The organism is Pseudomonas sediminis (assembly GCF_039555755.1).
GTDB lineage: Bacteria > Pseudomonadota > Gammaproteobacteria > Pseudomonadales > Pseudomonadaceae > Aquipseudomonas > Aquipseudomonas mendocina_D.
On the sequence record NZ_CP154631.1, the window covers coordinates 280,347 to 510,504 of the forward strand.

The 230,158-nt window shown below is 61.0% G+C and carries 202 protein-coding genes, 3 tRNA genes, 1 other RNA gene and 8 pseudogenes (2 of these 214 only partly in view); 102 read left to right on the forward strand and 112 right to left on the reverse strand.

Annotated features, from left to right (window positions below):
* Together AAEQ75_RS01405 and AAEQ75_RS01410 are read right to left on the reverse strand one after the other, a co-directional pair.
* Positions 1-27, reverse strand: partial view of a hypothetical protein gene (locus AAEQ75_RS01405; protein ID WP_343350670.1) — the beginning only. The gene continues 666 nt to the left of window position 1, outside the view; 27 of the gene's 693 nt are visible here — the first part of the coding sequence; the start codon lies at positions 25-27; its stop codon lies beyond the left edge, outside the window.
* Between the two features lie 65 nt (positions 28-92).
* A complete protein-coding gene (locus tag AAEQ75_RS01410) occupies positions 93-461 on the reverse strand; it encodes a hypothetical protein (RefSeq protein WP_343350671.1) in 369 nt (122 codons plus the stop codon).
* A gap of 360 nt (positions 462-821) precedes the next feature.
* Between AAEQ75_RS01410 and AAEQ75_RS01415 the strand changes: the two genes are divergently transcribed.
* Both AAEQ75_RS01415 and AAEQ75_RS01420 read left to right on the forward strand, forming a co-directional pair.
* Positions 822-1,955: a mechanosensitive ion channel family protein gene (locus AAEQ75_RS01415; RefSeq protein ID WP_343350672.1), complete on the forward strand. Its 1,134-nt coding sequence runs from the start codon at positions 822-824 to the stop codon at positions 1,953-1,955.
* Positions 1,956-2,121: 166 nt separating this feature from the next.
* Positions 2,122-2,820, forward strand: coding sequence for an endonuclease I family protein (locus tag AAEQ75_RS01420; RefSeq protein WP_343350673.1), 699 nt, complete (start codon positions 2,122-2,124; stop codon positions 2,818-2,820).
* Between the two features lie 166 nt (positions 2,821-2,986).
* Here AAEQ75_RS01420 and AAEQ75_RS01425 read toward each other — a convergent pair whose 3' ends face one another.
* Positions 2,987-3,184 (reverse strand): hypothetical protein, encoded by a 198-nt coding sequence (locus AAEQ75_RS01425; protein ID WP_296234441.1) that lies wholly within the window; start codon positions 3,182-3,184, stop codon positions 2,987-2,989.
* 73 nt (positions 3,185-3,257) lie between these two features.
* Here AAEQ75_RS01425 and AAEQ75_RS01430 point away from each other — a divergent pair, with 73 nt between their 5' ends.
* Complete coding sequence (locus AAEQ75_RS01430) at positions 3,258-4,778, forward strand: sigma-54-dependent transcriptional regulator (protein WP_343350674.1); 1,521 nt, start codon at positions 3,258-3,260, stop codon at positions 4,776-4,778.
* A 188-nt stretch (positions 4,779-4,966) separates the two neighbouring features.
* Here AAEQ75_RS01430 and sodC read toward each other — a convergent pair whose 3' ends face one another.
* Positions 4,967-5,518, reverse strand: coding sequence for a superoxide dismutase [Cu-Zn] SodC (gene sodC, locus AAEQ75_RS01435; protein ID WP_343350676.1), 552 nt, complete (start codon positions 5,516-5,518; stop codon positions 4,967-4,969).
* Between the two features lie 331 nt (positions 5,519-5,849).
* Here sodC and gcvH point away from each other — a divergent pair, with 331 nt between their 5' ends.
* From gcvH to gcvT, 4 genes are all read left to right on the forward strand, one after another.
* Entirely contained in the window at positions 5,850-6,233 is a 384-nt protein-coding gene (gcvH, locus tag AAEQ75_RS01440; RefSeq protein ID WP_179575851.1) for a glycine cleavage system protein GcvH, read from the forward strand.
* Positions 6,234-6,242: 9 nt separating this feature from the next.
* Positions 6,243-9,095 (forward strand): aminomethyl-transferring glycine dehydrogenase, encoded by a 2,853-nt coding sequence (gene gcvP / locus AAEQ75_RS01445; RefSeq protein ID WP_343350678.1) that lies wholly within the window; start codon positions 6,243-6,245, stop codon positions 9,093-9,095.
* Positions 9,096-9,224: 129 nt separating this feature from the next.
* Complete coding sequence (gene glyA, locus AAEQ75_RS01450; RefSeq protein WP_179575849.1) at positions 9,225-10,478, forward strand: serine hydroxymethyltransferase; 1,254 nt, start codon at positions 9,225-9,227, stop codon at positions 10,476-10,478.
* A 69-nt stretch (positions 10,479-10,547) separates the two neighbouring features.
* Positions 10,548-11,672 (forward strand): glycine cleavage system aminomethyltransferase GcvT, encoded by a 1,125-nt coding sequence (gcvT, locus tag AAEQ75_RS01455; RefSeq protein WP_343350679.1) that lies wholly within the window; start codon positions 10,548-10,550, stop codon positions 11,670-11,672.
* A 168-nt stretch (positions 11,673-11,840) separates the two neighbouring features.
* Here the strand turns inward: gcvT and AAEQ75_RS01460 are convergent, their stop codons facing one another.
* On the reverse strand, positions 11,841-12,323 hold the full coding sequence (locus AAEQ75_RS01460) for an NADPH-dependent FMN reductase (RefSeq protein ID WP_343350681.1): 483 nt from the start codon (positions 12,321-12,323) through the stop codon (positions 11,841-11,843).
* Here AAEQ75_RS01460 and soxR point away from each other — a divergent pair.
* Positions 12,312-12,770 (forward strand): redox-sensitive transcriptional activator SoxR, encoded by a 459-nt coding sequence (soxR, locus tag AAEQ75_RS01465; protein WP_343350682.1) that lies wholly within the window; start codon positions 12,312-12,314, stop codon positions 12,768-12,770. The genes AAEQ75_RS01460 and soxR overlap by 12 nt on opposite strands.
* Here soxR and AAEQ75_RS01470 read toward each other — a convergent pair.
* The gene (locus AAEQ75_RS01470; RefSeq protein WP_125833911.1) at positions 12,767-13,120 is read right to left on the reverse strand and encodes a 5-carboxymethyl-2-hydroxymuconate Delta-isomerase; all 354 of its coding nucleotides are present in this window, start codon (positions 13,118-13,120) and stop codon (positions 12,767-12,769) included. The genes soxR and AAEQ75_RS01470 overlap by 4 nt on opposite strands.
* A gap of 473 nt (positions 13,121-13,593) precedes the next feature.
* Between AAEQ75_RS01470 and AAEQ75_RS01475 the strand changes: the two genes are divergently transcribed.
* Positions 13,594-14,886, forward strand: coding sequence for an OprD family porin (locus AAEQ75_RS01475; protein ID WP_343350683.1), 1,293 nt, complete (start codon positions 13,594-13,596; stop codon positions 14,884-14,886).
* A gap of 180 nt (positions 14,887-15,066) precedes the next feature.
* On the opposite strand, the gene AAEQ75_RS01480 is transcribed toward AAEQ75_RS01475, so the two are convergent.
* Positions 15,067-16,194 carry a M14 family metallopeptidase gene (locus tag AAEQ75_RS01480; protein ID WP_343350684.1) on the reverse strand — a complete coding sequence of 376 codons (1,128 nt, stop codon included), beginning with the start codon at positions 16,192-16,194 and terminating at the stop codon, positions 15,067-15,069.
* 154 nt (positions 16,195-16,348) lie between these two features.
* On the opposite strand from AAEQ75_RS01480, the gene AAEQ75_RS01485 reads away from it, so the two are divergent.
* Positions 16,349-16,885 (forward strand): tetratricopeptide repeat protein, encoded by a 537-nt coding sequence (locus AAEQ75_RS01485; RefSeq protein WP_343350685.1) that lies wholly within the window; start codon positions 16,349-16,351, stop codon positions 16,883-16,885.
* Between the two features lie 88 nt (positions 16,886-16,973).
* Here the strand turns inward: AAEQ75_RS01485 and AAEQ75_RS01490 are convergent, their stop codons facing one another.
* The 3 genes and pseudogenes from AAEQ75_RS01490 to AAEQ75_RS01500 form a co-directional block, all read right to left on the reverse strand.
* Positions 16,974-17,282 carry a YybH family protein gene (locus AAEQ75_RS01490; RefSeq protein ID WP_343350686.1) on the reverse strand — a complete coding sequence of 103 codons (309 nt, stop codon included), beginning with the start codon at positions 17,280-17,282 and terminating at the stop codon, positions 16,974-16,976.
* A gap of 141 nt (positions 17,283-17,423) precedes the next feature.
* Positions 17,424-17,769 (reverse strand): annotated as a pseudogene (locus AAEQ75_RS01495) (YciI family protein).
* Between the two features lie 167 nt (positions 17,770-17,936).
* Positions 17,937-18,653: a UTRA domain-containing protein gene (locus tag AAEQ75_RS01500; RefSeq protein ID WP_343350687.1), complete on the reverse strand. Its 717-nt coding sequence runs from the start codon at positions 18,651-18,653 to the stop codon at positions 17,937-17,939.
* A gap of 317 nt (positions 18,654-18,970) precedes the next feature.
* Between AAEQ75_RS01500 and AAEQ75_RS01505 the strand changes: the two genes are divergently transcribed.
* The 6 genes from AAEQ75_RS01505 to AAEQ75_RS01530 all read left to right on the forward strand — a co-directional run bounded on the left by AAEQ75_RS01505 (position 18,971) and on the right by AAEQ75_RS01530 (position 24,388).
* Positions 18,971-20,029 carry an ABC transporter substrate-binding protein gene (locus AAEQ75_RS01505; protein ID WP_343350688.1) on the forward strand — a complete coding sequence of 353 codons (1,059 nt, stop codon included), beginning with the start codon at positions 18,971-18,973 and terminating at the stop codon, positions 20,027-20,029.
* A gap of 146 nt (positions 20,030-20,175) precedes the next feature.
* Positions 20,176-20,982: an alkaline phosphatase family protein gene (locus AAEQ75_RS01510; RefSeq protein ID WP_343350689.1), complete on the forward strand. Its 807-nt coding sequence runs from the start codon at positions 20,176-20,178 to the stop codon at positions 20,980-20,982.
* Entirely contained in the window at positions 20,979-21,824 is an 846-nt protein-coding gene (locus AAEQ75_RS01515) for an ABC transporter permease (RefSeq protein WP_343350690.1), read from the forward strand. The genes AAEQ75_RS01510 and AAEQ75_RS01515 overlap by 4 nt, the downstream gene beginning before the upstream one ends.
* 139 nt (positions 21,825-21,963) lie before the next feature.
* Positions 21,964-22,752 carry an ABC transporter permease gene (locus AAEQ75_RS01520; RefSeq protein ID WP_106733047.1) on the forward strand — a complete coding sequence of 263 codons (789 nt, stop codon included), beginning with the start codon at positions 21,964-21,966 and terminating at the stop codon, positions 22,750-22,752.
* Complete coding sequence (locus tag AAEQ75_RS01525; RefSeq protein WP_343350691.1) at positions 22,749-23,735, forward strand: ABC transporter ATP-binding protein; 987 nt, start codon at positions 22,749-22,751, stop codon at positions 23,733-23,735. Before AAEQ75_RS01520 ends, AAEQ75_RS01525 begins: the two co-directional genes overlap by 4 nt.
* Positions 23,735-24,388, forward strand: a complete 654-nt coding sequence (locus AAEQ75_RS01530) for an HAD family hydrolase (protein ID WP_343350692.1) — start codon at positions 23,735-23,737, stop codon at positions 24,386-24,388. Before AAEQ75_RS01525 ends, AAEQ75_RS01530 begins: the two co-directional genes overlap by 1 nt.
* 75 nt (positions 24,389-24,463) lie before the next feature.
* On the opposite strand, the gene AAEQ75_RS01535 is transcribed toward AAEQ75_RS01530, so the two are convergent.
* Entirely contained in the window at positions 24,464-25,318 is an 855-nt protein-coding gene (locus AAEQ75_RS01535) for a LysR substrate-binding domain-containing protein (protein WP_343352486.1), read from the reverse strand.
* Positions 25,319-25,461: 143 nt separating this feature from the next.
* Here AAEQ75_RS01535 and AAEQ75_RS01540 point away from each other — a divergent pair, with 143 nt between their 5' ends.
* Positions 25,462-26,304, forward strand: coding sequence for a bifunctional allantoicase/(S)-ureidoglycine aminohydrolase (locus tag AAEQ75_RS01540; RefSeq protein ID WP_343350693.1), 843 nt, complete (start codon positions 25,462-25,464; stop codon positions 26,302-26,304).
* A 152-nt stretch (positions 26,305-26,456) separates the two neighbouring features.
* On the opposite strand, the gene ahpF is transcribed toward AAEQ75_RS01540, so the two are convergent.
* From ahpF to AAEQ75_RS01555, 3 genes are all read right to left on the reverse strand, one after another.
* Positions 26,457-28,013 (reverse strand): alkyl hydroperoxide reductase subunit F, encoded by a 1,557-nt coding sequence (gene ahpF, locus AAEQ75_RS01545; protein WP_143506104.1) that lies wholly within the window; start codon positions 28,011-28,013, stop codon positions 26,457-26,459.
* Between the two features lie 153 nt (positions 28,014-28,166).
* On the reverse strand, positions 28,167-28,730 hold the full coding sequence (ahpC, locus tag AAEQ75_RS01550; protein WP_013714489.1) for an alkyl hydroperoxide reductase subunit C: 564 nt from the start codon (positions 28,728-28,730) through the stop codon (positions 28,167-28,169).
* 154 nt (positions 28,731-28,884) lie between these two features.
* Complete coding sequence (locus AAEQ75_RS01555; protein WP_106733051.1) at positions 28,885-29,847, reverse strand: zinc-binding dehydrogenase; 963 nt, start codon at positions 29,845-29,847, stop codon at positions 28,885-28,887.
* Between the two features lie 128 nt (positions 29,848-29,975).
* Here AAEQ75_RS01555 and AAEQ75_RS01560 point away from each other — a divergent pair, with 128 nt between their 5' ends.
* Positions 29,976-32,057, forward strand: a complete 2,082-nt coding sequence (locus tag AAEQ75_RS01560) for a carboxy terminal-processing peptidase (RefSeq protein ID WP_166432374.1) — start codon at positions 29,976-29,978, stop codon at positions 32,055-32,057.
* A 98-nt stretch (positions 32,058-32,155) separates the two neighbouring features.
* Positions 32,156-33,910, forward strand: coding sequence for a bifunctional diguanylate cyclase/phosphodiesterase (locus AAEQ75_RS01565; protein ID WP_343350694.1), 1,755 nt, complete (start codon positions 32,156-32,158; stop codon positions 33,908-33,910).
* On the opposite strand, the gene AAEQ75_RS01570 is transcribed toward AAEQ75_RS01565, so the two are convergent.
* The 7 genes from AAEQ75_RS01570 to AAEQ75_RS01600 all read right to left on the reverse strand — a co-directional run bounded on the left by AAEQ75_RS01570 (position 33,899) and on the right by AAEQ75_RS01600 (position 37,133).
* On the reverse strand, positions 33,899-34,384 hold the full coding sequence (locus AAEQ75_RS01570; RefSeq protein ID WP_099522168.1) for an SEL1-like repeat protein: 486 nt from the start codon (positions 34,382-34,384) through the stop codon (positions 33,899-33,901). The genes AAEQ75_RS01565 and AAEQ75_RS01570 overlap by 12 nt on opposite strands.
* Positions 34,377-34,742 (reverse strand): hypothetical protein, encoded by a 366-nt coding sequence (locus AAEQ75_RS01575; RefSeq protein WP_099522169.1) that lies wholly within the window; start codon positions 34,740-34,742, stop codon positions 34,377-34,379. The genes AAEQ75_RS01570 and AAEQ75_RS01575 overlap by 8 nt, the downstream gene beginning before the upstream one ends.
* Entirely contained in the window at positions 34,739-35,065 is a 327-nt protein-coding gene (locus AAEQ75_RS01580; RefSeq protein ID WP_343350695.1) for a helix-turn-helix domain-containing protein, read from the reverse strand. The genes AAEQ75_RS01575 and AAEQ75_RS01580 overlap by 4 nt, the downstream gene beginning before the upstream one ends.
* A 213-nt stretch (positions 35,066-35,278) precedes the next feature.
* Complete coding sequence (locus AAEQ75_RS01585; protein ID WP_099522171.1) at positions 35,279-35,722, reverse strand: YkvA family protein; 444 nt, start codon at positions 35,720-35,722, stop codon at positions 35,279-35,281.
* 336 nt (positions 35,723-36,058) lie between these two features.
* The gene (locus AAEQ75_RS01590; protein WP_343350696.1) at positions 36,059-36,778 is read right to left on the reverse strand and encodes an FKBP-type peptidyl-prolyl cis-trans isomerase; all 720 of its coding nucleotides are present in this window, start codon (positions 36,776-36,778) and stop codon (positions 36,059-36,061) included.
* Positions 36,779-36,965: 187 nt separating this feature from the next.
* Positions 36,966-37,042 (reverse strand) — tRNA-Asp (locus AAEQ75_RS01595).
* A gap of 15 nt (positions 37,043-37,057) precedes the next feature.
* A tRNA-Val gene (locus AAEQ75_RS01600) sits at positions 37,058-37,133 on the reverse strand.
* A 296-nt stretch (positions 37,134-37,429) separates the two neighbouring features.
* Here AAEQ75_RS01600 and rdgC point away from each other — a divergent pair.
* Positions 37,430-38,350: a recombination-associated protein RdgC gene (gene rdgC / locus AAEQ75_RS01605; RefSeq protein ID WP_099522173.1), complete on the forward strand. Its 921-nt coding sequence runs from the start codon at positions 37,430-37,432 to the stop codon at positions 38,348-38,350.
* A gap of 96 nt (positions 38,351-38,446) precedes the next feature.
* Here the strand turns inward: rdgC and edd are convergent, their stop codons facing one another.
* A complete protein-coding gene (edd, locus tag AAEQ75_RS01610) occupies positions 38,447-40,270 on the reverse strand; it encodes a phosphogluconate dehydratase (protein ID WP_343350697.1) in 1,824 nt (607 codons plus the stop codon).
* 130 nt (positions 40,271-40,400) lie between these two features.
* Between edd and gap the strand changes: the two genes are divergently transcribed.
* On the forward strand, positions 40,401-41,402 hold the full coding sequence (gene gap / locus AAEQ75_RS01615; protein ID WP_343350698.1) for a type I glyceraldehyde-3-phosphate dehydrogenase: 1,002 nt from the start codon (positions 40,401-40,403) through the stop codon (positions 41,400-41,402).
* A gap of 13 nt (positions 41,403-41,415) precedes the next feature.
* The gene (locus tag AAEQ75_RS01620) at positions 41,416-41,880 is read left to right on the forward strand and encodes a methylglyoxal synthase (RefSeq protein ID WP_017677924.1); all 465 of its coding nucleotides are present in this window, start codon (positions 41,416-41,418) and stop codon (positions 41,878-41,880) included.
* Positions 41,881-41,954: 74 nt separating this feature from the next.
* Here the strand turns inward: AAEQ75_RS01620 and arfB are convergent, their stop codons facing one another.
* Positions 41,955-42,368 (reverse strand): alternative ribosome rescue aminoacyl-tRNA hydrolase ArfB, encoded by a 414-nt coding sequence (gene arfB / locus AAEQ75_RS01625; protein ID WP_074676758.1) that lies wholly within the window; start codon positions 42,366-42,368, stop codon positions 41,955-41,957.
* 131 nt (positions 42,369-42,499) lie between these two features.
* Between arfB and AAEQ75_RS01630 the strand changes: the two genes are divergently transcribed.
* Together AAEQ75_RS01630 and AAEQ75_RS01635 are read left to right on the forward strand one after the other, a co-directional pair.
* Positions 42,500-43,564 (forward strand): metal-dependent hydrolase, encoded by a 1,065-nt coding sequence (locus AAEQ75_RS01630; RefSeq protein WP_125879494.1) that lies wholly within the window; start codon positions 42,500-42,502, stop codon positions 43,562-43,564.
* 45 nt (positions 43,565-43,609) lie between these two features.
* Positions 43,610-45,445: an ABC transporter ATP-binding protein gene (locus AAEQ75_RS01635; protein WP_343350701.1), complete on the forward strand. Its 1,836-nt coding sequence runs from the start codon at positions 43,610-43,612 to the stop codon at positions 45,443-45,445.
* A gap of 107 nt (positions 45,446-45,552) precedes the next feature.
* On the opposite strand, the gene AAEQ75_RS01640 is transcribed toward AAEQ75_RS01635, so the two are convergent.
* Positions 45,553-46,878: a DEAD/DEAH box helicase gene (locus AAEQ75_RS01640; protein ID WP_106733062.1), complete on the reverse strand. Its 1,326-nt coding sequence runs from the start codon at positions 46,876-46,878 to the stop codon at positions 45,553-45,555.
* Between the two features lie 199 nt (positions 46,879-47,077).
* Here AAEQ75_RS01640 and AAEQ75_RS01645 point away from each other — a divergent pair, with 199 nt between their 5' ends.
* Both AAEQ75_RS01645 and AAEQ75_RS01650 read left to right on the forward strand, forming a co-directional pair.
* The gene (locus tag AAEQ75_RS01645; protein ID WP_013714472.1) at positions 47,078-47,488 is read left to right on the forward strand and encodes an anti-virulence regulator CigR family protein; all 411 of its coding nucleotides are present in this window, start codon (positions 47,078-47,080) and stop codon (positions 47,486-47,488) included.
* Positions 47,489-47,580: 92 nt separating this feature from the next.
* The gene (locus tag AAEQ75_RS01650; protein ID WP_343350704.1) at positions 47,581-48,159 is read left to right on the forward strand and encodes a dihydrofolate reductase family protein; all 579 of its coding nucleotides are present in this window, start codon (positions 47,581-47,583) and stop codon (positions 48,157-48,159) included.
* On the opposite strand, the gene rarD is transcribed toward AAEQ75_RS01650, so the two are convergent.
* The 4 genes from rarD to AAEQ75_RS01670 form a co-directional block, all read right to left on the reverse strand.
* Positions 48,146-49,051 carry an EamA family transporter RarD gene (gene rarD, locus AAEQ75_RS01655; RefSeq protein WP_343350706.1) on the reverse strand — a complete coding sequence of 302 codons (906 nt, stop codon included), beginning with the start codon at positions 49,049-49,051 and terminating at the stop codon, positions 48,146-48,148. The two genes, AAEQ75_RS01650 and rarD, sit on opposite strands and share 14 nt — an antisense overlap.
* Positions 49,051-49,923: a carboxylate/amino acid/amine transporter gene (locus AAEQ75_RS01660; protein WP_125833957.1), complete on the reverse strand. Its 873-nt coding sequence runs from the start codon at positions 49,921-49,923 to the stop codon at positions 49,051-49,053. The genes rarD and AAEQ75_RS01660 overlap by 1 nt, the downstream gene beginning before the upstream one ends.
* 201 nt (positions 49,924-50,124) lie before the next feature.
* Positions 50,125-50,724 carry an FMN-dependent NADH-azoreductase gene (locus tag AAEQ75_RS01665; RefSeq protein WP_343350707.1) on the reverse strand — a complete coding sequence of 200 codons (600 nt, stop codon included), beginning with the start codon at positions 50,722-50,724 and terminating at the stop codon, positions 50,125-50,127.
* A gap of 134 nt (positions 50,725-50,858) precedes the next feature.
* Positions 50,859-51,173, reverse strand: coding sequence for a 3-phosphoglycerate kinase (locus tag AAEQ75_RS01670; protein WP_099522183.1), 315 nt, complete (start codon positions 51,171-51,173; stop codon positions 50,859-50,861).
* A gap of 77 nt (positions 51,174-51,250) precedes the next feature.
* Here AAEQ75_RS01670 and AAEQ75_RS01675 point away from each other — a divergent pair, with 77 nt between their 5' ends.
* Genes AAEQ75_RS01675 through AAEQ75_RS01685 form a run of 3 tightly spaced genes read left to right on the forward strand, consistent with a single transcriptional unit; the run spans position 51,251 to position 53,545 of the window.
* Positions 51,251-52,177, forward strand: coding sequence for a LysR family transcriptional regulator (locus AAEQ75_RS01675; protein WP_125833959.1), 927 nt, complete (start codon positions 51,251-51,253; stop codon positions 52,175-52,177).
* Positions 52,178-52,187: 10 nt separating this feature from the next.
* The gene (locus tag AAEQ75_RS01680) at positions 52,188-52,985 is read left to right on the forward strand and encodes an alpha/beta fold hydrolase (RefSeq protein ID WP_343350708.1); all 798 of its coding nucleotides are present in this window, start codon (positions 52,188-52,190) and stop codon (positions 52,983-52,985) included.
* A 5-nt stretch (positions 52,986-52,990) separates the two neighbouring features.
* Positions 52,991-53,545 carry a peptidylprolyl isomerase gene (locus tag AAEQ75_RS01685; RefSeq protein WP_099522186.1) on the forward strand — a complete coding sequence of 185 codons (555 nt, stop codon included), beginning with the start codon at positions 52,991-52,993 and terminating at the stop codon, positions 53,543-53,545.
* A gap of 113 nt (positions 53,546-53,658) precedes the next feature.
* Here AAEQ75_RS01685 and fpr read toward each other — a convergent pair whose 3' ends face one another.
* A complete protein-coding gene (gene fpr, locus AAEQ75_RS01690) occupies positions 53,659-54,438 on the reverse strand; it encodes a ferredoxin-NADP reductase (protein ID WP_037005020.1) in 780 nt (259 codons plus the stop codon).
* A 113-nt stretch (positions 54,439-54,551) separates the two neighbouring features.
* On the opposite strand from fpr, the gene AAEQ75_RS01695 reads away from it, so the two are divergent.
* A complete protein-coding gene (locus AAEQ75_RS01695; RefSeq protein ID WP_079784346.1) occupies positions 54,552-55,478 on the forward strand; it encodes a LysR family transcriptional regulator in 927 nt (308 codons plus the stop codon).
* Positions 55,479-55,481: 3 nt separating this feature from the next.
* On the opposite strand, the gene AAEQ75_RS01700 is transcribed toward AAEQ75_RS01695, so the two are convergent.
* Together AAEQ75_RS01700 and erdR are read right to left on the reverse strand one after the other, a co-directional pair.
* Entirely contained in the window at positions 55,482-55,847 is a 366-nt protein-coding gene (locus AAEQ75_RS01700; protein WP_041977509.1) for a diacylglycerol kinase, read from the reverse strand.
* Positions 55,848-56,018: 171 nt separating this feature from the next.
* Entirely contained in the window at positions 56,019-56,669 is a 651-nt protein-coding gene (gene erdR / locus AAEQ75_RS01705; RefSeq protein WP_143506087.1) for a response regulator transcription factor ErdR, read from the reverse strand.
* A 203-nt stretch (positions 56,670-56,872) separates the two neighbouring features.
* Between erdR and AAEQ75_RS01710 the strand changes: the two genes are divergently transcribed.
* Positions 56,873-57,799, forward strand: coding sequence for a DMT family transporter (locus tag AAEQ75_RS01710; protein ID WP_343350709.1), 927 nt, complete (start codon positions 56,873-56,875; stop codon positions 57,797-57,799).
* Here AAEQ75_RS01710 and AAEQ75_RS01715 read toward each other — a convergent pair.
* Complete coding sequence (locus AAEQ75_RS01715) at positions 57,759-58,481, reverse strand: tRNA-uridine aminocarboxypropyltransferase (protein WP_343350710.1); 723 nt, start codon at positions 58,479-58,481, stop codon at positions 57,759-57,761. The genes AAEQ75_RS01710 and AAEQ75_RS01715 overlap by 41 nt on opposite strands.
* A 163-nt stretch (positions 58,482-58,644) precedes the next feature.
* Here AAEQ75_RS01715 and AAEQ75_RS01720 point away from each other — a divergent pair, with 163 nt between their 5' ends.
* On the forward strand, positions 58,645-59,046 hold the full coding sequence (locus AAEQ75_RS01720; RefSeq protein WP_343350711.1) for a quorum-sensing-regulated virulence factor family protein: 402 nt from the start codon (positions 58,645-58,647) through the stop codon (positions 59,044-59,046).
* Positions 59,047-59,068: 22 nt separating this feature from the next.
* Here AAEQ75_RS01720 and AAEQ75_RS01725 read toward each other — a convergent pair whose 3' ends face one another.
* Positions 59,069-59,254 carry a hypothetical protein gene (locus tag AAEQ75_RS01725; RefSeq protein WP_343350712.1) on the reverse strand — a complete coding sequence of 62 codons (186 nt, stop codon included), beginning with the start codon at positions 59,252-59,254 and terminating at the stop codon, positions 59,069-59,071.
* A 37-nt stretch (positions 59,255-59,291) separates the two neighbouring features.
* On the reverse strand, positions 59,292-61,694 hold the full coding sequence (locus tag AAEQ75_RS01730; RefSeq protein ID WP_343350713.1) for a xylulose 5-phosphate 3-epimerase: 2,403 nt from the start codon (positions 61,692-61,694) through the stop codon (positions 59,292-59,294).
* A gap of 125 nt (positions 61,695-61,819) precedes the next feature.
* Here AAEQ75_RS01730 and AAEQ75_RS01735 point away from each other — a divergent pair, with 125 nt between their 5' ends.
* On the forward strand, positions 61,820-63,223 hold the full coding sequence (locus AAEQ75_RS01735; RefSeq protein WP_179575817.1) for an MBL fold metallo-hydrolase RNA specificity domain-containing protein: 1,404 nt from the start codon (positions 61,820-61,822) through the stop codon (positions 63,221-63,223).
* Between the two features lie 133 nt (positions 63,224-63,356).
* Positions 63,357-64,430: an LOG family protein gene (locus tag AAEQ75_RS01740; RefSeq protein WP_343350714.1), complete on the forward strand. Its 1,074-nt coding sequence runs from the start codon at positions 63,357-63,359 to the stop codon at positions 64,428-64,430.
* Between the two features lie 143 nt (positions 64,431-64,573).
* Here AAEQ75_RS01740 and nadA read toward each other — a convergent pair whose 3' ends face one another.
* The 16 genes from nadA to aspS form a co-directional block, all read right to left on the reverse strand.
* A complete protein-coding gene (gene nadA / locus AAEQ75_RS01745) occupies positions 64,574-65,632 on the reverse strand; it encodes a quinolinate synthase NadA (RefSeq protein ID WP_343350715.1) in 1,059 nt (352 codons plus the stop codon).
* Between the two features lie 137 nt (positions 65,633-65,769).
* A tRNA-Lys gene (locus AAEQ75_RS01750) sits at positions 65,770-65,845 on the reverse strand.
* 58 nt (positions 65,846-65,903) lie between these two features.
* Positions 65,904-66,578 (reverse strand): 7-cyano-7-deazaguanine synthase QueC, encoded by a 675-nt coding sequence (gene queC, locus AAEQ75_RS01755; RefSeq protein WP_343350716.1) that lies wholly within the window; start codon positions 66,576-66,578, stop codon positions 65,904-65,906.
* Between the two features lie 2 nt (positions 66,579-66,580).
* Entirely contained in the window at positions 66,581-67,228 is a 648-nt protein-coding gene (gene queE / locus AAEQ75_RS01760) for a 7-carboxy-7-deazaguanine synthase QueE (RefSeq protein WP_343350717.1), read from the reverse strand.
* A gap of 214 nt (positions 67,229-67,442) precedes the next feature.
* Positions 67,443-68,252 (reverse strand): tol-pal system protein YbgF, encoded by an 810-nt coding sequence (ybgF, locus tag AAEQ75_RS01765; RefSeq protein ID WP_343350718.1) that lies wholly within the window; start codon positions 68,250-68,252, stop codon positions 67,443-67,445.
* Between the two features lie 6 nt (positions 68,253-68,258).
* Positions 68,259-68,756: a peptidoglycan-associated lipoprotein Pal gene (pal, locus tag AAEQ75_RS01770; RefSeq protein WP_003241687.1), complete on the reverse strand. Its 498-nt coding sequence runs from the start codon at positions 68,754-68,756 to the stop codon at positions 68,259-68,261.
* Between the two features lie 54 nt (positions 68,757-68,810).
* Positions 68,811-70,085 carry a Tol-Pal system beta propeller repeat protein TolB gene (tolB, locus tag AAEQ75_RS01775; protein ID WP_430523438.1) on the reverse strand — a complete coding sequence of 425 codons (1,275 nt, stop codon included), beginning with the start codon at positions 70,083-70,085 and terminating at the stop codon, positions 68,811-68,813.
* A 23-nt stretch (positions 70,086-70,108) separates the two neighbouring features.
* A complete protein-coding gene (tolA, locus tag AAEQ75_RS01780) occupies positions 70,109-71,098 on the reverse strand; it encodes a cell envelope integrity protein TolA (protein WP_343350720.1) in 990 nt (329 codons plus the stop codon).
* On the reverse strand, positions 71,098-71,550 hold the full coding sequence (gene tolR / locus AAEQ75_RS01785; protein ID WP_021488348.1) for a protein TolR: 453 nt from the start codon (positions 71,548-71,550) through the stop codon (positions 71,098-71,100). The genes tolA and tolR overlap by 1 nt, the downstream gene beginning before the upstream one ends.
* Positions 71,551-71,577: 27 nt before the next feature.
* Positions 71,578-72,273, reverse strand: a complete 696-nt coding sequence (tolQ, locus tag AAEQ75_RS01790) for a protein TolQ (RefSeq protein WP_099522201.1) — start codon at positions 72,271-72,273, stop codon at positions 71,578-71,580.
* 2 nt (positions 72,274-72,275) lie between these two features.
* Positions 72,276-72,728, reverse strand: coding sequence for a tol-pal system-associated acyl-CoA thioesterase (gene ybgC, locus AAEQ75_RS01795; protein ID WP_055983695.1), 453 nt, complete (start codon positions 72,726-72,728; stop codon positions 72,276-72,278).
* A gap of 53 nt (positions 72,729-72,781) precedes the next feature.
* The gene (ruvB, locus tag AAEQ75_RS01800) at positions 72,782-73,834 is read right to left on the reverse strand and encodes a Holliday junction branch migration DNA helicase RuvB (protein ID WP_125833971.1); all 1,053 of its coding nucleotides are present in this window, start codon (positions 73,832-73,834) and stop codon (positions 72,782-72,784) included.
* Between the two features lie 13 nt (positions 73,835-73,847).
* Positions 73,848-74,453 carry a Holliday junction branch migration protein RuvA gene (gene ruvA / locus AAEQ75_RS01805; RefSeq protein WP_017677959.1) on the reverse strand — a complete coding sequence of 202 codons (606 nt, stop codon included), beginning with the start codon at positions 74,451-74,453 and terminating at the stop codon, positions 73,848-73,850.
* 20 nt (positions 74,454-74,473) lie between these two features.
* Positions 74,474-74,998, reverse strand: a complete 525-nt coding sequence (ruvC, locus tag AAEQ75_RS01810; RefSeq protein WP_017361755.1) for a crossover junction endodeoxyribonuclease RuvC — start codon at positions 74,996-74,998, stop codon at positions 74,474-74,476.
* Positions 74,999-75,185: 187 nt separating this feature from the next.
* Positions 75,186-75,935, reverse strand: a complete 750-nt coding sequence (locus AAEQ75_RS01815; RefSeq protein WP_106733084.1) for a YebC/PmpR family DNA-binding transcriptional regulator — start codon at positions 75,933-75,935, stop codon at positions 75,186-75,188.
* Between the two features lie 105 nt (positions 75,936-76,040).
* A complete protein-coding gene (gene aspS, locus AAEQ75_RS01820; RefSeq protein WP_143506073.1) occupies positions 76,041-77,816 on the reverse strand; it encodes an aspartate--tRNA ligase in 1,776 nt (591 codons plus the stop codon).
* Between the two features lie 481 nt (positions 77,817-78,297).
* Here aspS and AAEQ75_RS01825 point away from each other — a divergent pair, with 481 nt between their 5' ends.
* The 3 genes from AAEQ75_RS01825 (at position 78,298) to AAEQ75_RS21865 (ending at position 80,725) form a co-directional block, all read left to right on the forward strand.
* A complete protein-coding gene (locus tag AAEQ75_RS01825) occupies positions 78,298-78,768 on the forward strand; it encodes a Dps family protein (protein WP_013714439.1) in 471 nt (156 codons plus the stop codon).
* A gap of 95 nt (positions 78,769-78,863) precedes the next feature.
* The gene (locus tag AAEQ75_RS01830) at positions 78,864-79,931 is read left to right on the forward strand and encodes a GGDEF domain-containing protein (RefSeq protein ID WP_343350721.1); all 1,068 of its coding nucleotides are present in this window, start codon (positions 78,864-78,866) and stop codon (positions 79,929-79,931) included.
* A 170-nt stretch (positions 79,932-80,101) separates the two neighbouring features.
* A complete protein-coding gene (locus tag AAEQ75_RS21865; protein WP_430523439.1) occupies positions 80,102-80,725 on the forward strand; it encodes a cold shock domain-containing protein membrane protein in 624 nt (207 codons plus the stop codon).
* A 42-nt stretch (positions 80,726-80,767) separates the two neighbouring features.
* Here the strand turns inward: AAEQ75_RS21865 and AAEQ75_RS01845 are convergent, their stop codons facing one another.
* Together AAEQ75_RS01845 and AAEQ75_RS01850 are read right to left on the reverse strand one after the other, a co-directional pair.
* Positions 80,768-80,974, reverse strand: coding sequence for a SlyX family protein (locus tag AAEQ75_RS01845; protein ID WP_343350722.1), 207 nt, complete (start codon positions 80,972-80,974; stop codon positions 80,768-80,770).
* Positions 80,971-81,402, reverse strand: a complete 432-nt coding sequence (locus AAEQ75_RS01850; protein ID WP_343350723.1) for an HIT family protein — start codon at positions 81,400-81,402, stop codon at positions 80,971-80,973. The genes AAEQ75_RS01845 and AAEQ75_RS01850 overlap by 4 nt, the downstream gene beginning before the upstream one ends.
* Positions 81,403-82,048: 646 nt before the next feature.
* On the opposite strand from AAEQ75_RS01850, the gene AAEQ75_RS01855 reads away from it, so the two are divergent.
* Positions 82,049-83,296, forward strand: a complete 1,248-nt coding sequence (locus tag AAEQ75_RS01855) for an OprD family porin (protein ID WP_343350724.1) — start codon at positions 82,049-82,051, stop codon at positions 83,294-83,296.
* A gap of 73 nt (positions 83,297-83,369) precedes the next feature.
* Here the strand turns inward: AAEQ75_RS01855 and AAEQ75_RS01860 are convergent, their stop codons facing one another.
* Positions 83,370-83,777, reverse strand: coding sequence for a PaaI family thioesterase (locus AAEQ75_RS01860; RefSeq protein ID WP_343352489.1), 408 nt, complete (start codon positions 83,775-83,777; stop codon positions 83,370-83,372).
* A 129-nt stretch (positions 83,778-83,906) separates the two neighbouring features.
* Here AAEQ75_RS01860 and AAEQ75_RS01865 point away from each other — a divergent pair, with 129 nt between their 5' ends.
* A complete protein-coding gene (locus tag AAEQ75_RS01865) occupies positions 83,907-85,622 on the forward strand; it encodes a proline--tRNA ligase (RefSeq protein ID WP_343350725.1) in 1,716 nt (571 codons plus the stop codon).
* 20 nt (positions 85,623-85,642) lie between these two features.
* Complete coding sequence (locus AAEQ75_RS01870) at positions 85,643-86,599, forward strand: hypothetical protein (RefSeq protein WP_125833981.1); 957 nt, start codon at positions 85,643-85,645, stop codon at positions 86,597-86,599.
* A 42-nt stretch (positions 86,600-86,641) separates the two neighbouring features.
* Here the strand turns inward: AAEQ75_RS01870 and AAEQ75_RS01875 are convergent, their stop codons facing one another.
* Both AAEQ75_RS01875 and AAEQ75_RS01880 read right to left on the reverse strand, forming a co-directional pair.
* Positions 86,642-87,463, reverse strand: a complete 822-nt coding sequence (locus AAEQ75_RS01875; RefSeq protein ID WP_343350726.1) for an aldo/keto reductase — start codon at positions 87,461-87,463, stop codon at positions 86,642-86,644.
* Between the two features lie 24 nt (positions 87,464-87,487).
* The gene (locus AAEQ75_RS01880; protein WP_343352491.1) at positions 87,488-88,168 is read right to left on the reverse strand and encodes a class I SAM-dependent methyltransferase; all 681 of its coding nucleotides are present in this window, start codon (positions 88,166-88,168) and stop codon (positions 87,488-87,490) included.
* Between the two features lie 223 nt (positions 88,169-88,391).
* On the opposite strand from AAEQ75_RS01880, the gene AAEQ75_RS01885 reads away from it, so the two are divergent.
* Both AAEQ75_RS01885 and AAEQ75_RS01890 read left to right on the forward strand, forming a co-directional pair.
* Positions 88,392-91,493 carry a transglycosylase domain-containing protein gene (locus AAEQ75_RS01885; protein ID WP_343350727.1) on the forward strand — a complete coding sequence of 1,034 codons (3,102 nt, stop codon included), beginning with the start codon at positions 88,392-88,394 and terminating at the stop codon, positions 91,491-91,493.
* A 95-nt stretch (positions 91,494-91,588) separates the two neighbouring features.
* Positions 91,589-92,473 carry an alpha/beta hydrolase gene (locus AAEQ75_RS01890; protein ID WP_343350728.1) on the forward strand — a complete coding sequence of 295 codons (885 nt, stop codon included), beginning with the start codon at positions 91,589-91,591 and terminating at the stop codon, positions 92,471-92,473.
* On the opposite strand, the gene AAEQ75_RS01895 is transcribed toward AAEQ75_RS01890, so the two are convergent.
* From AAEQ75_RS01895 to AAEQ75_RS01905, 3 genes are all read right to left on the reverse strand, one after another.
* Complete coding sequence (locus AAEQ75_RS01895) at positions 92,466-92,675, reverse strand: VF530 family DNA-binding protein (RefSeq protein WP_106733096.1); 210 nt, start codon at positions 92,673-92,675, stop codon at positions 92,466-92,468. The genes AAEQ75_RS01890 and AAEQ75_RS01895 overlap by 8 nt on opposite strands.
* 98 nt (positions 92,676-92,773) lie before the next feature.
* Positions 92,774-94,258 carry a sodium/proline symporter PutP gene (putP, locus tag AAEQ75_RS01900; protein WP_179575800.1) on the reverse strand — a complete coding sequence of 495 codons (1,485 nt, stop codon included), beginning with the start codon at positions 94,256-94,258 and terminating at the stop codon, positions 92,774-92,776.
* 468 nt (positions 94,259-94,726) lie between these two features.
* On the reverse strand, positions 94,727-95,860 hold the full coding sequence (locus AAEQ75_RS01905; RefSeq protein WP_343350729.1) for a GNAT family N-acetyltransferase: 1,134 nt from the start codon (positions 95,858-95,860) through the stop codon (positions 94,727-94,729).
* A gap of 97 nt (positions 95,861-95,957) precedes the next feature.
* On the opposite strand from AAEQ75_RS01905, the gene AAEQ75_RS01910 reads away from it, so the two are divergent.
* Complete coding sequence (locus tag AAEQ75_RS01910; RefSeq protein WP_343350730.1) at positions 95,958-96,566, forward strand: inorganic diphosphatase; 609 nt, start codon at positions 95,958-95,960, stop codon at positions 96,564-96,566.
* 124 nt (positions 96,567-96,690) lie between these two features.
* On the opposite strand, the gene AAEQ75_RS01915 is transcribed toward AAEQ75_RS01910, so the two are convergent.
* The 7 genes from AAEQ75_RS01915 to AAEQ75_RS01945 all read right to left on the reverse strand — a co-directional run bounded on the left by AAEQ75_RS01915 (position 96,691) and on the right by AAEQ75_RS01945 (position 101,834).
* Positions 96,691-97,944, reverse strand: a complete 1,254-nt coding sequence (locus AAEQ75_RS01915; RefSeq protein ID WP_343350731.1) for an OprO/OprP family phosphate-selective porin — start codon at positions 97,942-97,944, stop codon at positions 96,691-96,693.
* Positions 97,945-98,102: 158 nt separating this feature from the next.
* The gene (locus tag AAEQ75_RS01920; RefSeq protein WP_343350732.1) at positions 98,103-98,435 is read right to left on the reverse strand and encodes a YnfA family protein; all 333 of its coding nucleotides are present in this window, start codon (positions 98,433-98,435) and stop codon (positions 98,103-98,105) included.
* Positions 98,436-98,444: 9 nt separating this feature from the next.
* Positions 98,445-98,873 carry a hypothetical protein gene (locus AAEQ75_RS01925; protein WP_343350733.1) on the reverse strand — a complete coding sequence of 143 codons (429 nt, stop codon included), beginning with the start codon at positions 98,871-98,873 and terminating at the stop codon, positions 98,445-98,447.
* 74 nt (positions 98,874-98,947) lie between these two features.
* Positions 98,948-100,111, reverse strand: a complete 1,164-nt coding sequence (locus AAEQ75_RS01930) for a CynX/NimT family MFS transporter (protein WP_343350734.1) — start codon at positions 100,109-100,111, stop codon at positions 98,948-98,950.
* Between the two features lie 100 nt (positions 100,112-100,211).
* Entirely contained in the window at positions 100,212-101,024 is an 813-nt protein-coding gene (locus AAEQ75_RS01935) for an SDR family oxidoreductase (RefSeq protein WP_017677984.1), read from the reverse strand.
* Positions 101,025-101,129: 105 nt separating this feature from the next.
* Positions 101,130-101,498: a DUF2784 domain-containing protein gene (locus AAEQ75_RS01940; protein WP_343350735.1), complete on the reverse strand. Its 369-nt coding sequence runs from the start codon at positions 101,496-101,498 to the stop codon at positions 101,130-101,132.
* Positions 101,499-101,504: 6 nt separating this feature from the next.
* On the reverse strand, positions 101,505-101,834 hold the full coding sequence (locus AAEQ75_RS01945) for a DHCW motif cupin fold protein (RefSeq protein WP_343350736.1): 330 nt from the start codon (positions 101,832-101,834) through the stop codon (positions 101,505-101,507).
* A 192-nt stretch (positions 101,835-102,026) separates the two neighbouring features.
* Here AAEQ75_RS01945 and AAEQ75_RS01950 point away from each other — a divergent pair, with 192 nt between their 5' ends.
* From AAEQ75_RS01950 to AAEQ75_RS01965, 4 genes are all read left to right on the forward strand, one after another.
* A complete protein-coding gene (locus AAEQ75_RS01950; protein WP_099522227.1) occupies positions 102,027-102,251 on the forward strand; it encodes a DUF2061 domain-containing protein in 225 nt (74 codons plus the stop codon).
* 155 nt (positions 102,252-102,406) lie between these two features.
* On the forward strand, positions 102,407-103,705 hold the full coding sequence (locus AAEQ75_RS01955; protein ID WP_343350737.1) for a serine/threonine protein kinase: 1,299 nt from the start codon (positions 102,407-102,409) through the stop codon (positions 103,703-103,705).
* Positions 103,698-104,468 (forward strand): MlaA family lipoprotein, encoded by a 771-nt coding sequence (locus tag AAEQ75_RS01960; protein WP_106733108.1) that lies wholly within the window; start codon positions 103,698-103,700, stop codon positions 104,466-104,468. Before AAEQ75_RS01955 ends, AAEQ75_RS01960 begins: the two co-directional genes overlap by 8 nt.
* A 109-nt stretch (positions 104,469-104,577) precedes the next feature.
* Complete coding sequence (locus AAEQ75_RS01965; protein ID WP_179575793.1) at positions 104,578-105,432, forward strand: pirin family protein; 855 nt, start codon at positions 104,578-104,580, stop codon at positions 105,430-105,432.
* 6 nt (positions 105,433-105,438) lie between these two features.
* Here AAEQ75_RS01965 and AAEQ75_RS01970 read toward each other — a convergent pair whose 3' ends face one another.
* Positions 105,439-106,620: a patatin-like phospholipase family protein gene (locus AAEQ75_RS01970; RefSeq protein WP_343350738.1), complete on the reverse strand. Its 1,182-nt coding sequence runs from the start codon at positions 106,618-106,620 to the stop codon at positions 105,439-105,441.
* Between the two features lie 35 nt (positions 106,621-106,655).
* Positions 106,656-107,588, reverse strand: a complete 933-nt coding sequence (locus AAEQ75_RS01975) for a lipid A biosynthesis lauroyl acyltransferase (RefSeq protein ID WP_343350739.1) — start codon at positions 107,586-107,588, stop codon at positions 106,656-106,658.
* A gap of 217 nt (positions 107,589-107,805) precedes the next feature.
* On the opposite strand from AAEQ75_RS01975, the gene minC reads away from it, so the two are divergent.
* The 6 genes from minC (at position 107,806) to lpcA (ending at position 112,561) form a co-directional block, all read left to right on the forward strand.
* Entirely contained in the window at positions 107,806-108,534 is a 729-nt protein-coding gene (minC, locus tag AAEQ75_RS01980; protein WP_143506051.1) for a septum site-determining protein MinC, read from the forward strand.
* A gap of 100 nt (positions 108,535-108,634) precedes the next feature.
* Positions 108,635-109,450, forward strand: a complete 816-nt coding sequence (gene minD, locus AAEQ75_RS01985) for a septum site-determining protein MinD (RefSeq protein ID WP_004423409.1) — start codon at positions 108,635-108,637, stop codon at positions 109,448-109,450.
* A complete protein-coding gene (minE, locus tag AAEQ75_RS01990; protein ID WP_004423407.1) occupies positions 109,447-109,701 on the forward strand; it encodes a cell division topological specificity factor MinE in 255 nt (84 codons plus the stop codon). The genes minD and minE overlap by 4 nt, the downstream gene beginning before the upstream one ends.
* Positions 109,702-109,850: 149 nt before the next feature.
* Positions 109,851-110,486, forward strand: coding sequence for an RluA family pseudouridine synthase (locus AAEQ75_RS01995; RefSeq protein WP_143506050.1), 636 nt, complete (start codon positions 109,851-109,853; stop codon positions 110,484-110,486).
* A gap of 189 nt (positions 110,487-110,675) precedes the next feature.
* Complete coding sequence (locus AAEQ75_RS02000; RefSeq protein ID WP_343350740.1) at positions 110,676-111,965, forward strand: M18 family aminopeptidase; 1,290 nt, start codon at positions 110,676-110,678, stop codon at positions 111,963-111,965.
* Between the two features lie 8 nt (positions 111,966-111,973).
* The gene (lpcA, locus tag AAEQ75_RS02005) at positions 111,974-112,561 is read left to right on the forward strand and encodes a D-sedoheptulose 7-phosphate isomerase (protein ID WP_037003644.1); all 588 of its coding nucleotides are present in this window, start codon (positions 111,974-111,976) and stop codon (positions 112,559-112,561) included.
* Positions 112,562-112,835: 274 nt separating this feature from the next.
* Here lpcA and AAEQ75_RS02010 read toward each other — a convergent pair whose 3' ends face one another.
* The gene (locus AAEQ75_RS02010; RefSeq protein ID WP_143506048.1) at positions 112,836-113,585 is read right to left on the reverse strand and encodes a helix-turn-helix domain-containing protein; all 750 of its coding nucleotides are present in this window, start codon (positions 113,583-113,585) and stop codon (positions 112,836-112,838) included.
* Between the two features lie 241 nt (positions 113,586-113,826).
* Between AAEQ75_RS02010 and AAEQ75_RS02015 the strand changes: the two genes are divergently transcribed.
* The 3 genes from AAEQ75_RS02015 (at position 113,827) to AAEQ75_RS02025 (ending at position 117,541) form a co-directional block, all read left to right on the forward strand.
* On the forward strand, positions 113,827-114,531 hold the full coding sequence (locus AAEQ75_RS02015) for a hypothetical protein (protein ID WP_343350741.1): 705 nt from the start codon (positions 113,827-113,829) through the stop codon (positions 114,529-114,531).
* 61 nt (positions 114,532-114,592) lie between these two features.
* On the forward strand, positions 114,593-116,989 hold the full coding sequence (lon, locus tag AAEQ75_RS02020) for an endopeptidase La (protein WP_343350742.1): 2,397 nt from the start codon (positions 114,593-114,595) through the stop codon (positions 116,987-116,989).
* Between the two features lie 159 nt (positions 116,990-117,148).
* Positions 117,149-117,541, forward strand: coding sequence for a protease inhibitor I42 family protein (locus AAEQ75_RS02025; RefSeq protein ID WP_125834005.1), 393 nt, complete (start codon positions 117,149-117,151; stop codon positions 117,539-117,541).
* A 253-nt stretch (positions 117,542-117,794) separates the two neighbouring features.
* Here AAEQ75_RS02025 and AAEQ75_RS02030 read toward each other — a convergent pair whose 3' ends face one another.
* The 8 genes from AAEQ75_RS02030 to kdgD all read right to left on the reverse strand — a co-directional run bounded on the left by AAEQ75_RS02030 (position 117,795) and on the right by kdgD (position 127,502).
* Positions 117,795-118,556, reverse strand: a complete 762-nt coding sequence (locus AAEQ75_RS02030) for an ABC transporter permease (RefSeq protein WP_017678012.1) — start codon at positions 118,554-118,556, stop codon at positions 117,795-117,797.
* On the reverse strand, positions 118,553-119,482 hold the full coding sequence (locus AAEQ75_RS02035; protein WP_256833781.1) for an ABC transporter ATP-binding protein: 930 nt from the start codon (positions 119,480-119,482) through the stop codon (positions 118,553-118,555). The genes AAEQ75_RS02030 and AAEQ75_RS02035 overlap by 4 nt, the downstream gene beginning before the upstream one ends.
* 240 nt (positions 119,483-119,722) lie before the next feature.
* Positions 119,723-120,664 carry a 2-hydroxyacid dehydrogenase gene (locus tag AAEQ75_RS02040; protein ID WP_343350743.1) on the reverse strand — a complete coding sequence of 314 codons (942 nt, stop codon included), beginning with the start codon at positions 120,662-120,664 and terminating at the stop codon, positions 119,723-119,725.
* Positions 120,665-120,690: 26 nt separating this feature from the next.
* Positions 120,691-122,109, reverse strand: a complete 1,419-nt coding sequence (locus AAEQ75_RS02045; protein ID WP_343350744.1) for an FAD-binding oxidoreductase — start codon at positions 122,107-122,109, stop codon at positions 120,691-120,693.
* A gap of 1 nt (position 122,110) precedes the next feature.
* Positions 122,111-123,667 carry a galactarate dehydratase gene (gene garD / locus AAEQ75_RS02050; RefSeq protein WP_343350745.1) on the reverse strand — a complete coding sequence of 519 codons (1,557 nt, stop codon included), beginning with the start codon at positions 123,665-123,667 and terminating at the stop codon, positions 122,111-122,113.
* Between the two features lie 22 nt (positions 123,668-123,689).
* On the reverse strand, positions 123,690-125,015 hold the full coding sequence (locus AAEQ75_RS02055; RefSeq protein WP_256833785.1) for an MFS transporter: 1,326 nt from the start codon (positions 125,013-125,015) through the stop codon (positions 123,690-123,692).
* Between the two features lie 114 nt (positions 125,016-125,129).
* Entirely contained in the window at positions 125,130-126,479 is a 1,350-nt protein-coding gene (gene gudD / locus AAEQ75_RS02060; RefSeq protein ID WP_256833786.1) for a glucarate dehydratase, read from the reverse strand.
* Between the two features lie 111 nt (positions 126,480-126,590).
* A complete protein-coding gene (gene kdgD / locus AAEQ75_RS02065) occupies positions 126,591-127,502 on the reverse strand; it encodes a 5-dehydro-4-deoxyglucarate dehydratase (protein WP_179575779.1) in 912 nt (303 codons plus the stop codon).
* Between the two features lie 538 nt (positions 127,503-128,040).
* On the opposite strand from kdgD, the gene AAEQ75_RS02070 reads away from it, so the two are divergent.
* From AAEQ75_RS02070 to AAEQ75_RS02090, 5 genes are all read left to right on the forward strand, one after another.
* Positions 128,041-129,435, forward strand: coding sequence for an enolase C-terminal domain-like protein (locus AAEQ75_RS02070; protein ID WP_343350746.1), 1,395 nt, complete (start codon positions 128,041-128,043; stop codon positions 129,433-129,435).
* Positions 129,436-129,470: 35 nt separating this feature from the next.
* A complete protein-coding gene (locus AAEQ75_RS02075) occupies positions 129,471-130,448 on the forward strand; it encodes a tripartite tricarboxylate transporter substrate binding protein (protein WP_143506035.1) in 978 nt (325 codons plus the stop codon).
* A 66-nt stretch (positions 130,449-130,514) separates the two neighbouring features.
* On the forward strand, positions 130,515-131,024 hold the full coding sequence (locus AAEQ75_RS02080) for a tripartite tricarboxylate transporter TctB family protein (RefSeq protein WP_343350747.1): 510 nt from the start codon (positions 130,515-130,517) through the stop codon (positions 131,022-131,024).
* 9 nt (positions 131,025-131,033) lie between these two features.
* Positions 131,034-132,554, forward strand: coding sequence for a tripartite tricarboxylate transporter permease (locus AAEQ75_RS02085; protein ID WP_343350748.1), 1,521 nt, complete (start codon positions 131,034-131,036; stop codon positions 132,552-132,554).
* Positions 132,555-132,718: 164 nt separating this feature from the next.
* Positions 132,719-133,624, forward strand: coding sequence for a LysR family transcriptional regulator (locus AAEQ75_RS02090; RefSeq protein ID WP_343350749.1), 906 nt, complete (start codon positions 132,719-132,721; stop codon positions 133,622-133,624).
* A gap of 4 nt (positions 133,625-133,628) precedes the next feature.
* Here the strand turns inward: AAEQ75_RS02090 and AAEQ75_RS02095 are convergent, their stop codons facing one another.
* Positions 133,629-134,783 carry an L-talarate/galactarate dehydratase gene (locus AAEQ75_RS02095; protein WP_343350750.1) on the reverse strand — a complete coding sequence of 385 codons (1,155 nt, stop codon included), beginning with the start codon at positions 134,781-134,783 and terminating at the stop codon, positions 133,629-133,631.
* Positions 134,784-135,005: 222 nt separating this feature from the next.
* Between AAEQ75_RS02095 and AAEQ75_RS02100 the strand changes: the two genes are divergently transcribed.
* Both AAEQ75_RS02100 and AAEQ75_RS02105 read left to right on the forward strand, forming a co-directional pair.
* Positions 135,006-136,631, forward strand: a complete 1,626-nt coding sequence (locus AAEQ75_RS02100; RefSeq protein ID WP_106733131.1) for a methyl-accepting chemotaxis protein — start codon at positions 135,006-135,008, stop codon at positions 136,629-136,631.
* A gap of 254 nt (positions 136,632-136,885) precedes the next feature.
* Positions 136,886-137,116 carry a PA4570 family protein gene (locus tag AAEQ75_RS02105; RefSeq protein ID WP_004423370.1) on the forward strand — a complete coding sequence of 77 codons (231 nt, stop codon included), beginning with the start codon at positions 136,886-136,888 and terminating at the stop codon, positions 137,114-137,116.
* A gap of 137 nt (positions 137,117-137,253) precedes the next feature.
* Here AAEQ75_RS02105 and AAEQ75_RS02110 read toward each other — a convergent pair whose 3' ends face one another.
* Positions 137,254-137,883 (reverse strand): FKBP-type peptidyl-prolyl cis-trans isomerase, encoded by a 630-nt coding sequence (locus tag AAEQ75_RS02110; protein WP_092380275.1) that lies wholly within the window; start codon positions 137,881-137,883, stop codon positions 137,254-137,256.
* Between the two features lie 215 nt (positions 137,884-138,098).
* Between AAEQ75_RS02110 and AAEQ75_RS02115 the strand changes: the two genes are divergently transcribed.
* The 4 genes and pseudogenes from AAEQ75_RS02115 to AAEQ75_RS21875 form a co-directional block, all read left to right on the forward strand.
* The gene (locus AAEQ75_RS02115; RefSeq protein ID WP_343350751.1) at positions 138,099-140,588 is read left to right on the forward strand and encodes an ATP-binding protein; all 2,490 of its coding nucleotides are present in this window, start codon (positions 138,099-138,101) and stop codon (positions 140,586-140,588) included.
* Positions 140,578-141,648 carry an HD domain-containing phosphohydrolase gene (locus AAEQ75_RS02120; protein WP_125834022.1) on the forward strand — a complete coding sequence of 357 codons (1,071 nt, stop codon included), beginning with the start codon at positions 140,578-140,580 and terminating at the stop codon, positions 141,646-141,648. The genes AAEQ75_RS02115 and AAEQ75_RS02120 overlap by 11 nt, the downstream gene beginning before the upstream one ends.
* 69 nt (positions 141,649-141,717) lie before the next feature.
* A pseudogene (locus tag AAEQ75_RS21870) lies at positions 141,718-142,437 on the forward strand (MCP four helix bundle domain-containing protein); the annotation flags it as partial.
* A 309-nt stretch (positions 142,438-142,746) separates the two neighbouring features.
* Positions 142,747-143,343, forward strand: a pseudogene (locus tag AAEQ75_RS21875) (methyl-accepting chemotaxis protein); the annotation flags it as partial.
* Positions 143,344-143,384: 41 nt separating this feature from the next.
* Here the strand turns inward: AAEQ75_RS21875 and AAEQ75_RS02130 are convergent.
* The 7 genes from AAEQ75_RS02130 to AAEQ75_RS02160 all read right to left on the reverse strand — a co-directional run bounded on the left by AAEQ75_RS02130 (position 143,385) and on the right by AAEQ75_RS02160 (position 150,523).
* Complete coding sequence (locus AAEQ75_RS02130) at positions 143,385-143,513, reverse strand: DUF2256 domain-containing protein (protein ID WP_021488275.1); 129 nt, start codon at positions 143,511-143,513, stop codon at positions 143,385-143,387.
* Entirely contained in the window at positions 143,510-145,045 is a 1,536-nt protein-coding gene (locus AAEQ75_RS02135) for a cryptochrome/photolyase family protein (protein ID WP_343350753.1), read from the reverse strand. The genes AAEQ75_RS02130 and AAEQ75_RS02135 overlap by 4 nt, the downstream gene beginning before the upstream one ends.
* Positions 145,042-146,442, reverse strand: a complete 1,401-nt coding sequence (locus tag AAEQ75_RS02140) for a 3'-5' exonuclease family protein (RefSeq protein WP_343350754.1) — start codon at positions 146,440-146,442, stop codon at positions 145,042-145,044. Before AAEQ75_RS02140 ends, AAEQ75_RS02135 begins: the two co-directional genes overlap by 4 nt.
* Positions 146,439-146,741, reverse strand: a complete 303-nt coding sequence (locus AAEQ75_RS02145; RefSeq protein WP_074860642.1) for a DUF6482 family protein — start codon at positions 146,739-146,741, stop codon at positions 146,439-146,441. The genes AAEQ75_RS02140 and AAEQ75_RS02145 overlap by 4 nt, the downstream gene beginning before the upstream one ends.
* Positions 146,742-146,882: 141 nt before the next feature.
* Positions 146,883-147,374: a TIGR00645 family protein gene (locus AAEQ75_RS02150; RefSeq protein ID WP_084341507.1), complete on the reverse strand. Its 492-nt coding sequence runs from the start codon at positions 147,372-147,374 to the stop codon at positions 146,883-146,885.
* A 140-nt stretch (positions 147,375-147,514) separates the two neighbouring features.
* On the reverse strand, positions 147,515-147,868 hold the full coding sequence (locus AAEQ75_RS02155; protein ID WP_179575767.1) for a hypothetical protein: 354 nt from the start codon (positions 147,866-147,868) through the stop codon (positions 147,515-147,517).
* Positions 147,869-148,033: 165 nt separating this feature from the next.
* On the reverse strand, positions 148,034-150,523 hold the full coding sequence (locus AAEQ75_RS02160) for a Lon protease family protein (protein ID WP_343350755.1): 2,490 nt from the start codon (positions 150,521-150,523) through the stop codon (positions 148,034-148,036).
* 217 nt (positions 150,524-150,740) lie between these two features.
* Between AAEQ75_RS02160 and AAEQ75_RS02165 the strand changes: the two genes are divergently transcribed.
* Together AAEQ75_RS02165 and AAEQ75_RS02170 are read left to right on the forward strand one after the other, a co-directional pair.
* Positions 150,741-152,594, forward strand: a complete 1,854-nt coding sequence (locus AAEQ75_RS02165) for a DUF4105 domain-containing protein (RefSeq protein WP_343350756.1) — start codon at positions 150,741-150,743, stop codon at positions 152,592-152,594.
* Positions 152,595-152,659: 65 nt separating this feature from the next.
* Positions 152,660-152,905, forward strand: a complete 246-nt coding sequence (locus AAEQ75_RS02170; RefSeq protein WP_106733140.1) for a hypothetical protein — start codon at positions 152,660-152,662, stop codon at positions 152,903-152,905.
* 4 nt (positions 152,906-152,909) lie between these two features.
* Here AAEQ75_RS02170 and AAEQ75_RS02175 read toward each other — a convergent pair whose 3' ends face one another.
* Positions 152,910-155,822, reverse strand: coding sequence for a hybrid sensor histidine kinase/response regulator (locus AAEQ75_RS02175; RefSeq protein WP_343350757.1), 2,913 nt, complete (start codon positions 155,820-155,822; stop codon positions 152,910-152,912).
* A 128-nt stretch (positions 155,823-155,950) separates the two neighbouring features.
* Here AAEQ75_RS02175 and ssrA point away from each other — a divergent pair.
* Together ssrA and AAEQ75_RS02185 are read left to right on the forward strand one after the other, a co-directional pair.
* Positions 155,951-156,342, forward strand: a transfer-messenger RNA (tmRNA) gene (gene ssrA, locus AAEQ75_RS02180).
* 182 nt (positions 156,343-156,524) lie between these two features.
* On the forward strand, positions 156,525-157,772 hold the full coding sequence (locus AAEQ75_RS02185) for an integrase domain-containing protein (protein WP_143510249.1): 1,248 nt from the start codon (positions 156,525-156,527) through the stop codon (positions 157,770-157,772).
* A gap of 135 nt (positions 157,773-157,907) precedes the next feature.
* Here AAEQ75_RS02185 and AAEQ75_RS02190 read toward each other — a convergent pair whose 3' ends face one another.
* From AAEQ75_RS02190 to AAEQ75_RS02220, 7 genes are all read right to left on the reverse strand, one after another.
* Positions 157,908-159,032, reverse strand: a complete 1,125-nt coding sequence (locus AAEQ75_RS02190) for a response regulator (RefSeq protein ID WP_343350758.1) — start codon at positions 159,030-159,032, stop codon at positions 157,908-157,910.
* Between the two features lie 530 nt (positions 159,033-159,562).
* Entirely contained in the window at positions 159,563-161,224 is a 1,662-nt protein-coding gene (locus tag AAEQ75_RS02195; RefSeq protein WP_343350759.1) for a diguanylate cyclase, read from the reverse strand.
* Positions 161,217-161,603, reverse strand: coding sequence for a response regulator (locus AAEQ75_RS02200; protein ID WP_343350760.1), 387 nt, complete (start codon positions 161,601-161,603; stop codon positions 161,217-161,219). The genes AAEQ75_RS02195 and AAEQ75_RS02200 overlap by 8 nt, the downstream gene beginning before the upstream one ends.
* On the reverse strand, positions 161,596-164,466 hold the full coding sequence (locus AAEQ75_RS02205) for a hybrid sensor histidine kinase/response regulator (RefSeq protein WP_343350761.1): 2,871 nt from the start codon (positions 164,464-164,466) through the stop codon (positions 161,596-161,598). Before AAEQ75_RS02205 ends, AAEQ75_RS02200 begins: the two co-directional genes overlap by 8 nt.
* Positions 164,463-166,427, reverse strand: coding sequence for an ATP-binding protein (locus tag AAEQ75_RS02210; RefSeq protein ID WP_343350762.1), 1,965 nt, complete (start codon positions 166,425-166,427; stop codon positions 164,463-164,465). The genes AAEQ75_RS02205 and AAEQ75_RS02210 overlap by 4 nt, the downstream gene beginning before the upstream one ends.
* Positions 166,424-168,331 (reverse strand): ATP-binding protein, encoded by a 1,908-nt coding sequence (locus AAEQ75_RS02215; protein ID WP_343350763.1) that lies wholly within the window; start codon positions 168,329-168,331, stop codon positions 166,424-166,426. The genes AAEQ75_RS02210 and AAEQ75_RS02215 overlap by 4 nt, the downstream gene beginning before the upstream one ends.
* A complete protein-coding gene (locus AAEQ75_RS02220) occupies positions 168,328-171,027 on the reverse strand; it encodes a PAS domain-containing sensor histidine kinase (RefSeq protein ID WP_343350764.1) in 2,700 nt (899 codons plus the stop codon). The genes AAEQ75_RS02215 and AAEQ75_RS02220 overlap by 4 nt, the downstream gene beginning before the upstream one ends.
* A 244-nt stretch (positions 171,028-171,271) precedes the next feature.
* Here AAEQ75_RS02220 and AAEQ75_RS02225 point away from each other — a divergent pair, with 244 nt between their 5' ends.
* The 6 genes from AAEQ75_RS02225 (at position 171,272) to AAEQ75_RS02250 (ending at position 175,663) form a co-directional block, all read left to right on the forward strand.
* Positions 171,272-171,598 carry a hypothetical protein gene (locus AAEQ75_RS02225; RefSeq protein WP_143511422.1) on the forward strand — a complete coding sequence of 109 codons (327 nt, stop codon included), beginning with the start codon at positions 171,272-171,274 and terminating at the stop codon, positions 171,596-171,598.
* Positions 171,599-171,689: 91 nt separating this feature from the next.
* Positions 171,690-172,658: a DUF932 domain-containing protein gene (locus AAEQ75_RS02230; protein WP_143511423.1), complete on the forward strand. Its 969-nt coding sequence runs from the start codon at positions 171,690-171,692 to the stop codon at positions 172,656-172,658.
* Positions 172,659-172,743: 85 nt separating this feature from the next.
* Positions 172,744-173,748 carry a YqaJ viral recombinase family protein gene (locus AAEQ75_RS02235; RefSeq protein ID WP_143511424.1) on the forward strand — a complete coding sequence of 335 codons (1,005 nt, stop codon included), beginning with the start codon at positions 172,744-172,746 and terminating at the stop codon, positions 173,746-173,748.
* 87 nt (positions 173,749-173,835) lie between these two features.
* The gene (locus AAEQ75_RS02240; RefSeq protein ID WP_143511425.1) at positions 173,836-174,732 is read left to right on the forward strand and encodes a hypothetical protein; all 897 of its coding nucleotides are present in this window, start codon (positions 173,836-173,838) and stop codon (positions 174,730-174,732) included.
* A gap of 41 nt (positions 174,733-174,773) precedes the next feature.
* Positions 174,774-175,271, forward strand: a complete 498-nt coding sequence (gene radC, locus AAEQ75_RS02245) for a RadC family protein (RefSeq protein WP_033988849.1) — start codon at positions 174,774-174,776, stop codon at positions 175,269-175,271.
* 41 nt (positions 175,272-175,312) lie between these two features.
* Entirely contained in the window at positions 175,313-175,663 is a 351-nt protein-coding gene (locus AAEQ75_RS02250; protein ID WP_143511426.1) for a hypothetical protein, read from the forward strand.
* On the opposite strand, the gene AAEQ75_RS02255 is transcribed toward AAEQ75_RS02250, so the two are convergent.
* The gene (locus tag AAEQ75_RS02255; RefSeq protein WP_143511427.1) at positions 175,638-175,985 is read right to left on the reverse strand and encodes a helix-turn-helix domain-containing protein; all 348 of its coding nucleotides are present in this window, start codon (positions 175,983-175,985) and stop codon (positions 175,638-175,640) included. The genes AAEQ75_RS02250 and AAEQ75_RS02255 overlap by 26 nt on opposite strands.
* A 148-nt stretch (positions 175,986-176,133) precedes the next feature.
* Between AAEQ75_RS02255 and AAEQ75_RS02260 the strand changes: the two genes are divergently transcribed.
* The 3 genes and pseudogenes from AAEQ75_RS02260 to istB (AAEQ75_RS02270) form a co-directional block, all read left to right on the forward strand.
* Positions 176,134-176,478, forward strand: a complete 345-nt coding sequence (locus AAEQ75_RS02260) for a hypothetical protein (protein ID WP_143511428.1) — start codon at positions 176,134-176,136, stop codon at positions 176,476-176,478.
* 228 nt (positions 176,479-176,706) lie between these two features.
* Positions 176,707-178,206, forward strand: coding sequence for an IS21-like element ISPst3 family transposase (gene istA / locus AAEQ75_RS02265; RefSeq protein ID WP_343352310.1), 1,500 nt, complete (start codon positions 176,707-176,709; stop codon positions 178,204-178,206).
* Positions 178,199-178,435, forward strand: a pseudogene (gene istB, locus AAEQ75_RS02270) (IS21-like element ISPst3 family helper ATPase IstB); the annotation flags it as partial. The gene istA and the pseudogene istB (AAEQ75_RS02270), both read left to right, overlap by 8 nt.
* Here the strand turns inward: istB (AAEQ75_RS02270) and AAEQ75_RS02275 are convergent.
* Positions 178,405-179,063: pseudogene (locus tag AAEQ75_RS02275) on the reverse strand (nicotinamidase); the annotation flags it as partial. The pseudogenes istB (AAEQ75_RS02270) and AAEQ75_RS02275 sit on opposite strands and share 31 nt — an antisense overlap.
* Positions 179,064-179,162: 99 nt before the next feature.
* Here AAEQ75_RS02275 and AAEQ75_RS02280 point away from each other — a divergent pair.
* The 8 genes and pseudogenes from AAEQ75_RS02280 (at position 179,163) to AAEQ75_RS02315 (ending at position 187,099) form a co-directional block, all read left to right on the forward strand.
* Entirely contained in the window at positions 179,163-179,855 is a 693-nt protein-coding gene (locus AAEQ75_RS02280) for an NUDIX domain-containing protein (RefSeq protein ID WP_343350765.1), read from the forward strand.
* Positions 179,856-179,940: 85 nt separating this feature from the next.
* Positions 179,941-180,612 carry a methylamine utilization protein gene (locus AAEQ75_RS02285; RefSeq protein ID WP_343350766.1) on the forward strand — a complete coding sequence of 224 codons (672 nt, stop codon included), beginning with the start codon at positions 179,941-179,943 and terminating at the stop codon, positions 180,610-180,612.
* Positions 180,596-182,944 carry a putative bifunctional diguanylate cyclase/phosphodiesterase gene (locus AAEQ75_RS02290; protein ID WP_343350767.1) on the forward strand — a complete coding sequence of 783 codons (2,349 nt, stop codon included), beginning with the start codon at positions 180,596-180,598 and terminating at the stop codon, positions 182,942-182,944. Before AAEQ75_RS02285 ends, AAEQ75_RS02290 begins: the two co-directional genes overlap by 17 nt.
* 2 nt (positions 182,945-182,946) lie before the next feature.
* Positions 182,947-183,801, forward strand: coding sequence for a DUF3034 family protein (locus tag AAEQ75_RS02295; protein ID WP_343350768.1), 855 nt, complete (start codon positions 182,947-182,949; stop codon positions 183,799-183,801).
* A 2-nt stretch (positions 183,802-183,803) separates the two neighbouring features.
* Entirely contained in the window at positions 183,804-184,229 is a 426-nt protein-coding gene (locus AAEQ75_RS02300) for a group I truncated hemoglobin (protein WP_343350769.1), read from the forward strand.
* An 89-nt stretch (positions 184,230-184,318) separates the two neighbouring features.
* On the forward strand, positions 184,319-185,410 hold the full coding sequence (locus AAEQ75_RS02305) for an IS5 family transposase (RefSeq protein WP_343349782.1): 1,092 nt from the start codon (positions 184,319-184,321) through the stop codon (positions 185,408-185,410).
* 139 nt (positions 185,411-185,549) lie between these two features.
* Positions 185,550-186,128: pseudogene (gene istB, locus AAEQ75_RS02310) on the forward strand (IS21-like element ISPst3 family helper ATPase IstB); the annotation flags it as partial.
* Between the two features lie 35 nt (positions 186,129-186,163).
* Positions 186,164-187,099, forward strand: a complete 936-nt coding sequence (locus AAEQ75_RS02315; RefSeq protein ID WP_430523440.1) for a DUF4113 domain-containing protein — start codon at positions 186,164-186,166, stop codon at positions 187,097-187,099.
* 13 nt (positions 187,100-187,112) lie between these two features.
* Here AAEQ75_RS02315 and AAEQ75_RS02320 read toward each other — a convergent pair whose 3' ends face one another.
* Positions 187,113-188,093 (reverse strand): inovirus Gp2 family protein, encoded by a 981-nt coding sequence (locus AAEQ75_RS02320; RefSeq protein WP_143511271.1) that lies wholly within the window; start codon positions 188,091-188,093, stop codon positions 187,113-187,115.
* A 157-nt stretch (positions 188,094-188,250) separates the two neighbouring features.
* Here AAEQ75_RS02320 and tnpA point away from each other — a divergent pair, with 157 nt between their 5' ends.
* The 3 genes from tnpA (at position 188,251) to tnpC (ending at position 190,493) form a co-directional block, all read left to right on the forward strand.
* On the forward strand, positions 188,251-188,586 hold the full coding sequence (tnpA, locus tag AAEQ75_RS02325) for an IS66-like element accessory protein TnpA (RefSeq protein ID WP_343350770.1): 336 nt from the start codon (positions 188,251-188,253) through the stop codon (positions 188,584-188,586).
* Positions 188,583-188,918, forward strand: coding sequence for an IS66 family insertion sequence element accessory protein TnpB (gene tnpB, locus AAEQ75_RS02330; protein ID WP_003241496.1), 336 nt, complete (start codon positions 188,583-188,585; stop codon positions 188,916-188,918). The genes tnpA and tnpB overlap by 4 nt, the downstream gene beginning before the upstream one ends.
* A 63-nt stretch (positions 188,919-188,981) precedes the next feature.
* Positions 188,982-190,493: an IS66 family transposase gene (gene tnpC, locus AAEQ75_RS02335; protein WP_343350771.1), complete on the forward strand. Its 1,512-nt coding sequence runs from the start codon at positions 188,982-188,984 to the stop codon at positions 190,491-190,493.
* A 374-nt stretch (positions 190,494-190,867) separates the two neighbouring features.
* On the opposite strand, the gene AAEQ75_RS02340 is transcribed toward tnpC, so the two are convergent.
* Positions 190,868-191,056 (reverse strand): helix-turn-helix transcriptional regulator, encoded by a 189-nt coding sequence (locus AAEQ75_RS02340; RefSeq protein ID WP_143511270.1) that lies wholly within the window; start codon positions 191,054-191,056, stop codon positions 190,868-190,870.
* Between the two features lie 58 nt (positions 191,057-191,114).
* Entirely contained in the window at positions 191,115-191,927 is an 813-nt protein-coding gene (locus AAEQ75_RS02345; protein WP_143511269.1) for a hypothetical protein, read from the reverse strand.
* Between the two features lie 682 nt (positions 191,928-192,609).
* On the opposite strand from AAEQ75_RS02345, the gene AAEQ75_RS02350 reads away from it, so the two are divergent.
* The 4 genes from AAEQ75_RS02350 (at position 192,610) to AAEQ75_RS02365 (ending at position 198,149) form a co-directional block, all read left to right on the forward strand.
* Positions 192,610-193,296 carry a ribbon-helix-helix protein, CopG family gene (locus tag AAEQ75_RS02350; protein WP_143511268.1) on the forward strand — a complete coding sequence of 229 codons (687 nt, stop codon included), beginning with the start codon at positions 192,610-192,612 and terminating at the stop codon, positions 193,294-193,296.
* Between the two features lie 206 nt (positions 193,297-193,502).
* Positions 193,503-195,956, forward strand: a complete 2,454-nt coding sequence (locus AAEQ75_RS02355) for a site-specific integrase (RefSeq protein ID WP_343350772.1) — start codon at positions 193,503-193,505, stop codon at positions 195,954-195,956.
* A 157-nt stretch (positions 195,957-196,113) separates the two neighbouring features.
* Complete coding sequence (locus AAEQ75_RS02360; RefSeq protein WP_343350773.1) at positions 196,114-197,385, forward strand: tyrosine-type recombinase/integrase; 1,272 nt, start codon at positions 196,114-196,116, stop codon at positions 197,383-197,385.
* Between the two features lie 551 nt (positions 197,386-197,936).
* Positions 197,937-198,149 (forward strand): hypothetical protein, encoded by a 213-nt coding sequence (locus AAEQ75_RS02365; RefSeq protein WP_343350774.1) that lies wholly within the window; start codon positions 197,937-197,939, stop codon positions 198,147-198,149.
* A gap of 538 nt (positions 198,150-198,687) precedes the next feature.
* Here AAEQ75_RS02365 and AAEQ75_RS02370 read toward each other — a convergent pair.
* From AAEQ75_RS02370 to AAEQ75_RS02405, 8 genes are all read right to left on the reverse strand, one after another.
* Positions 198,688-201,789 carry a type I restriction endonuclease subunit R gene (locus AAEQ75_RS02370; RefSeq protein ID WP_343350775.1) on the reverse strand — a complete coding sequence of 1,034 codons (3,102 nt, stop codon included), beginning with the start codon at positions 201,787-201,789 and terminating at the stop codon, positions 198,688-198,690.
* Between the two features lie 84 nt (positions 201,790-201,873).
* Positions 201,874-206,646 carry a DUF3320 domain-containing protein gene (locus tag AAEQ75_RS02375; RefSeq protein WP_254299672.1) on the reverse strand — a complete coding sequence of 1,591 codons (4,773 nt, stop codon included), beginning with the start codon at positions 206,644-206,646 and terminating at the stop codon, positions 201,874-201,876.
* 41 nt (positions 206,647-206,687) lie between these two features.
* On the reverse strand, positions 206,688-207,986 hold the full coding sequence (locus tag AAEQ75_RS02380) for an McrC family protein (protein ID WP_343350776.1): 1,299 nt from the start codon (positions 207,984-207,986) through the stop codon (positions 206,688-206,690).
* A 5-nt stretch (positions 207,987-207,991) separates the two neighbouring features.
* Complete coding sequence (locus AAEQ75_RS02385) at positions 207,992-209,833, reverse strand: McrB family protein (protein ID WP_013983900.1); 1,842 nt, start codon at positions 209,831-209,833, stop codon at positions 207,992-207,994.
* Positions 209,823-211,115, reverse strand: coding sequence for a restriction endonuclease subunit S (locus tag AAEQ75_RS02390; protein ID WP_343350777.1), 1,293 nt, complete (start codon positions 211,113-211,115; stop codon positions 209,823-209,825). Before AAEQ75_RS02390 ends, AAEQ75_RS02385 begins: the two co-directional genes overlap by 11 nt.
* On the reverse strand, positions 211,105-213,021 hold the full coding sequence (locus tag AAEQ75_RS02395; protein ID WP_343350778.1) for a type I restriction-modification system subunit M: 1,917 nt from the start codon (positions 213,019-213,021) through the stop codon (positions 211,105-211,107). The genes AAEQ75_RS02390 and AAEQ75_RS02395 overlap by 11 nt, the downstream gene beginning before the upstream one ends.
* Positions 213,022-213,264: 243 nt before the next feature.
* A complete protein-coding gene (locus tag AAEQ75_RS02400; RefSeq protein ID WP_343350779.1) occupies positions 213,265-213,906 on the reverse strand; it encodes a peptidase M15 in 642 nt (213 codons plus the stop codon).
* A 75-nt stretch (positions 213,907-213,981) separates the two neighbouring features.
* Positions 213,982-214,254, reverse strand: a complete 273-nt coding sequence (locus tag AAEQ75_RS02405) for a hypothetical protein (protein ID WP_343350780.1) — start codon at positions 214,252-214,254, stop codon at positions 213,982-213,984.
* 146 nt (positions 214,255-214,400) lie between these two features.
* On the opposite strand from AAEQ75_RS02405, the gene AAEQ75_RS02410 reads away from it, so the two are divergent.
* From AAEQ75_RS02410 to AAEQ75_RS02430, 5 genes and pseudogenes are all read left to right on the forward strand, one after another.
* Positions 214,401-215,276 (forward strand): WYL domain-containing protein, encoded by an 876-nt coding sequence (locus AAEQ75_RS02410; RefSeq protein ID WP_254299662.1) that lies wholly within the window; start codon positions 214,401-214,403, stop codon positions 215,274-215,276.
* A gap of 109 nt (positions 215,277-215,385) precedes the next feature.
* Positions 215,386-215,778, forward strand: coding sequence for a hypothetical protein (locus tag AAEQ75_RS02415; RefSeq protein ID WP_343350781.1), 393 nt, complete (start codon positions 215,386-215,388; stop codon positions 215,776-215,778).
* Positions 215,779-216,079: 301 nt separating this feature from the next.
* A complete protein-coding gene (locus tag AAEQ75_RS02420) occupies positions 216,080-218,251 on the forward strand; it encodes an AAA family ATPase (RefSeq protein WP_343350782.1) in 2,172 nt (723 codons plus the stop codon).
* A 132-nt stretch (positions 218,252-218,383) separates the two neighbouring features.
* Complete coding sequence (locus AAEQ75_RS02425) at positions 218,384-219,412, forward strand: helix-turn-helix transcriptional regulator (RefSeq protein WP_430523451.1); 1,029 nt, start codon at positions 218,384-218,386, stop codon at positions 219,410-219,412.
* A gap of 11 nt (positions 219,413-219,423) precedes the next feature.
* Positions 219,424-219,735: pseudogene (locus AAEQ75_RS02430) on the forward strand (DDE-type integrase/transposase/recombinase); the annotation flags it as partial.
* A gap of 101 nt (positions 219,736-219,836) precedes the next feature.
* On the opposite strand, the gene AAEQ75_RS02435 reads toward AAEQ75_RS02430, so the two are convergent.
* Positions 219,837-220,463 (reverse strand): HAD family hydrolase, encoded by a 627-nt coding sequence (locus AAEQ75_RS02435; protein ID WP_148263421.1) that lies wholly within the window; start codon positions 220,461-220,463, stop codon positions 219,837-219,839.
* A gap of 109 nt (positions 220,464-220,572) precedes the next feature.
* Between AAEQ75_RS02435 and AAEQ75_RS02440 the strand changes: the two genes are divergently transcribed.
* Positions 220,573-220,800 (forward strand): DUF4113 domain-containing protein, encoded by a 228-nt coding sequence (locus tag AAEQ75_RS02440; RefSeq protein WP_254299652.1) that lies wholly within the window; start codon positions 220,573-220,575, stop codon positions 220,798-220,800.
* Here AAEQ75_RS02440 and AAEQ75_RS02445 read toward each other — a convergent pair.
* The 4 genes from AAEQ75_RS02445 to AAEQ75_RS02460 all read right to left on the reverse strand — a co-directional run bounded on the left by AAEQ75_RS02445 (position 220,706) and on the right by AAEQ75_RS02460 (position 227,085).
* The gene (locus tag AAEQ75_RS02445) at positions 220,706-221,575 is read right to left on the reverse strand and encodes a site-specific integrase (protein WP_343350783.1); all 870 of its coding nucleotides are present in this window, start codon (positions 221,573-221,575) and stop codon (positions 220,706-220,708) included. The two genes, AAEQ75_RS02440 and AAEQ75_RS02445, sit on opposite strands and share 95 nt — an antisense overlap.
* Before the next feature lie 567 nt (positions 221,576-222,142).
* Entirely contained in the window at positions 222,143-223,678 is a 1,536-nt protein-coding gene (locus AAEQ75_RS02450) for a hypothetical protein (protein WP_343350784.1), read from the reverse strand.
* Positions 223,679-223,903: 225 nt separating this feature from the next.
* The gene (locus AAEQ75_RS02455) at positions 223,904-225,409 is read right to left on the reverse strand and encodes a hypothetical protein (RefSeq protein WP_343350785.1); all 1,506 of its coding nucleotides are present in this window, start codon (positions 225,407-225,409) and stop codon (positions 223,904-223,906) included.
* Entirely contained in the window at positions 225,406-227,085 is a 1,680-nt protein-coding gene (locus tag AAEQ75_RS02460) for a hypothetical protein (protein WP_343350786.1), read from the reverse strand. Before AAEQ75_RS02460 ends, AAEQ75_RS02455 begins: the two co-directional genes overlap by 4 nt.
* 632 nt (positions 227,086-227,717) lie before the next feature.
* Between AAEQ75_RS02460 and AAEQ75_RS02465 the strand changes: the two are divergent.
* Positions 227,718-228,013, forward strand: a pseudogene (locus tag AAEQ75_RS02465) (WYL domain-containing protein); the annotation flags it as partial.
* A gap of 313 nt (positions 228,014-228,326) precedes the next feature.
* On the opposite strand, the gene AAEQ75_RS02470 reads toward AAEQ75_RS02465, so the two are convergent.
* Positions 228,327-230,158 carry the 3' portion of a UvrD-helicase domain-containing protein gene (locus AAEQ75_RS02470; RefSeq protein WP_343350787.1) on the reverse strand. 1,357 nt of this gene lie beyond the right edge of the window, so 1,832 of the gene's 3,189 nt are visible here — the last part of the coding sequence; the start codon falls outside the window, past its right edge; the stop codon is at positions 228,327-228,329.

The following is a 230,158-nucleotide window of genomic DNA, read 5'->3' on the forward strand; positions in this document are numbered from 1 at the left end:
TATATTACCCGGAGCAGCTGTGCGCATATACCCAAACCCAAGTCAAAATTAAAATTTTCTCTGATACACCAATACAAAACAAAAACCGCTGATCAGCTATTTTCTTTATCTACAGGCTGAGTATCTATCACTATAAGATTTACAGACTCAGGAAGAACTTTCTGAATTTCAGCCACAGAATAGCCTTTTGCATGTAGCTTATAACCCGCCTCTGTGTGAATTATTATTTCTCGACTTTTTCGCGCATCAATCCAAGCCACTATAACCTTCGCAATAGAATTCCAAGGCATCGCATCCGATAGAGCGGTAATAACTTCTACCAAACCAGAAGCTTGAGGCCTAGAGTTAAACGTATGGATCGGGCCGTGAGGGATATTAGCCTCGTCCAATGCAGCCAGAAAGGAACCGCCGCCATGTTTGAATAGAGTCAACCTGATCGAGCTATATGTTCCGTTGCTCATGAGCATTCCTTTAATAAGTTAAAATAAATAACGATAAACAGTAAATTTATCAATTAAATTGCAACTTTTTCGCATACACACCTCTAGCTGTAATAGCAAAAAGCTAGCGTTAACTAAAAAGCATGTCTAGTTAATGTGTCGAAAAAGTGTCGAAATCACTGCAAGGGATAGCGGAGAAAAGCCGTCTTGGGCAGGCTGCAAGGCCAGTAAAGCCGGGCGTTGCGGATCACTGCGAGGCGTCGGAAAGGGTTCAATCCCCCCAACACTAAACTAACCCAAACCTCTCACCTATTTCCCCGGAACTTCTGCCCCCCAACGCCACCAGAACCCTATATGTCTTTTTTCTGGAGGCCCCTGGCGATGGAACAGTGGAATATCTGGCTTGAACGCGACGTCTGGCTCAACGTGGCGATTGTCCTGGTCGCCACGGCGCTGATCTACAGCGTGCTGCGTACCCTGGTGAACACCCTGCACAAGCGCCTGAAGGCTGAGTCGGCGGACCAGGAGAGCAGTTGGTCGCACTTCATCGCCATGGTCATCGGCCGTACCAGCCGCGTGCTGTTGTTGGCGTTTTCCCTGCTGTTGGCGTTGCGTCTGGCGGACTTGCCGCTCGCCTGGCAAAGCGCGCTGAGCCATACCTGGTTCGTCGCCCTGGCCCTGCAGGTGGCTTTGTGGGTCGATACCGGCGTGCGCCTGTGGTCGCGCAGTCTGGTGATGGGCAAGAGAGGCGGCTACTACAACCCGGTGATGACCACCATCATCAGCATCATGATCCTGATCGTGGTGTGGTCGGTGATGCTGCTGTCGATCCTGGCCAACCTGGGAGTGGATATCACCGCGCTGGTGGCCAGCCTGGGTGTCGGTGGTATCGCCGTGGCGCTGGCGGTGCAGACGGTGCTCAGCGATGTATTCGCGTCACTATCGATAGGCGTCGACAAGCCATTCGAGATCGGTGATTTCGTGGTGTTCGGCGAAGTCGCCGGGTCTATCGAGCATATCGGCCTGAAGACCACACGCATTCGCAGCCTCAGCGGTGAGCAGGTGGTGTGCGCCAACGCCGATCTGCTGCGCCAGATCGTGCACAACTACAAGCGCATGGATACCCGCCGCATCGTCTTCAAGTTCGGCATCAACTACGACACGCCCAGCGCCAAGGTGCGCCAGGTATCTGAAAAGGTCGGCGATATCATCCGCGCCACGCCCAAGGCCCGCTTCGACCGCGCGCATTTTCTCGGCTTCGATGAAAGCCAGCTGACCTTCGAGGTGGTATATATCGTGCTGACCTCGGACTACAACCAGTACATGGACATCCAGCAGGAGATCAACCTGCAACTGCTCGATGCCCTGCGCGAGCTGGACGTGCGCTTCGCCCTGCCCCGCCGCGATCTGCGCCTGGTGGGCGAGAGGATGCCGGTACTCAAGGTCGATGGCCTGCCGCAGCCGGCCCAGAGCGAGGGCAACGATTCGGATCAACGCCTGCCGAGGTTCAGCTGACGGCAAGGGCGGGAGGGCGCGAGAGCTGCTTGCAGGTTGACGAGCCGAGCAGCAACCAATGCGCCATTCCGCCCGCCATCAAGGCTTCTAGCCATCATCCAAGCATTTGAAAAACCTGACATTTTCATCTTCACATCGACAGCGGTGACGGCTACCCTGCCGCCCCATGATTCGACGTCTACTGCCCCTGCTCTGCTGTTTCACGACCCTTTACCTGCACGCCGCACCCGCCACTTTCGCCGAGGCCAAACGCCTGGCCTGGCCGCTGTATGAGCAGCAATCCACCGAGTTCTATTGCGGCTGCAAGTACAGCGGCAATCGGGTCGATTTGCGCTCCTGTGGTTACACGCCACGCAAGAACGCCAATCGCGCCCAGCGCATCGAGTGGGAACATATCGTCCCGGCCTGGGTGATCGGCCATCAGCGCCAGTGCTGGCAGAAAGGCGGGCGCAAGAACTGCGCAGCCAACGACGTGCAGTTCCGCAGGGCCGAGGCCGACCTGCACAACCTGGTGCCGAGCATCGGCGAGGTGAATGGTGATCGCAGCAACTACAGCTTCGCCTGGCTGCCGCAGAAGCCGCATCAGTATGGCCGTTGCGAGACGGTGGTGGACTTCAAGGCACGCAAGGTGATGCCGCGCCCGGCCATCCGCGGGATGATCGCGCGCACCTATTTCTATATGTCCGACCGCTACAAGCTGCGCCTGTCGAAACAGGACCGGCAGCTCTACGAAGCCTGGAGCAAGGCCTACCCGCCCAAGGTCTGGGAGCAGCAGCGCAACCAGCAGGTGGCCTGCGTGATGGGCTGGGGCAACCCCTATGTGAGCAAGGTGGATATGAGCCGCTGTGCGCGCAAGCGGGCGTAGGCAAACCGGACGCCTGCCTCGTAGGGCGGACTCAGGAGCCTAAGCGAACAGTCCGCCGGGCCATGCCACGTCCGGGCCCGGTAAGCCCCAACGGCGGCGTAACTTGGCCCAGATGCACAACCGCATCGCGGCTGAAGCCGCTCCTACGGGTTTGCGTCGCGGCGCTCTATGCCAACCGCTGCAACTCGCGACGCACCATGTTGGCGAATTCCGGTGGGCTGAGCTGGTACAGCTCCTGCGCCACCCAGGGCAGCCAGCGCCCCTGCAGCTCGGCCTTGCGCGCCAACAGGCGCTGGGCCTCGGCTTCGGCGCGGGCCTGGTGCTCGCGGTGGTAGTCGGCGCGGCTTGGTTTTTCTGTGTTCACGGTGCAGCCCTTTTCCTCATATCGAGCAGAGCAGGCATAATCGCCGCCTGTTCGCCCATTTCGACCGTAATCAATGCGCATCCACGTCAGCTTCATCGACCGCGTCGGCATCACCCAGGAAGTCCTGGCGCTGCTTGGCGGGCGCAATCTGAACCTCGATGCGGTGGAGATGGTACCGCCAAACGTCTACATCGACGCACCGACCCTGAGCGCGGCGGTGCTCGAGGAACTGCGCGGCGCCCTGTTGCAGGTGCATGGCGTGCAGAGCGTGGAGGTGGTGGACATTCTGCCCGGCCAGCGTCGCCGCCTGCAGCTCGATGCGCTGCTCGCGGCCATGCCCGATCCGGTGCTGGCGGTCGATGACCGCGCCACCGTGCTGCTGGCCAACCCGGCGCTGGTGGACATGTGCAACCGCCCGCCCGAAGGCCTGAGCATCGCCGCGCTGTTCGCCGATGACGCGTTGCAGCAATCGCTACTCGCCGCCGGCTTTCATCAGCCTCTGCGCGAGGTGCATTTCGCCGGTCAGCCGCTGCTGCTCGATGCCCAGCCGATCACCGAAGACGGTCGCCTGACCGGCGGCCTGTTGACCCTCTATGCCCCGAGCCGCATGGGTCAGCGTTTGGCTGCGCTGCATCACGACCATGCCGAGGGCTTCGATTCTCTGCTTGGCGAGTCGGCACCAATCCGTGCGCTCAAGGCCCGCGCGCTGCGTGTGGCGTCGCTCGATGCGCCGCTGCTGATCCACGGCGAAACCGGTACCGGCAAGGAGTTGGTGGCACGCGCCTGCCATACCGTCAGCGTGCGCCGCAATGCGCCCTTCCTCGCCCTGAACTGCGCCGCCCTGCCAGAGAACCTGGCCGAGAGCGAGCTGTTCGGCTACGCCCCCGGCGCCTTTACTGGCGCTCAGCGCGGCGGCAAGCCGGGGCTGTTGGAGCTGGCCAACCAGGGCACGGTGTTTCTCGACGAGATCGGCGAGATGTCGCCCTATCTGCAGGCCAAGCTGCTACGTTTTCTCAGCGATGGCAGCTTCCGCCGCGTCGGTGGCGACCGTGAGGTGAAGGTGGACGTGCGCATCCTCAGCGCCACCCACCGCGACTTGGAAAAGATGGTCGCCGAGGGCAGCTTCCGCGAGGACCTGTTCTACCGCCTCAACGTGCTCAACCTGGAAGTGCCGCCGTTGCGCGAGCGCGGCCAGGACATCCTGCTGCTGGCCCAGCATTTCATGGCCCAGGCCTGCGCGCAGATCCAGCGCCTGCCCTGCCGCCTGGCACCGGCCACCTTCCCTGCGCTGCTGGCCGGGCGTTGGCCGGGCAACGTACGCCAGTTGCAGAACGTGATCTTCCGCGCCGCCGCGATCTGCGACAGCAACTGGGTGGAGATGGACGACCTGGATATCGCCGGCACCGAAGTGGCGCCGAGGGTAGAAGGGGAAGTCGCCAGCCTGGAACAGGCCATGGACGAGTACGAGAAGGCGCTGCTGGAAAAGCTCTACGACAGCCACCCCTCCAGCCGCCAGTTGGCCGCGCGCCTGGGCACCTCGCACACCGCCATCGCCAAACGCCTGCGCAAGTACGGGATACCGGGCAAGCACTGACGCACTCGCTTCCGTAGAGTGGGTTAGGTGCCTGTTTTGAGCCTTGATAACACCGCAGATTCCGATGCGCCATAACCCACCATCGGCGCAACGCAGAAGACCGCCCGGTGGGTTACGCAGCGCACCATCACCGCGCTGTCAGATCGGTCATCGATCAGCGCCGCTAACCCACGTTTCTCGGCGTTGAGTCAGATCGGCGTGGTGCTGGTCGGCACCTTGATTACCCCGCACGCCACACGCGCACCGCCGCCGCCCAGAGGTTGCGGGTGATCGGCGTGATTGTCACCGCCGGCGTGGATCATAAGCGAACGGTTGTGCAGGTCTTGCAGGCTCTTGAGTCGCGGCGCCAGCACCGACTGGCTGGCGTTGCCATCTTCGGTGACGAGCAAGGCCGGCAGGTCGCCGAGATGGGCGTCTTCTTCCCAGGGAAAACCGTGGCGGCCGGCGTTCTGCGGGTCCCAGTGGCCGCCTGCTGCGCCGGCTGGTGTCAGCTTGCCGTCTACTTCGGCTGCATTGCAGTTGGCCTCGGTATGCACGTGAAAGCCATGCACGCCCGGCTCCAAGCCCTGCAGATTCGGAGTGAAGACCAGCCCATAGGGCGACTGGCTGATGGTCACGCTGCCGACAGGCGCGCCTGTGCCGTTTTCGCTGGCCTGTTCGAGGGTCACGGTGACCGTCTCGCTAGCCTGCAGGCTGGTGGCGCCGAGCAGTGCGAATGCCAGGGGGATAAGGGGTCTCATGATCGGTCTATCTCCTTGTTTATAAAGCCTCCCAGTTACCGACCCCAATGCCCTTGAGCGGTTCCAGCCAGATGACGTATCGATATCATTACACCGTAACGATTAAGCAACAATCGAGCGAAAGCCGCTCCGCGCCTGGTGCGACTTCGGCTTTTCCACTTGCGACGCACGATTTCGTAACGATAACGTTCCGGGTTACTACTAGAGAATATCGAGAATATATTTAAGTTATTGATTTTATTGGTATTTTTATCATTGGCACTCACATTGCAATCACCTCTTCACCTGCCCGCCACCTAGAAGCGGACACCTTTACCTCTGAGGATTTGACATGAGCGAGTTGCGTTTCACCGCCGATCACGAATGGCTGCGTCTGGACAACGATGGTCTGGTTACCGTCGGCATCACCCATTACGCCCAGGACGCTCTCGGCGACGTGGTGTATGTGCAACTGCCGGAAGCCAAGTCCTACGCCCAGGGCGAGGAAGTGGCCGTGCTGGAGTCGGTGAAGGCCGCCAGTAACATCGCCATGCCGCTGGACGGCGAGATCGTCGAGGTCAACGCTGACCTGGAAGGCAGCCCGGAGCTGGTCAACGAATCGCCGCTGGACAAGGCCTGGTTCTTCCGTATGCGCCTGGCCGACAACGCCGTGCTGGCCGATCTGCTGGACAAGGCCGGCTATGATCGTCTGTTGAACGCCAACGCCGACGCCTGAGTGACCGCCATGACCAAGCTCGATACCCAGAACGAATTCATCGCCCGCCACATCGGCCCGCGCGATGCCGACACCGCCGCCATGCTCGAACTGCTCGGCTACGATTCGGTCGACGCGCTGACCGGTGCCGTGATCCCCGAGAGCATCAAGGGCACCAGCATCCTCGGCGAGCAACCGGGCCTGTCGGAAGCCGACGCCCTGGCCAAGATCAAGGCCATCGCCGCCAAGAACCTGCAGTTCAAGAACTTCATCGGCCAGGGTTACTACGGCACCCACACGCCGAGCCCGATCCTGCGCAACCTGCTGGAAAACCCGGCCTGGTACACCGCCTACACCCCTTACCAGCCGGAGATTTCCCAGGGCCGTCTGGAGTCGCTGCTGAACTTCCAGACCCTGGTCAGCGACCTCACCGGCATGCAGATCGCCAACGCATCGCTGCTGGATGAAGCCACCGCTGCCGCCGAAGCCATGACCTTCTGCAAGCGTCTGTCGAAGAACAAGGCTGCCAACACCTTCTTCGTTTCCCTGCACTGCCACCCTCAGACCCTCGACGTGCTGCGCACCCGTGCCGAGCCGTTGGGAATCGACATCGAAGTCGGTGACGAAGCCGCCATCACTGACGCCAGCGCCTACTTCGGCGCCCTGCTGCAGTACCCGGCAAGCAACGGCGACATCTTCGATTACCGCGCCCTGGTCGAGCGTTTCCATGCCGCCAACGCCTTGGTCGCCGTAGCTGCCGACCTGCTGGCTCTGACCCTGCTCACCCCGCCGGGCGAGTTCGGCGCCGACGTCGCCCTGGGCAGCGCCCAGCGCTTCGGTGTGCCGCTGGGTTTCGGTGGCCCGCACGCTGCTTACTTCGCCACCCGCGACGCATTCAAGCGCGACATGCCGGGCCGCCTGGTCGGCATGTCGGTCGACCGTTTCGGCAAGCCGGCCCTGCGCCTGGCCATGCAGACCCGCGAGCAACACATCCGCCGCGAGAAGGCCACCAGTAACATCTGTACCGCCCAGGTGCTGCTGGCCAACATCGCCAGCATGTACGCCGTGTACCACGGCCCGAAAGGCCTGACCGAGATCGCGCAGCGCGTACACAGCTTCACCGCCATCCTCGCCCTGGGCCTGACCAAACTGGGCCACAGCGTCGAACAGCAGCACTTCTTCGACACCCTGAGCATCAAGACCGGCGCCAAGACCGCCGAGCTGCATGCCAAGGCCCGTGCTGCCGGCATCAACCTGCGCGAGATCGACGCCGAGCGTCTGGGTCTGTCGCTGGACGAAACTACCGACGAAGCGGCTGTAACAGCCCTGCTGAACCTGTTCGCCGGCGAGCAGGCTGCCCCTGCCGTCAGCGACCTGGCCGCACAGATCGCCAGCCGCCTGCCACAAGGCCTGCTGCGCCAGTCGGCGATCCTGCAGCACGAAGTGTTCAACCGCTACCACAGCGAAACCGAGCTGATGCGCTACCTGCGCAAGCTGGCCGACAAGGATCTGGCGCTGGATCGCAGCATGATCCCGCTGGGCTCCTGCACCATGAAGCTCAACGCCGCCAGCGAGATGATCCCGGTGACCTGGCCGGAGTTCGGCAATCTGCACCCATTCGCTCCGGTCGAGCAGGCCGCGGGTTACACCCAGCTGACCACTGAGCTGGAAGCCATGCTCTGCGCCGCCACCGGCTACGACGCCGTGTCGCTGCAGCCTAACGCCGGTTCCCAGGGCGAGTACGCCGGCCTGCTGGCCATCCGTGCCTATCACCTGAGCCGTGGCGACGATCAGCGCGACATCTGCCTGATCCCGCAATCGGCCCACGGCACCAACCCGGCAACCGCCTCCATGGCCGGCATGCGCGTGGTGGTGACCGCCTGTGACGCACGCGGCAACGTCGACATCGCTGATCTGAAGGCCAAGGCCGAAGAGCACAAGGATCGCCTGGCCGCGATCATGATCACCTACCCGTCCACCCACGGTGTGTTCGAGGAAGGTATCCGCGAGATCTGCCAGATCATCCACGACAACGGTGGCCAGGTTTACATCGACGGCGCCAACATGAACGCCATGGTCGGCCTTTGCGCTCCGGGTCAGTTCGGCGGCGACGTGTCACACCTGAACCTGCACAAGACCTTCTGCATCCCGCACGGTGGTGGCGGCCCGGGCGTCGGCCCGATTGGCGTCAAGTCGCACCTGGCGCCGTTCCTGCCGGGCCATGCGCACATGGCACGCAAGGAAGGTGCCGTCAGCGCCGCGCCGTTCGGCAGCGCCAGCATCCTGCCGATCACCTGGATGTACATCACCATGATGGGCGGCAACGGCCTCAAGCGTGCGTCGCAGATGGCCATCCTCAACGCCAACTACATCGCCCGTCGCCTGGAAGAGCACTACCCGGTGCTGTACTCCGGCGAAGGCGGCCTGGTGGCGCACGAGTGCATCCTCGACATCCGCCCGCTCAAGGACAGCAGCGGCATCAGCGTCGACGATGTGGCCAAGCGCCTGATCGACTTCGGCTTCCATGCCCCGACCATGTCCTTCCCGGTGGCCGGCACCCTGATGATCGAGCCGACCGAGAGCGAGTCCAAGGAAGAACTGGATCGCTTCTGCGATGCCATGATCGCCATCCGCGAGGAAATCCGCGCGGTCGAGCAAGGCCGTCTGGACAAGGACGACAACCCGCTGAAGAACGCCCCGCACACTGCCCTGGAGCTGGTTGGCGAGTGGCACCACGCCTACAGCCGCGAGCAGGCCGTGTACCCGCTGGCGACCCTGATCGAGGCCAAGTACTGGCCGCCGGTCGGCCGCGTGGACAACGTCTACGGCGACCGCAACCTGGTCTGCGCCTGCCCGTCCATCGAGGCGTATCAGGACGCGTAAGCACGGTGAACGTCCCCTCTCCCACTTGCGAGAGAGGGGACGGTTCAGTAGCTAGCCTCCCCTATTTTCGGCTCCCCTTACCGGGGCGAGCCTGTTCATCCCGAGAAAAACGATAAAGAGGGCCTCACCATGTTCAGCAAGCACGACCAACTGCAGGGCTATGACGACGCCCTACTCGCGGCGATCCAGGCCGAAGAACAGCGCCAGGAAGACCATATCGAGCTGATCGCCTCGGAGAACTACTGCAGCCAGCGCGTCATGCAGGCGCAAGGCAGCGGCCTGACCAACAAGTACGCCGAAGGCTATCCGGGCAAGCGCTACTACGGTGGTTGCGAGCATGTGGACAAGGTCGAGGCACTGGCCATCGAGCGCGCCAAGCAGCTGTTCGGCGCCGACTACGCCAACGTCCAGCCGCACTCCGGCTCTTCGGCCAACAGCGCCGTGTACCTCGCACTGCTGAACGCGGGCGACACCATCCTCGGCATGAGCCTGGCCCACGGCGGCCACCTGACCCACGGTGCCAAGGTGTCGTCCTCGGGCAAGCTCTACAACGCCGTGCAGTACGGCATCGACGAGAACGGCCTGATCGATTATGACGAGGTCGAGCGTCTGGCCGTCGAGCACAAGCCGAAGATGATCGTCGCCGGCTTCTCGGCCTACTCGCGCGTGCTGGATTTCCCGCGTTTCCGCGCCATCGCCGACAAGGTCGGCGCGCTGCTGTTCGTCGACATGGCTCACGTTGCGGGCCTGGTCGCGGCGGGCCTGTACCCGAACCCGGTGCCGTTCGCCGATGTGGTCACCACCACCACGCACAAGACCCTGCGCGGCCCGCGTGGCGGCCTGATCCTGGCGCGCAAGAACGAGGAGATCGAGAAGAAGCTCAACTCCGCCGTGTTCCCCGGTGCCCAGGGCGGCCCGCTGATGCACGTGATCGCGGCCAAGGCGGTGTGCTTCAAGGAAGCGCTGGAGCCGGGCTTCAAGACCTACCAGCAGCAAGTGATCGACAACGCACGCGCCATGGCGGCGGTGTTCGTCGAGCGCGGCTATGACGTGGTTTCCGGCGGTACCGACAACCACCTGATGCTGATCAGCCTGGTCAAGCAGGGCCTGACCGGCAAGGCTGCCGACGCGGCGCTGGGCGACGCTCACATCACCGTGAACAAGAACGCCGTGCCGAACGACCCGCAGTCACCGTTCGTCACCTCCGGCATCCGCATCGGTACCCCGGCGGTGACCACCCGCGGCTTCAAGGAAGGCGAATGCCGCACCTTGGCCGGCTGGATCTGCGACATCCTCGACGACCTGGAAAACCCGGCCGTGATCGAGCGCGTGCGCGGCCAGGTCGCCGACCTGTGCACCACCTTCCCGGTCTACGCTGACTGACACACAACGTACAACGGGCCGCACCGCGGCCCCAACCGGTGCGCGCGGCGCACCCAACAGGAAATCGACATGACCACTGAAACTCTCGCCAAGACTCCGCTGCACGCCCTGCACCTCGAACTCGGCGCGCGCATGGTGCCCTTCGCCGGCTATGACATGCCCGTGCAGTACCCGCTGGGCGTGATGAAGGAACACCTGCACACCCGTGAGGCCGCCGGTCTGTTCGACGTCTCGCACATGGGCCAGATCCTGCTGCGTGGTGAGAACGCTGCACGTGCTCTGGAAACCCTGGTGCCGGTGGATATCATCGATCTGCCGCTGGGTACACAGCGCTACGCCATGTTCACCGACGCCCAGGGCGGCATCCTCGACGACCTGATGGTCGCCAACCTGGGTGACGACACCCTGTACCTGGTGGTCAACGCCGCCTGCAAGGATCAGGACCTGGCGCATCTGAAGAAGCACATCGGCGAGCAGTGCCAGATCGAGAGCCTGTTCGAGGAGCGCGCCCTGCTCGCCCTGCAAGGTCCGAAGGCGGCTGAGGTTCTGGCCCGCCTGGCACCGGAAGTGAGCAAGATGACCTTCATGCAGGTTGCCCGTGTGCGCCTGCTGGGCAGCGAATGCATCGTCAGCCGCAGCGGCTACACCGGTGAAGACGGCTTCGAGATTTCCGTCGCCGTCGACCAGGCCGAAGCCCTGGCTCGCAGCCTGCTGGCCGAGGCCGAAGTCGAGGCTATCGGCCTGGGCGCGCGTGACTCGCTGCGCCTGGAAGCCGGCCTGTGCCTGTACGGCCATGACATGAGCAGCGCCACCACGCCGATCGAAGCCAGCCTGCTGTGGGCGATCTCCAAGGTGCGCCGCGCTGACGGCGAGCGTGCCGGCAACTTCCCGGGCGCCGAGCGCGTATTCGAGCAACAGCAGAAAGGTGTAGCGCGCAAACGTGTCGGCCTGCTGCCGCAGGAACGCGTGCCGGTGCGTGAAGGTGCGGAAATCGTCGATGCCGACGGCACCGTGATCGGCCAGGTAAGCAGCGGCGGCTTCGGTCCAACCCTTGGCGCGCCAGTGGCCATGGGCTACGTCAATGCCAGCCACACCGCCATCGACAGCGACGTCTGGGCCGTGGTTCGTGGCAAGCGTATTGCCATGAAGGTCGCCAAGACCCCATTCGTGCCACAGCGCTACTATCGCGGCTGATTTGCTCACTTTCCCGCTTGAGGGAAAGGGCAATGGCGTAGGGCGGGTGAAACCCGCCGTAGGGATCTGGCGGGTTGCACCCGCCCTACGCGCCGCCAATCTCGTAGCCCGAATGCAGTCCGCGGATGCCCTGAAAAGCTCCCCGATTGCATCCGGGCTGCGTCGTTTCTACCCCCTGATCCGCTCGTAAGGCACCCGCTCGCGCCCGGAACGCAGCGTCTGTGCCCACCAGTTCAACTGCACCAGCGTATGCGCTAACGCCGAGTTGGCGGGCCGTGGTTCGCTCAACTGGCCCTGCTCATCGAACTGCTCCCAGGCATTGGTGAAGCACACCGAGCTACGCACGGTCATCGCATGCAACTCCGCCAGCACCTGACGCAGTTGCTCCACCGCGCGCAGCCCGCCGGACACCCCGCCATAACTGATGAACCCCACCGGCCGCGCTTCCCAGGATGCCGGCACCTCGTCGATGAACTGTTTGAGCGCCGCCGGATAGCCGTGGTTGTACTCCGGGGTGACGATCAGAAAGGCATCGGCGCGCAGCAACTGCTGCAGCGACTGATGGCGTTGCGCGGCGAGCTCCTGCGCCTCGCCGGGCTGGCGAAACATCACGGCCGGGTCGACCAGGCTCAGCTCGAGATGGACGCGCACCGCTCCCTCCACGAACGCCCGCTGACTGTCGGCCAGGTAGCCGAGCGCAGTGGCGTGGCGGTTTCCACGCTGCATTTCTACGAGACCAAGGGGCTGATCCACAGCCAGCGCAATGCAGGCAATCAGCGGCGTTATCGGCGTGATGTGCTGCGCCGCGTCGCGCTAATCAAGGTGGCGCAGCGCCTGGGCATTCCCTTGGCGGATATCGGTGTGGCGCTGAGCACACTGCCTTGCGATCACATACCCACGGCAGCGGACTGGCAGCAACTGTCGGCGCAATGGCAGCGCGATCTGGACGCGCGTATCGAGCAAATGACGCGACTGCGCGACCAGCTCACCGGCTGTATCGGTTGCGGTTGCCTGTCGATGCAGGACTGCCCACTGCGCAACCCCAGCGACGAACTCGGCGCACAGGGTGCTGGCGCGCGTTTGCTCGAAACGGATTAATCGTCCAGGCAGTTGCGCCTGTTGCTGAACACCTCGCGGCGGATGTCGCGCACATCCAGGGAGATCGCCGGCACCTGCGGCAGGCGCTCGACCAGTGCGCGCACGACGCGCCGCGACAGCGCCCGCTTGTCGTCATCGCTGCGCCCGGCCAGCACGTAGAAGATCAGGTGCACGAACATTCCCTGCTCGCCGCCGACGCAGTGGTGCTCGTACAGACTCAGACGCACCTTGACCTCGCCGGGTTGGAACAACCCCGTGGCAGCCGCCTGGTCATGCACCAGTTGCACCAGCTCCTGCGGCGCGATCAGCTCACTCACCTCGCGGGCGGCTTCGATCAGGCAATGCGGCATGGATAAACCCTTGATGTAAGTGAATTTGTCATACGTTATCACACAACAAATTCGATACCAGATGGTTTACCCGCTCTGCGCTGAACACCCTCGATATAGCCGATAGTGGCGCTACACAGGGAAAGCCCACTCAGACTTTCGTCTAGCCATACGTTGACAAGCGACAAAAAGGCTGTCGATAATCCAGCAAGTTGTATGACGACATATGACAACGATAACAACAATAATCAGGGCCATAACATGACTGTCCTCGCCTCTCCCTCAGCGCAGCAGCTCCTCGCCTGCTCGGCATCCATCGTTGCCACACGCCATAGCACCGGATTCGCCGGGGGCTGACGTCAGCCACCAGCAATGACCGGCCGCGTTCGGCCGGGCTATCGCCCTCTACGGGGCAAACACAACATTCCCATCATGCAGGTCCTGATGCAGACCGGCAGGGGATGGTTCGTTCAAAAACTGGGAGCACAACAACAATGACCGCACGCAACATCATTCCATTGGCCCTGCTCGGCAGCACGGCTCTGGCCCTGGTTATGCCGACCGCCACGCACGCCGCCGGCTTCGTCGACGACGCCAAAGTCACCCTCGGCCTGCGCAACTATTACTTCAACCGCAACTACCTGAATAACACCGATCCGCGAATTCAGGGCGAACTCCAGGGCCAGGCCGAAGGCTGGACTCAGAGCTTCATTCTCGATGCCCGTTCCGGCTTCACCGAAGGCACCGTCGGTTTCGGCCTGGATGTGCTCGGCCTTTACAGCATCAAGCTGGACGGCAACCGCGGCGCTGCCAACACCAACCTGATGCCGATTCACGACGACGGCCAGGCTGCTGACCAGTTCGGCCGTACCGCCGTGGCGGCAAAAGCCAAGATTTCCAAGACCGAACTGAAGGTCGGTGAGTGGTTCGCCGTACTGCCGATCCTGCGTGCAGACGACGGTCGCTCGCTGCCGCAAACTTTCCAGGGTGCCCAGGTCACTTCCAACGAGATCGACGGCCTGACCCTGTACGGCGGCCAGTTCTGGAAGAACAGCCAGCGTCACGATGCCAGCCGCGAAGAAATGGCGTTCAACTCGGGCACCCCTGCCGGTCTCGTCAAGGGTGATGACTTCAACTTCGCCGGTGGTGAGTACCGTTTCAACGGCAACAACACCATGGTCGGCGTCTGGCACGCACGCCTGGAAGACGTCTATCAGCAGAGCTACGTGCAACTGACCCACAGCCAACCGGTCGGTGACTGGGTACTGGGTGCCAACCTTGGCTATGTCACCGGCAAGGAAGAAGGCGCGGCCAAGGCCGGCAATCTGGACAACAAGGTCTATCAGGGCGCACTCACTGCCAAGACCGGCAACAACAGTTTCATGGTTGCCTACCAAAAGCTCAGCGGCGACACCAAGTTCATGCGTATCGACGGCGCCAGCGGCGGCACTCTGGTCAACGACGGCTTCACCAACAGCTATGACAACCCGGAAGAACGCTCCTGGCAGATTCGCCATGACTACAACTTCGCCGGCCTCGGCATTCCGGGTCTGACCTTGATGAACCGCTACGTCAGCGGTAGCAACATCGACGTCTACACCAATGGCGTGAAAACCCGCGAGAACGCCGAGGAATGGGGCCGCGAATCCGAGCTGGCCTATACCATCCAGGAAGGCACGTTGAAGAACCTGAGCATCCGCTGGCGTAACTCCGATGTGCGTCGCGACGCGGGCCAGGATCTGCACGAGAACCGTCTGATCATCAACTATCCGCTGTCGATTCTGTAATACCGGACTTCACTGCGTCCTATTGACTCCTGTGTGTTAACGGCACTTTACGCCCGTCCTCGTGACGGGCTTTTTTTGCCTGTCTCCCAGGCCCCTCTCGGGCTGGGACCTACGCCGCTGAATGGCTGTAGGGTGCGCCGTGCGCACCGGCTTACACGCCATCAGCCGGCACGCCCAGTTTCAGCGCAAACGCCCGACCATCTGCGCCAGCACGGTCAACACATCCTGCCCCAGCTTCTGCGAGCGCGCGCCATTCCAGCCGGTGCGTGGCTGCGGACTATCGTCATGGTCCTTGAACGGCATCTCGATGGTGAACGACAGGCAATCGAAGGCCTGGCCGACGGCGTTGCAGGCCAGGGTCAGGTTGGCCTGGCCCGGCTCATCACGCGGATAACCGAAACGGGTCTGGAACTCGGCGCCGATAGCAACCAGACGACTGCGGAAGTCTTCTTCCAACGCTGCCAGCCGTGGGGTGTAGCCCGGATTGCCTTCGCAACCGGCGGTGAACACATGAGGAATTTCCTCGTCGCCATGAATGTCGAGGAACAGGTCGACGCCAATACGTCGCATATGCTGCAGCACGAACAGCACCTCGGGGCTGCGCTCGGAGCTGGCGGACTGCCAGGCACGATTGAGGTCCTGCCCGGCATAGTTGGTGCGCAGGTGACCGCGATAGGCGCCGTCCGGGTTCATGCTCGGCACCAGATAGAACTCGGCCTCGCGCAGCAAGGCGACAACCTCGGCATCCTGCGGGTTCTGCAGGCGCTCGATCAGTCCTTCCATGAACCATTCGGCCATGTGCTCGCCCGGATGTTGTTGGGCGATGATCCATAGTTTGCGCGGCGCGCCTGTCTGGCCACCGATACGCAGCAACTGGATATCACGGCCTTCCAGGCTTCTGCCGCTGGCCACCAGTTCAGCGCCGCGCTCCAGCGCGTTAACAATCAAACGTTCATGCCGCGCTCGCGGGTAGGGCTCGAAATAAGCGAACCAGACACGTTCATGCTCGGCCTGCAACTCGAAGTGCAGCTGACCGTCCTGGTAACGGGTCGGCACGCGAAACCAGTCCTGCTGGTCGTAACTGGCCACGGCCTGGTAACCGTCCCAGGCGCGGTTGTAGGCCGACTGCCCGGCATTGGTCAGGCTGAAGCCGTGGCGTTGCCCTGGCTGGAGGCCCTCGACCTGAAAGTGAAACCACTGGAAATGGTGGCTATTGAGGTCCGGGCGCATGGCCAGCAAGACGCGCTGCGGGTCACTGGCGTCGATGACCTGGATGTTGCCACTGTCGAAATCCGCACTGATTTTCATGACTGCCTCGTAAGCGAAATCAGCGCTCAGGATTGCAGTTCATGGCGCGAGTGTGAAGTCGCACCGCGACAGACTGATCAACGACAGCGAACTATGGTGGCCAGGTTCAGCCTAATAGCGACTTGCCCTGTTTCTCGCCTACGGAGTTTCTGCCATGCCCAGCCCGATCAACCTGCGTCACGCCACCACCGCCCTGGTCGCTCTCGCGCTACTGGCGGGCTGCGCCGGGCGTGAACCCGATTCCAGCGCGCCGGAAGAACAGCCGCAGGTCGACCAGCCCATCACCCAGACCGAACAAGACCAACTGCGCCAGCAAGCCCAACGCGGTGATCTGGAAAGCCAGTTCCAGCTCGGCAGCAGCTATTTCGTCGGCCAGCCGGAAAAGAACATCAAGCAAGCCGAGTACTGGTGGAAGCAGGCCGCAGACAAGGGTCACTCCATGGCTGCGGTCAGTCTTGCCTACCTCTATACCGGGCGTGACGCACCGGAGTTTGCCAACCAGCGCGACATGCTCAAGTACCTCAACCAGTCAGCCGCTGCAGGCAACCCGATGGCGCAGCATGTGCTGGGCAACCTTTACCGACGCGGCGAAGGCGGCGTAGCACGTGACCCCGACCAGGCCCAGCGCCTGTACCAGAGTGCCTGCCAGCAGAACTACGAGCTCTCCTGCACGGCGCTGGGTCGTCAGTAACGCTGCCGCAGAGCCAACTCGCGCGCGAGCCCTGTTACAACACAGCATGGCCAACGCGCAGCAGGCTTTGAACGGGTTATCAGGGCTGCTAGTCGAACAGCGCATTGCCGCTTTCCATATCACAAGGCGCGGAGAAGTGCTCGTGGAAGATCAGCCAGCGACTGCCTCGGCGGCGCAGGCACTGAGTCACGCGCATCCAGCAGGTTTCCAGTTCGCCCTTGTCATTGGTGCCGCCGCAGTGCAGCAGGTAATGAGTGACGCCAAGATCGCCCTCGGCGGTGAACGAACGTCGGCTCGTGCGGTTCGAAACGCCCTTCGCCGCTGCACATTTCCATGCAGGCCTGCCAATGCGCCTGGTATGCCGGGCGCCCCTGGAAGCGCAGCGGCACCACAGCATCGTAGGCGACCACGCCTTCCACGTAGTGACCCATGATGCGTGCCACAGCCTTGCTGCGGCAGGCGTCGGTTCGACTGTTCAGTGCATCTTGCAGTTCATGCTGACTCATATCGATTTTCCTTCGTGCGTGGATTGGGTGACTCAATGGCCAGCAGCCGGGTCGACATCCAGTTGGCGAACCGGCCGCACTTCCACGCAGCCGACACGGGCGGCGGGGATATCTCCAGCCAATTGGATGGCCTCGTTGAGATCCCGTGCCTCGATCAGATAGAAGCCGGCGAGCTGCTCCTTGGTTTCGGCGAAAGGGCCATCGGTAATGGCCAGCTTGCCGCCACGCATGCGCACCGTGGTGGCGCTCTGCACCAACTGCAACGCCTCGGCTGCAAGCATGCGCCCGCTCTCCTGCACACGCTGGGCGTAGGCGGGGGCTTTCGGGGGAGCTGTGCAGCTCCTGTTCGTTGGCGTAAACAAGGCAGAGGTATTTAATGGCGCGCTCCAGTTCCTCAACGGTGGATACTGGATAGTCGAACGCAGCGAGCGCGTTTCGACATTGGCCGGAAAAACATCGTCGAGGCCGACGAACGGTCGGGGCCGCCGCGCGCATCAGACTCCGAACTGCACCCTGCGCAGGGGCGAGTCGAAGCCAACCTCACCCTACTCGGGGACTTCGACGCTGACGTGAATGGCGTCGTGGCGCCAGAACTCCAGGTCGCAGTCGATGATGCGCCCGTGCTGGTCGCGGTTGACCCGGGTGATGCGCAACGCCGGACTGCCCGGCGCCACCTTGAGGCTGGCAGCGGCCTCGGCATGTAGCGCAGTGGGCACCATGTCGAAACGCACGCGGCCATAATGAATGCCGTACTCGCAGGCATAGAGGTCGGTCAGCGAACGCGTCAGGTCGAACTCGAGAATGCCGGGGAAGTAGGCCGGATTCAGATAGTGCTCGACATACAGCACCAGACGTCCATCGATACGCCGTGCGCGGCACACCTGATAGACGCTCGACAACGCCGGCAACTCCAGCACCTGGCAGATCTGCGCGGGGGCCGGCATCAAGCGCGCACTCAGGACGTCGGTAGCCGGCACTCGCCCCTGCTCGGCGACCATGGCATGAAAGTGGGTGCGCACCAGGGGGTTGTAGGCCACCCGCGTAGGTGAAACGAACCAGCCACGGCGCTCCTCGCGATAGACCAGCCCCTGCGCCTCCAACTGACCGAGCGCCTCGCGCAGGGTAATGCGCGTGGTATCGAACAACTCACTGAGCTTGCGCTCGGCCGGCAACTTGCTGCCAGAGGGCAACAAGCCCCGGTCGATCTGCTCCTGCAACGCGCGGCAGATGATGGTGACAGCACGTGGCGCGTCTTCGCGCATCAAAACTTCCCCTTTTGGACTAGTCCAGCCCCATCACAGGGCAAAAATCGCTCGCTCAGATGGGTTACAAGCCTAGGCAGTCTAGATGACTGATAGATGACAGCCATGCAGCAAGCACGCGGCATGCCACTGCCAGCACCCTTCGCAGCCCGCGAAATCAGCTACTTATCCATGGTCTACGCTTGTGAAGCGCGCCAGCCGCTTACACCTAGACATCTGCCTCACCATGGCTGGACATAAAACTGTCATTGAAGGCGCTTAGATTGGCTCGGGTATTGCTGATCTAGACCAACACTCTCACTGCAAAGGAGTTTCCAATGAAACAACTGCTGCTGGCTTCACTGATGGGTTCGGCCATCGCCCTGGCGACTTCCGCCATGGCCGAAGGCACCGACTTGCAGGCACTGGAACAGGCTGCACGCGCCGAAGGCGTGGTGAATAGCGTGGGTATGCCCGACAGCTGGGCCAACTGGAAAGACACCTGGGCGGATCTGGCCAAGCTCTATGGCCTCAAGCATCAGGACACCGACATGAGCTCGGCACAGGAGATCGCCAAGTTCGCCGCCGAGAAGGACAATGCCACCGCCGATATTGGTGACGTCGGCGCCGCCTTTGGTCCCATCGCCGTGCAACAGGGCGTGACCCAGCCGTACAAGCCGAGCACCTGGGAGCAGATCCCGAGCTGGGCCAAGGACGCCGATGGCCACTGGATGCTGGCCTACACCGGCTCCATCGCCTTCATCGTCAACAAGCAACTGGTCAAGGATGTACCGAAATCCTGGGCCGACCTGAAGAACGGCAAGTACCGTGTCGCCATCGGTGACGTCAGCGCTGCAGCCCAGGCCGTGAACGGCGTGCTGGCTGCCGCCATCGCCAACGGTGGTGACGAGAAAAACATCCAACCGGGCCTGGACTTCTTCGCTGCCATCGCCGAGCAGGGCCGCCTGTCGCTGTCCAACCCGACCATCCAGACCCTGGAGAAGGGTGAAGTGGAAGTCGGCATCGTCTGGGACTTCAACGGCCTGTCCTACCGCGACCAGATCGACCCCAACCGCTTCGAGGTGCTGATCCCGTCCGATGGTTCGGTGATCTCCGGCTACACCACCATCATCAACAAGTACGCCAAGAACCCCAACGCGGCCAAGCTGGCGCGTGAGTACATCCTCTCCGACGCCGGCCAGATCAACCTGGCCAAAGGCAATGCCCGACCGATCCGCGCCGAGCACCTGACCCTGCCGGCCGAGGTGCAGGCCAAGCTGCTGCCCAACGAGCAGTACGCCAAGGTCAAGCCAATCGCCGACGCGACTGCCTGGGAGGCCACCTCCAAGGCACTGCCACAGATGTGGCAAGAGAACGTGATCATCAATATGGAATAACCCGGGCTCGGTGGTAGGCGCTTCAGCGGCGACAGTCGCGGCTGAAGCCCCTCCCACAAGCTGCTCCCGCAGCCAATACCTGTAGGAGCGGCTGGGCGGCATTCCGCTTCAGCCGCGAAACGCTTCCATCGTTTTCAGGATTCCCCATGCCTTCCAAGGTCATCCTCGTCGTGCTCGACGGCCTCAGCCACTCGGTCGCACAACACACCATGGGCCATCTGCACGCCTGGTGCGACGCCGGGCGCGCGGCCTTCTACCGCCTCGACTGCGAGCTGCCGGCGCTGTCGCGCCCGCTCTACGAGGCCATCCTCACTGGCGTGCGCCCCATCGACAGCGGCATCGTGCACAACGATGTTTCGCGCCTGTCGCGCGAACGCAGCCTCTTTCATTACGCCCGCGATGCCGGTCTGAGCACCGCCGCCGCGGCCTATCATTGGGTCAGCGAGCTGTACAACCGCTCGCCCTTCGTCGCCGTGCGCGACCGGCATACCTGCGATGAATCGCTGCCGATCCAGCATGGCCACTTCTATTACGCCGACCACTACCCGGACTCGCACCTGTTCGTCGACGCCGAGAGCCTGCGTTTGCAGCACACGCCAGACCTGCTGCTGGTGCACCCGATGAACATCGACGACGCCGGCCACAAGCACGGCCTGGACAGTTCCCAGTATCGCAACGCCGCACGGATGGCCGACGTCCTGCTGGCGGACTACCTGCAGAACTGGATCGATGCCGGCTATCAGGTGCTGGTCACCGCCGACCACGGCATGAACGTCGACCGTTCGCACAATGGCCTGCTGCCGGAAGAGCGCCAGGTGCCACTGTTCGTCATCGGTGATGCCTTCAGCCTCGATGCCAATGCGCGCCCACGCCAGCTCGAGCTGTGCGGCAGCATCTGCCAGTTGCTCGGTGTCCCGCACGACAAACCCTACTGCGCGGAGTTGCTGAAATGAGCGCGCCACCCTCCCTGCGTCGCTGGCTGCCGCTGTTGTGCCTGCTGCCCTTCACCCTGTTCTTCGTGGTGTTCCAGGTGGCGCCGCTGGTGTGGGTGGCGGTCAACAGTCTGAACAGCCCCGCTGGCTGGGGCCTGGGCAATTTCGAGAAGATCTTCGCCTCCAGGTTCTATATGCAGGCGATAAAACACAGCCTGGAAATCGCCTTCTGGTCGAGCCTGTTTGGCATGGCCATCGCCATCCTCGGTAGCTACTCGCTGCGTCAGGTGGACTCGAAGCTGCGCGATTTCGTCATCGCCTTCTCCAACATGACCAGCAACTTTTCCGGGGTGCCGCTGGCCTTCGCCTTCATCATCCTGCTCGGCTTCAACGGCGCGCTGACCCTGCTGCTGATCCAGCTTGGCCTGATCGAGAGCTTCAACCTCTACTCGAAGAACGGCCTGATCGTGCTCTACACCTATTTCCAGATTCCGCTCGGCGTGCTGCTGCTCTACCCGGCCTTCGATGCCCTGCGCCAGGACTGGCGTGAGTCCGCAGCCTTGCTCGGCGCCGGCACCTGGGACTTCTGGCGCCATATCGGCCTGCCGGTGCTGACCCCGGCCCTGCTCGGCACCTTCGTCATCCTCCTGGCCAATGCTCTGGGCGCCTACGCCACGGTGTATTACCTGACCACCGGCAACTTCAACGTACTGCCGATCCGCATCGCGGCGATGGTCTCCGGCGACATCTCGCTGGACCCGAATCTGGCCAGCGCCCTGTCGATGATCCTGGTCGGGCTGATGGTGCTGATCACCGCCGTCCACCAGTTGCTGCTGAAAAGGAGCCAGCATGTCACGCGCTAACAGGCCGTTTAAAAACGTAGGCGAGGCCGCCGATGCGAGGCAAAAACAGGCGAAAAAGCGGAGTTTACAAGCTGTAAATGAGCATTTTGAGCCTGGTTTTAACGAAGCAGCGGCAACGCAGGTAGTGTTTAAACCGCCTGTGAAAGCCCCCACCGCCAGCCTTTACCACCGCATCGTGGTCTGGCTGCTGTTCCTCATCCTGCTGCTGCCGCTGGCCGGTACCCTGCTTTACTCGCTATCCACCAGTTGGTCGGCGACCATCCTGCCGGACGGCCTGACGCTGAAGTGGTACGCCGCGCTGTGGAGTGATGAGCGCTTCCTGCGCGCCTTCGGCCAGTCGCTACTGGTGTGCTTCGGCGCCCTGGCGCTATCGGTGGTGCTGATCCTGCCGCTGATGTTCGTGGTGCATTACCACTTCCCCAAGCTCGACACGCTGATGAACGTACTGATCCTGCTGCCGTTCGCCGTGCCGCCGGTGGTGTCCTCGGTGGGCCTGCTGCAGCTCTACGGCTCCGGGCCGCTGGCGATGACTGGCACGCCGTGGATTCTGCTTGGCTGCTACTTCACCATTGCCCTGCCGTTCATGTACCGCGCCATCGCCAACAACCTGCAGGCGATCAACCTGCGCGACCTGATGGACGCCGCTCACCTGCTCGGCGCCAGTACCTGGAAGGCGGCCTTCCTGGTGGTGCTGCCGAACCTGCGCAAGGGCCTGATGGTGTCGTTGTTCCTCTCCTTCAGCTTCCTGTTCGGCGAGTTCGTCTTCGCCAACATGCTGGTGGGCACCCGCTATGAAACCCTGCAGGTGTACCTGAACAACATGCGCAACAGCAGCGGCCACTTCAACAGTGCGCTGGTGATTTCCTACTTCTTCTTCGTCCTGGTATTCACCTGGGCGGCCAACCGTTTGAACAGGGACAAGGCATGAGCTTGCTGAGCATCCATAACCTGCATAAAAGCTACGGCGACACCCGTATCTTCAGCGACATCAACTGCGAGATCGGCCAGGGCGAGTTCGTCACCCTGCTCGGCCCCTCCGGCTGCGGCAAGTCCACCCTGCTGCGTTGCATCGCCGGGCTGACCGACGTCGACGGCGGGCAGATCAATCTCGGTGGCGAAGACCTGGTGCCGCTGCCGCCGCAAAAACGCGGTATCGGCATGGTGTTCCAGAGCTATGCGCTGTTCCCCAACATGAGCGTGGCGCAGAACGTCGCCTTCGGCCTGCGCATGCAGAAAGTGGCCAGGGACGAAAGCGAGCAGCGCGTGCGCGAGGCACTGGCCATGGTCGAGCTGGGCGACTTCGCCGCGCGCTATCCGCATCAGCTCTCCGGCGGCCAATGTCAGCGCGTGGCCCTGGCCCGCTCACTGGTCACCCGTCCACGCCTGCTGTTGCTCGACGAGCCGTTGTCGGCTCTCGATGCACGTATCCGCAAACACCTGCGCGAACAGATCCGCGCCATCCAGCAGGAACTGAACCTGACCACCATCTTCGTCACTCACGATCAGGAAGAAGCGCTGACCATGAGCGATCGTATTTTCCTGATGAATGCCGGCCAGATCGTCCAGAGCGGCGACGCCGAAACTCTCTACACCGCGCCGGTGGATGCCTTCGCCGCCGGGTTCATCGGCAACTACAACCTGCTCGAGGCCGATGCCGCCAGCCGCCTGTTGCTGCGCCCGGTCAACAGCCGTGTAGCGATCCGCCCGGAGGCGATCCAGATCGGTGGGGTGGGAATCGAAGGCACCATTGTCAGCCACAGCCTGCTGGGTAACGTCGTGCGCTACCGGGTCGAGGCCCGCGGCGTGCAACTGCTGGTGGACGTGCTCAATCGCTCCGCCGCCGACCTGCACCACAATGGCCAGAGTGTCAGCCTGGCCATTGGTGCCGATGCAATCCGGGAGGTGGCGTGATGGCCCTGGCGATTTTCGACCTCGACGAAACCCTGATTCACGGCGATTGCGCCAGCCTGTGGACACAGGAAATGGTCAAGATCGGCTGGGCCGATGGCGACTCCTTCCTGGCCCACGAGCAGGAGCTGATGCGCCAATACGCCGCCGGCACCCTGGCCATGGAGGACTACATGGCCTTCACCCTGTCGCCGCTGGTTGGCCGCACGCCCGAGGAGGTCGCCCATGTGGTCGAGCCCTTCGTCGAGGACGTGATCGAGCCGATCTTCTACAGCGACGCCAGCCGCACCCTGGCCACGCACCGCGCCGCCGGCGACCGCTTGCTGGTGATCTCCGCCTCGGCGCATTTTCTGGTAAGCGCCATCGCCGAACGCTTCGGCATCGACGAGGTGCTGGCCATCGATTTGGAGCTGCAGCATGGCTTCTACAGTGGTCGCACCGAAGGCGTACTGACCTATCGCGAAGGCAAGGTGACACGTCTGCATGCCTGGCTTGCCGAGCAGAACGAAAGCCTCGTTGGCGCCAGTTTCTACTCCGACTCGCGCAACGACCTACCGCTGCTGCAGTTGGTCGACAAGCCCTTCACCGTCAACCCCGACCCGACTCTGCGCGCCCATGCTGAGCAGGCTGGCTGGCCGATTCTCAATTGGCGCTGATCCTGTCGTAAGGTGTGGCGGGGCCGCCCCAGTTTCAAGGTGCGCATGGCGCACCCTACCCGGCCCAGTGACGCCCTATTGGCTCATGATCCCTTCGCAGGCCTCGATCAACGCCGCCGCCAGTTCCCGTGCATAGCCGGGCAACTGGTTGCGCGAATGCAAGGCCACTTCCACCGGCGCCACCGGGGCGAAGCCTTCGGCCTCACCCAGTTCGCGGTGCGCAGCGGTGATCAACCGGCGCGGCAGCAGGGTCAGGCCCAGGCCACCTTCGGCCGCGGCGCTGACGCCGGGCAAACTGCTGCTGACATAGGCGATACGCCAGGGCTTGCCCATGGCATCCAGCGCGTGAGTCATCTCCAGGCGATACAGGCCGTTGGGTGGGAATACCGCCAGCGGCACGGGGTTACGCGCCAGCACCGGGCGCGCTCGGCTGTCGAGCCAGGCCACCGGCTCAGCCCAGCTGGCCAGGCCCTTGGCACTGCCGGCGCGCTGCTTGATCAACGCCAGGTCCAGTTCGCCGGCATTGAACGCGCGCCAGACGTCATGACTGAGACCGCTGGTGATCTCCAGGCGAATGCCCGGATGCGCGTCGGCGAAATCGGCCAGATAAGGGGTCAGGCTGTTGGCGGCGAAATCGTCCGGCACGCCGAGGCGCACCTCGCCCTCCACCGCACTTTGCCCCAGCGCCAACATGGCTTCGTCCATCAGTGCGACGATGCGGTTGGCGTAACCCAGCAGGCGTTCACCCTCGGTGGTGGTCACTACGTAGCGGCCACTGCGATCAAGCAACTCGGCGCCGAGCTGCTCCTCCAGGCGCCGCACCTGCTGGCTGACCGTGGACTGGGTCAGGTGCAGGCTGGCAGCGGCGCGGGTGAAGCCACCGGTCTGCACAACGGTCAGAAAACTGCGTAATAACACCGGATCGAGCATAGCGCCACCCATCATGAAACCCACTGACAGGCATTCTACTATTTAATTTCCGAATCCAGCCGCGAATTCCTATAGTGCATGGGAGCCAATTTTCCGCTCGGGGATCGAACCCCGAGCCCTTCACCCGCCGAGGCAACCTCTCGATGAGCAAATCGCCCTACTACTACGCACCGCATGGCGGTCACCCGGGTCAGGATCAACTGCTGACCGACCGCGCCATGTTCACCGAAGCCTACGCCGTGATCCCCAAAGGCGTGATGCGTGACATCGTCACCAGCCACCTGCCGTTCTGGGACAACATGCGCATGTGGGTCATCGCCCGCCCGCTGACCGGCTTCGCCGAGACCTTCTCGCAATACATCGTCGAAGTCGGCCCGAACGGCGGCAGCAACAAGCCAGAGCTGGACCCGACCGCCGAAGGCGTGATCTTCGTCGTCGAAGGCACCTGCGACCTGAGCCTCAACGGCACCCAGCATGCCCTGCGTCCTGGCAGCTACGCCTTCATCCCGCCAGAAAGCGATTGGTCGCTGCGCAACAACGGCAGCGAAGCCGTGCGCTTCCACTGGCTGCGCAAAGCCTACCAACCGGTCGAAGGCGTGCCGTATCCGGAAGCCTTCGTCACCCACGAGCAGGACATCGAGCCAATCGTCATGCCCGGCACCGAAGGCCGCTGGAGCACCACGCGCTTCGTCGAGATCAGCGACATGCGTCATGACATGCACGTCAACATTGTCAACTTCGAGCCGGGCGGCGTGATTCCCTTCGCCGAAACCCACGTCATGGAACACGGCCTGTACGTGCTGGAAGGCAAGGCGGTGTATCGCCTGAACCAGGACTGGGTCGAGGTCGAGGCTGGCGACTTCATGTGGCTGCGCGCCTTCTGCCCGCAGGCCTGCTACGCCGGCGGCCCGAGCCGCTTCCGCTACCTGCTGTACAAGGATGTGAACCGCCAGATGCCGCTGACTCTGGGCGGTCTGAAGCGCTGAGCGCGCCGCCCCAGGGACGGGGCGTAACTGTGGGAGCGAGCTCTGCTCGCGAATCGCTTGGATTGCGATATTCGCGAGCAGAGCTCGCTCCTAAGGATGTCTTTAAACGCAAAGGCCACCCGAAGGTGGCCTTTGTCGTTCCAGCGTTGCGATCAGCTATGGCGGATCAGGTGGTCGAAGGCGGATAGCGAAGCCTTCGAGCCCTCGCCCATGGCGATGACGATCTGCTTGTACGGCACGGTGGTCACGTCACCGGCGGCGAAGACACCGGGGATGTTGGTAGCGCCCTTGGCATCGATGACGATCTCACCGAAGCGGCTCAGCTCGACGGTGCCCTTGAGCCAGTCGCTGTTGGGCAGCAGACCGATCTGCACGAAGATGCCTTCCAGCTCGACGGTGTGCAGCTCCTCGGTGGTGCGATCCTTGTACACCAGGCCGGTGACCTTCTGGCCGTCACCCTTAACCTCAGTAGTCTGCGCGCTCTTGATCACGGTCACGTTCGGCAGGCTGTTGAGTTTTTTCTGCAGTACGGCGTCGGCACGCAGGGTGTCGGCGAATTCCAGCAGGGTCACGTGAGCGACGATGCCGGCCAGGTCGATGGCTGCTTCGACGCCAGAGTTACCGCCGCCGATCACCGCCACGCGCTTGCCCTTGAACAGCGGACCGTCGCAGTGCGGGCAGAAACATACGCCCTTGGCCTTGTACTCCTGCTCGCCGGGTACACCCATCTCGCGCCAGCGCGCGCCGGTGGAGAGAATTACGGTCTTGGCCTTGAGCGAAGCGCCGTTCTCGAACTTCACTTCGTGCAGGCCGCCTTCGCTGCTGGCCGGCACCAGAGCCGACGCACGTTGCAGATTCATCACGTCGACGTCGTATTCTTTGACGTGTTCTTCCAGCGCACGCACCAGTTTCGGGCCTTCGGTTTCCTTGACCGAGATGAAGTTCTCGATGGCCATGGTGTCCAGCACCTGACCGCCGAAGCGCTCGGCAGCGATAGCGGTGCGGATGCCCTTGCGCGCAGCGTAGATGGCCGCTGCGGCGCCAGCCGGGCCACCGCCGACCACCAGCACGTCGAAGGCTTCCTTGGCACTCATTTTCTCGGCATCGCGATTGGCGGCGCCGGTGTCGATCTTGGCGAGGATTTCCTTCACGTCCATGCGACCGGAAGCGAAGACCTCACCGTTCAGGTAGATGCTCGGCACGGCCATGACCTGGCGACGCTCGACTTCTTCCTGGAACAGCGCACCGTCGATGGAGACGTTGCGGATATTGGGGTTGAGCACGGCCATCAGGTTCAGCGCCTGAACCACGTCCGGGCAGTTCTGGCAGGAGAGCGAGAAATAGGTCTCGAACTCGAACTTGCCTTCGATGCTCTTGATCTGCGCGATGGTGTCGGCATCCAGCTTGGAAGGATGGCCGCCCACCTGCAGCAGTGCCAGCACCAACGAGGTGAACTCGTGGCCCATGGGGATACCGGCGAAGGCAACGCCGGTGTCTTCGCCCGGACGATTCAGGGCGAAGGACGGACGGCGGGCATCGTTGCCGTCAGTCTTGAGAGTGATCTTGTCGGTCAGGCCGACGATGTCTTGCAGCAGCCCAAGCAGTTCCTGGGATTTTTCGCCGTCATCGAGGGACGCGACGATCTCGAACGGCTGGGTGACCTTTTCCAGGTAGGCCTTCAACTGGGCTTTAAGATTGGCGTCCAACATGGCGGAAATTCCTCAAATATGAAAATTCGGGCAATAAAATGCCCGGACGGATCGCGCCCGGGCATCGGGCACCACAAGGGCCGGTAAATGGCCCAAACAGCGCAGAGTTGGTCCTTTCCGACCTGAGACAGGCCGGAAAGGAAGTCGGCAAATTTAGATCTTGCCAACCAGGTCCAGCGAAGGAGCCAGAGTCTTCTCGCCTTCCTTCCACTTGGCCGGGCAAACCTGACCCGGGTTAGCGGCGGTGTACTGAGCAGCCTTCAGCTTGCGCAGGGTCTCGGAAACGTCACGAGCGATCTCGTTGGAGTGAATTTCCAGAGTCTTGATCTGACCTTCCGGGTTGATGATGAAGGTGCCGCGCAGAGCCAGGCCTTCTTCCGGGATGTGCACGCCGAAAGCGTTGGTCAGCTGGTGGGTCGGGTCACCGATCAGCGGGAACTGAGCCTTGCCAACGGCCGGCGAAGTTTCGTGCCAGACCTTGTGCGAGAAGTGAGTGTCGGTGGTCACGATGTAGACCTCGGCACCAGCCTTCTGGAACTCGGCGTAGTTGTTGGCAGCGTCTTCGATTTCGGTCGGGCAGTTGAAGGTGAAGGCAGCCGGCATGAAGATCAGCACGGACCACTTGCCCTGCAGGCTCTGCTCGGTGACTTCGATGAACTCACCGTTGTGGAAAGCATTGACCTTGAACGGCTGAACTTGAGTATTGATGAGGGACATCTCTGACTCCTTCTGAGGTTTCTGTGAGGGTTGAAATCTACGGTCGCTATATTAGCCACCTAACGGAAAAAAGCTTATTGATTACGGGCATGATATCGATTGAATGCACCAATCGATAGCACAGCCCACGCCAGGCGCAGGCTGCAGCACTGGCTCAGGCCAGGCTGGGGTCAATCAGCAGCGCCAGTTTACCCGCGACCTGGTTACCGGCGAGTGTCTGGAATGCTGTTTCACTGTCTTCGATGGCAAAACTGCGCTCAAGTTGCGGCTTCAGACGCCCTTCCGCGAACAACGGCCAGACCTGTTGCTGCAGATCGCGCAAGAGGTCAGCCTTGAACTGATCGTCGCGATTGCGCAAGGTCGAACCAGTCAGCTGAATGCGCTTGCCCAGCACCTGGGCCAGGTCCAGCGAGGCCTCGCGCCCGCCCATCAGGCCAATGTTGATCCAGCGTCCGTCCAGCGCCAACAAGGCCAGATTGAGCGCCGCATACTGCCCGCCGACCGGATCGAGAATCACATCGAACGGCCCGAAGTCGCGCAGCGCGTGCAGATCCTCACCACGCAGAGCACCGCCCTGGGCACCGAGCGCCTCGCAATAGGCCAGTCGTTCTGGCGAGCCAACGCTGACCCAGCATGGGCTGCCGAATGCCTTGCACAGCTGAATGGCAGCCGAGCCGACACCGCTGGCGCCAGCATGCAGCAGGACTTTCTCACCCGGGCGCAGGGCGCCGAGCTGGAACAGGTTAAGCCAGGCCGTGGCGTAAACCTCCGGCACCACAGCGGCCTCGACCAGGCTCAGCCCCTCGGGCACCGGCATGGCGTGGCGTGCATCGAGCACCACCTCCTCGGCCATACCACCGCCAGCGAGCAGACAGCAGACACGATCACCCACCTGCCAGGCGCTGCCGGCGCCGACTTCGACAACCACACCCGAACATTCCAACCCGAGCGCCTGGCTCGCGCCTGGAGGTGGCGGATAGAGCCCGGCGCGTTGCAACAGATCAGCCCGATTGAGCCCAGCGGCGGCCACCTTCACGCGAATCTGTCCTGCGTCACAGGTCTGCGCCGGTTGTTCCAGCCACTGTGCACGCCCTTCGACGCCTTGCAATGCCTTCATGCTGCCTCCATAGTGCAAGTGAACCGAGCCCAGCGCTGACCGCTGGGCTTTTGTCTAGCGCCAACGGAACCTGGCGCCCTCAGATACGGCCTAATATGCGTTATCACCTGCCACTACGTCGAATCAGCATGAAGCGATCTCTAGCAAGCACCGCCCTCGCCCTCGTACTCGGCTTCAGTGCCCTGCCGCTGGCGGCCAAGACCACCACAGCGACCAGTTGGGACTACCTGCAGCCGGACCGCGACCAGGTGATTGCCAGCCTCAACGTAGTGGAACTGCTCAAGCGCCACCACTACAACAAGCCACCGCTCAATGACGAGCGTTCGATTCAGATCTATGACAACTACCTGAAGTTGCTCGATCCGTCTCGCAGCTATTTCACCGCAGCTGATATCAGCGAATTCAACCAGTGGCGTACCAAGTTCGATGACCTGCTCAAGAGCGGCGACCTCGAGCCGGGCTTCACCATCTATCGCCGCCACCTGACCCGCATGGAAGAGCGCCTGAACTACGCGCTGGCGGAACTCGGCAAGGGCGTCGACAAGATCGACTTCACTGTCGACGAGCAGTTGCAGGTCGATCGCGAGAAAGCACCCTGGGCCAAAGATCGCGCTGAACTCGACGAGCTGTGGCGCAAACGCGTCAAGGACGAAGTGCTGCGCCTGAAGATCGCCGGCAAGGAAACCAAGGACATTCAGGAGCTGCTGACCAAGCGCTACAAGAATCAGTTGGCGCGTCTCAAGCAGACCCGCGGCGAGGACGTGTTCCAGGCTTACATCAATGCCTTCGCCACCACCTACGACCCGCACACCACTTATCTGTCGCCGGATAACGCAGAAAACTTCGACATCAACATGAGCCTGTCGCTCGAAGGCATCGGCGCCGTCCTGCAAAGCGATAACGAGCATGTCAAGGTAGTGCGCCTGGTGCCTGCCGGCCCGGCCGAGAAGAGCAAGCAGATCGCTCCAGCCGACAAGATCGTCGGCGTTGCCCAGGGCAACGACGATATGGTCGACGTGATCGGTTGGCGCCTGGACGAAGTGGTCAAGCTGATTCGTGGCCCGAAAGGTTCCACCGTACGCCTGGAAGTGATCCCGGCCAGCAATCCACCCAGCGACCAGACCAGCAAGGTGGTCACCATCACCCGTGAAGCGGTCAAGCTGGAAGAGCAAGCAGCCAAGAAAAAGGTCCTGGAACTCAAGCATGATGGTCGTGACTACAAGCTTGGCGTGATCGAACTGCCAGCCTTCTACCTCGACTTCAAGGCCTTCCGCGCTGGCGACCCCAATTACAAGAGCACCACGCGTGACGTCAAACGCCTGCTCGATGAGCTGCAGGCCGAAAAAGTCGACGGCGTGGTCATCGACCTGCGCAACAACGGCGGTGGCTCGCTGCAGGAGGCCACCGAGCTGACCAGCCTGTTCATCGAGCAAGGCCCCACCGTACTGGTGCGCAATGCCGACGGCCGCGTCGACGTGCTCGCTGACGAGAACAAGGGTATCTACTACACCGGCCCGCTGGCCGTGCTGGTCAACCGCCTGTCCGCGTCGGCCTCGGAAATCTTCGCCGGCGCCATGCAGGACTACCACCGCGCGCTGATTCTCGGTGGCCAGACCTTCGGCAAGGGCACGGTGCAGACCATCCAGCCGCTCAACCATGGCGAACTGAAACTGACCCTGGCCAAGTTCTATCGCGTGTCCGGCCAGAGCACCCAGCATCAGGGCGTGATCCCCGACATCCTCTATCCAGACGTCATGGACACCAAGGACATCGGCGAAAGTGCCCTGCCCGCTGCGCTGCCCTGGGACAGCATCCGCCCGGCGATCACCCCCGAACTGGACCCGATCAAGCCCTTCCTGACCGAGCTGAAAGCCCGTCACGATCAGCGCACCATCAAGGACCCGGACTTCGTCTTCACCCGCGATCGCCTTACCCTGGCCAAGAAACTGATGGCAGAAACCACCGTCAGCCTCAACGAGCAAGCCCGCCGTGCGCGCCAGGCCGAAGTCGAAGCCAAGCAACTGGCGCTGGAGAACAACCGCCGCCAGGCCAAGGGTGAAGAGCCACTCAAGGAGCTGGCCAAGGAAGACGAAGATGCACTGCCAGTCGCCGATGAGAAGAGCACGCCGGAAGACGACGCCTACCTCTCGGAAAGTGGGCGCATCCTGCTCGACTACCTGGGCCTGAACCCCTCATTGGCGCTGCACTGAGACGACTCATCGAGCGTCATCATATCGTCATCGAACTGTCGTGAAATGAAGGGCCGGCCATAAGCCGGCCCTTCGTTTTTCTACAGATCGAGAACATCATGACCGTCACCGAGCAGTTGAGCGCGCTGGGCAACATCCTCGCTCACGGCGACCTCAGTAGCCTGTTCCAGCCTATCGTCTCGCTGTCCGAACAGCGCATCCTCGGCTATGAGGCACTGACCCGTGGCCCTTCCAACAGTCCACTGCACTCGCCATTGACGCTGTTCGCTGTCGCCCGTCACGCAGAGCGCCTGAGCGAGCTGGAAATGGCTTGCCGCATGAGTGCCTGCAGAGGCTTCAGCGCACAGGGCCTGGACGGTAAGCTGTTTCTCAACGTCTCGCCGGAGTCGCTGCTCGACCCCAGCCACCAACCAGGGCGCACCCTGAAATTGCTGCAGGCTTTCGGCATCCCACCCAGCCAGGTGGTGATCGAACTCACCGAACAGTCGCCCACCGAAGACTTCGCCCTGCTCGACAACGCCCTGCACCACTACCGTGCCATGGGCTTTTCCATCGCTCTGGACGACCTCGGTGCTGGTTACTCCAGCCTGCGCCTGTGGTCGGAACTGCGCCCGGAGTACGTGAAGATCGACCGCCACTTCATCGATGGCATTCATCAGGATGCAGTGAAGCGCGAGTTCGTCGGCTCGATCCTGAAAATGGCCGAAGCGTCGCGGGCCCAGGTGATTGCCGAAGGGATCGAGCTGCCCGAAGAACTGGCTGTACTGGCGGAAATGGGGGTCGACCTGGTGCAGGGCTACCTGCTCAGCAGGCCGCAGGAAAAACCGCCACGCGATGCCCGCCAACTGCTGCCCCTGGTGCAAAGCAATCAAGCCAGCCTCGGTGAAGACAGCCATGACCTCAGTGCCCTGCTCAACGACCAACCCGCAGTCGACCAGCACACAGCCATCGCCGAGGTATTGGACGTCTTCCGTGCCCAGGCCAACCTCAACTCCCTGGCGGTACTGGATGCGCAGCGTCAGCCGGTGGGTATCGTCCACCGCCACTCGCTGTCCGAAGCGCTGCTAAAGCCCTTCGCCACCGACCTGTTCGCACGCAAACCCATCAGCCGCCTGATGAGCCAGGATTTTCTTGCCGTGGAGCTGACGCAGTCACTGCAGAAGGTCAGTCGCCTGCTCACCAGCCGTGCACGCCAGCGTATCGAGGAAGACTTCATCATCATCCAGAACGGCCGCTATCTGGGCCTGGGCAGGGTCATCGACGTGCTCAAACTGATCACCGAGCAAAAGCTGCAGCAGGCGCGTCACGCCAACCCGCTGACCCTGCTGCCAGGCAACGTGCCGATCCAGCAATGCCTGAGTCGCCTGCTGCAACAGCAGCGCGAAGCTGCGGTGTGCTACGTGGATCTCGATAGTTTCAAACCCTTCAACGATCTCTACGGCTACGCCAAGGGCGACGAGGTATTGCTGTGCCTGGCGCAATGCCTGAACGATCGGGTCGACCCGGCACGCGACTTCGTCGGGCATATCGGCGGCGACGACTTCATGCTGGTGCTCGGCTCCCCCGACTGGCGCGAAAAGCTCGGCAAACTGATCGAGGAATTCCAGAATCAGTGCCGACGCTTCTACCGTGACGAGCATCTGCAGGCCGGCTGCTTCATCGCCCACAACCGCCACGGGCAACGCCAGGAGTACGCGCTGCTGTCACTGTCAATCGGCGTGGTACACGTGAGAACGGAAGACTGCGCGCAGCTCGATGCCTCGCGTCTGGCCGAACTGGCCTCCGATGCCAAGCGCCAGGCCAAGGCCGTGCCTGGCTACAGCCTGCATATACTCGAAGGCTCAGCGGCCTGAGGGAAGCCCCTGGTTGGCCATGGCGGCATAGCGCTCTGCGGCTTGCGGGTCCGGCTCAAGTCCCGGGGCACCGTCGCGGTAGAGCAGGCTCAGGCGGTTGGCAGCCAGAGGATGACCGGCAGCCAAGGCCATCTCCCACCAACGCACTGCTTGCGAGGCATCCGGCGCTTGCCGTGTGTCGCCCTGCAACGCCTGCACGCCTAACTGATAGGCGGCCTTGCCGTCACCGCCATTGGCCGCCAGTCTCAACAACCTCAGCCCTTCCTCGCGGGCACCGAGGCCCTGGCCGCGAAACAGCAGGATATGCCCGTAGAAACTCTGCGCAGCGGTGTCACCGAGATTGGCCATGCGCCCGTATTGGCCTTGCATCCATTGCCACAGACGCGGCTGACGCAACGCCGCCGGCCAGTGAAACAGACGCCGGGCCAGCCAGTAGCCCAGTTGCGCGCGCAGTTGCCAGAGCCACCTAGACATCGGCGGGGTAGTCGAACTCGAACACCCTGACCACCTCGGCAGCGTGCCAGGAGGCGGCTGCCACGCCATCGGAGGCGCCGCTGAAACGTCCCAGACGTGTCACGCAGTCGAAGAATCCGGTACGCGGCAGCCGGCTGGCGCCCTGGCTGATCACCAGTGAGCTGCGCAGCGGTCGTTCGGCGCGTGCATCCAGTGCAGCCAGGTGCTCCAGTGCCGCGGTCAGGGTCTGCATGGCTGGCGTCGGCAGATCGAGACGTTCGATCAATGCCCGGTAGGTAAGCAGGTGGCGCTGACGACGGGCGTCGTCCAGCTCGGTCAGCAATGCCTGCCAGTGTTGGCGACTGATACGCACGCTCAAGACCAGCCCTCCACCAACCCCAGCTCCCAGGCCAACGAACGCAGAATCGCAGCGTCGGGTTGACGTTCGCCACTTTCGATCATGGCTAGATAGTGAGGGCTGATACCGACGCTGCGAGCCAGCGCTTCCGCGCTCAGGCCCTTGGCTTCGCGCAACGTTTGCAATTGCGCCAGAGGTGCGCGATTGGCTGCAGGCGTTGGCGATGGCGCAACGGTCGCGGCAACCTCCTGGCGACCTGCTGCTTGCAACAAGGCCTGATAATCGGCCCAGGGCAGCACGGCGTATTCCGGCTCGCCGTCACGGGCAATGATTTGCACACTCATGAGTCTCTCCGTTGGAAAGCAGGGCCGACAGCCTCGACCCCTTCCTTGCAAGCGGCCATCTTAACAGGCGTCTGCCGCCGGGGCGTGATCCATGCTGCCAAGGTAGCAAGATGCGGTACTCGCCATGACCGAGTGAGTCGGCAACCCGCCGGACGCATGGCCCGAAAGACTCAGTGACTCAGCCGGCAGGCCCCGCAATGGCCGAACGAATCATCAGGAATGCAGCGGATCGACCCGCTCCGCAGCCGGTAACTGCTCAATCAGCGCCAGGCGCTCCGGACTCTGCCTGTCGCGCCACGCCTTGAACGCTTCGAGCTCGCCATGCCAGGTGCGCATCACCCAGGCCAGCACGGCCAGGTCATCGACGAAACCGACCCCAACCAGCCAGTCGGGAATGGCATCGAACGGGGTGATGAAGTACAGCAGAGCAGCCACCACCATCAACAGCGCCTGACTGCTGATCTGCCGGTACTCACCCTTGAACCAGGCCAGGCTGAGTGCACGCAGCAGTTGCAGGTCCTCTTTGAGGGCGGCGAAGCGTTGTCCTTGCGGTGTGCGCTTGTCTGCCAGATCGCGGAGCAACTCCGGTAACCGGCCTTCACGCAGAAAGCGGGCAGCCAGCGGCAGGTAACGCGTCAATTTCCAGGGAGTTTTCATTCGGCCTCCTCGGCAAGCCAGGCAGTATCAGGGCTCACCTCGCTTATCCACCGAAGCTGTGGATAAATCTGTGCAAAGTCTTTCGACAAGCTTATCAAAGCCCCGTGCCACGGGGCCTCGAGTTAGATCGGATATTTTTTATACAGCATATAAAATCCATGAAAATCAACAAGTTGCTGATTGACACGAGCACGACTCAGTTGTAGCTCAGACTTGTTAGGAATGTTTCGCATGATGTGCATAAGCGTAACACCCTGACCACCACATCCTGGTTTACACCGCCCCAGAAACGACAACGCCCCGTCAAGACGGGGCGTTGTACAGCAGTACCGAGTGTTACTGCTCGGTCGGCTCGGCGGCGGCCTGATCCTTGATGCCGATCAGTTCCAGATCAAATACCAGTACCGAGTTGGCCGGGATGGCTGGAGACGGGCTCTGCTCGCCGTAGGCCAGCTCGCTGGGGATGTACAGTTTGTACTTCTCGCCAACATGCATCAGTTGCAGACCCTCGACCCAACCCGGGATCACGCCGCCGACCGGCAGGTCGATGGGGCTGCCACGAGCAACGGAACTATCGAACACGCTGCCGTCGGTCAGTTTGCCTTCGTAGTGAACGGTCACTACGTCGCTTTCCTTCGGCTGGGCACCGTCGGTTTTCTTGACTACTTCGTACTGCAGGCCAGAAGCGGTGGTGACAACACCTTCGCGCTTGCCGTTCTCTTCAAGGAATTTCTTGCCGGCTTCAGCGGCTTCCTTGTTCAGCGCAGTCATGCGCTCTTCAGCACGGTTCTGCAGGAAGGAGAAGGCCTCGACCATATCTTCGTCCTTGATGCGCGGCTCCTTCTTCGCCAGCGCGTCCTCGATACCCTGAGCGACGGCCTTGGAATCCAGATCGTCCATGCCTTCCTCGGACAGACTACGACCCATGTTCAGGCCGATGCCGTAGGAGGCTTTTTGCGCCGGGCTCTTGAGTTCGACTTCGCTGGTTTGCGAATCGCAACCGGCAAGCACCAGGCCCACCAGAGCGACTGCTGCCGCCAAACGATGCTGTTTCATGCTTGTTCCTTGTAGATGCGCCCGAAGGCCGTCGTGTGAAAGCGCGAGCTTATCAGTACGCCGCGATCACTGGCTACGGCATAGGAGCCGAGCAATGCGCATAAGTTCAAGCAAACAAAGGATTTTTTCGAAGATTTCAGCGGATGCCGAAGAGTTGTCACAGGAGGGGATGAAGCGAGGAGAAGAATGGCGCAGCGGACGGGACTCGAACCCGCGACCCCCGGCGTGACAGGCCGGTATTCTAACCGACTGAACTACCGCTGCGCGTAACTGCAAGATTGGTGGGTGATGACGGGATCGAACCGCCGACCCTCTGCTTGTAAGGCAGATGCTCTCCCGGCTGAGCTAATCACCCTTCACTCTCGAAGTGGGGCGCATTCTAGAGAGCGATCCGGGCCTTGGCAAGCCCTCTTCGCAAAAAAATTTACCGGCGCAGCAAGAACTTAGGCGAGACCAGCGAATTTCCTCAGTGGCTCATTGTCAGGGTTGGCCTGAGCACGCCAGCGGAGAATAATGCGCGCTCTGTGCCGGCGGACCGATCATGATCCTGTTGATGGCCCGCCACCTTCATCCGTCGCTGCGCGCCGGCTCGAGAGAGCCTAAGGATGGCGCCACCCTGCGACTTCATCATCAATGGAGAATCACCCGCTCATGTGGTTTCGCAACCTGCTGGTTTACCGCCTCACCCAGGACATTCCTTTCGACGCCGAAGCGCTGGAGACCGCACTGTCCAGCAAACCGGCACGTCCCTGCGCCAGCCAGGAGCTGACCACCTACGGCTTCACCGCTCCCTTTGGCAAAGGCGCCGATGCCCCGCTGGTGCATGTCAGCGGCGATTTCCTGCTGATCGGTGCACGCAAGGAAGAACGCATCCTGCCGGGTTCGGTAGTGCGTGATGCGCTGAAGGAGAAGGTCGACGAGATCGAAAACACCCAGATGCGCAAGGTGTACAAGAAAGAGCGCGACCAGATCAAAGACGAGATCGTCCAGACCTTCCTGCCGCGCGCCTTCATCCGTAAATCCGGTACCTTCGCCGCCATCGCGCCGAAACAGGGCCTGATCCTGGTCGACAGCGCCAGCGCCAAGAAAGCTGAAGACCTGCTGTCTACCCTGCGTGAAGCCATCGGCTCGCTGCCGGTGCGCCCGCTGTCAGTGAAGATCGCACCGACCGCCACCCTCACCGACTGGCTGAAGAACCAGAGCGCCGCCGAAGGCTTCTTCGTGCTCGACGAGTGCGAGCTGCGTGACACCCACGAAGATGGCGGCGTGGTGCGCTGCAAGCGCCAGGACCTGACCAGCGAGGAAATCCAGCTGCACCTGTCCACTGGCAAGCAGGTCACCCAACTGTCGCTGGCCTGGCAGGACAAGCTGTCCTTCGTGCTCGACGACAAGCTGACCATCAAGCGCCTGCGCTTCGAAGACGTGCTGCAGGAGCAGGCCGAACAGGATGGCGGTGACGACGCCCTGGCTCAGCAGGACGCCAGCTTCATCCTGATGATGATGACCCTGGTGGAGTTCCTGCCGGAGCTGTTCACCGCGCTGGGCGGCGAAGAGATTCCGCAGGGGATCTGATGACCCGCAGGGTGGATCGGGGCGCGCAGCTGACGACCTTTTCATCCACCGCTCGGATCGACGGTGGACAAGCTTCGCGCTGTCCACCCTACCCGCTCAGACCAGCGACTCGAGGCTCTCGGTAAAGACACTGGCGCCCTGCTCCGCCGTGCTGAAGTTGTGGCGCATGAAGGCGAACAGCTCGCGCCCGCAACCACTGGCCGGAGCAGGCCGCGCCGCCGGCTGGCGCGAGGCGAACTCGGCCTCGTCGACCTGCAGCAGCAGTTCACCGCTCTGACCATCGACGCGAATCAAATCGCCATCGCGCACCCGCGCCAGCGGCCCGCCATCGAAGGACTCTGGGCAGACATGAATCGCCGCCGGAATCTTGCCCGAGGCACCGGACATGCGCCCGTCGGTGACCAACGCCACCTTGAAACCACGATCCTGCAGCACGCCCAGGTATGGCGTCATCTTGTGTAGCTCCGGCATACCGTTGCTGCGCGGCCCCTGGAAACGCACCACGGCGACGAAATCGCGCTCCAGCTTGCCGGCCTTGAACGCTTCGACCAGATCCAGCTGATCCTCGAACACCAACGCTGGCGCCTCGACCACCTGATGCTCGGGCGCCACCGCGGACACCTTCATCACACCACGGCCGAGATTGCCCTGCATCAGGCGCAAGCCGCCTTCAGCCGAGAACGGCCGCGCCACGGGACGCAGCACGCTTTCCTCCAGGCTCTCGGTCGGTCCGTCGCGCCAGACCAGCTTGCCGCCCTCGAGGAAGGGCTCGCGGGTGTAGCGCGACAGACCGCGCCCAGCCACGGTATTGACCTCTTCATGCAGTAACCCGGCGTCGAGCAGCTCGCGGATCAGGAAGGCCATGCCGCCGGCAGCCTGGAAGTGATTGATGTCGGCCTTGCCATTGGGATAGACGTGCGCCAGGGTCGGCACCACTTCGGACAGATCGGCCATGTCCTGCCAGGTCAGCAGAATGCCGGCGGCGCGGGCGATGGCCGGCATGTGCAGGGTATGGTTGGTGGAGCCGCCGGTGGCATGCAGGGCGACGATGGAGTTGACCAGGCAGCGCTCGTCGACAATCTCGCCGATGGGCATGAACTGACCGCTCTGCTTGGTCAGACGCGTGACCTGCTGCGCGGCCTCACGGGTCAGCTCATCACGCAGCGGCGTGCCCGGATTGATGAAGGATGCGCCCGGCAGATGCAGGCCCATCACCTCCATCAGCAGTTGATTGGTATTGGCCGTGCCGTAGAAGGTACAGGTGCCCGGCCCGTGGTAGGCGGCCATTTCCGCTGCCAGCAGCTCGTCGCGGGTTGCCTTGCCTTCGGCGTAACGCTGACGCACATCGGCCTTCTCCTTGTTGGACAGGCCCGAGGTCATCGGCCCGGCCGGTACGAACATCGACGGCAAATGACCGAAACGCAGCGCGCCCATCACCAGGCCCGGTACGATCTTGTCGCACACACCCAGATACAACGCGGCGTCGAACATGTTGTGCGACAGCGCCACCGCAGTGGACATGGCAATCACCTCGCGACTGGCAATGCCCAGTTCCATGCCCGGCTCGCCCTGCGTCACACCATCGCACATGGCCGGTACGCCACCGGCGAACTGGCCCACCGAACCCAGGTCGCGCAGGGCCTGCTTGATCTGCTCGGGAAAGGTCTCGTAGGGCTGGTGCGCCGACAACATGTCGTTGTAAGCAGAAACGATGGCCACGTTGGCGGCATCCATCAGGCGCAGGGTCTGCTTGTCGTCACCACTGCAACCGGCGACACCGTGAGCGAAGTTGGCGCACTGCAGCTTGCCACGCTGCGGCCCTTCGCTGGCGGCGGCACGGATCATCTCCAGGTAGCGCTGGCGCGTGGCGCGGCTGCGCTCGACAAGACGTTCGGTAACTTCAACAACGCGGGGGTGCATGGGGAATCTCCAGGCTAGCTTCTAGCGTCTGTTCGTATTTACAACAAAATACTGCCACTCAGCGGGCTTGATTTCTATAGCAATGGGAATAATCTTGTAATTACAACAACAAATTGACGAGACCCTCACCATGACACTACGAATCGCCATCAATGGCTTCGGCCGCATCGGCCGCAACGTGCTACGCGCACTCTATACCCAGAATTATCGCCAGCACCTGCAAGTCGTGGCCATCAACGACCTGGGCGACAGCGCGATCAATGCCCACCTGCTGCAATATGACAGCGTCCACGGCCATTTCCCTGAAGAAGTTAAAGTCGACGGCGAAAGCCTGTGGATCAAGGGTGATCGCATCGCCGTCAGCGCCATTCGCAACCCGGCAGAGCTGCCCTGGAAAACCCATCAGGTCGATGTGGTGCTGGAATGCACCGGGCTGTTCACCGAACGGGACAAAGCCGCCGCGCACCTCGCCGCCGGAGCGCGCAAGGTGCTGATCTCCGCACCGGCCAAGGGCGCCGACGCCACCGTCGTATTTGGCGTCAACGAGCAGGTGCTGACGCCTGACATGCAGATCATCTCCAACGCATCCTGCACCACCAACTGTCTGGCGCCGGTGGCGCAGGTGCTGCACCGCGAGCTGGGCATCGAGCAGGGGCTGATGACCACCATCCACGCCTACACCAATGATCAGAACCTGTCCGACGTTTACCACAGCGACCTGTACCGCGCGCGCTCGGCGACCCAATCAATGATCCCGACCAAGACCGGTGCCGCCGAAGCCGTCGGTCTGGTGCTGCCGGAGCTGGCTGGCAAACTCACCGGCATGGCGGTTCGAGTGCCGGTGATCAACGTCTCGCTGGTCGACCTGACCCTGCAGGTCAAGCGCGAGACCACCGCCGAGGAAGTCAACGCCCTGCTCAAGGCTGCCAGCGAGAGGTCTCAGGTGCTGGGCTACAACGCGCTGCCGCTGGTGTCCTGCGACTTCAACCACAACCCGTTGTCATCGATCTTCGATGCCAACCACACCAAGCTCAGCGGCAAGCTGCTCAAGGTCATGGCCTGGTATGACAACGAGTGGGGCTTCTCCAACCGCATGCTGGACAACTGCCTGGTCCTGGCCCGCCTGCACTGAACGAGGAGGCTCGATGAGCCGCATCAGCTTCACCCATGCCCAATTGCCGGCGCGCAAGCGTATTGCCCTGGTGGCGCATGACCACTGCAAAGGCTTCCTACTGGACTGGTGCGAGCGTCAGCGCGACAAGCTGGCGCGCCATGAACTGGTGGCCACTGGCACCACCGGCCTGCTTCTGAGCAAACGTCTGGATCTGCCGGTGGAAAGCATGATCAGCGGACCGCTGGGTGGCGACCAGCAGATCGGCGCGCGCATCGCCGAGCAACGCGTGGACATGCTGGTGTTCTTCTGGGACCCCTTCGAACCACAGCCACACGACCCGGACATCAAGGCCCTGCTGCGTGTGGCGGCGGTGTGGAACATCCCGGTAGCGTGCAACGAGAGCAGTGCCGACTACATGCTCAGCAGCAGCCTGCTGGAGCAACAGCACGAGTATCGCATTCCCGACTATCAGGCTTATCTGGCGGCTCGCGGGTAGGGTGTCGCGGGGCCGCCCAAGCCATCATCATTCAGGTGCGCATGGCGCACCCTACGTGAGGCCGCCGTTATCCTCTAAAAATCCACCTTGCCCCGCCCCGCCTTGATCGCGCCGCGCTTGCTCTTGCCGTCCAGGCGACGCTTCTTCGAGCCTAGGGTCGGTTTGGTCGGGCGGCGTTTCTTTTCCACCTTGCCGGCACTGCGAATCAACTCGGCAAGACGCTCGAGGGCGTCGGCGCGATTCTGCTCCTGGGTGCGGTACTGCTGCGCCTTGATGATCACCACCCCGTCGGCGGTGATACGACTATCCGCAAGCGTCAGCAGACGCTCCTTGTAGAAAGGCGGCAACGACGAGGCCTGGCTGTCGAAGCGCAGGTGCACGGCACTGGACACCTTGTTGACGTTCTGCCCACCTGCGCCCTGGGCGCGGATGGCGGTCAGTTCGATTTCTTCATCGGGAAGGTGAACACTGTTGGAGACGATCAGCATGGCCACGAGTTCTTGGAAAGCATGACCATCAGGATACCCGCCATAACTGTAATCTTTGCTTGAAATTTCCCCACGGCATTCGCGCGGTGGCTCGGCTAACGTAGCGGCCTGTCTTTTTTCGGAAGCACTCGATGGACTCCATAACCCAGGCGGTACTCGGCGCCAGCATCCAGGGCGCGTTGCTCGGCCGCTGGCAGGGGCGCAAGGCGCTGCTCTACGGCGCGATGCTCGCCACCGTTCCCGACCTGGATGTGGTCATGGAATACGGCGATGCCGTGGCCAACATGACCTACCACCGCGGTTTCAGCCACTCGCTGTTCGTCCTCAGCGGCTTTGCCCTGCTGCTGACCTGGCTGGCCAGGCGCTTTCGCCCTCACCCGGGTTACTCGGCCAATCGTTTATTGCTCACGCTGTGGCTGGTGCTGATCACCCACCCGCTGCTGGACGCCTTCACCAGCTACGGCACCCAGCTGTTCTGGCCGCTGATGCCAACGCCCACGGCCTGGTCGAGCCTGTTCATCATCGACCCGCTGTATACCCTGCCGTTGATTGCAGCGGTGCTGATCAGCCTGTTCACCGGGTTGCGCGAGCAGAGTTGGCGCGTACCGGCCGTGGCGCTGGCAGTCTCGACGCTGTACATCGGTTTCAGCCTGGCCGGCAAATTCATGGCCGAGCAGCGCGTGGAGCGCGAGCTGGCGCGCCAGGGCATCCAGGCCGAACAGCTGTTCACCACACCGACGCCACTCAATACGCTACTGTGGCGCGTCATCGTGCTCGATGGCGAGGACTATCACGAAGCCCTGGTCGGCTGGTTCGACGACCAGCCACCGCAACTGCAACGCCTGCCGCGCGGCACGCACCTGCGCGAGCAGTTGACGGCTTCGCCCATGCACCAGCGGCTGGAGTGGTTCACCGGCGGCGTGCTGCGCTACGACCAGGTCGGCGACCGACTGATCGTCACCGACCTGCGCCTAGGCATGACAGGTTTTCATCCTTTCCGCTTCGACTTTGCCCACTTGGAGGACGGCCAATGGCAGGTGCATGAACGCATCGACCGACTGCCCTTCGAACGCGGCGAGGTCGAACACCTGGCACTGCTGTTCAAACGCATCTGGCAACCGCAGCTGGAGATTCCATTGCTGGCCTGGGCTGGTGAGTTGCAGAAACCGCTTTTAACTGAGACTCGCTTGCACTAACGGCGTTACTATCGGCGTTTCCTCTGCCGAGGCAGGACGCCTGCAATGTTGTTTCGCCGCTTCGAATCCCTGATCGACGTCTTCAAACCCAGCCCTGACGTCGCCCCGCCCGCTGGCATGCTGCGCTTCTACGGTCACTACCTGAAACAGGTGTGGCCGCTGATGCTGGCCGTGCTGGTGATCGGCTTCTTCGCTGCCCTGATCGAGGTCGCGCTGTTCGCCTTCCTCGGCCAGTTGATCGACATGGCCCAGGCCAGCACGGATGCCAGCAGCTTCTTCAGCGAGCACCAGAGCGAGCTGCTGTGGATGCTGTTGGTGGCGCTGGTCATCCGCCCCGTGGTGTTCGGCCTGCACAACCTGCTCACCCACCAGGCGGTCAATCCGGGCCTGACCAACCTGATTCGCTGGCAGAACCATCGCTACGTACTCAAGCAGAGCCTGAGCTTCTTCCAGAACGACTTCGCCGGGCGTATTGCCCAGCGCGTGATGCAGACCGGCCCCTCGCTACGCGACTCGGCGATGCAGGTGATCGACGCACTGTGGCATGTGCTGGTCTATGCCGGCAGCGCGCTGTACCTGTTCGCCGCCGCCGATCTGCGCCTGGTGGTGCCGCTGGCATTGTGGATCGTCGGTTACAGCGCGGCGCTGTGGTACTTCGTGCCGCGCATCAAGGCGCGCTCGGCCGCCGCCTCCTCGGCGCGCTCGAAAGTCATGGGCCGGGTCGTCGATGGCTACAGCAACATCGCCACGCTCAAACTGTTCGCCCACTCGCAGGAAGAGGAAAGCTACGCCCGCGAAGCCATGCAGGACCTGCTCGACAAGTTCCGCCTGCAGTCACGCACCATCACTGCGCTGGACTTTCTCATCACCTGCCTCAATGGCGTGCTGATCGTCGGCACCGGTGCGCTGGCCCTGTGGCTGTGGAGCCAGTCGCTGATCACCACCGGCGCCATCGCCCTGGCGCTGGGCCTGGTGATCCGCATCAACAACATGGCCGAATGGATCATGTGGGTGGTCAACGGCATCTTCGAGAACGTCGGCACCGTGCAGGACGGCATGCAGAGCATCGTGCAGCCACGCCAGGTACTTGACCGCGCCGACGCCAAGCCGATCCAGGTGCAGCAGGGCAGCGTGCGCTTCGACGACATCCATTTCCACTACAGTAAGCGCGGCGGCGTGATCGCCGGCCTCAGCATCGATATTCGCCCCGGCGAAAAGATCGGCCTGGTCGGTCCGTCCGGCGCCGGCAAGTCGACCCTGGTCAACCTGCTGCTACGCCTCTATGACCTGGAAAGCGGCCGCATCCTGATCGACGATCAGGATATCGCCACGGTGACCCAGGAGAGCCTGCGCGCCAACATCGGCGTGGTGACCCAGGACACCTCACTGCTGCACCGCTCGATCCGCGACAACCTGCGCTACGGCAAGCCGGCTGCCAGCGACGAGGAGCTGTGGGAGGCGGTACGCAAGGCCCGCGCCGATGCCTTCATCCCCACCCTCGACGACAGCCAGGGCAGCCGTGGCATGGATGCGCAGGTCGGTGAACGCGGCGTGAAGCTGTCCGGCGGTCAGCGCCAGCGCATCGCCATCGCCCGCGTGCTGCTCAAGGACGCGCCGATCCTGGTGCTGGACGAAGCCACCTCGGCACTGGATTCGGAAGTGGAAGCGGCCATTCAGGAAAGCCTGGACAGCCTGATGGAAGGCAAGACGGTGATCGCCATCGCTCACCGCCTGTCGACCATCGCACGGATGGATCGCCTTGTCGTGATCGACCAAGGCCAGGTCATCGAAACCGGCACCCACGCCGAGCTGATTGCCCAGGGCGGCCTGTATGCACGCCTGTGGCAGCACCAGACCGGAGGATTCGTCGGGGTGGAGTAAAACTGTGGGAGGGGCTTCAGCCGCGACTCGCCGCTACGACTGCATGGATGCAGGAGGTAGAGCGAAGCAGGATGCCAGAGCCGAAAGCGCCTCCCACAACAGCCAGATTACTCCGCAGCCGGCTTCTTGCGCTTGAGCGGCGCGCTGCCATCTTCACTGACCAACGACGATGGCTTGCCAGCCGGGCGTGGGCCGGTCTTGCGCTTGGATGCGGTAGCCTTTTTCGGGTCTTTCTTCTCGGTCTTTTTCTTCTTGCTGCCGGCGGCCTTGCCGGACGCCTTGAGGTTCTTCGGCCCCTGGTAGACGCCTTTCAGCTCCTTGATGGTGCGACGCTCGAAACGCTGTTTGAGGTAGCGCTCGATGCTTGACATCAGGTTCCAATCGGTGTGACAGATCAGCGACACCGCCAGGCCTTCGCCCCCGGCGCGGCCGGTACGGCCGATGCGGTGCACGTACTCATCGCCGGAACGCGGCATGTCGAAGTTGATCACCAGATCGAGGCCTTCGACGTCCAGGCCACGCGCCGCCACGTCGGTGGCCACCAGCACCTTGACCGCGCCCTGGCGCAGGCGCTCGATGGCCAGTTTACGATCCTTCTGGTCTTTCTCGCCATGCAGCACGAACGCCTTGACCCCGGCGGTCACTAGCTTGCCGTACAGGCGGTCGGCCTGCACACGGGTGTTGGTGAAGACGATGGCCTTGTCGTAGGCCTCGTTGGTCAGCAACCAGTCGACCAGCTGTTCCTTGTGGTAGTTGTGGTCGGCCGTGATGATCTGCTGGCGGGTACCCTCATTGAGCTGGCTGACGCTGTTGAGCATCAGGTGCTGCGGCTCCTTGAGCACCTTGGCGACCATCTCGCGCAGGCCATTGCCGCCGGTGGTGGCGGAGAACAGCAGGGTCTGGTGTGGCCCGCAGGCTTCGGCCAGACGCTGGGCGTCTTCGGCAAAGCCCATGTCGAGCATGCGGTCAGCCTCGTCGAACACCAGCACTTCGACCTCGTCCAGCGGCAGATTGCCGGCGTTGGCGTGCTCGATCAGGCGGCCCGGCGTGCCGATCAGAATATCGATCTTGCGCATCATCGCGGCCTGCACCTTGAAGTCCTCGCCACCGGTCACCAGACCGGCCTTGAGGAAGGTGAACTGGCCGAAGCGCTCGACTTCCTTGAGCGTCTGCTGGGCCAGCTCGCGGGTCGGCAGCAGGATCAGCGCACGAATGCTCAGACGCTGCTTGGAGTTGCCGTCACCGAGCAGGCGATTGAGCAGCGGCAGAACGAAAGCGGCGGTCTTGCCGCTGCCGGTCTGGGCAATCACCCGTAGGTCCTTGCCCTCCAGCGCAGGCGGAATCGCTGCCGCCTGCACCGGAGTCGGCTCGACGAAATTAAGCTCGGCCACGGCTTTCAGCAGGCGTTCATGCAGGGCGAATTGGGCAAACACGGGGGCACTACCTCAGAGAAATCGACAAAACGGTGCATAGCCTAACGGTTTCCGCCGCCGGGGCCGAATTTCTTTGCATGAAACTCGCGTTCAGGCGACGACGGGCGGCCGCTTGGCGGCGCCGTCCGGCTATAGGCGAACGGGAACCGAAGCGACTCGCCCACCATCTAATCGGCATCATCCTCCAGGGAGTGCCGCCATGCTAACCAAACCCCAGGCAACGCTCAGCATTGGCCTGTGCATCTTGCTCGCCACCTCGCCAGTACTGGCCAACCCGCCCCCCGGTAAAGGCAAGCCTGGCCATCAGCATGATGGTGGCGTGCAGATCGACCTGCGCGGCCCGAGCGTGGATATCGGCCAGGTGCGCATCGTGCTCGGTGAGAATCGCCAGTTGATCGGCCCCACTTCATCACTACCGCCAGGCATCGCCAAGAACCTCGCTCGAGGCAAGCCGCTGCCTCCCGGCATCGCCAAGAACTTCGATAGCCGCCTGACTTCGCGCCTGCCCTATTACGAGGGCTACGAATGGAAGCAGATCGGCCGTGACGTCGTGCTGGTCGCCATCGCGACCGGGATCGTCTACGAAATCCTGCGTAACGTGCTGGACTGATCAGCGAACGCGCCGACGAGTGGCACGCCCTCTGTCGAACTTGTTCTGCGGCCATCGATCTATCTGTCAGATAACCCGAGTGCGGAGGCACCATGAACGCTTCGCTGATCTACCACGTCACGTCGAGCCTCGACGGCTATATCGCGCGCCCCGATGGCCGCATCGACTGGTTCGATTCGCCACGGGAGGCCGATGAAGAGTACGCCTTTCAGTACTTCTACTCCGGCATCGATGCCCTGCTGATGGGCCGCGGCACCTACGAGGCGTTGCTCAAACGGGGCGGTCCCTGGCCTTACCCCGGCAAGCCCTGCGTGGTGCTGACTCGCCTCGCGCTACCGCGCGCCGCGGACGAAATCCAGCTGACGCACTGCACACCGGCTCAAGCCGTAGCTGCACTGAACGAGGCCGGTTTCCAGCGCATCTGGCTGGTCGGCGGCAGCCTGCTGGCGGGTAACTGCTACACCGCCGGACTGATCGACGAGGTGGTGATCAACCTGGTACCGCACCTGCTCGGCGCCGGTATTCCACTGCTGGCCACCGGCATGGAACGCAGTCTGACGCTGAGCGAGCAACGCCGCTTCAACAACGGCACGTTGCAAGTGCACTACCAGGTGCAGAAGCAGGCCAGCATACCAACGCAGATACCCGCGGCGCGAATCAACGCGGCCTGATGCTCTCGCGCTGCTGCTTGCGCAGCAGCCGGGCACTGTCCCAGCCGACCAGCAGCACAGCCGCCCAGATCGGCAGGTAGGTCAACCACTGCCCCGCATCGAAAGTCTCGCCCAGCACCAGTAGCGCCACGGCGAACAACAGCACTGGCTCGACATAGCTGAGAATGCCGAACAACCCCAGGGGCAGCAGCCGGCTGGACGCGATGTACGCAGCGAAGGCCAGCGTACCGATCAGCGCCATCACCGGCACCAGCAACCACAGCAGCGGCCGCTCAGCGAATGCGCCAACCGGCCCGTAGGCAACGATCAGCCAAATCGCCAACGGCGCCAGCATCAGCATCTCCACCACGAAACCGGATAGCGCATCGAGGCGCATCCAGCGGCGCAGCAGGAAGTAGGGCGGATACCCCAACGCAGTGATCAACGTCAGCCAGGAGAACGCCTGGGTGCGCCACAGTTCATGCAGCACGCCGAGCACGGCACAGGTCACTGCCAAGCGCTGCAGCGGACGCAGGCGCTCGCCGTAGAACAGCCGACCGGTCAGCACCATTGCCAACGGCAGCAGGAAGTACCCCATGGACACTTCCAGCATATGCCCGGCCAAGGGCGCCCAGAGAAACAGCCCCCACTGCACGCCAATCAAGGCGGCCGCCAACGGGCAGGCAGCCAACAACAGCGGCTCGTGGCGCAGACGCACGAAGGTCTCGCGCAGCAAGGTGGTCTGCCCTGCCAGCAGCACCAGCAGCAGAACCAACGGAATCGACCAGAGCACACGCTGAGCGAATATCTGCACGCCATCGAGTGGCGTCAGCCACTGGACGTAGCCAGGCAGCACGGCGAACAGCACCGAGGCGCCAACCGATAGCGCTACTCCACGTCCGGACAGTTGCATTAGCGCACCTCGGCAGGCGTGCGACGCGTACGCCCCAGATTGACCAGCGGTAGCGACGCCGCAATCACCGCACCGCCCAGAGCCAGGCGCAGCAGATCGGCGTCGTGATTCCAGATCAGCAGATTGACCAGCAAACCGGCCGGCACCAGCGCATTGTTCATCACCGCCAGGGTGCCGCCATCGACCAGGCTGGCGCCTTTGTTCCACCAATACAGTCCCAACCCGGACGCCACCACACCAAGCCAGACCAGCACGCTCCACTGCAGTGCGTTGCTAGGCAGACGCTCGCCGTTACCCAGCAGCAGGAACGCGGGCAGCGCAATCAGCAAGGCGCCCAGATAGAAGAAGCCGAAGCGCCGGTACTGGGGCTCGCTCGAGGGGTGTTTGAGCAGCAGATGCTTGTACAGTACCTGCCCGGCAGCGAAGGTGAAGTTGGCGACCTGCAGCAACAGGAAACCGAGCAAAAAGCCGCTGCTGATACCGTCGTAGCGGATGATCCCGGCGCCCAGCACGGCCACCAGCGCGGCGACCAGCGCCCAGGGGTTGAATCGACGATTGAGGGCATCCTCGATCAGCGTCACGTGTAGCGGCGTGAGGATGGTGAACAGCAACACCTCCGGCACCGTCAGCACCGAGAAACTCAGGTACAGGCAGACGTAGGTGATGCCGAACTGCAGCGCGCCGATCAGCAGCATGCCGCGCACGAAGGCCGGGGCATGGCCGCGCCAACGGGTAAGCGGCACGAACAGCAGACCGGCGATGACGATGCGCGTCAGCACCGCGAAGTAGCTGTCGACCCGACCGGCCAGGTACTCACCGATCAGGCTGAAGGAAAACGCCCACAGCAGGGTCACGATCAACAGATAGCGCATGGTCACCTCAGGAACAGGCGGCGACCTTAGCGCGTTCATCGCGGGCGTACAATCGACAGTAGGCGAACCCCACCGGCCTTACGTGCAAGCCGTCGCCACCGGGCAAGAGCGTGTCGCCAGACCCACGTAAAAAAGCCGGTCATTGCTTGCGCAATGCCCGGCAGAAGCGCCCAGGAGCCCAGGCGCCAGGAGAGTTTCGGGTCAGGCCACTTCAGCCAGCTTGGCTTTGGCCTGGGCCAGGCCTTTCTCGCTGAACTCGGCGCCCAAGTTCATGCCTTCGGCATGAATAAACTGCACATCGTGGATGCCGATGAACGCCAGCGCCTGACGCAGGTAGGGCTCCTGATGATCCAGGCCACTACCGGCGTAGATACCGCCACGAGCCGTGAGCACGAAGGCACGCTTGCCGGTCAGCAGGCCCTGCGGGCCGGTTTCGGTGTACTTGAAGGTGACGCCAGCGCGCAGCACATGGTCCAGCCAGGCCTTGAGGGTGCTGGGGATGGCGAAGTTGTACATCGGCGCAGCCAGCACCAGCACATCGGCGGCCAGCAGCTCATCGGTCAGTTGATTGGAGCGGGCCAGGGCAGCTTTCTCGGCGTCGTTCTGCTGCTCGCTCGGGGTCATCCAGCCACCCAGCAGCGTGGCGTCGAGGTGCGGTACCGGCTCTGCCGCCAGATCACGCACCTGGACCTGATCAGCCGGGTGCGCAGCCTGCCAATTGGCGATGAATTGCTGGGTCAGCTCGCGGGAGACCGAACCTTGCTGGCGGGCGCTGCTTTCGATTACGAGAATACGGGACATGTCTGAGGCTCCATCGAGGTGAACAAGAGTCGATGGAGCAGAGAATAGAGATGCGACTCTCGATAAAAAAGCGTAAATATCCGCTTACATATATCGACTAATTTGATTTATCGACTGGTCGCATCTAGGCTCCATCACTTCAGGTTGCAGGTCAGCTTGATCCGCAGACGAATCACGCTACGGGTGAACTTGACCGCCATGTTGTTGCTGGCGCCAGGCGCCAACACGGTACGCCGGATGCGCGGTGCCTCGGGGCCATTTTGGAACACGGCACTGCACTCGGCTTCACTCTGGCCGTAGTTGTAGAGCATCAGCGCCGCCATGTTGTGGTCGATTTCCTGAGTGGTGGCGGAGACCTCGGCGCCGTTGAACTGTTTTTCCACCTCGATGGGGTAGGCATGGGCAGCCAACGGCATACAGGCCAGCAGCAAGCAGATTATTTTTTTCATCGGTGCTCTCCAACATGGGATCGCCAGTGTAGGTGGAGATCGTCGGCGATAACAGCCGACTCAGGCAGGATGATGTGATGAAAGCTCCTCGCGTAACCCTGGATCAATGGCGCACGCTGCAGGCCGTGGTGGATCAGGGCGGCTTCGCCCAGGCCGCCGAGGTGCTGCACCGCTCGCAGTCCTCGGTCAGCTATACCGTGGCACGTATGCAGGAACAGCTCGGTGTACCACTGCTGCGCATCGACGGTCGCAAGGCCGTGCTCACCGAAGCCGGCGATGTATTGCTGCGCCGCTCACGGCAACTGGTCAAGCAGGCCAGCCAGCTGGAAGACCTGGCCCACCACATGGAACAGGGCTGGGAAGCCGAAGTGCGCCTGGTGGTGGACGCCGCCTACCCCACCGCCAACCTAGTCCGTGCCCTGACCGCCTTCATGCCGCAAAGCCGCGGCTGCCGCGTACGCCTGCGCGAGGAAGTGCTGTCCGGGGTCGAGGAAGTGCTGCTCGAAGGCACCGCCGACCTGGCCATCAGTGCGCTGAACATCACCGGTCACCTGGGTATCGAGCTGGGTGAAGTGGAATTCGTCGCAGTCGCCAACCCGGAACACCCACTGCACCGCCTGCAACGCGAGCTGAGCTTTCAGGACCTGGAAGGCCAGATGCAGGTGGTCACCCGTGACAGTGGTCGCTTGCAGCCGCGTGACGCCGGCTGGCTGGGCGCGGAACAGCGCTGGACAGTGGGCAGCCTGCCGACCGCACGCACCTTCGTCAGCAGCGGCCTGGGCTTCGCCTGGCTGCCACGCCACCTGATCGTCCGTGAACTGCAGGAAGGCCTGCTGAAACCCCTGCCCCTGACCCAGGGCGGTCTGCGCAAGCCGCGCTTCTTCCTCTACAGCAACAAGGAGCGCGTACTCGGCCCCGCCACGCAGATTCTCATCGAGCTGATCAAGAACTTCGACGCGGCGCCGCTGGACGCCGCCTTCGCCGCGCCGCAGTCGCCCAACTGAGAGCCCGCCCATGTCCTACTTCGACAACGACGGTTGCCAACTGCATTACGAAGACTACGGCCACGGCACCCCCCTGTTACTGGTGCACGGCCTGGGTTCGAGCACGCGCGACTGGGAATACCAGATCCCGGTGCTCGCCCAGCACTACCGGGTCATCGCCCTCGACGTGCGCGGCCACGGCCGCTCGGACAAGCCGCGCGAGGCTTACCGCATCGCCGATTTCGCCGAGGATGTCGCCGCCCTCATCGACCATCTGCAGCTTGCACCCGTGCATCTGGTAGGCATCTCCATGGGCGGGATGATCGGCTTCCAGCTTGGCGTCGACCACCCGGAGCTGTTGCGCAGCCTGACCATCGTCAACAGCGGCCCGGAGGTGAAGGCCAAGAGCGCGCGCGACTGGCTGGAAATCGGCAAGCGCTGGACGCTGTCGCGCCTGCTGAGCCTGGAGACCATCGCCAAAGCGCTGGCCAAGCTGCTGTTCCCCAAGCCGGAACAGGCAGAGCTGCGGCACAAGGTCGAAGAACGCTGGCCGCAGAACGACAAGCGCGCCTACCTCGCCAGCCTCGACGCGATCATCGGCTGGGGCGTGCGGGAACGCCTCAAACGCATCACCTGTCCTACCTTGGTGATCACTGCCGACCGCGACTACACACCCGTTGAACGCAAGCGCGAATACGTGGCAGAAATGCCCAATGCGCGCCTGCTGATCATCGAAAACTCGCGCCACGCCACACCATTGGATCAACCGGAACGCTTTAATAACGCCCTGCTCGCCTTCCTCGGCGAGACCGCCAACAAGGAAAACTGACCATCATGCTCAAGCAACTCGTTCTCGCCACCGGCGCCCTGCTGCTGTCCTCCAGCCTGCTGGCCGCGGAAAATCCCAAGGTCCTGCTGACCACCAGCCTGGGTGAAGTGGAAGTAGAACTGGCCGCCGACAAGGCGCCAATCAGCACGCAGAACTTTCTCAAATACGTCGACAGTGGCTTCTACAACGGCACTCAGTTTCACCGCGTGATTCCTGGGTTCATGGTTCAGGGCGGTGGCTTCGATGCCGACATGCGCCAGAAAGACACCAACGCACCGATCAAGAACGAGGCCGACAACGGCCTGCACAACGTTCGCGGCACCCTGGCCATGGCCCGCACGCAAGTGCGTGACTCGGCCACCAGCCAGTTTTTCATCAACCACAAGGACAACGCCTTCCTCGATCACAGCTCGCGCGACTTCGGCTACGCCGTTTTCGGCAAGGTGACCCGCGGCATGGACGTGGTAGACAAGATTGCCCAGGTGCCCACTGGCAACCGCGGCATGCACCAGAACGTACCGCGCGAGCCAGTGCTGATCATCGACGCCAAGCGTCTGTAAAGCGCGCCGTGCGCACGGCGCTCCAGCGAGTAATACCCCGATGCGCACGGCGCACCCTACAACTGAAACGACAAAGCCGCCCATGGGGCGGCTTTGTCTTTTAACGGAGGCGCTTATTTTTCGACGAAGGCGCGCTCGATCAGGTAGTCACCCGGCTCACGCATGCGCGGGGAAATCTTCAGGCCGAAGCTGTCGAGCACTTCGCTGGTCTCGTCGAGCATGCTCGGGCTGCCGCAGATCATGGCGCGGTCGTCCTGCGGGTTGATCGGCGGCAGGCCGATATCGGCGAACAGCTTGCCACTGCGCATCAGGTCGGTCAGACGGCCCTGGTTCTCGAACGGCTCGCGCGTCACGGTCGGGTAGTAAATCAGCTTGTCCTTCAGTGCATCGCCGAAGAATTCGTTCTGCGGCAGGTGCTCGGTGATGAACTCGCGATAGGCGACTTCGTTCACGTAGCGCACGCCGTGAACCAGGATCACCTTCTCGAAGCGCTCGTAGGTTTCCGGGTCCTGGATCACGCTCATGAACGGCGCCAGGCCGGTGCCGGTGCTGAGCAGATAGAGGTGCTTGCCGGGGTTGAGGTCATCGAGCACCAGCGTGCCGGTGGGCTTCTTGCTGATGATGATCTCGTCGCCTTCCTTCAAGTGCTGCAGCTGCGAGGTCAGCGGGCCGTCCGGCACCTTGATGCTGAAGAACTCCAGGTGCTCTTCCCAGTTCGGGCTGGCGATGGAGTAGGCGCGCATCAGCGGGCGGCCGCTGTCTTGCTGTAGGCCGATCATCACGAACTGACCATTCTCGAAGCGCAGACCCGGGTCGCGGGTGCACTTGAAGCTGAACAGCGTATCGTTCCAGTGGTGGACGCTGAGCACGCGCTCGACGTTCATATTGCTCATGATGATTTCCTCGAAGAACTTCAGCGCCAAAGGCGCGATTGCGCGGCATTCTATTCGCGGCAACAATATCTGTTAAGTGGATTATCAAGATATAGGTTATCGGTTATATCGATATGCGATTTACTCTCAGACAACTTCAGGTGTTCGTTGCCGTGGCGCAGCATGAAAGCGTCTCGCGTGCCGCGCAATCGCTCGCATTGTCGCAGTCTGCGACCAGCACTTCGCTGACCGAACTGGAACGCCAATCCGACTGCCAGTTGTTTGATCGCGCCGGCAAGCGTCTGGCGCTCAATGCCCTGGGCCGACAGCTACTGCCCGAGGCCGTGGCGCTGATCGACCAGGCGCGCGAAATCGAACGCCTGCTGGGTGGCAAGAGCGGTTATGGCTCGCTGAACGTCGGCGCCACCCTGACCGTGGGCAATTATCTGGCCACCCTGCTGATTGGCAGTTTCATGCAGCGCCACCCCGAATGCAGGGTGAAGCTGCAGGTCCACAACACCGCCCATGTGGTGCAGCAAATCGCGCATTACGAGCTGGACCTGGGCTTGATCGAAGGCGACTGCCAGCACCCGGATATCGAGGTGCAGCCGTGGGTCGAGGACGAACTGGTGGTGTTCTGCGCGCCGCAACACCCGCTGGCCCAGCGCGGCAGTGCCAGCCTGGAAGAGCTGACGCACGAAGCCTGGATTCTGCGTGAGCAGGGCTCAGGTACACGACTGACTTTCGATCAGGCCATGCGTCACCACCCGCGCAATCTGAATATCCGCCTGGAGCTGGAGCACACCGAGGCAATCAAACGCGCCGTGGAATCCGGCCTGGGTATCGGCTGCATCTCACGCCTGGCGCTGCGCGACGCCTTTCGTCGCGGCAGCCTGATGCCGGTGGAAACTCCGGAGCTGGATCTGCGCCGGCAGTTCTACTTCATCTGGCACAAGCAGAAGTACCAGACAGCGGCGATGCGCGAATTTCTCGAGCAGTGTCGTGCGCTGACCGCCGGCGTCAGTCGCAGCGATCAGATCGTTCTGCCGCCGATCGTCTGAGCGTCAGCCAAGCAGGATGACCGCCCAGACCGAGGCGATCATGCCCAGCGCCACGAACTGCGCGGCGCTGCCCATGTCCTTCGCGTTCTTCGATAGTGGGTGGCGCTCCAGAGAAATGCGGTCGATAGCCGCCTCGATCGCCGAGTTGAGCAACTCGACGATCAGCGCCAGCAGACACACAGCCACCATCAGCGCACGCTCACCGCGGCTGACGTCAAGAACGAAGGCCGATGGAATCAGCACCAGATTGAGCAACACCAGCTGGCGAAAGGCTGCTTCGCCGAAGAACGCGGCGCGCAGGCCATCGAGCGAATAGCTGGCGGCGTTGAGGATACGTTTCAGGCCGGTCTGGCCCTTGAATGGCGACATGCGCCTTACCCCTTCTGGACGAGGCGCGCAGCTTACTGCATCCGCAGCGCGAGCACCTATATGCGAGATCGCGAGCTAAAGGTATGCAAGGCGAAAGCGAGTGAGACTGCGCAGTTTACGCGCTGTATATAAGCAGGCCGGGCCTGCTTTCAACGCAGCGCGATGCGCAGCTTACTGCGCGGGGATCGACTCCATCTGCTGCAACAGCAACGCCGCCTGAGTGCGGGTGCGCACGCCCAGCTTGCGAAAGATCGCCGTCACATGCGCCTTGACCGTCGCCTCGGACACGCTCAGCTCATGGGCGATCTGCTTGTTCAACAGCCCTTCGCAGACCATGGTCAAGACGCGGAACTGTTGTGGCGTGAGACTGGCCAGGCCGGCACTGGCCGCCTTGGCCTCGGCGGAAACCGGCGCACCCTCCTCGGCCAGCGGCGGCCACCAGGTGTCACCATCAAGTACATGGCGCACCGCTTGCTGCAGGGTTTCCAGCGGGCTGGATTTGGGGATGAAGCCACTGGCCCCGAATTCGCGGGAGCGGTTGACCACGGAGGCTTCTTCCTGAGCAGAGATCATCACCACAGGGATCTGCGGGTACTGCCCACGCAGCAGTACCAGACCAGAAAAACCGTAGGCACCGGGCATGTTGAGGTCAAGCAGGACCAGGTCCCAATCACTCTTGGCGGCCAGGTGGTTTTCAAGCTCTGCGATGCTGGCAGCTTCTACCAGATGCACTTCAGGCCCCAGGCCCAGGGTCAGGGCTTGTTGCAGCGCGCTGCGAAACAGCGGGTGGTCATCAGCAATCAGGATTTCGTAGGCGGCCATTGGCAGATCCTGTTCTTGTTATAAGTGGCACTGAGGTGAGTATGGCAGTGCTCTTCGCCTGACGACCCGCTCAAGCCTGCTCAATGAGCATCACAGACTCCCCGCTCGGACCGACGACGGCGCTCAGCATGCCGAGCTGTGACGGGGTGGTCAAGCTCAATGCTTTGCGGCAGGATGCGCAACTTTCCCGCCGAGACGCCCCAATGCGAAGCCAAGCCCTGCGCGCCGACCTGTTAATGCTGATTACCGCGATGATTTGGGGCAGCGCCTTCGTCGCCCAACGTCTGGGCATGGATAACATCGGCCCCTTCCTTTATACCGGCCTGCGCTTCACCCTCGCCTGCCTGGTTCTGTTGCCGGTGCTGGCGTTGCTGCAGCGTCGCCAACAGCGGCCTGCTGCACCACTGAATCGCAACCTGCTGGTGGGTGGTGTGATCATGGGGCTGGCGCTGTCGCTGGGGATCAACCTGCAGCAGGTCGGCCTGCTGTTCACTACGGTGACCAACTCCGGCTTCATCACCGGGTTGTACGTGATCGTGGTACCGATTCTCGGCTTGCTGATCGGCCAGCGCAGCAGCGCCGGCATCTGGTTGGGCGCCAGCCTGGCAGTGGTCGGCATGTTCCTGCTCAGCGTCGGCGAAGGCTTTACCGTGGCCTCCGGCGACTGGCTGCAACTGGCCGGTGCCTTCGTCTGGGGCGTGCATGTGTTGCTGGTAGGATTCTTCGCCAGCCGTCACGACCCGCTGCGCCTGGCCTTCATCCAGTTCGCCACCTGCGCGGTGATCAGTCTGGCCCTAGCCCTGGTGTTCGAGACCGCGACGCTGGACGGCATTGTCAAAGCTGCCCCGGCCATTCTCTATGGCGGCGTATTCGGCGTGGCGATCGGTTTCACCCTGCAGGTGGTGGCGCAGCAACATGCCATCGCCTCGCATGCAGCGATCATTCTCTCGCTGGAGGCGGTGTTCGCTGCCATCGCCGGCGCCCTGTTGCTCGGCGAAGTGCTAGCGCTGCGTGGCTACCTGGGTTGCGCGCTGATGTTTGGCGGGATGTTGCTGGCTCAGCTGTGGCCCAAGCCACTGCAAAGTGAACTCAGCGGTACGTCTGCAAACGCTGGTGCAGAGCGTCGTTGAGATCCAGCGGCAAACGCCGTTTGGCGGCCAGATAATGTTGGCTGAACACATCGAGATAATCGTCCAGCGCCTCGCCGGCACGCAGGTCGCCAGCCAACTCCAGGCACATGGCGGCCACCTCGGCAGTGCACAGGTGCTCGCCACGGGTAGAACGACGCAGGCGATAACGCGATAGCTGCGCTGGCGTCAGGCTCAGCACCGGCAGCGCGTCCAGATACGGGCTCTTGCGAAACATCTTGCGCGCCTCGGTCCAGGTCGCGTCGAGTAACACGAACAGCGGACGCTTGCCGGGCGCCAGAGTCACCTCCTCCACCACGCGCTGCGGCGCCACGTACTCGCCGGGAAAAACCAGATACGGCTGCCACTGCGGATCAGCCAAAAGCTCCAGCAGCGCCGGATCGACGGCCGTGCGCGTCCAACCAAAGGCGTGGGTTTCAGGCACCACGTCGGCAATCAGCCATCCGGTATTGCTCGGTTTCAGCGCCTCGATGTCATGCATCACCAGGCACATGGCGGCATTGGCCTCGACCTGCGGGCGCCAGGCACACAGGCAATGGGTCGGCTGCACCCGACAGTGCAGGCAACGCTCGGCACGCGAGCCACGGGCAACGAAGGGTTTGAGGCTGCGCGCCAGGCGCTCTGTGCGCAGGCGGGCGACGGCATGTGGGGCTGGATGAGTCATGGAAGGCGCAACGGCGATTGGGCGCGCGATTCTAACACCTCACCCGCACCGCTGGCGGGCCAGAACCAGTAGACTGCAACCGTCACAGATCAATGGCCACTGCCGCGAACATTCACGACCGTGGCCTGTCCAAGGCTGTCCACGCCTTCAGGAGTTACATCACATGCTGCGTTACATCCTTCCTGCCCTCGCACTCAGCCTGATGCTTGCCACCGCCCAGGCCGCCTCTCTGAAGGAAATGGAGCTGACTCGTACCCTGGAGCAGGTCGCCCGACAGAGCAGTGAGGGCACGCCACGGGCGATCAACGAGGACATTCTCGATCAGGGCTATACCGTGGAAGGTCACACGCTGATCAACCACCTCAGCGTGCGCCCGGCGCATGCGGCAAACATGCGCGGCAACCCGGACATCGTGCGCAGCCAACTGGCGGCCAGCGTCTGCCGCAATCAGGGCTATCGCAGCCTGCTGGCCCAAGGCGCGCAGCTGCGTTATCAGTTCAGCGAGTACCGCAGCAACCTTCCGGTTACCGTCGAAACCTTCGACAAGGGTGACTGCGGCCTGTAAGTGCTGGCCAGGTTCAGCCTCGCTACGCCCGGCGCTGGGCGTCATCGGCGCGCAACTCGGCGAGCAGGGCCTCCATGTAGCGTGAGCGTCGCCTACCCCCTTTGAGGCGACGCACGCACTCCACCTGCAGACTCAACTGGTTGATTCGTGCCGCCTCCTGCAGCATGCGATAGAGGTCGGTGTCGAGCTCCACAATCAGCCTGGGCATACCTGCCCCTCCCTTGCAATTGCCCCAACCCGATCATTCAGCGCAGGATATTAGGATCTCCCGTGCCGGCCAGCGCGGCCCGTTCCTCGGTAGTCAGCCAGGCATCGACCGCTGTGCCCAGCACTTCGGCGACACTCTGCAACACATGCGCCCAGGTACAGCCGTTGGCGAACAGCATGCCGGCTTCGTCGAAGGTGCCGCCACGGTTGCGATAACCCAGTGCCCGACAGAACGTGCCCTCGCCCAACACCGTGGACAAATGGCCCCGAGCCACCTCCGGGCGCATATGGCTGAGCAATACGCGCCGCCGGTACGCAGCGGGGAACAACGCTTCATGCTCTGCAGGCGTAGCCAGCGCCGGTACTTCCCAGGCATCACGCGGCGCCCGAAAACGTCCTGGCTCCTGCAAGTAAATCAGACGCCAGGCCACCGCATGCTGACTCAGACGAACGGCAGCACGGCGCATCGCGTGCAACTGGTAACTGCCGCTGGCGATCAGCAGCACCGGCTCGCCCTCGCCCTCGGCAGCCACCAGCAAGGCACCATCACGGGCCAGCTGTTGCGCCTGCGCCGCCGTGAAGCTGCAGGGCTGCTCGCGCTTGGCCACCACCAGGCAAGCCAACCTGCCGCGCTCCTGATAGATGCCTGGCAGCAGCGCCAGCAGCGAATTGTGGTCGGCCGGCAGCAGCACGCGCATGACATCGTGCATCTCGCCCAGCAGCGCCTCACAGAAGGTGGTGTCCTGGTGCGATTGCTGGTTCTTGCCGTTCTCCCAGGTGTGCGAAGTCGCCACCAGCGGCCAACCCAGCCAGCCAGCCGAGCGCCCGGCCTCTTTCTGCTGGCGGGCGAAGATCAGGCTCTGACGCACCGCGCCGAGCATCTTCACGCAGAACGCCTCGTAACTGGCCACCAGGTTCAGACCGCCCTGGTTGGCCAGACAGGCGGAAACCACGGCCTCCTCGTTGAGCGCCGTGATCACCGCGCCATGCACTGATTCCAGCTCGCTTTCCGGCTGGCTGACACGGTGCTTGAGCGCCTTCAGCACGCCACCCAGGCGGTTGCTGGCCAGTTCGTCCGGGTTGCCAACACGGGCGCGTAACTGCGGATTGGCCCGTACCAGATCGACAAAGTAGCGATCCAGCGCACTCATGGGCGAACAGGCCTTGTCGTGAAAATGCAGCGCTGGCTGTACCGGCTGCGCGGGTTGACGACGGGCCAGTGGATTGTCTCGTTCAGGCTCACGCCCCTTGCCGGCAGCGAACAGGCTGCAGGCCTCAGCCAATGCCTGCGGCTGCACCCACAACGCCGCCGCATGCTGGTTGAACAGTTCGCGTGCGTGCGCATCGAGCGCCGGGCTTGCCGGTAGCGGCAGGTTGTGCGCGGCATTGCTGCCAGCTCCATAGAAGCCATAGCCCTTGGTGGTTTCAGCAATGCCGTAGGGCATAGGCAGGGGATAGTCGATCAGTTCGCGATTGCGCTCATCGACCCGATGCGCCAGGCGCTGCTCCATTTCCCACAGCGCACAGACGAAAGCTGCCGGGTCACGTCCATCGAAGCTCAGCGGATCGAAACCACAGCCGCGCAGGTGCCGGCGAAAGCCCTCCAGCCCCTCCAGCGTGCCGAGTTCGGTACGCTGCTCGATACGCCGACCGTTGGCGATCATCAGCGGCAGCGCCACACCACAATCCTCGGCACGCCACCAGCGCGGCATCCAGTCGCTGCCGCGCTGCTCCTCGGCGGCGCCATCGGAGAGGAACGCCACCAGTTTTTCGCCCGGCAATGGCAGATGCGCGTACTGCAACTCGGCAAAGCCCAGGTAGCCGCCTTCGGCGATACCACCAGCGGTGTGCGGATTGACATGGCTGCCCAGCGGCACGCCAGGGCGGCCGTCCGCCGCCTGCGCATAGCTGTAGAAATCTGCCACCAGGCGGCTCATGCCCGTTTCATCACAGGCATAGCGCTCAGCCTGCTCGGGATGCTGGTTGCCGGTCAGCAGGTTCAGCGCCTCGATTGCCGCCACGCAATGGCCCTGCCCCATCAACCAGCCACGTGTCTCGGCGGTCAGGGCATTGAGTGCCAGGTAACCGGCGTAGGCAGGCACCATGTTCAGCGCGCCACCGGTATGACCTTCCGGCACCGGTTTGAAGTCCTCGGCCTGCAGCGGCTGACCATCGAGCCGAACGCGCTGGGCATAGGTCATGTGCACCACCAGCCAGAGGCCGGCTGCGGTCAGCGAATCCAGGGCGCGAAACAGGCGGTAGACGCTCGGCAAGTCGGGCTGCAAGCCGCTCTGCACCAGCTGATGGGCCAGACGAAAGACCGCAGCGCTGGTCTGCGGGCTATGCTGAACAGGTCCGTGGCCCGCCTGCCAGTGGGCGAAGTCGGGGTATTGCTGGGCGTGTTGAGCCAGAGTCGCGGCATCGGGCAATAGCTGAGGCATGGGTCATCTCCTGAAAATTCGCTTGCAGTTTAGGCACCCGGAGCCCTACATCGAGTGACCTGCATCAAACCACGCGGCGCTTCAAACCAGCAGACTCGCCACATCATCACAACAAGGATAGAACCATGGCCCTGCTCACTTTTCTCGGTGCAATCCAACAAGTTACCGGCTCCTGCTACCTGGTGGAGAGTCGCGACGGGGCCAAGGTCCTGCTCGAATGCGGCATGCACCAGGGGCGCCGCCAGGAAGAGGACCAGAACCGCAGCGCCTTCCCCTTCGACCCGCGGGAGCTGGATGCGGTGGTGATCTCCCATGCCCACCTCGATCACAGCGGGCTGCTGCCACGCCTGGTCGCCGAGGGTTATCGCGGCCCGATCCACGCCACTGAGGCCAGCAGCGAACTGCTCGAACTGATGCTGCTGGATTCGGCCTTCCTCCAGGAGAAGGACGCCGAGTGGGAGAACCGCTGGCGTGCCCGCCAGGGCAAGCCGGCGATCACGCCGCTCTACACCATCGCCCATGCCGAGCAGGCGCTCAGCCAGCGCCGCGCGCATGCCTACGGCACAACGATCGAGGTGGCCAAGGGCGTGCAGGTCACCTTCCACAATGCCGGCCACATTCTCGGCTCGGCCATCGTCGAAATGCAGGTGCAGGATCACCACCTGCAGCGTCATCTGGTGTTCTCCGGCGACCTGGGCAATACCTGCTCGCCACTGATGCAGGCGCCGACCCAACTGAACAAGGCCGACGTACTGCTGATGGAGTCGACCTACGGCGACCGTGATCATCGCCCCAGTGACGAAACCCTGGAGGAGCTGGCCGAGATTCTGCAGCAGGCGCACAAGGAAGGTGGCAACGTGCTGATCCCCTCCTTCGCCGTCGGCCGCACCCAGGATCTGATCTACTACCTCGGCCGCTTCTATCAGGAAGGCCGCCTGCCGCAGCAGGCGGTATTCCTCGACAGCCCCATGGCCATACGCGCCAATGCCATCTACAGCCGCTTCCATGATCAGTTCGCCGCCGAAGACCGCGCTGCACTGGCTGCCAAGGGTGTCACCCGGGTAGAGGACTGGCTACCGATCCTGCGCTGCACGCCAACGGCGGAAGAGTCCATGGCGATCAACCGGATCAAGAGCGGCGCGATCATCATTGCCGGCGCCGGCATGTGCAACGGCGGGCGTATCGTCCACCACTTCAAGCACAATCTGTGGCGCGAGAACTGCCATCTGGTCTTCCCCGGTTTCCAGGCCAAGGGCACGCTCGGCCGCCTGATCGTCGACGGCGCAGAAACGGTCAAAGTGCTGCACCAGCGCATTGCGGTGAAAGCCAGGGTGCACACGCTGGGCGGTTTTTCTGCGCACGCCGGTCAGTCGCAGCTGCTCGACTGGGCGAGCCAGTTCGAGCACCACCCCGAGCTGTACCTGGTGCACGGCGAGCTGGATAAGATGCAGGCCCTGCAAGCCGCCCTGCGCGAACGCCTGAACTGGATCGCCAACATTCCCGAACCCGGTGAGCAGATCGCCCTGTAACCGGCGCTTACGAAAAGCAGGCAGCGAAACGGCAACCTGGCTGTGGCAAGTGTCATGAAACGCCATAATCACGGAACCGGTACGGGCGCGAGCCGCATCAGCCTCTCGCCCGTCTCAGAACAGGAGAGCCTTCATGCCTTACGAAGCGGACGACTATCTGTCGCGCCACGTGCAAACCAGCGAAGTCGACCTGACCCGCAAGGTCGACGAACTGGTGGCACTGGCAGCCCCCGGCAACAGCCCGAACCTGCAGCTGTACCGGGAAATGCTCAGTACCGTGATCCATATGGCCCAGGCGGACCGCAACCGCTGGGACGCCAAGATCATGCTGCAGACCCTGCGCGAGATGGAAAATGCCTTCGGTGTACTGGAACAGCTCAAGCGTCGGCGCAAGGTCACCGTCTTCGGCTCGGCCCGCACGCCAGCCGATCATCCGCTGTACCTGCAGGCTCGTGAACTGGGCGCACGGTTGGCGCAGCGTGACCTGATGGTGATCACCGGCGCAGGCGGCGGCATCATGGCCGCCGCCCATGAAGGCGCCGGCGTGGACAACAGCCTGGGGTTCAACATCACCCTGCCCTTCGAACAAACGGCCAACTCGACGATGCGCGGCAGCAACCACCTGCTGTCATTCCATTTCTTCTTCCTGCGCAAGCTGTTCTTCGTCAAGGAGGCCGACGGTCTGGTGCTTTGCCCCGGCGGTTTCGGCACGCTCGACGAGGCGCTGGAAGTGCTGACCCTGATCCAGACAGGCAAAAGCCCGCTGGTACCGGTGGTATTGCTCGATCAGCCGGGTGGCAGCTACTGGAAGGACGCCCTGGGCTTCATGCGCCGCCAGCTTGAAGACAATGGCTACATCCTGCCCAGCGATCTGAACCTGATGCACCTGGTGTACAGCGCCGAAGAAGCGGTAGATGAAATCGTCCACTTCTATCGCAACTTCCACTCCAGCCGCTGGCTCAAGGATAGCTTCGTGATTCGTCTCAACCACCCGCTCAACGAGCAGACACTCGCGCGACTCGACGAGGAATTCAGCGGACTGTGCAAGAGCGGTGGTTTCACTCAGCAGCCCCATTGCGAGCTGGAAAACGACGAGCCCGAGCTGTGCCACCTAACGCGCCTGGCCTTTGCCTTCAACGGTCGTGACTATGGCCGCCTGCGTGCGCTGCTAGACGTGGTCAACGAGCCGGAGAACTGGGCAAGCTGAAGTAGCCCGGATGCAATCCGGGCTACGTGTTTGCCTCCCCCTCTCCCACTTGCAGGAGAGGGAGCAGACCGTGCAAGGACAAGGCAAGTCGCTTGCCTAAGCAGGCGCTACAGCGTGTGAGTTGAAGCTGGTCGCTGCTCCTCTCAGGCGTTACCCGCGACCTTCATTCGCGCAGCCTGGGTGAAATCCAGCATACGCTTGAGCGGTTTGATCGCCTTGGGGATCAGTGCCGGATCAACATGAATCTCGCCAGACCCCTGACGCAAGCCGGTCAGCACGCGCTCCAGCGTATTCATCGCCATCCACGGGCAGTGCGCGCAGCTGCGGCAGGCGGCACCATTACCGGCAGTGGGCGCCTCGATAAAGGTCTTGTCCGGGCACAGCTGCTGCATCTTGTAGAAGATGCCGCGGTCGGTGGCGACGATGAAGGTCGAGTTGGGCAGGGTCTGCGCCGCCTTGATCAACTGGCTGGTGGAACCCACGGCATCGGCCAGCTCCACCACGTTCTGCGGCGACTCCGGGTGCACCAGAATGGCGGCGTCCGGGTACAGGGCTTTCATGTCCAACAGCTGCTTGGACTTGAACTCCTCGTGCACGATGCAGGCGCCGTCCCACAGCAGCATGTCGGCGCCGGTCTCGCGCTGGATGTAGTTGCCCAGATGCTTGTCTGGCGCCCAGATGATGGTCTCACCGTTGTCCATCAGACTCTCGACGATCTCCAACGCGCAGCTGGAGGTCACCACCCAGTCGGCGCGCGCCTTCACGGCGGCCGAGGTGTTGGCGTAAACCACCACGGTGCGCTCCGGGTGCTGGTCGCAGAAGGCCGAGAACTCATCCACCGGGCAGCCCAGGTCGAGCGAACAGGTCGCCTCCAGGGTCGGCATCAGCACGCGCTTTTCCGGGTTGAGGATCTTCGCCGTCTCACCCATGAACTTGACCCCGGCTACCACCACAGTCTGTGCCGGATGCTGATTGCCGAAGCGAGCCATTTCCAGGGAGTCGGAAACGCAGCCACCGATTTCCTCAGCCAGCGCCTGGATGACCGGATCGCAGTAATAGTGCGCTACCAGCACCGCATTCTGCTTCTTCAGCTCGGCGGCGATTTCACGGCGATAGAAAGCTTCCTCCTCGACAGTCAGCGGTTTGGGCTGCTTTGCATCGAGGTGGGCCTGGACCAGAAGGCGTTCGGAAATTTGCGTCATATCATCGAACCTGCGGCGCTCTTGAGCGAGCTGCGAGTATACCCCCTGGCTGCCCATCGCCACAGGCAGGGCAACATCGGCAAGAGGGCTTTTCCGAGAGCAAAAAAAAGCCAGTCTTGCGACTGGCTTTTGCGATCTGGTGGGTCGTGTAGGATTCGAACCTACGACCAATTGGTTAAAAGCCAACTGCTCTACCAACTGAGCTAACGACCCAACGCGAGGCGCATGATACTGATTTGGTTCAGGAAATCAACACTTCGCGAAAACTTTTTCACACATAGCGCGTAGCGTCAGGCACCCCGGCTGCGGTGAAACCGGCTGCACGCAGGCGACAGCTGTCGCACTTGCCACAGGCGCGGCCGTCATCATCGGCCTGGTAGCAAGATACCGTGAGTGCGTAATCCACGCCCAGGCGCATACCGGCCTGGATGATCTCGCCCTTGCTCATCTGCTGCAGCGGTGCGCGAATGACAAAGCCCTGCCCCTCCACACCCGCCTTGGTTGCCAGGTTGGCCATACGCTCGAAGGCGTCGACGAACTCGGAGCGGCAATCCGGGTAGCCCGAGTAATCCACCGCGTTGACGCCAATGAAGATATCGCGCGCCTCGAGCACCTCGGCCCAGCCCAACGCCAGCGCCAGGAACACCGTATTGCGTGCCGGCACGTAGGTGGCGGGAATACCTTCAGAGGGCGATTCGGGCACGGCAATGCTGCTATCGGTCAATGCCGAACCGCCGATGCCGTTGAGGTTCAGGCCGATCACCTTGTGCTCGACCACTCCCAGCTGCCGCGCCACACGCTCGGCTGCCTGCAACTCGGCTCGATGGCGCTGCCCGTAATCGAAACTCATGCTGTAGCAGCTGTAGCCTTCGGCCTTGGCCATGGCGACCACGGTGGCCGAGTCCAGGCCACCGGAAAGGAGGATGACCGCTTTCTTCTCGTTCATATTCAGTGTCCCGGCTCGTCGTTCCAGAGAATCTTGTGCAGTTGCAGTTGCAGGCGTACTGGCAGGTTATCGGTCACGATCCAGTCGGCTAGCGCACGTGCATCGACCTGTTTGTGACTGGGCGAGAGCAGCACCTCGCCGGCACGCGCGGCCAGGTCATACTCGATCAGTTTGGATGCTGCCCAGTCGTAGTCTTCACGCGAGCAGATGACGAACTTGACCTGGTCATTACGAGTCAGCCACTGGACATTCTCGTAGCGATTGCGCTGCACTTCGGCAGAGCCCGGGGTCTTCAGGTCGAGCACCTTGCTGACGCGCGGATCGACTGCCGATACATCGAGCGCGCCACTGGTTTCCAGTGATACCTCGTAACCGGCATTGCACAGATGCGTGAGCAAGGGGATGCAGTTCGGCTGGGCCAGCGGCTCGCCGCCGGTTACGCACACGTAGCGCGGCCGATAGGCAGCCACTTGGTCGAGGATACTGTCCAGGGTGACGACCTCGCCGCCACTGAAGGCGTAGGCGGTATCACAGTACTGACAGCGCAGGGGACAGCCGGTCAGGCGCACGAATACCGTCGGCAAGCCGGCGGTACGCGTTTCCCCCTGCAACGAGTAGAAAATCTCGGTGATGCGCAGGGTTTCTTGCATGGTAGCCACGGGCGTGATGACGAAACAGGCCATCCGCCTCCGTTGCGTGAAAGACAGGAACGCCGGCGTCGGCCGACATTCGACAAGGCATGGCGACAAGGACATCAGCCGAGCTGAAACCCCGCCTCGCATGCGAGCGCGCATTCTAATGGATCACGCGAAGCCAGATAAGAAAAACCCGCGACGGGCGCGGGTTTATTCATCGAGTGTCGATCTACAGCCGTTGCAGGTCGCGCTGAGCCAGCTGGGCGGCCGAGCTACCCGGGTACTGCGCGATGACTTGCTGAAGAATGCCACGAGCCTTGTCGTTGTGACCCAGGCGACGTTCGACATCGGCCAGCTTGAACAGTGAATCTGGCACCTTGGCGTGACTCGGATAAGCCTGGCTGACCTTGGCAAAGGCTTGACCGGCTGCCTGCAAGTCACCCTTGGCCAGATTCACCTCACCCAACCAATACTGGGCGTTACCCGCATATTGGCTGCTGGGATAACGGTTGAGAAAGGCGGTGAACGCCTGCGACGCCTTGTCGAAATCCTTGGCCTTGATCAGGTCGAAGGCGGCGTCGTAATAGAGTTTTTCCTTGGCCGGATCACCCGGCTCGGCGCCGGCCTGCTGCTGTGCGGCAGGTGGCGTCGGGGTGCCATTGGCGTTTACCGCGCCATCGGCTGAATTCTGTGCGGGAGCTCCACCGGCAGCACCGGAAGAAATGCGTTGATCCAGATCCTGGTAACGCTCCAGGCCTTCCTGCTTGAGGCGCTGGATTTCATTCTGCTGCTCTTCGACCATGCCCCGCAGTTGAGCAATTTCCTGCTGCATCTGCTCGAGTTGGTTGAACAGCATACCCTGCGCAGAAGCGGGTGCTTGCGCACCCGCTCCGGCAGAGGAGCCGGCCGTACCATAACCCGCCGGTGGATAGCTGCTGCCCTGTTGCATGGAGCTGCTTTCCAGTACGGGAACCTCCGCCATCGCCGCGAGCGGCAAGGCGAGTGTCAGAAGGGTCAGGATACGGCGGCAATCTCGCATGGCAGCTTACTTACGCAGCTCTACGCGACGGTTCTGAGCCCAGGACTGCTCGTCGTTGCCAGTGGCAACCGGACGCTCTTCGCCGTAGGAAACCAGTTCCAGCTGAGCCGGGGAAACGCCCTGCAGAACCAGGTAGCGTTGAACGGCCTTGGCACGACGCTCGCCCAGAGCCATGTTGTACTCACGGGTACCGCGCTCGTCAGCGTGGCCTTCCAGAACGACGCGAGCGCCGTTGCCTTTCAGGTCCTTGGCGTGTACGTCCAGAGCGCGCATGGCTTCGGCTTTCAGGTCGGAGCTGTCGTACTCGAAGTAGAAGGTGGTGATAGCGCGCAGAGCAGCTTCTTCGCTCAGGCTGCCATCAACAGCGCCAGTGTTGGCACCGTAGCCAGCGTTCGGGTCAACAGCACCTTCGCCAGCAGCGTCGCCGCCTTTGGAGGAGCAACCTACAGCAACGGCGAGAGCCAGGGACAGTGCAGCGAACTTACCGAATTTCAGCATTTCCATCATATAACTCCTAATGAACCCCAGTTGTGTTAAGCAAAAAGGTGTAGCGCCGCATCAGTTCAGGTAAGGGGACCAAGAAGGCTCTCGAACTTCGCCTTGAGCGGTAGGAAGAGGGAGCCTCACGCGTCCATTGGTGGACGCCAACATCAAGACTCCCCGGCCCTGCTGGCGGGTGGCGTAGATTAGCATGGTGCCATTGGGCGCAACAGTGGGCGACTCATCCAAACTTGTGTCTGAAAGTATGCGCAAACGGTTGGTTTCCAGGTCCTGTGCAGCCACTTTGAACACGGTGAAGCCGTCCTGACGATGAATCATCACCAGGGTCTTCTCATCAGCCGACAATTTCGGGTTGGCGTTGTAGTTACCGACGAAGGTCACACGCTCCACTGCCCCGCTATTGATATTGGTCTTGTAGATCTGCGGACGACCCGCACGATCCGAAGTGAAGTACAGCGTCTGACCGTCCTTGCCCCAGAAGGGTTCGGTATCAATGGCGTAATGGTTGGTAATGCGGCGCATCTGCCGGCTGCCCATGTCCATCACATAGATTTCCGGGTTGCCATCGCGAGACAGCACGAAGGCTAGGCGGTTGCCGTCTGGCGACCAGGCCGGTGCACCGTTGAGGCCTTCGAAGTTGGTGATCTGCTCACGACGACCGGTGTCGATGTGCTGCACGAAGATGCGCGGGCGACGCTGCTCGAACGAGACGTAAGCGATACGGCGGCCATCCGGTGCGAACGACGGCGACAGGATCGGCTCACGCGATTGCAGCAGGGTTACCGCACGGGCACCGTCGTAGTCGGAACGCTGCAGGGTGTAACGGGTGTTGTTGGTGCCCATGCGCTCGGCAGTGACGTACAGCAGGCGCGTGGAAAACGCCCCCTTGACGCCGGTGAGCTTCTCGAACGACTGGTCGGCGATATGGTGAGCCATGTCGCGCATCTGATCGGTACCACCACCGACATTTCCGGTCATGATCTGCTGCTCGGTGTTGACGTTGAACAGCGCGTACTGCACCTGCAGCCGACCACCATTGGGCACGATGTTGCCGACCAGCACGTACTGGGCGCCCAGTGCCTTCCAGTCGCGGTACATGACCTCGCTGGCCTGGGCTGGCAGGCTGATCATGTTCTGCCGAGGGATCGGCTCGAAATAGCCGGAGTTGCGCAGGTCGTTACCGATGATCTGCGACATGTCTTCAGGCAGTACCGAACCACCTTGCCAGCCGAACGGCACCACGGCGATGGGGATCGCACGATCAGCCCCACTCGTCACCAAAATATTTTTTTCTTCTGCCCATGCACTTAATGAAATGCAAGTGATCAGCAAGAAAAGTATTTGCGAGAGCTTTTTCACAGCGACAGATCCTCGGGTGTGAACGTCATTTTGAATGAGCGATAAGGCGCAAAGTCAGCAGCCGGAATTCCCCTCATCTCAGGAATACGGCCCACGGCACGCACCGCTGAGATAGCTGAACTATCAAATGCGCTGTCTCCACTGGATCGAGACACGGATGCATTAGTGATAGTCCCATCCGGTAGCATATTTATCTGGACAACGACACTCATGCCATTACGCGCCGAAGGCGGACGACTCCAGCTTTCAGAAACCAAACGCCGAATCAAATCGTCATAGCTACCGGCGACTTGATCACCATGCGTATCGGCAATTGTTTGCTGCCTCTCTACGTTGTCCGACAGCAAATCGGCCAGCGCCGCAGCCTTCTGATCCTCGGCCGCCTTGCGCCGGGCCTCTTCGGCCTTGCGCTTGGCATCCTCGGCAGCCTTCTTCTTAGCAGCTTCGGCAGCAGCCTTTTTCTTCGCCTCTTCCGCCGCTTTCTTTTTCGCGTCCTCGGCAGCCTTCTTCTTGGCGTCCTCTGCGGCTTTCTTCTTCGCCTCTTCCTCGGCGCGCTTCTTGGCGATATCGGCCTGGCGTTTCTGCTCGGCGGCCTTATCGGCCTCGGCTTTCTTCGCCGCCTCGGCCTTTCGAGCTTCTTCGGCCTGCTTTTGTTCCTCGGCTTTCTTGGCTGCGGCTACCTTCTGCGCTTCGGCCTGGGCCTGCTTCTGCTCTTCGGCTTTCTTCTGTTCCAGCCTTTCGGTCTCGAACTGCGGCGCCGAGGTCTTCTGCGCTTCGCCTGCAACCTTCTGCGTGGTCTGCGTGGTGGCCTGGCTCTGCGACTGCAACTGATACAGCGTAGCCTGCACCACTGGGCGCGCCGGTGGCAGCTCCGGGGTGAAGGCGAAGCTGACGAACAGCATGGCGAACATCAGGACATGCAGACCCACCGCCCAAACCACGGGCCAGAAGTAGCTTTCCGATTGCGAACGCTCGGTTTGCTGCATCAGGGAGCCTCGGTAATCAGTCCGACGTTGCCCACGTCGGCCTGCTGCAGACCGCCCATGGCCGACATCACGGTGCCGTAATCGACCGTGCGATCACCACGCACGAATACCTGCACCTGCTTACCCTGACGACGGTTCTCGGCAATGATCGCCGACACAGCCTGAGTCATCTGCTCGAGGGTCGAGGCACGCTCCTGCTCGGTATCGACGTCGACCTCGCTACCCATGTTCCAGTAGTAGGTCTTGTCAGCCTTGATGGAAATGGTCAGCACCTGGGCGTCGTTGTCCTGCGGCAGCGCTTCACTGCTGACCTTGGGCAGATCGACCTTGACGCCCTGATTGAGCATCGGCGCGGTGACCATGAAGATGACCAGCAGTACCAACATCACGTCGATGTAGGGCACCACGTTCATCTCGGCGACCGGTTTGCGTCTGTTGCGAATTCTCGCCATGGTTAAAACCTGTCCTCTTCGCTCGCCTTAGTCTTCCGAGGTGTGCACTTTACGGTGCAGGATGGCCTGGAACTCGTCGGCGAAGGTGTAGTAACGGCCGATCAGCATTTCGCTGCGGGCAGAGAAGCGGTTGTAGGCGATGACCGCCGGGATTGCTGCGAACAGGCCGATGGCGGTAGCGATCAGCGCTTCTGCAATGCCCGGCGCCACGGTAGCCAGAGTGGCTTGCTGCACCTGAGCCAGACCGCGGAAGGAGTTCATGATGCCCCATACGGTGCCGAACAGGCCGATATAAGGGCTGGTGGAACCGACGGTTGCCAGGAACGGCAGAGCGGTCTCCAATTTTTCCTCTTCACGGGAGATGGCCACACGCATGGCGCGCGCCACACCGTCCATCACCGCATCCGGGTCGACGCCCTGCTGCTGACGCAGACGGGAGAACTCCTTGAAGCCGGCACGGAAGATCTGCTCCAGACCGGAATCCGGGTCCGGGTTGCTGCCCGCCTGGCGGTACAGTTTGGACAGGTCGATGCCGGACCAGAAGCGGTCCTCGAAATTGTCCAGCGCACGCTTGGCGGCGCGGATGGCATTACTGCGCTGGAAGATCATCACCCAGGAAATGACCGAGGCGGCCACCAGAGTCAGCATGACCAGCTGAACCACAAAGCTGGCGTTACTGATCAGACTCCACATCGACATATGGTCAACGGCGTTAGCTTCCACGCTTACTCTCCTGCTGCAATTAAACCCGGCGCCTGCGTCCCGGCGAACGCGTGTCGCAGGGTTTCGGGGATAGCCCGGGGTTTCAAGTTGTCGGCGCGCACACAGGCCACCAGAAACTGCCCTTCACAGAGCAGCACATCATCCGTAGCCCGCCTGACCTGTTGACGAAAGCGCAGGCTGGCACGGTTCAATTCGATCACATCGGCGCTGATCACCAGCTCGTCATCCAGTCGCGCCGGCGCGTGATAGCGCGCCTCGGCCGAATGCACGACGAACAACAGGCCCTCACCGGCAAGCGTCGACTGGGCATAACCCAGCTCACGCAGGCGCTCGGTGCGAGCCCGCTCCATGAATTTGAGATAGTTGACGTAGTAGACGATGCCGCCTGCATCGGTGTCTTCGTAATAGACCCGGCAATGGTGGCTGAACGGCTGGACTCCGTTTTGCGCGCGCATACTCTAGTCCCCGGCCTGCTGCTTGCCAATCCGGGCTGGTAACAATTTTTTCGTCATTCGTCACCTGCCGCGAAAAGATCGCCAGCGACCTGCTCGCCAGCGCGCTTGGGGATGTTCAGCCCGAAGTGCAGATAGGCATGACGAGTGACCACGCGCCCGCGCGGCGTGCGCATCATGTAACCCTGTTGAATCAGATACGGTTCGAGCACGTCCTCGATGGTATGGCGCTCTTCACCTATCGCTGCCGCCAGGCTATCGAGCCCCACCGGACCGCCGTCGAATTTCTCGATCATGGCCAGCAGCAGGCGACGGTCGGAATGATCGAAACCGCGTTCGTCTACATCCAGCAGATTCAGCGCCTGATCGGCGATCAACTGTGTGATATGGCCGTTACCGCGCACTTCCGCGAAGTCGCGCACACGGCGCAACAGACGGTTGGCGATACGCGGGGTGCCACGCGCGCGACGGGCGATCTCATAGGCGCCCTTGGCTTCGATGGGCAGGCCGAGAATCCCAGCGGAGCGCGAGACGATGGTGGCCAGATCGTCGATGCCGTAGAACTCCAGGCGCTGGACGATACCGAAGCGGTCACGTAGCGGATTGGTCAGCATGCCGGCACGAGTGGTGGCGCCAACCAGGGTGAAGGGCGGCAGATCCAGCTTGATCGAGCGGGCCGCTGGGCCTTCGCCAATCATGATGTCGAGCTGGAAATCCTCCATCGCCGGATACAGCACTTCCTCGACCACCGGCGACAGGCGGTGAATCTCGTCGATGAACAGTACATCGCCGCTTTCCAGGTTGGTCAGCAGCGCAGCCAGATCGCCCGGGCGTTCTAGCACCGGGCCAGAGGTGCTTTTGATCGAGCTGCCCATTTCTTCAGCGATGATATTGGCCAGGGTGGTCTTGCCCAGCCCTGGCGGGCCAAAGATCAGCGTGTGGTCGAGCGCTTCGGCCCTACCCCGCGCAGCCTGAATGAACAGCGCCATCTGTTCACGCACGACGGGCTGACCGATGTAATCGGCCAGGCGCAGCGGGCGAATGGCCCGGTCCTGCTGCTCTTCGCGCTCACGTGGACTGGCGGTAATCAGGCGATCGGCTTCGATCATCAATAGGGTTCCACTAAACCATGCCGCGCAGGGCGCGTCGGATCAAATCTTCACTGCTCATGCCATCTTCCTTGACGGCAGCAACGGCTCGACTGGCTTCCTGCGGTTTGTAACCGAGGGAGATCAGGGCGCTGACGGCGTCATTCTCCGCGCTTGAGACTGCCTGAGCCAGTTGAGGTTCAACCACCAAGGGCGCAATGGACGGGATCGACTCCCAGGCCTTGAAGCGATCCTTGAGCTCGACCAGCAGACGCTCTGCAGTTTTCTTGCCGACTCCAGGTACCTTGACCAGCGCTGCGGTGTCCTGAGCCTGCACACAACGCACCAACTCATCGACCTCCAGCCCCGACATCAATGCAAGCGCCAGCTTGGGGCCGACACCATTGAGACGAATCAGCTCGCGAAACAGCTCACGCTCGCGCTTTTCGAAGAAGCCATACAACAAGTGCGCATCTTCACGCACCACAAGGTGAGCATGCAGGGTTACCGGCTCGCCCACCGCAGGCAGACGATAAAGGGTCGTCATCGGTACTTCCAGCTCATAACCGACGCCATTCACATCCAGAAGCAAATGCGGCGGCTGCTTCTCCGCCAGGGTGCCGCGCAAACGTCCGATCACCGCTGTTTCCTTTGATTCGATTACAAACGAAGGCGACCACCGCGCCGCTTGGCGCCGGCCAGCCCATGAGGAATGAGACTCTGTCGATGGTGCGCATGGCACAAGGCGATACCCAGGGCATCGGAAGCGTCGATCTGCGGCTTCTGCACCAGTTTGAGCAGGTGCATGACCATCATCTGTACCTGCTGCTTGTCCGCTGCCCCAGTACCGACCACGGCCTGCTTGACCTGAGTGGCCGTGTACTCGCTGACTTCCAACCCGGCTTCCACTGCGGCGACGATGGCGGCGCCTCGCGCCTGCCCGAGCTTGAGCGCCGAGTCGGCATTGCGCGCCATGAATACCTGCTCGATGCCCATGGTCACCGGGCCATGGGTGCGAATTACCTCGCTGACGCCGCGAAAGACGATCTGCAGGCGCTCAGCCAGCGGCCCGTTGCCGGTACGAATGCAGCCCGACGCCACGTACTCGCAACCGCGCCCGGTATCGCGCACCACGCCATAGCCGGTAATACGCGAACCCGGGTCGATGCCTAGAATCAGGGTCATATCAGCAACTGTCTATTTATCCAGTTGGCGAGTATACGGGGCTGCCAATGCGCCGTCACTCGTGACGCACCGGTGAAACCAGAGAAAACTGCAGGGTGGGCCGGGCAGCAATCCGCTTCAGCCCATCAAGGTCGCGCTGCATGGCGGGCTTGCCCGGCCCACCCTGAGCATCCGGGCGATAAGCTGCTTAGCTCAGCTGCTCCATGATCTCGTCGGCCACTTCGGCGTTGTGGTAGACGTTCTGCACATCGTCCAGATCTTCGAGCATGTCGATCAGCTTGAATACCTTCTGCGCGGTTTCCAGATCGGCGATCGGCGCACTGATCGAAGGGATCATGGCGATTTCCGCTTCCTCGGCCTTGAAACCAGCTGCGCTCAGCGCTTCGTTGACGGCATGAAACTCGGTGAAGCTGGTCGACACCAAGCCTGAACCGTCTTCGCCCATTTCCACGTCGTCAGCACCAGCCTCCAACGCAGCTTCCATCAGGGCATCCTCATCGACGCCCGGCGCGAAGCTGATCTGACCCTTGCGGTCGAACATGTAGGCGACCGAACCATCAGTGCCCAGGTTGCCACCGCACTTGGTAAAGGCATGGCGCACTTCGGCGGCAGTACGATTGCGGTTATCGGTCATCACCTCGACGATGATCGCCACGCCGCTTGGCGCGTAACCTTCATAGCTGAACTCGACGACGTTGTCGGCTTCATTGTTGCCGGCACCGCGAGCGATGGCGCGGTCGATCACGTCACGCGACATGTTATTGGTCAGCGCCTTGTCCACGGCCAGACGCAGACGCGGGTTGTCCGCAGGAATCGGGCCACCGTGCTTGGCGGCGACCGTCAGCTCACGAATCAGTTTGGTGAAAATCTTGCCGCGCTTGGCGTCTTGACGCCCTTTGCGATGCTTGATGTTGGCCCACTTGGAATGACCGGCCATAACTCACTCCATCTATACGGTTTTCACTATTCCCGGGGCGAGAGCGCTAGAGTCTCCACACCCCATAACGAAGAAGCCTGGGATCTCCAGGCTTCTTTTGCAGGCTTATTCGGCCTTGGGTTGCTCGCGCAGGCGGATATGCAGCTCGCGCAAAGACTTGTTGTCGACGATGCCCGGAGCCTGAGTCATGACGCAGGCCGCGCTCTGGGTTTTCGGGAAGGCGATCACTTCTCGGATCGACGAAGCACCGGTCATCAGCATCACCAGACGATCGAGGCCGAAGGCCAGGCCACCATGGGGCGGCGCGCCGTATTTCAGCGCATCGAGCAGGAAGCCGAACTTCTCCTGCTGCTCTTCTTCGCTGATGCCGAGCACACGGAAAACGGTCTGCTGCATGGCCTTGTCGTGAATACGGATCGAACCGCCACCCAGTTCGGTGCCGTTGAGCACCATGTCATAGGCGCGCGACAGCGCGGCAGCCGGGTTGGCCTCCAGCTCTTCGGGGCTGCAGCTCGGCGAAGTGAACGGGTGGTGCATGGCGGTCAGGCTGCCGTCATCGTTCTCCTCGAACATCGGGAAGTCGACGACCCACAGCGGCGCCCACTCGCAAGTCAGCAGGTTGAGGTCATGACCCAGCTTGATACGCAGCGCGCCCAGGGCCTCGCTGACGATCTTGGCCTTGTCGGCGCCGAAGAACACGATATCGCCATCGACAGCGCCAACGCGATCGAGGATGACATTGATGTTGTCCAGCGGGATGTTCTTGACGATCGGCGACTGCAAACCGTCAACGCCAGCAGCACGCTCGTTGACCTTGATGTAGGCCAGGCCTTTGGCACCGTAGATGCCGACGAATTTGGTGTAGTCGTCGATCTGCTTGCGCGGCATGCTCGCCCCGCCCGGAACGCGCAGCGCGGTGACGCGGCATTTCGGGTCGTTGGCCGGGCCGGCGAAGACCTTGAATTCGACGTCCTTGAGCTGATCTTCCACATCCACCAGTTCCAGCGGAATGCGCAGGTCCGGTTTGTCCGAACCAAAGCGGCGCATGGCTTCGGCCAGGGTCATATGTGGCAGTTCGCCGAATTCGACGTCCAGCACTTCCTTGAACAGGTTGCGCACCATAGTCTCGGTGATGTCCATGATGTCTTTTTCATCGAGGAAGCTGGTCTCGATGTCGATCTGGGTGAATTCCGGCTGGCGGTCGGCACGCAGGTCTTCGTCGCGGAAGCACTTGGCGATCTGGTAATAGCGATCGAAGCCCGCGACCATCAACAACTGCTTGAACAGCTGCGGCGACTGCGGCAGGGCGAAGAAACTGCCGGCGTGGGTGCGGCTCGGTACCAGATAGTCGCGCGCACCTTCAGGAGTAGCGCGGGTCAGGATCGGCGTTTCGACGTCAAGGAAGCCGTTGTCGTCGAGGTAGCGACGGATGCTCGAAGTGATGCGCGAGCGCAGCTTGAGCTTCTCGGCCATTTCCGGACGACGCAGATCGATGAAGCGATAGCGCAGGCGGGTTTCTTCACCGACGTCGGTGTATTCGTTGAGCGGGAACGGCGGGGTTTCCGCCTCATTGAGCACTTCCAGCTCGTAGCCCAGCACTTCGATGGCACCGCTGGCCATGTTGGCGTTGCGCGCGCCTTCCGGACGCAGGCGCACCTTGCCGGTGATCTTGACTACATATTCGCTACGTACACGGTCGGCCTTGGCGAAGGTCTCGGCACGATCAGGATCGAATACCACCTGAGCCAGGCCTTCACGATCACGGATATCGAGGAAAATCACCCCGCCATGGTCACGGCGACGGTGTACCCAGCCGCAAAGGGTGATTTCCTGGCCATCCAGGCTCTCGTTCAACTGGCCGCAATAGTGGCTGCGCATCATGATCGTGTTTCGCTTCTCTGAGGTCTTGGATAGGTCAGGCAGCCCCCAACGCCCTAGGCAGGAGCTACACCGCAGCGAACGTCCAACCGCACGCCGCGCTTCGATAAAGAGCGGGATTATATAGCGTAAATCGTCATGACGCAGCCGCCCGGCAGACACCTTCCATAAATGAACAGCGCCGCCTACCCAGACACCGACCATGGACCAAGGCCCTCGCAACGAGCAGCCCCAGCGCTCTGCAGGAGGATTTCCGCCCTGCCCCAGCCAAGCAGCTTCAGCGCAGCAAGCATTTTGCCGCATACAAGATTGACGCCCAGCCAGGGGGCAAGCTTTATTGGCCCCAGCTGAACCGTCCGCTATCAATAGCCTCTAATCATCGCTTTCATTGATATAAGCCAAGATCACCCCGACGCCCTACGTGTTAAGCTCTCACCAACACTGCGGGATAGACACCCTGGGCTCACCTGAAAGGAGAAAAGCCATGGAAATCAATATCGGAATCGCCGAACAGGATCGCGCCGCCATCGCCGAAGGCCTCTCGCGCCTGCTGGCTGACACCTACACCCTGTATCTGAAGACCCATAACTTCCACTGGAACGTCACCGGTCCGATGTTCAACACCCTGCACCTGATGTTCGAAGGTCAGTACACCGAGCTGGCGCTCGCGGTTGACGCTATCGCCGAACGGATCCGGGCACTGGGCTTCCCGGCGCCGGGCACCTACGCCGCCTACGCCCGCCTGTCCTCGATCAAGGAAGAGGAAGGCGTACCCAGCGCCGACGATATGATCAAGCAGTTGGTACAAGGCCAAGAGGCTGTCGTACGCACTGCGCGCGGCATTTTCCCGCTACTGGACAAGGTCAGCGACGAGCCGACTGCCGACCTGCTGACCCAACGCATGCAGGTGCACGAGAAAACCGCGTGGATGCTGCGCAGCCTGCTCGCTGCTTGAGATGCTCAGAGGCCCGGTAATCCGGGCCTTTTCTTAGGCATGCAGCCCTGCCCTGATCTATGCTCTGGCCAATCGTCATTGAGTTTCCGACATTCATGAGCCAGCCAGCCAAACCGCCCAGCATCATCGACTTGTACCCGGAGGAAACCCGCGAAGCGGCGGAACTCCTGAAGCAAGCCGTGCCATTGATGATGCGTCACGACATCCCACCAAACCCGGTGCACTATGCGCTGTGGTACACCTACAGCAGAGGCAGTGAACCCGAGCTCAACCGCCGCCTGGACAAGGTGGTCGAAGACTTCGACGTGTTCCCGCCGGAAACCGCCAGCCGGCTGTTCCGCGACTACATTATCCGCGGCGAGCTGGAAGAAGCTCGCGCAGGCCAGCAGCAGGTAATCGAACTGGTCGATGACATCGAAGGCGACGTCTCACGCAGCGTGATCGGTGGCCAGCATTACCAGCAAAGCCTGAGCCATGGCCTGAGCGCACTGCAGGAGCCCATCATCGATGACCTACCCAGCGTGCTCAGCGAACTGCAGGAAAGCACCCAGCTGATGCAGGACCAGCAGGAAAAATTCCTCTATCGCCTGCGCGCCGCACAGCAAGAAATCACTCACCTGCGCAGCCAGTTGGAGCGCGCCCATCTTGCGGCAACGCTCGACAGCCTGACCCGCGTATTCAACCGCCATGCCTTTACCCGCTTACTGGAACGCGCACTGGACGAATCACAACAGGGCCTGGCCCTGGTGATTCTGGATATCGACCACTTCAAACAGTTCAACGACCAGTACGGCCACCCACTGGGTGATCGCGTACTACAACACGTCGGACAATTATTGCGCGACCTTCTGCCACCACAGGCCTTTGCCGCACGCTACGGTGGCGAAGAGTTCTGCGTGGTGCTGCGCAACTGCGCTAACCTCAACGAAGTTCTCGATTTCGCTGAGCAACTGCGCCACAAGATTCAGTCGCTGAGAATCAAGGTCAGGCGCACAGACCAGGTTCTGGACAGCATCACTGCCTCCTTCGGCTGCGCCATGGCCGCCGAAGGCGACACATTCGAATCGCTGCTCACGCGCGCCGATGACGCCCTTTATCAGGCCAAACGCGCCGGGCGCAATCAGGTTCACCCGATTACCAGCGAAACGATGCTAAGCGCTTGATTTGAGAAGCCCTCGGCTTTGCTGTTAAATAGCCTCGCGCGCCGCGTTACCATCCTGCGGCGCCACCAACCTTGTTTACAGGCGCGCCACGGCCGTTCAGCTGGCCGTTAGCAACGTGCGCTCTCTCCGTAGCACCGTGAGTCATCATTCGATCAGTGAGTTCATCAAAGATGTTGAAGATTGCCCATCTCGTGACAGGGTTCGCCGCCCTACTGCTGTCTGCCGTACCCGGTTTGTCCACTTCCTTTCTTACCACGCCGGATGCCATCTATCTGGCCCTGACCGGCTTGCTCAACCTGCTTGCCGCATCGCAGCAACAGACTCTCCCCGCCGCGCGCCAACAACTACTGGGGCTGTCCTCGGCTCTATTGATATTGGCTGCCGTGGTACAGAGCTTGATCCTGCTTGCCCCGCTGCCCAGCATCGGCAGCCAGCCCGCCATCTGGCTGCCGCTGCTGACCCTGGTTATCGCCGTGGCGCTGAGCCTCGCAGCACAACTGAGCAGGCAGCCGCGTAGCGCAGAGCAACGCCCGTCCGCACCACAAGCTAGCGCCAGCACCAGCGCGCCCCAGGATGATCGCGAGACCGGCACGGTCAAGTGGTTCAATACCTCCAAGGGCTTCGGCTTCATTTCCCGCGACTCGGGTGACGATATCTTCGTTCACTTTCGCGCCATTCGTGGCGAGGGCCACCGCGTCCTGGTCGAAGGCCAACGCGTGGAGTTCTCGGTCATGCAACGTGACAAAGGTCTGCAGGCGGAAGACGTGATCGCAGCAGCTCCCTCGCGGCGCTGAACAGCGAGCAAAGAAAAGCCCGGGAAACCGGGCTTTTTCATATCAGTAGTGCGGCGGCGGCGCTTCGTCTTCGGCAATACCCGCCTGACCATTCAACTCCTCCTGGCGTCGCGCCAGAACCGTCAACTGCAACTGCATCCGCTCGATGCGCTTGCTCTGCTCGACCAGCTCATCGTTCAGCGCCTGAATGGTGTCATCCTGAAAAGCCAGACGGCTCTCCAGCTCCATGATTCGCGATTCGAGGCTCATGCAAAGGCTCCGGCGAAGTGAAAGCCATCAGCCAACACCGAACGCAGTTTATCGACGACCTGACCCGCCTGCTGCTCATTATAAGGCTGCGCCGGATGCCGCCCCCATACCGGAGCAGGCCAAGAAACATCCTCCCGCCGACGCACGATCACATGCATATGCAACTGGCTGACGACATTACCGAGCGTGGCGACGTTCATCTTGTCGGCCGCGAAGATGTCCTTCAGCGTTTCGGCCAGAAGCGTGGTTTCCTGCCACAGTTGTCGCTGATCATCAGCGTCTAGCTGAAACAACTCACTGACCTCCTCACGCCGAGGAACAAGGATGAACCAAGGGTAATTGGAGTCATTCATCAGCAGCAAACGACACAGGGGAAAGTCCCCGATCACCAGACAATCCTGCTGAAGGCGTGAATCCAGAGCGAACATGATGAGCCTCCTTCATTAATAAAGCGTAACCCCAGCGAGAGGGGAGCAATGGCGCGCAGCATACGCTGGCTCAGCCGAGAGTTCACCCGACGACTACGCACCAACCCAAGGCAGCTTGAACACATACGCACCGCAGGCGTGCACCATTTTGTTTCTTCCCGTAATGGACAATGCCAAGCGTTACCGGTTAATGCGCAGTCAATGAGCTAACGGCACCTGCTGACAGCTAACCGCAGGCCTCGACAACCCCTGACGAATCAGCACCAAAAGCAGCGCCGGCGCTACCGCGAGCACTACCCTGCGCCTAAAAATCAAGGTTTTAGCAAGACAGGGAGGTTTTGAGCACGACTTTTGCTAACTGTGAAAGCAATGCCCGGCAAGCCGTGCAGTCGATCAATCAAGCGGTCCCAGGCACCTCAGAACCGCGGAAGCGTCGGCGCGACGAGACGCAAGTGCAGAACTATAGATTTGCGACATTTTCTTCACGCGATGCGACACAAGCATGAACGAAGTCGTAACGAATAGACTGCAACTATCGCCAATATTGGCTGCGTGCTATAAGTTATCGCCGACACAAAAAGAAAGAGCTGTCCATATAACAAAACAGTGGGCAGCGCAACTCTTCTAAACCCAAGGAGCAATCACGATGCAAGTGATGAAGTGGAGCGTAATCGCCCTGGCAGTAGCCGCGGGCACCAGCCAAATGGCCGTGGCGTCCAGCCAGTCTGAGTCGAATGGCTTTGTTGAAGACAGCAGCTTCAACATCTTCAACCGTGCCCTGTACTTCAACCGCGACTTCCGCAATGCTGCGCCTGGTGCGCAAAGCTATGTAGAAGAAACCGGCCTCGGCATTCGCCTGCTGTTCGAATCCGGCTTCACCCAAGGCACCGTTGGTGTTGGTGTTGACGCTCACTCGCTGAGCAGCATCAAGCTGGACAGCGGTCGTGGCCGTCATAGCACTGGCCAGTTCGGCACCACTGGCGACGGCCGCGGTGATGACACCCAGACCGAAGTTGGCGGCGCTATCAAGTTCCGCATTTCCGATACCGTTCTGAAGTACGGCAACCAGTTCGTCGACAACCCTGTGTTCTCCACCGACGACAGCCGCATCCTGCCGGAAGTCGGCACCGGCACCCTGCTGACCAGCAATGAAATCAGTGGTCTGGAACTGACCGCAGGCCGCTTCACCGCCCTCAACAGCCAAGAATACACCGGCCGTGACAGCGCGGGCCTTAAAGAAATCAACTTCCTCGGCGCCAGCTACAGCTTCACCGACGACTTCAGCGGTGCAGTCTTCGCCTCCGATGCCGACGACGTCTTCAAGAAGAAGTACCTGAACCTGAACTACAACCTGCCACTGGCAGAAGATCAGGCTCTGAACTTCGACTTCAACTTCTACAAGACCGACTACGACAAGCGCACTTACGGTGAAAGCGGGGACAACAAAATCTGGAGCTTGGCCGCCGCCTACAGCCTCGGCGCTCATCGCCTCACCCTGGCCCACCAGCGCTCCAGCGGCGACGCCGGTTACGACTATGGCTACGACGGTGGCGGCGCCATCTACCTGGCCAACTCCGTGCAAATGCGCGACTTCAACGCCAAGGACGAAAGATCCTGGCAGGCTCGCTATGACCTGAACATGGCCACTTTCGGCATTCCGGGCCTGAGCTTCATGGCTCGCTACGTCAGCGGCAGCAACATCGATAATGGCCCGGGCAGCGACCTGAATCGCTGGGAGCGCAACATCGAAGGCAAGTATGTCGTTCAAGAAGGCGCTGCGAAGGACCTGATGTTCCGCGTTCGCCAAGCCACCTACCGCGCCGACGACGGCTTCGAGGGCGGCAAACTGGACGAAGTACGCCTGATCGTCGAATACCCGCTGAGCGTTCTGTAACTTCAGCGCTACTCGATAGCGGTATAAAAGAAACCCGGCCTAGGCCGGGTTTCTTTATTTATGCCTCGGCACTTTAAAGAGGCAAAGCATAAGTCCCCGTCACATGTGCTACCAATTTATTCTCATTATCAAGCGAATATAACGAGACTTCGCAAACTGCCTGGCGCCGGCTCAAGCGCAGTATTCGCGCCTCTGCCAACAAATCCACCGGTTTGGGTTTGACCAGAAAGTTGATATTGAGATTGGACGTCACTGCCATCTCCACGCGGCCGAGACGCCCCAGCACCACCGCATACATCGCCGCATCCCCCAGCGCCATGATGGTCGGTCCGGAAAGCGTGCCGCCCGGACGCACCAATTTGGCATGAAAAGGCACGCGTGCCAGCACACCCTCCTCGTCCAGCCGGTCGATCCGCAGATCGATATCCTCGGCCATCGGCAGCCCCATACGAATCAGGTTCTGAACCTCAAGTGCAGTCAATCCCACTCTTTACTCCTCCCGGCACGCGCAGCAGCACTTTCGCGCCTGCACCCGTCCTGTACGCCACTGTATAGGCACCGTACAATGCCGGCCTATTCCAAGCCCTCGCAACCGACAGAACGGCCAAACATGCGTACCAGTCAGTTCCTGCTCTCGACCCTGAAAGAAACCCCTTCCGATGCCGTGGTGATCAGCCACCAGCTGATGCTGCGTGCCGGCATGATCCGCAAGCTGGCCTCCGGCCTGTACACCTGGCTGCCGATGGGCCTGCGCGTACTGCGCAAGGTCGAGACCGTGGTGCGCGAAGAAATGAACGCAGCCGGCGCACTGGAAGTGCTGATGCCAGCCATTCAGCCTGCCGAACTGTGGCAGGAGTCCGGTCGTTGGGTGCAGTACGGTCCCGAGCTGCTGCGGGTAAAGGATCGTCATGATCGCGAGTTCTGCGTCGGCCCGACCCACGAAGAAGTGATCACCGATCTGGCCCGCAACGAGCTGAACAGCTACAAACAGCTGCCGATCAACATGTACCAGATCCAGACCAAGTTCCGTGACGAGATCCGTCCGCGCTTCGGCCTGATGCGTGGCCGCGAGTTCATCATGAAGGACGCCTACTCCTTCCATGCCGACCAGGCTTCCCTGCAGGAAACCTATGACCGCATGCACCAGGCCTACTGCAACGTATTCAGCCGCCTGGGCCTGAACTTCCGCCCGGTACAGGCCGATACCGGTTCCATCGGCGGCACCGGCTCGCACGAATTCCACGTACTGGCCGACTCCGGCGAAGACGACATCGCCTTCAGCAATGTCTCCGACTACGCCGCCAACATCGAGAAGGCCGAAGCCATCCCGCGTGAGACAGCGCGCGGCGCTGCGACCGAAGACATGCGCCTGGTCGACACGCCCGACACCAAGACCATCGACGCACTGGTTCAGGGTTTTGGTCTGGCCATAGAGAAGACCATCAAGACCCTGGTGGTGCACGCTGCCGAAGAAGGCAAGCTGATCGCCCTGATCGTCCGTGGTGACCACGAGCTGAACGAGATCAAGGCTGCCAACCTGGAGCTGGTTGCCAGCCCGCTGCAGATGGCCAATGAAGCAGAGATTCGTGCGGCCATCGGTGCAGGCCCTGGCTCGCTGGGCCCGGTCAACCTGCCGATCCCCTGCATCATCGATCGCAGCGTAGCGCTGATGAGCGATTTCGCGGCCGGTGCCAACATCGAAGACAAGCACTATTTCGGCGTCAACTGGGAGCGCGACCTGCCGCTGCCTGAAGTTGCCGACCTGCGCAATGTCGTCGCTGGTGACCCTAGCCCGGATGGCCAGGGCACCCTGGAAATCAAGCGCGGCATCGAAGTCGGTCACATCTTCCAGCTCGGCACCAAGTACAGCGAGGCCATGAACTGCCAGGTGCTCGGCGAGAACGGCAAGCCTGTAACCCTGACCATGGGCTGCTACGGCATCGGTGTATCGCGCGTGGTGGCTGCTGCCATCGAGCAGAACTTCGACGAGCGCGGCATTCGCTGGAACGACGCACTGGCGCCCTTCCAGATCGCCCTGGTGCCGCTGCGCTATGAAACCGAGCAGGTTCGCGAAGCCACCGACAAGCTGTATGCCGAGCTGACTGCCGCCGGTTACGAAGTGCTGCTGGATGATCGCGACAAGAAAACCAGCCCCGGCATCAAGTTCGCCGACATGGAGCTGATCGGCATTCCGCACCGCGTGGTCGTCAGCGACCGTGGCCTGGCCGAGGGTAACCTCGAGTACAAGAGCCGCGCCGAAACCGAAGCGCAAGCGGTGCCGCTGGCCGACATTCTGTCCTTCCTGCAAGCCCGTATCAGCCGCTGATAACGCCTTACCGAGACATCATGCACACGAGCAACAACCTTCGCCTCATCGGCGCCGCCCTGTGCGGCGCCCTCTTTCTCAGCGGCTGCGCCAACCAGCTGCCGCAGCGTAGCGAGCATGAGGAGCGCGTCGAGCGCAAGCTGCTGGATCACCAACTGCAGATCGATGCCGGCGAACCCAAGGTTCTGGAGCTACCGCAGCGCCGCGTGCGTGTGCATGACCAGAAGAGCTACGAGGTCACAGCTTTCGAAGTGACCCGTCGCTACGACCGCTACACGCCTTACCAACCCTGGCGCGAGATCTATGAAGTGCCGATGGGGGCAGTCGCGGTGGTGGCCGGCGTGGGCGCCAACATACTCAACGTGGTGTTGCTCGGCAGCCTGCCGGAAACCGCGACCCGTGACTGGATCAGCTACGGCATGGCCGGCCTCAACCCGTTCATGAACGTCGAGTCCAACGGCCGCGCGGAACAGAACCTGGCAAGTATCGATGAGCTGCAGCGCGACCGTCGCATGGAATACACCAACCTGCCCTGGTCCGAGCGTCCTGTGCAGGTCAAGGCAGGTGATCAGCAGTTCGAGCTGCTCACCGACAGCAGCGGCGTGCTGCGCCTCAATCTGCTGGACAGCCCCTTCACCGAACAAGACATCACGCGCCTGAACACACTGCAGCTAAGCGTCGAAGACCGCCTCGGTGACGATGTCGCACGCGCCGAAACGACCCTCATGGTCAGCCACACCTTGCGCGGCAAGCTGAGTGAAGCGCATGACCTGATCTTCGACGACCTCGAGGGTGGCGATGTCGCCCAGTGGGTACACCGGGTCAAACGCCTTTCCGATCTGGGTCTGGAAGAGGAAGCCAGCGAGCTGGAGCAGAGCCTGATCGAGCTGACGCGCAACGATCCCGAATTGCAGGACGCCTTCCTCAAGGCTCTACTCAAGGACGCCGGACGCCTGGCCGCCGATCCGGCCAACTGATTCCGAACGACACGCCTCGGCCGATTGGTCAGTGACGGCCTTTCAGACCATCTCCAGCGGCTGCTTGCCACGTGGTGGCGCAAAGACCTCATCCAGCAGGTTCAAATCATCCACATTCAACGCGATGGCAGTCGCTGCAGCGTTATCGCGTAAATGCGCGCTGCTTGCGGCCTTGGGAATGGCAATCACACCGTCCTGCCTGAGTGTCCAGGCCAACGCTATCTGAGCAGCGGTAGCCCCATGTCGCTCAGCCACCTGCCGCATTACCGGCTCATGCAACAAGGCACCCGCCTGACTTAGCGGACAGTAGGCCATCAGCGGCATGCCGGCACGCTGTTGCCAAGGCAGCAGGTCATACTCGATGCCTCGCGCCTCCGAGTTGTACAGCACCTGATTGGCCTGGCATGCCGGCTGATCCAGCTCCAGCAGGTCATCCAGGTCGAAGTTGGAGACGCCCCAGGCGCCAATCTTGCCCTGAGCTCGCAGCCGCTCGAAACCTTCGACCGTCTCGGCAAGCGGATAGCGCCCACGCCAGTGCAGCAGGTAGAGGTCGATACGCTCACACCCCAGGCGCTTCAGGCTGCGCTCACAGGCGGCCTGAACACCCTGCAGACTGGCGTTGTGCGGGTAAACCTTGCTGACCAGGAACACCTCGTCACGACGACCGGCGATGGCCTCCCCCACCACCTGCTCCGCGCCACCCTCGCCATACATTTCGGCGGTGTCGATCAGGCTCAAACCCAGGTCCAGTCCTTCACGTAGCGCTGCCACCTCACGCGCGTGCTGGTGCCGGTCTTCGCCCATGCGCCAGGTCCCCTGACCTATCACCGGCACCTGTACGCCGGCTAACTCAATTCTGTGCATCGATTTCTCCCGTCAACTGCATGATCACAGCGGCTTGAGCAACAGCAGCAGGGACACCGGCTGAACACTCTCGGGGTGCAGCGGCTCCTGCAGCCATTCGAGACGCCAGCCGGTTTCAGCGATTAGCGTCAGCCAGGATTGCAGAGTGCGGAAGAACCAAGGCATGGGCGCCTGAAAGCCCTCGCCGAAGCCGACGAAGTCCTCCACCCGCCAACCGTCCTGGTAAGGCTCGCCATGACTGGCACGCCAGGGGTGAAGGGTCTGGATCAGCAAGCTGCCGCCAGGCACTAGCAACTTTTGCAGGCTGCGCAGAATCGGCTGCAGCGGCTCTTCGAGCAGGGCGAAGTTGCAGACCAATACCTCGAAACGTCCAAGTTGCTCGGCGTGTTCTTCCAGTTCGGCATAGCCGCAGACGCGATACTGACTACGCCCATCGCACGCAGCGCGAGCCGCCTCGATCAGCGGCGCCGAAGCGTCCACACCGACCGGTTCGATACCATATTCGGCCAGCCCGCGGCACAGCCAACCCTCGCCGCAACCGATATCCAGCACGCGTTTGGGTTGCAGCGCCAGCACAGCCTGGATGATCGCGGCATCGGTGACCAGGCGGCGACTTTCGATGCGCTGTTCACGCACTGCGGCAGCCCAGGCATCGGCATTGGCCTGCCAGCTTTGCTGGAGCTGTTCTCGATGGTCGCGCTGCATACCGATACCCTGCATTTGTGGGTTGCAGCGAGTCTAGCAGGCCAGCCCATCATCCAGGTACAACCCTGGCAATGAGTGGAAACGGCCAGCCAGACGGCGCGCAAGGGTCTAAGCTGATAACAAGACAGACGAGACAACCGCAGCCCAGCCGGCCCAAGGTCAGCATCCGGCAAGAGGCAATCTCGCGGCTTCGAATGATGCTGACAGGCCAGGCCGGTGATTTATGGGCGCATCATGGCAACGTAATCCGCAGCAACCTGACCTCGCCTCCTCGGCGAGCACGCAGGGCAGGACGAAGTCGGCCAATGCTGCAAGGCATCACTGGCGCCTGACACTCTATCTGTTACTGGCCCTGCTGGTGCTGGCGGTTACCGCCCTGCTGGTGTTCGAGTCACGCAGCGCCCACTTTCAGTCACGCGAGCTCAGTCGCTATGCCGCGAACCTGACGTACAAGGTCGAACCAGGCCCCAGCGAGCGCATCATCTACCCGACCGATGGCCCTTTTGACAAACGCCAGGGCTATGCCTACCTGCCACTGATGCTGGAGCGCCTGCAACAGCGCGATTATCAGGTCACCGAGCAGTCGCGCTTCTCCGAACAATTGATGGCCTACAGTCGCCGCGGCCTGTTCCCGCCCTTTACCGAGAAGAGCCAGAGTGGCCTGAGCATCAGCGATTGTCGCGGTACGCCGTTCTACGAATTTCGCTATCCGCAACAGGGGTACGCCGACTTCGCCAGCATCCCGCCGCTGGTGGTCAGCAGCCTGCTGTTCATCGAGAACCGTCAGTTGCTCGACCCCGCGCAACCGCTGGCCAACCCGGCGGTGGACTGGCCGCGCTTCGCCATGGCGGCACTGTCTCAGCTTGGCAAGATGCTCGACGTGCAGGATCAGTCTGCCGGAGGCAGCACTCTGGCCACGCAACTGGAGAAATACCGCCACTCCCCGGATGGGCTGACGCTGTCAGCCGGGGAAAAGTTGCGGCAGATGATTTCCGCCAGCGTGCGCGCTTATCAGCACGGCCCGGAAACGCTCGAAGCGCGTCAACGCATCGTCCGCGACTACCTCAATAGTGTGCCGCTGTCTGCAGCACCCGGTCATGGTGAGGTGAACGGCCTGGCTGACGGCCTGCGCATCTGGTACGGCGCCGACTTCGAGCGCAGTAACGCCCTGCTCGATCCGCTTCGCTCGCCCGACGCCAGCCTTGCCGAGCGCGGCCTGGCCCTGCGGCAGATGCTGTCATTGATGATCGCCCAACGCCGGCCCTCCTACTACCTCGCACAAGGGCGCCGTGACATGGAGGCGCTGACCGAAAGCCACATACGCCTGATCGCCAGCGGTGGTCTGATCGATGCTGACCTGCGCGATGCCGCTCTCACACAGAAACTGCAGTACCGCGACTGGCAGCAGGAGCCCAACCTTCGCGCCGTGGAAAGCGACAAAGGCATCAGCGTGGCGCGCTCGCGTCTGTCCAACCTGCTGGGCATGCCACTCTACGATCTTGATCGCCTCGACCTGTCCGCACGCAGCACCCTGCAACGCGACCTGCAACAGCAGACCAGCACCTACCTGCAGAACCTGGCCGATCCGGAGTTCGCCGGCAAGATCGGCCTGTTCGGCGAGCGCCTGCTGTCACCGGAGAAAACCGCGGAAGTGCGCTACAGCTTCACCCTGTTCGAACGCACCCCAACCGGCAGCCGGGTACGGGTGCAGACCGACAGCACCGACCAACCCTTCGACATCAACGAGGGCAGCAAGCTGGAGCTTGGCTCCACCGCCAAACTGCGCGTATTGGCCACCTATCTGGAGATCATCGCCGAGCTGCATCAGCGCCACGCGAACAAGAGCCCAGCCGAGTTGCGCCAAGTGGACATCGCCGAGCAGGACTACCTGAGCAGCTGGGCCGTGAGCTACCTGCAAGCCAACCCGGGGGCGGACCTGGCCAGCATGCTCGACGCCGCGCTGGAGCGGCGCTACTCGGCCAACCCGAACGAGCGCTTCTTCACTGGCGGCGGACTGCACACCTTCGGCAACTTCCGCCGCGAGGACAACGGCCGTAACCCGACCCTGCGCGAATCCCTGCGCGAGTCGATCAACCTGCCCTTTGTACGCCTGATGCGTGACCTGGTGCGCTACAGCACCTACCAGAACAGCGCCGAACTGCTCAAGGACGACAAGGACCCACGCCGCCAGGAATACCTGCAGCGTTTTGCTGATCAGGAGGGACGCACCTTCCTTCTGCGCTTCTGGCGCAAGTATCAAGGCCAGCCGGAGCCGCAGCGCCTGGAGACGTTCATCAGCGGCCTGCGCCAGACCTCGGTACGATTAAGCGCCGTGCACCGTTACCTGCTGCCGCAGGCTGACGAAGCCACCTTCGCCGCTTTTCTACGGGCGCAACTGCCCCAGGAGAAACTCACCGACCAACGCATCGCGCGCCTGTATCAGGACTACGGCCCGGGCGCTTACAGCCTGCCGGATCAGGGCTATATCGCCCGCGTCCACCCGCTGGAACTCTGGCTGCTGGGCTACCGGATCAGCAACCCGCAGGCGACTTTCAACGACGCTGTAGCTGCCAGCATCGACGAGCGCCAGGAAGTCTATGGCTGGTTGTTCCGTAGTCGACACAAGAGTGCCCGCGACAGCCGCATCCGTATCATGCTGGAGGTCGAAGCCTTCTCCGACATTCATCGGCGCTGGCAGAACCTGGGTTATCCCTTCCAGTATCTGGTGCCCTCGCTGGCCACCGCGCTGGGCAGCTCCGGTGACCGGCCAGCAGCCTTGGCCGAGCTGATGGGTATCATCCAGAACGACGGCATTCGCCAGCCGGTGCTGCGCATCGACGAACTGCATTTCGCCGCCGATACACCTTATGAGACGCGAGTCGAACGGGATATACACGTCGGCAAGCGGGTGATGCAGTCCGAAGTGGCTGCGGCATTGCGCAATGCCCTCTCGCAAGTGGTGGAAGGCGGGACCGCGCGGCGCTTGCAAGGCACTTTCCAGTTACAGGACGGCCATAGCCTGACGCTGGGCGGCAAGACCGGCACCGGCGACAACCGCATCGAGAGCGTCGGCCCTGGCGGCCGGGTAATCAGTTCGCGCGCGATGAACCGCACGGCGACCTTCGTGTTCTTTCTCGGCCCGCGGCACTACGGCACCCTGACAGCGTTCGTACCAGGACGCGAGGCCGAACGCTTCACCTTCACCTCAGCGTTGCCGGTACAGGTGCTCAAGGGCATGGCGTCGATCCTTGCGCCCTACCTCGAACCCGGCAGCGCCACCCTGTGTGATACGCCGATGAGCCCACCACAGATCAGCCGCCGGTAATACCTGGTAACCACAGTGGCCGGCCCCCTGGCGAAACCCGGCATCGGATGTGCAGTCCATGGCTGCATTATCCGTTGCCGTTCATGAGTATGCCGATGCCCTCACCCTGGTTAGCCCTGCTGCGCCGCCGTCGCCTGAGCCTGATGTTTATGGGCTGCCTACTGGTATTGCTACCGATCGGCTGCGCCAAGCTGGAGCAGACCGAGCGCGAACTGGTGTTTCGTATCGAGCCCGGCACCGCCCGCTGGTTCAGCGGCCTGCCAGCTGGCGTCGAGGACGTGCAACTGCAATCCCCCGACCTCACTGCCGATGAGAGCCTGCATGCCTGGTGGTGGCCGGCTCCACGCAAGGATGCACCGACGCTGCTCTATCTGCATGGTTCACGCTGGAACCTGACCGGTCAGCTGTTTCGCATCGAACAGTTGCATGCCATGGGCTTCTCGGTCTTGGCGGTGGACTACCGCGGCTTCGGCGAAAGCCGTGGCGCCTTGCCCTCCGAGCGTAGCGTGTACCAAGACGCCCTGATCGCCTGGCAGCACTTGGTGCGCCTGCAGCCCGAGGCGAACAAACGCTTCATCTATGGCCATTCGCTAGGTGGCGCCGTAGCCGTCAACCTGGCGCACGAACTGGCAAGTGAAGAGGAAGCCGCGCAGGCCGCCGGCCTGATCGTCGAGTCCAGTTTCACCAATCTGGGCGACGTGGCGGCCGCGGTTACCAACACCTCGCTGCCGGTGCGCTGGCTGCTGTCGCAGGAGTTCGACTCGCTGAGCAAGATCGGCGATGTCGGCATTCCGGTGCTGATCGCTCATGGTCGCGATGACCGCTACGTACCGTCACGCTTCAGCCAGGCGCTGTTCGACGCGGCCAGCGAGCCCAAGCAGTTACTGCTGATCGACGGCGCCAACCACAACAACAGCCTGCGCATGGCCGGTAACAGCTACCGCCAGGCCTTGCGGGCTCTGGGGCTCGAACTTAACTGAAGTGCTGCAGATAGAGCTGCTCCACCTTGGCACGTGCCCAAGGCGTCTTGCGCAGGAAGGTCAGACTCGACTTGATGCTCGGCTCATGTTTGAAACAGCGCACGTCGACCTGATGGGCAAGACCGTCCCAACCGATGCGGTCCACCAGGGCGGTGAGAATCGCCTGCAAGGTCAGGCCATGGAGCGGGTCATTGCTGGTCATGAGAGCATCCGTTAACAAAAGTGCGCCTATCTTAGAGGCAGAAACGAAAAAGGCGATGACTGCCTAACAATCATCGCCTTCAGTTCAAGCCAGCAAGCTTACGCCGACTTGTACTCGCTCTCGGCCTTGTCGAAGCGGCTCAGCATCGACTGGCTCGGTGCCTGACCGATACGGCTGAAGATGACGATGGCCAGAGTGGCGAGAATGAAGCCCGGAATGATCTCGTACAGGCCCAGACCGATCCAGTTCTTCCATACGATCACGGTGGCAGCACCGACCAGCATACCGGCCAGAGCGCCGTTGCGGGTCATACCCTTCCACAGCAGGGAGAGGATCACCACCGGACCGAACGCAGCGCCGAAACCGGCCCAGGCGTAGGACACCAGGCCCAGTACGCGGTTTTCCGGGTTCGCCGCCAGAGCGATGGCAATCAGTGCCACCAGCAGCACCATGGCGCGGCCGACCCAAACCAGTTCGGTCTGCGAAGCGTCTTTACGCAGGAAGGCCTTGTAGAAGTCTTCGGTCAGCGCACTGGAGCACACCAGCAACTGGCAGCTCAGGGTGCTCATCACCGCCGCCAGGATGGCGGACAGCAGGATGCCGGCGATCCACGGGTTGAACAGCAGCTTGGCCAGTTCGATGAACACGCGCTCCGGGTTCTCGCCGACCGGACCAGCGACTTCCGGGTGCGCCGCGAAGTAGGCGATGCCGAAGAAGCCTACGGCTACTGCGCCGGCCAGGGTCAGGATCATCCAGGTCATGGAGATGCGACGGGCAGCCGGGATCGACTTGACCGAATCAGCGGCCATGAAGCGCGCCAGGATGTGCGGTTGGCCGAAATAGCCCAGGCCCCAGGCCATCAGCGAGATCACGCCAACGAAGGTCGCGCCCTTGAGCATGTCGAAGTTGGTCGCGTCGACCGCCTCGATGGCGACCATGGCCGGATCGAAGCCGCCAGTGGCGATCATCACCACGACCGGGGTCAGGATCAGCGCGAAGATCATCAGGGTGGCCTGCACGGTATCGGTCCAGCTCACTGCCAGGAAGCCGCCGATGAAGGTGTAGGCGATGGTCGCAGCAGCGCCGGCCCACAGTGCGGTCTCGTAGGACATGCCGAAGGTGCTCTCGAACAGGCGAGCACCGGCCACCACGCCGGAGGCGCAGTAGATGGTGAAGAACACCAGGATCACCAGCGCCGAGAAGATGCGCAGGATGCGGCTGTTGTCTTCGAAACGGTTGGTGAAGTAGTCCGGCAGGGTCAGGGCATTGCCGTTGTGCTCGGTCTGCACGCGCAGACGGCCGGCAACGAACAACCAGTTGAGGTAGGCGCCGATGACCAGACCGATGGCGATCCAGCTTTCGGAGATGCCAGCGACGAAGATCGCGCCAGGCAGGCCCATCAGCAACCAGCCACTCATGTCGGAAGCGCCGGCGGACAGTGCGGTCACGAAGCTACCGAGACTGCGGCCACCGAGGATGTAGTCGGAAAGGTTCTTGGTACGCAGATAGGCGATCAAGCCGATCAGCACCATGGCTGCGATGTACACCACGAAGGTGACGAGCATTGGAGTACTAGCTGTCATTTGGGGGGCTCCCGTCTCGTTTGTTGTTCTTGGGCACCGTGCCCAGCTTGGCAAAGCGCACCCGTTTTTGCGGATGCGGGCTCCGGTCTCTCTTCCTCGTCACACCGATGTCTGGTGCGCACGTTCAGGGGCAGATACCGGCGCAGTGAAATCTCCACCACTTCGTCACAGCATCGGCACGTGCCTGAGCACTTTCCCTGACCTCCCTGGCTTGCGCCTGCGGCCACCGAATCGCGTTACCACCCTACTTCGGCTGCATGCACTTCTATTATCGGTCTAGCCCAGCAAAGCTGGTCTGACCAATCGGCGCAGACAAAAACGGTCGTAACGAAAGTGAAGGGCGGAATTTAGTGGCAGACGTGAGCGGGCTTCTTGCTGAAAGCTCTGGAGTTTTTACAGAAATCTCCGACACGGGGAACTTCCGGCAAACAGCTGTTTCGGCCTTGTGCCGAGAACCTGATCGCTCGATCAGCCCCCGCTGGCCTGGCGAAAAGGCAGATAACTGCGCGCCTCCTCAGCGTAAACCCGCACGCCAGAGCGCTCCTGCTCGAGAAACTCGGCAACCGCAGCATGCAGCCCAGGATGGCAGAGATAATGCCAGGAGCGAGTGATGACCGGCTCGAAACCGCGAATCAGTTTGTGCTTGCCCTGCGCGCCAGCATCGAAGCGTTGCAGACCTTCGGCGATGGCCAACTCCATGCCCTGATAGAAACAGGTTTCGAAATGCAGCCGGTCGAATTCGGCCAGGCAGCCCCAATAGCGGCCGTAGAACGTGTCACCGTCGACCAGACTGAAAGCCATCGCCAGCGCACGACCATGCTGCGTGGCAAACACCACCCGAATCATCTCGGGCATACGTTCGGCCAGCAGGCTGAAAAAGTCCCGTGTCAGATAGGGCGCCTGACCACGCACGTGGTAAGTGTTGGCGTAGCAGTGATAGACGAAATCCCAGTCCGCCTCGCCCAGCTCATGACCCAGGCGCCTGTCGAATTCGATGCCCTGCCCCGTCACCTGCTCCCGTTCCTTGCGCATCTGCTTGCGTTTGCGCGAACTGAGCGTATCGAGAAAGTCCTGAAAATCACGATAACCACGGTTGTGCCAGTGAAACTGACAACCGATGCGCTCCAACCAGCCTTGCCGCTGCATCAGCACAGTGTCGCAAGCCGGGCTGGTGAAATTGATATGCAGACTCGACAAGCCTTCATCGCTCAATTCGGCTGCCAACGCATCGAGCATCTCGGCAGCCGCACCGGCGTCGCCGAGTAAACGCGCTCCGGTCACCGGAGAGAATGGCACGGCGCCCAGCAGTTTGGGGTAGTAGGCGATGCCGGCGCGTCGGCAGGCGTCAGCCCAGCCGTGATCGAAGACGTACTCGCCGTAAGAGTGCTGCTTCAGATAAGCCGGCAACGCTGCCTGGACCTTGCCGTGCCCATCGCACCAGAGCCGGTGCGAGGGCTGCCAACCACTGCGACCGCCAACGCTGCCGCTGTCCTCCAGCGCACTGAGAAAGGCATGACGCAAAAAGGGTTGTGGCTGCGCCAGCAGTCCGTCCCATACGTCCGCGGGCACAGCATGAAGCGAGTCGATGATGGTGAGGGCCATTAACTGAATCCCAGAAGCCAGACTGCAATATATCTCTAACAAGGCCCCAGCAAGATGACTGCCGGTTTATCAACCCACAACCCTAACGGGAGTCATCATGCGCAAATCCCTGCTCGCCCTGGGCATCGCCATCGGCCTCGCGGCCCCCTTCTCGTTCGCTGCACCAAGCATCGTCCATCCCTTTCATGCAGCACAGGCCGAGAACGCGCCGAATGAAGTGCACATGGCGGTGGAAATTCCCGCCGGCAGCATCACCAAATACGAGATCAACGAGGAGGGCCTGGTCTTCGTCGACCGCTTCCAGTCAATGCCGGTTACCTACCCCGCCAACTATGGTTCGCTGCCACGTACCCTGGGGGGCGACAATGACCCACTCGATGCACTGGTACTCACCCGCGAAGCGCTGCATCCAGGCGTGCTGATCAAATTCCGCCCTGTCGCAGTGCTGAGAATGATCGATGGTGGCGAGGCCGATGAAAAGATCATCGGCGTCCCCAGCAGTGATGTCGACCCGACTTACGACAAGATTCGCGATGTCGATGACCTGCCACTGATCGAGCGCCAACGTATCGAGGCATTCTTCCGCGTCTACAAGCAACTCCCGGAAGGCCGCAAGAAGGTCGAGCTGAGCGGCTACGGCAATGCCGCCGAGGCGCGACAACTGATCGAAGAAGCCATGCAGCGTTTCCAGAAGCAGAACCGATAGCCGTCTGGAAAGCGAAGCCCCAGCGGGTCTGGGGCTTTTTTCCGTTCGCTGTCACGTCCGGATATAAGCAACAAAAAAGCCCCGCCAATGACGGGGCTCAAGCAGGAGCAGAATCAGTGATGTATCAGAAAGCGTATTGCAGGCGCAGGCTCACAGCATCGCCATCGTCGTCGCCAGCAGCGTTGGTCACGTTGTCAGCCGACGCTTTCAGGTAGTTGGCGGAAACCTTGATCGCTTCGTTGGCGTACCAGTTCACACCGACAGTGTGGATCTTGGCTTTGGTGTCGATGATGTTCGACTCTTCGGCCTTGATGTTGTCGTAACGGTAGAACACTTCCCACGCACCGAACTGCTTGTTGTCCGGTTTGATGCTGTCGAACTTGCCACCATCGAGCTTGTAGCCGCGCGCTTCACCGGTCAGGGTGTAGGCGAGTTGAACGTTGTAGCCGGTGGCTTCACGGTCATCACGTGCAGAGCCTGACTTGGCGTCGATGTCACGACGCAGGTATTCGCTCTGAATCGAGAACGGCCCCGCAGCGAAAGCTGCCTCCAGGCCCCAGGCGCTATCACCGTCGAACTGGCCGGCGACGGCCGGAGCGAAATCAGGACGGTTGCCGTTCACACCGTCTTCAGTGGTGCCGCGCACGTTGAGGCGCGAACGGATGCGACCATCGAAGTCTTCGGTGCTGCGCTTGGCGTAGTTGACCCCGAAGTGCAGGACGTTACCGGCTTCGGCCATGGGGGCGAACACACCACGCAGGTTGTAGGTGTTGTTGTTCTTGCCGTTTACGTCTTCATTGCCCTTGGCACGGTTGAAGCCAGCCGAACCGTAGAACATGTCGCCAGCAACGCCGCTGACCTGCACGCCCATGCCGTCCTGCTTGTCGTTCACCCAGTCGGCCAGGTCATAGACAGCGGAACGCTCGATGGCAGTAATCCACTTGGAGCTGGTGGCTTTTTCGAGGCCGAAGTCAGGATCGAAGCGGCCGATCTTCACATTGACCGGTTTGAAACCGGTATAAGTGATCGAGGCCTCGTCCCACTTGCTGCTGCCGCTCTCGCCGAAGTCGACGTTGAAGGCGTATTTCCAGTCGGTGTAGGCAACACCGGAAATTTCCAGGATGGCGCGACGGAAGTAGGCTTCGTTGGCGGTATTGCCATTACGGGTATAGATGCCGTCGAACTGATCGAAGTCAGCCTGCAGACGACCACCGATCTTGAAACCGAACTGTTTGTCGGTAGTGGAAGCTTCAAAACCGCCTTTGGTCTTGATCACGATATCAGCGCCGTCAGTGGTGACGGTACCGGCGAAAGCCTGGGCGGAGACGGCCAGAGCCAGGGCGCTGGCTGCGAAACCGGCGAAGTGCTTACGGATCATCGAGGATTCCCCTGTTGGACTTTAAGTGTTGAAAACACCCGAGCAATGGGCTCGTTCGTGTTGGGGGGAATCTTGGCGAGGGGTTATTTCAGCGCAGTTGCCGATATATAAAGATTTGATGACAACGGAACTTTTTACTTCCGATGCTTATAAGCAGATCAAGAGGAATGCAACCGCGGTCCCAGCAGGATGATCGAAGCCCCCACCAGACACAGCGCAGCGCCCAACCAGTCGCTGAGCATTGGCCGGGTCTTCTCGATCAACGCCAGCCACACCAGCGAAGCGACGATATACACACCGCCATAGGCGGCATAAGCGCGGCCGGCGAAGGAGGCTTCGACGCGGGTCAGGATCAGCGCGAACAGCGCCAGGCTTAGCAGCCCGGGAGCGATCCACCAGGCGCTGCGATCGAGCCGCAGCCAAATCCAGAAGGCATAGCAACCGGCGATCTCGAACAGGGCCGCCAACAGAAACCATAGATAGTTGATCATTCTCGCCCCCTAACTGCGCAAGGCGCCTTCGCGCTCCCAGGCGCAACGCACGCGTAGCCCACCTTCCTGCGGACTATGAAAGCCGCTATCGGACTCCCAGCGAAAGGTATGCATACCGTTGAGTTCGGTTTCCAGATGCACCACTGCGCTGGCCCAGTACAGACGCTTGAGCAGCGCCTCGAAGGCTTCGATCCACAGGTTCCATTCGTATTCGATCGCGCCATAGCTGGCGCCGAAGTGGATCACCTGGGTCTGGTAAAGGCCGGCACCGGGTTGGTCGCAGAAGGAGAACATTTCACGACCAAGGAACGGCCAGAGCTCGCCGGCCGGCAATTCGGCCAGCACGCCATGATTGGTTTCACGGCGCAGGCGACGTTGCTCGGGGTCATCCGAGGGCCAGTCGCGGATACAGCCATAGACGATGGATTCGGACTCCACACCGGCACTCCTGAAAAAGCAGAACGCCTTCTAACACAGCACGCCTGGGCAAGAAAGGAACTGCTGCCAATTCTTCAGCGAGGCTGACGCCTGCTACGCCCCAGCAACCACGCCACCAGCGTCATCACCAGCGCCAGCGCAGTGAGCACTGCAAACGGCAGACGGTAGCTGCCGGACAGGTCGCGCGCCAAGCCGGTGAGAATGGGCGTCAGGCAACCCAGGCTGTAACCGGTGAACAGCATCATCGCCGTCCAGCGGCTGACAGCCATCGGCGAGCCGGCTTCGTACAGCGGCAGCACCAGCGACAGGGCGAAGGAGCCACCCAGCGAAAAACCCAGGATCACCGCCCACAGTTCCGGAACGAAACGCGGCATGAAGGTCACCATCGCCAGACAACCGCAGGTGACCGCACCGCAAGCCAACAGTAGCGGATAACGCGCGTTGTAGCGCTGCGCCAGCCAGGGCAGCAGGAACGAGCTGGGCAGCCCCATGAGCATGGCCAGACTGAGCAGCGAGTTGCTGCGCAGCATGCTCAGCCCCGCTTCGTGATAACGCGCCACAGCCCAGGTCGCGATGGCATAGAACAAGCCCGCTTGAATGGCAAAGAAGCAACTGATCAGCCACGCGCGCGGCTGCCGCCAGGGCAGACCACCGCTTTCCTGCTCATTGGCAGCACCCGCCTGGTTGGGCAGCCATAGCCAGAGCATGAACCCGAACAGCGCAGGTGCCGCCCATACCGCCAGGCCCAGGTGCCAGGCGTCACCGAACAACGCCGTGGCCGGCGCGGTGAGCACTGCGCCACCAGCCCCGCCTATGGCCATACCCAGTGAATACCAGCCCACCACGCGCCCCATCTGGCTGGCGAAGTGACGCTTGATGAATCCCGACAACAACGGCCCGGCGACCGCGATGGCAGCGCCCAGGGCAATGGCGCTGCCGATCAACACCGCACTCTGGTGCGCGGCCAGACGTGCCAGCAGCGCCAGACCGATCAGCCCAAGGCAGAGCACGATGGTGCGTTCGAGCCCCCAGCGCATGCCCAGGCGCGGCGCCAGCGGCGCGAGCAGGCCCATGCACAACACCGGCAAGGCCGTGGTCAGACTGATGAAGCTGCGACTCAGCGAAAGCTCTGCAGCGATGCGTTCGATCAGCGGTGCAAGGGAGGTGATGCCGGGGCGCAAATTGATCGCCGCCAGCACCAGGGCCACTAGCAGCAGGGCCCGAGGGACTGGTTTCACGAGGTATCCGAAGTCATTACGACAGGCAGGCCGGGGCGGCCACCCTACCCCCGGTGGCCACACCAGGCAAGCCTACCAGCGAAAATAGCTGACCCTGTGGTCAGCTGATCGATTTGACCTTGCCGCGCATCTTCTCGGCCATGCTGGCCATCTCGTCGTAAAGCGCCTGCGGGTTCTTCTGTTTCAGCGCCCAGGCCATGCGGCCCATCTCATGCGGCAGAATCAGGAAGCTGCCCTTGGCCACTTCGTCATGAATGTAAGTGGCGATATCTGCCGCGCTGATCGGCGAGCTTTCCAGCAGCTTGCCGACCTGAGCCTTCATCGCTGGAGTCGGGCCACGGAAGGAGTCCAGCAGGTTGGTCTGGAAGAAGGATGGGCAGACCACGTGCACGCCGATCTCCAGTTGACGCAGCTCTACCAGCAGACTTTCCGACAGCGCCACCACACCGGCCTTGGCGACGTTGTAGTTGCTCATGCCCGGCCCCTGCATTAGCGCCGCCATCGAGGCGATGTTGACGATCTTGCCCTTGCTCTTTTCCAGCAGCGGCAGGAATGCCTTGCAACCCTTGACCACGCCCATCAGGTTGATCGAGATCTGCCAGTCCCAGTCCTCCAGCGACAGTTCGCTGAAAAAGCCGCCAGAGGCGACACCGGCGTTATTGACGATGATGTCGATACCACCGAACTGCTCCTCGCAGGCCTGCGCCAGAGCGGTCAGCTGGCTGTAGTCACGCACGTCGCAACGTCGGGTGAAGCCATCACCGCCAGCCTCACGGACCAGTTTCAATGTTTCCGCCAGGCCGGCCTCGTTGACGTCGGCCAGCGCCAGTCGCCAGCCCTCGCGTGCCCACCGCAGGGCAATTTCGCGTCCCAGGCCGGAGCCCGCGCCAGTGATCATCATGCGGTTTTGCATAGCAGCCCTGCCTTCAATGTTTGGTTGCAATAGCTGCCAGTGTAGCGAAGGCAATAAAGCACCCGCGCCTTCATCAGACTTATGAATAGGCAGGGCAAATCGCGATCAAGCCTTATTGCGCCAGCGCCAGATCAGCCAGGCGTATACGCTCAGGTTGACCAACACCACGATCGCGCCCAGGTAGAGCTGGATTTTTGGCGTGAGCCCGGCCGGATAGATCAGCGGTATCAGGTAGTGCTCGATAAAGCCGCCGTCATAGCCGGCCTGCCCGGCCGCACGGCGTAACTGGTTTTCCCAGGGCGTCAGCGGACACCCCAGATGCAAACACTCCACCACGATGCCCCAGGCTACTGCAGGTATATGCAGCCAGATCAGGCGCGGCCAGCGCAGCAGCAACAAGCCACCTAGTAGCACGAACAGGATGAAACCCAGGTGCACCAGCACCAGGGCATCGGCAGCCATGCGCCAAAGCATTGCGGCTCAGTCCACCACGAACAGGCGTGCGCCAGACATCGTCGATGAACGATGAGCCTCGGCCCCATCAGCCACCTGATAACTCATACCAGGCTTGAGCACGAATACCCGGCCATCCTCAAGCGCGGTGGTCAGCTCTCCCTCCAGGCACAACAGCACATGCCCTTTCCGGCACCAGTGGTCGGCCAGGTAGCCCGGCGAATACTCGACCATGCGCACACGCAGCGCACCGAACTGGCAAGTACGCCAACGTGCAACGCCACGCTCACCCGGATGCTCGGTCGCTGGTATCGCAGCCCAGTCCGTTACGCCAAAGGGAATATCACTGATCTGCATCGCCCAACTCCACCGCAAGAGAGCGCCACCTTAACGCAGACACCCCGAGGCAAAATAAATAGAAAGAGACTCTCCAAGAACAAAAATCAATTGATCAACACTATCAAGACCATGCAAAGGCCACATTTCCCGACACTGACGAACAGGACTAGCCTCTCTTACATGACGAAATGATTCTCAACGAGGTGCATCATGCTCAAGACCCTGACCTTCACCATCATGCACTTCTGCATCGCCTTCGCCGTTACCTATGCCCTGACTGGCAGTGTCGCAGCCAGCGGCATGGTGGCGGCCATCGAGCCCCTGTGCAACTCGGTGGGCTTCTACTTCCACGAAAAGGTCTGGCAGCGTTTCGAACGCCGTCGTCAGCCTGCGGCAGAGCGCCCAAAGCATGCCTGGCTGCACCACCACGCCTGATTAAAAAGCCTGAAGTCAGTGGTCGCGCGCCTCCTGTTGCGGCTACGCATGTTTCCTTGAGATAAGGCAGGATAGTCTGGCACTTTGCCCCGCTTGCTGCTGTCATAAGCCAGCTGTTCAATCCAGACGCTCTCTTATTCAAAGGGACTTAACACATGCCCAGCCTTGCCCGACTCGCCGCCTTGCTCGGTGGCCTGGCCTTCTGTATCTCAGCGATGGCCGCCGATCTGGATGCGGAAAGCTACGGCTATCCATTGGCCAACCCGTTCGAAGCGACCATCGCCACCACACCGCCCGAGCTGCGCCCGGCGCTGCCGGCCGATGCAGACATCCGGCAGCGCGATTACTCGGTACGCCTGCGCCCGGATCGACAATTCGAGTTGCTGGAGAACTTCTGGCCAGTGACCCGGCTGCGTTATCGCCTGGCCGAGCAGAAAGGCCGCGCGCCGCTGATCTTCATCATCGCCGGCACCGGCGCACACTACGCCAGCGGCACCAACGAATACCTGAAGAAACTCTTCTACGGCGCTGGCTTCCATGTCGTGCAGCTGTCGTCGCCGACCAGCTACGACTTCATGGCCGCTGCCTCGCGCTCGGCCACGCCAGGCTACAGCCCGGATGATGCCGACGATCTGTACCGCGCCATGCAGGCCGTGCGTGCTCAGCATCCAAAGCTGGAGGTCAGCGAGTTCCTGCTGACCGGCTACAGCCTGGGGGCGCTGCATGCCGCCTTCGTCAGCCAGCTGGACGAAACCCGGCGTGCCTTCGATTTCAAACGCGTGCTGCTGCTCAACCCGCCGGTCAACCTCTACACCTCTGTCAGCAACCTGGACAAGCTGGTGCAGACCAAGGTGCAAGGCATCGACAACAGCACCAATTTCTATGACCTGGTGCTGGGCAAGCTGACTCGCTACTTCAACGACAAGGGCTACCTCGATATCAACGAGGCCATGCTCTACGACTTCCAGCAATCCAAGGAAAAACTCTCCGACGAGCAGATGGCGATGCTGATCGGCACCTCGTTCCGCTTCTCGTCGGCCGTTATCGTCTTCACTTCGGACCTGCTCAACCGCCGTGGCCTGATTACCCCGCGCGACTACCGCATCACCGAGAGCACCAGCCTCACGCCGTTCTTCCAGATGGCTCTGCGCTGCGACTTTGACTGCTACATCGCCGAACAGTTGATGCCCATGTGGCGTGCGCGTTATGACGGCGGCAGCCTCAACCAGTTGATCGACAAGAGCAGCCTCTATGCCCTGGAGGACTACCTCAAAAGCAGCGACAAGGTCTCGGTGATGCACAATGCCGACGACCTGATCCTCGGCCCAGGCGATATCGGCTTCCTGCGCCGCACTTTCGGCGACCGCCTGACCCTTTACCCGCGTGGCGGGCACTGCGGCAACCTCAACTATCGCGTCAACAGTGACGCCATGCTGGAGTTCTTCCGTGGTTAAGCACAGCACTCTTATCCTCGCCCTGCTGCTGGCCAGCGGGCAGACACTGGCCGAAGGCCAGGTCGACGCAGACGGCTTCACCAATCCGCTGCAGAACCTGCAATTCAACCCTGGGCTGGATCAACAAGAGTTCGAACGCGCCTCCAGTGACGCCCTGCAGGTCTATGACCCACTGGAGTCGTGGAACCGCCGCGTCTACCACTTCAATTACCGTTTCGATCAGTGGGTGTTCCTGCCCGTGGTCGACGGCTACCGCTACGTCACGCCGAACTTGGTGCAGACCGGCGTACACAACTTCTTCAACAACCTCGGCGAGATTCCCACGCTGGCCAACAGCGTGCTGCAGCTCAAAGGCAAGCGGGCGATGAACAGCACCGCGCGCTTGCTGTTCAACACCATCCTTGGGGTGGGCGGCGTCTGGGACCCAGCGACGAAGATGGGCCTGCCGCGCCTGAGCGAAGACTTCGGCCAGACGCTGGGTTACTACGGCGTGCCCGCCGGCCCGTACCTGATGCTGCCGCTGCTCGGCCCGTCGAACCTGCGCGACACCAGTGGCCTGGTGGCGGATTACAGCCTGGAGAATGCGGTCAACTACCTCGATGTGGCCGACGCCAGCCGCAGCAACCCCGGCATTACCGTGCTGCGCGTGGTCGATACCCGCGCCAATACCGGCTTCCGCTACGGCCAGCTGAACTCGCCATTCGAGTACGAAAAGCTGCGCTTCTTCTATCACGAGTCGCGCAAGTTGAAGATCGCCGACTGAGCAAGGGTTATGCATCGACTTTATCGATGCATAACCCGTAAATTTTCCACCCAAATATCGATTCAACGCGACTAGCATGGCGTCATTCCTACCTTTCAAGGAGCTCGCCATGACCTCGCAACGCCGCGTCATCAGCATCCAGCCTGGGCAACCCGCCTCCGACGGCGCCGGTGTGCGCCTCAACCGCGTGATCGGCGGCCCCGGCCTGGAGCGCTTCGATCCGTTTCTGATGCTCGACGAGTTTTCCACCGACAATCCCGACGACTACATCGCCGGCTTCCCGCCGCACCCGCATCGTGGCTTCGAGACCATCACCTACATGCTCGAGGGGCGCATGCGCCATGAGGATCACCTGGGCAACGTCGGTCTGCTCGGCAGCGGCGGCGTGCAGTGGATGACCGCTGCGCGCGGCATCATCCACAGCGAGATGCCCGAGCAGGAGTCCGGAGCCATGCGCGGCTTCCAGCTGTGGCTCAACCTGCCAGCCAAGGACAAGCTGGGCGAAGCGGGCTATCGCGACATTCCAGCCAGCGATATCCCGCGCATCAACACAGCGTCCGGTGCCGAAGTGGTGGTGATCGCCGGTGAGTTCGATGACGGCGATATCCGCCAGGCTGGCGCCGTGCAACGTCCGCACACCCAGCCTCAGCTGTTCGACCTGAATCTGCCAGCCGGCAGCCAGATCTCACCGCGCCTGGCCGATGGTCAGCGGGTGATGCTCTACGTCTACCAGGGTTTGCTGGAGCTGCCTGGGGCCAGCGCTCAACCGGTCAGTGCCGGGCACCTGGTGCGCCTGTCCGACGAGGGTGAGCTGCACCTGGCCAGCGCCCAGGGTGCGCGAGTGCTGCTGATCGCCGGCACACCGCTGAACGAGCCCATCGTGCAGTACGGGCCGTTCGTGATGAACAGCCGCGAGGAAATCGAGCAGGCCCTGCGCGATTTTCGTGATGGCGTGCTGGCCTGAGCTGAATCAGGCGGACTGGACGACCTCGGTCAAGCCGAGAAAACGGCAGAGGTCGGCCTTGCGCGTCATCGCGTCCTGGTAGCCTAGTTCGATCAGTTCGTTGCAATAGCCAGGCTCGAACAGCAAGTAACTGAGCACGCCCGCCCCACCCGCCTTGGTCGCACCCGGCCCGCGCAGAAACAGTCGCAGCGCCTTGGGCAGCTCACGCTGATGGCGCGCGGCGATCTGATCCAGCGGCTGGCTCGGCGCGATCACCAGCACATCCACCGGATTCAAGCCCAAACCGCGCGGGCGCCGCTCAGGCGGCACCAGCGCGCTCATCTGGTTGAGTCGTTCGAGCAGCTCGATATCGGTTTCCAGGTTGTCGATGAAGGTGCTGTTGAGCATATGCCCGCCGATCTGCGCCAGGCTCGGCGGACGGTTGGCAGGGTTGACCGGAGCAGGCACTTGCGGATCACCGTGCGCGTTGCCACTGACGCCAATCACCAGCACGCGGCTGGCGCCAAGGTGCAGCGCGGGGCTGATCGGGGCTGCCTGGCGCACCGCACCGTCACCGAAATATTCGCGGTTGATCTTTACCGGCGGAAAGATCAGCGGGATCGACGCGCTAGCCAGCAGGTGGTCGAGTTGCAACCGCGTCGGCACACCCACGCGGCGGTGGCGGAACCAGGGGTCGATGGTGGCGCGGCCTTGGTAGAAGGTCATTGCCTGACCGCTTTCGTAGCCGAAAGCCGTCACCGCCACAGCACGCAGCTGGCGATGACGCACCGCCGCCGCGATACCAGAGAAATCCAGCTCGCGCTCCAGCAACTCGCGCAATGGCGAACTGTCGAGCAAGGCCACCGGCACATCGCGCCCCAGACCGAGCAAGCTGTGGCCAACGAAGCGTGCCGCCTGGCGCAGCACGCCCGGCAAGTCGCTGCGGTACACCATGTGGGTATGAAAGCCTTGCCAGACCGAGGTCAGGCGCCGTACCGCCTCGCCGAACTGCAGTGCGCCACAGCCCAGGCTGACGGCATTGATCGCCCCGGCCGAGGTGCCAACTATCACCGGAAAGGGATTGTGCGAGGCGTCCGGCAGCAGGTCGGCAATGGCCGACAGCACGCCCACTTGATAGGCCGCCCGAGCCCCACCACCAGAGAGGATCAACCCGGTAACGGGCGCATCGGGACTGGCAATCACGGTCATCGGGCGATCCTGTTTTTCGTTGCAGTATAGATGGGCTACGCGCGCTTTCCGTACAGCTTCGGCTCGCCCTCGGGACGCGTCTTGAAGCGACGGTGCGCCCACAGGTACTGCTCCGGGCAGGCGCTCACCACCTGCTCGATCCACTGATTGATGCGCAGGCAATCGCCCTCTTCGCTGTCACCCGGGAAGCCTTCAAGCGGCGGATGGATCACCAGGCGATAACCGCTGCCGTCGGCCAAACGCTGCTGGGTGAAGGGCACCACGCGCGCCTTGCCCAGGCGAGCGAACTTGGTGGTGGCGGTAACCGTCGCCGCCTGGATGCCGAACAACGGCACGAAGATGCTCTGCTTGCGCCCATAGTCCTGATCCGGCGCGTACCAGATGGCGCGACCGGCACGCAGCACCTTGAGCATCGCTCGAATATCCTCACGCTCGATAGCGGTTGCATCGAGGTTGTGGCGTTCGCGGCCACGGCGCTGGATGTAGTCGAACAGCGGGTTGTCGTGCTCGCGGTACATGCCGTCGATGGTGTGCAACTGACCGAGCAGCGCGGCGCCAATCTCCAGGGTGGTGAAATGCACGGCCATGAGGATCACGCCCTGCCCCTCGGCCTGCGCCCGCTGCAGATGCTCGAGGCCTTCGACGTGCGCCAGGCGAGCCAGGCGCGCCCTGGGCCACCACCAGCTCATGGCCATCTCGAAGAAGGCGATACCGGTGGAGGCGAAATTCTCCTTCAACAGACGTTCGCGCTCGGCAGCACTCTTGCCTGGGAAACACAGCTCCAAATTGCGCGCGGCAATCTGCCGGCGCGAGCTCGCCGTGCGATACATCAGCCAGCCCAGTGCCCGCCCCAGCTTCAGTTGCAGCGCGTAAGGCAGCTGCACCACCAGCCACAGCAACCCGAACCCCAGCCACAGTGGCCAGAAGCGCGGATGAAGAAAATAGGCGCGAAAGCGGGGGCGATCCATGAGGCGTTTCCGATCACATACAAAGCCGCGCATTCTAACGCAGTTTCCCCCTCGCTCGGCGGCTTCGCTGCGAGCCATGCTGGTCACGGCGACCGCCCAGCGGCGGGACAGCTTCGCCTCCGGTCGGACTCGTCTGCTCAGGCGGCTTGCGGCATGCGGGCTATCTCGTTATAAGTCCGGGCATCTTTCGACTCGCCAGAAGGCCCATCGCATCACCATGAGCCAAGCCGACCTCCTCGCCCAAGACCCCGTATTCCAGCTCAAGGGCAGCATGCTCGCCATCACTGTGATGGAACTGGCGCACAACGATCTCGAACGCCTCGATGCGCAACTGACGGAAAAAGTCGCCCAGGCCCCGGCCTTCTTCAGCAATACGCCGCTGGTACTGGCCCTGGACAAACTGCCGGAAGGCGAAGGCGAACTGGATCTGGCAGAGCTGATGGCGGTCTGCCGCCGCCACGGCCTGCGTACCCTGGCCATCCGCGCCTCTCGCGAAAGCGATGTCGCCGCAGCCGAAGCCATGGATCTGCCAGTACTGCCGCCATCCGGCGCACGCGAACGCCCTCTCGATCCAGCGCCGAAAAAAATTGTAGAAAAGCCCGCCGAACCCGAGCACAAACCCAGCCGCATCATCACCAGCCCGGTGCGCGGCGGGCAGCAGGTCTATGCCCAGGGTGGCGATCTGATCGTGCTGGCGCCGGTCAGCGCCGGGGCGGAACTTCTCGCCGATGGCAACATCCATGTTTACGCGCCCATGCGCGGCCGCGCTCTGGCGGGCATCAAGGGCAACACCAAGGCACGGATTTTCTGTCAGCAAATGGGCGCCGAAATGCTGTCGATCGCCGGCCATTACAAGGTCGCCGAAGACCTGCGCCGCGACCCGCTGTGGGGCGATGCGGTACATGTCAGCCTGTCGGGTGACGTGTTGAACATCACCCGCCTTTAACGGATACTGCGGCCACTTTTTTACGGACACAAAAAGGCATCTGGAAGCCTCGATTGGCTGACGGATTCCCGCGTTTTATTCATTTTTAGGGTGAATCACCTTGGCCAAGATCCTCGTAGTCACTTCCGGCAAGGGTGGCGTCGGTAAAACCACCACCAGCGCCGCCATCGGTACCGGCCTCGCCCTGCGCGGCCACAAGACCGTCATCGTCGACTTCGACGTCGGCCTGCGTAACCTCGACCTGATCATGGGCTGCGAACGCCGCGTGGTGTACGACTTCGTCAACGTGGTCAACGGCGAAGCCACCCTCACTCAGGCCCTGATCAAGGACAAGCGTCTCGAGAACCTCTACGTGCTGGCCGCCAGCCAGACCCGTGACAAGGACGCACTGACCCTCGAAGGCGTCGAGAAAGTCATCAATGAGCTGTCGCAAAATTTCGAATATGTGGTCTGCGACTCGCCTGCTGGTATCGAGAAGGGTGCACACCTGGCGATGTATTTCGCCGACGAAGCCATCGTCGTGACCAACCCGGAAGTGTCCTCGGTACGTGACTCCGACCGCATGCTCGGCCTACTGGCGAGCAAATCACGCCGCGCCGAGAAAGGCGAAGAGCCGATCAAGGAACACCTGCTGCTGACCCGCTACAACCCCGAGCGCGTCACCAAGGGCGAAATGCTCGGTGTCGAAGACGTCGAGGAAATCCTCGCCATCCGCCTGCTCGGCGTGATCCCCGAATCCCAGGCCGTGCTCAAGGCGTCCAACCAGGGCATCCCGGTCATCCTCGATGACCAAAGCGATGCCGGCCAGGCCTACAGCGACGCTGTTGATCGCCTGCTTGGCAAGGAAGTCGCGCACCGCTTCCTGGATGTGAAGAAGCAGGGCTTCCTGCAGCGCCTGTTTGGAGGTCGAGAATGAATATTTTTGACTTCTTGCGTTCACGCAAGAAGGAAACCACCGCATCCATCGCCAAAGAGCGCCTGCAGATCATCGTTGCCCACGAACGTGGCCAGCGTACTCAGCCGGACTACCTGCCTGCCCTGCAGCAGGAGTTGGTGGAAGTGATCCGCAAGTACGTCAACATCGACTCTGACCAGGTACAGGTTGCACTGGAAAACCAGGGCAGCTGCTCGATTCTGGAGTTGAACATCACTCTGCCGGATCGTTAATCGAGTCCAGTTGCGCTCACGGCGGCTTCGGCCGCCGTGTTCGTTTGTAGCCATCAATAGCCCGTAGGAGCGAGCTCTGCTCGCGAATATCGGTGACCTGCATTTTTCGCGAGCAGAGCTCGCTCCTACCAGACCGTTGCGAACGCCCCATGCCGCTTAGCCAGATCGAAATTCTCCACCAGGACGCCGCCCTGCTGGTGATCAACAAGCCCACCCTACTGCTGTCGGTGCCTGGCCGCGCCGATGACAACAAGGATTGCCTGGTCACCCGCCTGCAGGAAAACGGCTACCCCGAGGCGCGCATCGTCCATCGGCTGGACTGGGAGACCTCCGGCATCATCGTCCTGGCCCGCGATGCCGACAGCCACCGCGAGCTGTCGCGCCAGTTCCACGACCGTGAAACCGAGAAAGCCTACACCGCCCTGTGCTGGGGCCAGCCGCAGGCCGACAGCGGCAGTATCGATCTGCCGCTGCGCTATGACCCGCCGACCAAGCCGCGTCACGTCGTCGATCACGAACTGGGCAAGCACGCCCTGACCCACTGGCGCATCGTCGAGCGCTGCGGCGACTGGTGCCGGGTCGAGCTCACGCCCATCACCGGCCGTTCACACCAGTTGCGCGTGCATATGCTGTCCATCGGCCATCCGCTGCTGGGCGATCGTCTCTACGCCCATGAGCAGGCCCTGGCAGCCCATGAGCGCTTGTGCCTGCACGCCAGCATGCTCGCCCTCACCCATCCGCAAACGGGCGAGCGTCTACGCTTCGAATGCCCAGCGCCGTTCTGACAACTCCCGCTCCTCACGCCCGTAGGGTGCGCCGTGCGCACCAGCAAAGGCGATCGGGCGATCTCAGACCGCAAACGCGCAGCGCACCTTACCCGCGGATAGTCTGAAACTATCGCCCCAAACAAGTGCGCAGCCGGCACAGCGCGATGCAAATTGGTTACACTCGCGCCATCGTTGCCCGGAGTCCCTATGCGCGAAGAACTGATCCAAGGCTTGCTCGATTTTCTCAACGCCTCGCCGACGCCTTTCCATGCCACCACCAGCCTGGCCATGCGCCTAGAAGCCGCGGGTTACCGCCATCTAGACGAACGCGCGCCCTGGCAGACCGAAGCCGGCGGCCGCTATTACGTGACCCGCAACGACTCCTCGATCATCGCTTTCAAGCTGGGCAAGCGCCCGGCCGTCGATGGCGGCATTCGCCTGGTCGGTGCCCATACCGACAGCCCCTGCCTGCGCGTCAAGCCGAATCCGGAACTACAGCGCCAGGGCTTCTTCCAGCTCGGCGTGGAAGTCTACGGCGGCGCCCTGCTCGCCCCCTGGTTCGACCGCGACCTATCGCTGGCCGGCCGCGTGACCTACCGCCGCGACGGCAAGGTCGAAAGCCAACTGATCGACTTCTACCAGCCCATCGCCGTGATCCCCAGCCTGGCCATCCACCTCAACCGCGAGGCCAACCAGGGCTGGGCGATCAATCCGCAGAACGAGCTACCACCGATCCTGGCCCAACTGGCCAGCAGCGAAACCGCCGACTTCCGCGCCCTGCTCGCCGAACAGCTGGCCATGGAGCACGACTTCAACCCGGACGCAGTGCTGGACTATGAACTGAGCTTCTACGACACCCAGAGCGCCGCCATCGTCGGTCTCAACCAGGATTTCATCGCCAGCGCACGCCTGGACAATCTGCTGTCCTGCTACGCCGGCCTGCTGGCACTGATCGAATCCGATGACGAGGAAACCTGTGTACTGGTCTGCACCGACCACGAAGAAGTCGGCTCCTGCTCCGCCTGTGGCGCCGACGGCCCCTTCCTCGAACAGGTGCTGCGCCGCGTACTACCTGGCGGCGATGCTTTCGTTCGCACTATCCAGCGCTCGCTGCTGGTGTCGGCGGACAACGCTCACGGCGTACACCCCAACTACGCCGACAAGCACGACGGCAACCACGGGCCCAAGCTCAACGCCGGCCCGGTGATCAAGATCAACAGCAACCAGCGCTACGCCACCAACAGCGAGACCGCCGGTTTCTTCCGCCACCTGTGCCTGGAAAACGAAGTGCCGGTGCAGAGTTTCGTGGTGCGCAGCGACATGGGCTGCGGCTCCACCATCGGCCCGATCACCGCCAGCCAGCTTGGCGTGCGCACGGTCGACATCGGCCTGCCCACCTTCGCCATGCACTCGATCCGCGAACTGGCCGGCAGCCATGATCTGGATCACCTGGTGAAAGTGTTGACCGCCTTCTATTCCAGCAGCGACCTGCCTTGAGGCCCGAGATGATCGAACATATCCGCAACAGCCTGCAGGAAGCCCAGCGCGCGCTGGAGGCCTTCCTCGCCAACGAGCAGACCCTGGGCAACATCCAGAAGGCCGCTGAACTGCTGGTCGAAAGCTTCGAGAACAAGGGCAAGGCGTTTTCCTGTGGTAATGGCGGCTCGATGTGCGACGCCATGCACTTCGCCGAGGAACTGACCGGGCGCTACCGCAAGAACCGTCCCGGCATCGCCGCCGTGTCGATCAGCGACCCCAGCCATATCAGCTGCGTGGCCAACGACTTTGGTTACGACTTCATCTTCTCGCGCTACATCGAGTCCCACGGCCGCGCAGGTGACGTGTTGATCGCCATCAGCACCAGCGGCAAGAGCCCGAACGTGGTCAAGGCCGCCGAAGCGGCCAAGACGCTGGGCGTGAAGGTGATCGCCCTGACCGGCAAGCCCGGCTCGCTGCTGGAAAGCCTGGCCGACGTGTGCATCTGTGCCCCGGGCGGCGACTTCGCCGACCGCGTACAGGAACTGCACATCAAGACCCTGCACATCCTCATCGAGCTGATCGAGCGCAAGCTCAGCCCGCAGAACTACGCCTGAGAATGGGTAGAGTGGGCCGGGCGGCGATCCGCTTCAGCCCATCGTCGGCTTACATGAGGCGTGGGCTGACTGGTGGGCTGAAGCCCACCCTACTCGACTGGGCGATATTCGCGTTGCGCCAATGCTGGGTTACGCCACTGCTGATGTGGTGGTGTGATCAACAAGGTGACAGGCGCCCCTCTCCTGAACTGCCAGCCCTGTAGGAGCGAGCTCTGCTCGCGAACAGCAGCAGCAAAAGTTTCGCGAGCAGAGCTCGCTCCCACAAAAGCGCGAGTCAGGCGGCGCGCAGGCGCTTCGGGGTCAGCCCCATGTAACGGCGCATCGCCGTGGTCAGGGCGCTCTGGCTGGAAAAGCCACATTCCTCGGCGATGCGTACCAGCGGCAGATTGCTCTCACGCAGCATTCGCGCAGCGCGGTCGAGACGGGTCTTGAGCAGGTACTGATGCGGGGTCAGGCCGACACTGTCCTTGAACAGGGCATGAAAGTGGCTGGGGCTCAGGCACATCTCCTGAGCCAGTTCGGCAACACTGATCCGCCGGGCCAGATGTTCAGCTATGTAGTCGTTCAGGCGTTGCAGATCCAGTGTCCCTTGCGGCTGCCTGCGCTGCTCGCCGAACAGGCGCAGGTGCAAGGCCCGCAGCAGGACGCCACCAAGAGAACGTGCGAGGATCGGGTCGCTGCCATAGCGTTCCAGTTCGGCGCCGGCATAGGTCAGAAGGTGCTGAAAATCGACATCAAGGGCGGGATAGCGCGGTGTTTCGAACAGACGGTGGAGCAGCTCCAGGTCTTCACTGGGGGTGTCCTGCTCGTCCAGATCCAGAATCAGCATGCGGTTGTCGCCCATGCCGGCGAACTGGTGAGCGGCGTCGCCTGGCACCAGACAGGCGCGCATGCGACAGACCTCCCCACCGCGGCCGCCGACTTCAAATTCGGCGCGCCCGATCAAGGACATCACCAGCTGATGATGATCGTGGGCATGTTCATGGGCCTGTTCATCCAGGCGGATCACACGGGCTTGCAACATCGCAAAAGACTGGCGGCACGAAACAAGGGTTGCACTTTACTCCTTTCAGAGGGAAAACGCCGCAACCTCCCATCAGCGAGATGGTTGCACCTATAGCAACCTGAAAGAAAACGCACCACTGCATACCATCAGGCGCCATTAACGTGCACTTACCAAGCGTTTATCAGACCATATTCCACAGTTGCGGCAACTGGCAGGAGAGTTGCCTCGAACCTGTAATCGGTACAACAAGCGAGCCCCAATGAGTGACGCAACACTGATTCTCCTCCTGCTGGCCCCGTTGCTGGCACTGGCCGATGGCCTGTTGCGACGCGTGCGAACGCGTCGTGACCACGCAGGCAAACAGGCGGACGCCGATATCGTACGGCGATGCCTCGACCTGCTTCAGGCATTGCAGAAACACCGCGGCCTGGGCGCACAGCAGGACGCCGATGGTGTAGCCCAGCGCAACGCGCTGGCGCACCAGCTAGACGGGCTCTGGCTTGGCTGGTCCGACACCGACCTGCAATTGCCGCCACTGCAGCAGCACTGGCCACGGCTACGCCGCAACCCAGCCGACTTCGATGCGCATTGCCGGCTGATCGAGGCATTGCTGGGCGTGATCGAACAGTTCGAAGATCGCCTCTACCGTCACCATCACCACCCTGGCGTTCGTGGTCTTGGCGAGTCCTGCCGCTCGCTTGAAGACCTCGCCAGGCTGCGCGGTCTGACCGTACGCGCGGCCAACTACCAACGCTGCCCGCCCGGTTTGCAGATGCAACTGCGCTTTCTCTGCAACCGGCTGTTCGACCAGGAACAGGATCCGCACCTGCTCGCCCTGCTCGAACGCCTGCAGAGCGACCTGATCGAGGCACCGCGAATTCGCCTCACCCCAGGCGAATGCTTTGCCTTGCTCACTCCGCTGATCGAACAGCGCCTGCTGGGCATTCGCCTGACTCTTGAGTGAACCGTTGAAATAACCCTGCGGTCGCCCCATGTCGCTCCCAACGTACACGTAAAGGTGCTCCATGAACGATCAGGACAACACCCCGGAAACCGTCGAAGTTCACGTCCAGGCCGATAGCACCGGCCTGGTATTGCCCGCGCAGCAGTTGCCGGACAAGCTCTACATCATCCCCATCCACAACCGCCCGTTCTTCCCGGCGCAGGTGTTGCCGGTGATCGTCAACGAGCAACCCTGGGGCCGAACCCTCACCCGTGTTGGCAACACCGAGCACAAGTGCATGGCGGTGTTCTTCGTCGACACCCCACCGGACGAGCACGGCGAGTTCGATCTCGACAGCCTGCCCGAACACGGCACCCTGGTGCGTGTGCACCATGTCAGCGAGGAAGGTGGCAAGCTGCAGTTCGTTGCCCAGGGTCTGACCCGTGTGCGCATCCGTGGCTGGCTCAGCCGCCGCGGCCCGTACCTGGCCGAAGTCGAATATCCGCAGGCGCCCAACGACCCGCGCGACGAGGTCAAGGCCTATGGCATGGCGCTGATCAACGCGATCAAGGAGCTGCTGCCGCTCAACCCGCTGTACAGCGAAGAGCTGAAGAACTACCTGAACCGCTTCAGCCCCAATGATCCGTCGCCGCTCACCGACTTCGCCGCCGCGTTGACCACCGCCCCGGGCCGCGAGCTGCAGGAAGTGCTCGATACCGTGCCCATGCTCAAGCGCATGGAGAAGGTGCTGCCGCTGCTGCGCAAAGAAGTCGAGGTCGGCCGCTTGCAGAAAGAGCTGTCGGCTGAAGTGAACAAGCAGATCGGCGAGCGCCAGCGCGAGTTTTTCCTCAAGGAACAGCTCAAGCTGATCCAGCAGGAACTGGGCATCAGCAAGGACGACAAGAGTGCCGACCGCGAGGAATTCCTCGCCCGCCTCGAAGGCAAGACCCTGCCGGCGCAGGCGCAGAAACGCATCGACGAGGAGCTGAACAAGCTGTCGATCCTCGAAGCCGGCTCGCCTGAGTACGCCGTCACGCGCAATTATCTGGACTGGTCCACCGCTCTGCCCTGGGGCATTCATGGCCAGGACAAGCTCGACCTGGGCCACGCGCGCAAGGTGCTGGACAAGCACCATGCGGGCATGGACGACATCAAGGAGCGTATTACCGAGTTCCTCGCCGTCGGCGCCTTCAAGGGCGAGATCGCCGGCTCCATCGTGCTACTGGTCGGCCCGCCCGGCGTGGGCAAGACCAGCATCGGCAAATCCATCGCCGAATCGCTCGGCCGGCCGTTCTACCGTTTCTCGGTAGGCGGTATGCGGGACGAGGCGGAGATCAAGGGCCACCGCCGCACCTACATCGGCGCCATGCCCGGCAAGCTGGTACAGGCACTGAAGGAAGCCGAGGTGATGAACCCGGTGATCATGCTCGACGAGATCGACAAGATGGGTACCAGCTACCAGGGCGACCCGGCCTCGGCGCTGCTGGAGACCCTCGATCCGGAGCAGAACGTCGAGTTCCTCGACCACTACCTGGACCTGCGCCTGGACCTGTCCAAGGTGCTGTTCGTCTGCACCGCCAACACCCTAGACTCCATTCCCGGCCCGCTGCTCGACCGCATGGAAGTGATCCGCCTGTCCGGCTATATCACCGAGGAAAAGCTGGCCATCGCCAAGCGCCACCTGTGGCCCAAGCAACTGGACAAGGCCGGCGTGCCGAAGGCGCGACTGTCCATCAGCGATGCAGCGCTGCGTGCAGTCATCGAAGGCTATGCCCGCGAAGCCGGCGTGCGTCAGCTGGAGAAACAGCTGGGCAAGCTGGTGCGTAAATCAGTGGTGAAGCTACTGGACGATCCCGAAGCGAAGATTCGCATTGGCGCCAAGGATCTCGAGCAAGCCCTCGGCATGCCGGTATTCCGCAATGAGCGCGTACTGGCCGGCACCGGGGTGATCACCGGCCTGGCCTGGACCAGCATGGGCGGCGCCACATTGCCGATCGAAGCGACGCGCATCCATACGCTCAATCGCGGTTTCAAGCTCACCGGCCAGCTCGGCGAAGTGATGAAGGAGTCGGCGGAGATCGCCTACAGCTACGTCAGCTCGCATCTGAAGCAGTTCGGCGGCGATCCGACCTTCTTCGACCAGGCCTTCGTCCACCTGCATGTACCGGAAGGGGCCACGCCCAAGGATGGCCCCAGTGCCGGCATCACCATGGCCAGCGCCCTGCTGTCGCTCGCGCGCAACCAGGCGCCGAAGAAAGGCGTAGCCATGACCGGCGAGTTGACCCTCACTGGCCAGGTGCTGCCCATCGGTGGCGTGCGCGAGAAAGTGATCGCGGCGCGGCGGCAGAAGATCCATGAACTGATCCTGCCGGAGGCCAATCGCGGCAGCTACGAGGAACTCCCGGACTATCTCAAGGAAGGCATTACCGTGCACTTCGCCAAGCGCTACAGCGACGTGGCCAAGGTGTTGTTCGACTAGACAGACAGATGTGGGAGCGGGCGTTGCTCGCGAAGCTTTTCAGCCTCGCCAATATTCGCGAGCAGAGCTCGCTCCCACAGCAAGCCGCGCATCTCCAAGGTCGCCACCGACAGGTCTATGCCGCTATGCTGGGCCAGGTTTCGTCGACTGGAGTTCGTCATGCACGCCACCTTGCGCCTGCTTACCCTGCCCGCCCTGGCCCTGCTTACGGCCTGCGCCCATCAATCCGGCACGCTGGAACTGAAGAAGGATCGGCAGTGCCCGCTGACGCTGAACAAGGGTCAGCAGCTGATTCTCAGCCTGCCCAGCAACCCCACCACCGGGTTTCGCTGGGACGTGCGTGATGCTGCGCCGGGCGTGCTGCAGAGCCTCGGCCCCGAGGTCTACAGCAACCCGGAAGACGCTGGGCTGGTGGGTGCTGGCGGCATCTCCACCTGGCGCTTCACCGCACGTGAGCCAGGCGAAGGTCGCCTGCTGCTGACCTACCAGCAACCCTGGGAGCCGAACGTGCCGCCAGCGGAAACCTTCGAGTGTGAAGTGCGGGTTAAGTGAGCAAGCCGAACACGGTAGAGCTTCTGTGGGAAGGGCTTTAGCCGCGACGACTTGACATCAATCGCCGCTAAAGCGCCTCCCACGGTTCCGTGCCACCATCTATTCATTGGCGGGTTGCACCCGCTCTACAGGCTGCAAACGAACAAGGGGCGCATGATGCGCCCCCTCATTTCTATCGTTTCGCGGCTGAAGCCGCTCCTACAATCAGAGGCGTACGCGACCTATGTAGGAGCGGCTTCAGCCGCGAATGGCCTCAGCTCTTGAGCCGGTAGCCGGTCTTGAAAATCCAGCCCACCAGCAGAATGCATAGCGCCAAAAAGCCCAGCACCATCGCCAGGCTGACGCCGACGTTGACATCGGACACGCCGTAGAAGCTCCAACGGAAAGCGCTGATCAGGTACACAACCGGGTTGAACAGGGTCACCGTCTGCCAGGCAGGCGGCAGCATGCTGATCGAATAGAAGGCGCCGCCGAGAAAGGTCAGTGGCGTGACGATCAGCGCCGGGACGATCTGCAGTTTCTCCCAGCCATCGGCCCAGACGCCGATGATGAAACCGAACAGGCTGAAGGTCAGAGCCGTCAGTACCAGGAACGCCGCCATCCAGATTGGATGCTGAATCTCGAAATCGACGAACAGCCTCGCGGTGAGCAGGATGATCAGACCGAGGATCACCGACTTGGTCGCCGCCGCGCCGACATACCCGATGAGAATTTCCAGATAGGACACCGGTGCCGACAGCAGCTCGTAGATACTTCCGGAATACTTGGGCATGTAGATGCCGAACGAGGCGTTGGAAATGCTCTCGGTCAGCAGCGCTAGCATGATCAGGCCGGGAATGATGAAAGCGCCGTAGCTCACGCCCTGTACCTGGGTCATGCTCGAACCGATGGCCGAGCCGAATACCACGAAGTACAGCGAGGTACTGATCACTGGCGTGGCGATGCTCTGCAGCAGGGTGCGCCAGGTGCGCGCCAGCTCGAACAGGTAGATGGCCTTGATGGCATACAGGTTCATGCGCGCGACTCCTCCAGCAGTGACACGAAAATCTCCTCCAGCGAACTCTGGCTCGACTGCAGATCCTTGAAGTCGATGCCGTGCTGAGCCAGGTCGCGCAGCAGTTCGGCGATGCCGGTGTTCTCGTGCTGGGCATCGAAGGTGAACACCAGGGCATGGCCCTGATCGGCCAGTTCCAGGCCATAGCGCGACAGCTCGGCCGGCACGCAGGACAGCGGCTGCTGCAGGTGCAGGGTCAGCTGCTTCTTGCCCAGCTTGTGCATCAGCACCTGCTTGTCTTCCACCAGGATGATGCGGCCCTTGCTAATCACCCCGATGCGGTCGGCCATTTCCTCGGCCTCCTCGATGTAGTGGGTGGTCAGGATGATGGTCACGCCGCGCTCACGCAGGCGCCGCACCATGTTCCACATGTCGCGGCGCAGCTCCACGTCGACGCCAGCGGTGGGCTCGTCAAGGAAGAGAATCTGCGGCTCGTGCGAGAGCGCCTTGGCGATCATCACCCGGCGCTTCATGCCGCCGGACAGTTCCATGATCTTGGCGTTGCGTTTGTCCCACAGCGACAGATCCTTGAGCAGTTGCTCCAGGTAGGCCGGGTCGGGTTTCTTGCCGAACAGGCCACGGCTGAACTTGACCGTCGCCCAGACGGTTTCGAACACGTCGCTGACCAGTTCCTGCGGCACCAGGCCGATCTGCGAGCGGGCCGCGCGGTAGTCACGGACGATGTCCTTGCCGCCGACCAGCACCTTGCCCTCGCCCGGATTGACGATGCCGCAGATGATGCTGATCAGGGTGGTCTTGCCCGCGCCGTTGGGGCCGAGCAAGGCGAAGATCTCGCCCTGGCGAATGTCCAGGTCGATGCCTTGCAGCGCCGGATGGCCGGACGCATAGATCTTGTTCAGTTGCTGGATGGAAATGACCGACTGCACGGTGGATGGCCCCTTGCCTGCGGAAAACGCAACAGTTTACAAGGCATGAGGCACCGACATCAGCGCGCGGAAGAAAAAACGGCGCACTTGTGGTGCGCCGGGGGTACTGCAAGGAGGTAAGGAACGATTGCACCGCTCGTGACGGTGCAACGATAGGCCAGGCAGCGATTGCCAACCCGGCGTATTCAGAACCGTAGGGCGGGTGAACCCCGCCGCCTCGGTTGGCGGGTTGCAACCGCCCTACAATGGAGTCAGCAACTCGCCGGTAGCGATGAAGGCGCGCAGGTTGTCCAGTACCAGATCGGCCATCTGCTGGCGGGTTTCGAGGCTGCCGCTGCCGACGTGCGGCAACAGCACCACGTTGTCCAGCTCGCGCAGCGCCGCCGGCACCTGGGGTTCGCGCTCGAAAACGTCCAGCCCGGCGCCGCCAATCACTTTGCCCTGCAACGCCGTGATCAGCGCGGCCTCATCGACCACCGAGCCACGCGCGACGTTGACCAGAAAGCCATCCGGGCCGAGTGCTTCGAGCACCTCGGCGTTGATCAGGTGATGGGTGGCCTTGCCGCCCGGGCAGGTCAGCACCAGGAAGTCCGCCCAGCGCGCCAGCGCCAGCAGATCCGGCTCGTGCTGGTAAGGGCTGCCCTCGACCGCACGGCGATTGTGGTAACGCACCGGCATGGAGAAACCGGAGGCGCGCAAGGCCACTGCCTCGCCGATGCGGCCAAGGCCGACGATCCCCAGGCGCTTGCCGCTGACCCGACGCGCCAGCGGGAAGCCCGAGGTGCTGCTCCAGGCGCCGCTGCGCACGAAGCGATCAGCCTCGGACAGGCGCCGCGCGCTATCGATCATCAGGCCCATGGCCAGGTCGGCGACGCAGTCGTTGAGCACGTCCGGCGTGGTGCTGAGCACGATGCCGCGATCACGCAGCAGATCCAGCGGATAGGGATCGTAGCCCACACCGAAGCTGCAGATGGCGCGCAGATTGGGCAGCAGCGCGAGCTGGTCAGCCGTGCAGCCGAAGCGTGCCGAGGACACCATGTAGATGAACTGCTCGCCCTGTTCACGCAGGAATGCCAGCGGCTCGGCCTGTTGCCACAGCGCGCTGACCTCGTACTCGTCGGCCAGCTCGCGGTTGAAACGCTCGCTCAGCGGGCCGATCTGCAGCACCTTGGGTTTGCTCATGGTTCCTCCTGTTTGGATCTTGCGATTTACAGCAATTTGCCCGGATTCATCAGCCCGGTCGGATCCAGCGCCTGCTTGACCCGAGCCATCAACTCCAGCTCCAGCGGCGCCTTGTAGTGCTGCGCAGCCAGGCGCTTGGACTGTCCCAGGCCATGTTCAGCGCTGATGCTGCCGGCATAGCGCAGGGTCTGGTCGTAGATCACGCGCATGATCGCCTCGGCCTGCGCCTTGAACGCGACATCCTCGGCGCCGATTGGCTTGCTGATGTTGTAATGCAGGTTGCCGTCGCCGACGTGCCCGTAGGCCACGATGCGCACACCGGGGAAGGCCTGCTGCAGTGCGGCATCGGTAAGTTCGATGAAGTCGGGAATACGGCTGACCGGCACGCTGATGTCGTGCTTGAGGCTCGGCCCTTCGTGGTTCTGCGCCTCCGAGATGCCTTCACGCAACGCCCACAAGGCGCGCACCTGCGCGTCGCTGGCGGCGACCACGGCATCCAGCGCCACGCCCTGTTCGAAGGCAGCACCGAGGCCCTCTTCCAGCAACTCGTTCAAGGGCGCGTTGGGCTGGGTGTCACTCAGCTCGATCAGCACGTACCAGGGATGCGTGTCGGCGAAGGGATCGCTGACACCGGCGACATGGCGCAGGACGAACTCGACGCTTTGCCGCGACATCAGTTCGAAGCCGGTCAGGCGGTCGCCACACAGCCCGCGCATCTGCCCGATCAGCTCGACCGCTGCCTGCGGACTGGGCAGCGCCACCCAGGCGGTGGTCAGGCTGCGCACGGCGGGGAACAACTTGAGCACGGCGGCGGTAATGATGCCCAGGGTGCCCTCGCTGCCGATGAACAGGTGCTTGAGGTCGTAGCCGGTATTGTCCTTGCGCAACCCGCGCAGGCCGTCCCAGATACGCCCATCGGGCAACACCACTTCCAGCCCCAGGGTCAGGTCGCGCATGTTGCCGTAACGCAGCACCGCGGTGCCGCCGGCATTGGTCGCCAGGTTGCCACCAACCGTGCAACTGCCCTCGGCGCCCAGCGACAGCGGGAACAGCCGGCCGACTTCGACGGCAGCCTCCTGCAACTGCTGCAGGATCACCCCCGCTTCGACGGTGATGGTTTCATTACCCACGTCCACTGCACGGATACGCTTCATGCGCGTCAGCGACAGCACGACCTGCGCGCCAGAGTCATCCGGGATCGAGCCGCCGCACAGGCCGGTATTGCCGCCTTGAGGCACCAGGGCGACGCCGGCCTGCGCGCACAGCCGTACCACGGCAGCAACCTCCTCGGTCGACGCCGGGCGCAGCACGGCAGCTGCCTGGCCACGGTAGGCGCCGCGCCAGTCGCTCAGGTAGCTCTGCATGCGCTCGGCGTCAGTGATCAGGCCAGCCTCGCCGACCGCCTCGCGCAATGCCTGGAGCAGATCATCGGACAGGCCACTCATCTCAGGTCACCGGCGCCGGGTTGAACAGCACTAGGTCGTTGTGCAGCCGCAGATGCTCGGCGCAGGTCTGCTTGCGACCGCTGGCCACGTCCAGATAGAGCTGGAAGATGTGCCAGCCCATTTCCTCCAGCGTCATGCGCCCGGAGACGATCTGCCCGGCGTCGACATCGATCAGATCCGGCCAGCGCTCGGCCAGTTGGGTGCGTGTGGCCACCTTGATCACCGGCACCATGGACAGGCCATAGGGCGTGCCGCGCCCCGTGGTGAAGATGTGCAGGTTCATGCCCGCCGCCAGTTGCAGGGTGCCGCAGATGAAGTCGCTGGCCGGCGTGGCGCAGAACCACAGGCCCTTGCCACGAATACGCTCGCCCGGCGCGACAACGCCGGCGATGGTGCCGTTGCCGGACTTGGCGATGGAACCCATGGCCTTCTCGACGATGTTGTTCAGCCCGCCCTTCTTGTTGCCCGGCGTGGTGTTGGCACTGCGGTCAGCCATGCCGCGCGCCAGGTAGCGGTCGTACCAGTCCATCTCGCGGATCAGCGCATCGGCCACTTCGACACTGGCGGCACGCGGGGTCAGCAGGTGGATGCCGTCACGCACTTCGGTGTTCTCACTGAACATCACGGTGGCACCGGCGCGCACCAGCAGGTCGGCGGCCACGCCGAGCGCCGGGTTGGCGGTGATACCGGAGAAGGCATCGCTGCCGCCGCACTGCATACCGACCACCAGTTCGGAAGCCGGTACGGTCTCGCGACGACGCTGGTCGAGCACCTTCAGGCGATCCTCGATCATGCCCATGATCTGCTCGACCATGCCGGTGAAGCCGGTGCCGGAATCCTGCAGGCGGAACAGCCAGTCTTCCTCGTCCATGCCGTTAGTGAGCTGGTCGCCATCCATCAACTGGTTGGCCTGCAGCTTCTCGCAGCCGAGGCTGATCACCAGCGCCTGGCCACCGAGGTTGGGGTTGCGGCTGATGTTGTACAGGGTGCGGATCGGCACCACGGCGTCCGGCGCGTTGATCGCCACGCCGCAGCCGTAGCTGTGCGACAGCGCCACCACGTCGTCGACGTTGGGGTACTTGGGCAAAACTTCCTTGCGCACGCGCTCGACCACGTGATCGAGCACGCCGACCACGCACTGCACGGTGGTGGTAACGCCGAGGATGTTACGGGTGCCGACGCTGCCGTCCGGGTTGCGGAAACCTTCGAAGGTGTAGCCCTCCAGCGGCTCGCCGGGTGCGGTCTTGATGGTCGCCTTGGGCAGGTTGTCCAGCACCGGCGGCTCGGGCATGCGCAGCACCTGCTCGGTGACCCAGCTGCCGGCTGCGATGGATTTGAGCGCATAGCCGATGACCTCGCCATAACGCACCACCTCGCCGCCTTCGGCGATATCCACCAGCGCCACCTTGTGGCTCTGCGGAATGCCTTCGATAGCCGTCAGGCCATCGTCGAACTGGCCGCCCGCGGCAACGCCCTGGTCATTGACCACCACGCCGACGTTGTCGCTCGGGTGCAGGCGGATGTAACGGGGCGAATCCTGATGGGGAATCAACTGCATGACGCTTGCTCCTGTTGTGCGCTCAGGATGCCGAGCCAGACGCAGCGTCCAACTCGACCCTGTGAATACGACCGACGATCAGGCCGAAGCTCACGACCGCCAGCAGGGAATTGAGACCAACATAGGCCAATGCCCAATCGAATGATCCGGTACGGCTTACCAGGTAGCCGATAACTATAGGGGTGGTGATCGCTGCCAGGTTACCGAAGGTGTTGAACAGCCCGCCGGACAAGCCAAGGATCTGCCGAGGCGAAGTGTCGGCCACCAGCGTCCAGCCCAGCGAGCCGAGGCCCTTGCCGAAGAAGGCCAGGGCCATCAGCGCCATCACAGCCGTGTCGCTCTCGACGAAAATGCACAGCACCACTGCGCTCGATAGCAGCAGACCGAACACCATCGGCAGCTTGCGCGCCAGAGTCAGCGAGTGACCGCGACGCAACATGCCATCGGACAGCAGCCCACCGAGCACGCCACCGGCGCAACCGCTGATGGCGGGCAAGGCGGCAGCGAAACCCGCGCCAAGAATGCTCATGCCGCGTGCCTGCACCAGGTACACCGGAAACCAGGTGAGAAAGAAATAGGTAATGGCGTTGTTGCAATACTGGCCAAGATAGATGCCGATCATCGTGCGTCGGCGCAGCAGCAGGCCCAGGTAGCCCCACTGCGAACCGCCACTGCCACCACGCTGCCCTTCCAGATCGATCAGCGCCCCGCCCTGTTCCAGATGGGCCAGTTCGGCTGCACCAATCCGCGGGTGCTGACGCGGGCCGTGCAGTTGTTTGAGCCAGACGAACGACAGCGCCAGCCCCAGACAACCGAGCACGATGAAAACCGATTGCCAACCCATGGTTTGCACCACCCAGCCCATCAAGGGTGCGAACAACGCCGTGGCGGCGTACTGCGCCGAACTGGAGATGGCCGTAGCGGTAGCGCGCTCGGCGGTGGGAAACCAGGAAGCGGTGATCCGCGCATTGCCGGGAAAGCATGGCGCACTGGCAAAGCCCACCAGCAGCCGCAGCAGAAACATCGAGGTGACCGCCCAGGTTGTCGGCAGCCAGCCGACGAAGCCCTGCAGCAGGGTCAGCACCGACCAGATGAACAACGCCAGGGTGTACACCGGCTTGGTGCCGAAGCGATCGAACAGCCAACCGCCAGGTATCTGCCCGATCACATAGGCCCAGCCGAACGCCGAGAAGATGTAGCCGAGCGTCACCGCGTCGATGCCCAGGCCGGCCTGCATCGCCGAACCGGCAACGGACAGACTGGAGCGATCGGCGAAGGTGATGGTGGTGACCAGAAACAGCATCAGCAAGATGCTGTAGCGCACACGACCCGGTTTGGCATCTGGCATCGGCAAGGCTCGCGAGACAGCAGGAAAGGCTCAGCCGGTAAGGGCGTAGGGTGGGCTAAAACGGAACGCCGCCCGGCCCACCCTACAAAGCCACGGCACGGCGTCGGGCTCGGCTCAACGAACCAGGCAGGGCTTCTTGTTATTGAAGGTCCAGTTGGGGATCAGGTACTGCATGGCAATGGCGTCGTCACGTGCGCCCAGGCCCTTGGCCTTGTACAGTTCATGCGCCTTGGCCAATGCATCCCAATCCAGCTGGACGCCGAGGCCCGGCGTCTTCGGCACCTGCACCAGACCACCCTCGATGCGCAGCGGGTTGCGCGTCAGGTACTGGCCGTCCTGCCAGATCCAGTGGGTATCGATGGCAGTGACTCGACCCGGCGCCGCCGCGGCGACGTGGGTGAACATGGCCAGGGAGATGTCGAAGTGGTTGTTGGAGTGCGAACCCCAGGTCAGGCCCCAGTCGTTGCACATTTGCGCCACGCGTACCGAACCGGCCATGGTCCAGAAGTGCGGGTCGGCCAGTGGGATATCCACCGATTGCAGGGAGATGGTGTGGCCCATCTGCCGCCAGTCGGTAGCGATCATGTTGGTCGCAGTCGGCAGGCCGGTGGCACGGCGGAACTCGGCCATCACTTCACGACCGGAGTAGCCGTTCTCGGCGCCGCACGGGTCTTCGGCATAGGCCAGCACACCATGCAGGTCGCGGCACAGGGCAATGGCCTCATCCAGCGACCAGCCGCCATTCGGGTCCAGCGTCACACGAGCATCAGGGAAGCGCGCAGCCAGGGCACGAATCGCCTCGACTTCGGCCTCGCCATGCAGCACACCGCCCTTGAGTTTGAAGTCGTTGAAGCCATAGCGCGCATGTGCGGCCTCGGCCTGGCGGACGATGGTTTCCGGGGTCAGCGCGGTCTGGTTGCGCACGCGCTCCCAGGTGTCATCGGCATCGCGCTCGTCGCGGTAACCGAGATCGGTCTTGTCCTTGTCACCGACGAAGAACAGATAACCGAGCATTTCCACCGCATCGCGCTGCTGACCTTCGCCGAGCAGTGCAGCCACCGGCACACCGAGGTGCTGGCCGAGCAGGTCGAGCAACGCGGACTCCAGTGCGGTGACAGCGTGGATGGTGATGCGCAGATCGAAGGTCTGCAGGCCGCGACCGCCGGAATCACGATCGGCGAAAGCTCGGCGTACCTGGTTGAGCAATGCGTTGTAGTTGCCGACCGGCTGGCCGACGAGGATCGAGCGGGCGTCTTCGAGGGTCTTGCGAATGCCCTCGCCGCCGGGGACTTCGCCGACACCGACGTGGCCGGCGCTGTCCTTGAGAATGAGGATGTTGCGGGTGAAATACGGGCCGTGGGCACCGCTCAGATTGAGTAGCATGCTGTCTTGACCGGCGACCGGTACGACTTGCAGCTCGGTGATCAGCGGAGTGCCGACAGCGGCAGGAATCTGTGAAGTCATGAGCGTTACCCTGTTGTTCTTATGCGGGTTCGACAATGGTTCAGCGCCGTCGCGCCCGGACTTCCGGGGCGCGGCCAGGCCGCTCACCACAGCGAGCGGCCCTCTGCGCTATTACTGCGCGCCTTGGGCTTCGATCAGCTTGGCCAGGGCTTCGTACTCGTCCGGCAGCAGATCGGTCAGCGGTGCGCGTACCGGACCGGCATCGTAACCGACGATCTTGGCACCGGCCTTGACGATGCTCACGGCATAGCCGGCCTTGCGGTTGCGGATGTCCAGGTACGGCAGGAAGAAATCGTCAATCAGCTTGCCAACGGTGGCGTGGTCTTCGGCTGCGACGGCGCGGTAGAAGTCCATCGCGGTTTTCGGGATGAAGTTGAACACGGCCGAGGAATAAACCGGCACACCAAGCGCCCTGTAGGCGGCGGCATAGACTTCAGCGGTCGGCAGGCCGCCGAGGTAGGTCAGACGCTCGCCCAGGCGACGACGGATCGACACCATCAGTTCGATGTCACCCAGACCGTCCTTGTAGCCGATCAGGTTCGGGCAACGCTCGGCCAGTTGTTCCAGCAGATTGGCGTTGAGGCGGCAGACGTTGCGGTTGTAGATCACCACACCGATGTTCACCGACTTGCACACCTGCTCGACGTGAGCGGCAACACCTTCCTGAGACGCTTCGGTCAGGTAGTGCGGCAGCAGCAGCAGGCCCTTGGCGCCCAGACGCTCGGCTTCCTGCGCCATCTGGATGGCAACGCGGGTCGGACCGCCAACACCAGCCAGGATAGGCACGGAATTCTCGCAGGTATCCACGGCGGTCTTGATCACGGCGCTGTATTCGTCCGGCGCCAGGGAGAAGAACTCGCCAGTACCGCCGGCTGCGAACAGAGCGGAAGCACCGTAAGGTGCCAGCCACTCGAGACGGCGCACATAACCAGCCTGATTGAAATCACCGGCAGCATCGAAGTCGGTCACCGGGAAAGACAGCAGACCGGAGGAGAGGATGGACTTAAGTTCTTGTGGATTCATTATGCGAACACCCTTTTAAAGCGAGTTGTGGGAATGACGTCAGCCGTAGCTGTAGAGATACGTTATCGTACAACAACAAAAAAAACACCAGTTTTTGTATTACCCGTTCGTCGAAGTTTTTATCGCCTTCGCCCAGCCTGCCCGCAAAACCGCTGCGCAAGCGTGAAAGCTCAGCGTAGAGCAGGCTCCATCATGGCGCTAGGAGAGATGGCAGCGCAATCATCATTAACCATGAGCAGCGTTGACAGGCCAGGAACAGGCTGGTACTAATTCCATCAAGTCATACGACAACCTATGACATTCCAATAAAAACAAACGAGGCCCTGGTCATGTCACAGACCTTCACTGCCGCCCCACCCTGCCACCGCACCGATGTCAGCAGCCGCCTGAACAGCGCAATCCGCGCAGGCCTCGTTGCCGTCTTTGCCCATGCTCTCACTTGCCACCGCGCGGATCGCACGATGATCCCGGTGCACGACTGAACCGTACCTTTGCCATTGCGGCCGAGGGCCGCACCAGTTTCGGAGCCCCAGCCAAGATGTACGAAGCCTCCCGCAGCAGCACCCCCCAGATCGTCGAGATGCAGGTCATTCCGGTCGCCGGCCATGACAGCATGCTGCTCAACCTGTGCGGCGCCCATGCCCCCTACTTCACCCGCAACCTGGTGCTGCTCAAGGACAATGCCGGGCGTATCGGCTGTGGTGAGGTTCCCGGTGGCGAAGGCATCCGCCAGGCGCTGGAGCGCTGCCGCGAGCTGGTGATCGGCCAATCGGTAGGCCGTTACAACCATGTGCTCAATTGCCTGCGCCAGGCCATCGCCGGCCCGGCCAAAGGGCCGCAGACCACCCAGCATCAGGTCACCTCCGAATCCGAAGCGCGTGTACTCAAGCAACCGCACGAGATCAACCTGCGCCTGGACAACGTGATCACCGCGGTCGAAGCCGCCCTGCTCGATCTGCTCGGCCAGCATCTCGACGTGCCGGTGGCCGAACTGCTCGGCAGCGGCCAGCAACGCGACAGCGTGCCGATGCTCGCCTACCTCTTCTATATAGGTGAACGCCAGCGCACCGACCTGCCCTATCTCGCAGGTAAAGGCTCGGCAGATGACTGGTATCACCTGCGTCATCAGGCCGCGCTGACACCGGACGCCATCGCCCGCCTGGCCGAAGCGGCGCATGCGCGCTACGGCTTCAATGACTTCAAGCTCAAGGGCGGCGTGATGCGTGGCGCCGAAGAAATGGACGCAATCCGCGCGATCAAGGCGCGCTTCCCCGATGCCCGCGTCACCCTCGACCCCAATGGCGCCTGGTCACTGGATGAAGCCATCGCCCTGTGCCAAGGACAAGGCCACGTGCTGACCTATGCCGAAGACCCTTGCGGCCCGGAGAATGGCTACTCGGGTCGCGAGATCATGGCCGAGTTCAAGCGCGCCACCGGCATCCCCACCGCCACCAACATGGTCGCCACCGACTGGCGGCAGATGGGGCACTCGTTGCGCCTGGAGGCCGTGGACATTCCCCTGGCCGACCCGCACTTCTGGACCATGCAAGGCGCCGTGCGCCTCGGTCAGGTCTGTGAAGAGTTCGGCCTGACCTGGGGCTCGCATTCGAACAACCACTTCGACATTTCCCTGGCCATGTTCACCCATGCCGCTGCGGCCGTGCCCGGCCGCGTCACGGCTATCGACACCCACTGGATCTGGCAGGAAGGCGAGGAACGTCTGACCCGCGAGCCGCTGCAGATCGTCGGCGGCCAGGTGCAGGTATCGGACAAGCCCGGCCTCGGTATCGAGCCGGACATGGAGCGGATCATGGCCGCCCACGAGCTTTACAAAAAGGTGGCCAACGGCGCGCGTGACGACGCCATGCCCATGCAGTACCTGGTTCCGGGTTGGCAATACGACCCGAAACGTCCCAGCCTCGGCCGCGACTGACTCGCGCGGCTTTTATCCCAACCCGGAGTATTCCAATGAAAAAAACATTCCGCGCCTCCCTCCTTTCTGCCCTGGTCGGCATGGGTGTCCTGACCACTCATTCCGCCACCTTCGCCGATGACGTGAAATGGCCGACCCGCCCCGTCCAGGTAGTGGTAATCGCCAACCCAGGCGGCGACACCGACTTCAACGCCCGCATGATGGCCAAGTACTTCAACGAGATCACCGGCAAGACCATGGTAGTGACCAACGTCGCTGGCGGCGGCGGCACCCTGGCGGCCGAACAGGTCAAAGGCGCTGCGGCGGATGGCAACACCATTCTGTTCACCCACCCGGGCCAGTTGATCGTCAACGAAGTGGCCGGCCTGACCGAAGACAGCTACGAGACCTTCGACGTTTCCTGCATCGCTGGCGTCGACAAGAGCACCGTGTTCGTCGCCTCCAAGCAGTCCGGCGTGACCAGCATGAAAGACCTGGTCGACAAGTCCAAGGCTAACCCGGGCAGCATCACCTACGGCACCGAGATGGGCAGCTTCTCCCACCTGCAAGGTCTGATGCTGGAGAAACTTACCGGCGCCAAGCTGAAGATGGTCGACGGCGGCACCGTCTCCGACCGCGTGGTCGGCATGCTGGGCGGCCGCTTGGACATGGGCGCCATCACCTACGGTTCCGTACAGGATTACGTGCAGGGCGGTCAGATGGTCGCACTGGGCCAGCCCAACGCCGAGCGCAACGCCATGCTGGGTGAAGTACCGACCCTCAAGGAGCAAGGCCTCGACATCACCATGGACAAGCCCTACGTAGTGGCCTTCCCGAAAGGCACCGACCCGGCGATCGTGAAGAAGATGTCCGACATCATGCAGCAGATCACCGAGCAGCCTGCCTACGCTGAAGACCTGAAGAAGTTCAAGCAGCCGGTCGCGTTCTTCGCCACCGAAGACGCCAAGCAGATTCTGGCCAAGACCCGCGAAGACTTCATGCAGTTCAAGGATGAACTGCGCAAGGCCAAGTAAGCCATACCGCAGCGCCGGCCCGACCGATTCGAGCCGGCGCTTCGCCTCAGAACATCGAGGTACACGATGAACACCCTGAACAAGAAAGAACTGATCATCGGCCTTGTCATGCTCGGCGCCAGCCTTACCTATCTGGTTCTGGCACAACAGCTGCCCGGGCATGATGGTGTCGATGCGGCCACGGTGCCGAAACTGCTGGCCGGATTCCTGTCTCTGCTTGGCCTGATGCAACTGGTCAGCGCCTTTGCCAAACCCAAGGCTGCTGCCGAACCCGCCGCCAGTCCGGCTCCTGCAGAAGCCGAAGAGCCAACTGTTGAAATTGTCGAGCCGAAGACCGTCATCAAGACACTCGGCCTGATCCTTGGCTACATGGCCCTGCTCGGCCCTGTGGGTTTCCCGATCATGACCGTGGTTTACCTGTATCTGCAGTTCCTCGTGCTGACCCCGGTAAACCAGAAAGCCAGGCACCTGACCTATCTGCTGATCGCCGTTATCTGCTCTGCGCTCATTTTCCTGCTGTTCCGCGAGGCCTTCGACCTGTTGCTGCCCGCTGGCCTGCTGAACAATTTCATCTGAGGATCGACCATGCTCGAATTACTGCAGCAAGGCTTCGGTGCCGTCTTTTCACTGAACATCATGATGCTGATGGCCGTCGGCGTGGCCATGGGCATCGTCTTCGGCGCCGTGCCCGGCCTGTCGGCGACCATGGCCGTGGCGCTATGCCTGCCGCTGACCTTCACCATGGGCCCGCAAGCGGGTCTGTCGCTGCTGGTGGCACTGTTCATTGGCGCCACATCCGGAGGCCTGATCTCGGCGATCCTGCTGAAGATTCCGGGAACACCTTCATCGATCGCCACGGTGTTCGACGGTGGCCCGCTGATGGAGCAGGGGCACGGCGTCAAGGCGCTGGGCGTCGGCATCGTGTTCTCCTTCCTCGGCACCATCTTCAGCATCGTCGCGCTGATGTTCATCGCTCCGCAGCTGGCCAAGGTCGCCCTGAGCTTCGGCCCGCATGAATACTTCGCCATCGCTGTATTTTCCCTGACCCTGATCGCCACCCTGTCGGCCGGTTCCATGGTCAAGGGCCTGTTCGCCGGTACCCTGGGCATCGCCGTGTCCACCGTAGGTATCGCCCCGGTCGAGGCAGTGCGCCGCTTCACCTTCGGCGTCAGTGAGCTCAATGGCGGCTTCTCGATGCTCACGGTAATGATCGGCATGTTTGCCGTGGCCGAGATCATCAAGCTCGCCGAAACCGGCCGCCATGCCGTACAGGGCAAGGCCAGGTCGGTGAGTATGAAGAACATCAAGGGCTTCGGTTTCTCGCTCAAGGAATTCCGCGAGCAACTGCCGAACGCCGGTCGCTCCGGCCTGATCGGTCTGGGCATCGGTATCCTGCCGGGCATCGGTGCGGGCACCTCGAACCTGGTGTCCTACATCATCGCCAAGAAACGCGCGAAAGACGGGCACACCTACGGCAAGGGCAACATCGGCGGCGTGGTCGCCAGCGAGACGGCTAACAACGCCGGTATCGGCGGCGCCATGATGCCGCTGTTGACTCTGGGCATCCCCGGCGACACCGTCACCGCGATCATGCTCGGCGGTTTCCTGATCCACGGCATCCAGCCCGGTCCGGTGCTGTTCATCAGCCAGGGCCCGCTGGTGTACACCATCTTCGCCGCGCTGATCGTCGCCACCTGCATGATGCTGTTCATGGAGTTCTACGGCCTGCGCCTGTTCATCAAGCTGCTCGACGTGCCCAAGCACATTCTGCTGCCAATCATTCTGGTGCTGTGCGTGGTCGGTGCCTTCGGTCTGTCCAGCCGCCTGTTCGACGTCTGGTCGATCCTGCTGTTCGGTCTGCTCGGTTACGCCTTCGTCAAGGCCGGTATGCCGGCGGCGCCGTTCATCATCGGCTTTATCCTCGGGCCTATGGCGGAAACCAACCTGCGCCGTGGCCTGATGCTGTCGGATGGCAACTTTGCCGACTTCTTCACCAACCCCATCGCCGGCACCTTCCTTGGCCTGGCGCTGGCGTTCGTGCTCTGGCAGGTGTTCAGCGCGCTACGTCCCAAACCCAGCGCGATCAACGAGATCCTGCGTACCTGATCCACCTCACCGCCCCCTCTGCTCAGGGGGCGGTTTCTTTTCCGTCCCGTTATCCCTCAAGCCCTCTAGAACGATGTCTACAGCGTCTTGAAGCAGATAATGGACGCCTGCATTGATCCAGGTCTAATCTAATCCATCACTTGATTGATACCCGGATTGAATCAATGTTCGACCTCACCCAACTGCGCTGCTTCACCACTCTCGCTGCAGAGTTGAATTTCCGCCGCGCTGCCGAGCGCCTGAACATGACTCAGCCGCCACTGAGCCGGCAGATCCAGCTGCTCGAACACCAGCTGGGCGTGGCGTTGTTCACCCGCAGCACCCGCTCGGTGGCGTTGACGGCAGCTGGCCGCGCCTTCTTCGTCGAAGCCCAGGCGCTGCTCGACCAGGCCCACCGCGCAGCGCAAAGCGCCAGACTGGCTGCCATCGGCGAAAGCGGCGCACTCAACATCAGCTTCGTCGCCAGCGCGGTGTATGACGTGCTGCCGCGCGCGATCACCACCGCCAAGCGCGAACGCCCCGGGGTGGATATCGCCTTGCTGGAAATGAGCACCTTCGAACAGGTGCAAGCGCTGCGCGCCCGGCGTGTGGACCTGGCCATCGTTCGAGCGCCCTTGCAACAACCTGGACTGATCAGCGAATGCCTGCTGCGCGAACCCTTCATGCTGGCTGCGCCCGCCGAACATCCACTGGCGCAGCACGAAAGGCCGACCCTGGAAATGCTCCATGGCCAACCCTTCATCCTTTATGCACATACCGCCTGGCAGCCCTTCAACGAACTGCACACCGGCCTGTTTCGCGCCAGCGGCATCCAGCCGGAGTTTGTTCAGGCGCTGGGCTCGACCCTGACCATCCTGTCGCTGGTCAATGCCGGCATGGGGCTGGCACTGGTGCCGCGCAGCGCCAGTGCCATCCGCTTCGAGCAAGTACGTTTCCGCGAGCTGCCGCTACCCGAAGGCATAAGTGGGGAGCTGCATCTGGTCTGGCGCGACGACAACGACAACCCGGCCTTACCGTCGATGATCGCAGCTGTGCGCCAGGCCGCGCACGACATCTATCCGCAGAGCTGACGCTTCAAGCGCGGTTGCCGACCTCTGCCTGCTGCACCGTCCAGCCGGCAACCTGCTCGCTCAGACTCAGACCCAGGCCCGGACGAGTCGGCACCAACATGCGTCCGTCGCGAATCTCCAGGCGCTCGTTGAACAACGGCTCCAGCCATTCGAAATGCTCGACCCATGGCTCGCGCGTGTGGCTGGCGGCAAGGTGCACGTGCAGCTCCATGGCGAAGTGTGGCGCCAGGGTCATGCCGGCCTGCTCGGCCAGGGTCTGCACGCGCAGGTACGGGGTGATACCGCCGACACGCGGCGCATCGGGCATGAGGAAGTCGGCGCCGCGCTGGCGAATGAACTCCCAGTGCTCGGCGGGGCTGGTGAGCATCTCGCCGGTGGCGATTGGTGTATCGAACAGGCGCACCAGCTCGGCATGACCTTCGGCGTCGTAGCAGTCCAGCGGCTCCTCGATCCAGATCAGGTCGAAGGGCTCCAGACGACGGCACATGCGCCGAGCAGTCGGGCGGTCCCATTGCTGGTTGGCATCGACCATCAGCGGGAAGCTCTCACCCAGATGTTCACGCACCGTGCTGACGCGGTGGATATCCAGCGCCCAGTCAGGTTGACCGACCTTGAGTTTGATGCCGCCAATGCCCTTCTCGCGGGAGATATCGGTGTTCTTCAGCAACTGATCGAGCGGTGTATGCAAGAAGCCACCGGAAGTGTTGTAGCAGCGCACCGAATCACGATGGCTACCGAGCAAACGTGCCAGCGACAGACCACTGCGACGCGCCTTGAGATCCCACAGGGCGACATCGAAGGCACCGATGGCCTGGCTCGCCAGGCCGCTGCGACCGACCGACGCGCCGGCCCAGCACAGCTTGTCCCACAGCTTGGCGATATCACTGGGGTTCTCGCCAATCAGGTTCGGCGCCACTTCCAGGGCATGGGCGAACTGACCGGGGCCACCGGCACGCTTGGAGTAACTGAACCCGAGGCCACGATGACCATCGCGGGTTTCGATCTCGGCGATCAGGATGGCAATCTCGGTCATCGGCTTCTGCCGGCCGGTGAGCACCTTGGCATCGCTGATCGGGTTGGCCAGCGGCAGCGCTACCGAGCGCAGACTGAGCCAGGTGATGCGGTCATCATCGGGGCGTGGGCTGAAATTATCGGTCATGACTCTTCCTCGTGATGAAAGTCGGCGCCCCGATGGGTCGCCAAAAATGGACAACCCGAGTCAGATTAAGATGATTGCGCAATCATTCAAGCATCGAGATCATCTGCTGTTCCCTGGCTGATCCGGCACCGCGACGACTAATCTAGACATTTCACAAATCTGCAACATTCGCCCACTACGCTGAGCGTGTCCCGCCACGCCTGGCTCCCGAGGCACCTCGTCATGTTCCTGCAAAAATCCCTGCGCGCGCAGATTCTCGCCCTGCTCGGCGGCAGTCTGGCACTGATCCTGATCACCGCCCTGGCCTGCTTCAGCTTTCTCTCCAGCGGTATTCAGTCCTACCGCGGCCTGCTCGATGGGCCGCTGGAATCTTCGCGCCTGATCGACGCGGCCAACGTCGAATTCAAGATTCAGGTGCAGGAATGGAAGAACGTCCTACTGCGCGGCCAGGACAGCGCCAACCTGCAACGCTACTGGAGCCAGTTCGAAGCGCAGGAGCGCAAGGTGCAGGATATTCTCGGCCAGTTGACCCTGGTCGCCGCTGCCGACCCGGCGTTGAAGACGCAGGTCGAGCGCCTGCGTAGCGAACATCAGGCGCTTGGTGGCAATTACCGCAAGGGCCGCGACGCCTTCGTGGCCGCCGGAGCCGATGCCAGAGCCGGCGATGAAGCCGTCAAAGGCATCGACCGCGCCGCCAGTGAGCAGATGACTGCACTGGTCGAGCAGTTACGCCAGAACAGCCTGAGCCAGGCCGAGCAGATCAACGCCAGCGCCGCGCGCACCATTCTCAGCGGCACAGTCGTGATGCTGGCTGCAGCTTTGGTCATCGCCGTATTCAGCCTGTGGCTGGTCAATCGCAATCTGATCATCCCCATCCGCCAACTGATCGGCCATGTCGACCAACTCAGCCAAGGCCGTTTCGGCCAACGCGTGGAAAGCACCCGGCAAGATGAACTGGGCCTGCTGGCGCGCGCCGCGAACACCCTGCGCGACTTTCTTGCCAGCACCAGCGAGCGCCTGCACCACAGTACGCAGAACCTCGACAGCGCCAGCAGCGAGCTGAACGCCATCGCCTCACGCATGACCGAGGGCGTCAGCGAGCAGTTCGAGCGCACCGATCAGGTCGCCACGGCCATGCATGAGATGTCCGCCACGGCGCAGGAAGTCGCGCGCCACGCCGCCGACGCCGCGCACGCGGCCAACGATGCCGACGACTCAGCACGTCAGGGCAGCACGGTTATGCAATCGACCATCGCCACCATCACCGACATTCGCGGCGAGATCGCCAACACCGCCGAGGTGATCCGTCGCCTGGAAAGCGACAGCGGGCGTATCGGCAAGGTGCTGGAAGTGATCCGCGGCATCGCCGAGCAGACCAATTTGCTGGCGCTCAACGCCGCCATCGAAGCCGCTCGCGCTGGCGAACAAGGCCGCGGTTTCGCCGTGGTCGCCGACGAGGTGCGCCACCTGGCCCAGCGCACCGCCGAGTCCACCGCAGAGATCAACCAGATCATCGACACCGTGCAGAGCGGTGCGCTGAATGCCGTGCGCGCCATCGAGAGCGGTCAACAGCGCAGCGAACAGGGCGTGACCCAGGTCACCGAAGCCGGAGCCATGCTGCAGCGCATCACCGAGGCCGTGGAAGCCATCCGCGACATGAACCAGCAGATCGCCACCGCCGCCGAAGAGCAAACCTCGGTGGCCGAGGATATCTCGCGCAACCTCACCGAGCTGACCGCCATCGCCAGCGCCAATCAGGACAACGTCGAACGTACGCAGAAAGCCAGCCGCAACCTGCATGACATGTCCGGGCAACTGGGCGAAGTGACTCGCCGCCTGGGCTCCTGACCCGATCTGCGAACCGGCATGGCACGCGTCTCCGCCTCCAGCATCTACCGCCTGCGCGCAGAGTGAGTAGCGAGGCGCGGGATCAACAGCATGCTGCGCCCCTCCAACTCGCCTGCGCGGAAGGCAGGCAAGGCTTCGCCCTGTCCGCTCCACCTGCTGAAAACAGGCAAACGACAAAAGGCAGCAATTAACCCTTGCTATTTATGTAATGGGAATTATTCTCAGTTACGTAATGACGGCCAAGGAGACCTGCCATGACCTACCTGATCGATGCCTGGCTGGACCGCCCGCATCCCTATCTGCGCATCCTCAACCGTGAAACCGGTGAAGTCTGCGCCATGCTCGAAGAAGAAGCCCTGGACGAACTGCGTGATCAGGGCGACCTGGATTTACACGAGCTCAGCTCCAGCGAACCCATCGTCCTCAAGGAACTGGTGCGCAGCCTGTTTCTGTACTGCTACGCCCGGGCATTGCGCCCATCCTGAAAGACAAAACGGCCCTTGTGCAATGCAGACGGGCCGTTCGTACGTAGCCTAGGGTGGACGACGCTTCACCCGTCCACCGTGGTCGCGATGGTGGACAAAAGAGCCTTGCCCACCCGACACGCGCCTGCCGATTTCACTTACAGGATGTCGAGCAGCTCGACATCAAACACCAGCACGCTGTGCGGCGGAATGCTGCCGACGCCCTGAGCGCCGTAGGCCAGCTCGCTCGGTACGTGCAGGCGCCATTTGCTGCCGGTGCCCATCAGTTGCAGCGCCTCGACCCAACCCGGAATCACACCACCGACGGGGAATTCAGCCGGCTGGCCGCGCTCGTAGGAGCTGTCGAACACGGTGCCGTCGATCAGGGTGCCATGGTAGTGAGTACGTACCTGGTCTTCGGCAGACGGCTTGGCGCCCTCGCCGGCTACCAGCACTTCGTACTGCAGGCCGGAAGCCAGTACGGTCACGCCCTCACGCTTGGCGTTCTCGGCCAGGTAGGCGCGACCTTCGCCGGCAGCGGCTTCAGCCTTGGCGGCCGCTTCGGCCTGCATGATTTCGCGGATGACCTTGAAGCTGGCGCCCAGCTCGGCCTCGGAAACGCGGCTGGCCTGGCCGGTGAAGGCGTCGGTCAGACCGGCGAGAATGGCGTTCAGATCGACCCCGGGCGGCGGGTTGTCACGCAGCTGACCACCGAGTTGACGACCGATGCCGTAACTGACGCGGCCTTCATCGGAGGACAGGTCGGGACTGAAGTTGAATTCGGACATGAAGGGCTCCGCTTGGGGTATCAAAAAAAGGTCGGCCAGCCTAGCATAGAACCGCACGCCCCCCACCCCCGCCATTGATATGCCGGCTCAAGGCAGCCACGGCTCCCTTGACCTGCAGCAATTACTACTACCTTTAGCTAAGCCCCCCTTAAGGAAAGCAGGATATCATATTGACATCACACTGTTCGCCCTTACATCACGCAGGAGCGTGCGTCATGCAAAACGGCTCTCGAGTCAGTCTTCGGACATGGATATGGCGCGCATTCGTACAAACTGCATTGATTCCGCTGATCCTGGTCGAGGCTGTCCTGATCAGCGTCTACCTGTTCACCAATGTGTCCATCCGTGACGCGCAGATATCACACCTGCGTGAGACCGCCCTCAATGACCTGCAGGCCGCAGCGAGCCAGGAGGCGCATCTGATCGAGAGCGAACTCGGTCATATCGCTCGCCTTACCAGCACCTACGCAGCCCTTACCCAGCAGACCCTCAACGACCGTCAGCCCATCGCCCCGGCAACCCTGGCGACGACAGCCAGCGGCGTGCGCTACAGCCCGAGCGATGAAGGTGGCGCGGCGTCCTTCTACTCCAATGCCACGCCACTGGACAAACAGGATCTGTACAAGGTGGCGCGCCTGACCCGTCTCGATCCGCTGATGCGCGAAACCGTGCGGCAAAACCCACTGGTAGCCAGCATCTATTTCAACAGCTGGGACAGCTACAACCACATCTTTCCCTGGTTCGACACACCTTCGCAGTATCCCCACGACATGGTGATACCGGACTACAACTTCTATTACCTGGTAGACGCCAAGCACAACCCCGAACGCAAGGTCGCCTGGACCGACGTCTACCTCGACCCGGCTGGCCAGGGCTGGATGATGTCGGCCATCGCCCCGGTGTATCGCGACGATTTTCTCGAAGGTGTGGTCGGTCTCGACGTGACCGTCGGCCAGATACTGGGCGAAATCGCCGAGCTCAACGTGCCCTGGCAGGGCTACGCGATGCTGGTCAGCCATGACCACAACATCATGGCGCTGCCACCGGCAGGAGAAGACGACTTCGGCCTGGATGAACTGACCACTCACTCCTACGACGAAGCGATCAGTTCGGAGCTGTTCAAGCCCGAGGATTTCAATCTCCGCAAACGCACCGACACCGTCGATCTCGCCAAAGCCATCGCGCAGCGTGACAGTGGCGTGTTGTCCATGCCTCTGAATGGCCGTCCGTACCTGATCGCCTGGGCCACGATTCCGGCTACCGACTGGCATCTGCTCACCGTGGTCGATGAGTCCGAGGTATTCAGCCAGACCAACGAACTGGCCAGCCACTACCGCAACATCGGCTACCTGCTGATCGCCGGCCTGGTGTTGTTCTACCTGGTGTTCTTCGCCTTCATGTGGGGCCGTGCCCGTGAACTGACCGAGCGCCTGCGCAAACCCATCGGCGGCATCGTTGCCATGCTTCGCGAAATCGGCCAGGGCAACTGGAAGCCCAAGCGCCCGGCGACCACCATCGCCGAACTCGAGGCGATCATCGATGATGTCGAATCCATGGGGCAGCGCCTGGAGCGCAGCGCCACCCAGCTTCAGCGCGCCAGCCACGAAGCCCAGGAAGCCAGTCGTGTCAAGAGCCAGTTCATCTCCAGCATGAGCCATGAGCTGCGCACCCCGCTCAACGCCATCCAGGGCTTCGCGCAATTGATGCGCATGCAACAGGCTCAACCGGACAAGCAGGACACCGACTACCTGGAAGAAATCCTGCTCGCCAGCCGCCACCTCAACCAGTTGGTGGGCGATATCCTCGACTGGTCGAGCCTGCAGAGCGACCAGCCACGCCTGGACATGACCAAGGTCGACGCCGTCGCCCTGATGAACGAGTGCGCCGACCTGGTCGCACCGGAAGTCGAAGCCCATGGCCTGGAACTCAAGCTGACGCTGCCGGAAACAGCCGTGCCGGTACTGGCGGACCAGCGGCGCTTGCGCCAGGTGCTGCTCAACCTGCTGTCCAACGCCATCAAGTACACCCCGTCCGGCAGTATCAGCCTGAGCTGCACCGAACATGATGACCGTGTACGGCTGATGGTCAGCGACACCGGCATGGGTATCGCCAGTGAGTTGCAACCGCTGCTGTTCGAACCCTTTCAGCGCCTGGGCCAGGAGAACGGCGCCATCCAGGGCACCGGAATTGGCCTATCGTTGTGCAAGGAATATGCAGCGCTGATGAATGGCGAGATGGGCCTGCACAGCGAGCCGAACAAGGGCAGCCAGTTCTGGATCGACCTGCCGCGCCACGTCACCCCGGTACAAGCTGAAGCAGTTGAATCGACGTCGCACCAGGCATGTGTCTATCACGGCGACCTGGACCGCACGAACCGTGAAATCGTCAGCCAGGCGCTGGCCGATATCGATCTGCAACAGTTCGAGGATGGCCAGCAACTGCTGGCGGCGCTGCACAACAGGTGCCCTGACGTGCTGCTGCTCAGCGTCGAACTGAATGGCCTGGACGGCCGCGACCTGCTCCGCGCCCTGCACCAGAGCGCCGAGCTGGCGGACCTGCCGGTGATTCTGCTGAGCCGTGAAGATCAGCTGCAGGAACTGGTCGGCCTGGGTGCCAGCGCCTTGCTCGGCGTGCCCATCGATCCTGATGAACTACACCAACTGGTCTGCGACCTGACCGGTAAGGAGGCTAACGATGCTGTCTAAGGACTTTCGCCAATCACGCGTGGTCATCGTCGATGATGTGATCGCCAACAGTCGCCTGCTGGAGTCCAGCCTCCGGGCCTTTGGCCTGCGCGACACCATCAGTTTCTCCGATTCGGCCGCCGCGCTGGACTGGTTGCAGCACAACCCCTGGAGCCTGCTGCTGCTCGATCTGGACATGCCGGCGCCGAACGGCTTCGACATTCTCCGCGCGCTGGCCGACCGTGATCGCAGCAGCAACCCGATCATCATCATTACCGCGCTGAACGACGCGGCCAGCCGCCGCACCGGCCTGGAACTGGGCGCCAACGATTATCTGAGCAAACCCGTCGACCTGCCCGAGGTGATCCTGCGAGTGCGCAGCAACCTGCAACTGAGCCAGGCCAGCCTGGCCCTGTACGAAGCCAACACGACCCTGGAACAACGCGTGCGCGAGCGCACTGCACAATTGAGCCAGAGCTATTCGGCGTTGGTACGCACGCTGTGCCGAGCATCGGCCTACAGAGACAGTGAGACTGGCAACCATATCGTGCGTATCGGTGAGTCAGCCGCGTTGATTGCCAAGGCCTATGGCATGAGCGCCGACTGGGTCGAGCTGATTCGTCAGGCGGCGCCGATGCACGATGTCGGCAAGATCGGCATCGCCGACCATATCCTGCTCAAACCCGGCGCTCTGACCGATGATGAACGCCGGCAGATGCAGGAGCACCCCGCCATCGGCCACGCCATTCTGACCGACCAGCACGCCTCTGAGCTGACCACGCTGGCGGCAGAAATCGCCCTGACCCACCACGAGAAATGGGATGGCAGCGGCTACCCGAGTGGGCTGCGTGGCGAACAGATTCCTCTGTCCGGACGCATCGTCGCCATCTGCGACGTCTACGACGCCTTGCGCATGCCACGCCCATACAAGGCGCCCTGGCCTATCGAAAAAGCCCAAGCGTTTATTCGTGAACAGTCCGGCAAGCATTTCGACCCAGAGTTGGTCTCGCTGGTGGAGAGCCTCTATGAGCAGATCGAGACCCTCCAGCACGACCTCAGCGATTGCCCGCAAGGAGACTGATCGACCTTGATTACTGCACCTGACGCCGAAGCTCTCTAGTTCTCTCTTCAATTTTCGAGTATTACCGCCATGAACTTCAGATCCATCTCCATAGCCCCTCGTGCTGCAATAGGATTTGGCTTGATCACATTGCTGGTTTTCGCCCTCGGCGGCTTCTCGCTGCTGCAGATGAGCAGCATGCATGACCGCTCTAATGAGGTAGACGACAACTGGGTCCCCAGCATCAATACCCTGGGCGACCTGTCTCAGGACGTCCTGCGCCTGCGCGCCGCCACCTTGCGCATGCTGCTCAGTGAGACGCCCCTGCAATTGCAGGAGAGCACCACGCTCGCGCAGAGCCTGCTCAGTGACCTGGAGCGCGTTCAGCAACGTTACGAGGGGCTGATCAGCTCCGCGGAAGAACAGGCGCATTACGATGACTTCAAGCGCTACGAGAACACCTACCTTGCGACCCGTACCCAGCTTGTCCAGCACCTGGCCAACAATGACCGGCCGGCCGCACTGGCCTTGCTCTACAACAGCCTGAACCCGCAAGCCGACGTGATGATCAAGGCGCTCAATGAGCTGATCATGCACAACCACGATGGTGCCTCGGCTGCGGCCAAGGCCTCCGATCAGGTCTACACCCAGGCCACCCGGGGCACGTTGCTGGTCATGGCCTTGTCGGCCATTGCCACGGTGATACTCGCCGCGCTGCTGACTCGCAGCATCGCCAAGCCATTGGCCGACGCGGTACAGGTGGCGGACTCGGTGGCCAGCGGCAATCTGACCCTGAATATCGACACCCAGGGCAATGACGAGCCGGCCAAGCTGTTGCAGGCGCTCAAGAGCATGCAGGGCAATCTGCGCGGCACCATCGAACAGATCGCCGACGCCTCCAATCAACTGGCATCGGCCGCTGAACAACTGAGTGCCGTCACCGATGGCACCGCGCGCAACCTGCACCAGCAAAGCCTGGAGATCGACCAGGCCGCCACCGCCGTCACCGAAATGAGCAGCGCCGTGGATGAGGTGGCGCGTAACGCCGCCAGTGCCTCCGAAAGCTCCAGCGAATCCGGGCGCATTGCCCGCCAGGGCAGCGAGCGCATCACTCAGACGCTGTCGTCGATCAACCAACTGGCCGCCGATGTCGATTCGACCTCAAGCAACTTCGGCCAACTGGCCGGCAAGATCCGTGGCATCAGCCAGGTACTCGACGTGATTCGCAGTATCGCCGAACAGACCAACCTGCTTGCCCTCAACGCCGCCATCGAGGCTGCACGTGCAGGCGAAGCGGGTCGCGGTTTTGCCGTGGTTGCCGATGAAGTGCGCGCCCTGGCGCACAAGACCGGGCAATCCACCCGCGAGATCGAGACCATGATCAGTACCGTGCAAGGTGACACCGAACAGGCGGTGCGCGCCATGGAATCGAGCAATGGGCTAGCCAAGCAGACGCTGGACATCGCCGAGGGCGCGGGAGTCGCGCTGGATCAGATCATTCAGTCGATTGCCGAGATCGGCGACCGCAACCTGGTGATCGCCAGCGCCACCGAACAGCAGGCCCACGTCGCCCGTGAAGTGGATCGCAACCTGATCAACATTCGCGACCTGTCGCTGCAGAACTCGGCTGGTTCGGAACAGACCAGCACCGCCAGCCGCGCGCTGTCGAGCCTGGCCGCCAACATGCAGGGCATGGTCGCGCGCTTTCAGGTCTGAGCCTTCGCAGCGGGTGCCCGGAGGTTACTCCGGGCACCCGCTCAACGCGAACGCCGACAGCGCTCGGAGCAGTAGCGCACCTCGTCCCAGCAGCGCGCCCACTTCTTGCGCCAGCTGAACGGCAGGCCGCAGACCGCGCAGGTCTTCACCGGCAACTCGCTTTTCTTCACAGCATCTCCCCGGCATCGAGCTTGGCCAGCAGGCGCTCGCCCCAGTCCCACAGCGCCTGCTGCTTGGCCTCGGTCATGCGCGCCAGGTTGCGGTAGACCATGCCAATGCGCGGGTTGCGTTCCAGAGGCTCGCGGTGGCGCATCAGAAAATGCCAGTACAGCGCGTTGAACGGGCAGGCCGATTCGCCGGTGCTCTCGCTCACCTTGTAGCTGCAGCCCTGGCAATGGTTGGACATGCGTTTGATGTACTGACCACTGGCGCAATAAGGCTTGGAGCCGAGGTAGCCACCGTCGGCATGCATCACCATGCCCAGGGTGTTGGGCAGCTCCACCCAGTCGAAGGCGTCCATGTAAACGGCCAGGTACCAGTCGCAGATGGCTTTGGGCGCGATGCCGGCGAGCAAGGCGAAGTTGCCGGTGACCATCAACCGCTGGATATGGTGCGCGTAGGCATGCTCCAGGGTCTGGCCGATGGCCTGACGCATGCAGTTCATCCGCGTCTTGCCGGTCCAGTAGAACTCGGGCAGCGGTCGTGAATTGCCAAAGCGATTGCCCTCGGCGTACTCCGGCATGCGCAGCCAGTAGATGCCGCGCACGTATTCGCGCCAGCCGATCAACTGGCGGATGAAACCTTCGGCGGCGTTCAGCGGCACGTCGCCGGCACGATAGGCGGCCTCGACCTCGGCGCAGATCCGCCGCAGATCGAGCAGGCCGATGTTCAGCGCAGCGCTAATGCGCGAGTGGAAGATAAATGGCTCACCATCGGCCATGGCGTCCTGGTAGTCACCGAAGTCTGCCAGGCCCTGGGCCAGAAAATACTGCCAGAGGCGTTCGGCCTGCTCGGCGGTGACCGGATAATCAAAACCCTCCAGGCTGCCGTAATGACTGGTGAAACGCCGCTCGACCAGCGCCAGCACATCACGGGTGATGGCATCCGGCTCGATACTCAGCGGCGCGGGTGGACGCACGCCTTTGGGCAATGCCTTGCGGTTGTCCGCATCGAAGTTCCAGGCACCGCCCTCTGGCGTGCCGTCCGGGTTGAGCAGCAGTCCGCTATCGCGGCGCATCTCGCGGTAGAAGAACTCCATACGCAACTGCTTGCGCCCCTTGGCCCAGGCAGCGAACGCATCGCGACTGCAGAGAAAGCGGCTGTCCTGATGCCAGTGGATCGGCACGCCACAATGACGCAGCGCCTGCTCCAGGCGCCAGTCGCCGCACTCGGTCAGATGCACCTCGGCAGGGTCGAGCCGTTGCGTCCAGCGCAGCAGCTCGCCCGGCAACGAGCCCGTGTTGTCCGGATCGTCCAGGGCCACGTAATGCACCTGCTGGCCCTGCTCACGCAAGGCTTCGGCGAAATGGCGCATGGCGCTGAAGATCAGGGCGATCTTCTTCGGGTGATGCGGCACATGACTGGCCTCCTCCATCACTTCGGCCAGCAGCACGTGGTCGTGCTCGCGGTCGATGTCCTTCAATGCACCGAGGCCATGGGTAAGCTGGTCACCCAGGATCAGAATCAGACGGCGCGCACTCACAGCGGCACGATCTCCATATTCGGGTGGCGGCGCAGATGGCCGAGCAGGATGTGATAGGTATCGAGATTGAAACCGCCACGACGCGCGGCCAGCAGCGGCTGGGCATGGTCGAGCTGGTCGACCGTACCGAGATGACGCCATTGATCGAGCACGTGCCACTGAGTGAGGCCGTGCTGCTCGTCGCGCTCGACCAGCGCGACCGGCCCGCTCCAGGGCCAGGCCTGGGTCTGCAGGCGCTCGGCACCGGCAAGCAGCCGCCTGTCATGGGCCGAGCGCGATTCCTCACCACAGCAGGCACCAGCACAGCGCCCCAGTTGATAGGCGAAGCAGGCTCCCTCGCCCTCCTCCAGCCCCAGCACACGCAGACACAGACGCCGCTCGCGCGCCTGCTCCAGTAGCCACTGACGCGCCTGATGACGCGAGCGGAACAGCCCAACATGCCTGAGCCCGGGCCTCAGTGCATGGTGCTGCAGCAGTTCGATGTGCAGCTCACCAGGCTCGCCCGCCAGCGCCCAGGTCAGCAGCTCGCGCTGCTTGCGCAGACGACGGTTGTACAAGGGTTGCAGGCGCTTGATCTCGGCAGACTCGAGCAGCAGCGCGCCCAGTTCACCGGCAGTGACTGCCAGCTGCACGTCGCGAATCTGCTGCACCATCTGCAGGCTGCGACGGTCGCGGTGATCGTTCTGAAAATGCGACATCACCCGGCGGCGCAAATTACGGCTCTTGCCCACATACAGTTGCGCACCGCCATCACCCAGGAAGTAATAAACCCCCGGACGCTCCGGCAACTGGGCGAAACGCTCTGCGGCCAGCAACGGGGGCCGCGCCGCACTGCGCAGTTGCTGCCCGAGAGTCGTAGGTGCGACCTGCTGCAGCAGGTGCTGAGCCAGCGTCAACACGGCCTCGGCATCCGGCACGGCGCGATCGCGGAAGAAACGCGTAATGCCAAAATGTGCACAAAGCGCATCGAAGCCGGCGCTCGCCAACTGCGGCAACGTCGCTCTGGCCAAGCGCAGGGTGCACAACTGCGGCGGACGCAGCGTCTTCCAGTCAGGCAGCACTCGGCGCAAGAACGCCAGGCTGAAGCGCAGGTTATGGCCCATCAGCACGCGGCCGCGAATGGCATCGGCTATCGCCCGCGCTTCGCTGTCGATGCGTGGCTGGCCACTTAATTCCAGAGGGTGTAATCCACTTAGACTGAGCAACTGCGGGGGCAACGCGACGCCTGGCTCGAACAACCAGTGCAAGCGCTCTGCGACACACCCCTCAGCATCGACCTGAATGATCGCCAGCTCCCAGATGGCATCGCGCGCTGGATGCACGCCCGTGGTCTTCACCTCCACAACTGCCAGGGCCCTGCCCTGCAGCGTGGCGGCTGCAGCGAACGTCGCCGTCACCAGCCAGAACGGAAGGCGATGGGTACGCGCAGGCTATTGTCAGCCGATGGCATGCCGCACATCTCATCATGTACCGAGCTGTGCACCAGGAAGAACGGCAGCGCCGGCATTTCCTGCAGCACGTCACGCGCATGTTCTACCGAACGCAGGTTAAGCGTACTGCCCTGGTCGGTAAGAATCGGGTGGGCACGTCCTTCCATCCGCGCTTCGAGCAGATAAATGCCACCTTCTAGGGAGATCAGATTGAGTTCGTCGACGCGCCCGGCTTGGGCGTGGGTGGACAGATCATTCAGGTTCATCAGGCTTGCCTCCGGCCTTAACTATACAAGAACTTATACAAAAACAATTCTTGTATAACAAAGAAAAAGCTCAAGCCCAGAAAGCAAAACGCCCGTCACGTTCGGACGGGCGGTTGTTAAGCGGCTTCCGATCAGTCCAAGTCAGTCGTGCTTGGTGACCTTGTCCAGATAGCCCATGGCGAAGGCCGAGCCAACGAAGGTCAGGTGAATGATCACGTACCATTTCAGGTACTCCAGATCGTAGTTTTTCGCATCCATGAACACCTTGAGCAGGTGGATGGAGGAAATCGCCACGATGGACGCCGCCACTTTCATCTTCAGCGAGCTGGAGTCCATCTTGCCAAGCCAGCTGAGCTTCTCGGTGCCTTCGTGAATATCCAGGCGTGAAACGAAGTTCTCGTAGCCGGACAGCATCACCATCACCAGGAGCCCACCGACCAGCGCCATGTCGATCAGCGACAGGAGTTTGAGGATCACGTCGGCTTCGGCCAGGGAAAAGATCTGCGGCAGGATGTGATAAAGCTCTTGGAAGAACTTGACCGACAAGGCGAGCACGGCGAGAGAAAGACCGAAGTAGATCGGCGCCAGCAACCAGCGCGATGCGTACATGGCATTTTCGATGAAGCGTTCCATGGAGGACTCACTGAAGGAGGGGAAAAATCGCGGCGAGTATACCCATCGGATTGCGCCAAAAGAAGGTGCACAAGCACTGTGGATAACCCCAGCACGGCGGCAACGCCCGGATTACCCGAACGCGCCATGATTCGGGCGCTTCAGCTCTGTCCGTCGGTTTCAGGATGGTGCTGGAAGGGCCCGGCAGCGCTGTGCCGCTCACCATTGACCCGGCGTAACTCGGCCTGCAAGTGCAGACGCCAGATCGGCGCTTCAGAACATTCGACGTAGCCCTGCAGAGCCAGACTCTCGGCAATCGCCGCCAGGGCATCCTCGGCGACGGAAGGCCCATAGAACGGACCTTGCGCCTTGATCGCGGAAGGCTGCGCCCCCGACATACCGGCGGCGCAAAGCAGTGTCCAACGTCCGTTGTCTCCTGCCAGTGGCCTGATCACGCATTCGATGCGAGTGACCAGGCCCAGGCATTGACGGGTGAGGCAGAGGCTGCGCGACATGGCGGCGACCCTCGCAGAATCCAGGCTTCAGCCTACACCCCGAGCCGCCGCACTGTGAAGGCCAAAGTTATCCACGCAATCTGTGGATAACTCTGTGCATGAGTAGTGAGCAACAATCAAGATGCACCTGCCCCGGGCGATCCGTGACAATCGTGCAATATTTGCTCAGCCCACAGTGCCTTCACCCTCTCCCTTCTTGCGCCGCGGCGCCTTGGCCGGTTTCACCGCAGCCGCCTCGGCTTCGGCCTTCGCCTTGTCCGCGTCAGCCGGCTTGATCTCTTCCTCCAGCCCGATCTCGGCGATATCGCGCAGACGTTCGACCACACGAGCGTTTACGCTGCCTTTGGGGAAGCGGCCCTTTTCATCCGGGTGACCAGCCGCCTCGCCGACCAGCAGGCTCAGGGCCTCGTCGACATGACGTACGGCGTAGACGTTGAACTGGCCGGCACGCACCGCCTGCAGCACACGGTCATCGAGCATCAGGTTGGCGACGTTGGAGTGCGGGATGATCACCCCCTGCTCGCCGGTCAGGCCCCGTGCCTCACAGAGACGGAAGAAGCCTTCGATCTTCTCGTTGACACCACCGACCGCCTGCACCTCACCGAACTGGTTGATCGAGCCGGTGATGGCGAAGCACTGCTTGAGCGGCGTGCGCGACAACGCCGAGATCAACGTGCAGACCTCACCGAGTGACGCGCTGTCGCCGTCGACGTAACCGTAGGACTGTTCCAGGGCGATGCTGGCGGAAATCTCCAACGGGAACTCCTGTGCGTAGCGGCTGCCGAGGAAGCCGGTGAGGATCATCACGCCCTTGGAGTGGATGGACTGACCGAGACTGACCTCACGCTCGATATCGACGATGCCACTGCCGCCGGGATAGACCGTGGCGGAAATCCGCGCTGGCACGCCAAAAGCCGAGTCGCCGACTTCCAGCACAGTCAGACCGTTGCACTTGCCCACCGCCGCGCCCGTGGTGTCGATCAGAATGATGCCGGCCAGCATGTCGTCGATGATCCGCGCCGACACGCGCCCGGTGCGGGTGGCCTTGGCCTTGAGAGCGCGCTCTATGTGACCGACATCGGTGAGGCCTTCTCCAGCGAGCTGGCGAATGAAGTCCGCCTCGCTGACCAACTGGAACAAATCGCCAATACGCGCCGACAGACGTCCCTGATGCTCGGCCAGGCGTGCGCTATAGGTAGCCAGACGCGCCACAGCAGCACCGGTCAGCGGCGCCATACCTTCTTCCGAGGTACGCGTTTTCATCAGTTGCGCGAACTGCTCCAGGCTTTCCTCGGCGAGCGGGATGTCCTCGTCGAAGTCGACCAGGACGCGAAACATCTCCTGAAAGTCGGGATCGGCATCCTGCAGCGCGTAATAGAGCTGACGCGAGCCGATGATGACGACCTTCAGTTGCAGCGGGATGACCTGCGGGTTGAGCGTGACGGCGGCGATGCGGCCGAGATCACCCAGCGGCGACTCCATCTTCAACTGGCGCGAATGCAGCGCACGCTTCAGCGCTTCCCAGACGAAGGGCTCACCCAGCATTTTTTCTGCCTCGACCACCAGATAGCCGCCGTTGGCGCGGTGCAGCGCGCCGGGGCGCAGTTGCCGGTAGCTAGTGTACAGCGCCCCCTGATCGGAGCTGTATTCGATACGGCCGAACAGATTGTCGTAGGTCGGGTGGGACTCGAACACCACCGGCGCACCGCCATTGGCATGGTGACCAACCACCAGGCTCGGGCAGTACATTTCCTCCAGCAGCTTGCGCAGTTGCGGGTCGGCCTTGTCGACATCCACCAGTTGCTCGACGGCAGTTTTCAGCAGGTTGACCTGCATGGCCTGGAGATAGGCGCAGACATCGGCATTTTCCGCGTACTTCTCCGACAACGGTGCCAGCAGCGGCTGCAGGGCAACGGTGATGGTCTCTTCATTGAGCTGACGCAGCAGGTTGCTCGACTCACGCTTCCACTGCGGCAGGCTGGCCAGCTCCTCGTTGAGGCGCTCTTCCAGCGTAGCGATATCGGCGTGGAAGCGCTCACGCTCGGCTTCGGGCAGTTGCGCGAACTCGGCTTCGTCCAGCGCCTTGCCGTCGGCCATCGGGGTGAAGGCGATATTGGTGCTGTCGCGGTACAGAGCCACGCCCTTCTCCAGCGACAGCCGCTCGATCACGTCCAGCGCCTGGTCGTAGCGCTTGTTGAAGCCGCGATCGATGGTGCTTTTCTTCTGCTGGTAAGTCGGGGTTTCGAACACCGCCGGGAAGGTGGCCAGCAGGTTGTCGATCAGCAGGTTGATGTCGGCGATGAAATCGCTCGCGGTGCCGGCTGGCAGCTCCAGCGCACGCGGCTCACGCGGTTCGTCGAAGTGGTTGACGTAAACCCGGTCGGCTGGCGTCTCCATGCGCTTGGCTTCAGCCTTGAGGTAACGCTGGACGAAGGAGAAGCGTCCGGTACCGGGCTCGCCCATGACGAACACGTTGTAGCCAGAACGCGGCATGGCCACGCCGAACTGCAGGGCTTCGACAGCGCGAGCCTGGCCCAGTACACCGCGGAAAGGTTCGAGGTCATCGGTACTGCTGAAGTTGAATTGCTCGGGGGCGAAGGGGCGGGTCAGTGAGTCGGGGGCAAGGCGCAAAGCATCGAGGCTACGCTTGGACATTGGCAATCCTTATAGCGGGCGGAAGTTTCCGCAAAACATGGGGCGATTCTGGGCCTGTGGCGCGAAAGGGATCAAGGCTTGATTCAAAAAATGAAGAGTGGCTCAACCGTGATGCGCCGCGCCCCCCCACAACGGACACCGGCCAGCACTTGTGCAAAATGCCGACGTCGACTGCCTTGACACCAGTCGACCGCGTGGCCAAAGCTCGGCCATCGCCATGACCAGAAGAACAGCGATCTTGAAAAGGATATTCGCGGTCCTTGCCCTGAGCTTCAGCCTTCCCCTGCACGCCGCCACGCTCGAACAACTGGCCAACGATCCTTACTGGATCGCCCTCGGCCACTATGAAACCGGCAAGCTCGGCGGCTGGCGCAGCTATGTCGACGACGACGATTTCTTTCTCGCCGAAGATGGCGACAGCGACCCGGCAGCCGAACTGCATGCGACCCTGAAGGCCCTGCACCAACCTGCCGAGCTGGGCGACCGCCACCCACAGTGCGTCTACCCGGCGCGCACCCGTTGGCTCAAGGCGCAGTTGCAACTCGATGACCTGCCCAGCCCCGACTGCGCCGAATATCGAAACTGGTTCGCCGACGTCAATCCACACAGCACGGTACTGGTATTCCCCGCGGCCTACCTAAATAGCCCGTCATCGATGTTCGGCCACACACTGCTGCGCATTGACCAGGCCGATATCGACAGCCACAACACCGCACTGCTCAGCTACGCGCTGAATTTCGGCGCGTTCATCGAAGGTAACGACAACAGCATCCTCTACGCCTGGCGCGGCCTGATGGGCGGCTATCCCGGCCTGTTCGCCCTGGTGCCGTACCGCGAAAAACTCAGCGAATACAATCGCCTGGAAAATCGCGACCTGTGGGAATACCGGCTGAACCTGACGCCGGAAGAAACCGCGCGCATGGTCGAGCACGTCTGGGAACTCAAGCAGGTTCGCTTCGACTACTTCTTCTTCGACGAGAACTGCTCGTACCGCCTGCTGGAGCTGCTGGAAATCGCCCGCCCTGGCATCGAGCTGACCGAACATTTCCCGCTGACTGCCATCCCCACCGACACCGTGCGCGCGGTCAAGGATGCCGGGCTGATCGAACGCATCGACTACCGCCCCTCGCGCGAGCGCGAACTGCTGGCCCGCGCTGAACCGCTGGAGCGCAACGAACAGGCCTGGGTCCTGCGCCTGAGCCAAGACCCGACGCAGCTCGACGACAGCGCCTTCCTCGCCCTGCCGGCGGAACGCCGTGCCCTGGTCCAGGACGCCGCCTTCCGTCTGGTGCGCTACCACGCCAACGATGAAGAACTCAGCAGCAACGCCCAGCGCAGCTTCCAGCTACTCGGCGCGATCAATCGCAACCCGCCGCCGCCATTGGCAGTCGAGCGCCCGCCGCTGCCTGAGGAAGGCCACGAATCACGCACCTGGCAACTGGCTGGCGGCAGCCGCGATGATCGCGCCTTTGCCGAGTACGGCCTGCGCATGGCCTACCACGATCTCACCGACAACCTCGACGGTTTCCCGCTCGGCGCGCAGATCGAGATCTTCCAGCTCAAGCTGCGCCAGTACGAGAACAACCACTGGCAGCTGCAACGCCTGGATCTGGCCAACATCCGCTCGCTGACACCACGCAACGCCCTGCTGCAGCCGCTGTCCTGGCAGATCGGCGGCGGTTTGGAGCGGGTGCCAGGCGAAGATGGCGATAGCCGACTGGTCGGCCAAATCAGCGGCGGCGCTGGCGCCACCTGGCAGTTGCACGACGACCTACTGGGCTTTGCCCTAGGCACCGCACGCCTGGAATACAACGAGGACTTTGCCGCCGTCATCTCTCCGGCACTCGGATTCAACAGCGGACTGCTCTGGCGCAACCCGCTGGGCAACATGACCCTGGAAGCTGCAGGCGATTACTTCCACAACGGCGAAGTGCGCCGACGTCTATCGCTCAACCAGCAATGGGAAGTTTCGCGCAACCTCGGCCTGCGCCTGAGCGCCCAGCGCGAATTCAGCCAGCTGGCCAGCCCGGTCAATGAAGTGAAACTGGAGCTGCGCTGGTATCACTACTAAAGGGCAGCATGCAGAAGGCGGGCTTCTATACTGAAATTTCCTTCACCCGTTTCAGGAGAGTCATCATGCGTCGCACGCTCATGTTTCTCGCCGCTACCCTGATCAGCCTGCCGTTGTGGGCCATGCACTGCCCGCAGGACATGGCCAAGATCGATGCACTGCTGCAAAGCGATCCACCGTCCGACCCCGAGGTGCTGGCCAAGGTCAAGGAGCTGCGCGCCGAGGGCGAAGCCCTGCACAAGGCTGGCGATCACACCGAGTCGGTCAAGGTACTCGGCGAAGCCCTGGACCTGCTGTCGGCCAGTGAGTGAGCGCTCAGAAGCCGCTGTAAAGCAGACCCAGCGCCACCTGCCTGACCTCTTGCAGATCCACCGGTTTGCTCAGACAGGCTGACGCTCCGCGGGCCCGAGCATCCTCGAACAAGCGGGCGTCGGCCACTGCGCTGATCACCATCACCGGCACATCACGCAGGCGAGGCTCGGCGCGCATGGCGTCGAGCACCTCGAGTCCGCTGCCGTCGGGCAAATCGATATCCAGCAGCACCAGCGCTGGTTCACTGTCCTGCAACTCAGCCAGCGCCCGCTGGCGGGAGCTAACGCCCCTGACTTCGGCAAATTCACGCAATGACGCCTGAAGGATCCTCATGCAGGCCGGGTGATCCTCCACGCACAGCACCTGTACCAGACTTTTCACGACCTGCGCCGGTACTTCGTCAACCTCGTTGCCCAGCCCTTCAGGGCTTGCCGCGCTGGGAATGTCGAGCCAGAAACGGCTGCCCACTCCCGCCTCGCTACGCACGCCGATCTCGCCATCCATCAGCGTGGCCAACTCGCGGCACAGCACCAGCCCGATACCGGTACCGGGAATATTCGAGCTCTCGCGACCAAGACGCTGGAATGGCTGGAACAGCTGCGCCTGCTGCTCGCCAGATAGCCCCGGTCCGGTGTCGTCGACCCACAGGCGCACGCAGTCGGCACGCACCTCGTAGCCCATGCGGATCATCCCGCGCGGGCTGTTGTACTTGATCGCGTTAGACAACAGGTTGAGCAGAATCTGCCTTACCCGGCGCGGGTCGCCCTGCACGAACAAGGGCGGATCGGCTGCCTCCATCACCTGCAGTTGCAGCTGTTTTTGTTGCACTTCGGGCTGCACCAGCTCGGCACAGCCCTTGAGCAGGCTGCCGATCTCGATTGGCTGGAATTGCAACTGCTGGCGCCGGCTCTCGATGCTCGACAAGTCGAGGATGTCATCGACCAGCGAGGTGAGATGCCGGCTGGCGCTGACGATCTCGCGCGAGTAGTCGGTCTCCAGCTTGGCATCGTGCTTGTCCTGCGCCTCCATTTCGATCAACTGGGCGAAGCCATGAATCGCGTTGAGCGGCGTGCGCAGCTCGTGGCTCATGCTCGATAGGAAACGGCTCTTGGCCTGGCTGGCGGCGAGTGCCTCGAGACTGGCGTGACGCAGGTCATCTTCCACCTGCTTGAGCCGGGTGATATCGACGTGCGTGCCGGCGATTCGCAGCGGCCAGCCGCTCTCGTCACGCAAAAGAACCTTGCCTCGGCTGAGCAACCAGAGGTACTCGCCACGGCAATCGAGATAGCGATACTCAGCGTCGAAATATTCCTCGCCATTATCGGCGAACAACTTGCGCAGATGGCGCAGGCGCTCCAGATCATCTGGATGCACGCGCTGGTTGAATTCGCTCAGCGTCAGATGCCTCGCACCCAGGCCGAAACGCCGCACGAAGCGCTCGCTGAGATCGATGGTGAGATCACGCGTATCGATCTGCCAGAGACTTTCAGTGGTGCTCTCCAGCACCAGTTGCAGGATGCTTTGTGCCTCCTGCCGCTCATGCTCACTGGCCTTGAGCTGCTTGCCGGCCTGCTGCACGGCATCGGCCAGGCGGCTGACCTCGGCGATATGGCTGTCCGGTGCGGCGGGCAGATACTTGCCCTGACCGAGGCTGGCGGCCATGTCGACGATGCCATTGATGGGCCTCGACAACTGGTCGCTCAGGTGGCGCGAGCGCAGCCACATCAGGGCGAAGAACAACAGATAGAACCCGGCCAGACCGGCGATCAGCAGATAACCGATCTGCATGTAGCGCTCGGCCAGCTGGTTGGTGTCATGGAAGATCTGCTCCTCGTCCACCACCAGTAACAGGCGCCAGCCGGTCTGTGGAATCTCGCTCCAGGCCACCAACTGCTTGCGGCCACCGAGCATCACCTCTTGCGCGCTGCCATTACCTTCATTCATCGCCTGCAACAGCGACGCCATGCCCTCGCGCTTGGTGAGGTTGAAGTCTTCGGGCTTGAGCACCTCACGGCGCACGGCTTCGTCGTAGGAATACTGGGTCAGCTCACGCAGACCGAAGTCCCGTTCCCCGGCCTTCGGCAACGCCATGATGTTGTGGTCATGGCTGACCAGCATCGCGTAGCCCTGCCAGGGCACGTTGAGCTCGGCGATTTCACCCAGGATCTGTCCGACGGTCACATCGAGACCGACCACACCTTCGAGAAAATCATCGCGATACACCGGAGCGATGGCCGACATCATCCAGCCCAGGCCGGCGGGGTCGAGATACACCTCGGTCCACATCACCTTGCGCTGCGGGTTGTGCTTGGCGTCGGCCAGGTAATAGAAGTTGTAATCGGGTATCACCATGTCGTGGGGATACTGCGCGGGCGTATCGAACCAGGGGTAAATGCGGTTGTAGCTATCCCAGGTGTTGAAATACAGGGCTGCCACCAGCGGGTTGGCCTGGCGGATCGAACTCATCAGCGGATCGAGCTGCGACAGGCGCATCACCTTGGCGTGATCCTGCTGTGCCAGCGGCGTGCTGTTGGCATAGAAGGAGGCCGCACGCCCGTCATCGCTGCGGGTATAGAAGACGCCGTCGGTCACAGCATGACGCTGACGCTCGAGTTCGTCAGCTTCAAAGCGGGTATCGAGCAGGGCCTTGTGGGTGGCATCACGGTACACCTGCACCAGCGACTCGATGGAGCGCAGGCGACCGTCGATGATCTGCCCCTCACGCAACGCCGCGCTAGCCAGGTCCTTTACGGCTGTCTCCTGCAGATGGCCGATCTGCGCATCGCGAATCGCCTGGTTGCTTAGCAGATACACCGCAATCAACACCGACTCCACCAGAATCAGCGGGATCAGTGCGCTTTGCACAAACGCGCGCCAGATCCACTGACGGAGAGGGTAGCGGCTAGAACTCGGCATTACGGCTCCTTTGCTGAGGGCGCAGGCAGATGCGAGGCGCCATCATAGCCTCCCCGGACGGAATCCGCAGTCGACGCTGAGGAACCTTTGCCGTACACTTCACGTCCTATCTGTAACCGAAAAGTTTTGGGGCCGATTAGGATTCGACGCCGGTAGCGAAGCTCGAGGTGCATGCCGACTTGGTAACAGAAGTCGTAAATAAACTGTTGCAACTTTCTATAGTTGCCAATGACGAAAACTACGAGGGCTACGCTCTCGCTGCGTAAGCGGCGCGACTAGTCCTTCTGGTAGCTTCGGCTCCAGCGATCACTAGGGGATGCCTGTAAACCTGAAGTGATTGTCATGCAGAACAGGATCGCCGCGTAGTACGTTGTGGACGAAGTGGCTAAAACTTACACAACTCGCCCAATGCACCCTGCCCGTCGGGCGGCTGAGGGTTAACTCAATAGACACGGCTAAGCATGTAGTACCAACAGTGGAGAACTGGCGGACGGGGGTTCAAATCCCCCCGGCTCCACCATTACAACATCTAAAGACGTCCACGGACGTCTTTTTTGTGGCTGAAACCCAGCAAATACGGGGCTTTCAGCGCCATAACCATCCAACAACGTCCAGCACAAGCCATGGCCAGCGGCATTCCAAATGGCATTCCAAGCCTACTGATGTTAATTTTTGGAATGCCAAATCACGTTCGGAACCACCATGTGCGCTCAAGCAACCCGTCTATCTGAACTCAGAGTGAAATCTGCCAAACCATCAGAAAAGGACTATGTCCTGTTCGATGGAGCCGGCCTACAACTGAGAGTGAGAAGCAATGGCTCCAAGCTGTGGAACTTCAACTATCGGCATCCGATAACGAAGAAGCGGATCAACATGGGCTTGGGAACCTTCCCCGAGGTTTCATTAGCACAAGCGCGCAAGAAAACTCTCGATGCTAGAGAGGTGCTTGCTAGTGGCATTGATCCGAAAGAGATACGTGATGCTGAACTGCAGGCTAAAAAAGCAGCGACAGAGCACACGCTCCAGAATGTAGCGACGTCCTGGTATGAGCTCAAAAAAGATGCGGTAACCCCCGCCTACGCCGAAGACATTTGGCGCTCGCTTACGTTGCACGTCTTCCCCGACTTGGGCGTTACACCGATCGCGTCCATAACAGCGCCGAAGGTCATCAGCCTTCTCAAGCCGCTCGAAACTAAAGGCAGCCTGGAAACCGTCAAACGCCTTACACAGCGACTCAACGAGATCATGACCTACGGGGTCAACTCAGGCCTGATACCCGCCAACCCACTTACCGGGATTGGTAGCGTGTTCAAAAAGCCGAAGAAAAAGAACATGCCGGCCTTACACCCCGATGAGCTCAAAGAGCTCATGGTTGCAATCGCGAACGCCAGCATAAAAAGAACCACTCGATGCCTGATCGAGTGGCAACTGCATACGATGACTCGCCCCGTTGAGGCTGCCACTACTCGCTGGGCTGATATCGATTTCGAGAAAAGGATCTGGACGATCCCGGCTGAGCGCATGAAAAAACGTCGCCCGCATACGGTGCCGCTTACAGATCAAGCATTGGCCATTCTTGAAGCGATCAAACCCTATAGCGGGCACCGTGAATACGTGTTCCCTGCTGACCGCAATCCGCGCACTCACTGCAATAGCCAAACGGCCAACATGGCCCTAAAGCGAATGGGCTTTGAGGGACGCCTGGTCAGCCACGGAATGCGATCAATGGCCAGTACAACGCTCAACGAGCACGGCTGGGAGCCTGAGCTGATCGAAGTAGCGCTGGCGCATGTGGATAAGGACGAAGTGCGCAGTGCCTACAACCGTGCGGACTACATCGAGCGGAGACGCCCGATGATGACCTGGTGGAGTGAGCATATTCAGAGGGCTGCAACCGGCAGTCTTTCAGTATCTGCAACCAAGGAGAGAAAAGTCGTTTCGATACGGTGACAAACTGTCGGCTATCGGCCAAAAGCAGCCGCTCACATCAGGCTGTTATCGTCCCTTTACAACGGGCGAAGATGTCTACGAAGTTAAGGTCGCCCTCCACTCATACTGAAACGCCTCTCGATGCGAGTGGATACTTCAACTTATGCCCGCAAGGCGTTTCAGGCTCTCAATCACATCTGCTGGCTCGCTATTACTCATAGCAGCTGCTAGACGCATTAGCACCTGGTCGCGACGCACCTGAAACTGCGGTAACGCATAAACAGCACCAATCAGTTCACGCAATGTTATTGGGACCCCCCAATACGCCTTAAGAGCAATAGCAAAGGGCTTGGCATAGTCGTCGCATGCCTGGATGACAGCGCCGTCGTCCAGATGGTTGCCACGCTCTGCCCATATTTGTACCTGCTGCAAAACACATAATTCCCCCAGTCGATGCAGTATTGCCGCTGCCTGCAAGGCACCATGCTCTACACCAGCCTGCCGGGCCAATTGCACGACCCTTTCAGCCAGTCGCTCCGAGGCATCCAGATGCTCTTGAATGAAGACAGAGAGCAGCAAATTTGTAGAACTGCTGGTCTGCCGCAGTGCCAGAGCAATTGCCAGATTGAGGCTAGTGCGCCCGCCTAAGCGCTTCAGTGCGTCTACCAAGCTGGCACAGCGCTGCTCTCCCAATAGATAGGCTGGGCTGTTGGCTGCAGCAATCAGATAAGTACAGAGAGCGGGGTCGTGTTGCCATTCCTTGGCCAACTCTCGAAAATCCAACGGAGTACCGAGGGCAGCCAGCATCAACCGATCCTTGACTTGGTGCATCAACGGTAAATCCAGATCCGCGGCGGACCGACCGGACAAGAATGTCGTCAGGTCCTCACGAACCAGTTCATGAGCCACAGTCGTATTATCTGCCGGCAGGAGGCTCTCCAGGCACTCCAGTACTTTTGGCACATCGAAGGGTTTGGTGATGTAAGCACTAATAGCCAACGGTCTGATTGCAAGAACGCTTTCACGATCCGCCCGACCAGTAATCATGACCAGCGGCGTTTCCTTGTCATGCTTACGAATCAACTTAAACAACGTCAGGCCAGAGTCATCGGGAAGGTTCCAGTCGGCCAGTATGAGTTGATATTTGTTGCTCTGCCATCCGGCATAAGCGCTTTTGACATCCCCGTAACAATCAACCTCTGCACCTGGCCTCTTACTCAACACCAGCTGCTTAAGCAAACCTGCCAACCAAGGGTCGTCATCCACAACCATCACACGCATTGACGTTTCTTCCCAATCCTTGAACCTTCAAAAAAGATAGGCACATGCCTAATGCCAGTCAGTTAAGCGTCGCCGCTGCGAATACGTAGGAGCGGCGCCCCGCCGCGAACCAGGGCGATGCGCAATTGAAAAGCTTCGCCCCGAGGCGGGGCTCCTACGAAAGGCCGCTTTGGTAATCTTATCTGATCGGCATTAGGCACATGCCCTGAATTGTCCCTACTGCCGTAGACACTCCAACCAGTGGTGAGACGAATCTACGCTAGACAAGTGCACGCTTCTGGTGAGTTAGCGACCACCGCAATAGCTCGCCATCCCCGCCTGGAGGACCCACCATGCCCTTCGACGAAGAACCCAAGGGCTGCTCAACTAGTGCTTGGCCAGACGAGGCTGGATGTCACTTTTCGATACATTGGGCTCAAGGTAGACGGCTCCTTGGAGATGGCGATGGAAAGGGTAGTCCGTCGCTAACCAGCCAATAGCAGCCACACTAAAATCGGTATGCTTAGCCATCCAATTAAGAAGCCTGAAATTTATATCTCAGCCAAACATACCCTATTCCGCCCCGTATTTTTTGCAGCGTAGAGTGCCTTATCGGCAGCGTCGATAAGCGCACTGGCTTCCAGCTCAACACATGATGCTATGCCTGCACTCAAGCTGGCATTGAAATCTCCCATCTCACTGGAGAAGCTTATTCGCGAGAACTGCTGACGAATTTGGTCCAGTATCTGTACTGCTTGAGCTCCACTGCACTCGGGCAGTACTGCCAGGAATTCTTCACCACCGTAGCGACCAATAACGTCGACTCTGCGGAGTCTTTGCCTGAGCAGATTAGCGAGTGCCCGAATCACGTTGTCACCAACACCATGACCGTATGAATCGTTGACCTTCTTGAAATGGTCAATATCCAGCATCACCACGCTTACAGGCTTGCCTGTACGCATTGCGCGCTCCTGCTCTACCGCAACCTGCTCCTTGATATCCGCATGCTTCAGCAGCCCCGTCAGGCTGTCTCGAGACAACGCATTGCTGAGTAGTCTTGCCCTCTGTGCCCTGGCAAACACTGTAGCGATAAGACTCTTATCGGATATGGGCTTGGTGACGAAGTCATCACCCGCCTTAAGCAAGGCACTCATTTGCAAGCCGATATCGGTTTCGGCCGAAAGATAGATGATCGGTATTCGGATCCAGTCATCGTTGAAGCGGATCATCTGGGCAAGCTCGGGCCCCGAGCTGCCGGGCATGTTCACATCCAGCAGCAGAACCTCTGGACTGAATTGAGCAATGGTCTCAAGTAGCTGGCTCGGCTCATTGACTACCTCAACCAGCATATTTGCCGCGCTCAGCACCAAGCGATAGTGATTGGCCAACTCATAGTCATCATCAACGATCAACACTCGATAGGGAGCCCCCCCTTGTTGGGCGAAACACCTATCAAGACAACTCTCAAGCTTGGCCACATCAACAGGTTTGCTGAAAAAACCGACGGCACCAAGGCGTGCCGCCTGTAGCTGAGTATCGAAGTCATCCTGCGTCGTCAGCACCAGCAACGGAGGCACCTGCGGGAGACGAGCAAGCAGTGAGGCCGCGTAATCCAATCCGCTCTGCTGAGCGGTGCCGAGATTGACGTCGACAATCAAAGCATCAGGACTCTGCCGCGCTATCGCCTCATCAAGTTCGGTAGTGCAGATAAAGTGGCGAGCTTGATAGCCGAACGTCGAGAGCGTTCGACGGATGCCCTCACCCACACTTTCTTCATCCTCGAGGATGTAGATGAGACGGGAGCCTTCGTTCGTGCCGCTGCTGCGCGGTAGCTCGATAGGGGCGGGAGCAGGATTCACCTTTACAGCTAGATCTGACGTGCACGCCAGTGCCTGGATATCATCAACAAAAGTGTCCAATCCCTTGCGCTGCAACTCTAGACTGCTTAGCCATTGCTGCGAGTGCTGTTCAAGCAATCGAGCTTGATCTCCCAGCTCCTTGAAACCGAAGGTACCTGCACTCCCCGCCAGCTTATGCAGCTGGTTGCGCAGAGCCTGTAGGTGCTCAAGCTGCTCCGTTGGATCAGAGGCACGCTGCAACTGCTGCGCCCTATCTGCCAGCTGCGGCAGTTCTTCCTTGAGGCGCTGTGCAAACTGCTCGCCCAACAGCTGTAACTGAGCTTGCAGGTCAGCCAACGGCTTCTGTCTATCCATTCGAGCGGCTCCAAATGGCGCGTATCTGACTCGCCAACTGCATCGGATCGAAGGGTTTAATGATTACGTCACGTGCGCCGAGACTCCGGTAATGCTCGACCTCTGCAGGCTGTACCTTGGCAGTCATAAAGGCGACAGGGACAACATTGACGTCCACCAGGTTGACCAATTGCTCAAGCGTCTGCGGGCCATCCATTCCGGGCATCATGACATCCAGCAGAATAAAATCCGGCGCAAAACCTGCCACTCTATCGATGGCGTCCTGACCGCTGCTGCAACTCAGTACCTCGAATCCGCCGACAGCCTCCAGGGCGACTTTGGCCACAGCCTGAATGGAGGGGTCGTCCTCCACATGCAATATGCGCTTCAGCTCAGGCATGATCATCCCCTTTGGTCGGTAGTAGGCGAGCGAGCACATTCAGGAATGCCTGTGGCTCTGTTCGGGATTTGGCCAATGCTGCCTCGACAAAACTCAGCTGTTCCGTCGAAAGCTCTGTCGAAGACAGTACCACTATCGGTAGTCCTTGATGGGCCTGATGAATCTCCTCAATGAGAGTGAAGCCATCACCATCTGGCAGGTGCAGGTCAAGCAGCACCAGATCCCATGAGCCAGATGCCAACTGCTGCCGGGCCTCCATGAGATTGCCGGCCCCCTCGCACGCAGCCAGGCTTCTAGCCTGCTCGGCAACCACCATGCGCAGATCAGGATCATCCTCGATATGCAGAATGCGAGGCTGTCCCCGCGTGCTGCCGAGTGCACGACGCAGGACGCTCAGTAGTCGATGCGGGTCGATGGGTTTATCCAGCCAGTCAACTATGTGCATACCCCCCTGGAGATTAAGTTGTCCTTGCTCGGCTGCCGCGGAGATGACAATGACGGGTAAATCCTTCTTGCGCAGTACACGCTGAATTTCCAACAGGATCTCAAAACCGTGGCCGTCAGGCAGGCGTAAGCCCAAGGTTACGGCAGCCACTTCGCGCGTTGCCAGGATATGCCTCGCCTCAGCCAGGTTTTCAGCCAGTGCTGCCTGATAACCACCGCCCTCAAGCATTAGCTGGAGCAGCCGGGCTACGTCAGGCTCATCCTCCACCACCAGGATGGTTGGACGCTGAATATCAGTGAGTGGATGGTTATCGACCAGCACCGGCAGCTCGAACCAAAATGTGCTGCCTTGGCCCTCACGAGAATCAAAGCCTACCTGGCCACCCATACGCTCAATAAGCTCTTTGGTTATCGCCAGGCCAAGTCCGGTGCCGCCCTTTTGCCGTTGATCACTGCTGTCTGCCTGGGAGAACTTCTGGAAAATGTGTGGGTGAAAATGCTCCGGGATGCCCCGCCCACTGTCTGTGACGCTTACTCTGACGCGCCCATCTCTAAGCGTACTGTGCAGCCGCACCGAAGCGCCGGAAGGAGAAAACTTGATGGCGTTTGACAAGTAATTGGCGAGCACCTGTTGCAGCCGAAGCGCATCGGCACGCACCTTGACAGGAAGCATGGGATCAAGCGCCAGCTGCACCCGATGTTGCTCAGCATAGGAGGCATTGCTGAGAAGGGCTTCATTGAGTTGCAGACCCAACTCGAGGTTGGTGAACTCGAAACTGAGCTTCCCGGCGGCGAGTTTGTCCATGTCCAGAAGATCATTGATCAGGTGGCATAGCCGCTGACTATTCTGCTGGGCGATCTCCAGCATGGGTAGCATGCTGTCCGGTACGGCGCCAAGCGCGCCGCCGGTGACCAAGCCCAAAGAGCCTGAAATCGAGGTCAGTTGCGTACGTAGCTCATGACTGACCGTGGAGACAAAATCACTCTTGAGCTGCTCGATGCGCTTCTGCTCGGTAAGGTCCATCGCGGTGCCGCTGGCACCGAGCACACGTCCGTCTGGCGAGCATCGAATCAGCGCTCGCAAAAGCACGGGCAGAGGCTGGCCATCCTGGCGTATCAATCGGCATTCGTGATTGAGGTAATGCTCTATTGCCCCTTCAGGAGCCGCAAGCCGGGCACGAAGCGCCGCAACATCGTCAGCGTGAACCAGTTGCACAAGGTCCCTGAGAGGCGGTTGAGGCCCCTGGTCGGGATACCCGAGCATCTGCCAGGCATGAGTCGAGGCAAAGAAACGGCCCGCCTCAGTGTCCTGGTCCCACCAGCCATCGTGGCCACCCCGCAATACGCGTTGAAGTCTTGCCTCACTGTGGCGCAGCTGGGATGTCATATCGTTAGCCAGGCCGATGGCTCGCTGCTGGCCATTGGCAAGAGCCTGCGTTAGAAAAAACAGCAGCAAGCTGATCACACCACCCAGAATCAGCAACAGGCCCTGCCCTTGCTGGAAGCGCCCGTAGAACCCAGGCTGCATATAGAAGCTCACAGTAAGTGGCTGACCAAACAACTCCAGCGGCTCGGTGCGTGAGGGTTTATCTGCCTGCTCAAGCCGCGGATGGCTGATGAAAATCTTCTGTTCGGGAGAGGCTATTGCTCCTGTGTAGAGGGCGAAGTCGATCTGCAAATCCCTACCATCGAGAACCGCTTGCATCAGATCGGTCATACGGTAAGGGCTATAGACGAAACCACGTATTGCTTCCCAGCGCTTGGCAGAAGAATTCAACGGCGCCCCGGGCCGATAGACCGGCACGTACATCAGCAAACCTGCTTGAGCAGGCCCCTTATTCTCCTGAACGAGCGTAACTTTGCTGCTCAGCTGGGGGAGACCGGTTTCAACCGCCCTGCTCATGGCTGAACGCCGCGTAGGCTCGGAAAACATGTCAAAGCCGAAAGCCGCCAGGTTTCGCCCTGTAAATGGCTCCAGATAGATGACTGAGGTATACAGATCGCGCTTTCCTGCAGGTTTAATGGCGAACTCAGCAAAGCCCTGTTTGCGCAGGCTCTCCTCAAAAATCTGCAGTTGATCCGGCTGCACGACCTGGCTGTAGCCAAGCCCAAGAATTCCTGGGTAGTTGGAATCCAGATCCAAACGTTGTACATAGCGCTGCCACTCATCGCGGCTGACGTCGTTGCTAGCGTCGAACAGACCTGCCCCTCCCAGGAGTATCTGGCGATGATTGTTCATCCGCTTCTCGATCGCCTCCAGCACCTCATTACCCAGTTGCTGAAACTCACGATCGGCTGCTTTCTCCTGGATGGCGCTAAGCGCGTACCAAGCTCCCAGAGTGCTCAATAAGCCGCACAAAAGAACCACGAGAGGCATCCATCGGGGCCCTTTGGCCAAAGCATGTTCAAGCATCGTCATAGCGTTTCATCCTGAAATAGAGCGGGTAGCTCAACCCAAAAAACAGAGCCGCCTCCGGGACGCGGATAGAAGCCGATGCATCCTCCCATGCGCTCAATCAGCTCCTTGCTGATCGCAAGCCCCAGCCCGGTGCCACCTTTCTGCCGACGGTCACTGGCATCGGCCTGGGAGAACTTCTCGAAAAGACGATCAACAAACTCGGCTGGAACGCCAGGCCCCTGATCGACCACCAAAATTCTGATCTGTCCGCCAAGCTCCTGAGCAGATAGAAGCACCTGACTGCCTGCTGGCGAGAACTTCAGGGCATTGGATAGCAGGTTGCTGAGCACCTGCTGTAAGCGCATTGGGTCCGCGGTGATTTGGGCTACCGGCCCTCCCGTGTAGGTAAGCTGCACATCATGCTGACGGGCGAACCCCTGATGGCTAGTAACACACTCGGCCAGGAAGCTGTCGATGTCCAGTTGCTGGGGGATAAAGTTCATCTTGCCTGCAAGCAACTTGTCCATGTCCAGCAGATCATCGATTAATTGCCGCAAGCGCTGAGAATTGCTCTGGGCGATCGACAGCATCTCTCGCATTGCATTCGGAACAGGACCCAATGCCTCACCGTTGATCAGCCCCAGCGAGCCCGCTATGGAAGTAAGGGGCGTGCGCAGCTCATGACTGACGGTCGAGACAAACTCGTTCTTCATCTGCTCCAGATGTTTTCGCTGAGTGATGTCGGTGATAAAGCCATGCCAGAGAATGCTGTCGTCGGCACGCGGCTGTGGCATAGCCCGACCTTCCAGCCATATGAGGCCCTTTATGGGATGCAGGAAACGGTACTCTCGGTGCCAGACGCTCAGGTGTTCCGCTGACGCCTGAATGCTGGCGGTCACGTCGAGAAGATCATCCGGGTGGATACGCGCGAAAACGCTGCTCGCATCTTCTCTCACCTCTTCGGGCTGCAGTCCGTAAACATCCCGTAGCCCCTCGCTGGCATAGGGGAAGCAACTGCGACCGTCGGAATACAGCTGGAACTGGTAGACCACACCGGGCAGTTGCTCGGCGATGTGCTGCAGGCGCTGCAGGGCTTCCTCGCGGTAGCTCAGGTCATTGAGGATGCAGAGATAGCCCATTTGTGCACTGCCATCCATGGCAATCGGCGCCAGGCTGAACAACACGGGAATGCGCTGCCCCTTGCGATGTCGTGCCCTCAACTCATGCAGACTGGCCTGCTCAGAGCCGCAGTTGAAAGACGGCCTGACGGGATCGGGTTGCAGCTGACGCTCCTCATCCGGTAGCACCAGCCCGAGACTCTGACCGACCAGGGTATCCACTTCGTAGCCCAGTAGAGGCAGAACCCCCGGACTGGCCTGCCGAATCACACCTGCCATGTCAGTGATCAACACCGCAGTCCCTACACTGCTCAAAATCGCCTTATGCAACGCCGCCTGCTCTTGCTGCTGCCGCGTCTGCAAGCGCAGTTCGAACAGGTTGATGGCCTGCTGCGCGAGCAGTTTGAGGGCGCCTTTCTGTTGCACGCTGAGTTGACGTGGCTGGCGGTCAATCACGCACAGGGTGCCCAGGTTACGGCCTTCACTGTCAGCGAGCGGCATGCCGGCATAGAAGCGAATATCCGGAGCGCCGGTCACCAGCGGGTTGTCCCTGAAGCGTGGATCCAGTAGGGCATTTTCCACTTCGAACAAGGTTTCGCCGTTGATGGCATGCGCACAGAACGCCAGCTCTCGCGGCGTTTCACGGGCGTCCAGCCCCTGCCGACTCTTGAACCACTGACGCTCGGCATCGACCAACGAGATCAGCGCGATAGGGGTTTCGCAGATCTGCGCCGCCAGTGCCGTGATGTTGTCGAACATGGCCTCGGCAGGCGTATCAAGCAGCTCAAATCTGAGCAGGGCGGCGAGGCGACTACTTTCATTCGACGGTGTAGGTGGATGCCCTGGAGACTTGCGCGTCGTCATTCCTTGACCACCTGACTGACAATGGGCAGCTCAAACCAGAAGGTGCTGCCCAAGTGTTCCCGTGATTCGTAACCAATGCGTCCCGACATAGCTTCGATGAGTTCCTTGCAGATGGCCAGTCCCAGCCCGGTGCCACCCTTCTGCCGGGCATCGCCCGCATCCGCTTGGGAAAACCGGCTGAATATCCGGCTCTTGAATTCGTCCTTAATACCAATACCACGGTCCCTGACACTAACCCTCAGCCAGTCGTGATCGACACTTGCTTTGAGAGTTACGACTGATCCGGGCGGGGAAAACTTGACCGCGTTGGAAATCAGGTTGGCCAGGATTTGCGCCAGACGCTGACTATCGAAGGCGACGTTGACCTCTACAGGATGGCCGACCAGCTCAAGCGCAACCTGATATTGATCAGCATAAGGCTGGTTGTGCGTGACGGCATCCTCAAGCAGCGGCCAGATGGGTTGCTCGGAGATGTCGTAACGCATTTTCCCGGCCATCAGTTTTTCCATATCCAGCAGATCGTTGATCAGCTCATGCAAGCGCGAACTGTTGGACTGAGCGATTTGCAGCAATGACTGCATCGCTGGCGGTACCTCGCCCAGGGCTCCGCCGTTGATCAGACCGAGCGAGCCCGTGATGGACGTCAGGGGGGTGCGCAGTTCATGGCTGACACTGGCAATGAACTCGCGTTGCATCTGCTGCAGACGTAAACGCTCGGTGATGTCCTGAATATGCAGTATGCACAGTGCTTCGCCGGTCACCGATTGCCCAAGCCAGGAGGCACTGCATTCGACGTCGACAGGGTTCTGCTCTGCATCCAGTATCCGTATCCACCAGCCCAGCCGCGCCTGTCCGGACTCTTGGGCGAGGTGTTGGCGCAACAGTTCACGGTCACTCGGCAGGCAGAAATCAGCCAGCACCGCACCCACTAACTCTTCGCGGCTACGTTCAAGAATTTGGCATAGCGCCTGGTTGACTTCCAAAAGCTGCCCCGTGGCTTTCAGCATTGCCATTCCTTGCGGAGCCAGGTCGAAGGCTCGCATGAAGTCCTGCTGACTCCTGCTCAGCGCCTGGGCCAGGCTTGCTCTGCGACGGTGCAGATGCATCATCCAGGCCGCCAGACAGGTGATGAGCAGGGCCAAGCTCCAGCCCAAAGCCCTGGCCAGGGTCAAAGCAACCAGCGGCTGAGATGTACTCGAAACCTGCAGTTGCCATTGTGCTCCGGCCAGCGATACCGGCAGGCGAACGTTGCCTGCCGAGGCTGCTGCGGGGACATCGAAGGGTAGGAGGGCAATCGCGAGATCACGCTGGCGCGCCAAGGCATCCAGGTAAGCCATGAGCCGGTCGTAATCAATCACCGTGCTGATCAGCCCCCAGTAGCGTTGGTCCTGCAAATACACCGGCACCCTGTAGACAAGACCTCTGCCGCCCTGCACCAGATTCAGGGGGCCATCCAGTTGCGGCGCCCTGTTTGCGATGATGTGCTGAACCCGCGGCCACTGCTCGGCAAAGTCGGGGTAGTAAAGCCCCAGAGCGGACTCATTTCCTTCAAGCGGGTAGAGGTAAGCAATCCGGTTATCCGGCGCCAATCCAATATTGCGGATATAGCGTCCCTGGGCGAATAGTCCACGCAGCCAGGGTTGCAGCTCGGTTGCATCCAGGCGGCCCTGCTTGGTCGGTATATAACTGGCCAAGCCGCTGGCGAGGTGCAGCGTGGCATTGAGTTCGGCCAACAGAACCGCCCTCATTTCGTAGCCCTGGGCACGCAGAAAACGCTGCTCTTCCTGATCCCTGTACTGGTTGTAGCGCCAGAGCCCAAGCTCTACCAGGCCACCCATTAGCAGCAGTGTCACCAGAAGCCATATACAGGTAATGACGCTTGGCTTGTAGTTGGGCCGGATCAAGGCTGTTTCTCCACGGGCAGCTCCACCCAGAAGACCGTCCCCTGGCCCTCGACGGACTCAAAGCCGATGGCTCCAGCCATGCGCTCAATCAGTTCCTTGGTGATCGCCAGCCCCAGGCCTGTTCCGCCTTTCTGCCGGGTATCCGTGGCATCAGCCTGTGAGAACTTACCGAAGATGCGCGCGCGAAAGGCCTCAGGGATCCCCATGCCAAAGTCACGCACGCTGATGCGCACCCGCGTTACGGCCAGGGCTGCAGAAACCTCAACATCAGCGCCCGGTGCAGAGAACTTGGCCGCATTGGAGAGCAGGTTGGCCATGACCTGATCAAAGCGCTGCCTGTCTACCCGTACCTCGACATCCAGCGGCGGCGGCTTCAAATGCAGAGCAACCGAATACTGCGCGGCATAGGGCTGGTTCTGTTCGATAGCCGTCTCCAGCAGCGGCCAGAGCCGCAGCGTGTGCAGATCAAACACCATTTTGCCGGCCACGAGTTTGTCCATATCCAGCAGGTCATTGATCAAACCTGACAAGCGCTGGCTGTTGCTCTGGGCGATACGTAACATTTCCCCCATCTGTGCAGGGACCTCGCCCAAAGCCCCGCCATTGATCAGGCCGAGCGCTCCGGCAATTGAGGTGAGCGGTGTGCGCAACTCGTGGCTGACGGTGGAGACGAACTCATTCTTCATTCGCTCGATTCGCTTGCGCTCGCTGATGTCGCGGATTACGGCGATAAAGCGACGCTGACCCTGCAGGGTGATCTGCGACACCGCGAGCTCCATGGTGAACAGCTCGCCATTGCGCCGCAGTCCAGGCAACTCAAAGGCCTTACCCAGCATGCGTGGCACGCCACTCTCGCGGTAGGCCAATAGGAACTCATCATGCTGATCGCGGTAGTGCTCGGGTATCAGCAAATTAACATTCTGCCCTGTCACGTCTGCTTTCGCGTAACCGAAAATCCGCTCAGCCGCCGGGTTGAAGGTTTCAATCAACCCGCTCTCATCGATGGTCACAATGGCATCGATGACGTTGTCCAGCAGGGTGCTGAGGTATTCTTCACGTTCCCGCAGGCGTTTCTCGGCCTCGAAGCGATCCGTAATGTCCTGAATCTGTGACACGAAGTGCAGGGGTACCCCCAGAGCGTCGCGTACCAATGAAACACTGAGCAGAATCCACAGCACGTTGCCGCGCTTGTCGACGTAACGCTTCTCCAGTTGGTAGTCGGCGATCACACCCTCCAGAAGCTGTTGCAGAAGTGCCAAATCCTTGGCCAGGTCATCGGGATGGGTAATGTGCTGAAAGTCGAGCTGCAGTAACTCCTCACGGCTGTACCCCAGCATGCGACAGAGGGCGTCATTGACCTCCATCCAGCGCCCGTCAAGGTCGACGATGGCAATGCCCTGGGGGGCAGTGTTGAATGCGCCACTGAAGCGCCGCTCGCTGATGCGCAGTGCGTCCTCGGCTGCCTTGCGGTCGCTGATATCCCAGATAAAGCCGGACACCCAGAGCAGATCACCGTTAGCGTCGTATTCACCCCGACCTTGCTCCCTCACCCAGACGCTGTGACCGTCTACATGCTTAAGCCGGTAGGTGAGCTCAAATTTTTCATGTCGCTCAATGGCCGCGACGGACTGGTAGGTGATGTGCAGGTCATCAGGGTGCACGACACTGGAAAAGCTGCGGACGCGGTTATCAATGAAGTCACTGGCCGGAAAACCGGTCAGAGAAGAGACTTCATCACTCATGTAACGCATGGTCCAATTGGCATCGTTCTCACAGCGATAGACGACACCGGGCAGATTAGCCACCAGTCCCCGGAAACGATTTTCGCTCTCCTGCAACGCTCTAGTGGTGGACTCCAATTCAGATATGTCACTAGCAATGCCCAGAAAACCGGATAGCGTGCCCTGCCTGTCGAATATGGCACTTACCGTCAGGTTCACTCTGCGCCGAGTGCCATCCTTGTGCACATAGGTCCATTGCCGCGTTTCGGGCTCTCCCTGCCGCGCCAGATGGACGAAAACCTCGAAACCACTGATCTCGCGACCTACGAGCTGTGAAAGCTCGCGACCTCGTTGCGTAACCTCATCACCCAGGTGGATTAACGCCGGGGTCTGGAGACCAACCACTTCCTCTGCCTGATAGCCCAGCAGGCGTTGAGCGCCCCGGTTGAACAGCGTAATCAGCCCATCCGGGTTGATGGCGATGACGCTGACGCCGGTTGCCGAGTCGAGAATGGCCTGGAGTTGGGCGCTGGTTCGATGGGCTTCATCCTGCTGCTCGCGCATATCGGTGATATCGGCATGAGTGCCATACATCATCAACGGCTTGCCTTCATCAGTCCAACTCACAACACGCCCACGGTCATGCACCCAAACCCAGCGCCCCGACTTGTGGCGCATGCGGCACTGATAGTCATAAAAGGGCGTTTCCCCACTGAAGTGGCGCTCCAGTCGGGCGCCTGACTCAAGGAGGTCATCGGGATGGGCGTGGTTCAACCAGGTGTTGATGTCGACGGGGGCCAGTTCCTCGAGGCGGTAGCCGATGATCTCCGCCCAGCGCTCATTGAAGGTGGTTTCACCCGTCTGAACGTTCCACTCCCATGTACCAATGTTGGTGCCATCGATGATGCACTTGAGGTGTTCGGCCTGCTCCCATGGGGCTGAGTCCGTTTTCTGCTGGCTGGAAGTGTCTCGCATTCAAAGCCCTACTGCTGGCAGATACAGTCAGTTAGGTTAGATGAACCTTGCGAGAAAATCGTCAGGTGAGTCTGCCTTAATTGCGGGCGCAAGGTGACGGCGAATCTTCGCAACAAGTGACTGCTTTTGGCCGACAGCTGCCCTATCGCAGCTATAGTTTCGCTCCCACGAAGCGGCTATTCGATTCCAAAAACTCTCAGTCACACATCACCGCAATGACATCCCCACCATGGAGTCTTCAACCATGTCATTGCACTGCCCGAGCTGCGGCTCTTCTCAGGTCTCTACGCACCTCACCGCCATGCGGATTGCTGCCTTCATCGGCATGCTGGGCGGTGCGCTGCGTGGTGCCGGTACAATCCTGCTTACCGGCCCGGCCATTGCCAGCAGCGGACTCGCCAAGCCTCCCAACGTAAACCTCAATGCCCTCTCATCGGCCATTCTCAACGGACTGGTTGGCGCTGCTGGTGGTTGTGCGATGGGCGCTCAGCTTGGCGAAAAACTCGACCGTCATGTGCTGGCCCACAACCTCTGCCTGAACTGCGGTCACCGCTTTAACCAGCCGGTCTGATCCGGCGCCCTTCTCTCTCATTCATCTCTAAATGCCGGTGCTGCGCCATGCGCAGCGCTTTATGCCGGCTATTGCTCAAAGGAAATTCATCATGGCTCATCAAGTCGAACAAATGGCTTACGTCGGCACCACTCCCTGGCACGGCCTGGGCAACAACCTACCTCGCAAGCAACCTATCGAGGTCTGGCAGCGTGAAGCCGGTATGGACTGGCAAATCCAGGAGTCGCCGGTACATTTCAAATCCGATGCTGTCGGTCACCTGGGCGCGATCCATTCCTTCCCGGAGCAGAAGGTGCTGTACCGCTCGGACACCAAAGCTCCGTTGTCGGTGGTCTCCAACCGCTACCACACCGTTCAACCGCGCGAGGTGCTGGAGTTCTATCGCGATCTGACTGAAGTGTCCGGCTATGAGCTGGAAACTGCGGGCGTGCTCAAGGGTGGTCGCAAGTTCTGGGCGCTGGCGCGTACCGGACAAGGCTCGTCGATCAAGGGCAATGATCAGGTCAACGGCTACTTGCTGCTGGCGACTTCCTGTGACGGCACCCTGGCTACCACGGCGACACCGACGACCGTGCGTGTGGTCTGTAACAACACCCTGACGGTCGCCCTGGACGGCACTAGCCGGGCGATCAAGGTGCCGCACAACACCCGCTTCGATCCGAAGGTGGTGAAGAAGCAACTCGGCATCGCCGTCTCGCAATGGGACGACTTCATGTATCGCATGCGCGCACTGGCTGAACGCAAAGTGCAATGGCATGAGGCTTTGGGCTACTTCATGAATGTGCTGTGCGAGGTCAGTCCGACCGGCCAACTGCCCGAGCAGTTACCCAACGAACGCGCCCTGCGCCGCGTGCAGGAGCTCTACGAAGGACGCGGGCGTGGTTCGGATCTGGAGTCGGCTCGCGGTACCGCCTGGGGCCTGCTCAATGCGGTAACCGAATACGTCGACCATGAGCGTCGTGCTCGCAGCACTGAGTACCGACTCGACTCGGCCTGGTTTGGCCAAGGTGCCCAGGTCAAGCAACGCGCTCTAGATGCGGCCCTGCAAATGGTCGCCTGATCAATCCTCATACATTTCATCCACTCCCTAACGCCCGATCAGTTCAGCGCTGATCGGGCGTTTTTGTGTCCGCAAGGTGAACACCATGAAAGCAACGTCATTGAATGGCAGCACCAGCAAGAAACGCCCTGCCCTGCGTCTGGTCAGCACCAAGGAGCTGCCGCGCGAGGACTGGTTGCAGATCCGCAAGCAAGGCATCGGCAGTTCGGATGCAGCAGCGGCGGTCGGTCTCAATCCCTACAAATCTCAATTGGAGCTGTGGCTGGAGAAAACCGGCCGCGACAGCAAACTGCCGAAGACCGACCCGCACGATGAAGAAAGCCCGGCCTACTGGGGCAACGTGCTGGAGCCCATCGTGGCCTGGCATTACAGCAAGCGCACGAAGCACAAGGTACGTCGCATCAACGCCGTGCTGCAGCATCCCAATCCGGAATTGCCCTGGATGCTGGCCAACATTGATCGCGAGGTGATCGGTACAGACGAGGTGCAGATTCTCGAATGCAAGACAGCCGGCATAAACGGGGCACGCCTCTGGAAAGAAGGCGTCCCCGAATATGTGCAGTTGCAGGTGATGCACCAGCTCGCCGTCACCGGTAAGAAGGCGGCCGATGTGGCGGTGTTGCTCGGTGGTCAGACGCTGGAGATCCATCGCATCGAGCGGGATGAGCAGATGATCGCTCGCCTGATCGAGTTGGAGCGCCGTTTCTGGCAGTACGTCGAAACGGATACCCCACCGCCCGCAGATGGCAGTGCCTCGGCTGAGCTGGCACTGCGTTGCCTTTATCCGCAGGACAACGGCCAGGTCGTCGACTTCAGTGGTAACGCCGGCTTGGCAGCGGCCTTCCTGGAACTGAAGGCTGTGCGTCAATCAATCTCTGAGAAGGAAAAGCGCGAAGCCGAGCTCAAGCAAATGCTACAGCAGGCCATGGGTGAATCCACCCGTGCGGAGTTCTCCAGCGGCTATGTGAGCTGGCGCAAAGCCAAGGACAGCAACGTGCTCGATGTCGAACGCCTGCTCCAGGAAAAGCCCTACCTGCAGGCCCGTTATCCGAAGCTTAAGGAAGGCAGTAGGCGCTTTCTGATCGGCTGATCGCTCTCTTCCACTCAATCCCTCCCCTTGGCCAGTCCATGCAGTTCGCGCTGCTGACTGGCCTTTTTTATTTCAAGGAGCGCCATCATGCTCAAAGGTCTAGCAATTACCCCGCCCGTGCTCGGGCGCATCTCCATCGGCAAGATCGTCGAGAAGAACGGCAAGCGCCTGCCCGAGAAAGACGACCAATTCACCATCACCTCTCAGGTACAAGGCAAAGACGGCTGGCTGCTGCACCCGCTCAATGACGAGTTGCGTCAGGGCAAAGACGACAAGCTGCGCAGCATCCCGGTGCGCTTGTTGTTCAACGAACCGGAGCTGAACTTCCGCGCCGACTACACCTTGTTTGATCGGCAGAACGGTCGACCGGTGTGTGTCGGTAATGGTGAGACCTGCAAGCGCATCGGTAAGGACGGCGTTCAATCGCTGCCCTGCCCATCACCCGATGCCTGCCCGCTGGCCAAGGGCAACGCCTGCAAGCCCTACGGACGAATGAATGTGGTGATTGGCGATGAGGATGCCCTGGGCAGCTTCGTGTTTCGCACCACTGGCTTCAACAGCATCCGCACGCTGATAGCCCGGTTGCAGTACTTCCGGGCCATCTCGGGTGATCGTCTGGCGTGCCTGCCGCTGGAGTTGCGTCTACGTGGCAAATCCACACGGCAGAGCCATGGCACGCCGATCTTTTACGTCGATCTGACGCTGCGCAGCGGCATGACCGTGGAGCAAGCGTTACTTACTGCGCGTGAATTGGATGAGGCGCGCCAGACGGCTGGTTTTGATCAAGCCGCGCTGGATGCCACCGCGCGTGTCGGTCTGGGCAACGGCATCTTCGAGGACGACGGCGAGGACAGCAGCGCCATTGCTGAAGAGTTCTTTCCGGACGGTCAGCCCGCCGCGTCGAAACCCGACAGCACCGTTCACACCCAGTCACTCGCTGAAAAGCTCGAAGCCCAATCCCAACAGCTCGAACCGTCAGCCTAACCACAGGCGGGCCGACTCGGCTCGCCATCCGGAGACACACCATGAAATTTCACAAGCTCAGGGCCGGTGAAGTCGCCGGCAGTTACCTGGTGGATTCGCCCGTCAGCGAAAACGACATCCTGCGCATGGCCCAACAGCTAGCTACTCAGCGACTGAGTAAAGGCCGCGCGCTGACTGATCCACACAAAGTCAGGGAACACCTGCAAGTGCTGCTGCAGGATCTGCCGCACGAAGTCTTCGCGGTGCTGTTGCTCGACAGCAAACACCGCGTGATCAGTTTCGAGGAACTGTTTCGCGGCACCCTCGACGCAGCCAGCGTCTATCCGCGTGAAGTCATCAAAACCGTGCTCGCACAAAACGCCGCTGCAGTGATCCTGGTGCACAACCATCCCTCCGGCGATCCCTCGCCCAGCCAGGCAGATATACGCCTGACGCAGACACTCAAAAACGCACTGGCCATGGTTGGCACCACCACGCTGGATCACTTCATCGTGGGGTCAGAAGGCATCGTGTCGCTGGCTGAACAGGGCTTGCTTTAACCACCCTTTGCTGCGGGCACCATCACGCCCGAGGAGCGATCATGTCCACACGCTGCTTGATCTGTGAATCATCCGCTGTGTTGTCCAACGAAGCGGTCGGCACGCTTGCCATGCTGGCCAGCGTCATAGGCGGTTTTATGAATGCGGCACGGCGACCGTCCGACCCAGAGGCTGCATCACCTGGAGTGGAGCCGTTCCACCTGGAACAGGTGCTGAGATTTGTGACGCAAGGGATTGAACTGGCTCAGCGGCAATGGGCTGAGAACCAACCCTTTCTGCAAGAAACCCGGCGCTTTCAGTTCATGCAACACGACTGTCTGTGCCTGCGTTGCGGGGCGCTGTTCAACCAGGCGCCCGCACCTGAACTCAATCCTGACTCAGGCGTTGGGTGAGACGCTCGATCATCTCCAGCACCAGTTGACGATCTGCTGGTGTGAGCTGGTTGAGCATCTGGCTGATACGCACGGCCTGGTCTTCAGGCCGGTGGCTGGCTTGGGTCAGCAGATCCGCAGCGTCACAGCCAAATATCTCAGCGAACTGCATCAGACGCTCGATGTTCGGCATCACGATGCCACGCTCGATACGCGACACCGCTTCACCACCAATCCCTAGCCGTTCGGCGACCTGCTCTTGAGTCAGTTCGCACAGCATGCGCTGCCTGGCAATCGCCAAGCCCACCACTTTGGCCAGGTTCGTTTCTTCAGACTTCGGCATACACCCTCCAGATCAACCTGAATGGTCGAATGCCATCCTCTTGACATGAAGGGCTTCAAAGGTTGTTATCCAACCCATAGAGTCGATAAGCATCCATCTAAGTCGACACTGCAAAACCCTTCATTGCGCAATAAGCGAGACCTTCACCATGACACAACTGACATTCGACGACTTGGCCACCGCCAAGTTGCCTCAACTCATCAGCCGCAAAGAGTCGTTTGAGGTCGTGGGCCTCAGCGGCAAATTGATCGAAGCCGTTCGCCTGGTCGAAAGCAAGATCGAGGTCACCGGACTGACCTGTCGCGTTTACACCGTAGGCCGCGTTGGCCTCGCAGCCGGCAGTTTTGCAGGAGGAGTCACGGGGGCATTTGGATTGCTCTCGGCGACCAGTATTGCCTTGCACAACCTGGTGACCTTCAACCCCGACTACGAGATCGAGAAGTACCCGGTGCATAACCGGATCGTCGTTCGCTACAAGAAAAAGAAGAAGTAACCCACCCCATACCGAGTGGCCAGCCGCTCACCATACGAAGGGAGTTCGATCATGAATCTGACCACAAACCCCAAACTGATTTTCGGCCTTGCTGCCACGCTGATCGCTGCCATTGTTGCCGCTGACCGAAAACTGACCCAGTAGAGGCTGTTCTGCCGACTGAAAACTGACCCAGGTGCTCAACTGCTTCTGCTCAATTTTTGAGCAGGAGAACACAGGGTGATCAGTATGGAAATGATGGGCAAAATCCGCCGGATGTATTTCCGCGACAAGCTGTCGCTGCATGAGATAGCCAAGCGCACCGGGCTGGCGCGCAACACGATTCGCAAGTGGGTCAGAGCACCTGAGGCCAAGCAGCCGGTGTACCAACGCCGCGCGATCTTTAACAAACTCAGCCCTTTTCACGCCACGCTAGAGCAGGCGCTAAAAGCCGATTCGCTGCGCCCCAAGCAACAGCGGCGCAGTGCCAAGGCGCTGTTGGCGCAAATCAAAGCCGATGGTTATGACGGTGGCTACAGCCAGCTCACCGCGTTTATCCGTGCCTGGCGAGGGGGACAGGGCAAGGCGTCGCAGGCCTTTGTGCCGCTGACCTTTGCTCTTGGCGAGGCGTTTCAGTTTGACTGGAGCGAGGAAGGCTTGCTGGTCGGCGGCATTTACCGGCGTATGCAGGTGGCACACCTGAAGCTGTGTGCCAGCCGTGCGTTCTGGCTGGTGGCGTATCCGAGCCAGGGCCATGAGATGTTATTCGACGCCCATACCCGCTCATTCAGTGCCTTGGGCGGCGTGCCGCGCCGGGGCATCTACGACAACATGAAGACCGCCGTCGACAAGGTCAATAAGGGCAAAGGCCGGGCGGTGAATGCACGCTTTGCGGTGATGTGCGCGCATTACCTGTTCGATCCGGACTTCTGCAACGTCGCCGCTGGTTGGGAAAAGGGCATCGTTGAAAAGAACGTGCAAGACAGCCGCAGGCGTATCTGGCTAGACGCCCAGGACTGCCAGTTTCACTCCTTCGAGGAACTCAATGCCTGGCTGGGCCAGCGCTGCCGCGCGCTTTGGAACGAGCTGACGCACCCTCAATACAGCGGTCTGAGTGTGGCCGAAGTGCTGGAGTTGGAGCGCGCTGAACTGATGCCTGTGCCAGCGCCATTCGACGGTTACGTCGAGCGGCCTGCGCGGGTCTCCAGCACCTGCCTGGTCAGCGTCGGGCGCAACCGCTACTCGGTGCCGTGTGAGTACGCAGGTAGGTGGGTCAGCAGCCGTTTGTATCCGACGCGCATCGAGGTGGTGGCCGATGATGCGCTGATTGCCAGCCATGCGCGCTTGCTGGATCGCGACCAGGTCAGCTACGACTGGCAGCACTACATCCCGCTGATTGAGCGCAAGCCTGGCGCGCTGCGCAACGGAGCGCCCTTTGCTGATCTGCCGGTGCCGCTGCGTCAGCTTAAGCACGGCCTGGGGCGTCATGCCGGCGGTGACCGGATCATGGCGCAAGTCCTGGCTGCCGTACCGGTCGCCGGACTCGATGCCGTGCTGGTAGCCGTTGAACTGGTACTGGAGAGCGGCAGCCTGAGCGCCGAACACATCCTCAATGTCGTGGCACGGCTGATAGCATCCGAACCACCACCCAGCGTCGAAACCCACTTGTCGCTCAAGGAAGCCCCCGTCGCTAACACGGCGCGCTACGACCGCCTGCGTGGCCAGGCCGAGGAGGTCGGTCATGCGTGATTTGATGGCGGAACTCAAGGAGCTGCGCCTGCACGGCATGGCCACGGCCTGGGCGGAGTTAACTGCACAGGGTGAGTCGAACACAGCCTCGTCCAAGTGGCTGCTCGAACACCTGCTGGAACAAGAGCACACAGATCGCGCCATGCGCTCGGTGAGCCACCAGATGAACATGGCCAAGCTGCCGATGCACCGCGATCTGGCCAGCTTCGATTTCAACGCCTCTAGCAGGGTGATGCCGGCGGCGCGCATTTCGGCGCAGGCGGTGTTGGCGCTTTCTTCGGCGATGGCCCTGCAGGCCGGCAGCAGCACGTCCACCACGAAGCCGGCGCGGCGCAGTTGCAGGGCAGTGGTCTTGACGCAGTAGTCGAGGGCCAGGCCACCGATCAGAACTCTGCCGACGTCCCGCTGCCATCGAAACTCGATGACGCCCGTGCTGCGTTGCTCGGCCAGGTCGTGGTAGCAGGCGCCATAGGGGTGCAGATCCGGCTCTACGCCTTTCCATACGAAGTAGTCGTAGTCGATCGGTGCCGGCAGCCCGTCAAGCAGCTCGAAGCCCGGGGTACCCGGCACGCAGTGGCTGACCCAGGACAGGTCGGCATTGGCCAGAGCCAGCGGCTGTAGCATCTGCGCGTGGTTCGGCACCACCCATGCGGCCTGAGGGCTGTGCGCATCCTTGCTGCCCAGGCGCAGGCTGGCCCGGCAGGCCAGCTGGTTGAGGAGCGGAGCGATGGCATCGCCGCCGGGAACCGGAAGCTCGTCCGGACACAGGGGGTAAATCCCTTTTGTGCATCGACGTCAAAGCTGGCGATTTTCATCTTGGCATTCCTCGTTGCCCTGGAGATGGCTACATACTCCATCTGATGAAATAAGTTGGCAAGCGCTTTTCTCTGCCAGGGGTGAAATTCTGTGAGTTATTCGTCAAGATGGAATAAGTATGAAGATTCTCAGGAGAAGGCATGAGTACTGCCGAAGTGCTGGCCGGGGTGGATATCGTGGCGTTGCGCCTGGGCGAGGAGGGGGAGCTGCAATTGCTGCTGATCCGCCGCGCCCAGGCGCCGTTCGCTGAGCAATGGGCATTGCCCGGCGTGCTGGTCAATGGTCGCTGCGCTGATGCCAGTCTCGACGCTGCTGCCGCACGCGCGCTGCAGGACAAGGCGCGCATCGCCCCGGCGCATCTGGAGCAGGTCGCCACCGTCGGCAACGCGGTCCGCGACCCGCGCGGCTGGTCGTTGTCGACCTTCTATCTGGCCTTGCTGGCGCCGGATGTCGAACTGCAGGGGGCTGATCTGCGCTTCGTTACCTTGAGCGAGGTGCTGGAGGGGCGCCTGGCACTGCCGTTCGACCATGCCCAACTGGTGCTCCAGGCAGCCGAGCGGCTTGCCGGCAAGGCGCTGTACACCGCGCTGCCGCTGTACCTGCTGGCGCCGCGCTTCACCGTCACCGAAGCGCTAAGCGCGTTCCAGGCCTGCCTCGGCCAGGCGGTGCAGCACACCACCCTGCGTGGGCGGCTGGAGAAGATGAAGCAGCAGGGCTGGGTGCTGGACAGCGGGGAGAAGAACCAGCCGAAGATGGGCCGCCCGCAGAACCTGCTGGAGCATCGGCCGCAGGCCGCCGGAGGGTTCATTTTCGATCGCAGCGTGCTGTCCTGAGGTGAATTTGGCCGGGCTGTCGGCTAAACTGCAGAAACTCCCGAAGTACAGTCGCCCGCGCCGACGGGCAGTGGAAGTCGCCACCATGAAGCGCCACCTCGCCGCCCTGGCTCTGCTCCTCAGCTGCATCGCCCTGCCGGCCGGCGCCGCCGGGCTCGCCGCCGAGCTGGTGGACGGCCAGGGCCAGCCGCTGGCCAACGCCGTGCTCAGCCTCAAGGGCGTGGGTGCTTCCGCGCGCAACGAGCCGGCGATCATGGATCAGCGCGACAAGCAGTTCATGCCCAGCGTGTTGGCCGTGCGCAGCGGCACCTCGGTGAAGTTCCCCAACAGCGACGACATCCGCCACCACGTCTATTCCTTCTCGCCGACCAAACGCTTCGAGCTGCGCCTGTACAAGGGCACGCCGAGCGAGCCGGTGCTGTTCGACAAGCCCGGCGTGGTGGTGCTCGGCTGCAATATCCACGACTGGATGGTCGGCTACGTCTATGTCACCGACGATCCCTGGTTTGCCGTCAGCGACGAGCAGGGCCGGCTGATCCTCGATGGCCTGCCTGCGGGCAGCTACCAGGTCACCTTGTGGCACCCGCAGCTGGAGAACATGCTGCCGCTGAGCGCCGGCACCCTCGAGGTGCCTGCGGCCGGGTTGAGCCAGCGTTTCCCGCTGCGGCTGGCTGGCGCTGCCGTGGCCCCGGCTGCGCCCAAGCCCAGTGCCTTTGGCGAGGCCTTCAGGAAGGCGGCGAGTGAAGTTCAGCCATAGCTTTCAGGCGCGCATCGCCGGGGTCCTGATCCTCCTCCTGTCGGTGGTGGTGGGCGCGCTGTACTTCTCGGTCAAGGCGGCCACCGGCGTGGCGGTGCAGAGCCAGCTGCGCGAGGACCTCGGCGTCGGTGGCCGGGTGCTGGAGCAGCTGATCGAGCTGCGCGGCAGCCAGCTGCGCGATGCGGTGCAGGTGCTGGCGGCCGACTTCGGCTTCAAGGACGCGGTGGCCAGCGGCGACGGCGACACCATTCGCTCGGCGCTGGCCAACCATGGCGCGCGCATCAATGCCGACGCCGTGTTGCTGCTGGCCCTGGACGGCGCCCTGCAGGTCAGCAGCGACCAGCGCATCGGCGCCGCGGCGGCCGAGCGCCTGGCCGGGCGGGTGGCCGAGCAGGCCGGGCAGGGCGCCCAGGTGTTCCTGTTGCCGGTGGAGGGCGAGGTCTACCTGCTGGTGGCCTCTGCTGTCAGCGCGCCGCTGCCGATCGCCCGGGTGGTGATGGGCTTCCACATCGACGAGAACTTCGCCCAGGAGCTGCGCGAGCTGACCCACCTGGAGCTGACCCTGGTATCGATTGAGCGCGGCGCGGCCACCGGCTGGATCAGCACCCTGCCTCCCAGCGTGCATGAGCACCTGCGCGAGGAAATCCTGCAGCAGAAACAGGACAGCGGCAGCCGCCTGCTGCAGGCCGGCGACCAGCGCTACCTAGGCGAATGGCGCAACCTGGCCAGCGCCGGCGATTACCAGGTGCTGGCGCTGCTGCACAAATCCCTGGACCAGGCCGAGCAGGCCTTCGCCTCGCTGGACCATGACATTCTGCTGATCGCCCTGGCCGCCTTCTTCGGCTCGCTGCTCGGCGCGCTGCTGCTGGCGCGCAGCCTGGCGCAGCCGGTGCAGGAGCTGGCGCGGGTGGCGCGACGCATCGGCCTCGGCGACTACTTCACCCCGATTACCCTGCAGCGCCGCGACGAGTTGGGCAGCCTGGCCCAGGCCTTCACCAGCATGCAGGAGGGCATCGCCGAGCGGGAGCGGCAGCTGGCCCACAACGCCCTGCACGATGCCCTGACCGGCCTGCCCAACCGCACCCTGGCGCTGGAGCGGCTGGGTAGCGCGATCAGCGCGGAGCGGCCCACCGCGCTGCTGCACATCGGCGTGGGCAACTTCCGCTCCATTCTCGACAGCTGTGGCGCCGATGGCGCCGACCTGGCCCTGCAGCAGCTCAGCCGGCGCCTGCAGGCTACCCTGCGCCCCGGCGACAGCCTGGCGCGGCTGGTCAACGACGAGATGCTGCTGATGCTGGAGAACAGCGACAGCGATAACGCCATCGCCGCGGCGGACCGTCTGTACCAGCTGCTGCTCAAGCCGATGCGCGTCGGTACCCTGGACGTGGTCCTGGACTGCAGCATCGGCATCGCCGCCTATCCCACCCATGGCAACAGCCCGGACGATCTGCTGCGCCGCGCCGCCATCGCCATGCAGGACGCCGCCCAGCAGTCCGGGCGCCTGGAGCTGTATCAGGAGGGCCGCGACGCCGCCCACCAGCGGCAGATCAAGCTGGTGCGCGATCTGCGCCACGCCGCCGAGCGCGGCGAGCTGATCCTCTATTACCAGCCCAAGCTGGATATACCCGCGCGCCGCGTGCACGAGGCCGAATGCCTGCTGCGCTGGAACCATCCGCATTACGGCATGGTGTCTCCCGGCGAGTTCATTCCGCTGGCCGAGCGCACCGGCAGCATCCAGCTGCTCACCACCTGGGTGATCGGCGAGGCGCTGCGCCAGCTGCATGAATGGAACGGCCATGGCCTGGTCATGCAGGTGTCGCTGAATATCTCCGCCGAGGACCTGGTCGATCTGCAGCTGGCCGAACGGGTCCAGCGACAGTTGGCGGAGCAGGGCGTGGCGGCCGAGCAGCTGGTGTTCGAGATCACCGAGAGCGCCATGATGCGCGACCAGCAGCGCGCCCTGGATGTGCTGCTGCGCCTGCGCGCCTGCGGCATCCAGCTATCGGTGGACGACTTCGGCACCGGCTACTCGTCCCTGGCCCAGCTCAAGCGCATGCCGGTGCAGGAGCTGAAGATCGACCAGTCGTTCATCCGCGAGCTGGACGAACACAGCGAGGACGCGGTGATCGTCCGCTCCACCATCGAGATGAGCCACAGCCTGGGCCTCAAGGTGGTGGCCGAGGGCGTGGAGCTCGCCCCTATGCTGGAGCTGCTGGCGCGCTGGGGCTGCGATACCGCCCAGGGCTATCTGATCGGCAAGCCGATGCCGGCCGCCGCCTTCGAGCAGTGGCTGCGGCAATGGCAGGGCTCCCAACTGGCAAAGGTATTCTGAGCATGCGCACACGCCTGATCCTTCTTCTCTGCGGCCTGCTGCCGGCCCTGGCCGGCGCCGAGCAGGGGCGCCTGCTGGCCACCGGCGGTGCCACCAGCATCGACGGTGCGGCCGGCGGCGGCATCGTGCCCTGGGCGGTGCTGGCCGGCTATGGCGAGGAGGGCGAGTGGGGCGCCACCAGCTTCCTGACGCGGGTGGAGACCGGCGACTACCGCCTGGACGTCGGCGGCCTGGCCGTGTCCTACGGCAATCGCGTCGAGCTGTCCTACGCCCGCCAGCGTTTCGACCTGGGCACCCTGGCCCGCGATCTGAACCTGCCGGACAACAGCCTCAGCCAGGACATCCTCGGCCTCAAGGTGCGCCTGTTCGGCGACCTGATCTACGACCGTCTGCCGCAGGTGTCCCTGGGCATCGAGCACAAACGGCAGAAGGACTTCCTGGTGCCCAGCCTGGTCGGCGCCCAGCGTGACGAGGACACCGAGGCCTATCTCGCCACCAGCCGCCTGCTGCTCGGTGCGGCGTTCGGCTACAACCTGCTGCTCAACGGCAACCTGCGCTACAGCCGGGCCAACGAGCAGGGCCTGCTGGGCTTCGGCGGTGACCGCCGCGACGAGCATTCGCTGCTCAAGGAAGGCTCCATCGCCGTGCTGCTCAACCCGCGCTGGGCGGTGGGGGTGGAGTACCGCGAGAAGCCGGACAACCTGAGCTTCGCCGGCGAGAACGACTGGTCCGACCTGTTCGTCGGCTACTTCCCCAACAAGCACCTGGCCGTAGTGCTGGCCTATGCCCGGCTCGGCGAGATCGCCGGCCTCGATCATCAGGACGGGGTCTACCTGTCCCTGCAGGGGAGCTTCTGATCATGCGCGGATTGTCGATCATCCTGGCTCTGCTGCTCGGTGCCTGCGCCGCCAGCCCACCGCCGCCCAAGGACGACAGCCTGTACCGCGGCCTCGGCGAGCTGCCGGGGATCACCCGCATCGTCGAGGGCATGCTGCTCAACGCCGCGCGCAATCCGCGCATCACCCATCACTACGACGACGTCGATATCGAGCGTCTGCGCGACAAGCTGGTGGAGCAGTTCTGCGTCGAGGCCGGCGGCCCCTGCGAATACAGTGGCGACAGCATGGAAGAGAGCCACAAGGGGCTGAATATCGACCGCGGCGACTTCAACGCGCTGGTCGAAGACTTGATCGACGCGATGGACGCCGAGGGTGTCGCCGTGCCGGTGCAGAACCGCCTGCTGGCGCGTCTGGCGGCCATGCGCGGTCAGATCATCGGGCGCTAGCAGCCTGTTGAAATTCGCCTACGGCCTGTCTGACTTTGCTGTGTAAGGTTTACGATATTGGCTCCAATCTGCCGGGAACCCCGTTTTCCATGCGTGGCGCCGATATCACTCAGGAATCCTTGTTCACTGTCGCCAAGCTCGATGACTTCGTGCCAGCGACTCACCCCCTGCGCGCCATCCGCAAGCTGGCAGACACCGCTCTGCAGCGGATGAGCGCCCTGTTCGACACCTTGTATGCCGACACCGGCCGCGCCTCGATCGCCCCCGAGAAGCTGATGCGGGCGCAGTTGCTGCAGTTGTTCTACTCGCTGCGCAGCGAGCGGATGCTGATGGAACAGCTGGGCTACAACCTGCTGTTCCGCTGGTTCGTCGGCCTGGCCATTGATGACCCGGTGTGGGATCACTCGGTCTTCTCGAAGAATCGTGACCGCCTCAATGCCCAGGCAGTGGCCGCCGGGTTTCTGAGCGAGGTGGTACGCCTGGCGGAGAAGCAGGGGCTGATCTCGGATGAGCACTTCTCGGTCGACGGCACATTGCTGCAAGCCTGGGCCTCTCAGAAGAGTTTCCGTCCCAAGGACGATACGCCAGACGATCAAGGCCCCGGACCACGCAATGCCCCGCCGGACTTCAAGGGGCACAAGCGCAGCAACGACACCCACGCCTCGACCAGCGATCCGGATGCCCGGCTGTACCGAAAGAGCCACAAGACCGGCGCGCAGCTGAGTTACATGGGGCATGTGCTGATGGAACACCGCAGTGGTCTGGTGCGCAGTGCTCATGTGACTCTGGCCTGTGGCCGTGGCGAACGCGAAGCCGCGCTGGCGATGCTGAGCAAGCTGGGTGGTCGCCGTCGACGCACCTTGGCTGCGGACAAGGCTTACGATACGGCAGACTTCGTGGCCGCCTGTCGTGCCCTCGGCGTGACACCCCATGTTGCGCAGAACACCAATGGTCGGCGCAGCGCCATCGATGGCCGTACCACGCGCCACGCCGGCTATGGTCTGAGCCTGAAGATTCGCGCCTGGATCGAAACCCACTTCGGCTGGCTCAAGGCGGCGGCCGGGCTGCGCCAGGTGAAGCAACGCGGACTTGAGCGTGTCGACGCGCTGTTCCAGCTGGCCATGGCGGCAAGCAACCTGGTGCGTCTGCCGAAGTTGCTGGCTACAGGCTCAATGGCATGAGCGCGTTGACGGGGAAGGTGCGCCTGGAGCACGCCAAATCGGGCTATTTCCATCGATTGGCGCCCTAAACGGGAAGTAAACGAGCGCGACCGCTGCTGCCAGAAGCAGTGGACGTAATCATCGCGGCGAATTTCAACAGGCTGCTAGCGCCGACGCACGCCTGATCAGCGAGCTGGCCAGCCTGGCCTTTACCGACACCGCGCAGAACGTGGTGCTGATCGGTGGGCCAGGCACCGGTAAAACCCACCTAGCCACCGCGCTGGCCGTGTCCGGCATCACCCGGCACGGTAAGCGCGTGCGCTTCTACTCCACGGTCGATCTGGTCAATCTGCTGGAGCGCGAAAAACACGACGGCAAAGCCGGGCGGATCGCCCAGGCACTGCTGCGCATGGATCTGGTCATCCTCGACGAACTGGGTTATCTGCCGTTCAGCCAGGCTGGCGGTGCGTTGCTGTTTCACCTGCTGTCCAAGCTGTACGAACACACCAGCGTGGTGATCACCACCAACCTGAGCTTCGCCGAATGGTCGAGCGTGTTCGGCGACGCCAAGATGACCACCGCCCTGCTGGATCGGCTGACCCACCACTGCCACATCGTCGAAACCGGTAACGAGTCCTATCGCCTGCAACACAGTAGCTTGGCGGCCCAGGCCAAGATCAAATCACGGGAGCGAAAGCGTAAGGGCGGCCAGGAACCGGAGGACGATGAGCCGTTCTGATTTCATGGCGACGACGGCCTGCTGCATGGCTGCATGTGGCAGGTCTTCAACAGCTGAACTGGGCTAGCGAAGGAGTGGGTTCAAAAGCAGCTGCGCTGGTAGACTTATCCACAGTTGCTGGTAAAAAAATCAGCAATCCGCCCTGGGTCAAATTTCAATCGGCAGGGTGGGTCAATATTCCATCAGCGCCAACAATCCGCGATCCGATTCGTCGCGACAAGCTGCTCAAGGCCATGCCCGTAGAGGAAGTCTGGGGAGTTGGTCCCCGCATGCGTTCGCACCTGGAAGGCATGCAAATCAAGACCGCTTGGGACTTGGCGCAGATGGATGCCTGGACACTGCGCAAGCGATTCAATGTCGTGGTCGAGAAAACTGTGCGCGAACTGCGCGGGGTGGCGTGCCTGGAGATCGAGAACGAGACCGAGCCAAAGCAGGAGATCTGCTCTAGCCGCTCGTTCGGCAAGCGCCTGCGTGAGTTAGCTCCCATCCAGGAAGCCGTGACCAGCTACGCCACGCGCGCTGCTGAAAAACTGCGCAAGCAGGAGTCGCTCTGCCGGCAGGTGCGTGTGAGTCTGCGCACTGGGATGTTCAACCCAACCGAGGCTAAGTACGCCAATGGCATCCTCTGCCAACTGCCCTATCCGACCGATGACAGCAGGCTGATCATCAAAACCGTCCAGGCTGGATTGCAGCAGGTCTTCAGAGAGGGCTTCAGCTACGCCAAGGCTCAGGTGATGCTGCTAGATCTGTGTCGCAGGAACGAATACACGCCGGATCTGTTTGCTCCCGAGCAGCCCGTGAAAACCGAGCGACTGATGAGCACCCTGGATGCGATCAACAATCGCTGGGGACGCGGAACGCTGCAGCCGGGACGCATCGCCAAGCCTGTCGAGTGGGCTATGCGCAGAGAATTGCTCTCCCCCGCATACACCACTCGCTGGTCTGAGTTAATGGTTGCAAAGGCCAAGTAGCCTTCCCATTCACTTATCTGAGACGAACACGGTTCAGATTGCCCTTACGCAGGCAGCGCGCCCCCGCAGGCTTCAAGCGCAGATGCTGATCATCTTTTGCTAGGTAATCCACAACGGTGTAAAGACGCTCACGTCTCGCCCAATCATCTCGATGGACCATACCTACACCGAGCCGGTCACCGTGCTTCGCCTCCTTGTTGTGATTGGAGCTGTCATAGCAGCCACGGCCACGCGTGATCTCTTGCCAAAGCTCGCCTATCTGTATTGCCTTGAAGACGTCTGCCCTGACCTTCGATCCGTCGAAAAAGAATGCCACATGGGCGTGAAAGCCCCGCCCATACCTACCCTCCCGCTCACCGCCATTCTCGTGACGGACACCAGGGTATTTCCCCTGCTCGATAGCGCAGATGTAGCCGATCTCGTGATCAAAAATAGCGTTGTAGCGAAGCTCATTGATGAGCTCGTCCAAATCACGAAAAACATGCTCAACCCTGAGCCTATCCTGCGCTGCAGCGCGGTAGTAGAGGTTTACCCTGACCACGAGCAAACGTGCGTGCCGTGTAAACATGCCATCGACATATCGACGGTTACCGCTCTGGAGCTTCTTAGCCTGCTGGCGCTGATCGTATTGCACGCGACGGTATTTTTGCCGGCGTGTCAGCACACGGATGCGTTCTGCAAGAGCTGATAGCGTCTGAACGGTATCACGGGGACGATCTGTGTCTTCATCATAGGAGTCCAGCCCAAATGGACCGAACTGGACTCCTACGTCTTGAACAGCCTCTCGGAAGACCTGTAGGTGAGAGCTGTAGCTGTAATCGTAGTTACCATCGAACAGACCGAGCATCTGTTCGATGTGGTTGAAGTATTGCTTTAACCCCTGCTCATGACGACGGATGGGCCTGTCGTATTTCTGGATAGTGAGCACCAGCTTCTCGATCAGGATCGATACCTGGGACTGGTTGAGGGGTTTGGAAGCATTACGCTTGAGCATGACGATGCACCTGTGTGGTTTGTCCACACCAAGTGCATTGATTGTTTTTAATTAGTAAGCGTCTGGCCAACACACCTCCCCGGTTCTTCCAGCTAGCGGCATGGTGTCCACCTGTTTTTGGTGGACACCATTTCAAGCCCTTTGCAGAGGATCTCCCGTGCCAGGCCAACGCCGCTCCTATCCCAAATCCTTCAAGGCCCAGATCGTCGAGGAGTGTACCCAGCCCGGCGCCTCGGTTGCCGGCGTGGCCTTGAGCCACGGCCTTAACGCCAATCTCGTGCACAAGTGGATTCGCCGCCAGCAGGCACAGTTGCCCGCGGTACCCTCAGGTTTTATTCCAATTCCTCTCGTCCCGAGCGTGCCGGCTACCCCGAGTGCGGCCGACAGGGCCATCCAGATCGCAATTCCCCATCGGGCCGGCAAACTGTCGGTGCAGTGGCCGGGCAACGACCCTGAAGGCTGCGCCCGCTTCCTGCGCGAGCTGCTGAAGTGATCCGTATCGAGCGCATCTGGCTCGCCACCGAGCCGCTGGACATGCGCGCCGGCACCGAAACCGCGTTGGCCCGGGTGGTTCAAGTGTTCGGTGCGGCACAGCCGCACTGCGCCTACCTGTTCACCAACAAGCGCGCCAACCGGATGAAGGTGCTGGTGCACGATGGCTTCGGCATCTGGCTGGCTGCTCGCAGGCTCAATCGAGGGCGCTTCGTCTGGTCGGGTAATTGGCAGGGACAGCAGTTGGAACTCAGCCCCGAGCAGTTGCAGGCCCTGGTGGTCGGCCTGCCTTGGCAGCGTCTTGGGCCGGATGCCGAGATCAGGCTCCTGTAGCCGGGGTGCAATTAGGCCAATGGCCTATCGCCGAGGGGGCCGACAATCAGCACACTCGGCGCCATGAGTCCTGCCGCTTTCGATCACCTGACACCCGAGCAACTGCGCCAACTGGCCGCGCAGTTGAGTCAGCGCGTCGATCACCTGGAAACGCTCAACCAGCGGTTGAACCACGAACTCGCCGTGCTGCGGCGCCACCGCTTCGCCCGCCGCAGCGAGCAGCTCAATGCCGACCAGCTCAATCTGCTGGACGAGATGATCGAGGCCGACATCGCCGCCATCGAGGCAGAGCTTGAAACGGCCCGACCAGAGCCCGCCAAGCGCGAGCCACGGCAGCAGCCCAAGCGAGCGCCGCTGCCGGCCGAACTGCCGCGCACGCTGATACTTCACGAGCCGGACAGCACCCAGTGTGCCTGCGGCTGCCAGCTCAAGCGCATCGGTGAAGACGTCAGCGAGAAGCTCGACTACACCCCGGGCACCTTCACCGTCGAGCGGCATATCCGTGGCAAGTGGGTCTGCGCCCAGTGTGAAACGCTGATCCAGGCCCCAGTGCCTGCGCAGGTGATCGACAAGGGCATCCCGACTGCCGGGCTACTGGCTCAGGTCATGGTGGCCAAGTTCGCCGATCACCTGCCGCTGTACCGCCAGGAAAAGATCTTCGCCCGCGCCGGGCTGGCCATTGCGCGTTCCACGCTTGCGCAATGGGTCGGCGCTTGCGGTGTCCAGCTGCAACCCCTGGTCGATGCCCTGCGCGACTGCCTGCTTCAGCAGGACGTCATCCTCGCCGACGAAACCCCAGTGCAGATGCTTGCCCCGGGCACAAAGAAGACCCAGCGGGCTTACGTCTGGGCTTATGCACCCAGCCCCTTCGCCGACCTCAAGGCCGTGGTCTACGACTTCAGGCCGAGCCGGGCCGGCGAGCACGCGCGCAGCTTCCTGGGTGACTGGCAAGGCAAACTGGTCTGCGATGACTTCGCCGGCTACAAGGCCAGCTTCGAGCAAGGCGTGACCGAGATCGGCTGCATGGCCCATGCACGGCGCAAGTTCTTCGACCTGCATGCCGCCAACCAGAGCCAACTGGCCGAGCAGGCCCTCCAGTACATCGGTCAGCTGTACGAGGTGGAGCGCGAAGGGCGAGAGTTGCTCGCCGCACAGCGACGGCAACTGCGCCAGGACAAAGCCAGGCCGATCATCGATGGCCTGCATAGCTGGATGCTTGGGCAGCGGCAGAAGGTGCCGGAAGGCAGCGCGATCGCCAAGGCACTCGACTACAGCCTCAAGCGCTGGGCAGCGTTGGTGCGCTACCTGGATGACGGCAACCTACCCATCGACAACAACTGGATCGAGAATCAGATCCGCCCCTGGGCCCTGGGGCGCGCCAACTGGCTGTTTGCCGGCTCGCTACGCAGTGGCCAGCGTGGCGCAGCCTTGATGACGCTGATCCAGTCAGCCCGCCTGAACGGACACGATCCGTACGCCTACCTGAAGGATGTGCTCATGCGCCTGCCGACGCAGAAGGCCAGTGCCCTGGCCGAGCTGCTGCCGCACAACTGGGTATCCGCCGGCAAGGTGTGATGCCCGTTCGCTTACTTTAATTACTCACACTGAGGTGCCTCAGCTGTTGCTGTGTAGGACAGCAACAGCGCTTCTCAGGCGATCATGAGGCTATCGCCTGAAGGGATGACGAGTAGGTGCTCTCAGGGATAGACGTATCGACTGGATGGTGGATAGCTATCAGGTTGATTGGTTGTGTGATCTATAAAACTAGAACCCGCAGCCATACAGACCACCTCACCCAGCAGACTGGAGAAATCCATTTGACTGTCGCCCAGTAAACTGAGGCGATTTCCTTGACTTGCATACCACCGACTTAGCTGAGTTTTTCAGGCTTCACGGCATAGAGACCGTGGCCAGCGGTAGCCACGGTCTCTATGCCTAAAGGGATCGCACTAACTACTCAGATCTCGCTCTTCGATTCGAGCCGAAATCCAGTCGTGTACCTCCTCCTCAACCCAACCAACACAACGATCACCGAGTGACACGGGCTTGGGGAATGTGCCTTCAGCGATGTATTTGTAGACCGTCGACCGGGCAAGACCAGTCGAGTTGGTGACCTCTTTCAAACGGATGATCCTCATGAACGGGCTCCTGTTATACGTTCAGAGGATTACCAGGGTTTGTAAAAAAGTACTTTGGCTATCGATTCCCAAGAGCCAACACTAGGCCAGGCCCTTGCTCCTCGTTATCAAACCAAAGGAGCCTTGCACCTCTGAGCTGTGGCCCCGAGAGCGTTGGATGCTGCGCTCTAATCTCTTGGATCACCTCAAGTACATATCTACAAATCAGAGTGACAACATCCCCCCGATGCGAACTGATCATCGGTTGCGGGCTATCAGCCCCCCACTTCGGTTCAGGTTGCCCAGGTGCCTCGACGATTGGCATGTAGTGATTCCATAGCTCCAGCCAAAGATCCTGCGCACCTGGTTGCCTTGATGAAAAGTCCTCACTGATCTTGCCCGACAGCAAAGCACGCACCAGAACGCGCATTGGAACCTCCTGCGTGTTCTCACTTTGCAGAACAGTCTCGACATACCCACAGATGAGCCAAGGAAACCAACGAGAGAAAAACTCAGCATCCGTAGCCGCCCAAAGAAAATGTATCCGCCCTTCAGGACGCTCAACCCAAGACATCATCGCTTCGAGTAAGGTTTTTCTTCTTCCCTCCAACCTGAGCTGTTCAAGCCTTCCGAATCGCTCTGCAACACCTGCAAGTGTCCACCCCCAAGCATCCGAAGCAGGTGGCAAAATCGGATAGAAACGGATTGGCTCAAGCCCTTGGAATACCTCATGAGCAAGGTTCATCACATAAAGGCTCTTGCGCTTGTAGGTAAGCAGAGGAGAGTTCCCACCTGGCACATAAGCGGCAATGAAACCAAGCGCAGCGAGACGACCGATACGGTGTTTTACACTGGCCAAATCAAGACCAGTCCATTTAACCAAATCGTGCATGCTGACCCCTTGCACAAGGCCAACACCGTCAGCCTTTGCGCACAAGACACAGGCTAACAAGCAATTAAGCACAGACAGTCGCCCGCTCTTCCTCACCGCTCTCGCTCTCGAGATATCCCGAGACTCGCCAACCACAGACTCCGAGCCTCCGTAACAACACGCGAGCAGTCGCAAGACCAGCTCAGAACCTGGCGCAGTCATCACAGGGTTTTCCCTCAGAAGCTGCCTGTATTGGTCTGAGAGCCGAAGCATTCTCCGAGGTCGCCCACGACCGGTGCTCACGCCAAAATCCAAGAAAACGCCTTCTTTCAGCAACTCAGCAGTTGCTGCTGCGAATTTCACATCAGCCATGCCAAAGATCTTTGCCAAGGCCTTGGTTCCCTGCCCCAGAAGCCCTTCTTCATCGGCTACCGAATCCCCTGGCTTACACACACGGGACACCAAACTCAGACAAACATACCGAGCTAAAGGAGATAGAACAGGCGGTAGGCCTTCAAGGATTGAGGTAACGGACATACGTTGACCTAGCTATGGCTTAAAACTGAATATAGCAGCACATTTTTACCTATATTTTCTATAAAAGATAACGCATAACAGATATGAATCTGTCACGTGTCACAATTTACAAAAACCCATAGGAGAACTAGGGTAGGACGGCGCCCCAAAGGAGAGGCAAACGACAATGCGAAAAAAGATCACCTTGGAAGAGTGGCTCAATGGGCTGAGTGCCAACGAGACCCGGTGGACTCACGAGTCGCTCGTAAGGAAGCGAGAAATGGGGCTGAGAGACGACCTGCCCACCAGCGAACTGAAGGAAAGAATCGGCGAGCACTTGAAGAAGAAGGGCAACGGTGAGCTGCTGTTCAAGCAGTTGAGAGCATCAATTCGCCAGAAGCGATATCGAGAGGCTGTCAAGAAAGAATCGCATACGTTCCGACTATCTGACGCAGAAGCGAAGGCGCTTCAGACGCTGGCGAGTGAGGCCAAAACAAATAGAACTGAAATAATCCGGAGACTCATTCGAAGCGAGCCAACTGCGGCCGAAAAACTGGGAAAGATGAAGGAGACCAACCTCAGAGCCCAGCGAGACCTCACGCTCAAGGGAAGAGATATGGAAAAGCTGGCCAAGATGGCCAAAGGTCTAGCGGATCAGAATGCACTCACCCTGGGTATGGCGCTTTCGATACTCACCTACCACAAAATCAAATGGGAGGAGCCATCGACTGTTGAGCTTCAGTTAGGTATGGCGTACTACTACCTCATCAAGGCTGAGATGGACAAGCTTTACGCTGAGCAGAAGAAGGAGCTCAAAAAGCAGCTGCATAACCTGGATCGCAGCATTCCTCGACCAGCCAAGGCAAAGGCATGACTCCATGGAATGGCATTCCAAAAAGCATTCCAGCCAAAGAATTAACCGGAATAACTACATAAAAAACAAAAAGATAGAGAATCTGTTCAGATTACCCCGGCCCACCAAATAAAGCCTGGAACCCGTCTAAAACGCGGGTTTCAGGCACGATTTGATGGCACTGGATTTCACACAGTCCAACTGTGAATCCAAATAGGTATGCCATCATGTCCAAGCGTCAAAGCAAAACCGGTGTTCAGCACCTGGTCTATCAAGCCAAAACTGGCTTCCAGTACTACTTCACCTTCCCGGGCTATATCGGCAATCACCCGCAGCTACCAGCACAAATCCGCTGGTCACTCGGCCATGATGAAGCGCTCGCACGCGATCTCGCCCAATATCTCAACCCGCGTTTCGAAGATCTGATGAGGCGCAGCAGCGCCGACACGATTGAGCTGGATCCTGAGGGCTTTCTGTCAAACCTGGCCATTGTTCACGCCGAAATCAGCCGTTTTACGGAGAGCCACCTGAAAATCTGGGCGCTCCGCCCTGCACCTGCCGTACTGGCTAACTCTGATCTGAGCGCCGGGCATGAGCGCCTGCTGAAAGAGTGCCAAGAGCACATCGTGCTCTATTGCAATGAACCAGGCGGGGAAATCCACTTCGCCTTGTATCCGAGCGAAGCCCTGCGCCAAGCCCTCAAATTCGGTTTCACCCGCTTTGACTGGCCGCTCGGCACTAACGACCCAGTCACCGCCAACGCGGCTGCCGCTTACATCTACAGCGCAATCACAGTGCTGGAAACCACCCCGATGGCTAAGAACATCTTCAAAACCGGGCATCCACTTATCACGATGCTGTCGTTCTACGAGTACCTGTGTTTTGCCCGCCCCGACCAGGGTCGCCATCTGCTGCATATTCCGCCGGGCCTTCCACGCTCCGCGCACAGCGTAATGTTTCACTTCAGCCGGATCTCGGGACAGCTCGACCGCCTAACCCTCTGCCAAAACTTTCAAATTCTTCAGGAAGAAAGCGGGCTCTATACGCTCCTTATTCCGCTGACCGGCGCGCGGCTCAATGGCGTGCCTTGCCACCCCGACAAACTGCGGGTCGAACTGCTGACTAGTTCACCGATCCTCGCGTCGATCCTGCTGCATTTCAGCCTCGGCCAGATCGACAAGATTCTGGTTAAAAGCTTCATCGAAGCCCCTTCAGCGGATGCCTACGAACGCGCCCTGCAAGAAATTCAGGACCTGATCCGGCGCATGCTTGGCCCCATCCCACCTGCAGAGCCCATGTACACCCTCCCCGACATGAGCGCGGCAAACGACGCCGTCACAGCACCCCAGGACGCCGGCACGCTTGCACTGCTGAATGCTCTCGGCAGTGTTTTGTCACCCGCCCAAAACGCAAAGCTACAAGCCTTGTTTGAGGCACCCGCCTCCAACGACCTGCTGATCCAGCCACCACTCACTCATGAGAACTGCCGGCACTTCGGCGCTCTCATCCGGGAGTTCGAAGAGCGCCAGGTACGCGAAGGGGCATGGAAGAATCCGCGCACCCGCATCACCATGCATGCTCGCCTGGAAGGACTTGCAGAGCTAGTCGGCGGTCATCGCCCACTCAGCACGCTGACCCGCGCGGACTTCAATGCTTTGCGCGATCAGTTGCGCAGCTACCCCAAAAATCGTCATCGCTTGCGCGCCACTCGCTATCAGCCCCTAAGTCAGATTATTCAGAGCGGCAAGTACGAGCCTTTGAATGCCAGGACAGCGAAGAAGTTTTTCGAGCTGGCACGCGCGCTCATCAGCTATGCGCACGACCAGGGGTATTTGAAAGAGAATCTGGCTGCCGGACTTTCATTCAGCACCAAAGGCGCAGCCGCGCCACGGAAGCGCACCTATACCCCCAGACAGATTGAGCAACTGCTAAATGGCCCGGTCTATACGCTCAAGTCGCCGCCGCGCTGGCGCCTGGATGACTACCGCTTCTGGCTACCCCTGCTCGGCCTCTACACTGGCGCTCGCCTGAGCGAGCTTTGCCAGCTTCGGCTCGGCGATATTCGTGAAGAGCTTGGCGTATGGGTAATCAGCATCAGCAGCTCCGGGGCGCGGCAGCTGAAAACTGTCGACTCGGAGCGCCTCGTGCCGCTACATAAGGTCATTCTTGAAGCCGGCTTCTTGGCGTTTCATCAGCAGCGCCTGGAGGCAAATGGCAGTGATCTGTCAGCGCCGCTTTTTGAAAATCTTCGCGTGTATGGCGACCTTTCGCCCGGGCACACAGCCAGTCGCTGGTACCGGGGCTCAGACAAAGATGACAAAGGCTATTTGGGACAATGCGGACTGGGCGATGACGAACTCACCTTTCATGGCCTGCGGCATACGTTCATTCAGCAGTTCCGTCGACAAAAGCTGGACATGCTGATCGGCAAAGCCTTGGTCGGCCACGCCGACCGCAGCACCACTGGCGGCTATGGCGATTGCTACCCGAGCTATGTGCTGAAAGAGGAGCTCGACAAGATCGACTTTGAGGCCTCGACTACGCACATCCACTACAGCCACTACAAGGCGCTGCAAGCCAAGCAAGGCGTCTTTCGCATCGGCCGCCCAGCTGGAGTCGACAAGGCCAAGGCCACCGGTTGGGCTGAAAAACGGCACTGGCAATCCCGCATCACCCGATAGCTGAGGCGGCGCGGGGAGATCGCCCTCCCCGCACTGAAAAAAAATCTATTGACAACTTGTCAATGGAGGCGGATAATTATATTATTTTGCAATTTTCATATTTACTGGTTACATAGCCAGTGATATTGTGGTGCCTCAATTAACTAGTGAGGCACCTATGAATGCTGTAAACACTCCGCACCTATCCGCTCCAATCCTCCACGGCCTAACCCTGGTGGCCGCCCCCGGGCATGAAAAAAGCTTGGAGCTGGCACTACCGCACCTCTCCAGTATTGCCGACGCGATTTATCGCTTTCATCACTCCCCGCTCCTCAGCGAATTTTTGGATACAGTTCTGGCTCGTTTCCTTCGCGAAAACGACTACGCCCCCAAGACTGCCTACATGATCCAAGCCCGGATGGCCAAGCTGAAGTCAGTACTCACCGAGGACAACCCACAGCGCCGAGTGTCGGAGTTGGGCAGTGCTGACATTGATGCGATCCGGGATAAGCTCCCGCTGCTACTCAGAAAAGGCAGCACCTCAGGAAGCCAGGGAGAAAACCTGCAGGCCTACTATCAGCTGTTCAATCGCATGATTAACGAGGCACTGAAGGGAAAGCTGATCGCCGATGAAGAGCTCAAAGCCGAGGGCTGCCAGACCACCAAAGCAAAGGTCACCAAGTTCTTTTTGGATTCCAATCTGGTCAGCCTCTTCAATAGCTGGCCCTATCAGAACTACGCGCCAGGCACACCGGCAGCGCAAGTTCGCCAAGACGCACATAGCTACTGCTTTTGGCTGATGCCGCTTGGGCTCTTCACCGGTGGCAGACTCAACGAAATCTGCCAGCTACGTGTTAACGATGTGTTCCATGACGCCCATGGCGTGCCCCTAATCAGTATCAACGCCCATGGCTTCAACAAGTCGCTAAAGAATGCGCAGTCGGAGCGCGAGATCCCAATTTGCTCGAAGCTGATCGAAATGGGCTTTCTGGACTTCGTCGAGGAACGCCGTCAGTCCGAAGGACCTGATGCTTTGCTGTTTTCAGAGCTTCGCTTTGACGAAAAGCACCTATATTCACGTGCTGCGAGCCGCTTCTTCTGCGGCCCAGTCACAGGAGCCGGCTTCATCGGACAGCATTGCCCAGTTGCACTCAGTGGCGGCTTCACTTTTAAAAGCTTTCGTCGCACTTTCGCGGTACAGCTTCAGAAGTCCGGCGTGCCAGCAACCGTTATTGCAAACCTGCTGGGTCATAACAGCGATATGCTCGAAGTCACCCGCGAGCACTACCTCGATAAGCCGCAGTCCGTGTTTTTGCTGGATACCTTGGAGCGATCCCTGAGCTACATCCTGCCCCTAGGCGCCATAAACTGGCAGCATTTCAAGAATTTGATGAGCAGCCAGAAAGGACGTAGCAAGCGAGGCCGGAAAGCCAAGAAAACGCTGCACTAGCCCCTTCATTCATAGCAGAAGGGCACCATCATCAGCTGGAGATGATGCGATGAAGGATCAATAAAGGCCGCCGTCAGTGCGGCCTTTTTGCATTTTTAGAAAGCTTTCAGACATCAGCGATACTACCAGCCTGTCGCAGAACGCTGATGCGACCAGAATGCCGCCGGCACTGGGTCATCACATACGGCTACCACCTTGGTTTTTTTGACCGGTGGCATATCACCTCATGTACTGAGACCCAATCGTGTATTAGCGACACCGCAATGCGACACACTTGGGCTGTCGCACGCTCACGCTGCGATACGCGCCCCCTGTCGCATGAACTGACTACGACACACCCAGCATGTCGCACATGCTCATTGCGACACCCATACCGTGCCTCAAGCGGTACCGGCAATGTGGTTGCAGATTTGCGACACAACCTTCGTGTCGCACGGTCTGGCCTGCGATATTCAGGGTGTATCGCAGAACATCAATGCGACACTCTCGGTCTGTCGCACGCGCGCATTGCGACACTCCAACCATGTCGCACTCAGTTGCTGCGATACACCATGCGTGTCGCACACACGTTTTGTGACACCCGGATCGTGCCACTAGTGGCACTGGAGGAAGCCGGGACTGACACCGTACTGGCCTCTAGTGGCGCAAAACGTGCCAAAACTGGCACTCCTTTTTTTGGTTATATTATCGCTGCAACCCTTGAAAACACTGACTTCGGTGACTTTTTTCATAACCAAATCACCACCGCATGGCGAGCATTTTGAATGAAGCTTCTTCTGCATGGCCATCAGCACTTTTTTGACGCCGAGCTCGTCACTGCGGCGCCACTAGCGCTGGCTACTTTTTGAATTTGATCGCAAACGGCATGAGCAGCTAAACGCCGCACCACCCGCAAGGCCGTCTTTTCAGCCCGGCCTGCCGGGCTGGCTAAGCTTTGACTTTGACAACAAATACACGGGAGGGGCGTACTTGAAGCAGCCGTCCAGGCGATTCTTCAAGTACGCCCCCTCCCCCCATACTTGAAATCTTCAAGTATGGGGCAGTTGGGCGTTTTGATCGTTTGTGAGGTCAGCGTAACGAATGTGAAGCGAAACCGAGCAAAGGAGCAAAATGGTCGACTGCCTTCGCGCAGCGACAGGCTTTGTTGTCAAAAAGCAGCTTTTCACTCGCCGCAGGTGAGTGGCTGGTCATTCGATGCGGAGCATGGCTTGGCATGACTTAGACCGAGACCGCCAACATACTTCCACCGCTTCCACGTCAGCTTACGCTTGGTCAAATCGACCTCAACACGCTGAGGCACAACTACATCCACGCCTCACACAGCGTCTCCGCCTGCGCCAGTACCAGCTGCGCCGCCTCCTCCTGCTGATCCGGCGGGTATTTGTATTTGCGCAGGATGCGCTTAACCAAAAGCCTCAGTTTGGCACGCACACTGTCTCGATTACTCCAATCGACCGTTACGTTCTGGCGCAGGCTGTCGGTGAGTTCATGGGCAATCTTGGCGAGAATCTCGTCACCCAGCTCACGTACCGAAGCTTCGTTATTAGCCAAGGCATCGTAGAAAGCCAATTCATCGTCATTCAGCCCCAACTGGTCACCGCGCTTGCTGGCAGCGGCGAACTTCTTGGCCATCTCGATCAGCTCTTCGATGACCTGGGCGGTTTCGATGGAACGGTTCTGGTAGCGCTTGATTACGCTATCGAGCAGTTCAGAGAACTTCTTCTCCTGGGCCAGATTGCTGGCGAACTTGCTCTTGATCTCGCCTTCCAGCAGGCGCTCCAGCAACTCAACGGCGAGGTTCTTCTCCGGCAGGTTGCGCACCTCGGCGAGGAACTCGTCATCCAGCAGGCCGATATTGGGCTTGTCCAAGCCAACCGCCGCGAACACATCAACGACATCCCCAGAGACAACTGCATTTCCGATGATCTGGCGGATGGCTAGCTCGCGCTCTTCATCGGTCTTTTTCTTGGCGCTGATCTCGCGCTTCGTCAGCAGCACCTTGATGGCCTGCAGGAAAGCCACTTCCTCACGTACCGCCTTGGCCTCGTCCAGGGTGCAGCACAGGGTAAAAGCCTTGCTCATGGCCAACGCATTGTCAGCAAAGCGCTTTTTGCCGTCCTCCAGCCCCAGCACATGGTTGGCAGCACCGGCCAGCAGCTTGTGCCCGCCGGTCAGGAAATCGCTGTAGTCAAAGCCGTGCAGCAGGCTGCGCAACACATCGAGCTTTTCCTCCAGCACCGCGTAGGCTTCGTACGCATCGACGGTGGGCCGCCCCCTGCCCTTGCTGGCGGTGTACTCCTTGAGCGCCGCCTTCAGTTCGTTGGCAATGCCGATGTAATCCACCACCAGGCCACCCTGCTTGTCCTTGAACACCCGGTTCACCCGGGCGATGGCCTGCATCAGATTGTGGCCCTTCATCGGTTTGTCGACATACAGGGTATGCACGCAAGGCGCATCGAAGCCAGTCAGCCACATGTCGCGGACTATCACCAGTTGCAGCGGATCAGCAGGATCCTTGAAACGCTTCTCCAAGCGTTTCTTCACCTGGCCGGGATAAATATGCGGGCGCAGCAGTGCCTTGTCCGATGCGCTACCGGTCATAACGATCTTCACCGCGCCCTTCTCCGGGTCCTCGTCGTGCCATTCGGGGCGCAGAGCGATGATCTCGTTGTACAGGTGCACGCAGATCTCGCGACTCATGGCCACCACCATGGCCTTGCCGCTTTGCGCCTGGTTGCGCTCCTCGAAGTGCGCCACCAGATCGGCCGCCACGCTCTTGATACGCGGCTCGGCCCCCACGACTTTTTCCAACGCGGCCCAGCGCGACTTCAAGCGCGACTGCTGATCCTCTTCCTCATCTTCGGCCAGCTCGTCGACCTCGTCGTCGATGTGCGCCAGCTCCGAGTCTTTGAGCGACAACTTGGCCAGCCGCGACTCGTAGTAGATGGCCACGGTGGCGCCATCTTCCTTGGCCTGCTGCATGTCGTAGACGTGGATGTAGTCGCCGAATACCGCCCGGGTATCACGGTCTTCGCTGGACACCGGCGTACCGGTAAAGGCCACGAAGGTAGCGTTGGGCAGAGCGTCGCGCAGGTGCTGGGCATAACCCACCTGATATCGAGCACTGGCCTCCGCCACCTTAAGGTCCGGCACCTTCAGCGAAGCACTGAAGCCGTACTGGGTGCGGTGCGCCTCGTCGGCCACCACCACGATATTCGAGCGTGCGGACAACACTGGGAAGCTGTCTTCATCCTCGCCCGGCATGAACTTCTGGATGGTGGCAAAGACAATGCCGCCACTGGGGCGGTTGGCCAGTTTCTCGCGCAAGTCACCACGGGTGGCCACCTGCACCGGCTGTTCACGCAGCAGATCCTGCGACAGCGAGAACACGCCGAACAACTGGCCGTCCAGGTCATTGCGGTCGGTGATCACCACGATGGTCGGGTTCTCCATCGCCGCTTCCTGCATCACACGGGCGGCGAAGCAGGTCATGGTGATGCTCTTGCCCGAGCCCTGGGTATGCCAGACCACCCCTCCCTTATGCGTGCCGCCGGGGCGCGAAGCGCTGACCACCTGTTGGATCGCCGCACGCACGGCATGGAACTGGTGATAGCCGGCGATCTTCTTCACCAGCCGACCATCATCCTCGAACAGTACGAAGTAGCGCAGGTAATCCAGCAGCGTCGCCGGCTGCAATACACCACGCACCAGCGTCTCCAGCTCGTTGAACTCACCAAGCGGATCAACCGTCACGCCGTCGATGGTGCGCCAGCGAGCAAACCGCTCCCAGTCTGCCGACAAGGAGCCCATGCGCGCCTCACTGCCATCGCTGATAACCAGAATCTCGTTGTAGTGAAAGACGTCAGGAATCTGCTCCTTGTAGGTCTGGAGCTGGTCGAACGCCTTGACCAGGTCGGCATTCACATCCGCAGGGTTCTTCAGCTCCAGCAGCACCAGCGGCAGGCCGTTGACGAACAGGATGATGTCCGGCCGGCGTGTATGTTTCGGCCCCTGGATGCTGAACTGGTTGATCGCCAGCCACTCGTTGGCTCGCACATCAGCCCAGTCGATCAACCGCACGAAATCACCGCGGGTCTCACCGCCCTTCTGGTATTGCACCGGCACACCGCCGACCAGCAGACGATGGAACAGGCGATTGGCCGACAGCTGCACCGGCACGCCCAACTCCAGGATCTGCCGTAAGGCGTCCTCACGCGCCGCCAGCGGGACCTGCGGATTGAGTCGAGCGATGGCCGTGCGCAGGCGCATGGTCAAGAGCACGTCGCGATAGCTCTCGCGCTCGGGGTTATCGCCGTCGTAGGCGATATTCGGGCCATACAGATGCGCGTACCCCACCTCACTGAGCCAGCCGAGTGTTTCCTGTTCCAATTGATCTTCGGTCATATCCGTCCTTAACGAGCCTTACCTGGCACCTCTGCAAGCTCAATACGATTCGCTTAGTCGATTACAGTCGCGGTAACGGACCATCTAACCTAAATTAACGGCTGCCTTGACTACCCCATCAATCACTTGCAATCGCCCTTGAGCGGCAAGCGCACCTATTCTCTCCTCAAGGATGCCCGCAATCTTCGATGTCGCTCGCCCGAAACCCAGCAGCCCGAGTGCACCAGAAATTGCATCTTCGCGCCCCATAGAGAAACCAAGATTTACCGTTTCCAGTAATGCCTGATCCAACTCCTCCGGAGCAACCCACTCAATTTTTCGCTCCGCCGATTCCAAATGAGCACGACTGCGAATCGGGACCGGCCGGCTATCCGCGCAATATAAAAAGCTGCCATGGCCACGGTACACGCCCTGCCGAACTCCGAGGCGAATGGCTTCATCCACAACGCTGGTAATCCTTGCACCTGCCCGGGCCACTCCATAGGCCTCCATAACCCGCCGCGTCACCTCACTGGCATGCACTGGTGCTTCAACCTCAACCACAGTCCGGATCATCTGCATCAATCGTTCTGGCTTTTCCTGGTGCAACTCGGTCATCGATACCACCGGAGTCAGTCGAGCCTTCACGTATGGTTGGCTTGAACTCGGTACTGTCTCTTCTGCCGGTGCTCCTCGAACAATCTCATGCTTCGGTTCTGGCGCCACCTGAGGAAGCGCATGACGCCCCTCCGCTATCCTCGCGCGGGCCGCCTCAATGGCCGCTACGGCGCGAATGATTTCCTGTTGGGGATTGCGGAACCAATCCGTACTCCAGATCCGGTGGAAGTTCCAGCCCAACCCTTCCAAAACGCCCTGCCGCAAACGATCTCGATCACGTGCAGACCGTGAGCTGTGATATGCAGCGCCATCACATTCGATAGCCAGAACATAGCGCCCCGGATAGTCAGGATCCTTGACTGCGATGTCGATAAAGTAGCCCGCGGTGCCTACCTGCGGCTCCACCTCGTAGTTCCTTTCCCGCAACGCCTCTATTACCTCCAGCTCAAACGGCGAATCTGCCGCCTTGCCTGTCTCTCGTGCGACTTCAAGCACACCCGTCTCGGCGTACTTGAGGAAGTTTTTCAACGCTCTCACTCCGAGACTGGCCCCCGCATCGAGCTCAAGCTCGTCAGCCCTGAAGTTGCAGAAAACACGCATCGCCAATTTGGCGCGAGTGATCAGAACATTGAGTCGACGGTGCCCGCCCTCGCGGTTCAACGGGCCAAACTCCCTGGCAATTCGGCCGGACTCGTTACGTCCATAGCCGATGCTGATGAAGATCTTGTCCCGCTCATCCCCCTGGATGTTCTCCAAGTTCTTGACGAAGAACGGCTCGCTCCCTTGCGAAGTGAAAAACGCCTCGGCCTCAGGCATCTGCCGGCGCAGCAACTCGATCTCAACCTGGATCAGGTCTCGCTGCGCCACACTAAATGCAGCAACCCCCAGCGATAGCTCTGGCGTTTGGATCGCGTGCTGCATAACGGCCTGCGCAACAGCCTTGGCCTCACCCTTGTTGGTGCGGGTTCGCCCCCGGTCATATAGCGCATCCGGCAGATAATCGAAGCTCACTCCACTGGCATGCGGATGCTGGCCCGCAGAGGGGAACACCACCAGCTTGCTGTCGTAGAACTCGACGTTGGAAACCGCGATCAACGACTCATGCCGGCTTCTGTAGTGCCAGCGGAGATAGCGCTCCTGGCTACCTGCGGCCTTAAACATGCTCAAGATGCTTTCAATGTCGGCGGTCGCCGCATCCTCGTCATCCAACTCGACATCACGGCTGAAGAAATCGGTAGGGGGCATCTGCCGGGTATCCCCGACCACAACCACCTGCTTACCGCGCATGATGGCGCCGAATGCATCGACAGCCTTCACCTGGGAGGCTTCGTCGAAGACCACCACATCGAACTCCAGCTTTCCTGGAGGTAGAAAGTTCGCGATCGACATGGGGCTCATCATGAAAACAGGCTTGATCTGCTGAATCGCCCGCCCCGCCTTCTCAATCAGCTGCCTGATCGGGATATGCCGGCGCTTCTTGTTCAGTTCAGCGCGCAGGACAGCCATTTCCCCAGGCTGATTGATATTGGGCATCCCCTCCCAGACCTGTTTAGCCAAGTGCGTTTGCGCATGATTGAGCGAAGCCAGATCGAGGGATTTGAACCGCGCGATCTGGTGCTCATGTTTAATGCGGTCGAACTGCTGCAACGCTGGTTTCTCGGCATAGACCCGCTGCACCAGCCCCGAATACCAGGAGAAGTCCAAAATGGCAGTTAGCTGCCTGGGCTCATCACTGCTGATGGCAATTTCTAGCAACTCGTCGAGCTTAATGTCGCGCACCTGCTGCGCCAGGACATTGAACCGCGCCATCTGGTAAAGCGCGGTCAGTCCTCCCTGCCACTGTCGTAAACGCTCCCCTAGAGCCGCCAGACCGAGCTTTCTCACGTCAGCGTTGGCGTTTTCCGCCTGCATGCCGGTCACCTCAAGCGCACTGAGTAGCGCCTTGTCCAACCCGGCAACATGCTGTTCTATTGCGCTTACCGCATCCCCCAAGCCACTGGCATCGGCATGCCCGGCCAGAAAGGCGATGATGCCTTGGGGAATCTGTCCATTTCCCAGATCGTCATGCAGCTTGATTACCCAGGCACTCAAACGCTCAAGTACTGCCCAATCCGTTTTCTGGCGCTGCCATTGGGCACCGAACAACGCGCTACCCAATGCCTCATGCTGGTCATACACCTTCTTGCACTGCTGATAGGTCAGTACCGAGTCCACCAGCTCCAGCATACCCGCATTGGTCTTGGGCAATGCTTCCCGAGCGAGCCCCTGCAGACGCGCCCGGGCTGCACGGAAGCGCCCCGAAAAGATCTTCCACCACTTGTCGCCGTACGCCTGAAGGCTCTGCCGGACATCCAGCAGGTCCTGCTCCCAAGCAGCGTCGATCAACTGGCTGTCATGCCGAGTGCGGCACGCCGTCATACGCTCTCCTGCCTCCAGCAGTTCGCGAATGACATCACGTCTTGACTGCCACTCACCTGTAGATAGCTGGACACCCTCCAGTCGCGGAGCCTCGGCAGCACGCCGAGCAGCCCGGCAAACCACATCCACATCTGCCAGGGTGGCGGGCTGAGTCAGCATTAACCGTTCAGAAAGTGCGGCAGCAGCCGCCTGCAATGCACTGAGATGGGAGCTCGCCAGCTGCAGTGCATCATTTGCACTGCTCTGCTCGATAGGCGAGAAGAAGGTGCGCTGACTTCCCCAGAAGACGTTCCGGTCGGGGCGCCCCATTTCCTCAAGGTGCAGCACCAGCTCCTCAACCAACGCTCGCCGCTTTTGCTGCTCGGCAAAACTCCAGGCCGCCATAGGCGCAAAAGAAATGACCGGCAACCCTGCATGAACTCGTTTCAGTTTCAGGTAGCGGCCGAGGACGTCAACAAAGGGCAAACCGCTTGCTCCTGCGGAGGAGCTCACAGCCTCGCAATACTGGTTAAGAGCATCTTGTAGCTCTTTCAAGCTCGCAAGATCCTCCTCACCGACCTTGGTCAGTGGTCGCCCCTGATCCAGAGTGCGCCCCAGTTCCTTGAGCACAGACTGCTTGGTGGCCTTGTGGCTATGCAACTCAAGGACAGCATCGCCCAGATGGCTCTCATCCAGACGACGCTTGACCACCTCGAGCGCGGCCATCTTCTCGGCAACGAACAGCACCGTTTTCTTCTGGCCGATCAGCTCCGCGATGATGTTGGTGATCGTCTGCGACTTGCCTGTGCCGGGCGGCCCCTGGATTACCAGATTGGAACCCTCGCGCACCTCCAGAATCGCCTCGGTCTGGCTACTGTCGGCGTCCTTCACAAAACGCACATCGCCCGGCTTGATCACCGAGTCGATGTTTACATCTTCTGGATACGCTGCGGGCCTATCCCCGAAGCCTGAGCCCAGCAGACGCATCATCACGCCATTGGCGTCCGGTTGTTTCTCTTCCGGCCAGCTCTTCGGGTCAAGATCCTTGAACATCAAAAACTTGCCGAAGGAAAAGAAACCCAGGGCGATCTCGTTACTGGCGACCTTCCAGCGTGACTGCTTGCTGATCACATCAGCCACTTCACCATAGAAGCGCTCAAGACTGCGCTCATCGGTGGCGAAGCTGTCCTCGTCAAACCCGCAGGCGGCCATATCCAGGCCGAAGTCAGTCTTCAGCTTGGCAACCAGAGAAAGGTTCGCCATCAGCTCGTCACCCGAATACTTCAGCTTGAAGGCATCTTTGGCGCCGCTGCGCTCAAGGCTGACCGGCAGCAGTATCAGAGGGGCCTTGCGCAGATTTTCCGAGCTATCCGCTTCGTACCAATGCAAAAAGCCCAGGGCCAGGAACAGCGTGTTCACCCCCTGCTCCTCGATAAAGCCTTTAGCCTCGGTGTGGATCTTCAACAGCTGCAGGAACAGACGCTCATCATCGATGGCCGTCTGCAAGCGGGTATCTAGATGGCGACGGGCCCTGCCTGATTCATCCTCATCGCCCTCGTCAGCGACGCTGGACCAGTCCAGGCTATCCAGTTCGTGCAGCAACTCTGCGTCACTGGCAGTGTCAGCCTCTGCTTCCTCCGGCTTTGTAGCCTTTGCCAGTTCAGCCAGTTTCTTGCGCGCCATCGGCGCAAAGGTCATGGCCTTTTCCTGGCGATAGAGAATGTTAAAAACCTCCTCGGACAGCTCATCGACGACCATCAAGGTCTTCGCTGTTTTGCGGAAGTTGAGCATGTTGTTGCGAAGCCCGATATCCAGCAGCTCTTTACGGCTGCTCTGTAGCTTCTGGCTGATCCCTGAGCTCATAGAAATCTCTTTAATCGCGTTTCGTGTATAGAAAGATGTGCCTAGCTGGCGCGAGCAAATGAGGCGAGGTTCAAAGGTAAAGTCGCTTTCTCCGCATCTACCAAGCAATCGGCATCCAGATCAAAAGGCAAAACCCACAACCGCATATCCTCGCCGAAATCAAACACCGGTAGCGCTGTCCGCAGACCCGACCAATACGGGTATATCAGCACCAGCTGGGGTACACCTTTATCTCGGTACTTATGACCGTAGGCAAAAAGCTGATAGAAATCGCTCTGACTCAAGTCGTAGTTCTTATCCGACTTATGGGTATCCACCCGCTTCCACTTGGTATCGAGAATCCACCGCTGTTCAGCCGTATCGATCAGCAGATCGGGCTTTAAACAGAACATCCGCCCCTGGTCATGCTCACACAGGTAGGCGCGGCTGGCCTGACTGGTTAAGCGCGCAGTAGGCACTAACTGCTTACGCAGCCAGCCCTCCACATAACACTCGAAGAGTTTCTCCATCGGGAACAGCAGACTCATGCCCCGCCACTCGCCACTCACTGCAATCGGCATCTGCTGGTTGAGGATCAGCTCACACCAGGGCTTTATTGCCTGATAATGCGCCATCAGCCGGTCACGGCTCCAGGCACGTAGGTCCTGGCTCAGCTGCTTGCTAGACGGCACCTCGGCCAGCATGGCGCGCAGCTCGTTGGCCAGACGCCAGTTGGCGGCATCCTGCGTACTCTTGGCCACCTGCTCCAGCGCCAGCTTGAGCAAACGGTTCTCGGCACGGTCTGGCAGGAACACGTCGTGACGAATCTGGAAGTGATGCTGGCGCCCCGGCGGCTGGCGCATCTGCGCCACCACGTTGAGCTGCCCACGGAGAAAACGCTGTTCCTCCTCGATACGCTGGTAGTCGAAGCGCACGCCACGCTTCACCAGCAGATCCAGCTCCGCGAGAAACTGCCCCATCACCCACTCGCTGAGTGGCGCATCGAACAGCTCCAGGCTGGCCACCGAGGCCTCACGGGGTTTTAGCTGCAAGGCACTTTGAATCAGCTTACGCAGCAGCCGCCGGCTCTTCAGCAAGCAATCGTCTTGCTCATGGTGCTTTGGCAGAATTTCGAGTCGCGTGCCACAGGGCGTTTCCAGCACACCCACGTAGCTGTCCCACTTTAGCGAGCTGCGCCCTTCAACCTGCAGCAGCGTGGCACCATTACGGTTAAAGCGGGCGCTTAGCTCACACAGCCAATCGAACGCACTGGGTGAGACCTGCGCCAAATCAAGCGACCAGCCAACCGCATCGGTGGTCAGCTGGCCGTACTCGCGAATGGTGATCTGCTGGCTGGCCACTGCAGTCAGCCCACAATGTTCTGATAACTGGCCAGGGAGCTGAATGCCTGATGATTCAGCTCCCAACGCTGATCCGTAAGTTTCTCAGCTACGCCACTACCAAACAGATCGGCAAGATTCAGCTCACTTTGCGGGCGACGAATAAAGGGGGCCGTGCCATTAGCGCTAGCGTTCTGGTCATTCAACACCCAACCGATACGCTGCCAATCCTCAAAGAAGTACTCCTGCAACAACGGCAGAATCTGGTTACGGAAAATCAGCTCCAAGCGTGCCAGCGAGCTGTCATCTTTCAGCGACATAAAGTAGGCATGCCCCAGGGCATGATCACGATCCAGCAGCACCTCAATGCGCTGATTCATCTTCTCCAGCAGTTGGCCAATGTTCAGCCCCTGCACCAGCACTTCCTTAAGCAAGTCAGGTCGCGGCGGCATCTCGCGGAACACAAAGCGTCGGCGCAAGGCGATATCCAAACCAGCCAACGAGCGGTCAGCCGTGTTCATGGTGCCGATCAGATAGACGTTATCAGGAACGCTGAATCGCTCCTTTGAATATGGAAGCGTGACCTCCAGATGCTCCTTTCGACCAGCCCGCTTTGATTCTTCAATCAAGGTGATCAGCTCACCGAAGATCCGCGAAACATTGCCACGGTTTATTTCATCGATGATCAACACATACTTCGGGCGCTCACGTTCTGCCGGCAGCTCAGCAACATACTCCGGCAAGCCGCACTCATCCCGCAGGTATTGCAGAATGCCCTGCACGTAAGACGCATTGTGCATGCTGCTCTTGTCGCCGGTGCGATGAAGCCGGCGGATATCGCCGAGCGCCGCACGATAGGGAAATTTCTGTTCCTGAGACTCCTCAGGGAAAATCCGAAACGTCTCACCGCCCACATACTCGAATGCAAAACGGCGCCCCCTGACGGTTTGCGCAACAATGCGTTCGCCCGTACTTTCCAGGCGATCCTTCAGGCGTTCAAAAGCCTTCTCAAAGGGGTCGTTTTCAGCACTTGCTCCTCTTTCAGCATCCGCACACAAGCGTTTGAGCACACCCGGCTCCACGCGATACTCCAGCTGACCTTCGTCGTCGCAGCCAGCACGCAGGCCCTCAACGAAATCCTCGTAGCTAAAGCTCTGGTGAAAGGTCACAAAACGCACGCGCCCCTCTTTCGCCAGCTGATCGAAACGTGTTTTTAGCCGCTCGCGCGCGCCCTCATCGTCCCCTTTATTCGCTATCATGAATCCAGGGTCGAGAATGGCCAGAGCATGATCAATAGTGGCGTAGGTTTTACCGGTTCCCGGCGGGCCAAAAAGGATCTGGTTAAGGCTGGGCTGCACGGTGCTAGCGCTTGGCGCATCTGCGACGGCGGCTGCCAACGGCATAGCGGAGTCTGAGCTCAAATAATCGTCCACTGTGCGCGCCTCTCCCTGTAAAGCCCGGCGATCATCGGTATCAAGCGCTTGATCCAATTGCTCCAGCCAGCGCTTTACCTCAGCCAGATCCGTGTGTTGCTCGGCCGACAGGCGCTCGGTGAACACATGCCCCCGATACTTCTCGTCAAACTGACCTTTACGCTGAAAACCGAGGTACGCCGTGTTGTTCTTGGCCACCAGGATCAGCGCATTTCTGCCAGAAGCGGTATCTGGCCGGCGCACACCGATGCCGATATAGATACGCGGCTCATCCTCACTTTGATTGCTGTGGTTGAGCACATAAAAGTCGCAGCGCGGGAATCGCTCACGAATGGCAGCGAGCACAGCCAACACCCAGTAGCGCACCTGCGGGCCATCGGCTTCCGCCAAAACGCGCTGCAGGGCGGCTTCGCTAATCAATCCTTCAATTTGCATACTGAAGCTCCTGGGCAGTGCTTTCCGAAATCTGCGCCATTGCTTCGGGCAGGCGCAGTTGGCCGGAGATCAGGCGGGGTAAGACGGTGTCGCGGAGTTGGGTGAGGGTTTGGGCTTGGCGGTTGTTTTCCAGCACGCGCTCATGGATCACTAGAGCTGCGTCCTCGTAAGCGCCCACCAATTCAACCGGCGGTAAGACGTACTTAAGTGAGTGGATGTGATTACGGTTTAACGTAGGCACTGCAGAGCCAGCGTTGAACGATCCAAAGTCGAGGAGCTTCAGAAGCTGAAACGCAAAACACGGTGTCGCCCGCTTAAACTCTTTTACCCACAGAGTTGTATTGAGTGGCCAGTAGTCTTCGAGTGTCAGAAAGACCTTACCAAGTACTCCCGAACGTCCAGTGATCACACCAGGGCCCTTAGCCATGGCGATGTGATGTGTACCACTAGGACCGCTGGCAGCAATCAAGGGGTATTGCCCTTCGGTACGCTCTGCCGCCGGGAGATCAAAACCACGCTGCAAAACCAATAAATCTTGGAGCTGCCCAATTTCCCATCCCTTAGGCACCAAGCCCAGTTCGGACTCTTCGAAGCTGTCAGGGAACAGGGCGGCGGTGGGGGCGTTCATGCCCTCCGGCTGGCAGCCTTCGGCCTTGGCGCGCACAGGGTCGAAATCGACGAACCAAGATTTGAACAGCGCCTGGGCGATGGCTTCCAGAGTGGCGTTGGTTTCACGTAGCAGGGTGATGCGGTCGTCCAGGGCACCAAGTATTTCTGCAATTTCTAGTTGCACCGAAAGCGGCGGTAATGTGATCGGAACAGCCGAAAGAATGCCTGTATTAAGGTTGGGCATCGTGCCCCCAACGGCATGTCGGATCAGCCATTCCTTCGTATCGGGCAGGCGTAAGCAGTAAGAAATGAATTTGGCATCAGCAATACTCTGATCTCCCAGCCGAACTTTGAGGCAACCTGTTCCACAGAGCCAGCCGGCCTCATGAGCACGCACCAAAGCATTCTTCGTCACATCACCACGGCGACTGAAAACTATGTCATCCAACTGCAGCTTATGCTGCTGAAGCCTCTCGACATCCTCTTGACCAATTCGCGCAATTCCTTCAACCGCGATACCACCATCGCCAATATTGGTCGGCATCACGACAGGTACCCCAATCTCCTTGTAGTCCGATGTGTGCAACTGACTACCAAAGGGGCCTGTCTGAATCGCTCCACCTTGAGCACTGCATATTGCTCCGAGGCTGGTTGGTTGCCACTCAGAACTCATACCCCAGCCCCCCCAGTTTCTGCCGGATCAACTGATCGAGCTCCGCCCCCTTCTGCATCTGCTCGCCCAACTGCCTCGTCAGCCGTTGCATCTTCTCGGCAAAGGCTTCGTCGTCATCTTCCACCTCTTCGGCACCGACATAGCGGCCCGGTGTCAGCACATGGCCGTGCTCGGCAATTTCCGCCAGTTTGACGCTGCGGCAGAAGCCGGCGATGTCCTGGTACTCGGCAATCTCACCGCCCATATCCAGCGGCTCGCCGCGCCACTTGGCAACGGTCTGGGCGATGCGTTCGATATCGGCGTCAGTCAGCTCGATCTGCACTCGGCTCACGCTGGTGCCGAGTTTGCGTGCGTCGATAAACAGCACTTCACCGGGGCGGGCGGTTTTCTGTTTGGCGAGGAACCACAGGCAGGCGGGAATCTGCGTGTTGAAGAACAACTGGCCGGGCAGCGCGACCATGACTTCCACTACGTCGGCCTCGACCATGGCTTTGCGGATCTCGCCTTCGCTGTTCTGGCTGGAACTCATCGAGCCGTTGGCCAGGACGATGCCGGCACGGCCGCTGGGCTTGAGGTGGTAGAGCATATGTTGCAGCCAGGCGTAGTTGGCGTTGCCTTGCGGCGGTGTGCCATACACCCAGCGCGGGTCGCCTTCCAGGCTGCCGTGCCACCAGTCGCTGATATTGAACGGCGGGTTGGCCAGCACAAAGTCGGCGCGCAGGTCCGAGTGCTGGTTGCGCACAAAGGTGTCGGCCGGCTCTTTGCCGAGGTTGAAGTCGATGCCGCGAATGGCCAGGTTCATCGCCGCCAGGCGCCAGGTGGTGGGGTTGGCTTCCTGGCCGTAGATGGACACATCGCCCAGCTTGCCGCCGTGGGCTTCGATAAATTTCTCGGATTGCACAAACATGCCGCCCGAGCCGCAGCACGGGTCGTAGACCTTGCCGTAGTGCGGGTTAAGCACCGCCACCAGGGTTTTGACGATGCTGGCCGGCGTATAGAACTGCCCGCCGCGCTTGCCTTCGGCGCTGGCGAACTGGCCGAGGAAGTATTCATACACCTGGCCGAGCAGATCGCGGGCTTTGCCGGTGTCATCACCAAAGCCGATGGTGGAGATCAAATCCACCAGCTCGCCGAGCTTGCCGTCTGGCAACTGAGCGCGGGCATAGCGTTTGTCGAGGATGTTTTTCAGCCGTGGGTTTTCCGCCTCGATGGCGGTCAGGGCATCGTCGATGCGCTTGCCGATATCCACCTGTTTGGCGGCGGCGCGGATCGACTCCCAGCGCGCCACTTCCGGCACCCAGAACACGTTGACCTCGCGGTAGTAGTCGCGGTCTTCCAGCTCGGCGTTAAGCGCCTCCGGATCATCGTCGCCCAGATAGTAGTCGTCGTTTTCATCCAGCAGCTTGTGCGTAAGCTCGGCGCGGCGGCCGGCGAAGCTGTCGGAGATGTACTTGAGGAAGATCAGCCCGAGCACGATGTGCTTGTACTCGGCGGCGTCCATATTGGCGCGCAGCTTGTCGGCGGTGGCCCAGAGGGTTTTCTCCATGGCCTCGATACTGGTGGCCTGCTGCTTGGGCGCTTTGGCTTTTTTCACCGCTGCGGCGGCTTGCACCACATAACCAGCAGAGACTTCTTCAGTGTTCACCGGAGCCATGCGCTCACGCGCCTTGTTCAACACCTGATCGGCCAGGCTGCTGCCCGAGGCTGGCGCGCGCAGGACCGAACCACCGCGGCCACGGCCTTTGACCAGTACCCCCTGTTCAATCAGGGCATCGCGAGCGGCCCAGAAAGCGTCTTCATTCAACTCTGGCAACTGCCCCTTCAAGCGCTCCAACAGCGACTGATTGCCAATGCTCGAACCATCCACCGGCACCAGGGCCAGCAGACCCTGCTCCAACTCATTCATGCACAACACTCCACGGTAGCCCGCCACTGAGGCGAGCCAGCCCAATTCAAACCTGGGTGACAATCAAGACGGGAATCAGAGGGGGCGCAGCGGCATGCGACGATTGCCGCAGCGCTTTAGGAAGGCCATCCCTGGATGCCGCGAACTGCCATATTTGCGATGACCGTCACCTTATCCATTGATAATGAAGGGGTAAAGCTGCGCCACGCAATTTTCAGCCCCGCGATGCAGCAAAGCCTCTGCTCAGCCCAACGTATTCAGCCACGGCTCGACGATAATCTTGCGCTCGGCAACACCCAAGGTGGCCACACCCTTATGCACCAGCGCTTTTTTGTCCCCAGTGTGCGGGTTGGTGACATAGGTATTGATGCTAGGCAACACCTGCGGATTGGCGCTCCAGTTCAGGTTGAAAGCGGCCAGTTTGGGGAACCAGTACTGGTTCGCGTAGGGCAGGTTGTCGTGAATCCACCAGGCCAGCGCCGTCCAGTCGCCGGTCTGGTCGTACCAGGGCAACAAGGCCGGCACTACGATGCAGGCAGTTGCCCCGAGGTGGCCTTCTGCATCCGGGTAGTCCCAGATATGCTCGGCGTAGTTGCTTTCGTTCTTCGCGCAGTTGTTGCCATCTTCCGCTCCCTTGGCATTTACCGCCGGCGAGCGATACGCCGAGCGAATGGCGATACGGCCGAAGCGGTCTTGCAGGGGCTCCAGCAACTGTTCGCAGAGCTGGCGGCCGGCCTCGATAGCGCGGTCGGGGAAGTCGGGGATATTCGGGATACCGGCGATCTGGCTGATTTCCGAGTAGAGGAAATCACGCATGAAGAAGCTCTCGGAGAGCCTGACCCGACCCAAATCTTCCAGGGCCTGCACCGATACTGGTTTATTCATCCTGATGTACTCCTTGTGACTAGTCATTCACAGCCAGAGGTTGTACCCAAACCTTGTTGATTTGTCTGCGGGTAATTAGCCGTTGTGATGTATCTGCCTCGCCTGCTCTTGGGCAAACTCAAGCTGGCGCTGTAATTGCTCGACATGTGCTTTTTCCGCCCGCAGGCCAGCAGTCAGCTCGCGTATTTCATCCTCTTGCTGATAAACCCGCATCAGCGACTGCTTCAACTGGGCCTGTAAGTTTTGCAAGCTGGCGAGCGCTTCACGCCGCTTAAGGAGCTGCCAATACAGGGCAATACCAGCTCCTTGCACAAGCAGCATGCAAATGCCCATAACGAGCCACGACATCCCAAGTCCAAACACGCTTTGCTCTCCCTTTACCAGCCCGCCCTGTTGCAGCGGGCTTGAACGACAGCATCAAGGTATGTAGCTTTAAGCGACACATCCAGAGTGTTTACCTGTACAGGTAAAGTTTTCGAGCAGATGGAGAGGCTATGAAGCGTAAGCAGGAAATCACGTCGGTTCGCTGGGATCTGGCACTGCGCTACCGTTTGATCGAGACGGTGGCCTGGTGGGAGGGGCGTCTGACTACAGGTCATCTGATGCAGAGCTTCGGCATCAGCCGGCAACAGGCGTCGAAGGACATCAACTCGTACATTTCCGAGTACGCGCCGCAGAACCTGGAATATGACAAGCATTTGAAGGGGTATGTACCGAGCAGCCACTTCAAGCCACTGTTTATTGATGACAGTGCCAGCGCCTACCTACACCTGCTCAACCAAAATCATGACCGCGCCCCTCACATCGAAGGGCTGGCATTGGCCTATGCGCATACCGAAGTGCTACAGGTGCCGGATCGCACCGTGCGCCCGGAATTGTTACGCCCCCTTCTTCGCGCCTGCCGCAACGGCCTACGCCTGGAATGTGAGTATGTTTCGTTCACCACGCCTGACGCTGAAACGCGTCTGATCGCCCCGCACACGCTGATCTACACCGGCATGCGCTGGCATGTGCGCGCCTATTGCGAGAAGAACAGGGATTACCGCGACTTTGTGTTAAGCCGCTTTCGTGGTGTGCCGGAGTTGATGGACGACAAAACCGAAAATACCCGCGAGCAAGACCCGGGTTGGACTACCCAGGTGCAGGTCATCATTGAACCCGACTCCCGCCTGAAGCCCGAGCAGCAAGCCATCATCGAAACCGACTACGGTATGCAGGATGGCCGACTGGTGATCGAAACACGCGGCGCATTGGTGCAGTACGTATTGCAGCGCTATCAGATCGATCCGACCAAGGTGCATGCCAAAGCGACGGCGCAGCAAATTGTGGTGGTGAATCTGGATGAGTTGCAGGGGTGGCTCTACCACTAGCCAGAGCCCTCTTCCACTAACGGGCTCTGCCGAAAAGAAAATAAGCCCGCGTCACATTTCGTCGCGGGCGGAGTCCAGCATGGCTGCTCACTCTCAAGGGAGCAGCACCATGGATAGCCTGATCAAGGAAAACCTCGAATCACTCCTGCAGGAAACCTCGAATACCAAGCGCTTAGGTCGTCGAATTATCAGCCTGGCTGGCTTTCTCAGCCATTCCGAACCGCCTGAACATTTGCAGGAGCAGTTGAACAATCTGTCGCGCTTGTTGATTCAGCAGGATGCATTCGACGCCTTGCTTGAACCCGTCACGTTAATGTCCAGGGCGGGGCAAACGCATACCTTGGACGCTCATGCCATGCGCGCGATGTTGGCGAGCCTTGAGGAGGCCCGCAAACAGATCGCAACACCGGAAGACATCAACTATGCCCAGCTGATCAGCTGGCTGGTAAGCCTGGCCGTTGCGCGCAAAATCATTCGCGTGAAGGCGACAGATAAAGGTTGAACTCGGCAGCTCTAACCCTAAAGCTTTCAAACAATCAGTTGCGGCAATGTCTTACCAGCCAGGCCGGCAATCCCCCAGTCCCCCTCCTCAAGGCTGAGTTGAGGGTTGATATGCATCACCCTCGCTCCAAACGCTGTGGGCAATAGCCGATAGCTCAGCGGCCGGATAGACAACGCCCGAGGTGACCAAATTCCCCTGACGCAGACCTCTTCGAGTCAGACGATTTAACCCGTCACGGCTCGCGACACATTACGTCGCAAGGTGTTGCAAGAATGCCTCCATGGTCAAAGGAGAACTCGCCATGCCAAAGCCCACCCGCAAATCCGGCCCCCACAGTCAAGACACATGCCCGCTGGCTATAGCGTGGATGTTCAAGTTGATGCTCGACTGTTCTGGCCATCGTGGCTTTATCAACCACTGCTGCTTCAGTGATGATGATGTCGCCCGTGAGCTGGGGGTCTACTGGCTGATTGAAGATGACGACAGTGATGATGAAGACGCGGTGCCGGTACCGGTCTTTCTCACCCATAGATCCGGGCCCTCAAAAAAAGCGCGCAAACCTAGCTTCCACGAACGCACGCTGGCCGCGCTGCGTGCGGAGCGCAAGCTTTTCGACAAAGCCTTCCCTAACCCCTCACTGCCAGACAACCTCCAGGCAAATCTGGAGAACCTCGCGCGGCTAATTGGCCTGGATGAAATTGAGCAGAAGCTGATCGGCTTCTGCTCACTGATGAATACGGACACTCTGCTGGACGACTGCTGCAACCAGCTCGGCTACATCGGCTTTAACCGCCTCACGAGGATTCTGAGCATCCTGCTGGACGTCCCGCAGAATGACATTCGCGTGCGGCTTTCGGCAGAGGGTCGTCTGGTGCAGTCGGGCTTGATTGAAACCAACCTGCGCAGCAGTGCGCGAAATCACCTGTCTGATTTGCTGGGCTTTAACAACAAAGACCTGCTGTTTTCAGTACGTCACCATCAGGGCAGTGCCATCGGACTCTTTCAGAGCGCCTTTCGTCCCGCCCCTGATAGCGTGTTGCGTGCCGACGACTTTACCCACCTCAGTGTGCCCCTGAGTATCGCCCGCCCCTATCTGCAACAGGTACTGGAGGAGAAGAAGCTGGGGGTGAACATTCTGATCTACGGCCCGCCCGGCACAGGCAAGAGTCAGCTCACCCGCATGCTGGCAAACGAACTATGCGCCGAGCTCTATGAGATTGCCTGCACGGATAACAATGGCGACCCGATTGATCGCCGCGGACGGCTGTGCGCCCTTCGCTCAGCGATGTGCGTACTCGGCCAGCAAAAGACGCTGCTGGTGCTGGATGAGATTGAAGACCTGTTCAGTGGCAGCAGCGAGCTGGCCATGCTGGCGGGCCAGGAGCGGCAGAAGGGCTGGATCAATCGCATGCTGGAGGAGAACCCCATCCCCTGCTTCTGGCTCACCAATAACATCCATGCCCTGGACAATGCCTATATTCGGCGTTTCGACCTTGTTCTCAGGCTGGAAAACCCGCCGCGGCGACAGCGTGAGAACATCATTCGCAGCGCCAGCCACAATCGGCTCAGCCAGCCGTTGATCGACAAGCTGGCGAACCATGAACAGTTGATGCCAGCCGTCATCACACGGGCGATGAGCGTGGCGAGTATTCAGGATCAGACAAACGCGACCAATCTGGACACCACTGTTGAGTTCCTGGTCAATGCCACGCTGCAAGCCCAGGGCTTTCCGCGTCTTGGCCAGGGTCGCATGCAGACCTTGCCTGCGTTTTACAGCCCAGAACTGGCCAATACCGATGTACCGCTCGATCAGCTCTTAGGTGGGCTGCGTAATCATGGCGAAGCGCGCCTGTGCTTTTACGGCCCTCCCGGTACCGGCAAGACCGCATTTGGTCACTGGCTGGCGCAGCAACTCGGCAAGCCACTGCTGACCCGCCGTGCATCCGACCTGATTTCACCTTATGTGGGAATGACCGAGCAAAACTTCGCCCGGGCATTTGAGCAGGCCAACGACGATGATGCGATCCTGCTGCTCGATGAGGTGGACAGTTTTCTGCAGGACCGGCGCAACGCACGGCATAGCTGGGAGATCAGTGCGGTAAACGAAATGCTGACACAGATGGAAAGCTACCGTGGCCTCTTTATCGCCTCCACCAACCTGATGGATAACCTCGACGAAGCGGCCCTGCGGCGTTTCGACTTGAAGATTAGTTTTGGCTACCTCACTGCCGAGCAAATCACTCAACTGCTTCGCCAGCATCTACACCAGATGGGCTTGAAGAAACCGGACAGCCTTAAGCTCGCCCGGCTACTCAGACAAAGTTGCCTTACACCGGGTGATTTTGCACTGGTGGCCAGACGCGCTCGCTTCAACCCCTTCACGGACGCCAATCAAGTGATTGATGCGCTGCTGGCTGAGAGCAGCCTGAAAAGCGCCAGCAATATGAGAGCCATTGGCTTTGCCGAGTGGTAGGTCCTGGAAGGTTCGGCAGCCGTGAGGTTGCTGAACCTACTGCTGATTTGTTGGTGTCAGGGCATCCCTATGATGCAGTTGCTTGGAATACCGGGGCTGGGCATGATGCCAATTAGACACTTCCAGACAAGGATGCCCGCTGTGCCATCAGCCACCAGCCGCAGCACACTGACCCGCCAATGGGAACTGCTCAAGCTGCTGCCGCCCAAGGGGCCTGGGATCACAACGCTTGAGTTACAACGCCTACTCGGTGACGCAGGGCACGAAACCACAAAGCGCACCATTGAACGTGATCTGGTAGAGCTTTCTAGGCTGTTCCCCCTGCAATGCAATAACAAAGGCATGCCCTACGGTTGGCACTGGATGCCCGGAAAAAGCGCCGAGCTTCCAGGCATCACCCTTGGTGAAGCCCTGACCTTGCGGCTGGTAGAAGGCAGCATTCGCCCCTTGATACCGGCTTTTATGCTGAAAACGCTTGAGCCGCGTTTCAACCTGGCCCGGCAAAAGCTGGAAGCCATGAGCGAAGAAAACCCTTCGGCTCGCTGGCTGGACAAGGTGGCCAGCGTGCAGCCAGAACTCACGCAAATCCCTCCAGAAATCAACGCCGACCTTCTCGACGTGATTCAGCAAGCGCTGATGAACGATACCCAGCTCAGCTGCCGCTACTACTCAGCCCACAAGAATCAATATCACAACTTCACCCTTAACCCACTGGGCTTGGTTCAGCGAGCCCACACTACCTACCTCATAGCCAGCGCCGAACCCTTCGACGACATCCGTCAGTTCGTTGTTCATCGTTTCGAAGAGGCACGTGGATTGCCGACTCAATGCTTCAAGCCGGAAGGGTTTGACCTGCAGGACTATGTCGATAGTGGCGCCATGCAGTTTGGAACCCACGAGAAGATCAAGCTCGAAGCCTGGATCAGCGCAGGACTCGCGCGCCTGCTGCAAGAGGCGCCCATATCCCACGACATGCTGCTGGTCACAGAAGATGAAGGCTCACGACTAACCGCCACGGTGAATGACAGCTGGGAGCTGAAGTGGTGGATTTTGTCCCACGCTGGATCCATTCAGATACAACAACCACTGGGTCTCAGAGACGAGATCCAGCAACGACTACGGGCGGCTCTAGAGCTGCATGAGCAAGTGCCTAACAGTTGATTGAAGGGTTCTACAGCAAGCTGGTGGTTGGTTGTTCGATGCATCACCGTCAGGATCGGCAGATGGTGATCCGAGCGGTGGAGATGGCAATCTGGCAGCGCCAGGGTGACTGGTCAGTGATCCTGCATTCGGCTCGCGGTAGCCAATTCACCAGTGCTGACTAGCAGCCCTTTCTGAATCGCAACACGCCGGCCTGCAGCATGAACGCAGTCTGGCATTTCGGCGACAATGCTGCCTTTGAAGGCTTCTTCGGTCAGCTCAAACGGGAGCGTGTTGCCCATCAGTCGTATCGAACTCGTGATGAAGCAAGCACGAGCGGATTTATTCGCCTGGTATATCGAGGAAGAGGAGTGGCCAAGCACTGCTCCCTCCCGGTTGCAAGACACTCCTTACCATCTACGCGAGCATAATCCGGGTAGATTATTCATGATTTATTTGAATTTAGAACAACTCGTATAAATGAGCGGAGCTCTGCAAAACCCTCGGTACGTGTATGGCATCGGTCGAGATAATGACCTTTAATGCCAAATTTAGTTGGCCCATCCCGGTCACACTGCTGTGAGTCTCCGATCATCCATGTCTCATGGGCAGCGACGCCGAGTTGGTCAATCACGTACCGGTAGATCCTAGTGTCTGGCTTCAGCGCTCCAACCTCGAAACTGTAGCCGTATCCGTCCAGGCCGGGAAAGAGACGTTCTATCGGCTCCCGGTACGGAAGGGCGAGGTTCGAGCAGATCGCGACTTTTATGCCCGCTGACTGCAGTGCTTCGATAGCTAGCAGTGCGTCCTCGTAGGGTTCGATACGCTGGAGCTCTGAATCTAGCTCTGCTTGAATCCGCTCCAGCTCAGAGGGCAAAAGTGCGATTCCGAAATGAGCCGCCGCCGCTTCAAGGCTCAGCGGATTCGTCATAATGATCTTGGCATCGTCAGCACGAACGCCTCGACCTCGCAGCCTACCAATCTTCAGTACCTGCCTGTAGGGATGGCAGCCTTTGTGGATTTTCAGGACAGTTCCAAAGGCATCGAGAATCACGGCTTTTACGCGGGGCACGGGTATTCCTATCTGAGCGTTAGGGACAACCTGATCTTCGCCGAATTGCCTGGCTTGTTCTACGCCTGTCCTGTTTTCCCCGGAGCAGCCAGCCAAGACCGAGCGACTGATGAGTACGCTGGACACCATTAACGGACGCTGGGGACGAGGGACGCAGCGGCCGAGGCGCCCGGCCAAAACAGCCGAACGGAGCATTCGACGGGAGAGATCTACTGAAGGTCGACGCCCGGTGAGCTCGACAATCAGCAATCAATGCGCATGGCCTTCGCACGAGATCGAGCGTATGCAGCATGTGTTGTTCGAACTTTCGATAAGTCTGCTTCGCACGCAGGCCTGACCTGAACAGCCTCGGCGCGGCCAAATCGTTTATCACCATATCGAGCAATAGAGTCCGTCGCTTGATGACCCATCACATAAGCAATTTCGACCCGCGACAGTCCCGATGCCTTGAGGTTTGATCCGAACTGGTGGCGCAACGTGTACATACTCGGCACCTTTTTACGAGGAAAGGTCTCAAGAGCCGCGCGATGGATCGCTATTCGGATTGAGTCCAAGCTCCTGCCTTGAGAATGGAAAGCCTCAAGAGCATTGCTTACCAGCCTGCAGAAATCCTCACTGGCTTCAAGCACTCGGTCAGCACCACGCAGACCGCCATGGCTGTGTTTCGCGCCAGGAATCACGATGCGATTGCCATTGACGCTGATGCCACTGAGTTCACAAGGGCGCGCGCCTGTCATACTGATCAACAAAAGGGCCCCCGCCTCAACCACCTGCTCCTTTGCTAACAGCTCCTTGACCCAGCGCCCAAGCTCTTCATCAGAAATTCTCTGCCGCCGAGCCTGCTGGCGTTTGCGAGGCAGGCCCAAAACGGTAACAGGGTTGAGTGTCCGATTGATTTCCTGGGCAATCCAGAAGTGATTCCGGAGCTTTTGATCCAGCGCGAGTGCATTGCGCAACCGCCTGAAATAGTCGGGCCGATATTCAGGCGCAGCCCTCAATAAAGCACCAATGATACTGACCTCATTTAGCTCACTGACCGGGATATCGGGCAAACGATTGGCGTAGAAGTGATTCGCTAGTGAGCGGTAAGCATTTTGGGTCTCTGTGTTCATGCTGATTCTTCTTTCTTATACGTACGAAGGAGCTCGCACATAACCAGCATGCTCAATGAGCAAAAGCTATCGCAACAGGATAATCAATTATTTTTACATAACGAAGATCGAGTGAGCGTCAAGGCAGACAGCCTTGTCCTGCGTGGACATAGGTTCGTTGATTGAAGATGAAACCTGACGTGTATATGTAACTGAGATATGGCGGCTATCGGTCGGCCCTGTTAAACAAATCCACTTCAATTCTTGTCCGCGAAAATAGGCAGTTTTAATTGAAATCTGAGCCAATTCCGGCATTGAAATAGCCTCATATTTCGCATAGCGACACATCAAGCGCGAGTTTTCGACTTCACGCCAGCGGACCTAGACGACACCGACTTTTTCAACAGAGTCGGCCAGCAGCGGAAGGTCGATTACGTGCCTGGTTACACAAGCAACCACGAGCCACGCACATTATCAGAGATAAGATTTAGAAAGCGCTGAGCGACTCAGCTGGGCTGCTTGCTCTTCCCTGGCCCACCAGCGCCTCTAAATCATCAACTCAAACTCCTCAGAGCCAGAGACTGTGATTCACAGCGCTCTGTAAAACAACTCCTGAACGTCTTCGGCGCACTCGAACGCGCAGCCAAGCGCCTGTTCCTTGGCCGGGGTCAGATAGCCGAGCACCTGCTGCAGCGCTTCCAGTCCCTGATCCAGGGTGTCGGCCTCCATCACGCTTCGGAGAACCTGCACATACCAGTTGTGATCAGAAAGCATGGTGATACGTGCCCGCTCGGCCTGCTGGAATACCCGAACAATAAGCCGGCCCTGAATCATCATGTACGTGACCTGGAGTTCGAGGCTGCTCCACAGTTCGTCGCTGTTCCTGAGCGCGAGCACGGTGGACAAGGTTTGCGCCAACAAGTACTGCCCCAGCAGTTCCGCACGGTCCGGGCTGCGATTCCCCAGGTGGGTTTCCACCGCATAGAAGGCGCCGAAACAGCAGTCGGTCAGTGCGGCGACGAGTTGCCGGCCCTGGGGATTACCCTCCATCTGCAGGCGGGAAACGACATCGCCGATCACGTCGTCGTACACAGCGGACAGCACGTCGTCCAGCACGCGGGGCAGTTGTGGTTCGTCGGCGGCCGACGACGGCCCCCGGTTGCACAGCGCCACGACCAGCTCCTTTAGCATATTGGTCATTACCAGCACTTCGTTTTCTGAAAACTGATCGAAGAACTGGAAGTCGTAGTCGTTGATGTAGAGGTTTTTCTCTTCACAACGGATGCTGCGGATTTCGCTGATCGGGAAGTGCTCGAGCTTTCTGAGCGTGCCTTTGGCCCAGACGGCCTGGGCGGTCACGACCAGGAAATCCTTGGCGGTCTGCAGGAAGGTGTTGTCGGCGATCATTAGGATATCGTAGGGCTTGATCTGCCCCGCCGAAATCTCGATGACTTTCTGGACCTTGTAGACCTTGATGGCAGGTGCGATCTGGATCTGTCGGGACAGCCGGTGCCGCTTTGCCACCGCATTGACGATCTGCAGGTGCTCCTGCTGGTAGCTGCCTTCGAAGGCCGGCTCGCGACTGGGCTCCGCGGCCTGCGGTGCGGGGGCAACGACTGCGGCCGGGTTGGCGCTGACGGGTGCGCCATCGCGCACGCCCGGCACCTGGTTGGCAACGGGATCCGCCACCTCAGCCACGGCGGCTGGCTCCATGTGTTCGACACGCTCCTGCAACTGCTGCGCCAGCTTTTCCATCAGTTGCAGCAGGACCTTAGGCTTCATGCCTGAGCCTGCCATGCCGAAGGCGCAGGCGTTGCCCAGCAGCAGTTCAGAACCTTTGACGGCGCGCAACTGGGCGGTGGACTTGAACTCGTCCCACGACATGTGGGTTTTCGCCGAGGTGGTGGTCCAGTCGTTTTTCCAGAACAGGCCTTCGGAGGTAAACGCCAGGCCATTCTTGGCCGACCCAAAGACGGTGGCGTCGACAATGGCATACACGTTGACCGAAGCGGGCATACCGTACGACGCATAGGCATTTTCAGCTTTCTTACGCGGGATGTCCGGGGTGACATAGAACCCCTCGCAATGGAAGTTCTGCAAAACTCCAAGTACCTGTTTTTCCATAACTGCCTCTCTCTGGATCAGCTCCGTCCGCCATCGTTGCGTACGGTGTTCGATGCATGTTCTGAGCGATACCCAGCCCGTGACTGCCTGCTGCCGCAGGCCGGCTCCGCGCGGGTCTGATTGACTTCGCCTGCCAGGCGGAGCCATCTGTCCACGATGCGCGTGGCACAGCCAACTCAGCGAACAGTGGCCGGGGCTCTTTGTAGTGTGTTTGCCAGGCGGTATTCATTCTTGAACCGGTCGTAAACTGGCCACCAGCCGCTCGCATTCGCCGTCGAGGTAGGTGTCGACGGCCACAACGTCGAGCCTCCCTTCCTTGTACCAGGCATTCAGTTCCTTGAGTGCCAATGTGCCGAAGCGTACCCAGGCGATGAGGTTGGAACGCAGCATGAAATGGATCATGTCGCCGCCCGAGCGAAGCGCTGCGTCGGCGCCATCGACGAGGCACAGCGTTCCGTGGGCCAGCAGTAGCATCCGCCGAAGCTCGGGATTGGCGGCGGAAGGGATGCACTGCTCCCAGTCCTTCTGGTGATAGAAGCGCTGCTTCACGACCCAGGTTACGCGAGTCAGCAATTCGCTGAACAGCACCGGAATCGCCATAGCCAACCCATGACGAAGGTCGTAGCCCTTTTCGAATACCTGAACGGCGATCGTTGCGAAGGTTTGCCGGTGCTTTCCAAACTCGCCGACGTTGATGAACTGTAACAGCGAGAAGAATGGAATGGGGATGCCCGATCCCCGCTGCTGCGCGCCAGACGAGCCGGCCATGTCGGAGAACAGATGCCCCAGCCAGTTCATGAAGCCGCAGAACAGCTTGGCAACCAGGTTCGATCCTTTGAGCTCGAAGGTGTCGGTATCGACGCTGATGAGCCGGCCACCATCGACAAAGTGGGCCGTACTGGTGAACTGATCCAATATCGAGAAGAACAAGCCAACCAAGTCCGGTGAATGCGCAAGACTCTTGATGTGGTGATTACGCGTGCTCATCTTGAACAGGTGGTCGACATCGCCACCATGCCGATGGTCGTAGTTGACTTTGAACTTTCCCTCCAGGAAGCCAATGGCGCTGGCTGTCGGATCACTCCCCTCGCGCGGCCCTTTCCAGCCGTTCCAGGAGGCGAATGTCTGCACCGCCTTGTCGGTCATGTCGTCCGTGAAGTGGGTGAGCGCCCCTTGCCCGGGAAGGCAGACGAACAGTATGTCGACCAGTCCGCCTATCAGGCCGCAGGTGCCTGCGATCATGTAGTCGTACTTGTCGCACTGGGCACCCTTGTACGAAAACTCCTCCTGGATGCGCTTTTCCAGCGCAATGCGCTGGCTGGCGCTCATCAGGTCACGGAACGGGTCCTGCCTGAACTCGATCTGGTGTCGCTGCGCGTACGCGGCCACCTGATCCAGGTACCCGCTCCAGTCGCCCCCATCGTCCATCTCGATGAAGTCGAGACAAGGGAGCGGCGCACTGATGCTGACAATTTTCTCCTGTACAAAGAGGCTGGTCTCGACGAGCAGCGCGTCTTCTTCGTCCGCGTCGAATATCACCTGGCTTTCTTCGATGAGCGTTCCCGCCTGGAACAGCATCAGTTCAAGATGCTGAAGACTCTCGGTCTGCGCCGCCTGCATGTCCTCCAAGGCACCATCGAGCAACCCTAGATGACGCTGCGCGGCGTCCGTCTGGTGCTTCTGCACCAGCATCGCCTGTGCCTGCTCCACCAATGGCTCCTTCTTGCTCATGAGAAGAGTCCGGTGAGCTTGTCCTTGGCCTTGCTGGCCACGTCTGCGGCACCACCGACGAGCACGTCGCCGACGTTGAAGTAGCCGACCGCTTCGAAGGCCCGAGCCAGGTTTTCCAGGTCCTTCGGCGAAACGCCTGGCTTGACCACCAGCTTGAGGGTCTCGACCTGCTGACCATCCTTCTCCTGGGTGAACGAGCGTTCTTCGTAGAATCCTCTGATGAAGCCGTACAGCTCCGCCTTGGTCGGTTCCTTGGCGAGAGTCTTGAGTTTGGCGTCGTCCAGAAAGCGAGCGCAACGCAGTTTGGTGGCACTGCTCTGCGCCGCCTCGGACTTGCTGGTGAGCACGGCCCCGGCACCGGTCATCTGCCCCATCATGGCCATCAGGCGCTGGATCTTCTGGCCTTGTTCACCGTGATCAGCCAGGGCCTGGGTCAGCCGCTCGGTGATGTGATTGATGTCCTGGATCAGCAGGGAGATGGTTGCCTGTGTTTGCTTGATGACCTCGACCAGCATCAGCTCCCGTCGTTTCGACCGTGTCAGCTCGTCGGCTCCGGTCAGTTTGCGCACCCCAGCATACGCGCCCACACCGATCAGCACGGCGACGCCGATGCCGGTGGTCATGCCCGACAGGCCTAGCAGGCCACCCACCCCCAGGGTGGCCAGGCCCGACGTCAGCCCCGCAGCCGACATGCCGATCACCGAGCCGGAGAGATACACCGCCGCCAGCGGCGTACCCACGGCGGCCGCCTTTGCCGACAGCAGCTTCAGCGCGCTGACGATCTGATCGTCCGTAACGTCTTCCTTGAGCATGCTATGGTCATTGCGGATGGCGGTCACAGCAAGATCGATCTCGTCGTCGGTAATCTGCAGGAGCGCGCGGTTGTTCTGCAGGAAGCCAAATACCTCCAGCGAGTTTCCGCCAGTGGAGAAGTACAGATTGATCAGGTCTTTGGTCAGCGAGATGTGCAGCGGCCTGATCTGCCCACGCGGGCAATGACTGTCGAGCTCTGCAAGCAGCGTCTCGATCGGCACCGCGGGTTTGAAAGCGGTCATGTAAGTGCGCACGCTGAAGCGCGACTCGGGGCTGAGATTCAGGCGCGTCATCAGCAGAAGGATCTCTGCGAACTCCTTCTCGTCGATGACGGCGTCGTTGTCATAGGCCATGTTCACCATGACCTTGAGGTAGGCCACCTTGACCGCCTCGTCCATCTCGTCGATGGGGATCAGCTGCTTTTCGTCCTGAAACTCGCTGAAGTTGTCGATGACGCCCTGCAGCACCGACGCCAGCGCCGCGTAGTCGCAGTCCGTCAGGTCCTTGATGACCAATTGACTGTCGTCCTTGCGCTGGATGATCAGGGAGTATTCCAGCTTGTCCAGGTTCTTCCCCGTATACAGTTGGGCGTACTTGGCGCTGGAGATCGCCTCATAGGGGAACTGGATAGGGTCGGCGAAACCAGAGCGGTAAATCAGTTGCTCGCCTGTGAACAGCAGACCGTCCTTGCCGGTGCCGAACAGCGTATTGTCGAATAGCGCCACAACGTTTCCCGGCAGACCGCTGTATCTGAATGCCTTGACGGCATTGTTCAGCTTTTTCTCATCGATCCCCGGAGCGATGGAAATATTCTTGGCAGAGATGGAGCCGAGGTTTTCGCGAAGATAGGCGCTAACGCTCATGGAAGGTCCTTTTTAGGATAAGCGAGTCGTGACATGCTAACTCGCAGGATGGCTGAATGCCATTATCACTAAGGCGATTGCGTCTCTTGCTCAGGCCAGTCAGGCCTGTGCACTCTCACGCGCCCCATGGGAGCGCTTGAGCTCGGAATACTCGCGATAAAGTTCGTAACCTTTCTTGATCACCACCACGAGCCCGATGGCTGCCAGGAGATTTTTCATAAGTCGTTCCCTACGGGTTTGTTTGAATTGTTGGGGTTGATGGGCCGTCCCTACTAGAACAGGTCAACCTAGCGCCAGAGCTGCTCGACATTAAAGCGCTCTACCCGAACGGCGACCTGCAACCCCATCACCTAGTTCGCAGCTCGGCACTATGAATTCGCTGCTCATCTAGTTGCAATCGCAGGAATGCGCCGTGCTCCTTTCACGCTTCGCAGCCAGAGCAACACCATGGCCCCATAAAAATCAGAAGGACAAGTAACTCCACTCCAATATGCCACCAGGGCAGTGTGAGGAAATCCATGCCCCCTCACTCTGTCGAGACAGTTAAAGGACGAGCCAAAGATATGTAGACTTTTACGTCACACATATAGTGTCTACATGTACAGGTAAACAATCCAGGCAGGTGGAGGAGCATGAAACGCAGGAAACCAGTTAAAATGGTGCCCTGGAATCTGGCACTTCTCAATTGTTTGATCGAGACCGTCGCGCGTTAGGAGAGCCGACTGACCACGGGCTATCTAATGCAGAGCTTTGGCATCAGTCGTCAGCAGGCCTCGAAGGACATAAACACCTAAATCAACGAGCACGAGGCGCAAAACTTTACATACGACCCGATCATCTGGGGTATGACCGGCGCGGAACTTCTGGCTACTGTTCATTGATGGCAGCGAAAACTGCCTTTCTCCACCTTCAGGACCAGAACAATGAGTTGCCCGGCATCTGCAGATGCTCAATGATCGCTCCTAGCCGATTTCAACCAGTTATGCATGGCTGCCCCGTAGAGCAGTAGCAAGCATTGAATACGGTTCATCTGATTGAGATGAACCTCATCCATCTCCGCAGGCTGATGCTAACGGGTCACCCCAGGTCTGCCTCTAGAGCCTCTGCTAGGGCCTCCAATGCAGACTCCAAACGGGATGCCTCCCACGGATCAGAGGGGCACTGTTCCCGAGCGTCAACTTTTTGCACAAACCGGAGCAGAGCCTCGGCATCTGCGTTTGGCATCTCGAGCGTGATCGAGCTCATCTCAACCTCTCAATGCTCAAAGCGCCACCGGCCACGGGTAGAAGCAACCACTGCTCGATGACTTTCTTTCCTGAAGCCTGCTCTACTCCCTGAGCATATGCCCCCAACTGTGCGCTGTATTCGCTGGCCAACAGCTCCCAATGATCCGCAGTCAACTGACTGGACTTATGGTCAAACAGAACCCATCCGCTATCGGTTTCCAACAGCAAATCGATCCGGCCATTTAACACCTGACCAGTAGGCAAAATGCTCTGTAGTGGAATCTCGGCATATGGCCTCGCACCAGGCCAACGGCTGGACAACCATTCATGGAAAACCCTGATCTGTTGCAACACTGAATTGGCAGATAAGTACTCCGACACACCGAAGCCGGACAGGATGTTACTCACCTCAGCGTTAGACAAGGAGGCATGCGGAGTCGTAAAGGACAAGCCAATACACGCATGTACAGCCTCACCAAGCACACGCATATCTGCCCCTTTGGCTACAGGTATCCGTTCACCAATCCGACACTTCTCCACGATTGCGCATGGGGCGGGTTCTACAGAGGATGGATTGAAGATGAGCGGCAGTCGAAGGCCTGTATCGCCCATACCCTTGAACCAATAGAGAGCCTCAGAAGTAGCAGGCTTTTCATTGACCTGATCGCCCAACGGTTCAAGCTCCCAGTGGTCTGCCGCAATGCGCTCTCCAGTGGGCAACTCGATGGCACCGTTTCCCTTCCCCGGAAGTAACCACGGAGCCTCGACACAATCGAGCCATTCGCCGCTCAGCTTGCGGCTGGATCGCGCAAGCACCAAGAGATCCCGCGCTCTGGTCATGCTGACGTATAGAAGCCGCTTGGACTCTTCGATGGCAGTGGTTTTGAAACCAGCAGCCATCGGTGTAAGTGCGATACTGTCAGCGATGGCGACTTTTTTCTTCAGACCAAATGGCCAAGGCCAATAGCGGATGTATCTATCAGCCAGCGGGTTATGAGCATCGAAATTTGCCCCTGATTGCGCAGAGACTGACCAGAGCCGGCTCTTGATGTCCTTGGCAAGATCAGTGAGGACAACAACCGGCCATTCAAGACCTTTTGCGGCGTGATGTGTCATCACCTTGACCGCATCGATGGCCGGCTCAGCCAACATATCTTGCTTCTGCTGAGCAATCTCACCCAACCAAGTAATGAGCCCCGAAATAGAGGCCGCTTGCTGGCCACTACGGCAAACATCTTCATACTGACCAGCGAGCGCAATTAGGGCCTCCAGGTTGGCTAAGCGCACGCGGACACGGTCAGGCTCGGGCGTCCAACGCATCACCTTGTCCGCCAGGGAACAGGTAGCGATCACGGTTACTAAAGCTTCCCTAGGGGCAAGAAGCGGTAAAGCGGAGCGCAAACCAGCAATAGCTTCCAGTACCGGGTGAACCGGATGACCTTCGATGGCCTGCTCGAACCATTGCTCAACCTCGCCACCTTTGGCTAGGTACCTCAGCCGATCGGCCACCCATATTTCCGGCTCTAGACTGTCGGCCAGAGACACAATCTCAGCAGTGGCCAAAGTATCCGCCGGATCATTGAGACGGCGCAGGCAGGCCATGGTCAATGTAGCTTCGGGCGTAGCAAGCAAGCCTGCCTGAGCAGTGGCGACGGGAATACCCTGTGCGGACAAAGCTGCCGCAAAAGCATCAACCCCATCATTGGAGCGCGAGAGGATTGCAACATCCCCAAAGCGAACGGGGCGTGGTGACTTGCTCGATTTGTCGTAGATGGAGTAGCCGGAATCAATCAGTTGGCGAACCCCAGACGCCAACGCGGAAGCCTCTTGCTCAGCTTTCGTGCCAC

Coding starts and splice junctions, on each gene's coding strand:
- AAEQ75_RS01410 (WP_343350671.1), bottom strand. CDS start 461: ATGAGCAACGGAACATATAGCTCGATCAGGTTGACTCTATTCAAACAT.
- AAEQ75_RS01415 (WP_343350672.1), top strand. CDS start 822: ATGGAACAGTGGAATATCTGGCTTGAACGCGACGTCTGGCTCAACGTG.
- AAEQ75_RS01420 (WP_343350673.1), top strand. CDS start 2,122: ATGATTCGACGTCTACTGCCCCTGCTCTGCTGTTTCACGACCCTTTAC.
- AAEQ75_RS01430 (WP_343350674.1), top strand. CDS start 3,258: ATGCGCATCCACGTCAGCTTCATCGACCGCGTCGGCATCACCCAGGAA.
- sodC (WP_343350676.1), bottom strand. CDS start 5,518: ATGAGACCCCTTATCCCCCTGGCATTCGCACTGCTCGGCGCCACCAGC.
- gcvH (WP_179575851.1), top strand. CDS start 5,850: ATGAGCGAGTTGCGTTTCACCGCCGATCACGAATGGCTGCGTCTGGAC.
- gcvP (WP_343350678.1), top strand. CDS start 6,243: ATGACCAAGCTCGATACCCAGAACGAATTCATCGCCCGCCACATCGGC.
- glyA (WP_179575849.1), top strand. CDS start 9,225: ATGTTCAGCAAGCACGACCAACTGCAGGGCTATGACGACGCCCTACTC.
- gcvT (WP_343350679.1), top strand. CDS start 10,548: ATGACCACTGAAACTCTCGCCAAGACTCCGCTGCACGCCCTGCACCTC.
- soxR (WP_343350682.1), top strand. CDS start 12,312: ATGGACGCGCACCGCTCCCTCCACGAACGCCCGCTGACTGTCGGCCAG.
- AAEQ75_RS01470 (WP_125833911.1), bottom strand. CDS start 13,120: ATGCCGCATTGCCTGATCGAAGCCGCCCGCGAGGTGAGTGAGCTGATC.
- AAEQ75_RS01475 (WP_343350683.1), top strand. CDS start 13,594: ATGACCGCACGCAACATCATTCCATTGGCCCTGCTCGGCAGCACGGCT.
- AAEQ75_RS01480 (WP_343350684.1), bottom strand. CDS start 16,194: ATGAAAATCAGTGCGGATTTCGACAGTGGCAACATCCAGGTCATCGAC.
- AAEQ75_RS01485 (WP_343350685.1), top strand. CDS start 16,349: ATGCCCAGCCCGATCAACCTGCGTCACGCCACCACCGCCCTGGTCGCT.
- AAEQ75_RS01490 (WP_343350686.1), bottom strand. CDS start 17,282: ATGCTGTGGTGCCGCTGCGCTTCCAGGGGCGCCCGGCATACCAGGCGC.
- AAEQ75_RS01500 (WP_343350687.1), bottom strand. CDS start 18,653: ATGCGCGAAGACGCGCCACGTGCTGTCACCATCATCTGCCGCGCGTTG.
- AAEQ75_RS01505 (WP_343350688.1), top strand. CDS start 18,971: ATGAAACAACTGCTGCTGGCTTCACTGATGGGTTCGGCCATCGCCCTG.
- AAEQ75_RS01510 (WP_343350689.1), top strand. CDS start 20,176: ATGCCTTCCAAGGTCATCCTCGTCGTGCTCGACGGCCTCAGCCACTCG.
- AAEQ75_RS01515 (WP_343350690.1), top strand. CDS start 20,979: ATGAGCGCGCCACCCTCCCTGCGTCGCTGGCTGCCGCTGTTGTGCCTG.
- AAEQ75_RS01525 (WP_343350691.1), top strand. CDS start 22,749: ATGAGCTTGCTGAGCATCCATAACCTGCATAAAAGCTACGGCGACACC.
- AAEQ75_RS01530 (WP_343350692.1), top strand. CDS start 23,735: ATGGCCCTGGCGATTTTCGACCTCGACGAAACCCTGATTCACGGCGAT.
- AAEQ75_RS01535 (WP_343352486.1), bottom strand. CDS start 25,318: ATGCTCGATCCGGTGTTATTACGCAGTTTTCTGACCGTTGTGCAGACC.
- AAEQ75_RS01540 (WP_343350693.1), top strand. CDS start 25,462: ATGAGCAAATCGCCCTACTACTACGCACCGCATGGCGGTCACCCGGGT.
- ahpF (WP_143506104.1), bottom strand. CDS start 28,013: ATGTTGGACGCCAATCTTAAAGCCCAGTTGAAGGCCTACCTGGAAAAG.
- ahpC (WP_013714489.1), bottom strand. CDS start 28,730: ATGTCCCTCATCAATACTCAAGTTCAGCCGTTCAAGGTCAATGCTTTC.
- AAEQ75_RS01555 (WP_106733051.1), bottom strand. CDS start 29,847: ATGAAGGCATTGCAAGGCGTCGAAGGGCGTGCACAGTGGCTGGAACAA.
- AAEQ75_RS01560 (WP_166432374.1), top strand. CDS start 29,976: ATGAAGCGATCTCTAGCAAGCACCGCCCTCGCCCTCGTACTCGGCTTC.
- AAEQ75_RS01565 (WP_343350694.1), top strand. CDS start 32,156: ATGACCGTCACCGAGCAGTTGAGCGCGCTGGGCAACATCCTCGCTCAC.
- AAEQ75_RS01570 (WP_099522168.1), bottom strand. CDS start 34,384: ATGTCTAGGTGGCTCTGGCAACTGCGCGCGCAACTGGGCTACTGGCTG.
- AAEQ75_RS01580 (WP_343350695.1), bottom strand. CDS start 35,065: ATGAGTGTGCAAATCATTGCCCGTGACGGCGAGCCGGAATACGCCGTG.
- AAEQ75_RS01585 (WP_099522171.1), bottom strand. CDS start 35,722: ATGAAAACTCCCTGGAAATTGACGCGTTACCTGCCGCTGGCTGCCCGC.
- AAEQ75_RS01590 (WP_343350696.1), bottom strand. CDS start 36,778: ATGAAACAGCATCGTTTGGCGGCAGCAGTCGCTCTGGTGGGCCTGGTG.
- rdgC (WP_099522173.1), top strand. CDS start 37,430: ATGTGGTTTCGCAACCTGCTGGTTTACCGCCTCACCCAGGACATTCCT.
- edd (WP_343350697.1), bottom strand. CDS start 40,270: ATGCACCCCCGCGTTGTTGAAGTTACCGAACGTCTTGTCGAGCGCAGC.
- gap (WP_343350698.1), top strand. CDS start 40,401: ATGACACTACGAATCGCCATCAATGGCTTCGGCCGCATCGGCCGCAAC.
- AAEQ75_RS01620 (WP_017677924.1), top strand. CDS start 41,416: ATGAGCCGCATCAGCTTCACCCATGCCCAATTGCCGGCGCGCAAGCGT.
- arfB (WP_074676758.1), bottom strand. CDS start 42,368: ATGCTGATCGTCTCCAACAGTGTTCACCTTCCCGATGAAGAAATCGAA.
- AAEQ75_RS01630 (WP_125879494.1), top strand. CDS start 42,500: ATGGACTCCATAACCCAGGCGGTACTCGGCGCCAGCATCCAGGGCGCG.
- AAEQ75_RS01635 (WP_343350701.1), top strand. CDS start 43,610: ATGTTGTTTCGCCGCTTCGAATCCCTGATCGACGTCTTCAAACCCAGC.
- AAEQ75_RS01645 (WP_013714472.1), top strand. CDS start 47,078: ATGCTAACCAAACCCCAGGCAACGCTCAGCATTGGCCTGTGCATCTTG.
- AAEQ75_RS01650 (WP_343350704.1), top strand. CDS start 47,581: ATGAACGCTTCGCTGATCTACCACGTCACGTCGAGCCTCGACGGCTAT.
- rarD (WP_343350706.1), bottom strand. CDS start 49,051: ATGCAACTGTCCGGACGTGGAGTAGCGCTATCGGTTGGCGCCTCGGTG.
- AAEQ75_RS01660 (WP_125833957.1), bottom strand. CDS start 49,923: ATGCGCTATCTGTTGATCGTGACCCTGCTGTGGGCGTTTTCCTTCAGC.
- AAEQ75_RS01665 (WP_343350707.1), bottom strand. CDS start 50,724: ATGTCCCGTATTCTCGTAATCGAAAGCAGCGCCCGCCAGCAAGGTTCG.
- AAEQ75_RS01670 (WP_099522183.1), bottom strand. CDS start 51,173: ATGAAAAAAATAATCTGCTTGCTGCTGGCCTGTATGCCGTTGGCTGCC.
- AAEQ75_RS01675 (WP_125833959.1), top strand. CDS start 51,251: ATGAAAGCTCCTCGCGTAACCCTGGATCAATGGCGCACGCTGCAGGCC.
- AAEQ75_RS01680 (WP_343350708.1), top strand. CDS start 52,188: ATGTCCTACTTCGACAACGACGGTTGCCAACTGCATTACGAAGACTAC.
- AAEQ75_RS01685 (WP_099522186.1), top strand. CDS start 52,991: ATGCTCAAGCAACTCGTTCTCGCCACCGGCGCCCTGCTGCTGTCCTCC.
- fpr (WP_037005020.1), bottom strand. CDS start 54,438: ATGAGCAATATGAACGTCGAGCGCGTGCTCAGCGTCCACCACTGGAAC.
- AAEQ75_RS01695 (WP_079784346.1), top strand. CDS start 54,552: ATGCGATTTACTCTCAGACAACTTCAGGTGTTCGTTGCCGTGGCGCAG.
- AAEQ75_RS01700 (WP_041977509.1), bottom strand. CDS start 55,847: ATGTCGCCATTCAAGGGCCAGACCGGCCTGAAACGTATCCTCAACGCC.
- erdR (WP_143506087.1), bottom strand. CDS start 56,669: ATGGCCGCCTACGAAATCCTGATTGCTGATGACCACCCGCTGTTTCGC.
- AAEQ75_RS01710 (WP_343350709.1), top strand. CDS start 56,873: ATGCGAAGCCAAGCCCTGCGCGCCGACCTGTTAATGCTGATTACCGCG.
- AAEQ75_RS01715 (WP_343350710.1), bottom strand. CDS start 58,481: ATGACTCATCCAGCCCCACATGCCGTCGCCCGCCTGCGCACAGAGCGC.
- AAEQ75_RS01720 (WP_343350711.1), top strand. CDS start 58,645: ATGCTGCGTTACATCCTTCCTGCCCTCGCACTCAGCCTGATGCTTGCC.
- AAEQ75_RS01725 (WP_343350712.1), bottom strand. CDS start 59,254: ATGCCCAGGCTGATTGTGGAGCTCGACACCGACCTCTATCGCATGCTG.
- AAEQ75_RS01730 (WP_343350713.1), bottom strand. CDS start 61,694: ATGCCTCAGCTATTGCCCGATGCCGCGACTCTGGCTCAACACGCCCAG.
- AAEQ75_RS01735 (WP_179575817.1), top strand. CDS start 61,820: ATGGCCCTGCTCACTTTTCTCGGTGCAATCCAACAAGTTACCGGCTCC.
- AAEQ75_RS01740 (WP_343350714.1), top strand. CDS start 63,357: ATGCCTTACGAAGCGGACGACTATCTGTCGCGCCACGTGCAAACCAGC.
- nadA (WP_343350715.1), bottom strand. CDS start 65,632: ATGACGCAAATTTCCGAACGCCTTCTGGTCCAGGCCCACCTCGATGCA.
- queC (WP_343350716.1), bottom strand. CDS start 66,578: ATGAACGAGAAGAAAGCGGTCATCCTCCTTTCCGGTGGCCTGGACTCG.
- queE (WP_343350717.1), bottom strand. CDS start 67,228: ATGCAAGAAACCCTGCGCATCACCGAGATTTTCTACTCGTTGCAGGGG.
- ybgF (WP_343350718.1), bottom strand. CDS start 68,252: ATGCGAGATTGCCGCCGTATCCTGACCCTTCTGACACTCGCCTTGCCG.
- pal (WP_003241687.1), bottom strand. CDS start 68,756: ATGGAAATGCTGAAATTCGGTAAGTTCGCTGCACTGTCCCTGGCTCTC.
- tolA (WP_343350720.1), bottom strand. CDS start 71,098: ATGCAGCAAACCGAGCGTTCGCAATCGGAAAGCTACTTCTGGCCCGTG.
- tolR (WP_021488348.1), bottom strand. CDS start 71,550: ATGGCGAGAATTCGCAACAGACGCAAACCGGTCGCCGAGATGAACGTG.
- ybgC (WP_055983695.1), bottom strand. CDS start 72,728: ATGCGCGCGCAAAACGGAGTCCAGCCGTTCAGCCACCATTGCCGGGTC.
- ruvB (WP_125833971.1), bottom strand. CDS start 73,834: ATGATCGAAGCCGATCGCCTGATTACCGCCAGTCCACGTGAGCGCGAA.
- ruvC (WP_017361755.1), bottom strand. CDS start 74,998: ATGACCCTGATTCTAGGCATCGACCCGGGTTCGCGTATTACCGGCTAT.
- AAEQ75_RS01815 (WP_106733084.1), bottom strand. CDS start 75,935: ATGGCCGGTCATTCCAAGTGGGCCAACATCAAGCATCGCAAAGGGCGT.
- aspS (WP_143506073.1), bottom strand. CDS start 77,816: ATGATGCGCAGCCACTATTGCGGCCAGTTGAACGAGAGCCTGGATGGC.
- AAEQ75_RS01825 (WP_013714439.1), top strand. CDS start 78,298: ATGGAAATCAATATCGGAATCGCCGAACAGGATCGCGCCGCCATCGCC.
- AAEQ75_RS01830 (WP_343350721.1), top strand. CDS start 78,864: ATGAGCCAGCCAGCCAAACCGCCCAGCATCATCGACTTGTACCCGGAG.
- AAEQ75_RS21865 (WP_430523439.1), top strand. CDS start 80,102: ATGTTGAAGATTGCCCATCTCGTGACAGGGTTCGCCGCCCTACTGCTG.
- AAEQ75_RS01845 (WP_343350722.1), bottom strand. CDS start 80,974: ATGAGCCTCGAATCGCGAATCATGGAGCTGGAGAGCCGTCTGGCTTTT.
- AAEQ75_RS01850 (WP_343350723.1), bottom strand. CDS start 81,402: ATGTTCGCTCTGGATTCACGCCTTCAGCAGGATTGTCTGGTGATCGGG.
- AAEQ75_RS01855 (WP_343350724.1), top strand. CDS start 82,049: ATGCAAGTGATGAAGTGGAGCGTAATCGCCCTGGCAGTAGCCGCGGGC.
- AAEQ75_RS01865 (WP_343350725.1), top strand. CDS start 83,907: ATGCGTACCAGTCAGTTCCTGCTCTCGACCCTGAAAGAAACCCCTTCC.
- AAEQ75_RS01870 (WP_125833981.1), top strand. CDS start 85,643: ATGCACACGAGCAACAACCTTCGCCTCATCGGCGCCGCCCTGTGCGGC.
- AAEQ75_RS01875 (WP_343350726.1), bottom strand. CDS start 87,463: ATGCACAGAATTGAGTTAGCCGGCGTACAGGTGCCGGTGATAGGTCAG.
- AAEQ75_RS01880 (WP_343352491.1), bottom strand. CDS start 88,168: ATGCAGCGCGACCATCGAGAACAGCTCCAGCAAAGCTGGCAGGCCAAT.
- AAEQ75_RS01885 (WP_343350727.1), top strand. CDS start 88,392: ATGGGCGCATCATGGCAACGTAATCCGCAGCAACCTGACCTCGCCTCC.
- AAEQ75_RS01890 (WP_343350728.1), top strand. CDS start 91,589: ATGCCCTCACCCTGGTTAGCCCTGCTGCGCCGCCGTCGCCTGAGCCTG.
- AAEQ75_RS01895 (WP_106733096.1), bottom strand. CDS start 92,675: ATGACCAGCAATGACCCGCTCCATGGCCTGACCTTGCAGGCGATTCTC.
- putP (WP_179575800.1), bottom strand. CDS start 94,258: ATGACAGCTAGTACTCCAATGCTCGTCACCTTCGTGGTGTACATCGCA.
- AAEQ75_RS01905 (WP_343350729.1), bottom strand. CDS start 95,860: ATGGCCCTCACCATCATCGACTCGCTTCATGCTGTGCCCGCGGACGTA.
- AAEQ75_RS01910 (WP_343350730.1), top strand. CDS start 95,958: ATGCGCAAATCCCTGCTCGCCCTGGGCATCGCCATCGGCCTCGCGGCC.
- AAEQ75_RS01915 (WP_343350731.1), bottom strand. CDS start 97,944: ATGATCCGTAAGCACTTCGCCGGTTTCGCAGCCAGCGCCCTGGCTCTG.
- AAEQ75_RS01920 (WP_343350732.1), bottom strand. CDS start 98,435: ATGATCAACTATCTATGGTTTCTGTTGGCGGCCCTGTTCGAGATCGCC.
- AAEQ75_RS01935 (WP_017677984.1), bottom strand. CDS start 101,024: ATGCAAAACCGCATGATGATCACTGGCGCGGGCTCCGGCCTGGGACGC.
- AAEQ75_RS01940 (WP_343350735.1), bottom strand. CDS start 101,498: ATGCTTTGGCGCATGGCTGCCGATGCCCTGGTGCTGGTGCACCTGGGT.
- AAEQ75_RS01945 (WP_343350736.1), bottom strand. CDS start 101,834: ATGCAGATCAGTGATATTCCCTTTGGCGTAACGGACTGGGCTGCGATA.
- AAEQ75_RS01950 (WP_099522227.1), top strand. CDS start 102,027: ATGCTCAAGACCCTGACCTTCACCATCATGCACTTCTGCATCGCCTTC.
- AAEQ75_RS01955 (WP_343350737.1), top strand. CDS start 102,407: ATGCCCAGCCTTGCCCGACTCGCCGCCTTGCTCGGTGGCCTGGCCTTC.
- AAEQ75_RS01965 (WP_179575793.1), top strand. CDS start 104,578: ATGACCTCGCAACGCCGCGTCATCAGCATCCAGCCTGGGCAACCCGCC.
- AAEQ75_RS01970 (WP_343350738.1), bottom strand. CDS start 106,620: ATGACCGTGATTGCCAGTCCCGATGCGCCCGTTACCGGGTTGATCCTC.
- AAEQ75_RS01975 (WP_343350739.1), bottom strand. CDS start 107,588: ATGGATCGCCCCCGCTTTCGCGCCTATTTTCTTCATCCGCGCTTCTGG.
- minC (WP_143506051.1), top strand. CDS start 107,806: ATGAGCCAAGCCGACCTCCTCGCCCAAGACCCCGTATTCCAGCTCAAG.
- minE (WP_004423407.1), top strand. CDS start 109,447: ATGAATATTTTTGACTTCTTGCGTTCACGCAAGAAGGAAACCACCGCA.
- AAEQ75_RS01995 (WP_143506050.1), top strand. CDS start 109,851: ATGCCGCTTAGCCAGATCGAAATTCTCCACCAGGACGCCGCCCTGCTG.
- AAEQ75_RS02000 (WP_343350740.1), top strand. CDS start 110,676: ATGCGCGAAGAACTGATCCAAGGCTTGCTCGATTTTCTCAACGCCTCG.
- lpcA (WP_037003644.1), top strand. CDS start 111,974: ATGATCGAACATATCCGCAACAGCCTGCAGGAAGCCCAGCGCGCGCTG.
- AAEQ75_RS02010 (WP_143506048.1), bottom strand. CDS start 113,585: ATGTTGCAAGCCCGTGTGATCCGCCTGGATGAACAGGCCCATGAACAT.
- AAEQ75_RS02015 (WP_343350741.1), top strand. CDS start 113,827: ATGAGTGACGCAACACTGATTCTCCTCCTGCTGGCCCCGTTGCTGGCA.
- lon (WP_343350742.1), top strand. CDS start 114,593: ATGAACGATCAGGACAACACCCCGGAAACCGTCGAAGTTCACGTCCAG.
- AAEQ75_RS02025 (WP_125834005.1), top strand. CDS start 117,149: ATGCACGCCACCTTGCGCCTGCTTACCCTGCCCGCCCTGGCCCTGCTT.
- AAEQ75_RS02030 (WP_017678012.1), bottom strand. CDS start 118,556: ATGAACCTGTATGCCATCAAGGCCATCTACCTGTTCGAGCTGGCGCGC.
- AAEQ75_RS02040 (WP_343350743.1), bottom strand. CDS start 120,664: ATGAGCAAACCCAAGGTGCTGCAGATCGGCCCGCTGAGCGAGCGTTTC.
- AAEQ75_RS02045 (WP_343350744.1), bottom strand. CDS start 122,109: ATGAGTGGCCTGTCCGATGATCTGCTCCAGGCATTGCGCGAGGCGGTC.
- garD (WP_343350745.1), bottom strand. CDS start 123,667: ATGCAGTTGATTCCCCATCAGGATTCGCCCCGTTACATCCGCCTGCAC.
- AAEQ75_RS02055 (WP_256833785.1), bottom strand. CDS start 125,015: ATGCCAGATGCCAAACCGGGTCGTGTGCGCTACAGCATCTTGCTGATG.
- gudD (WP_256833786.1), bottom strand. CDS start 126,479: ATGACTTCACAGATTCCTGCCGCTGTCGGCACTCCGCTGATCACCGAG.
- kdgD (WP_179575779.1), bottom strand. CDS start 127,502: ATGAATCCACAAGAACTTAAGTCCATCCTCTCCTCCGGTCTGCTGTCT.
- AAEQ75_RS02070 (WP_343350746.1), top strand. CDS start 128,041: ATGTACGAAGCCTCCCGCAGCAGCACCCCCCAGATCGTCGAGATGCAG.
- AAEQ75_RS02075 (WP_143506035.1), top strand. CDS start 129,471: ATGAAAAAAACATTCCGCGCCTCCCTCCTTTCTGCCCTGGTCGGCATG.
- AAEQ75_RS02080 (WP_343350747.1), top strand. CDS start 130,515: ATGAACACCCTGAACAAGAAAGAACTGATCATCGGCCTTGTCATGCTC.
- AAEQ75_RS02085 (WP_343350748.1), top strand. CDS start 131,034: ATGCTCGAATTACTGCAGCAAGGCTTCGGTGCCGTCTTTTCACTGAAC.
- AAEQ75_RS02090 (WP_343350749.1), top strand. CDS start 132,719: ATGTTCGACCTCACCCAACTGCGCTGCTTCACCACTCTCGCTGCAGAG.
- AAEQ75_RS02095 (WP_343350750.1), bottom strand. CDS start 134,783: ATGACCGATAATTTCAGCCCACGCCCCGATGATGACCGCATCACCTGG.
- AAEQ75_RS02100 (WP_106733131.1), top strand. CDS start 135,006: ATGTTCCTGCAAAAATCCCTGCGCGCGCAGATTCTCGCCCTGCTCGGC.
- AAEQ75_RS02105 (WP_004423370.1), top strand. CDS start 136,886: ATGACCTACCTGATCGATGCCTGGCTGGACCGCCCGCATCCCTATCTG.
- AAEQ75_RS02110 (WP_092380275.1), bottom strand. CDS start 137,883: ATGTCCGAATTCAACTTCAGTCCCGACCTGTCCTCCGATGAAGGCCGC.
- AAEQ75_RS02115 (WP_343350751.1), top strand. CDS start 138,099: ATGCAAAACGGCTCTCGAGTCAGTCTTCGGACATGGATATGGCGCGCA.
- AAEQ75_RS02120 (WP_125834022.1), top strand. CDS start 140,578: ATGCTGTCTAAGGACTTTCGCCAATCACGCGTGGTCATCGTCGATGAT.
- AAEQ75_RS02145 (WP_074860642.1), bottom strand. CDS start 146,741: ATGAACCTGAATGATCTGTCCACCCACGCCCAAGCCGGGCGCGTCGAC.
- AAEQ75_RS02150 (WP_084341507.1), bottom strand. CDS start 147,374: ATGGAACGCTTCATCGAAAATGCCATGTACGCATCGCGCTGGTTGCTG.
- AAEQ75_RS02155 (WP_179575767.1), bottom strand. CDS start 147,868: ATGTCGCGCAGCCTCTGCCTCACCCGTCAATGCCTGGGCCTGGTCACT.
- AAEQ75_RS02160 (WP_343350755.1), bottom strand. CDS start 150,523: ATGTCCAAGCGTAGCCTCGATGCTTTGCGCCTTGCCCCCGACTCACTG.
- AAEQ75_RS02165 (WP_343350756.1), top strand. CDS start 150,741: ATGACCAGAAGAACAGCGATCTTGAAAAGGATATTCGCGGTCCTTGCC.
- AAEQ75_RS02170 (WP_106733140.1), top strand. CDS start 152,660: ATGCGTCGCACGCTCATGTTTCTCGCCGCTACCCTGATCAGCCTGCCG.
- AAEQ75_RS02175 (WP_343350757.1), bottom strand. CDS start 155,822: ATGCCGAGTTCTAGCCGCTACCCTCTCCGTCAGTGGATCTGGCGCGCG.
- AAEQ75_RS02185 (WP_143510249.1), top strand. CDS start 156,525: ATGTGCGCTCAAGCAACCCGTCTATCTGAACTCAGAGTGAAATCTGCC.
- AAEQ75_RS02190 (WP_343350758.1), bottom strand. CDS start 159,032: ATGCGTGTGATGGTTGTGGATGACGACCCTTGGTTGGCAGGTTTGCTT.
- AAEQ75_RS02195 (WP_343350759.1), bottom strand. CDS start 161,224: ATGGATAGACAGAAGCCGTTGGCTGACCTGCAAGCTCAGTTACAGCTG.
- AAEQ75_RS02200 (WP_343350760.1), bottom strand. CDS start 161,603: ATGCCTGAGCTGAAGCGCATATTGCATGTGGAGGACGACCCCTCCATT.
- AAEQ75_RS02205 (WP_343350761.1), bottom strand. CDS start 164,466: ATGACGATGCTTGAACATGCTTTGGCCAAAGGGCCCCGATGGATGCCT.
- AAEQ75_RS02210 (WP_343350762.1), bottom strand. CDS start 166,427: ATGACGACGCGCAAGTCTCCAGGGCATCCACCTACACCGTCGAATGAA.
- AAEQ75_RS02220 (WP_343350764.1), bottom strand. CDS start 171,027: ATGCGAGACACTTCCAGCCAGCAGAAAACGGACTCAGCCCCATGGGAG.
- AAEQ75_RS02225 (WP_143511422.1), top strand. CDS start 171,272: ATGTCATTGCACTGCCCGAGCTGCGGCTCTTCTCAGGTCTCTACGCAC.
- AAEQ75_RS02230 (WP_143511423.1), top strand. CDS start 171,690: ATGGCTCATCAAGTCGAACAAATGGCTTACGTCGGCACCACTCCCTGG.
- AAEQ75_RS02235 (WP_143511424.1), top strand. CDS start 172,744: ATGAAAGCAACGTCATTGAATGGCAGCACCAGCAAGAAACGCCCTGCC.
- AAEQ75_RS02240 (WP_143511425.1), top strand. CDS start 173,836: ATGCTCAAAGGTCTAGCAATTACCCCGCCCGTGCTCGGGCGCATCTCC.
- radC (WP_033988849.1), top strand. CDS start 174,774: ATGAAATTTCACAAGCTCAGGGCCGGTGAAGTCGCCGGCAGTTACCTG.
- AAEQ75_RS02250 (WP_143511426.1), top strand. CDS start 175,313: ATGTCCACACGCTGCTTGATCTGTGAATCATCCGCTGTGTTGTCCAAC.
- AAEQ75_RS02255 (WP_143511427.1), bottom strand. CDS start 175,985: ATGCCGAAGTCTGAAGAAACGAACCTGGCCAAAGTGGTGGGCTTGGCG.
- AAEQ75_RS02260 (WP_143511428.1), top strand. CDS start 176,134: ATGACACAACTGACATTCGACGACTTGGCCACCGCCAAGTTGCCTCAA.
- istA (WP_343352310.1), top strand. CDS start 176,707: ATGGAAATGATGGGCAAAATCCGCCGGATGTATTTCCGCGACAAGCTG.
- AAEQ75_RS02280 (WP_343350765.1), top strand. CDS start 179,163: ATGAGTACTGCCGAAGTGCTGGCCGGGGTGGATATCGTGGCGTTGCGC.
- AAEQ75_RS02285 (WP_343350766.1), top strand. CDS start 179,941: ATGAAGCGCCACCTCGCCGCCCTGGCTCTGCTCCTCAGCTGCATCGCC.
- AAEQ75_RS02295 (WP_343350768.1), top strand. CDS start 182,947: ATGCGCACACGCCTGATCCTTCTTCTCTGCGGCCTGCTGCCGGCCCTG.
- AAEQ75_RS02300 (WP_343350769.1), top strand. CDS start 183,804: ATGCGCGGATTGTCGATCATCCTGGCTCTGCTGCTCGGTGCCTGCGCC.
- AAEQ75_RS02305 (WP_343349782.1), top strand. CDS start 184,319: ATGCGTGGCGCCGATATCACTCAGGAATCCTTGTTCACTGTCGCCAAG.
- AAEQ75_RS02320 (WP_143511271.1), bottom strand. CDS start 188,093: ATGCTCAAGCGTAATGCTTCCAAACCCCTCAACCAGTCCCAGGTATCG.
- tnpC (WP_343350771.1), top strand. CDS start 188,982: ATGAGTCCTGCCGCTTTCGATCACCTGACACCCGAGCAACTGCGCCAA.
- AAEQ75_RS02340 (WP_143511270.1), bottom strand. CDS start 191,056: ATGAGGATCATCCGTTTGAAAGAGGTCACCAACTCGACTGGTCTTGCC.
- AAEQ75_RS02345 (WP_143511269.1), bottom strand. CDS start 191,927: ATGCACGATTTGGTTAAATGGACTGGTCTTGATTTGGCCAGTGTAAAA.
- AAEQ75_RS02350 (WP_143511268.1), top strand. CDS start 192,610: ATGCGAAAAAAGATCACCTTGGAAGAGTGGCTCAATGGGCTGAGTGCC.
- AAEQ75_RS02355 (WP_343350772.1), top strand. CDS start 193,503: ATGTCCAAGCGTCAAAGCAAAACCGGTGTTCAGCACCTGGTCTATCAA.
- AAEQ75_RS02360 (WP_343350773.1), top strand. CDS start 196,114: ATGAATGCTGTAAACACTCCGCACCTATCCGCTCCAATCCTCCACGGC.
- AAEQ75_RS02365 (WP_343350774.1), top strand. CDS start 197,937: ATGCGTGTCGCACACACGTTTTGTGACACCCGGATCGTGCCACTAGTG.
- AAEQ75_RS02370 (WP_343350775.1), bottom strand. CDS start 201,789: ATGACCGAAGATCAATTGGAACAGGAAACACTCGGCTGGCTCAGTGAG.
- AAEQ75_RS02375 (WP_254299672.1), bottom strand. CDS start 206,646: ATGAGCTCAGGGATCAGCCAGAAGCTACAGAGCAGCCGTAAAGAGCTG.
- AAEQ75_RS02385 (WP_013983900.1), bottom strand. CDS start 209,833: ATGCAAATTGAAGGATTGATTAGCGAAGCCGCCCTGCAGCGCGTTTTG.
- AAEQ75_RS02390 (WP_343350777.1), bottom strand. CDS start 211,115: ATGAGTTCTGAGTGGCAACCAACCAGCCTCGGAGCAATATGCAGTGCT.
- AAEQ75_RS02395 (WP_343350778.1), bottom strand. CDS start 213,021: ATGAATGAGTTGGAGCAGGGTCTGCTGGCCCTGGTGCCGGTGGATGGT.
- AAEQ75_RS02400 (WP_343350779.1), bottom strand. CDS start 213,906: ATGAATAAACCAGTATCGGTGCAGGCCCTGGAAGATTTGGGTCGGGTC.
- AAEQ75_RS02405 (WP_343350780.1), bottom strand. CDS start 214,254: ATGTCGTGGCTCGTTATGGGCATTTGCATGCTGCTTGTGCAAGGAGCT.
- AAEQ75_RS02410 (WP_254299662.1), top strand. CDS start 214,401: ATGAAGCGTAAGCAGGAAATCACGTCGGTTCGCTGGGATCTGGCACTG.
- AAEQ75_RS02415 (WP_343350781.1), top strand. CDS start 215,386: ATGGATAGCCTGATCAAGGAAAACCTCGAATCACTCCTGCAGGAAACC.
- AAEQ75_RS02420 (WP_343350782.1), top strand. CDS start 216,080: ATGCCAAAGCCCACCCGCAAATCCGGCCCCCACAGTCAAGACACATGC.
- AAEQ75_RS02425 (WP_430523451.1), top strand. CDS start 218,384: ATGCCCGCTGTGCCATCAGCCACCAGCCGCAGCACACTGACCCGCCAA.
- AAEQ75_RS02440 (WP_254299652.1), top strand. CDS start 220,573: ATGAGTACGCTGGACACCATTAACGGACGCTGGGGACGAGGGACGCAG.
- AAEQ75_RS02445 (WP_343350783.1), bottom strand. CDS start 221,575: ATGAACACAGAGACCCAAAATGCTTACCGCTCACTAGCGAATCACTTC.
- AAEQ75_RS02450 (WP_343350784.1), bottom strand. CDS start 223,678: ATGGAAAAACAGGTACTTGGAGTTTTGCAGAACTTCCATTGCGAGGGG.
- AAEQ75_RS02455 (WP_343350785.1), bottom strand. CDS start 225,409: ATGAGCAAGAAGGAGCCATTGGTGGAGCAGGCACAGGCGATGCTGGTG.
- AAEQ75_RS02460 (WP_343350786.1), bottom strand. CDS start 227,085: ATGAGCGTTAGCGCCTATCTTCGCGAAAACCTCGGCTCCATCTCTGCC.